The sequence below is a fragment of the Pseudomonas sp. SK3(2021) genome (genome assembly GCF_016772375.1).
GTDB classification, from domain to species: domain Bacteria; phylum Pseudomonadota; class Gammaproteobacteria; order Pseudomonadales; family Pseudomonadaceae; genus Aquipseudomonas; species Aquipseudomonas chlororaphis_I.
This window is the reverse complement of sequence record NZ_CP061943.1, coordinates 6018738-6246271: the sequence shown is the minus strand read 5'-3', so window position 1 is coordinate 6246271 and position 227534 is coordinate 6018738. Positions and strand designations below refer to the sequence as shown.

193 protein-coding genes, 7 tRNA genes, 3 rRNA genes, 1 pseudogene and 1 riboswitch (2 of these 205 cut by a window edge) are annotated in these 227534 nt (G+C 61.9%); of the genes and pseudogenes, 104 read left to right on the top strand and 100 right to left on the bottom strand.

Annotation, left to right across the window (positions count from 1 at the left end):
• Window positions 1-114 carry the start of a methylenetetrahydrofolate reductase [NAD(P)H] gene (gene metF, locus IF690_RS27800; protein ID WP_202698218.1) on the bottom strand. Its footprint begins 732 nt before the window's first position, so 114 of the gene's 846 nt are visible here — the first part of the coding sequence; it begins with the start codon at window positions 112-114; the stop codon falls past the left edge of the window.
• Window positions 115-303: 189 nt separating this feature from the next.
• Entirely contained in the window at window positions 304-1713 is a 1410-nt protein-coding gene (ahcY, locus tag IF690_RS27795) for an adenosylhomocysteinase (RefSeq protein ID WP_009045993.1), read from the bottom strand.
• A 22-nt stretch (window positions 1714-1735) separates the two neighbouring features.
• Window positions 1736-1842: riboswitch (S-adenosyl-L-homocysteine riboswitch) on the bottom strand.
• Between the two features lie 197 nt (window positions 1843-2039).
• Between ahcY and IF690_RS27790 the strand changes: the two genes are divergently transcribed.
• On the top strand, window positions 2040-2444 hold the full coding sequence (locus tag IF690_RS27790) for an acyl-CoA thioesterase (protein ID WP_007932525.1): 405 nt from the start codon (window positions 2040-2042) through the stop codon (window positions 2442-2444).
• 139 nt (window positions 2445-2583) lie between these two features.
• Here IF690_RS27790 and IF690_RS27785 read toward each other — a convergent pair whose 3' ends face one another.
• Together IF690_RS27785 and IF690_RS27780 are read right to left on the bottom strand one after the other, a co-directional pair.
• Window positions 2584-3843 (bottom strand): cation:proton antiporter, encoded by a 1260-nt coding sequence (locus IF690_RS27785; RefSeq protein ID WP_202698217.1) that lies wholly within the window; start codon window positions 3841-3843, stop codon window positions 2584-2586.
• 218 nt (window positions 3844-4061) lie between these two features.
• Window positions 4062-4244: pseudogene (locus IF690_RS27780) on the bottom strand (MFS transporter); the annotation flags it as partial.
• 211 nt (window positions 4245-4455) lie between these two features.
• Between IF690_RS27780 and IF690_RS27775 the strand changes: the two are divergent.
• Complete coding sequence (locus IF690_RS27775; RefSeq protein WP_202698216.1) at window positions 4456-5289, top strand: EamA family transporter; 834 nt, start codon at window positions 4456-4458, stop codon at window positions 5287-5289.
• Window positions 5290-5325: 36 nt separating this feature from the next.
• Window positions 5326-5712: an MAPEG family protein gene (locus IF690_RS27770; RefSeq protein ID WP_202698215.1), complete on the top strand. Its 387-nt coding sequence runs from the start codon at window positions 5326-5328 to the stop codon at window positions 5710-5712.
• Window positions 5713-5872: 160 nt separating this feature from the next.
• Here IF690_RS27770 and mltA read toward each other — a convergent pair whose 3' ends face one another.
• Window positions 5873-7048 carry a murein transglycosylase A gene (gene mltA / locus IF690_RS27765; RefSeq protein ID WP_202698214.1) on the bottom strand — a complete coding sequence of 392 codons (1176 nt, stop codon included), beginning with the start codon at window positions 7046-7048 and terminating at the stop codon, window positions 5873-5875.
• A gap of 128 nt (window positions 7049-7176) precedes the next feature.
• On the opposite strand from mltA, the gene IF690_RS27760 reads away from it, so the two are divergent.
• Window positions 7177-7626, top strand: coding sequence for a c-type cytochrome (locus IF690_RS27760; protein WP_202698213.1), 450 nt, complete (start codon window positions 7177-7179; stop codon window positions 7624-7626).
• 52 nt (window positions 7627-7678) lie between these two features.
• On the opposite strand, the gene IF690_RS27755 is transcribed toward IF690_RS27760, so the two are convergent.
• From IF690_RS27755 to IF690_RS27735, 5 genes are all read right to left on the bottom strand, one after another.
• Window positions 7679-8074 carry a DUF1090 domain-containing protein gene (locus IF690_RS27755; RefSeq protein WP_202698212.1) on the bottom strand — a complete coding sequence of 132 codons (396 nt, stop codon included), beginning with the start codon at window positions 8072-8074 and terminating at the stop codon, window positions 7679-7681.
• A gap of 97 nt (window positions 8075-8171) precedes the next feature.
• Window positions 8172-9857 (bottom strand): NAD-dependent DNA ligase LigB, encoded by a 1686-nt coding sequence (gene ligB / locus IF690_RS27750; RefSeq protein ID WP_202698211.1) that lies wholly within the window; start codon window positions 9855-9857, stop codon window positions 8172-8174.
• A 458-nt stretch (window positions 9858-10315) separates the two neighbouring features.
• Window positions 10316-11341 (bottom strand): IS110 family RNA-guided transposase, encoded by a 1026-nt coding sequence (locus IF690_RS27745; protein ID WP_202696683.1) that lies wholly within the window; start codon window positions 11339-11341, stop codon window positions 10316-10318.
• A 122-nt stretch (window positions 11342-11463) separates the two neighbouring features.
• Window positions 11464-12654, bottom strand: a complete 1191-nt coding sequence (gene metK, locus IF690_RS27740) for a methionine adenosyltransferase (RefSeq protein WP_023969227.1) — start codon at window positions 12652-12654, stop codon at window positions 11464-11466.
• Window positions 12655-12673: 19 nt separating this feature from the next.
• A complete protein-coding gene (locus IF690_RS27735; RefSeq protein WP_202698210.1) occupies window positions 12674-13669 on the bottom strand; it encodes an ArsR/SmtB family transcription factor in 996 nt (331 codons plus the stop codon).
• A gap of 273 nt (window positions 13670-13942) precedes the next feature.
• On the opposite strand from IF690_RS27735, the gene tkt reads away from it, so the two are divergent.
• The 6 genes from tkt (at window position 13943) to fba (ending at window position 20268) form a co-directional block, all read left to right on the top strand.
• The gene (tkt, locus tag IF690_RS27730; protein ID WP_202698209.1) at window positions 13943-15940 is read left to right on the top strand and encodes a transketolase; all 1998 of its coding nucleotides are present in this window, start codon (window positions 13943-13945) and stop codon (window positions 15938-15940) included.
• A 147-nt stretch (window positions 15941-16087) separates the two neighbouring features.
• Window positions 16088-17143 (top strand): erythrose-4-phosphate dehydrogenase, encoded by a 1056-nt coding sequence (gene epd, locus IF690_RS27725; protein WP_202698208.1) that lies wholly within the window; start codon window positions 16088-16090, stop codon window positions 17141-17143.
• Window positions 17144-17185: 42 nt separating this feature from the next.
• Window positions 17186-18349, top strand: a complete 1164-nt coding sequence (locus tag IF690_RS27720) for a phosphoglycerate kinase (protein ID WP_062824365.1) — start codon at window positions 17186-17188, stop codon at window positions 18347-18349.
• 31 nt (window positions 18350-18380) lie between these two features.
• Complete coding sequence (locus tag IF690_RS27715) at window positions 18381-18599, top strand: hypothetical protein (protein ID WP_202698207.1); 219 nt, start codon at window positions 18381-18383, stop codon at window positions 18597-18599.
• Between the two features lie 60 nt (window positions 18600-18659).
• Window positions 18660-18989: an MliC family protein gene (locus tag IF690_RS27710; RefSeq protein WP_202698206.1), complete on the top strand. Its 330-nt coding sequence runs from the start codon at window positions 18660-18662 to the stop codon at window positions 18987-18989.
• A 214-nt stretch (window positions 18990-19203) separates the two neighbouring features.
• Entirely contained in the window at window positions 19204-20268 is a 1065-nt protein-coding gene (gene fba, locus IF690_RS27705; protein ID WP_003229012.1) for a class II fructose-bisphosphate aldolase, read from the top strand.
• Between the two features lie 165 nt (window positions 20269-20433).
• On the opposite strand, the gene IF690_RS27700 is transcribed toward fba, so the two are convergent.
• On the bottom strand, window positions 20434-21105 hold the full coding sequence (locus tag IF690_RS27700) for a polysaccharide lyase family 7 protein (protein WP_202698205.1): 672 nt from the start codon (window positions 21103-21105) through the stop codon (window positions 20434-20436).
• 318 nt (window positions 21106-21423) lie between these two features.
• Here IF690_RS27700 and IF690_RS27695 point away from each other — a divergent pair, with 318 nt between their 5' ends.
• Genes IF690_RS27695 through IF690_RS27685 form a run of 3 tightly spaced genes read left to right on the top strand, consistent with a single transcriptional unit; the run spans window position 21424 to window position 24421 of the window.
• Window positions 21424-23547 (top strand): putative bifunctional diguanylate cyclase/phosphodiesterase, encoded by a 2124-nt coding sequence (locus tag IF690_RS27695; RefSeq protein WP_202698204.1) that lies wholly within the window; start codon window positions 21424-21426, stop codon window positions 23545-23547.
• 42 nt (window positions 23548-23589) lie between these two features.
• Window positions 23590-24102: a M48 metallopeptidase family protein gene (locus tag IF690_RS27690; RefSeq protein ID WP_063433270.1), complete on the top strand. Its 513-nt coding sequence runs from the start codon at window positions 23590-23592 to the stop codon at window positions 24100-24102.
• 22 nt (window positions 24103-24124) lie between these two features.
• Complete coding sequence (locus tag IF690_RS27685) at window positions 24125-24421, top strand: winged helix-turn-helix domain-containing protein (protein WP_202698203.1); 297 nt, start codon at window positions 24125-24127, stop codon at window positions 24419-24421.
• A gap of 66 nt (window positions 24422-24487) precedes the next feature.
• On the opposite strand, the gene IF690_RS27680 is transcribed toward IF690_RS27685, so the two are convergent.
• Window positions 24488-24940, bottom strand: a complete 453-nt coding sequence (locus IF690_RS27680; RefSeq protein WP_202698202.1) for a GNAT family N-acetyltransferase — start codon at window positions 24938-24940, stop codon at window positions 24488-24490.
• 274 nt (window positions 24941-25214) lie between these two features.
• Here IF690_RS27680 and IF690_RS27675 point away from each other — a divergent pair, with 274 nt between their 5' ends.
• Window positions 25215-25952, top strand: a complete 738-nt coding sequence (locus IF690_RS27675) for a substrate-binding periplasmic protein (RefSeq protein ID WP_202698201.1) — start codon at window positions 25215-25217, stop codon at window positions 25950-25952.
• 90 nt (window positions 25953-26042) lie between these two features.
• On the opposite strand, the gene yccS is transcribed toward IF690_RS27675, so the two are convergent.
• From yccS to dbpA, 3 genes are all read right to left on the bottom strand, one after another.
• Window positions 26043-28235 carry a YccS family putative transporter gene (gene yccS, locus IF690_RS27670; RefSeq protein ID WP_202698200.1) on the bottom strand — a complete coding sequence of 731 codons (2193 nt, stop codon included), beginning with the start codon at window positions 28233-28235 and terminating at the stop codon, window positions 26043-26045.
• Window positions 28236-28476: 241 nt separating this feature from the next.
• Entirely contained in the window at window positions 28477-29655 is a 1179-nt protein-coding gene (locus IF690_RS27665; protein WP_202698199.1) for a BaiN/RdsA family NAD(P)/FAD-dependent oxidoreductase, read from the bottom strand.
• A gap of 144 nt (window positions 29656-29799) precedes the next feature.
• Window positions 29800-31137: an ATP-dependent RNA helicase DbpA gene (gene dbpA, locus IF690_RS27660; protein WP_230589677.1), complete on the bottom strand. Its 1338-nt coding sequence runs from the start codon at window positions 31135-31137 to the stop codon at window positions 29800-29802.
• Between the two features lie 459 nt (window positions 31138-31596).
• On the opposite strand from dbpA, the gene IF690_RS27655 reads away from it, so the two are divergent.
• Entirely contained in the window at window positions 31597-32541 is a 945-nt protein-coding gene (locus IF690_RS27655) for an IS110 family transposase (protein WP_202697134.1), read from the top strand.
• Between the two features lie 26 nt (window positions 32542-32567).
• Here IF690_RS27655 and mdtD read toward each other — a convergent pair whose 3' ends face one another.
• From mdtD to betI, 6 genes are all read right to left on the bottom strand, one after another.
• Window positions 32568-33998: a multidrug transporter subunit MdtD gene (gene mdtD, locus IF690_RS27650; protein WP_202698198.1), complete on the bottom strand. Its 1431-nt coding sequence runs from the start codon at window positions 33996-33998 to the stop codon at window positions 32568-32570.
• Window positions 33999-34204: 206 nt separating this feature from the next.
• Window positions 34205-35542, bottom strand: a complete 1338-nt coding sequence (locus IF690_RS27645; protein WP_202698197.1) for a TldD/PmbA family protein — start codon at window positions 35540-35542, stop codon at window positions 34205-34207.
• Window positions 35542-36984 carry a TldD/PmbA family protein gene (locus IF690_RS27640; protein ID WP_202698196.1) on the bottom strand — a complete coding sequence of 481 codons (1443 nt, stop codon included), beginning with the start codon at window positions 36982-36984 and terminating at the stop codon, window positions 35542-35544. Before IF690_RS27640 ends, IF690_RS27645 begins: the two co-directional genes overlap by 1 nt.
• Window positions 36985-37451: 467 nt before the next feature.
• Window positions 37452-39155, bottom strand: a complete 1704-nt coding sequence (gene betA, locus IF690_RS27635) for a choline dehydrogenase (RefSeq protein ID WP_202698195.1) — start codon at window positions 39153-39155, stop codon at window positions 37452-37454.
• A 178-nt stretch (window positions 39156-39333) separates the two neighbouring features.
• Entirely contained in the window at window positions 39334-40806 is a 1473-nt protein-coding gene (gene betB / locus IF690_RS27630) for a betaine-aldehyde dehydrogenase (RefSeq protein WP_202698194.1), read from the bottom strand.
• A 113-nt stretch (window positions 40807-40919) separates the two neighbouring features.
• Complete coding sequence (gene betI, locus IF690_RS27625) at window positions 40920-41513, bottom strand: transcriptional regulator BetI (protein WP_202698193.1); 594 nt, start codon at window positions 41511-41513, stop codon at window positions 40920-40922.
• Between the two features lie 426 nt (window positions 41514-41939).
• Here betI and betT point away from each other — a divergent pair, with 426 nt between their 5' ends.
• Window positions 41940-43937, top strand: coding sequence for a choline BCCT transporter BetT (betT, locus tag IF690_RS27620; protein ID WP_023969213.1), 1998 nt, complete (start codon window positions 41940-41942; stop codon window positions 43935-43937).
• Between the two features lie 226 nt (window positions 43938-44163).
• Here the strand turns inward: betT and choV are convergent, their stop codons facing one another.
• The 3 genes from choV to IF690_RS27605 all read right to left on the bottom strand — a co-directional run bounded on the left by choV (window position 44164) and on the right by IF690_RS27605 (window position 47211).
• Window positions 44164-45342 carry a choline ABC transporter ATP-binding protein gene (gene choV, locus IF690_RS27615; protein WP_124322633.1) on the bottom strand — a complete coding sequence of 393 codons (1179 nt, stop codon included), beginning with the start codon at window positions 45340-45342 and terminating at the stop codon, window positions 44164-44166.
• Window positions 45339-46184, bottom strand: a complete 846-nt coding sequence (gene choW / locus IF690_RS27610; RefSeq protein ID WP_023969211.1) for a choline ABC transporter permease subunit — start codon at window positions 46182-46184, stop codon at window positions 45339-45341. Before choW ends, choV begins: the two co-directional genes overlap by 4 nt.
• A 70-nt stretch (window positions 46185-46254) precedes the next feature.
• On the bottom strand, window positions 46255-47211 hold the full coding sequence (locus IF690_RS27605; RefSeq protein ID WP_009051250.1) for a choline ABC transporter substrate-binding protein: 957 nt from the start codon (window positions 47209-47211) through the stop codon (window positions 46255-46257).
• Window positions 47212-47637: 426 nt separating this feature from the next.
• Between IF690_RS27605 and IF690_RS27600 the strand changes: the two genes are divergently transcribed.
• Both IF690_RS27600 and gbdR read left to right on the top strand, forming a co-directional pair.
• Window positions 47638-49014 carry an L-serine ammonia-lyase gene (locus tag IF690_RS27600; protein WP_202698192.1) on the top strand — a complete coding sequence of 459 codons (1377 nt, stop codon included), beginning with the start codon at window positions 47638-47640 and terminating at the stop codon, window positions 49012-49014.
• Window positions 49015-49560: 546 nt separating this feature from the next.
• A complete protein-coding gene (gene gbdR, locus IF690_RS27595) occupies window positions 49561-50655 on the top strand; it encodes a choline metabolism transcriptional regulator GbdR (RefSeq protein ID WP_007925992.1) in 1095 nt (364 codons plus the stop codon).
• On the opposite strand, the gene aac(6') is transcribed toward gbdR, so the two are convergent.
• From aac(6') to choX, 7 genes are all read right to left on the bottom strand, one after another.
• Entirely contained in the window at window positions 50656-51102 is a 447-nt protein-coding gene (gene aac(6') / locus IF690_RS27590; protein WP_202698191.1) for an aminoglycoside 6'-N-acetyltransferase, read from the bottom strand.
• A 61-nt stretch (window positions 51103-51163) separates the two neighbouring features.
• Entirely contained in the window at window positions 51164-51424 is a 261-nt protein-coding gene (locus IF690_RS27585) for a hypothetical protein (RefSeq protein WP_007925996.1), read from the bottom strand.
• A 384-nt stretch (window positions 51425-51808) separates the two neighbouring features.
• On the bottom strand, window positions 51809-52972 hold the full coding sequence (locus IF690_RS27580; RefSeq protein WP_202698186.1) for a gamma-butyrobetaine dioxygenase: 1164 nt from the start codon (window positions 52970-52972) through the stop codon (window positions 51809-51811).
• 24 nt (window positions 52973-52996) lie between these two features.
• Complete coding sequence (locus IF690_RS27575; protein ID WP_202698185.1) at window positions 52997-53473, bottom strand: thioesterase family protein; 477 nt, start codon at window positions 53471-53473, stop codon at window positions 52997-52999.
• A gap of 147 nt (window positions 53474-53620) precedes the next feature.
• Complete coding sequence (locus IF690_RS27570) at window positions 53621-54586, bottom strand: L-carnitine dehydrogenase (protein WP_202698184.1); 966 nt, start codon at window positions 54584-54586, stop codon at window positions 53621-53623.
• 134 nt (window positions 54587-54720) lie between these two features.
• Window positions 54721-55608: a 3-dehydrocarnitine:acetyl-CoA trimethylamine transferase CdhC gene (cdhC, locus tag IF690_RS27565; RefSeq protein ID WP_023969205.1), complete on the bottom strand. Its 888-nt coding sequence runs from the start codon at window positions 55606-55608 to the stop codon at window positions 54721-54723.
• 73 nt (window positions 55609-55681) lie between these two features.
• Window positions 55682-56626 (bottom strand): choline ABC transporter substrate-binding protein, encoded by a 945-nt coding sequence (gene choX, locus IF690_RS27560; protein ID WP_202698183.1) that lies wholly within the window; start codon window positions 56624-56626, stop codon window positions 55682-55684.
• Between the two features lie 193 nt (window positions 56627-56819).
• Between choX and IF690_RS27555 the strand changes: the two genes are divergently transcribed.
• Window positions 56820-57767, top strand: a complete 948-nt coding sequence (locus IF690_RS27555) for a GlxA family transcriptional regulator (protein WP_053281211.1) — start codon at window positions 56820-56822, stop codon at window positions 57765-57767.
• Window positions 57768-57882: 115 nt separating this feature from the next.
• Here IF690_RS27555 and IF690_RS27550 read toward each other — a convergent pair whose 3' ends face one another.
• The 4 genes from IF690_RS27550 to IF690_RS27535 form a co-directional block, all read right to left on the bottom strand.
• On the bottom strand, window positions 57883-58299 hold the full coding sequence (locus IF690_RS27550; protein ID WP_009051240.1) for a DUF3010 family protein: 417 nt from the start codon (window positions 58297-58299) through the stop codon (window positions 57883-57885).
• A 33-nt stretch (window positions 58300-58332) separates the two neighbouring features.
• Window positions 58333-58701 carry a helix-turn-helix domain-containing protein gene (locus IF690_RS27545; protein ID WP_202698182.1) on the bottom strand — a complete coding sequence of 123 codons (369 nt, stop codon included), beginning with the start codon at window positions 58699-58701 and terminating at the stop codon, window positions 58333-58335.
• On the bottom strand, window positions 58640-58894 hold the full coding sequence (locus tag IF690_RS27540) for a type II toxin-antitoxin system RelE family toxin (protein ID WP_202698181.1): 255 nt from the start codon (window positions 58892-58894) through the stop codon (window positions 58640-58642). The genes IF690_RS27545 and IF690_RS27540 overlap by 62 nt, the downstream gene beginning before the upstream one ends.
• Window positions 58895-59138: 244 nt before the next feature.
• A complete protein-coding gene (locus tag IF690_RS27535; RefSeq protein WP_023969200.1) occupies window positions 59139-59540 on the bottom strand; it encodes a lysozyme inhibitor LprI family protein in 402 nt (133 codons plus the stop codon).
• A gap of 227 nt (window positions 59541-59767) precedes the next feature.
• Between IF690_RS27535 and IF690_RS27530 the strand changes: the two genes are divergently transcribed.
• The 8 genes from IF690_RS27530 (at window position 59768) to IF690_RS27495 (ending at window position 69788) form a co-directional block, all read left to right on the top strand.
• Complete coding sequence (locus tag IF690_RS27530; protein ID WP_007926352.1) at window positions 59768-60745, top strand: dipeptidase; 978 nt, start codon at window positions 59768-59770, stop codon at window positions 60743-60745.
• Between the two features lie 162 nt (window positions 60746-60907).
• Window positions 60908-61438: a DUF5943 domain-containing protein gene (locus IF690_RS27525; protein WP_003228980.1), complete on the top strand. Its 531-nt coding sequence runs from the start codon at window positions 60908-60910 to the stop codon at window positions 61436-61438.
• A 15-nt stretch (window positions 61439-61453) separates the two neighbouring features.
• Window positions 61454-63514 (top strand): dimethylglycine demethylation protein DgcA, encoded by a 2061-nt coding sequence (gene dgcA, locus IF690_RS27520; protein WP_023969199.1) that lies wholly within the window; start codon window positions 61454-61456, stop codon window positions 63512-63514.
• Between the two features lie 140 nt (window positions 63515-63654).
• A complete protein-coding gene (gene dgcB, locus IF690_RS27515) occupies window positions 63655-65604 on the top strand; it encodes a dimethylglycine demethylation protein DgcB (RefSeq protein WP_202698180.1) in 1950 nt (649 codons plus the stop codon).
• Window positions 65604-66824 (top strand): electron transfer flavoprotein subunit alpha, encoded by a 1221-nt coding sequence (etfA, locus tag IF690_RS27510; RefSeq protein ID WP_009051234.1) that lies wholly within the window; start codon window positions 65604-65606, stop codon window positions 66822-66824. Before dgcB ends, etfA begins: the two co-directional genes overlap by 1 nt.
• A 15-nt stretch (window positions 66825-66839) precedes the next feature.
• Window positions 66840-67610 carry an electron transfer flavoprotein subunit beta gene (gene etfB / locus IF690_RS27505; RefSeq protein ID WP_009051233.1) on the top strand — a complete coding sequence of 257 codons (771 nt, stop codon included), beginning with the start codon at window positions 66840-66842 and terminating at the stop codon, window positions 67608-67610.
• A gap of 1254 nt (window positions 67611-68864) precedes the next feature.
• Window positions 68865-69485 (top strand): hypothetical protein, encoded by a 621-nt coding sequence (locus IF690_RS27500; RefSeq protein ID WP_023969195.1) that lies wholly within the window; start codon window positions 68865-68867, stop codon window positions 69483-69485.
• A 24-nt stretch (window positions 69486-69509) separates the two neighbouring features.
• The gene (locus tag IF690_RS27495) at window positions 69510-69788 is read left to right on the top strand and encodes a hypothetical protein (RefSeq protein ID WP_202698179.1); all 279 of its coding nucleotides are present in this window, start codon (window positions 69510-69512) and stop codon (window positions 69786-69788) included.
• Window positions 69789-69862: 74 nt separating this feature from the next.
• Here IF690_RS27495 and gbca read toward each other — a convergent pair whose 3' ends face one another.
• A complete protein-coding gene (gene gbca / locus IF690_RS27490; protein WP_202698178.1) occupies window positions 69863-71155 on the bottom strand; it encodes a glycine betaine monooxygenase oxygenase subunit in 1293 nt (430 codons plus the stop codon).
• A 281-nt stretch (window positions 71156-71436) separates the two neighbouring features.
• Here gbca and gbcB point away from each other — a divergent pair, with 281 nt between their 5' ends.
• Window positions 71437-72537 carry a glycine betaine monooxygenase reductase subunit gene (gene gbcB, locus IF690_RS27485; protein ID WP_023969192.1) on the top strand — a complete coding sequence of 367 codons (1101 nt, stop codon included), beginning with the start codon at window positions 71437-71439 and terminating at the stop codon, window positions 72535-72537.
• Between the two features lie 128 nt (window positions 72538-72665).
• On the opposite strand, the gene IF690_RS27480 is transcribed toward gbcB, so the two are convergent.
• On the bottom strand, window positions 72666-73490 hold the full coding sequence (locus IF690_RS27480) for an SDR family oxidoreductase (protein ID WP_202698177.1): 825 nt from the start codon (window positions 73488-73490) through the stop codon (window positions 72666-72668).
• A gap of 169 nt (window positions 73491-73659) precedes the next feature.
• Window positions 73660-74700, bottom strand: a complete 1041-nt coding sequence (locus tag IF690_RS27475) for a threonine aldolase family protein (protein ID WP_009051226.1) — start codon at window positions 74698-74700, stop codon at window positions 73660-73662.
• 227 nt (window positions 74701-74927) lie between these two features.
• Here IF690_RS27475 and IF690_RS27470 point away from each other — a divergent pair, with 227 nt between their 5' ends.
• From IF690_RS27470 to fdhA, 8 genes are all read left to right on the top strand, one after another.
• Entirely contained in the window at window positions 74928-75671 is a 744-nt protein-coding gene (locus IF690_RS27470) for a TraX family protein (protein ID WP_202698176.1), read from the top strand.
• A 331-nt stretch (window positions 75672-76002) separates the two neighbouring features.
• Complete coding sequence (glyA, locus tag IF690_RS27465) at window positions 76003-77256, top strand: serine hydroxymethyltransferase (RefSeq protein ID WP_023969186.1); 1254 nt, start codon at window positions 76003-76005, stop codon at window positions 77254-77256.
• A 23-nt stretch (window positions 77257-77279) separates the two neighbouring features.
• Window positions 77280-78530 carry a sarcosine oxidase subunit beta family protein gene (locus IF690_RS27460; RefSeq protein WP_202698175.1) on the top strand — a complete coding sequence of 417 codons (1251 nt, stop codon included), beginning with the start codon at window positions 77280-77282 and terminating at the stop codon, window positions 78528-78530.
• A gap of 156 nt (window positions 78531-78686) precedes the next feature.
• Entirely contained in the window at window positions 78687-79016 is a 330-nt protein-coding gene (locus tag IF690_RS27455; protein ID WP_202698174.1) for a sarcosine oxidase subunit delta, read from the top strand.
• The gene (locus IF690_RS27450; RefSeq protein WP_023969183.1) at window positions 79013-82030 is read left to right on the top strand and encodes a sarcosine oxidase subunit alpha; all 3018 of its coding nucleotides are present in this window, start codon (window positions 79013-79015) and stop codon (window positions 82028-82030) included. Before IF690_RS27455 ends, IF690_RS27450 begins: the two co-directional genes overlap by 4 nt.
• A gap of 156 nt (window positions 82031-82186) precedes the next feature.
• Complete coding sequence (locus IF690_RS27445) at window positions 82187-82819, top strand: sarcosine oxidase subunit gamma (protein ID WP_023969182.1); 633 nt, start codon at window positions 82187-82189, stop codon at window positions 82817-82819.
• A 160-nt stretch (window positions 82820-82979) separates the two neighbouring features.
• The gene (purU, locus tag IF690_RS27440; protein WP_009051219.1) at window positions 82980-83837 is read left to right on the top strand and encodes a formyltetrahydrofolate deformylase; all 858 of its coding nucleotides are present in this window, start codon (window positions 82980-82982) and stop codon (window positions 83835-83837) included.
• A gap of 220 nt (window positions 83838-84057) precedes the next feature.
• Window positions 84058-85257, top strand: a complete 1200-nt coding sequence (gene fdhA, locus IF690_RS27435; protein ID WP_007931017.1) for a formaldehyde dehydrogenase, glutathione-independent — start codon at window positions 84058-84060, stop codon at window positions 85255-85257.
• Window positions 85258-85318: 61 nt separating this feature from the next.
• On the opposite strand, the gene IF690_RS27430 is transcribed toward fdhA, so the two are convergent.
• Window positions 85319-85885, bottom strand: a complete 567-nt coding sequence (locus tag IF690_RS27430; protein ID WP_202698173.1) for a hypothetical protein — start codon at window positions 85883-85885, stop codon at window positions 85319-85321.
• A 327-nt stretch (window positions 85886-86212) separates the two neighbouring features.
• Between IF690_RS27430 and IF690_RS27425 the strand changes: the two genes are divergently transcribed.
• Window positions 86213-86785, top strand: coding sequence for a DUF2780 domain-containing protein (locus IF690_RS27425; protein ID WP_009051218.1), 573 nt, complete (start codon window positions 86213-86215; stop codon window positions 86783-86785).
• On the opposite strand, the gene yihG is transcribed toward IF690_RS27425, so the two are convergent.
• Window positions 86786-87673: a 1-acylglycerol-3-phosphate O-acyltransferase, YihG family gene (gene yihG / locus IF690_RS27420; protein WP_202698172.1), complete on the bottom strand. Its 888-nt coding sequence runs from the start codon at window positions 87671-87673 to the stop codon at window positions 86786-86788.
• A 213-nt stretch (window positions 87674-87886) separates the two neighbouring features.
• Between yihG and rloA2 the strand changes: the two genes are divergently transcribed.
• From rloA2 to creD, 4 genes are all read left to right on the top strand, one after another.
• Complete coding sequence (gene rloA2, locus IF690_RS27415) at window positions 87887-88387, top strand: retropepsin-like aspartic peptidase RloA2 (RefSeq protein ID WP_202698171.1); 501 nt, start codon at window positions 87887-87889, stop codon at window positions 88385-88387.
• A gap of 200 nt (window positions 88388-88587) precedes the next feature.
• Window positions 88588-89268 carry a two-component system response regulator CreB gene (gene creB, locus IF690_RS27410; protein ID WP_202698170.1) on the top strand — a complete coding sequence of 227 codons (681 nt, stop codon included), beginning with the start codon at window positions 88588-88590 and terminating at the stop codon, window positions 89266-89268.
• On the top strand, window positions 89268-90689 hold the full coding sequence (gene creC / locus IF690_RS27405) for a two-component system sensor histidine kinase CreC (RefSeq protein ID WP_202698169.1): 1422 nt from the start codon (window positions 89268-89270) through the stop codon (window positions 90687-90689). The genes creB and creC overlap by 1 nt, the downstream gene beginning before the upstream one ends.
• A gap of 284 nt (window positions 90690-90973) precedes the next feature.
• A complete protein-coding gene (gene creD, locus IF690_RS27400; RefSeq protein ID WP_202698168.1) occupies window positions 90974-92350 on the top strand; it encodes a cell envelope integrity protein CreD in 1377 nt (458 codons plus the stop codon).
• A gap of 203 nt (window positions 92351-92553) precedes the next feature.
• Here creD and IF690_RS27395 read toward each other — a convergent pair whose 3' ends face one another.
• Complete coding sequence (locus IF690_RS27395; RefSeq protein ID WP_202698167.1) at window positions 92554-93183, bottom strand: glutathione S-transferase; 630 nt, start codon at window positions 93181-93183, stop codon at window positions 92554-92556.
• 111 nt (window positions 93184-93294) lie between these two features.
• On the opposite strand from IF690_RS27395, the gene IF690_RS27390 reads away from it, so the two are divergent.
• Complete coding sequence (locus IF690_RS27390) at window positions 93295-93717, top strand: hypothetical protein (protein WP_202698166.1); 423 nt, start codon at window positions 93295-93297, stop codon at window positions 93715-93717.
• Here the strand turns inward: IF690_RS27390 and IF690_RS27385 are convergent.
• The 7 genes from IF690_RS27385 to IF690_RS27355 form a co-directional block, all read right to left on the bottom strand.
• Window positions 93695-93883: a hypothetical protein gene (locus tag IF690_RS27385; RefSeq protein WP_009045929.1), complete on the bottom strand. Its 189-nt coding sequence runs from the start codon at window positions 93881-93883 to the stop codon at window positions 93695-93697. The genes IF690_RS27390 and IF690_RS27385 overlap by 23 nt on opposite strands.
• Entirely contained in the window at window positions 93880-95013 is a 1134-nt protein-coding gene (locus IF690_RS27380) for a PepSY-associated TM helix domain-containing protein (protein ID WP_202698165.1), read from the bottom strand. The genes IF690_RS27385 and IF690_RS27380 overlap by 4 nt, the downstream gene beginning before the upstream one ends.
• A gap of 64 nt (window positions 95014-95077) precedes the next feature.
• Window positions 95078-97507, bottom strand: a complete 2430-nt coding sequence (locus IF690_RS27375) for a TonB-dependent siderophore receptor (RefSeq protein WP_202698164.1) — start codon at window positions 97505-97507, stop codon at window positions 95078-95080.
• 230 nt (window positions 97508-97737) lie between these two features.
• Window positions 97738-98724 (bottom strand): FecR domain-containing protein, encoded by a 987-nt coding sequence (locus tag IF690_RS27370; protein WP_202698163.1) that lies wholly within the window; start codon window positions 98722-98724, stop codon window positions 97738-97740.
• A complete protein-coding gene (locus IF690_RS27365; RefSeq protein ID WP_202698162.1) occupies window positions 98721-99239 on the bottom strand; it encodes an RNA polymerase sigma factor in 519 nt (172 codons plus the stop codon). The genes IF690_RS27370 and IF690_RS27365 overlap by 4 nt, the downstream gene beginning before the upstream one ends.
• Before the next feature lie 265 nt (window positions 99240-99504).
• Entirely contained in the window at window positions 99505-100212 is a 708-nt protein-coding gene (locus tag IF690_RS27360) for a 3'-5' exonuclease (protein ID WP_202698161.1), read from the bottom strand.
• The gene (locus IF690_RS27355) at window positions 100209-102149 is read right to left on the bottom strand and encodes a putative nucleotidyltransferase substrate binding domain-containing protein (RefSeq protein ID WP_202698160.1); all 1941 of its coding nucleotides are present in this window, start codon (window positions 102147-102149) and stop codon (window positions 100209-100211) included. The genes IF690_RS27360 and IF690_RS27355 overlap by 4 nt, the downstream gene beginning before the upstream one ends.
• 253 nt (window positions 102150-102402) lie before the next feature.
• Here IF690_RS27355 and IF690_RS27350 point away from each other — a divergent pair, with 253 nt between their 5' ends.
• Window positions 102403-102849, top strand: coding sequence for a response regulator (locus IF690_RS27350; RefSeq protein WP_007926041.1), 447 nt, complete (start codon window positions 102403-102405; stop codon window positions 102847-102849).
• 138 nt (window positions 102850-102987) lie between these two features.
• Here IF690_RS27350 and IF690_RS27345 read toward each other — a convergent pair whose 3' ends face one another.
• Window positions 102988-105165, bottom strand: coding sequence for a malate synthase G (locus IF690_RS27345; protein WP_202698159.1), 2178 nt, complete (start codon window positions 105163-105165; stop codon window positions 102988-102990).
• A 495-nt stretch (window positions 105166-105660) separates the two neighbouring features.
• Here IF690_RS27345 and IF690_RS27340 point away from each other — a divergent pair, with 495 nt between their 5' ends.
• Window positions 105661-106179 (top strand): glycine cleavage system transcriptional repressor, encoded by a 519-nt coding sequence (locus IF690_RS27340; RefSeq protein WP_202698158.1) that lies wholly within the window; start codon window positions 105661-105663, stop codon window positions 106177-106179.
• Between the two features lie 223 nt (window positions 106180-106402).
• On the opposite strand, the gene rarD is transcribed toward IF690_RS27340, so the two are convergent.
• The 5 genes from rarD to IF690_RS27315 all read right to left on the bottom strand — a co-directional run bounded on the left by rarD (window position 106403) and on the right by IF690_RS27315 (window position 112321).
• Complete coding sequence (gene rarD, locus IF690_RS27335; RefSeq protein ID WP_202698157.1) at window positions 106403-107290, bottom strand: EamA family transporter RarD; 888 nt, start codon at window positions 107288-107290, stop codon at window positions 106403-106405.
• A 218-nt stretch (window positions 107291-107508) separates the two neighbouring features.
• Window positions 107509-108483, bottom strand: a complete 975-nt coding sequence (locus IF690_RS27330; RefSeq protein WP_202698156.1) for a serine/threonine protein kinase — start codon at window positions 108481-108483, stop codon at window positions 107509-107511.
• Window positions 108484-108634: 151 nt separating this feature from the next.
• Window positions 108635-110536: a PhoX family protein gene (locus IF690_RS27325; protein WP_023969165.1), complete on the bottom strand. Its 1902-nt coding sequence runs from the start codon at window positions 110534-110536 to the stop codon at window positions 108635-108637.
• Between the two features lie 216 nt (window positions 110537-110752).
• On the bottom strand, window positions 110753-111517 hold the full coding sequence (locus tag IF690_RS27320) for a TOBE domain-containing protein (RefSeq protein ID WP_202698155.1): 765 nt from the start codon (window positions 111515-111517) through the stop codon (window positions 110753-110755).
• A gap of 63 nt (window positions 111518-111580) precedes the next feature.
• Window positions 111581-112321: a ComFC family protein gene (locus IF690_RS27315; protein ID WP_202698154.1), complete on the bottom strand. Its 741-nt coding sequence runs from the start codon at window positions 112319-112321 to the stop codon at window positions 111581-111583.
• 91 nt (window positions 112322-112412) lie between these two features.
• On the opposite strand from IF690_RS27315, the gene bioB reads away from it, so the two are divergent.
• The 10 genes from bioB to IF690_RS27265 all read left to right on the top strand — a co-directional run bounded on the left by bioB (window position 112413) and on the right by IF690_RS27265 (window position 124895).
• Window positions 112413-113468, top strand: a complete 1056-nt coding sequence (bioB, locus tag IF690_RS27310; protein ID WP_007926062.1) for a biotin synthase BioB — start codon at window positions 112413-112415, stop codon at window positions 113466-113468.
• 153 nt (window positions 113469-113621) lie between these two features.
• The gene (gene bioF / locus IF690_RS27305; RefSeq protein WP_202698153.1) at window positions 113622-114800 is read left to right on the top strand and encodes an 8-amino-7-oxononanoate synthase; all 1179 of its coding nucleotides are present in this window, start codon (window positions 113622-113624) and stop codon (window positions 114798-114800) included.
• Window positions 114793-115524 (top strand): alpha/beta fold hydrolase, encoded by a 732-nt coding sequence (locus IF690_RS27300; protein WP_202698152.1) that lies wholly within the window; start codon window positions 114793-114795, stop codon window positions 115522-115524. Before bioF ends, IF690_RS27300 begins: the two co-directional genes overlap by 8 nt.
• Window positions 115517-116329, top strand: a complete 813-nt coding sequence (gene bioC, locus IF690_RS27295) for a malonyl-ACP O-methyltransferase BioC (protein WP_202698151.1) — start codon at window positions 115517-115519, stop codon at window positions 116327-116329. Before IF690_RS27300 ends, bioC begins: the two co-directional genes overlap by 8 nt.
• Entirely contained in the window at window positions 116326-117006 is a 681-nt protein-coding gene (bioD, locus tag IF690_RS27290; RefSeq protein ID WP_023969159.1) for a dethiobiotin synthase, read from the top strand. Before bioC ends, bioD begins: the two co-directional genes overlap by 4 nt.
• A gap of 107 nt (window positions 117007-117113) precedes the next feature.
• Entirely contained in the window at window positions 117114-117410 is a 297-nt protein-coding gene (locus tag IF690_RS27285; protein ID WP_202698150.1) for a pyrroloquinoline quinone biosynthesis protein PqqE, read from the top strand.
• A gap of 302 nt (window positions 117411-117712) precedes the next feature.
• Complete coding sequence (locus tag IF690_RS27280) at window positions 117713-119518, top strand: phenylacyl-CoA dehydrogenase (protein WP_202698149.1); 1806 nt, start codon at window positions 117713-117715, stop codon at window positions 119516-119518.
• Window positions 119519-119735: 217 nt separating this feature from the next.
• Window positions 119736-121028, top strand: a complete 1293-nt coding sequence (locus tag IF690_RS27275; RefSeq protein WP_202698148.1) for a GGDEF domain-containing protein — start codon at window positions 119736-119738, stop codon at window positions 121026-121028.
• 90 nt (window positions 121029-121118) lie between these two features.
• On the top strand, window positions 121119-122915 hold the full coding sequence (locus IF690_RS27270; protein WP_202698147.1) for an acyl-CoA dehydrogenase C-terminal domain-containing protein: 1797 nt from the start codon (window positions 121119-121121) through the stop codon (window positions 122913-122915).
• Between the two features lie 201 nt (window positions 122916-123116).
• Window positions 123117-124895 (top strand): acyl-CoA dehydrogenase C-terminal domain-containing protein, encoded by a 1779-nt coding sequence (locus IF690_RS27265; protein ID WP_202698146.1) that lies wholly within the window; start codon window positions 123117-123119, stop codon window positions 124893-124895.
• Window positions 124896-125132: 237 nt separating this feature from the next.
• Here the strand turns inward: IF690_RS27265 and IF690_RS27260 are convergent, their stop codons facing one another.
• Window positions 125133-126041: a LysR family transcriptional regulator gene (locus IF690_RS27260; protein WP_023969155.1), complete on the bottom strand. Its 909-nt coding sequence runs from the start codon at window positions 126039-126041 to the stop codon at window positions 125133-125135.
• A gap of 102 nt (window positions 126042-126143) precedes the next feature.
• Here IF690_RS27260 and IF690_RS27255 point away from each other — a divergent pair, with 102 nt between their 5' ends.
• The 5 genes from IF690_RS27255 to IF690_RS27235 all read left to right on the top strand — a co-directional run bounded on the left by IF690_RS27255 (window position 126144) and on the right by IF690_RS27235 (window position 129358).
• Window positions 126144-126842 (top strand): MOSC domain-containing protein, encoded by a 699-nt coding sequence (locus IF690_RS27255; RefSeq protein ID WP_202698145.1) that lies wholly within the window; start codon window positions 126144-126146, stop codon window positions 126840-126842.
• Window positions 126839-128122, top strand: a complete 1284-nt coding sequence (locus tag IF690_RS27250; protein ID WP_202698144.1) for an aspartate aminotransferase family protein — start codon at window positions 126839-126841, stop codon at window positions 128120-128122. Before IF690_RS27255 ends, IF690_RS27250 begins: the two co-directional genes overlap by 4 nt.
• Window positions 128123-128396: 274 nt before the next feature.
• Window positions 128397-128768 (top strand): type II toxin-antitoxin system RelE/ParE family toxin, encoded by a 372-nt coding sequence (locus IF690_RS27245; RefSeq protein WP_202698143.1) that lies wholly within the window; start codon window positions 128397-128399, stop codon window positions 128766-128768.
• Window positions 128746-129066 carry a helix-turn-helix domain-containing protein gene (locus IF690_RS27240; protein ID WP_016704074.1) on the top strand — a complete coding sequence of 107 codons (321 nt, stop codon included), beginning with the start codon at window positions 128746-128748 and terminating at the stop codon, window positions 129064-129066. Before IF690_RS27245 ends, IF690_RS27240 begins: the two co-directional genes overlap by 23 nt.
• A gap of 133 nt (window positions 129067-129199) precedes the next feature.
• Window positions 129200-129358 carry a YqaE/Pmp3 family membrane protein gene (locus IF690_RS27235; protein WP_003228885.1) on the top strand — a complete coding sequence of 53 codons (159 nt, stop codon included), beginning with the start codon at window positions 129200-129202 and terminating at the stop codon, window positions 129356-129358.
• 51 nt (window positions 129359-129409) lie between these two features.
• Here the strand turns inward: IF690_RS27235 and IF690_RS27230 are convergent, their stop codons facing one another.
• The 10 genes from IF690_RS27230 to IF690_RS27185 form a co-directional block, all read right to left on the bottom strand.
• The gene (locus tag IF690_RS27230; protein ID WP_202698142.1) at window positions 129410-131251 is read right to left on the bottom strand and encodes a S9 family peptidase; all 1842 of its coding nucleotides are present in this window, start codon (window positions 131249-131251) and stop codon (window positions 129410-129412) included.
• Window positions 131217-132389, bottom strand: coding sequence for a pyrroloquinoline quinone biosynthesis protein PqqE (gene pqqE / locus IF690_RS27225; RefSeq protein WP_009051182.1), 1173 nt, complete (start codon window positions 132387-132389; stop codon window positions 131217-131219). Before pqqE ends, IF690_RS27230 begins: the two co-directional genes overlap by 35 nt.
• A complete protein-coding gene (pqqD, locus tag IF690_RS27220) occupies window positions 132361-132636 on the bottom strand; it encodes a pyrroloquinoline quinone biosynthesis peptide chaperone PqqD (protein WP_124322579.1) in 276 nt (91 codons plus the stop codon). Before pqqD ends, pqqE begins: the two co-directional genes overlap by 29 nt.
• Entirely contained in the window at window positions 132633-133385 is a 753-nt protein-coding gene (gene pqqC, locus IF690_RS27215) for a pyrroloquinoline-quinone synthase PqqC (RefSeq protein ID WP_009051180.1), read from the bottom strand. The genes pqqD and pqqC overlap by 4 nt, the downstream gene beginning before the upstream one ends.
• A 123-nt stretch (window positions 133386-133508) precedes the next feature.
• Window positions 133509-134420 carry a pyrroloquinoline quinone biosynthesis protein PqqB gene (gene pqqB, locus IF690_RS27210; protein ID WP_202698141.1) on the bottom strand — a complete coding sequence of 304 codons (912 nt, stop codon included), beginning with the start codon at window positions 134418-134420 and terminating at the stop codon, window positions 133509-133511.
• Window positions 134421-134491: 71 nt separating this feature from the next.
• Window positions 134492-134566: a pyrroloquinoline quinone precursor peptide PqqA gene (pqqA, locus tag IF690_RS27205; protein WP_009045898.1), complete on the bottom strand. Its 75-nt coding sequence runs from the start codon at window positions 134564-134566 to the stop codon at window positions 134492-134494.
• 156 nt (window positions 134567-134722) lie between these two features.
• On the bottom strand, window positions 134723-137188 hold the full coding sequence (gene pqqF, locus IF690_RS27200; protein ID WP_202698140.1) for a pyrroloquinoline quinone biosynthesis protein PqqF: 2466 nt from the start codon (window positions 137186-137188) through the stop codon (window positions 134723-134725).
• Between the two features lie 48 nt (window positions 137189-137236).
• Window positions 137237-138031: a carbon-nitrogen hydrolase family protein gene (locus IF690_RS27195; protein WP_202698139.1), complete on the bottom strand. Its 795-nt coding sequence runs from the start codon at window positions 138029-138031 to the stop codon at window positions 137237-137239.
• Between the two features lie 85 nt (window positions 138032-138116).
• Entirely contained in the window at window positions 138117-139799 is a 1683-nt protein-coding gene (locus IF690_RS27190) for a flavin monoamine oxidase family protein (protein ID WP_202698138.1), read from the bottom strand.
• A 182-nt stretch (window positions 139800-139981) separates the two neighbouring features.
• The gene (locus tag IF690_RS27185; RefSeq protein ID WP_202698137.1) at window positions 139982-140443 is read right to left on the bottom strand and encodes an Lrp/AsnC family transcriptional regulator; all 462 of its coding nucleotides are present in this window, start codon (window positions 140441-140443) and stop codon (window positions 139982-139984) included.
• Window positions 140444-140657: 214 nt separating this feature from the next.
• Between IF690_RS27185 and IF690_RS27180 the strand changes: the two genes are divergently transcribed.
• On the top strand, window positions 140658-143024 hold the full coding sequence (locus IF690_RS27180; protein ID WP_202698136.1) for a glucose/quinate/shikimate family membrane-bound PQQ-dependent dehydrogenase: 2367 nt from the start codon (window positions 140658-140660) through the stop codon (window positions 143022-143024).
• A gap of 83 nt (window positions 143025-143107) precedes the next feature.
• Here IF690_RS27180 and IF690_RS27175 read toward each other — a convergent pair whose 3' ends face one another.
• The 12 genes from IF690_RS27175 to rpsU form a co-directional block, all read right to left on the bottom strand.
• The gene (locus IF690_RS27175) at window positions 143108-143911 is read right to left on the bottom strand and encodes a WaaZ-like lipopolysaccharide core biosynthesis protein (protein ID WP_202698135.1); all 804 of its coding nucleotides are present in this window, start codon (window positions 143909-143911) and stop codon (window positions 143108-143110) included.
• Between the two features lie 1154 nt (window positions 143912-145065).
• Window positions 145066-146382 (bottom strand): TIGR02270 family protein, encoded by a 1317-nt coding sequence (locus IF690_RS27170; protein WP_202698134.1) that lies wholly within the window; start codon window positions 146380-146382, stop codon window positions 145066-145068.
• Complete coding sequence (locus tag IF690_RS27165) at window positions 146379-147122, bottom strand: hypothetical protein (RefSeq protein ID WP_202698133.1); 744 nt, start codon at window positions 147120-147122, stop codon at window positions 146379-146381. The genes IF690_RS27170 and IF690_RS27165 overlap by 4 nt, the downstream gene beginning before the upstream one ends.
• Window positions 147123-147923, bottom strand: coding sequence for a hypothetical protein (locus IF690_RS27160; protein ID WP_202698132.1), 801 nt, complete (start codon window positions 147921-147923; stop codon window positions 147123-147125).
• Window positions 147924-147967: 44 nt separating this feature from the next.
• Entirely contained in the window at window positions 147968-149035 is a 1068-nt protein-coding gene (locus IF690_RS27155; protein WP_202698131.1) for a DUF4150 domain-containing protein, read from the bottom strand.
• On the bottom strand, window positions 149035-150132 hold the full coding sequence (locus tag IF690_RS27150; protein WP_202698130.1) for a hypothetical protein: 1098 nt from the start codon (window positions 150130-150132) through the stop codon (window positions 149035-149037). Before IF690_RS27150 ends, IF690_RS27155 begins: the two co-directional genes overlap by 1 nt.
• Entirely contained in the window at window positions 150129-151160 is a 1032-nt protein-coding gene (locus IF690_RS27145) for a DUF2169 family type VI secretion system accessory protein (RefSeq protein ID WP_202698129.1), read from the bottom strand. Before IF690_RS27145 ends, IF690_RS27150 begins: the two co-directional genes overlap by 4 nt.
• An 878-nt stretch (window positions 151161-152038) precedes the next feature.
• Window positions 152039-152115, bottom strand: a tRNA-Ile gene (locus IF690_RS27140).
• A gap of 15 nt (window positions 152116-152130) precedes the next feature.
• Window positions 152131-155874 (bottom strand): bifunctional diguanylate cyclase/phosphodiesterase, encoded by a 3744-nt coding sequence (locus IF690_RS27135; protein WP_202698128.1) that lies wholly within the window; start codon window positions 155872-155874, stop codon window positions 152131-152133.
• A 122-nt stretch (window positions 155875-155996) separates the two neighbouring features.
• A complete protein-coding gene (gene rpoD, locus IF690_RS27130) occupies window positions 155997-157844 on the bottom strand; it encodes an RNA polymerase sigma factor RpoD (protein ID WP_007926106.1) in 1848 nt (615 codons plus the stop codon).
• A 67-nt stretch (window positions 157845-157911) separates the two neighbouring features.
• Window positions 157912-159876 carry a DNA primase gene (dnaG, locus tag IF690_RS27125; protein ID WP_202698127.1) on the bottom strand — a complete coding sequence of 655 codons (1965 nt, stop codon included), beginning with the start codon at window positions 159874-159876 and terminating at the stop codon, window positions 157912-157914.
• Between the two features lie 469 nt (window positions 159877-160345).
• Complete coding sequence (gene rpsU / locus IF690_RS27120; protein ID WP_002551877.1) at window positions 160346-160561, bottom strand: 30S ribosomal protein S21; 216 nt, start codon at window positions 160559-160561, stop codon at window positions 160346-160348.
• A gap of 200 nt (window positions 160562-160761) precedes the next feature.
• Between rpsU and tsaD the strand changes: the two genes are divergently transcribed.
• Entirely contained in the window at window positions 160762-161787 is a 1026-nt protein-coding gene (tsaD, locus tag IF690_RS27115; RefSeq protein WP_202698126.1) for a tRNA (adenosine(37)-N6)-threonylcarbamoyltransferase complex transferase subunit TsaD, read from the top strand.
• A gap of 41 nt (window positions 161788-161828) precedes the next feature.
• Here tsaD and plsY read toward each other — a convergent pair whose 3' ends face one another.
• On the bottom strand, window positions 161829-162398 hold the full coding sequence (plsY, locus tag IF690_RS27110) for a glycerol-3-phosphate 1-O-acyltransferase PlsY (protein WP_202698125.1): 570 nt from the start codon (window positions 162396-162398) through the stop codon (window positions 161829-161831).
• Between the two features lie 74 nt (window positions 162399-162472).
• Here plsY and folB point away from each other — a divergent pair, with 74 nt between their 5' ends.
• On the top strand, window positions 162473-162826 hold the full coding sequence (folB, locus tag IF690_RS27105; RefSeq protein ID WP_023969137.1) for a dihydroneopterin aldolase: 354 nt from the start codon (window positions 162473-162475) through the stop codon (window positions 162824-162826).
• Window positions 162817-163335, top strand: a complete 519-nt coding sequence (gene folK, locus IF690_RS27100; protein ID WP_202698124.1) for a 2-amino-4-hydroxy-6-hydroxymethyldihydropteridine diphosphokinase — start codon at window positions 162817-162819, stop codon at window positions 163333-163335. Before folB ends, folK begins: the two co-directional genes overlap by 10 nt.
• Before the next feature lie 82 nt (window positions 163336-163417).
• Here folK and IF690_RS27095 read toward each other — a convergent pair whose 3' ends face one another.
• From IF690_RS27095 to IF690_RS27045, 11 genes are all read right to left on the bottom strand, one after another.
• Window positions 163418-164647, bottom strand: a complete 1230-nt coding sequence (locus IF690_RS27095) for a multifunctional CCA addition/repair protein (protein WP_202698123.1) — start codon at window positions 164645-164647, stop codon at window positions 163418-163420.
• 63 nt (window positions 164648-164710) lie between these two features.
• Window positions 164711-166273: a SpoVR family protein gene (locus tag IF690_RS27090; RefSeq protein WP_202698122.1), complete on the bottom strand. Its 1563-nt coding sequence runs from the start codon at window positions 166271-166273 to the stop codon at window positions 164711-164713.
• Window positions 166270-167541 (bottom strand): YeaH/YhbH family protein, encoded by a 1272-nt coding sequence (locus tag IF690_RS27085; RefSeq protein ID WP_202698121.1) that lies wholly within the window; start codon window positions 167539-167541, stop codon window positions 166270-166272. The genes IF690_RS27090 and IF690_RS27085 overlap by 4 nt, the downstream gene beginning before the upstream one ends.
• Before the next feature lie 188 nt (window positions 167542-167729).
• Window positions 167730-169652 (bottom strand): PrkA family serine protein kinase, encoded by a 1923-nt coding sequence (locus tag IF690_RS27080; RefSeq protein ID WP_007926124.1) that lies wholly within the window; start codon window positions 169650-169652, stop codon window positions 167730-167732.
• 294 nt (window positions 169653-169946) lie between these two features.
• The gene (glpE, locus tag IF690_RS27075) at window positions 169947-170276 is read right to left on the bottom strand and encodes a thiosulfate sulfurtransferase GlpE (RefSeq protein ID WP_087089382.1); all 330 of its coding nucleotides are present in this window, start codon (window positions 170274-170276) and stop codon (window positions 169947-169949) included.
• 31 nt (window positions 170277-170307) lie between these two features.
• Window positions 170308-171189: a symmetrical bis(5'-nucleosyl)-tetraphosphatase gene (locus IF690_RS27070; protein WP_202698120.1), complete on the bottom strand. Its 882-nt coding sequence runs from the start codon at window positions 171187-171189 to the stop codon at window positions 170308-170310.
• On the bottom strand, window positions 171189-171569 hold the full coding sequence (apaG, locus tag IF690_RS27065; protein WP_202698119.1) for a Co2+/Mg2+ efflux facilitator ApaG/CorD: 381 nt from the start codon (window positions 171567-171569) through the stop codon (window positions 171189-171191). Before apaG ends, IF690_RS27070 begins: the two co-directional genes overlap by 1 nt.
• A 122-nt stretch (window positions 171570-171691) precedes the next feature.
• Window positions 171692-172510 carry a 16S rRNA (adenine(1518)-N(6)/adenine(1519)-N(6))-dimethyltransferase RsmA gene (gene rsmA / locus IF690_RS27060; protein WP_202698118.1) on the bottom strand — a complete coding sequence of 273 codons (819 nt, stop codon included), beginning with the start codon at window positions 172508-172510 and terminating at the stop codon, window positions 171692-171694.
• Entirely contained in the window at window positions 172507-173496 is a 990-nt protein-coding gene (gene pdxA, locus IF690_RS27055; RefSeq protein ID WP_202698117.1) for a 4-hydroxythreonine-4-phosphate dehydrogenase PdxA, read from the bottom strand. The genes rsmA and pdxA overlap by 4 nt, the downstream gene beginning before the upstream one ends.
• Window positions 173493-174809 carry a peptidylprolyl isomerase SurA gene (gene surA / locus IF690_RS27050; RefSeq protein ID WP_202698116.1) on the bottom strand — a complete coding sequence of 439 codons (1317 nt, stop codon included), beginning with the start codon at window positions 174807-174809 and terminating at the stop codon, window positions 173493-173495. Before surA ends, pdxA begins: the two co-directional genes overlap by 4 nt.
• The gene (locus IF690_RS27045; RefSeq protein ID WP_202698115.1) at window positions 174790-177591 is read right to left on the bottom strand and encodes an LPS-assembly protein LptD; all 2802 of its coding nucleotides are present in this window, start codon (window positions 177589-177591) and stop codon (window positions 174790-174792) included. Before IF690_RS27045 ends, surA begins: the two co-directional genes overlap by 20 nt.
• Before the next feature lie 130 nt (window positions 177592-177721).
• Between IF690_RS27045 and IF690_RS27040 the strand changes: the two genes are divergently transcribed.
• Genes IF690_RS27040 through IF690_RS27030 form a run of 3 tightly spaced genes read left to right on the top strand, consistent with a single transcriptional unit; the run spans window position 177722 to window position 180184 of the window.
• A complete protein-coding gene (locus IF690_RS27040) occupies window positions 177722-178747 on the top strand; it encodes an aminoglycoside phosphotransferase family protein (RefSeq protein WP_202698114.1) in 1026 nt (341 codons plus the stop codon).
• Window positions 178744-179415: an N-acetylmuramate alpha-1-phosphate uridylyltransferase MurU gene (gene murU / locus IF690_RS27035; RefSeq protein WP_202698113.1), complete on the top strand. Its 672-nt coding sequence runs from the start codon at window positions 178744-178746 to the stop codon at window positions 179413-179415. The genes IF690_RS27040 and murU overlap by 4 nt, the downstream gene beginning before the upstream one ends.
• A gap of 1 nt (window position 179416) precedes the next feature.
• Complete coding sequence (locus IF690_RS27030) at window positions 179417-180184, top strand: TerB family tellurite resistance protein (RefSeq protein ID WP_202698112.1); 768 nt, start codon at window positions 179417-179419, stop codon at window positions 180182-180184.
• Window positions 180185-180263: 79 nt separating this feature from the next.
• Here IF690_RS27030 and IF690_RS27025 read toward each other — a convergent pair whose 3' ends face one another.
• Window positions 180264-181262 carry an alpha/beta hydrolase family protein gene (locus IF690_RS27025; RefSeq protein ID WP_202698111.1) on the bottom strand — a complete coding sequence of 333 codons (999 nt, stop codon included), beginning with the start codon at window positions 181260-181262 and terminating at the stop codon, window positions 180264-180266.
• Window positions 181263-181336: 74 nt separating this feature from the next.
• Between IF690_RS27025 and IF690_RS27020 the strand changes: the two genes are divergently transcribed.
• The 10 genes from IF690_RS27020 to trpE all read left to right on the top strand — a co-directional run bounded on the left by IF690_RS27020 (window position 181337) and on the right by trpE (window position 193532).
• A complete protein-coding gene (locus tag IF690_RS27020; RefSeq protein WP_202698110.1) occupies window positions 181337-183730 on the top strand; it encodes a PAS domain-containing sensor histidine kinase in 2394 nt (797 codons plus the stop codon).
• 55 nt (window positions 183731-183785) lie between these two features.
• Window positions 183786-184415, top strand: coding sequence for a response regulator (locus IF690_RS27015; RefSeq protein WP_007926150.1), 630 nt, complete (start codon window positions 183786-183788; stop codon window positions 184413-184415).
• A gap of 348 nt (window positions 184416-184763) precedes the next feature.
• Window positions 184764-185888 (top strand): ABC transporter ATP-binding protein, encoded by a 1125-nt coding sequence (locus tag IF690_RS27010; RefSeq protein WP_097306720.1) that lies wholly within the window; start codon window positions 184764-184766, stop codon window positions 185886-185888.
• Window positions 185889-185932: 44 nt separating this feature from the next.
• Window positions 185933-186976, top strand: a complete 1044-nt coding sequence (locus IF690_RS27005) for an ABC transporter substrate-binding protein (RefSeq protein WP_202698109.1) — start codon at window positions 185933-185935, stop codon at window positions 186974-186976.
• 68 nt (window positions 186977-187044) lie between these two features.
• Window positions 187045-188292, top strand: a complete 1248-nt coding sequence (locus IF690_RS27000; protein WP_202698108.1) for an ABC transporter permease — start codon at window positions 187045-187047, stop codon at window positions 188290-188292.
• Between the two features lie 13 nt (window positions 188293-188305).
• The gene (locus tag IF690_RS26995; RefSeq protein ID WP_202698107.1) at window positions 188306-189130 is read left to right on the top strand and encodes an ABC transporter permease; all 825 of its coding nucleotides are present in this window, start codon (window positions 188306-188308) and stop codon (window positions 189128-189130) included.
• A 132-nt stretch (window positions 189131-189262) separates the two neighbouring features.
• Window positions 189263-190411, top strand: coding sequence for an iron-containing alcohol dehydrogenase (locus IF690_RS26990; RefSeq protein WP_202698106.1), 1149 nt, complete (start codon window positions 189263-189265; stop codon window positions 190409-190411).
• A gap of 79 nt (window positions 190412-190490) precedes the next feature.
• The gene (rpe, locus tag IF690_RS26985) at window positions 190491-191165 is read left to right on the top strand and encodes a ribulose-phosphate 3-epimerase (RefSeq protein ID WP_202698105.1); all 675 of its coding nucleotides are present in this window, start codon (window positions 190491-190493) and stop codon (window positions 191163-191165) included.
• Window positions 191162-191980 carry a phosphoglycolate phosphatase gene (locus IF690_RS26980; RefSeq protein WP_202698104.1) on the top strand — a complete coding sequence of 273 codons (819 nt, stop codon included), beginning with the start codon at window positions 191162-191164 and terminating at the stop codon, window positions 191978-191980. The genes rpe and IF690_RS26980 overlap by 4 nt, the downstream gene beginning before the upstream one ends.
• 70 nt (window positions 191981-192050) lie before the next feature.
• A complete protein-coding gene (gene trpE, locus IF690_RS26975) occupies window positions 192051-193532 on the top strand; it encodes an anthranilate synthase component I (RefSeq protein WP_202698103.1) in 1482 nt (493 codons plus the stop codon).
• Between the two features lie 66 nt (window positions 193533-193598).
• Here the strand turns inward: trpE and estP are convergent, their stop codons facing one another.
• Window positions 193599-195509: an esterase EstP gene (estP, locus tag IF690_RS26970; RefSeq protein WP_202698102.1), complete on the bottom strand. Its 1911-nt coding sequence runs from the start codon at window positions 195507-195509 to the stop codon at window positions 193599-193601.
• A gap of 409 nt (window positions 195510-195918) precedes the next feature.
• Between estP and IF690_RS26965 the strand changes: the two genes are divergently transcribed.
• From IF690_RS26965 to IF690_RS26950, 4 genes are all read left to right on the top strand, one after another.
• Window positions 195919-196512: an aminodeoxychorismate/anthranilate synthase component II gene (locus IF690_RS26965; RefSeq protein WP_007930170.1), complete on the top strand. Its 594-nt coding sequence runs from the start codon at window positions 195919-195921 to the stop codon at window positions 196510-196512.
• 9 nt (window positions 196513-196521) lie between these two features.
• Window positions 196522-197571 (top strand): anthranilate phosphoribosyltransferase, encoded by a 1050-nt coding sequence (gene trpD / locus IF690_RS26960; protein WP_009051142.1) that lies wholly within the window; start codon window positions 196522-196524, stop codon window positions 197569-197571.
• Window positions 197568-198404: an indole-3-glycerol phosphate synthase TrpC gene (trpC, locus tag IF690_RS26955; protein ID WP_202698101.1), complete on the top strand. Its 837-nt coding sequence runs from the start codon at window positions 197568-197570 to the stop codon at window positions 198402-198404. Before trpD ends, trpC begins: the two co-directional genes overlap by 4 nt.
• Before the next feature lie 67 nt (window positions 198405-198471).
• Complete coding sequence (locus IF690_RS26950; protein WP_202698100.1) at window positions 198472-199173, top strand: lipoate--protein ligase family protein; 702 nt, start codon at window positions 198472-198474, stop codon at window positions 199171-199173.
• Here IF690_RS26950 and crp read toward each other — a convergent pair.
• Window positions 199170-199814 (bottom strand): cAMP-activated global transcriptional regulator CRP, encoded by a 645-nt coding sequence (crp, locus tag IF690_RS26945; RefSeq protein WP_009051139.1) that lies wholly within the window; start codon window positions 199812-199814, stop codon window positions 199170-199172. The genes IF690_RS26950 and crp overlap by 4 nt on opposite strands.
• A gap of 229 nt (window positions 199815-200043) precedes the next feature.
• Between crp and IF690_RS26940 the strand changes: the two genes are divergently transcribed.
• On the top strand, window positions 200044-200466 hold the full coding sequence (locus tag IF690_RS26940) for an OsmC family protein (RefSeq protein ID WP_009045862.1): 423 nt from the start codon (window positions 200044-200046) through the stop codon (window positions 200464-200466).
• Window positions 200467-200549: 83 nt separating this feature from the next.
• Here IF690_RS26940 and coq7 read toward each other — a convergent pair whose 3' ends face one another.
• The 6 genes from coq7 to hemJ form a co-directional block, all read right to left on the bottom strand.
• Complete coding sequence (gene coq7 / locus IF690_RS26935) at window positions 200550-201197, bottom strand: 2-polyprenyl-3-methyl-6-methoxy-1,4-benzoquinone monooxygenase (protein ID WP_202698099.1); 648 nt, start codon at window positions 201195-201197, stop codon at window positions 200550-200552.
• A 125-nt stretch (window positions 201198-201322) separates the two neighbouring features.
• Entirely contained in the window at window positions 201323-201661 is a 339-nt protein-coding gene (locus tag IF690_RS26930; protein WP_092304066.1) for a histidine triad nucleotide-binding protein, read from the bottom strand.
• A gap of 79 nt (window positions 201662-201740) precedes the next feature.
• Window positions 201741-202529 (bottom strand): SDR family NAD(P)-dependent oxidoreductase, encoded by a 789-nt coding sequence (locus IF690_RS26925; protein ID WP_009051137.1) that lies wholly within the window; start codon window positions 202527-202529, stop codon window positions 201741-201743.
• A gap of 129 nt (window positions 202530-202658) precedes the next feature.
• Complete coding sequence (locus IF690_RS26920) at window positions 202659-203528, bottom strand: DUF805 domain-containing protein (RefSeq protein WP_202698098.1); 870 nt, start codon at window positions 203526-203528, stop codon at window positions 202659-202661.
• A 92-nt stretch (window positions 203529-203620) separates the two neighbouring features.
• Complete coding sequence (locus IF690_RS26915; RefSeq protein ID WP_114761272.1) at window positions 203621-204589, bottom strand: NAD(P)H-dependent flavin oxidoreductase; 969 nt, start codon at window positions 204587-204589, stop codon at window positions 203621-203623.
• Window positions 204590-204624: 35 nt separating this feature from the next.
• The gene (gene hemJ / locus IF690_RS26910; protein ID WP_038575353.1) at window positions 204625-205056 is read right to left on the bottom strand and encodes a protoporphyrinogen oxidase HemJ; all 432 of its coding nucleotides are present in this window, start codon (window positions 205054-205056) and stop codon (window positions 204625-204627) included.
• A gap of 134 nt (window positions 205057-205190) precedes the next feature.
• Here hemJ and argC point away from each other — a divergent pair, with 134 nt between their 5' ends.
• Entirely contained in the window at window positions 205191-206225 is a 1035-nt protein-coding gene (gene argC / locus IF690_RS26905) for an N-acetyl-gamma-glutamyl-phosphate reductase (RefSeq protein WP_202698097.1), read from the top strand.
• 166 nt (window positions 206226-206391) lie between these two features.
• Window positions 206392-206742, top strand: a complete 351-nt coding sequence (gene erpA / locus IF690_RS26900) for an iron-sulfur cluster insertion protein ErpA (RefSeq protein ID WP_007906865.1) — start codon at window positions 206392-206394, stop codon at window positions 206740-206742.
• 67 nt (window positions 206743-206809) lie between these two features.
• On the opposite strand, the gene IF690_RS26895 is transcribed toward erpA, so the two are convergent.
• Together IF690_RS26895 and IF690_RS26890 are read right to left on the bottom strand one after the other, a co-directional pair.
• Window positions 206810-207901, bottom strand: a complete 1092-nt coding sequence (locus IF690_RS26895) for an anhydro-N-acetylmuramic acid kinase (RefSeq protein ID WP_202698096.1) — start codon at window positions 207899-207901, stop codon at window positions 206810-206812.
• Between the two features lie 2 nt (window positions 207902-207903).
• Window positions 207904-209334, bottom strand: a complete 1431-nt coding sequence (locus IF690_RS26890) for a peptidoglycan DD-metalloendopeptidase family protein (RefSeq protein ID WP_202698095.1) — start codon at window positions 209332-209334, stop codon at window positions 207904-207906.
• Window positions 209335-209545: 211 nt separating this feature from the next.
• Here IF690_RS26890 and tyrS point away from each other — a divergent pair, with 211 nt between their 5' ends.
• The 21 genes from tyrS to rpoB form a co-directional block, all read left to right on the top strand.
• A complete protein-coding gene (tyrS, locus tag IF690_RS26885; RefSeq protein WP_202698094.1) occupies window positions 209546-210745 on the top strand; it encodes a tyrosine--tRNA ligase in 1200 nt (399 codons plus the stop codon).
• Between the two features lie 550 nt (window positions 210746-211295).
• Window positions 211296-212832, top strand: a 16S ribosomal RNA gene (locus IF690_RS26880).
• Between the two features lie 65 nt (window positions 212833-212897).
• Window positions 212898-212974, top strand: a tRNA-Ile gene (locus IF690_RS26875).
• A gap of 26 nt (window positions 212975-213000) precedes the next feature.
• Window positions 213001-213076 (top strand) — tRNA-Ala (locus IF690_RS26870).
• A 239-nt stretch (window positions 213077-213315) separates the two neighbouring features.
• Window positions 213316-216207 (top strand): 23S ribosomal RNA (locus IF690_RS26865).
• 148 nt (window positions 216208-216355) lie between these two features.
• A 5S ribosomal RNA gene (gene rrf, locus IF690_RS26860) occupies window positions 216356-216471 on the top strand.
• The 16S, 23S and 5S rRNA genes sit together here with 2 tRNA genes alongside, the layout of an rRNA operon.
• A 167-nt stretch (window positions 216472-216638) precedes the next feature.
• Window positions 216639-217598: a bifunctional biotin--[acetyl-CoA-carboxylase] ligase/biotin operon repressor BirA gene (gene birA / locus IF690_RS26855; protein WP_202698093.1), complete on the top strand. Its 960-nt coding sequence runs from the start codon at window positions 216639-216641 to the stop codon at window positions 217596-217598.
• On the top strand, window positions 217588-218337 hold the full coding sequence (locus IF690_RS26850; RefSeq protein ID WP_202698092.1) for a pantothenate kinase: 750 nt from the start codon (window positions 217588-217590) through the stop codon (window positions 218335-218337). The genes birA and IF690_RS26850 overlap by 11 nt, the downstream gene beginning before the upstream one ends.
• Window positions 218338-218344: 7 nt before the next feature.
• Complete coding sequence (locus IF690_RS26845; protein WP_202698091.1) at window positions 218345-218785, top strand: hypothetical protein; 441 nt, start codon at window positions 218345-218347, stop codon at window positions 218783-218785.
• A gap of 142 nt (window positions 218786-218927) precedes the next feature.
• Window positions 218928-219012 (top strand) — tRNA-Tyr (locus IF690_RS26840).
• A gap of 25 nt (window positions 219013-219037) precedes the next feature.
• A tRNA-Gly gene (locus IF690_RS26835) sits at window positions 219038-219111 on the top strand.
• 26 nt (window positions 219112-219137) lie between these two features.
• Window positions 219138-219213: transfer RNA gene (locus tag IF690_RS26830), tRNA-Thr, on the top strand.
• An 84-nt stretch (window positions 219214-219297) separates the two neighbouring features.
• Window positions 219298-220491: an elongation factor Tu gene (gene tuf, locus IF690_RS26825; RefSeq protein ID WP_016702644.1), complete on the top strand. Its 1194-nt coding sequence runs from the start codon at window positions 219298-219300 to the stop codon at window positions 220489-220491.
• Window positions 220492-220544: 53 nt separating this feature from the next.
• Window positions 220545-220620, top strand: a tRNA-Trp gene (locus tag IF690_RS26820).
• 45 nt (window positions 220621-220665) lie between these two features.
• Window positions 220666-221034 (top strand): preprotein translocase subunit SecE, encoded by a 369-nt coding sequence (gene secE, locus IF690_RS26815; protein WP_009045851.1) that lies wholly within the window; start codon window positions 220666-220668, stop codon window positions 221032-221034.
• Between the two features lie 9 nt (window positions 221035-221043).
• Window positions 221044-221577 carry a transcription termination/antitermination protein NusG gene (gene nusG / locus IF690_RS26810; protein WP_002555501.1) on the top strand — a complete coding sequence of 178 codons (534 nt, stop codon included), beginning with the start codon at window positions 221044-221046 and terminating at the stop codon, window positions 221575-221577.
• Between the two features lie 118 nt (window positions 221578-221695).
• Window positions 221696-222127, top strand: a complete 432-nt coding sequence (rplK, locus tag IF690_RS26805) for a 50S ribosomal protein L11 (RefSeq protein WP_003176435.1) — start codon at window positions 221696-221698, stop codon at window positions 222125-222127.
• Window positions 222127-222822 carry a 50S ribosomal protein L1 gene (rplA, locus tag IF690_RS26800; RefSeq protein WP_202698090.1) on the top strand — a complete coding sequence of 232 codons (696 nt, stop codon included), beginning with the start codon at window positions 222127-222129 and terminating at the stop codon, window positions 222820-222822. Before rplK ends, rplA begins: the two co-directional genes overlap by 1 nt.
• A 198-nt stretch (window positions 222823-223020) precedes the next feature.
• Entirely contained in the window at window positions 223021-223521 is a 501-nt protein-coding gene (rplJ, locus tag IF690_RS26795; protein WP_007925954.1) for a 50S ribosomal protein L10, read from the top strand.
• An 80-nt stretch (window positions 223522-223601) separates the two neighbouring features.
• Window positions 223602-223967, top strand: a complete 366-nt coding sequence (gene rplL, locus IF690_RS26790; protein ID WP_007925956.1) for a 50S ribosomal protein L7/L12 — start codon at window positions 223602-223604, stop codon at window positions 223965-223967.
• A gap of 221 nt (window positions 223968-224188) precedes the next feature.
• Window positions 224189-227534: the 5' portion of a DNA-directed RNA polymerase subunit beta gene (gene rpoB, locus IF690_RS26785; RefSeq protein WP_007925957.1), read on the top strand. It continues 728 nt past the right edge of the window; 3346 of the gene's 4074 nt are visible here — the first part of the coding sequence; it begins with the start codon at window positions 224189-224191; its stop codon lies beyond the right edge, outside the window.

The following is a 227534-nucleotide window of genomic DNA, read 5'->3' as shown; positions in this document are numbered from 1 at the left end:
GAAGAAGTCGGGGTTGTAGCTGGCCAGCTGGCGGGCAGTGGCGAGCAGTTTTTCATGTCCAGCATCGGTCTTGGTCGGGAAGAACTCGAAGCTGTAGCGACGGTCTTGGGACATGGAGGAAACCTCCAGCTACAAGCTGCAAGCCACAAACTGCAAGAGTAGCGGAGGTGCGCTCAACTCTTGGGCCTGGAACGGGCTGCTTGAAACTGTTTAAGCAAATAGGGACGAAGCCGAAAGCTTCGAGCGGCAAGCAGGGCTTGTGGCCCTTGCTTGCCGCTTGAAGCTCAAGGCTTGCAACTGCTCTTAGTACCGGTAAGCGTGCGGCTTGAACGGGCCTTCGACGGTCACGCCGATGTAGTCAGCCTGTTGCTTGGTCAGTTGAGTGACCACGCCACCGAAACCGCGGACCATTTCCAGGGCCACTTCTTCGTCGAGTTTCTTCGGCAGTACTTCAACGGTCAGGCGCTCGGCTTTCTGGGCTGGCGACAGGTCGGCGTACTTCTGGCCGAACAGGAAGATCTGCGCCAGAACCTGGTTGGCGAACGAACCGTCCATGATGCGGCTTGGGTGACCGGTGGCGTTGCCCAGGTTCACCAGGCGGCCTTCGGCCAGCAGGATCAGGTAATCGTCGTTCTGGGCGTCGAAAGCGCCTGGACCGGTGCGGTGAACCTTGTGCACCTGTGGCTTCACCTCTTCCCATGCCCAGTTCTTGCGCATGAAAGCGGTGTCGATTTCGTTGTCGAAGTGACCGATGTTGCAGACAACGGCGCGCTTCTTCAGGGCCTTGAGCATGTTGGCGTCGCAAACATTGACGTTACCGGTGGTGGTCACGATCAGGTCGATCTTGCCCAGCAGGGCCTTGTCGATGCTCGCTTCGGTGCCGGTGTTGATCCCGTCGATGAACGGCGAAACCAGTTCGAAACCGTCCATGCAGGCCTGCATGGCGCAGATCGGGTCGACTTCGGAAACCTTGACGATCATGCCTTCCTGACGCAGGGACTGGGCCGAGCCCTTGCCCACGTCACCGTAGCCGATGACCAGCGCTTGCTTGCCGGACAACAGGTGGTCGGTGCCGCGCTTGATCGCATCGTTCAGGCTGTGACGGCAGCCGTACTTGTTGTCGTTCTTGCTCTTGGTCACCGAGTCGTTGACGTTGATGGCCGGGATCTTCAGTTCGCCCTTGGCCAGCATGTCCAGCAGGCGGTGCACGCCGGTGGTGGTTTCTTCGGTCACGCCGTGGACGCGATCCAGCACCTGCGGGTACTTCTTGTGCAGCAGCTCGGTCAGGTCGCCGCCGTCGTCGAGGATCATGTTGGCGTCCCAAGGCTTGCCGTCCTTGAGGATGGTCTGCTCCAGGCACCACTCGTACTCTTGCTCGGTCTCGCCTTTCCAGGCGAATACCGGGATACCGGCGGCGGCGATGGAGGCAGCGGCCTGGTCCTGGGTCGAGAAGATGTTGCAGGACGACCAGCGTACTTCGGCACCCAGGGCAACCAGGGTTTCGATCAGCACGGCAGTCTGGATGGTCATGTGGATGCAGCCGAGAATCTTCGCGCCCTTGAGCGGTTGTTCAGCGGCGTACTTGCGGCGCAGACCCATCAGGGCCGGCATTTCCGATTCGGCGATGATGGTTTCACGACGGCCCCAGGCGGCCAGGGACATGTCGGCGACTTTGTAGTCGGTAAAATCTGCAGGCGTGATGACAGCGCTCATGAAGAGCCTCCATTCGTAAGTATGCGAATGGGCGCCGTTGTGCGTTTAGTGACTGGCCGAACCATCACGGCCAGACAACGCCCCATCCGAGCCTGACAGGTCTAGCCTGCTGCAGCGCCCCTCGGACAGGTGGCGGGAAAACGGTATCAGGTGATCGTTACCGTTTTGAAACGGAGGCGATTATAGCCGTCTGCCTGCGACTTCCCAAGGATTTCTGTCGGACGATGATCGAACGGTAATCGCGACCATAGTAGAAGCTCAATAGAGCTCTGCGCCGGGGTCTGCCATGATGCCGGCATCAATCGGCAAGACGGTCAGGAGTGAGTATGAATTTCCACACCCGCAAATGGGTAAAGCCTGAAGACCTCAACCCCAACGGCACGCTGTTCGGCGGCAGCCTGTTGCGCTGGATCGACGAAGAAGCGGCGATCTACGCCATCGTCCAGCTGGGCAACCAGCGCGTGGTCACCAAGTACATTTCCGAAATCAATTTCGTCAGCGCCTCGCGCCAGGGCGACATCATCGAACTGGGCATTACTGCCACCGAGTTTGGCCGCACCTCGATCACCCTGACCTGCGAAGTGCGCAACAAGATCACCCGCAAAAGCATCCTCACCGTCGAGAAGATGGTCTTCGTCAACCTGGGCGAGGACGGCTTGCCGGCTCCCCATGGTCGTACCGAGATCAGGTACGTGAAAGACCAGTTCAAGGACGACGAGCCCATCGCCTGAACCGTACTCTTGTAGGAGCAGCCGGCCGACGCTCGATTGCTCGCGATCGGCTCGTCCAGGCAGCGCATATTTCAATTGGAATGCGTCGCCTGACAGCCCTGATCGCGAGCAAGCTCGCTCCTACAAGTGCAGGGGGGTGTCAGTGAGCGTCCTGGGCGGCGGCCGGCGCGTCCTTGGTGACATGACGTACCAGTTTGCCGATGGTCAGGCCCTGCAGGAGGATCGACGACAGCACCACGATGTAGGTGATGCTCAGTACCAGGTCGCGCTCCGGGCCCAATGGTAGGGCCAGGGCCAGCGCCACCGAAACCCCGCCGCGCAGGCCGCCCCAGGTCAGTACCCGGATGGTGCCGCGCGGCACGCTGCGCCAGCGGCGTAGCAGGACGATGGCCGGGGCCACGGTGAGCAGGCGCGACAGCACGATCGCCACCGCCAGCAGGCACGCGGCCAGCAAGTGCAGCCAGTTGAACGGCAGCAGCAACAGCTCCATGCCGATCAGGGCGAACAGCAGGGCGTTGAGCATGTCGTCGAGCAGTTCCCAGAAACCGTCCAGGTAACGCCGGGTCATGTCGTTCATCGCCAGGTTGCGTCCCAGGTTGCCGATGATCAGGCCCGCCACCACCATCGCGATCGGTGCAGAGACGTGCAGTTCGCTGGCCATCGCCGAGCCGCCGATTACCAGCGCCAGGGTCAGCATCACCTCGATCTGGTGCTGCTCGATGCTCTTGATCATCAGGTACACCAGGTAGCCGATCAGCCCGCCGAACAGCACGCCGCCGATGGCCTCATGGGCAAATAGCAGGGCGGTGGCGCCGAGGGTCGGGGTTTCGCCGAGCTGGGCGATCCCCAGCAGCACGGTGAACACCACCACCGCGGTGCCGTCGTTGAACAGTGACTCGCCGACGATGGTGGTTTTCAGCGGCTTGGACGCGTTGGCGGTACGCAGCACGCCGAGCACCGCGATCGGGTCGGTCGGCGAGATCAGGGCGCCGAACAGCAGGCAATAGAGGAAGCTCACGTGCCAGCCGAACAGGCCGAAGATCCAGTAGGCCAGGCTGCCGATGACGAACGTGGCGATCAGCACGCCGACCGTGGCCAGCAGGCCGATGGGCCAGCGATAGCTGCGCAGGTCGTTGAGGTTGACGTGCAAGGCGCCGGCGAACAGCAGGAACGACAGCATCCAGTTCATCAGCAGGTCGCCGAAGTCGATCTGGCCGATCAGTTGTTGCACATGCTCTTCCAGGCCGGGATAGCCGAGGAAGCTCAAGCCTTGCAGCAGCAGGGAAAACAGCAGGGCGGTGACCATCACCCCGATGGTCGGCGGCAGGCCGATGAAGCGGAAGTTGACGTAGGTGAGCAGGGTGGTCAGGCAGATGAAGGCGGCAACGAGTTCAAGCATCCGGAGTCCCTTGGAAAGAAACGTGAAAAGAAAGCCCGAAAGCCATCGGGCAAGGGTTGGATGGGCCGCCGGCGGCCCGGGGCACACCGACAAGGAAAGTTCAGATTCTTCTGGCGGTGAGCCGGTCGGCCAGTGCGCGGTTCTGCAGGCGACTGTCAGTCACTCTCTCGTCGGGGGCTCAGCCGGATACATTGACCACGGCCGCCTGGCGACGTTGCGAGGATGAACATCAGCGTCATGCCCGGCAACGTGGCCTTGCGCGGCATGTTTTGGCGGTGCCGGCGGCGAGGATCGGCGCGCCGAATACCATGTTCAGGGCGCAACCGGTAATCAGCAGGCCCATGATGACTGGTACCGATGCCGAAGGCGGCAACAGCCAGTGCGAGCAAGGCGAGTGGCATGCGAGGATTCCCTGTCTGTAGTCTTGACGTCTTGATCAGGCATACGCGTGCCGGCTTTACTCCTCCATTGGCTCAGGTCCAGCGGATCGGGCAGCAGCAAAAAGTACTGGAATAGATATATGCGCAACTGAGTGCGGCATGGTCGGCGTCAGTACAGGCAGCCAAGGCACTTGGGTGAATCGATTCTCTTCTCGCAAACAGGGAGTGTGAGGTGCTGGCGACAACTCTGGTTCTGGTGGCGGCGCTGCTGCATGCGGCGTGGAATACCCTGATCAAGTTCAGCGGCGAGCGCTTGTTGGTGGTGGCCTGCATGGACAGCGTCGCCTTGTTGTTCGTGGCGCTGATGCTGGGGTTTGTCGCATGGCCGCCGCTGGAGATCTGGCCGTGGATCCTGGCCTCGGCGGTTTTCGAATTGCTCTACCGCTACCTGCTGATCCAGGCCTATCGGGTCGGCGACCTGGGCCTGGTCTATCCACTGATGCGCGGTCTTTCGCCCCTGGTGGTGCTGGCCCTGACCCTGATCTTCGCCGGCGAGGTGCTCAGCCCCCAGCAAATCCTCGGCATTCTGCTGATTCCTTTCGGCATGCTGTGCCTGCTGTGGCAGGGCGGTGGCGGCGATCGCCTGCCGTGGTCGATGTTGCCGGTGGTGGCGCTGATCGGCCTGTGCATCGGCTGCTACACCTTTATCGATGGCCAGGCGTTGCGCCGCTGGTCCCGTCCGCTGGATTACCTGGTGTGGGTGACGCTGTTCAGCGCCTGGCCCTTCCCGCTGCTGGCGCTGCTGCGCAAGCGTGCGGCCTTCACCCTGTTCTGGCGCGAGCAATGGCAGTTGGGGTTGAGTGTCGGGTTCTGCGTACTGTTCAGCTACGCTCTGGTGCTGTGGGCCATGCAGCTGGGATCGATCGCCGAAGCGGCGGCGCTACGGGAAATCAGCGTGATCCTGGTGGTGTTGTTCGGCATGCGTTACCTGAAAGAACCTTTCGGCCGGCCTCGGCTCTTAGCTTGTGGGCTGGTGCTGATCGGCATGCTGGTGATGAAGTTCTGACCCCGCTCCCCTCATGACTTTAAAAAGGACTCTGCCATGACCGTTGCTTTCTGGTGTGTATTGATCGCCATCTTCCTTCCCTACCTGTGTAACAGCATCGCCAAGTTCAGCGGGGGCAACTTTGGCCTGCGGCAGAACCATGACCCGCGGGCCTATCTCGAGACCCTCGAGGGGTTCGCCCGGCGGGCACATGCGGCGCAGCTCAACAGTTTTGAAGTGACCCCGGCCTTCGCGGCGGGGGTGATCATTGCCCACATCGCCAACGTCGCCGAACTGGTGACCATCGATGTGCTGGCGGTGCTGTTCATCACCAGCCGCCTGCTGTACATCATCTGCTACCTGGCGGACTGGGCGACCTTGCGGTCGCTGGTGTGGTTCGTCGGCATCGCGCTGATTGCCAGCTTCTTTTTTGTCTCCATTTGACCTGTAGCCGCTGCCGAGCTTGCGAGGCTGCGACCGGGCGCGCAGCGGCCGCAATAGGGGCGTCGCGGTTATCCTGGCCCAACGCACTCTCAAGTTTTGCGCCTGCTACGCAGGCGATCGCAGCCTCGCGGGGCTCGGCAGCGGCTACAGGGCTACGGGGTTACTTGCTGTCGGTGACTTCAGGCACTTTCGGCAGCGTGGCGCCCTTGGGCCAGAGCATCCAGATCTGGCCCTGCTGTTTCATGTCCCCCGCCAGTTGCCCGGCCGCGTCGCCGGTGCCCCAGAACAGGTCGGCGCGAACCTCGCCGGCGATCGCACCGCCGGTGTCCTGCGCCGCCACCGGGCGGATCAGGCTGCTGCCATCGGGCCGGGTGGTGGAGAGCCACAACAGGCTGCCCAGCGGTATCACCTTGCGGTCCACCGCCACGCTGTAGCCGGAGGTCAGCGGTACGTTCAGCGAGCCGCGCGGGCCTTCGTTGCTGTCCGGGTTGCGGTTGAAGAACACGTAGCTGGGGTTGCTGCCCAGCAGTTCCGGGATGCGATTGGGGTTGGCCTTGGCCCAGGCCGCGATGGTGCCCATGGTCACGTCTTCTTTCTTCAGTTCGCCCTGATCCACCAGCCAGCGACCGATGGGGCGGTAGGGGTGGCCGTTCTGGTCGGCATAACCGATGCGCAGCTGGCGCCCGTCTTCCAGCTGGATGCGGCCCGAACCCTGGATCTGCAGGAATTGCAGGTTCATCGGATCGGTCAGCCAGGCGATCACTGGCGCCTTGACCCCCTTGGCTTCGATGGTCGCGGCATCGTCGTAGGGTTTCAGCACCCGGCCTTCGAGGCGGCCACGCAGGCGCTTGCCCTTGAGCTCGGGATAAATGCTGTCGAGGGCGACGATAATCATGTCTTCCGGCACGCCGTAGACCGGCACTGACGCAACCTGGGTCTGGGTCAGGCTGCCTGGATAGACCGGTTCGTAGTAGCCGGTGATCAGGCCGTTGCTGCTGCCGCTGGCCGAGCGCAGGCCGTAGACGTCCAGGTGTTCCTTGAGGAAGCTGCGGACATCGAGGGCGGTGAGCGGCACATTGGCCGCGGTCGCGCAGGTCGGGCCCCACACGGGGTCGGCCTTCAGCCGGGTGCAGGCGCTGCGCCAGGAGCCGAAGCCGGCCAGCAGGTCGTCGTCGGACACAGTGGGCAAGGCTTCCCAATTGGTGCTGGTATAGGTGGCGACAGCGTGGGGTCGGGGGGGCTTGCCGACTTCGCCGCCATTGCATCCGGCCAACAGGATCGCGGTCGGCAAGGCCCAGGCCAGGTGTCGACGCCACAGCTTGAAACGGGTGTTCATGGGGTAGTTCCTTTGTGGCTTGCCTGGGCGCATGGCAACTTCAGGCAATCCATATTGTTAATAGGGCTATTGGTCTTTGCCGGGCAGGCGAGGATACTGGCGGCCGTTTCCCGTGACCCGAAGCCGCCATGACGCTTAAAAGACTCTCCGTTGTATTGCTGGCCTGCCTGACGTTGTCCGCCTGCGGCGGTGTCGATCCGAACTCCCCGCTGGGTCAGCGCAAGGCGATCTTCAAACAGATGCTCAAGACCGGTGAAGACCTGGGCGGCATGCTCCGTGGGCGTATCCCGTTCGACGGCCCGCGTTTTACCGAAGGCGCAATCAAGCTGGACAGCCTGTCCCGCGAACCCTGGAAGCACTTTCCGCAGGTCAAGGAACAGGAACACACCAGCGCGACTGACGATGTCTGGCAGAAGCAGGCACGCTTCCAGGAACTGGCCCGTACCCTCGAGGCGGCCACCGGTGAATTGGTAGTCGCCAGCAAGGTCCAGCCGTACAAGGCCAGCAACCTGGGGCCGGCGGTGCAGAAAGTCGAAGATGCCTGCAGTGCCTGCCATAAAGAGTTTCGCGATCACTGATCCCGTCGCCTGAGGTGTCTGCGGCAGGCACATCTGCCGCGGCGGCTCGAACTTACTTGTCCAGTTCGTCGAGGGCTTCCTGCAATTCCTTGCGGGACTCGGCCAGCTTGTCCTTGCGTTTGTTGATCCTCTCGGCGTCTCCTTTTTTCATGGCTTTGTCCAGGTCGGTCTGGCGCCGGCTGACCTCGTGCTTGGCTTCCAGCACCTTGTTTTCGCGTTCCTTTTTCAGGGAGGCGTCGGTGCAGTTCGCGGTGGTTTCGTTCAGGGCTTTTTCCAGGCCGGCCTGTTGCTCGCTGTTGCCATGGGCCTTGGCCTGTTCGATCTGGGTGCTGATGGCCTGGCGCTTGGCGGCGCAGCCGGTGAGTTCCGGGGCCTGCTCGGCGGCCATCAGGGCTGGAGTTGTCAGGCTGAATGCGGCGAAGAGGGTGAGCGGTGCAAGGAATTTCATAAAGGCTCCATGTGAAAAGATGAATAGCAGGAGTGGGGCGCTGGGCTGTTTGAGCCATCTACGTCCCCGGGGTTCAACGCCGCCGGTTGTAAAGGCTTCAGAAGCCTTCGATTCCGGCGGCACGTAATTCTTCACTCAAGGCCAGGACCTGCGGATCGCGGAAAAAGGCGCTCAACCGAGCAGCGCGTCCCGGGCCGATAGCGCTTTGGGCCTGCCATTGTTCGGTGGTTCTGGCCGCCAACACCGCCCAGTCATCCTCGAGCCTGGCGTTGCCGGTCGGTGGCAGTCCAAGGGCTTTGAGCCAGCGCTGAAACGGTTGTTGGCGGGCGCTGTGCAGGCTGTTCAGCAAACGCGCGATGCTGCGTTCGCCAAGGCCGGTAATGTTAGCAAGCTCTGCAGGATCGAGGGTCAACCAATCGACCAGCCCGTTGATCAGCCCTGCATCCAGCAGCTTCTCCCAGGTGCCGGCACCCACATGGGGCAGATCCAGCCCGGACTTTCCGCTCAGCCAGGTCAGGCGCGCGAGGAACTGGCTCTTGCAGCCGGGCAGGGGCTGCCAGCAACTGAGCGCATGGAAGGCCGAGGCATCCGGGACTTGCAGCGGAACACGCTGGGACGTGCGCAGTACCACGCTGTCCAGGCGCGGGATGGTCAGGCCGGCGAGGCTGATCGATACCAAGTCGCCAGGGCGGATATCCAGTTCTTGCCAGCGCGGTAGCGAGCCGGCGCTGACCCGCCTGATCTGCCGGTCGTCGAGCTGGACCGGCTCCAGTTCGAGCATGGGGGTGATCCGGCCGGTGCGACCGATCTTGAAGTCGACCTTGCGCACCCTGGCCAGGGCCTGGGCGAACGGGTACTTCCACGCGGCGATCCAGTAGGGTGCCTTGGCCTGCCAGCGTTGTGCTTCCGGGCGCCGGCTCTGGCGCAGGACGATGCCATCGCTGGCGAAGGGTAGGGCCGAGCGATACCAGTGCTCTCGCCAGCGCTGGACCTCGGCGAACGTACTGACGCGCTGGCTGTATTCGCTGCCGTGGGGAAACCCCAGGGCCTTGAGGCCGTCCAGGCGCTGCGCCAGGGTGCTTGGGCCTTGGGGCCAGTCCCAGACGAACAGGCCGATCTGGCTGGCTTGCTGGGAATCCAACTGGTCGCGGGCCATTAGGCCGGCGACCTGGCCACGGGCATTCAGGCTGCCGGCCTTGGCCTGTATGTGATCGTCCTGGCGCCAATAGAGCTCGCCCTGTAGCAGCAGGTCCCGAGGTTCGGACAGGCGTTTGGGGATGGCGCTTATCCGTTGCGCGGGCCTGGTCCAGTCCTGGCCCTGAAGGCCATCCCCACGGCTGATGGCTTGCTGGAAGCGCCCCTGGCGATAGATCAGGGTCACGGCCACGCCGTCGATCTTGGGCTGTACCCAGACCTCCTCGCGCCCGGCGAACCACTGGCGTACGGCGCTTTCATCGGCCAGTTTCTCCACGCCGGTATGGGGAATGGGGTGCGGGACGGTGCCGCGGGCGGTGCGTAGCGGGTTGGCGCGGTCTGCGCTGACGGCGGGGAAACAGTTTTGCCAATGCGCGAGCCGGGTGCGGGACTGGTCGTAGAGTTCGTCGCTCACCTGCGACAGGCCTTCACGGTGGTAGCTGTCGTCCCAGCGGTCGATGTGCTGTTGCAGGCTGGCCGTTTCGGTTTGCGCCTGGGCGAGTGTCCAGTCGGGGCATGGGCTGGCGGCGCTCGGCAGGGCGATGGCGCTCAGGAGGAGGCCGGCCATGGGCAGTGCTTTGTAGGGCATGGGGAGCATCCTTGCTCGGGGGAGTCAGGTTGCAGGCTAGAGGGGTGGATGGGAGGGAGAAAGGGCGTATGGGTTGCCGGGTATTTCGCGGGCTGGTTTGACGATGGGCCGGTTTTTATCGTGAGCCAGTTCGCGCCCGCAGGAATCAGGCTGACTCCCGTAAGAGGGCCCTGCACGTCATGAAACCTTCAGCCACAAAAATCTATGGTCACCCCCGTTTTTGCAATACTGATCAATGGGTGAAGTGGTTGGCTTGCTTAAATCTATCCGGCGTCTGTTTGGGGGCATGCCCCGCGCCACGATGAGAGTCGCGCCTGACGATCCTGAAAAATGCCTCGGCTTCTGAAGCCGATTTTTGTGCCAGGTTCTTCGTCAGGCCGGTGGGCCGTTCACGTCATCCGTTGTTCAGCTATCGCAAAACCTGAAGGGTGCTTCGTGGTGCTGCAACAACCGCAGGGTCAGGCGCTCAGCGCGCCTGGCCCTGCTTCATACTGCGTATGGTGGGCCGCTAGCGCCCACGCGATCCGCGCCAGCTTGTTAGCCAAAGCACAGGCCACCACGTTCGAGTGGCGTCGCGTCAGCATTGAGCGTACCCAGTCGGCCAAACGGCCGCGCTGGTAGTCCAGCCTTTGCAGGTAGACCCGCGCACACTGCACCAGTAATTGCCGCAGGTGCTTGTCACCGCGCTTGCTGATGCCGAGCAAATTCGCCTTGCCACCGGTGCTGTACTGTCTGGGCACCAGACCCACAGATGCTGCGAAGTCGCGACTGCACTTGTACTGCTGGCCGTCGCCCATTTCCACCGCCAGCAGGCTGGCGGTGATCGGCCCGACACACGGCAGGCTCAGCAGGCGACTGCCCAGATCATCGGCGGCCAGCTGGCCTGCCAGCTCTTTATCCAGTTCCTTGACCTGCTCATCCAGGTAAGCGAAGTGATCGTGCAGGCGTTGCAACTGCCCGGTGAGCCGAACCGGCAACTCATGCTCGGCCAAGATACTCGCCAAACGTTTCATGATCGCCAGACCTTTGGGCAGGCTGATACCAAACTCCAGCAGGAAACCGTGCATCTGATTGGCGGCTTTGGTGCGGTCGTGCACCAGCGATTCGCGCAGGCGGTGCAGAACGGAAAGGGTCTGCTGCGCCTCGGTTTTAGGCGTAACAAAGCGCATCGATGGGCGCGAGGCCGCTTCGCAAATGGCCTCGGCGTCGACGAAGTCGTTTTTGTTGCCCTTGACGAAGGGCCGGACGAACTGCGGAGAAATCAGTTTGGCCTGATGCCCCATGGCGATCAGCTGACGAGCGACAAAATGCGCGCCGGCACATGCCTCCATCACCACGGTGCAAGCCGGCAGATTGCCGAAGAACTGCATCATCTGTGGACGCGAGAGCTTCTTGTGAAACACCTCTCGGCCCGCAGTGTCCTGGCCGTGCAGGTGGAAACTGTGCTTGCCGAGATCGATTCCGATCAGCGCTGACTCGCTCATGAGGATGGCCTCCGAAAACAAAACACCCTGCGAAAGCGTAGCCCTCGCAGGGTGTGGGGGTGACCATCTCATTAAGCCCCGCAAGGCGAACCGTGCGGGGCTTGGGTAGGGGGCTGCCGCGATTACAGGTTGGCAGCGGCGCGCAGGGCTTCGGCGCGGTCAGTCTTTTCCCAGGTGAAGGTGGTGAACGTATCGTCACCCACGGTCTTGGTTTGCGGGGTGCGACCGAAGTGGCCGTAGGCCGCGGTCTCGCGGTACATCGGGTGCAGCAGGTCGAGCATGGTGGTGATCGCGTAAGGGCGCAGGTCGAAGATTTCGCGAACCAGCTTGATGATCTTGTCATCGCTGATCTTGCCGGTGCCGAAGGTGTTCAGCGAGATCGACGTCGGTTGTGCCACGCCGATGGCGTAGGACACCTGGATCTCGCAGCGCTCGGCCAGGCCGGCGGCAACGATGTTCTTGGCCACGTAACGACCGGCATAGGCGGCCGAACGGTCGACCTTCGATGGGTCCTTGCCGGAGAACGCGCCGCCACCATGACGGGCCATGCCGCCGTAGCTGTCGACGATGATCTTGCGACCGGTCAGGCCGCAGTCGCCGACCGGACCGCCGATGATGAACTGGCCAGTCGGGTTGATGTGGAACTGGGTGTCCTTGGACAGCAGTTCGGCCGGCAGCACGTGCTTGACGATCAGCTCCATCACGCCTTCGCGCAGGTCTTTGTACGACACGTCAGGGTTGTGCTGGGTCGACAGGACCACGGCGTCGATGCCGACCACCTTGCCGCCTTCGTAGCGGCAGGTGACCTGGGACTTGGCATCCGGGCGCAGCCACGGCAACAGGCCGGACTTGCGGGCTTCGGCCTGGCGCTGCACCAGTTGGTGCGAGAAAGTGATCGGGGCTGGCATGAGCACGTCGGTTTCGTTGCTGGCGTAGCCGAACATCAGGCCCTGGTCGCCGGCGCCCTGGTCTTCAGGCTTGGCGCGGTCGACACCCTGGTTGATGTCGGGGGACTGCTTGCCAATGATGTTCATTACGCCGCAGGTCGCGCCGTCGAAGCCGACGTCGGAGCTGGTGTAGCCGATGTCGGTGATGACGTCGCGGACGATCTGCTCCAGGTCAACCCAGGCCGAGGTGGTGACTTCGCCGGCGACGATGGCCACGCCGGTCTTGACCAGGGTTTCCACCGCTACGCGGGCGTGCTTGTCCTGGGCAATGATGGCGTCCAGCACCGCATCGGAAATCTGGTCGGCGATTTTGTCCGGATGCCCTTCAGACACGGACTCGGAGGTGAAAAGGGAATATTCGCTCATCTCGACGGTTTCCTAAAATTTACCGATGGTGAGTGTCGCCAGCCGGTCGCTGAAAGTGGCGGACCTGGATCTGGAAACCATTACGTAAACCTACATACAGACTTTCTCCGGGAACCAGTCCCGCAGCGGTGGCCCAGCGGGCCAGGTCGTCCTGGTCAAACCCCAGCCAGAGATCACCGCAGGCCTCCCTGGCCCAACTCTGGTTGTGGCTGCACAACTCTGTCACTAACAGGCTGCCGCCCGGTTGCAGCAAGCCGGCCAGGCGCTTCAGCGCATCGGCCGGTGCGGCGAAATGGTGCAGGACCATGTTCAGCACCACGCAATCGGCCGTCAGGCTCACGCCATTCAATGCATCGGCCAGTTGCAGGCTGACGTTAGCCAGCGTTTCGCGTTCACAGACCTGCCGTGCCAGTTCGAGCATGGCCGGGCTGTTGTCCAGCGCGGTCACCCGGGTGAAGCGGTGGGCCAGTTCCGGCAGGAAGCTGCCATCCCCGGGGCCGACTTCGATCGCCGTGGCGGCGTCCGTGAAGTTCAGTTTGTCGAGCAGTGCCAGTACGCTTTCGCGGTACTGGGGCAGTCCTGCGATCAGGTCCTGCTGGGCGCGAAACTTCTCTGCGACCCGTGAGAAGAAGTCCTGGCTGGCGGCCGCCCGCTGGCGGTGCACCAGGCCGATACGCGATTGCACTTCGCCGGGCAGCGTCAGGTTGTCCACTTCATCCAGCAGGGCGGCGTGCAGCCTGCCGCCCAGCAGTTCGGTGTGGGGCAGGGCGCGCCGGTAGAAGATCGCGTTGCCTTCGCGACGGGTCGCCACCAGCCCGGCCTGGGCCAGGACCTTCAGGTGGTGGCTCATGCCGGACTGGCCGATGGCGAAGATCTGCGCCAGTTCCAGTACGCCGAACGAGTCGTTGGCCAGCGCGCGCAATACATTCAGCCGCAGCGGATCGCCACCGGCCTTGCACAGGGCCGCCAGCTCGTCGCAGTCATCATGGCTCATGGAGGGCGCGCGTAAATTCATAAGGCCAGCAGTCTAGTGACGCACCCCCAACCTCGCAAGACCAATATCAAAAAGTTTTGATATTGCTCGATAGATGGCACTTAACGGAGCTCGTTGTGTTCTACAGTCGAACTGCAGAATGGTTTCATCAGGCGATTGCACCTTTATCGAGCGGAAAAACGCGCCAGAGTGATTATCTGTCATTGCCCCCGGCCTACCGGCTGAGGGAAAATGCACGCCTTTTTCCGATTCGTTTTATCCAACTCGACTTAGATAACCCCCAGGAGATCAGCGATGCCAAGCCGTCGTGAGCGTGCCAACGCCATTCGTGCCCTCAGCATGGATGCCGTGCAAAAAGCCAACAGCGGCCATCCCGGTGCCCCTATGGGTATGGCGGATATCGCCGAGGTACTTTGGCGTGACTACCTGAAGCACAACCCGAGCAATCCATCCTTCGCCGACCGTGACCGCTTCGTGCTGTCCAACGGCCACGGCTCGATGTTGATCTACTCGCTGCTGCACCTGACCGGCTACGACGTCACCATCGACGACCTGAAGAGCTTCCGCCAGTTGCACAGCCGCACCCCGGGCCACCCGGAATTCGGCTACACCCCGGGCGTCGAGACCACCACCGGCCCGCTGGGCCAGGGCCTGGCCAACGCCGTGGGCTTCGCCCTGGCGGAAAAGGTCCTGGCGGCGCAGTTCAACCGTCCAGGGCACAACGTCGTCGACCACCACACCTATGTGTTCCTGGGCGATGGCTGCATGATGGAAGGCATTTCCCATGAAGTCGCTTCCCTGGCCGGTACCCTGGGCCTGGGCAAGCTGATCGCCTTCTACGATGACAACGGCATTTCCATCGACGGCGAAGTCGAAGGCTGGTTCACCGACGACACGCCAAAGCGTTTCGAAGCCTACAACTGGCAGGTGATCCGCAACGTCGACGGTCACGACCCTGAAGAGATCAAGACCGCGATCGACACCGCGCGCAAAAGCGAGCAGCCGACCCTGATCTGCTGCAAGACCACCATCGGCTTCGGTTCGCCGAACAAGCAGGGCAAGGAAGACTGCCACGGCGCGCCACTGGGTGCCGAGGAAATCGCCCTGACCCGCGCCGCGCTGAAGTGGAACCACGGCCCGTTCGAAATCCCGGCCGACATCTACGCCGAGTGGGATGCCAAGGAAGCCGGTCGCGCCGTCGAAGCCGAGTGGGACCAGCGTTTCTGCGCCTACTCCGCCGAATTCCCCGAGCTGGCCAACGAGCTGGTGCGTCGCCTGAGCGGTGACCTGCCGGCCGACTTCTCCGAGAAGGCCGATGCCTACATCGCCGAAGTCGCGGCCAAGGGCGAAACCATCGCCAGCCGTAAAGCCAGCCAGAACGCCCTGAACGCGTTCGGCCCGCTGCTGCCGGAATTCCTCGGCGGCTCGGCCGACCTGGCCGGTTCCAACCTGACCCTGTGGAAAGGCTGCAAGGGCGTCAGCGCCGAGGACGCCAGCGGCAACTACATGTACTACGGCGTTCGCGAGTTCGGCATGACCGCCATCATGAACGGCGTGGCCCTGCACGGCGGCCTGGTGCCTTACGGCGCGACCTTCCTGATGTTCATGGAATACGCGCGCAACGCGGTACGCATGTCGGCCCTGATGAAGCAGCGGGTGATCCACGTCTACACCCACGACTCCATCGGTCTGGGCGAGGACGGTCCGACTCACCAGCCGATCGAGCAGATCGCCAGCCTGCGCTGCACCCCGAACCTCGACACCTGGCGTCCAGCCGATGCCGTGGAATCGGCGGTGGCCTGGAAAAACGCGATCGAGCGCAAGGACGGTCCTTCGGCGCTGATCTTCTCCCGCCAGAACCTGCAGCATCAGACCCGCAATGCCGTGCAGGTCGCCGCCATCAGCCGCGGCGGCTACGTGCTCAAGGACTGCGCAGGCGAGCCTGAGCTGATCCTGATCGCCACCGGTTCCGAAGTCGGCCTGGCGGTGCAGGCTTACGACAAACTGACCGAGCAGGGCCGCAGGGTGCGCGTGGTGTCCATGCCATGCACCAGCGTGTTCGATGCCCAGGACGCCGGCTACAAGCAGTCGGTCCTGCCGCTGCAGGTCAGCGCGCGCATCGCCATCGAGGCCGCTCACGCGGACTACTGGTACAAGTACGTCGGCCTGGAAGGTCGTGTCATCGGCATGACCACCTACGGCGAGTCGGCGCCTGCGCCGGCCTTGTTCGAAGAGTTCGGTTTCACCCTGGAGAACATCCTGGGTCAGGCTGAAGAGCTGCTGGAAGACTAAGTCCGCCGGTCGCGTTGTCTGCTGTTCTTCGCGGGCAAGCCTCGCGCCTACGGGATCCCTGTGATCTGTAGGCGCGAGGCTTGCCCGCGATGACAATGGAACAGGCAACACGACAGTGATGGATTCACCCCGGTAATCGAGAACCCCATGCCTCAACCGCGTCCCTACAAAGTTGCACTCAACGGCTACGGCCGGATCGGTCGTTGTGTCTTGCGTGCCCTGTTCGAGCGGGGGGCTGCGGCCGGGTTCGAGATTGTCGCGATCAACGACCTGGCCGACATGGCCAGCGTGGAATACCTGACACGCTTCGACTCCACCCATGGCCGGTTTCCCGGCGAGGTGAAGGTCGACGGCGACTGTCTGCATATCAATGGCAACTGCGTGAAGGTCCTGCGCAGTGCCACCCCCGAAGGCATCGATTGGGCGTCCCTGGGCATCGACCTGGTGCTCGAATGTTCCGGTGCCTACCACACCCGTGAAGACGGCCAGCGTTTTCTCGACGCCGGCGCGCCGCGGGTGCTGTTTTCCCAGCCGATGGCCAGCGAGGCGGATGTCGACGCCACCATCGTCTACGGTGTCAACCAAGGCTGCCTGACCGGCGACGAGCTGCTGGTGTCCAACGCGTCCTGCACCACCAACTGCGGCGTGCCGCTGTTGCGTCTGCTGGACCAGGCCATCGGCCTGGAATACGTGTCGATCACCACCATCCACTCGGCGATGAACGACCAGCCGGTGATCGATGCCTATCACCACGAAGACCTGCGCCGCACCCGTTCGGCGTTCCAGTCGGTGATTCCGGTGTCCACCGGTCTGGCGCGTGGCATCGAACGGCTGCTGCCGGAACTTGCCGGGCGAATTCAGGCCAAAGCTGTGCGCGTGCCGACCGTCAACGTGTCCTGCCTCGACATCACGATGCAGACCGTGAGCGATACCGACACCGGCGAAGTCAACCGGATCCTGCGCGAGGCTGCCACCAGCGGTCCGCTCAAGGGCCTGTTGGCCTATACCGAGTTGCCGCACGCCAGTTGTGATTTCAACCATGACCCGCATTCGGCGATCGTCGATGCCAGCCAGACCCGGGTTTCCGGCCCGCGGCTGGTGAACATCCTGGCCTGGTTCGACAACGAATGGGGTTTTGCCAACCGAATGCTGGATGTTGCAGGACACTATCTGCAAGCCGCTGCACCCAAAGCTGTCTCTTAACTTCCCGTTTCCAAAAAAACAGTAACCCAGGAATTGCGACCCATGACCGTGTTGAAGATGTCCGACCTCGATCTGCAAGGTAAGCGCGTACTGATCCGCGAAGACCTCAACGTCCCAGTCAAGGACGGTGTTGTCACCAGCGATGCGCGTATCCTGGCTTCGCTGCCGACCATCAAGCTGGCCCTGGAAAAAGGCGCGGCCGTGATGGTCTGCTCGCACCTCGGTCGTCCGACCGAAGGCGAGTTCTCCGCCGAGAACAGCCTCAAGCCAGTGGCCGACTACCTGAGCCGTGCCCTGGGTCGCGAAGTGCCGCTGGTGGCCGACTACCTGGGCGGCGTCGACGTCAAGGCCGGCGACATCGTGCTGTTCGAGAACGTGCGCTTCAACAAGGGCGAGAAAAAGAACGCCGACGAACTGGCCCGGCAATACGCTGCCCTGTGCGACGTGTTCGTGATGGACGCCTTCGGCACCGCGCACCGCGCCGAGGGTTCGACCCACGGCGTGGCCAAGTTCGCCAAGGTCGCCGCTGCCGGCCCGCTGCTGGCCGCCGAGCTGGACGCACTGGGCAAGGCTCTGGGCGCCCCGGCCAAGCCGATGGCGGCCATCGTCGCCGGCTCCAAGGTATCGACCAAGCTCGACGTGCTCAACAGCCTGAGCCAGATCTGCGACCAGCTGATCGTCGGCGGCGGCATCGCCAACACCTTCCTCGCCGCTGCCGGCCACCCGGTCGGCAAGTCGCTGTACGAGCCGGACCTGCTGGACACCGCTCGCGCCATCGCCGCCAAGGTCAGCGTGCCGCTGCCCGTGGACGTGGTAGTGGCCAAGGAGTTCGCCGAAAGCGCGACCGCCACCGTCAAGCTGATTGCCGAGGTGGCCGCCGACGACATGATCCTGGACATCGGCCCGCAAACCGCGGCGAATTTCGCTGAACTGCTGAAGTCGTCCAAGACCATCCTGTGGAACGGCCCGGTCGGTGTGTTCGAGTTCGACCAGTTCGGTAACGGCACCAAGGTGCTGGCCCAGGCCATCGCGGAAAGCGCGGCGTTCTCTATCGCCGGCGGCGGCGACACCCTGGCGGCCATCGATAAATATGGCGTAGCCGAGCAAATCTCCTACATTTCTACCGGCGGTGGCGCTTTCCTCGAATTCGTCGAGGGCAAGGTGCTGCCGGCGGTCGAAGTCTTGGAAAGCCGGGCCAAAGCCTGAAGTCCCAATGGCCAGGCAAAGGAGTGTTCATATGGTCAAGACGTTACCGCTGTTGATCGTCGCGGGCCTGCTGGCCGGTTGCGGCAGCCAGCCTGCCCAGCCGGAGCACGAGTCGGGAGAGCCGGAGAGAGGCTGCTATCAGGCCGACTGGCAGGCCGAGACCGCACCTGTGATCAACAAGCGCATGGGACCCGATGGTCTGGACAAGTACGAGACTCCAGCCAAGGCCAAGGAACATGGTTGCCCTTGACGGGTCTGATTCGATAACGCGCTGTGCTGGCGGCCGTGGGCCGTCAGCCGAGGAACACCGATGAAAGGCTTTATCGCCGTGGCTGCGCTGGGATTGCTGGCAGGTTGCGCCAACTTCGACCGGTTCAAGCCGGCCGGGACGGACCACTGGACGACCTGGGTGTGCGACAGCCAGGCGCAAGTGGTCTGGCGCTACACCGACAGCAGCCGCAAGGAAGTCGATGTGCGGCTGGGTGGGGCCGATCAGGTCTATCGCCTGAAGCTGGAGCCCAGCGGTTCCGGTTCGCTGTACAGCAACGACATGCTGGCGTTTCACGAAAAAGGTGACGAAGGCCTGGTTTACTGGGTCGCCACCAACGATTTGATCGGCCGCGGCTGTAAAGCGCCGTAGGCCTGTAGGCGCGAGCTTGCTCGCGATGATCGCAACGATGACGCTATCTGTCTGGATGATCGCGTTGTCCTGGAGTCCATCGTGGGCAAGCTCGCTCCTACAGAAGTAATACCGGCAGGCCGGGCTGACCCCCGATCTGCAATCACTTGAATAGCAGCCGCCGCTACGGCAGGCTTGCACGATTAACGACCCTCGACCGGGAGAGATACACACAATGGCACTCATCAGCATGCGCCAGATGCTGGACCACGCAGCCGAATTCGGCTACGGCGTTCCAGCCTTCAACGTCAACAACCTTGAACAGATGCGCGCCATCATGGAAGCCGCTGACAAGACTGACTCTCCGGTGATCGTCCAGGCTTCGGCCGGAGCCCGTAAATATGCTGGCGCGCCTTTCCTGCGCCACCTGATCCTGGCGGCGATCGAAGAGTTCCCGCACATCCCGGTGTGCATGCACCAGGACCACGGCACCAGCCCTGACGTCTGCCAGCGTTCGATCCAACTGGGCTTCTCCTCGGTCATGATGGACGGCTCCCTCGGCGAAGACGGCAAGACCCCGACCGACTACGAGTACAACGTGCGCGTGACCCAGCAGACCGTGGCCATGGCTCACGCCTGCGGCGTTTCGGTAGAAGGCGAGCTGGGCTGCCTGGGTTCCCTGGAAACCGGCATGGCCGGTGAAGAAGACGGTATCGGTGCCGAAGGCGTGCTGGACCACAGCCAGATGCTGACCGACCCGGAAGAAGCCGCGGACTTCGTCAAGAAGACCCAGGTCGACGCCCTGGCCATCGCCATCGGTACCAGCCACGGTGCCTACAAGTTCACCAAGCCGCCTACCGGCGACGTGCTGGCCATCGACCGCATCAAGGAAATCCACAAGCGCATCCCCAACACCCACCTGGTGATGCACGGCTCGTCTTCGGTTCCGCAAGAGTGGCTGGCGATCATCAACCAGTACGGCGGCGACATCAAGGAAACCTACGGCGTGCCGGTTGAAGAAATCGTCGAAGGCATCAAGTACGGCGTGCGCAAGGTCAACATCGACACCGACCTGCGCCTGGCGTCCACCGGTGCGATGCGTCGCCTGATGGCCACCAACCCGAGCGAGTTCGACCCGCGCAAGTTCTTCGGCGCCACCGTAACCGCCATGCGCGACGTGTGCATCGCCCGTTACGAAGCCTTCGGCACCGCCGGCAACGCTTCGAAGATCAAGCCGATCTCCCTGGAAGCGATGTTCCAGCGTTACCTCAAAGGTGAGCTGAACGCCAAGGTCAACTAAGCCTTGGCGTTGAACGAAAAAGCCCGCAGCGATGCGGGCTTTTTTGTGCCTGTGGCAAACACCTCATCGTGTAGGAGCGAGGCTTGCCCGCGATGATCGCCTGACTTCGCCATGGATGTCGCCAGGCAGACCGCTATCGCGGGCAAGCCTCGCTCCTACAGACGATCAGGTTTCGTTGTGATCGATATCCAGCTTGTAGAAGGTCACCTTGCCGCCTTCGGTGGTGTAGCCGGTGTTGTCCTGCACGTACACCCCGGCCTTGAAGTACAGCGGCTTGTCGCGCCAGGCGCTGCTGAGCTGGGTATCCCATTGGTAGCCCGCGGCGCTGACGCCCAGGGCGCCGCCCGGGCTGAGGTGGATCAGGTAGGAGAACTCGCGGTCCAGCGGCACGTTCTCGGCGACGATGATCACCCGGCTTTCGGCATCGTCCGGATGCATGCGGACCTTGGCGACGATGTTGCCGCTCTGGGTGGTGGTCTTGTACTGGTACTCGACCTTCACCAGGGGCCTGGTGCTGTTGTAGGCGTGGATCTGGCCGATGACGATCTTGCCCGTGGACGGCACCTGGTTCACCGCCAGGGTGGCGTAGAGCAGGTTGTCGGCTTCCGGGTAGGTCCAGTTCTTCAGGGTGCCGTTGGCGTAGGTTTCACGCAGCTCGCTGCGCGGGTAGATGGCGTTGGCGGTGCGGGAACCGGTGACGGGCGACCAGAAGAACAGGGTGCCGGTGTCGGAATGGAAATACTGGTCCTTGAAGCCATCCACCAGTTTGGGGGTGTCGATGGTCGCCGGTGGACTGCCTTCGGGAATGCTCAGATTCCAGGTTGCGAGGTCGATCATAGTCAAAGCTTCCCGATTTGATGCCGGATGAAAGCCGGCAAAGGCTTTAGCCTGCGCTTTTGAAGGCGGTCTTTATAAGCGTAGAAGGTGCTTTTGTTAATGCCCGTCCGGCGGATAATTGGCGTCAACCATCTGTCGAAAAACCACCATCACCGCTTTCGGCGTTTGTGGGGCTGACCGTTAGTCGGGAGCCCGGAGCTTTGTCGAAATGATGGCGGTGTGACAGCTTCTGCTTTGCAGAATCCGGGTCTAGAGTGAGGACTCGGTATCTGTCCGGTCTTCTTCACAGGCCGGCCCTACACAGACAAGAGAAGCAGCATGGAATGCGCGCAAACTCGGCCAGGTGAAGCCAGCTCGGTCTTACTGATTGTTGATGATTACCCCGAAAATCTGCTCAGCATGCGAGCACTCCTGCAGCGCCACGACTGGCAGGTCATGACCGCCGCCTCGGGTGTCGAGGCCCTGGGTCTGTTACTGGAACACGACATCGATCTGGTGTTGCTGGATGTACAGATGCCGGAAATGGACGGTTTCGAAGTCGCCCGCCTGATGCGCGGCAGCCAGCGAACCCGCCTGACCCCGATCATTTTCCTGACCGCCAACGAGCAGTCCAAGGACGCCGTGATCAAGGGCTACGCCAGCGGCGCGGTGGATTACCTGTTCAAGCCGTTCGACCCGCAGATCCTCAAGCCCAAGGTCCAGGCGCTGCTGGAGCAGCAGCGCAATCGCCGTGCGCTGCAGCGCCTGAGCCACGACCTGGAGAGCGCCCGGGCCTTCAATGCCTCGGTGCTGGAGAACGCCGCGGAAGGAATTCTGGTGGTGGATGAAGGTGGGATCGTCCGTTTCGCCAACCCGGCGATCTCGCGTTTGCTCGATGCTCCGGTGAGCGAGCTGGAGGGCTCGGCGCTGCTCGACTACCTGCAAAAGCCCCATGTGCCGCAGTGGGCCGAATCCGAACTGTTTGCCTACTATCGCAAGGGCGAGACCTACCGCCTGCATGACGCCACGCTGCGTACCCTGCCAGGCCAGCAGGTGTCGGTGGCGTTGTCCTGCGCGCCGCTGCCGAGCGAACAGAAGGCGATGGTGGTGACCCTGCTCGACATGTCGGAAGTCCGCCACCTGCACCAGCAACTGGAATACCAGGCGGTGACCGATCCACTGACGGGCCTGCTCAACCGGCGCGGCTTCTACCAGACCGTGGAAAGCGTGTTGCTGCGCAGCGAGCGCTCGGACAAGTCGCTGGTGCTGCTGTACCTGGACCTGGATGGTTTCAAGCGGGTCAACGATTCCCTGGGGCACGATGCGGGGGACCGGGTGCTGCGCTGGGTGTCCGAGCAGATGAAAGCCTGCCTGCGTTCCTTCGACATCCTGGCGCGCATGGGCGGCGATGAGTTCACCGCCCTGTTGGAGCTGGAGTTCCCGGAACAGGCGGCGAAGATTTCCGAGAAGCTCATCGAGCGAATATCGATCTGCCAGCAGATCGACGGCCTGGATGTCGCCCTGGGCGCGAGCATCGGTATCGCCATCTACCCCGATTGCGGTTCCAACCTGGATGGCCTGATGCGCGCGGCGGACATCGCCATGTACGAGTCCAAGCGTGCCGGGCGCCAGCAATACCGTTATTACGACAACGAAATGAACGGCCGTGCCCGCTCGCGGCTGATGCTCGAGGAAAGTGTGCGCAGCGCGGTCGAGCGCAAGGAGTTCAACCTGGTGTATCAGCCCCAGGTGGCGATTGCCGACGGGCGCCTGCGCGGTTTCGAAGCCTTGTTGCGCTGGCGGCATCCGAGCGTCGGCGATGTGCCTCCGGGGTTGTTTCTGCCGTTGCTGGAGGAAGCGCGGCTGATCAGTCGCCTGGGCAGCTGGATCTACCAGGAGAGTACGAGCCAGCGGGCGTCCTGGAAAACCCTGTTCGCCGAGCAGACTGTGTTGGCCGTGAGCTTGAGCGGCACCCAGTTCGCCATGCCGAACCTGGCCACCGAACTGCGCCAGGTCCTGGAACGTCACGGTCTGGAGCCGCGGCAGCTGGAAGTCGAGGTTACGGAAGACGCCTTGACCCAGAACCTCGATGAATCGCGCAAGCAACTGCGCCTGCTGCGCAGCCTTGGGGTGCGGGTGGCACTGGACGACTTCGGTTCGGGCGCCTGTTCGTTGGCTCACCTGCGGGATCTGGAACTCGATACCCTCAAGCTCGACCGGCACCTGATCGCCAGGTTGCCGGGTTCGGCGCGGGATGCGGCGCTGGCGCGCTGCGTGATCGACCTGTGCAAGGCGTTCGGTGTGCTGGTGATCGCCGAGGGCGTGGAAACCCTGGAACAGTACCGCTGGCTGCTGGCCAACGGCTGCGAGTACGTGCAGGGTTTCCTGGTGGCGCGGCCGTTGATCGCCGCGGATGCCGAGCGCTTCGCCGAGCCTTTCGACTGGAGCGCGTTGCCGGGTTGAATTCGCTACACTGGCGGCCTTTCGTGATTGCGTTGCCGTCCCATGACCGCGTTGAAATACCTCCAGGCCTATCCCGCCACCCTGCAAGAGCAAGTGCGCCAGCTGATTGCGCAAGGGCGGCTGGGCGACTACCTGAGCCAGCGTTACCCCGGCAAGCACGGGGTGCAGAGCGACAAGGCGCTGTACGGCTATGCCCTGGAGTTGAAGCAGGAGTACCTGCGCAATGCCCCGGCCATCGACAAGGTGCTGTTCGACAACCGCCTGGACCTGACGCACCGCGCCCTGGGCCTGCACACCACGATTTCGCGGGTCCAGGGCGGCAAGCTCAAGGCCAAGAAGGAAATCCGCATCGCCTCGCTGTTCAAGGAGGCGGCGCCGGAGTTCCTGCGCATGATCGTTGTCCACGAGCTGGCGCACTTCAAGGAAAGCGAGCACAACAAGGCCTTCTACAAGCTCTGCGAGCACATGCTGCCGGGCTATCACCAACTGGAATTCGACCTGCGGGTCTACCTGACCTGGCGCGACCTGCAAGCGCGCCCGGGCGGGGCCGAATGACCCGGGGCACAAGGAGCGGGCGATGGACGTGAGCAAGACCAAGAGCAGTTTTTACCGCCGGCTGTACGTGGCCTACCTGATCGACAGCGGCCTGGCGAGCAATGTCCCGGCCCTGACCGAGGCGACCGGCATGCCGCGGCGCACGGCGCAGGACACCATCGCCGCCCTGGCGGATCTGGATATCGTCTGTGAGTTCGAGCAGCAGGACGGCGCGCGCAATCATGCCGGCAGCTATCGGATCAAAAGCTGGGGCGCGATCGACAAGCGCTGGATCGAGGCGAATCTGTCGCGGATCAAGGCGGTGCTGGAGTATCCCTGAGGGATCCCGGCAGCCCGCCGATGCGAGCGCGAACCTGCTGGCTGCGGCAGGCTCGCGATCGCGGTATCAGCTGCGGCGCATGCCGATATGCGGGATATCGTCTTCCAGGTACTCCTCGCCCACGACGTTGAAGCCATAGCGTCCGTAATACCCTTGCAAATGCGCCTGGGCCGACAGATAGATCGGCGTTTGCGGCCAGTGTTTCTGCGCCTGTCTCAGGGCGTGCTCCATCAGTTCATGACCCAGCCCCTTGCCCCGTGCCTGCGGGGCGATCACCACGCGGCCGATGACCACGTCGCCACCCTGGGAGACCGGGTCGAGCAGGCGCAGGTAGGCCACCAACCGGTCATCGTCCCAGGCCATCAGGTGGCAGGTGTCGCCCTCCAGGTCCTGGCCATCGACATCCTGGTAGGCGCATTTCTGCTCGACCACGAAGACTTCGGCACGCAACTGCAGGATCGCGTACAGCTGCTCCTTACCCAGATTGGTGTGGTGTTTGCAGACCCATTCGATTGTCATCGTTTCATCCTTTGGAAAACTGTGCCCGGATGTTAAGCGCCTGGCGGGTGGCTTGTCTTGCCCGGCGGCGCAGTGGCGATTCTGTGAAGTGGGTCAAAATGCCATCACTGCGTTGGTTCGTGGTTGGCTTCTTTGTGTAATCTGCGTTGAAGCGCTGTGCAGTGGCGCCCACACGCTATTGTTAGAAGCGGGGGCGCGGCCATTCACCGACCGCAGAACCTCGAGTCTGGGCAAAAAACACGCAGGGCTGTCCGCCCGCTAAGGATCTTTTAGCATGCCGCGATTGCATCGAGCTTTTGCTTTGATCGGATTGCTGTTGCTGGGCCAGAGCGCTTATGCGGAAAAATTGCGATTGGTGGCCGATGCCTGGCCGCCCTTTACGGATGCGACGTTGGTCAACGGCGGGCTGGCCACCGACATCGTCAGCACCGCGCTGGCCCGGGCCGGTTATGCCAGCGAGTTCGAGCAGGTGCCCTGGGCGCGGGCCTTGCTTGGCGTCGGTGAGGGGCGTTACGACGTGTTGGTGAATGCCTGGTTCAATGAGGCCCGCACCCAGCTGGGGCAGTTCTCCTCGGAGTACCTGGTCAATCGGGTGCGTTTCATCCGGCGCAAGGATGTGCCCATCGAATACAACAACCTCAAGCAACTGCACCAGTACCCCATCGCGGTGGTGCGCGGTTATGCCTATTCCCCCGACTTCGACAGCGACCCGGACCTGCAGAAGGTCCCGGTGCACAACTTCGCGATGGCGGTGCGCATGCTGGCGGCCGGCCGGGTCAAGCTGACCCTGGAGGACGAATACGTCGCCCGCTATTACTTGGCGCGGGAGTCGCCGCGGGTGCGCAACGCGGTGGAGTTCCTGCCCAACGTCCTGAGCGAGAACGGCCTGCATATCCTGGTCAGCCTGAAGAACCCCGCGCATGCGCAGATCGTGGCGAAGTTCGACCGGGAGATCGAGGCGATGAAAGCCGACGGTAGCTACGAGCGCTTGCTGCGCCAGCACGGGATGTAAAGCGGCGCCATTAAAGTTATTGCGGCAGGCTGGGCGGCCAAGGCCGAAACTTGCGGCGGGCTTGAAAGCTTGCGCCTCCTGCGGCAGCGGCTACGCGGCCTGTTCTTCGCCGGTGTCCTTTATCAGGTGTGCCGCCAGGGTCCGCAAGGGACCCAGTTGGCGGCAGATCAGCGCCAGCTGGGTCTGCACCAGGCGCTGGCCTTCATCGATCTCGTCCGGCATCTGCTCCAGCTCATTGGCCAGCGTTTCTTCGGCATCGCTCTGGATCGCCACCGGCTGCTTGCTCGCCAGGCCCTGGGCGATTTCATCGATGCTGCTGGCCAGGCTGACTCCGGCCCCGTCGATCAGGTGCTCGCGGACTTCCGTCGGTAACTGGGTTTCCCGGTGCGCGCCGAGGCCGGAGAGGTAGCTGAGCAAGGTGTGCGAGAGCACCAGGAAGCGAAAGCCCACGTCCGCTTCCTTACGGAAGTGCCCGGGTTCCATCAGCATGTTGGCCAGGGTGGTGGACAGCGCCGCGTCGGCGTTGTGGGCATTGCGCCGGGCCAGGCGGTACGCCAGGTCGTCGCTCTTGCCGGCCGCGTACTGCTGCATGATCTGCCGCAGGTAGATGCTGTTGCAGGTCAGGGTATTGGCCAGCACTTTGTTCAGGCGTCGGCCCTGCCAGTCCGGCAGGAACAGGAACACCGCCAGGCCGGCGATCAGGCTGCCCAGCAGGGTATCGAACAGGCGCGGCAGCAACAGCCCGTAGCCGTCGCCCACCTGGTTGAAGCAGAACAGCACCATGATGGTGATGGCGCCGGTGGCCAGGGTGTAGCGGGTGGTGCGGTTGGTAAAGAACACCACCCCGGCGGCGATGGCGAACAACGACTGCACCAGCGGGCTGGGGAACAGGTCGAACAGCGCCCAGGCGACCACCAGGCCGATGGCGGTGCCAATGATCCGCTGGCCGAGCTTGCGCCGCGTGGCGCCGTAGTTCGGCTGGCAGACGAACAGCGTGGTGAGGATGATCCAGTACCCCTGGGACGGGTGGATCAGGTGCACCATGCCGTAGCCGATGCTCAGGGCCAGGGGCAGGCGCAGGGCGTGGCGAAACAGTAGCGACGTCGGGGTCAGCTGGGTGCGCAGGCGGGTCCAGACGTCCTTGAGGTTGCGCGGCGAGCGGTCCAGCAGGCTGCTGTCGGTGGCGTCGGCGAGAGCGTCGGGGTTGCTGGCGTCGCTGAGCAGGCGGTCGAGCGTGCCGAGGTTGGCGGCCAGCGCCCGCAGCGAACGCAGCAGGCCGCGCCAGGCCGGGTTGCTCTGGATGCGCAGGTGTTCCAGGGAGGCGTGCAGGTCGCTCAGGGCCTCGGCGAAGCTGGCGTCGTAGACGAAGGGCTGGCGCAGCTGGATGGATTCGCCCAGGGCCCGGCAGGCCTTGCCTTGCTGGCGTAGCAGGCGCTGGCAGCGGAACAGCACGTCGCTGTGGAAGAACGCATCGGCCAGGGCGTTGTAGGGGTAGTGGGACGAACTGGCGCGTTCGTGGATGTCCTGGGCGAGGAAGTACAGCTTCAGGTAACGGCTGACTTTCGAGCCCGGCCGGCCGTTGCCGACCCGGTGCAGGATGATTTCCTTGGCGGCGTTCAGGGCTGCCACCACCCGGCCGTTCTGCTGCGCCAGCTCCAGCCGGCGCGCTTCCACGTCCAGTTGGCGGATCGGCTCGAACAGCGACGACTTGAGCTTGAGGTAATAGCCCAGCTCACGAAACAGGCGCGCCAGGCTCTGCTGCACCGGCTGGTTGGAAAACATCGCCTGCCACAGCACCGACAGCAGGCCGTACCAGGCGGCGCCAGCCACCAGCAGCAGCGGTTCGTGCCAGAAGTCGGTGACGGCGCCACCGCGCTGGTCCACGCCGATCATGGTGTAGACCGACAGGATCAGGGTCGCCGAGGCGATCGCCCCGTAACGTTCGCCCAGGGCGCCGAGCATGGTCAGGCCAAAGCTGGCCAGCGCCAGGGCGATGACGAAGATCCAGGGATAGGGGAACAACAGTTCGACGGAAAGGGCGGCGACGCTGAAGCACACCAGGGTCACGGCCAGGGCATTGATCCGGCCTTGCCAGCTGTCGTCGGTCTCGGCCAGGGCGCTGGCGATAATCCCCAGGAACAAGGGGATCAGCAAGGCCATTTCGTCCTGGTACCAGCACAGCGCCATGCTCCCGGTCAGAGCGATAAACACCCGCACGCTGTAGCTGAATTTATCCAGCGCCCAAAGGCGCCGCAGTGACTGACGAAAGCTGGTCGATGGCATGAAGTGAGAAAGCCTTCCGGGGCGATGCCGCTAAATTGAGCCAGTATTGACGCCCGCGCAATGGGGTCGTCACATCCACCAGCAAATTCTGTTCCCGCTGATGTTCATCGGTACCTGTAGCCGCTGCCGAAGGCTGCGATCGACCCGAAGGGGCGCAGCGGTCCGGCGTCCCCCGAGGTCCTGCGGACCTATCGCAGCCTTCGGCAGCGGCTACAGGTGTCAGGGGGGGCCGGGAAGCGGATCAGACGTACTGCGCGGCCGCGTAACCCGAGGCCCAGGCCCACTGGAAGTTGAAGCCGCCCAGGTGGCCGGTGACATCCAGCACCTCGCCGATGAAATACAGCCCCGGGCTCTTCAGCGACTCCATGGTCTTGGACGACACCTCGCGGGTGTCGACGCCGCCGAGGGTCACCTCGGCGGTGCGATAACCCTCGGTGCCGGCGGGCACCAGCTGCCAGCTCGCCAGCTTGCTGGCAATGTCCGCCAGTTCGGCGTGGGTGTACTGCTTCATCGGCTTGGAGACGAACCAGCTGTCGGTCAGCAGGCCGGCCATCTTCTTGGTGAAGATCTCGCCGAGCAGGGTCTTGAGCTCGCTGTTGGGGCGCTCGGCCTGCTGCTGTTGCAGCCAGCCCGGTACGTCGTGGTCCGGCAGCAGGTTGATCTCCAGCGTGTCGCCGGGTTGCCAGTACGAGGAAATCTGCAGGATCGCCGGGCCGCTCAGGCCACGGTGAGTGAACAGGATGTTCTCGCGGAAACTCATGTCGTTGCAGCTCACCAGGCAGTCCACCGAAGTGCCGGACAGCTCGCCGCACAGCTCCTTGAGCTGGTCGGTGATGGTGAACGGCACCAGGCCCGCACGGGTCGGCAGCAGCTCGTGGCCGAACTGCCTGGCGACCTGATAACCGAAGCCGGTGGCGCCCAGGGTCGGAATCGACAGGCCGCCGGTGGCGATCACCAGGGATTCGCACTGGAGCTGGCCGAGGGTGGTTTCCAGCAGGTAGCCGGCGTCGAGCTTCTCGATCTGCTGGATCGAGGTGTCCAGGTGCAGCTGCACGCCGACCTGGTCGCACTCGTCGAGCAGCATGCCGAGGATGTCGCTGGACTTGTTGTCGCAAAACAGCTGGCCGAGTTTTTTCTCGTGGTAGGGCACGCCGTGCTTGGCCACCAGGCCGATGAAGTCCCACTGGGTGTAGCGGGCCAGGGCCGACTTGCAGAAATGCGGGTTCTGCGAAAGGAAGTTGCCGGGCTCGGTGTACATGTTGGTGAAGTTGCAGCGCCCACCGCCGGACATGAGGATCTTCTTGCCGGCCTTGTTGGCATGGTCCAGCAGCATCACCTGGCGGCCACGACCGGCCGCGGTCAGCGCGCACATCAACCCTGCGGCGCCAGCGCCAATGATCACGACTTCGGTAGAGCGCAAAACGGTGTCCTCAATAGGGGCGAACGATCCTGTAGCCGCTGCCGCAGGCTGCGATAAGGCCGAAGGCCTTCAGCGATCTCAAGATCCCGCGCCCCTTCGGGGCGATCGCAGCCTGCGGCAGCGGCTACAGGTCAAGCGGTGGTATTACAGGATGCGCACGCGCAGCGAGCGGCCCTTGATCTTGCCGCTGTTCAGGCGTTGCAGGGCCTGCTTGGCGATGCCGCGGTCCACGGCGACATAGGCCTGGAAGTCAAAAATCGCGATCTTGCCGACCTGGGTGCCGGGGATGCCGGCTTCACCGGTCAGGGCGCCGAGGATATCGCCCGGACGCACTTTGTCCTTGCGTCCGGCGCCGATGCACAGGGTGCTCATGGCCGGCAGCAGCGGGCCGCCGCCCTGGGATTTCAGGCTGTCGATCTGTTCCCAGTTCAAGGGCGACTTCTGCAGTTGTTCGATGGCCTGGGCGCGGTGCGCTTCGGACGGCGCCACCAGGCTGACCGCCAGGCCCTTCTCGCCGGCGCGGCCGGTGCGGCCGACGCGGTGGATGTGGATCTCCGAATCCCGCGCCAGCTCGACGTTGATCACCATGTCCAGGGCATCGATGTCCAGGCCGCGGGCGGCCACATCGGTGGCCACCAGCACCGAGGTGCTGCGGTTGGCGAACATCGCGAGCACCTGGTCGCGGTCGCGCTGTTCCAGGTCGCCGTGCAGGCCCACCGCGGACATGCCCTTGGCGGTCAGGTGGTCGACGGTTTCCTGGACCTGTTGCTTGGTGAAGCAGAAGGCCACGCAGGATTGCGGACGGAAGTGGTTCAGCACCTTGACCACCGCGTCGATGCGTTCTTCCGGCGAGATCTCGTAGAAGCGCTGTTCGATCTGGCTGTCGGCGTGCAGGGCTTCGGCTTTCACCTGTTGCGGGTCGCGCATGAACTTCGAGGCCAGCTGCTTGATGCCCACCGGGTAGGTAGCGGAGAACAGCAGGGTCTGCCGGCGCTCGGGGGTGTAGGCGATGATTTCTTCGATCGGGTCGTAGAAGCCCATGTCCAGCATGCGGTCGGCTTCGTCGAGGACCAGGGTGTTGAGGCCGTCGAGTTTCAGCGAGCCCTTGCGCAGGTGCTGGGAGAGGCGGCCAGGAGTGCCGACGATGATGTGCGCGCCGTGTTCCAGCGAGGCGATCTGCGGGCCGAAGGACACGCCGCCGCACAAGGTCAGGACCTTGATGTTGTCTTCGGAGCGGGCCAGGCGACGGATTTCCTTGGCCACCTGGTCGGCCAGCTCGCGGGTCGGGCAGATGACCAGGGCCTGGCAACCGAAATAGCGCGGATTGATCGGGTTCAACAGGCCGATGCCGAACGCGGCGGTCTTGCCGCTGCCGGTCTTGGCCTGGGCGATCAGGTCCATCCCCTTGAGGATCACCGGCAAGCTTTGCGCCTGGACCGGCGTCATCTGGGCATAACCGAGTGAGTCGAGGTTAGCCAGCATGGCGGCGGACAGCGGCAAAGTATTAAAAGCGGTGGCAATGGTGGTCACGGGACGGGCCTGCAAAACAAAATGTCGCGCAGTGTATCAGTCCCGCTCCCTTTACCTGCAATTTCTGGACGAAAAGTAGCCAGATTCACGCAGATCCCACGAATCCTGTAGGAGCGAGCTTGCTCGCGAAAAACATCCGGACAGCGCGGACAGTCTGATACCCCGCGTTGTCTCGACGTTCATCGCGAGCAAGCTCGCTTGTATGTCCTAAGGTAGGCCTGTCGGGGTGGAGGGACTTAACTCGCTTCTGCAAGCCAGACGGTAGGAGATTTCCCCCACTCTCGCGTTCACCACAAGCGCCGATAAGGAATCCATCGGCTTGAGCACCACCTCAAGACCGACCATATCTACAAGCCTGCGCCAAACGTGAGTCCCCGACAGGTCGTTTTATCTTGTCTGCAGGAGCGTCTCATGACAATACAAACCCCCATCATCGGCATCGATGTCGCCAAGGAAAACCTGAGCCTGTATCGCCTCGATACGCAGCAAAGCGCTACGTTGGCCAACGATCGACGCGCGATCGTGACCTGGTTGAAAACATTGCCCGCAGACTGTGCCGTGGCCATCGAGGCCACCAGCACTTACCACGTCCTGCTGGCGGATCTGGCTTACCAATGTGGGCACAGGATCTATGTCATCGATGGCTACCGCCTGAGCAACTACCGCAAGGGGATCGGTGGCCGCGCCAAAACCGACCAGAGCGATGCCCGCTTGCTGGCGCGTTACCTGGCCCATGAGCAGAACCAGTTGCATCCCTGGAACCCCGCCTGCAAGGCTTATCGGCGCCTGCAACTGCTGCTGCGCCGGCGCGCCACGCTGGTCCGCAGCGCCACCGCCTTGCGCCTGAGTTTTGCTCAAGACCGGCAGATGGCCCGGGAGCTGAAACCGGTACTGGAGCGCATCAAACGCCTGGAACGGCGGCTTAACGAGCAAGTGCACAAGGCGTTGCAGGAGGCGGGCCTGGCTGAGCAGGCCAAGCGTTGCCAGGCGATCGAAGGCATCGGCCCGCTCACCGCTGCGGCCCTCAACCTGGCGTTCCTGCGAGGATCTTTCCGCAACAGCGATGCGTTCATCGCCTTCCTGGGCCTGGATGTGCGGGTCAAGGAATCCGGGCGCTACAGCGGTCGGCGCAAACTGAGCAAGCAAGGCGACTCGGAGATCCGTCGCCTGCTCCACAACGCCGCCATGGCGGCAAGCAGGACCGCCGCCTGGCAACAGCGTTACCAGCAATACCTGCAACGCGGCCTGAAACGAACAGAAGCGCTGGTCATCCTCGCCCGCAAGTTGGCCCGTATCGCTTTCGCCCTGATGAAGACCCAACAACCATATCGACCGGCGGTTGATACGGTTGGGTAGACATAGAATCTCCTACAGGGGGGTGATCAGTGCTCGATATGTTGCTCCTCGACCTTGCGTGTCCGCCGGCCGTCCTTGGGCGACAGCTGCAGGAAGATCGCCGCCGCCAGCATCGCCATGATCCCCACCGTGAGGAAGGTCAGCTGGAAGGCGCCGAGCACGGTGCTCACGCCGTCGTTGCCGACTTCGGCGGTGAAGCCGCCGAGCAGCGCGCCGGCGCAGGCCACCCCCAGGCTCAGGGACAGTTGCGCCACCACCGACAGCAGGCTGTTGCCACTGCTGGCGGAGGCGTCGTCGAGGTCGATCAGGGTCACGGTGTTCATCGCCGTGAACTGCAGCGAGTTGATCGCCCCCAGCACCGCCAGCATGCCCAGCAGCAGCGGGTAGGGCGTCTGCTGCGTGACCAGGCCCATGCTGGCGAGCATGATCCCCAGCGCCAGGGTGTTGCCGGTGAGGACGATGCGGTAGCCCAGGCGTTCGATCAGCGGGCGGGCGATGGACTTGGCGAGCATTGCCGCAGCGGCCAGCGGCAGCATGCTCATCCCGGCCTGGGACGGTGAATAGCCGAGGGCCACTTGCAGCAGCAGGGGCACCAGGAACGGCAGGGCGCCGCTGCCGAGGCGGGCGAACAGGTTGCCGAGGATGCCCACGGCGAAGGTCCGCACCTTGAACAGCGACGGCGCGAACAGCGGATTGTCGACGTGCCCGGCCCGCAGCCAGTACGCCGCGAGGCAGGCCAGGCCGCCGAACAGCAGCAACATCACTCGCAGGTGCGGCAGGTGCAGCTCGCCCAGGCCTTCCATGGCGATGGTGATCAGCACCATCGCCGCGCCGAACAGCAAAAAGCCCAGGCCGTCGAAACGCGTGCGTTCGCTGCCGCGCAGGTCGGGAATGAACTTCCAGACGGCATAACAACCGATCACGCCCACCGGCAGGTTGATCAGGAAGATCCAGTGCCAGGTCAGGTACTGCACCATCCAGCCGCCCATGGTCGGGCCGATCAGCGGGCCGAGCAGCCCGGGAATGGTGATGAAGCCCATGATCCGCACCAGTTCCGAACGCGGGTAGGCGCGCAACACCACCAGGCGGCCGACGGGCAGCATAAGGGCACCGCCCAGGCCTTGGATCACCCGGGCGCCGACCAGCAGGCTCAGGGAGTTGGACAGGGCACAGAGCAACGAGCCGATGCTGAACAGCAGGATGGCGCCGAAGAAAATCTTGCGGGTGCCGAAGCGGTCGGCGATCCAGCCGGAGGCCGGGATCAGCAACGCCACGGTAAGCATGTAGGCGATGACCACGCCTTGCATGCGCAATGGATCTTCCGCCAGGTCGCGGGCCATGGCCGGCAGGGCGGTGTTGAGGATGGTTCCGTCGAGGGATTGCATGAAGAAGGCGATGGCCACCACCCAGGGCAGCCAGCGGGCGGTGTTGGCGTCAAGCTCGGCACGGTTGGGCATGGGACCTCTTTCTGGTTGTGGGCACGCCCCTCTGTAGGAGCGAAGCTTGCTCGCGATAGCGGTGTGACATTCGACATCGATGCCGAAGACCAACCGTTATTGCGAGCAATCGAGCATCGGCCGGTTACCCCAGCGAGCGTATCGCGGGCAAGGAGTGGGCGTCCCCCCTGCTCCTACAGAAGCGCGAGGCTTGCCCGCGACAGCGGTTACAAGGTCAGCGTCAACCGGCTCACCAGCGCGCCCGGCAACTGCGCCGAGGCGGTCTGGCGCTGGCTGTAGGTACTGGCCGACAGCAGCAGTTCGCGCTCTTGGGTCAGGCCCTCCAGGTGCGAACCCAGCAGGCTGTAGACGCTGTCATCGAAACGCATGGTGCTGACCGGTGCCTGGATCTCGCCGTTCTCCACCCAGAAAGTGGCGAAGCGGGTCATGCCGGTCAGGCGCGCCGCCGGCTGGTCCGAGTAGTTCAGGTACCACAGGTTGCTGATGTACAGGCCGGTGCCCAGTTGCTGGAGAATGTCCTGCTGCGACAACTGCCCGGGCGCCATGTTCAACGCGCTGGGGTATTCGCCGCTGCCGGCGCCGTTGGTGGCCAGGCTGTATTCGGCGGCGCTGCGCGAGTTGATCAATTGCCCTTGGGCGACGCCGCCGGCGATCAGCGACAGGTCGCTGCGCGGGTAGCCTTCATCGGAAAACGCCGGGCTCAACGAACCCGTGACCTGCTCGTCCAGCGACACCAGGGGGCTCAGGCGGGCATCGCCGGCGTAGAGCTTTTGCAGCGGGCTGTGCTTGCTGGCGATGGACTGGGCGGAAAACCCGCCCCAGCTCAGCATGCCCATGATTTCCTCCAGGGCCGCCGGCGTCAGGTAGGCGCGATACTGCCCGGGCGCCAGGGTGCGCAGCGGTCGGCCGAGAAACGCCAACTGTTCCCGGGCCTGCTGGAAGCGCTGGGCGAAGCCCTGGCTGCTCCATTCGTGCCCGGCGTAGCTGGCTTTGACGGCCTGGCCGTTCTCGTGGAACAGGCTGAAGTCGAAGTTGAAGCTGTTGGCCTGGTGCCAGCCAAAGGCTCCCGAGGAACTGGCAAACCCCCGGCTGATCGGGCCGGCCGCGTAGAACCCCACCAGGTCCAGCCCGGCGGCGGCCTGGCCGATCTCGGCCACCACCTGCTCGCTGCTGGGCAGCGGGTGCTCCTGCACATTGTGGGTGTTCCAGGCATCGTGGTTGAGCAGCAGGTATGGGTCCTGGGGCAGCAGCGGCAGGGTTTCGCGCAACTGCTGCAGGCCTTCGGCCAGGCGCTGGATGTCGACCTGCGGGTCGCCGGCGAGGGTGATGCTGAGGTCGGCATGGCGTCCGTCGTCGATCAGCTTGAAGCCGAGGCTGGCCTGCTGCACATGCCCGGCCTGGCGCACCTTGGCGTGGTTGAAGCGGATGAACTGCGAAGACTCGGCGGCGTAGCTCAGGGTGAATTGCTCGGGTTCGCGCACGGCATCGCGCAGCCAGTCCACCAGGGCCTTGAACTGCTCGGCCTGATTCAGGGACGTACTCATCAGGCGTCTCCTCCAAATACATCGACATTGCTGAAAACACAGGCCGGCGAGGCATGGCCGACGCGGATCACCTGGTTCGGTTCGCCCTTGCCGCAGTTCGGCGTGCCCAGGACCTTGAAGGTACTGGCGTCGCCGACGGCGCTGAGGCTCTTCCAGAAGTGCGCGGAAATCGCCCGGTAGTTGGGGTTTTTCACCACGCCCTTGAGTTCGCCGTTCTCGATCAACTGGCCCCATTCGCAGCCGAACTGGAACTTGTTGCGCGCATCGTCGATGGACCAGGAACGGTTGGTGGACATCAGGATGCCGTTCTCGATGCCGCCGATCAGCTGCGCCAGCGACTGGTCGCCAGGCTCGATATTGAGGTTGGCCATGCGGTCGATGGGCGGGCGGTTCCAGCTGCAGGCGCGGCTGTTGGCCACGCCATCGAGGCCTGCGCGAAATTGCGAGAGCGAACCGCCCAGTGGACGCAGCAGCAGGCCTTGCCTGATCAGGAACTGCTTGCTGGCGGCCGTGCCGTCGTCGTCATGGCCGTAGCTGGCCAGCTGCTCGGGAATGTCCGGGTCGAAGGTCACGTTGAGCAGGCTGGAGCCATATTGCAGGCTGCCGAAGTCGCTGCTTTTCACGAAGCTGGTGCCGGCGTAATTGCGCTCGTCGCCGAGGATGCGGTCCAGCTCCAGCGGGTGGCCGATGGATTCATGGATCTGCAGCATCATCTGGTCCGGCATCAGCAACAGGTCGCGCGGGCCCTGTGGCGTATTGGGCGCCAGCAGCAGTTGCAGCGCCTGGTCGGCGACCTGGGCGCCGGCACCGATCAGGCCGCAGCGGCTGATCACATCGGCGCCGCCCTGCTGGCCGAAGTTCTCGCGGCCCAGGCTGCGGGTCTGGCTGTCATTGCCGTCGTAGGCGGTGACGTCCATGCCCGGGTAGACGAAGCGCTGGGCCTGGCGCAGTTCGGCGCCAGCGCTGTTGAGGTAGATCTGCTCGACGTGGGTGAGGCCGAGGCTGACCTGCCAGTTCACCAGGCGCTCGTCCTTGGGCACGGCCGCGGACTCGTCGCCGAGCAGCTGGTAGCAGTCGCTCAGGGACGGGAAGGGCTGCTCGAGGTTGGGCGAGAAGTAATCGGCGCGGTCGCTGGACACCGGCTGTTCGCGCAGGTCGAGCAGGGCGTGGGCGGCAACCAGCCGGGCTTGTTGCTCGGCGCGTTGCAGGGCGGCCTGCAGACCGTTTTGCGAGAGGTCGTTGGTGGCGGCGTAAGCCTCGACGCCATTGACCCGCACGGTGAGCATCGCGCCTTCGTCGCGGCTCAGGCTCGGCGGCTCCGCCACGTTCTTGCGCACCGACAGGTACTGGCCGGATTCGCGCACGTAACGCAGGGAAAAGAATTCGGCGCCCGTGCGCAAGGCAGCGAAGCGCTGCTTGAGCTGGGGGTAGAAATCGAACATGTGAGGAACCTCCATGTGAGCAGTCCGGCTGTTGCAGGCCTTATCGAGAGCAAGCGAGCGTCGGGCCAGGTTTTTTCTGTAGGAGCAGCCGGTCGACGCTCGATTGCTCGCGATAAAGCCCGAAGGGCTTTGAAGCCAGGTCGGAAAAGGTGCTGGGGGATGATGCTGCGAGCGCCTAGATTAGGCCTGTGCGGTGGGCGGTATCAAGCGGGGAGGCGCAGGGAAATGTTGGAGAACTGTAGTCGTTGCCACAAGTTGCGATAGAACTGGAATCCTTGGTGTTCGGTCGATGCGATCCGGTTAGGGGGATAGGGTTCGAGGTGAGGGCGGAACAGTACCTGGCTCGGGATCGGGAACCAAGGTCCTTCGGACCTTATCGCAGCCTGCGGCAGCGGCTACAGGCTGCGGTAGGGCGCGAGAGCGGCGTGAGAAAAGGCGCCGATCGTTGCGATCGGCGCCGTTCGACGTTACTGCGCGGTAGCGCTCACTTCACGTACCGGCTTGCCGCGTACCGGGGCATCGCCCGCCACGTAGTAGGCCGCCTTGCTGCGTGGCAGAGGCTGACGGCCACGGATCTTGTCGGCGATTTTCTCGGCCATCATGATCGTCGGCGCGTTCAGGTTGCCGGTGGTGATGATCGGCATGATCGAGGCATCGACCACTCGCAGACCCTGCATGCCATGCACGCGACCCTGGCCATCGACCACGGCCATTTCGTCGGTGCCCATCTTGCACGAGCAGGATGGGTGGAACGCGGTTTCGGCGTGCTCGCGGATGAATTTATCCAGCTGCTCGTCGGTCTGCACTTCGATGCCCGGGCTGATCTCGCGACCGCGGAAGGCGTCCAGTGCCGGCTGTTGCATGATTTCCCGGGTCAGGCGGATGCCGTCGCGGAATTCCTGCCAGTCCTGCTCGGTGGCCATGTAGTTGAACAGGATGCTTGGGTGCTGGCGCGGGTCCTTGGACTTGAGCTGGATCCGGCCGCGGCTAGGCGAACGCATCGAACCCATGTGCGCCTGGAAGCCATGTTCCTGTACACCGTTGCTGCCGTTGTAGTTGATCGCCACCGGCAGGAAGTGGTACTGGATGTTCGGCCATTCGAACTCTTCGCGAGTACGGATGAAACCGCCGGCTTCGAACTGGTTGCTGGCGCCGATGCCGGTGCCGTTGAACAGCCATTCGGCACCGATGGCCGGCTGGTTGTACCAGAGCAGCGACGGGTACAGCGAGACCGGCTGGGTGCAGGCGTACTGCAGGTACAGCTCCAGGTGGTCTTGCAGGTTTTCACCGACGCCCGGCAGGTCGTGGACCACCGGGATGTCCAGGCTTTCCAGCAGCTTGGCCGGGCCGACGCCGGAACGTTGCAGGATCTGTGGCGAGGCGATGGCGCCGGAGCACAGCAGCACTTCCTTGCGGGCCCGGGCTTCGACGCGCTCTTCGGCGGAGCCGACCAGGTAGCGCACGCCAACGGCACGCTTGCCTTCGAACAGGATCTTGTCGGTCAGGGCGTGGGTGACGATGTTCAGGGTCGAACGCTTCTTCGCCACGTCGAGGTAGCCACGGGCGGTACTGGCGCGACGGCCTTTAGGCGTCACGGTACGGTCCATCGGGCCGAAACCTTCCTGCTGGTAGCCGTTGAGGTCCTCGGTACGCGGGTAACCGGCTTGCACGCCGGCTTCGACCATGGCGTGGAACAACGGATTGTTGCCGGCTTTCGGCGTGGTCACGCTGACCGGGCCGTCGCCGCCGTGGTAGTCGTTCGGGCCGATGTCGCGGGTTTCCGCCTTGCGGAAATACGGCAGGCAGTCCAGGTAGGTCCAGTCTTCCAGGCCTGGCAGTTTTGCCCAGCCGTCGTAGTCCATGGCATTGCCGCGGATGTAGCACATGCCGTTGATCAGCGAGGAACCGCCCAGACCCTTGCCGCGGCCGCATTCCATCCGGCGACCGTTCATGTGTGGCTCTGGATCGGTCTCGTAGGCCCAGTTGTAGCGACGGCCTTGCAGCGGGAACGCCAGGGCCGCCGGCATCTGCGTGCGGAAGTCGAAACGGTAGTCCGGGCCGCCAGCTTCGAGCAGCAGCACGGTGACGCCTTCGTCTTCAGTCAGACGGGTCGCCAGGGTGTTACCGGCGGAGCCGGCACCGATGATGATGTAATCGTATTCTTGGGACATTGAATGCACCCTCTTTGAGTGTGGTCAGGTCGGACGAGCAATAGACCTGTAGCCGCTGCCGAAGGCTGCGATCGGCCCGGAACGGGACGCGCTCTTGAGGCCCTCGAAGGCCCCGCGGGCCTTGTCGCAGCCTCGCAAGCTCGGCAGCGGCTACAGGTTGTCGTTCAGGCTGGGTGTCTTAGAACACCGAGGCGTAGTCGCCCAGCTCGACCTGTACCGATTTGATGCGGGTGAAGTTGTTCAGCGAGCTGATGCCGTTCTCACGGCCAACACCCGACTGTTTGTAGCCACCGACCGGCATCTTGGCGTCGGATTCGCCCCAGGCGTTGATCCAGCAGATACCGGCTTCGAGCTGATGAATCACGCGGTGCGCGCGGTTCAGGTCACGGGTTACTACACCGGCGGCCAGGCCGAAGTCGGTGTCGTTGGCGCGACGGATCACTTCTTCTTCGGTTTCGTAGGTCAGGATGCTCATCACCGGGCCGAAGATCTCTTCGCGAACGATGGTCATCTCGTCGGTGCAGTCGGTGAACACGGTCGGTGCCACGAATGCGCCTTTGGCGAATGCGCCGTCGGTCAGGCGTTCGCCGCCGCACAGCAGGCGGGCGCCTTCTTCCTTGCCCTTGGCGATGTAGCCCAGCACGCTTTCCATGTGGGCGAAGCTGACCAGTGGGCCGAAGTTGGTGTTTTCGTCTTCCGGGTTGCCCACGCGAATGCGTGCGACGCGCTCGACGATCTTGGCTTCGAAGGCGGCTTTCAGGTGGCTCGGTACGAAGACGCGGGTGCCGTTGGTGCAGACCTGGCCGGAGCTGTAGAAGTTGGCCATCATCGCGGTGTCGGCGGCGCGATCCAGGTCGGCGTCGTCGAAGATGATCAGTGGCGACTTGCCGCCCAGTTCCATGGTCACGTCTTTGAGCGAGGAGCTGGAAGCGCTGGCCATGACCTTCTTGCCGGTGTCGGTGCCGCCAGTGAAGGAGACTTTCTCGATGCGCGGGTGTTCGGTCAACCAGGTGCCGACTTCGCGGCCGCTACCGGTCAGGACGTTGAACACGCCAGCCGGAACGCCGGCTTCGGTGTAGATCTCGGCCAGTTTCAGGGTGGTCAGCGAGGTGACTTCGCTTGGCTTGAAGATCATCGCGTTACCGGCCGCCAGGGCTGGAGCGGATTTCCACAGGGCGATCTGGATCGGGTAGTTCCATGCGCCGATACCGGCCACGACGCCCAGCGGTTCGCGCCGGGTGTAGACGAACGAAGTGCTGCGCAGCGGGATCTGCTCGCCTTCGATGGCCGGTACCAGGCCCGCGTAGTATTCCAGCACGTCGGCGCCGGTGACGATGTCGACATACTTGGTTTCGGAGTAGGCCTTGCCGGTGTCCAGGGTTTCCAGGGCTGCCAGTTCGTCGTTGCGCTCGCGCAGGATGTCCACGGCGCGACGCAGGATGCGCGAGCGCTCCATGGCGGTCATCGCGGCCCAGATCTTCTGGCCTTTCTCGGCGCTGACGACGGCGCGCTCGACGTCTTCTTTAGTCGCACGTTGCACTTGAGCGAGGACTTCACCGTTGGCCGGGTTGATGGCGTCGAAGGTGGCGTCGCTGCCGGCGTCGGTGTAGCCGCCGTCAATGTAGAGTTTTTGCAGTTCGAAACGGGCCATGTTGATAGTCCTCGCAAGTGCATGAGTGGTTGGCGTTCACCACTGGGCGCGCCGTGTAGCCTGGGCGCGCTGGTCAGTGGCAGTTCAGGGGGCCGAGCGTCTTGTAATGTGCTCTAGCGCTCCTGCTTAGCCAGTTGGAAATCCATGTATTCGTAAGCGATCCGGTGCGCCTGCTCGGTGTCGAAAGCGTCTCCCGACAGCGCGCCGCGCAACCACAAGCCGTCGATCAGGGCTGCCAGGCCTCGCGCTGCGCTGCGTGCATCATCCAGCGGCAGGACGCGGCGGAACTGGCAGCACAGGTTGGAATACAGGCGGTGATCGTTGATCCGCTGCAACCTGTGCAAAGCCGGGTGGTGCATGCTGGTGGCCCAGAAGGCCAGCCAGGTTTTCATTGCCGGGCCATTGACCTGGCTGGCGTCGAAGTTGCCTTCGATGATCACCTGGAGGTGCGCCCGCGGGCTCTTGTCCTCCAGCGCCTGGCGGCGCGCGGTGACGTTCTCGCTGAGGACACTCATCAGATACTGCGCCGTGGCGGCGATCAGGCCGTTCTTGTCCTGAAAGTAGTGACTGATGATGCCGTTCGAGACACCGGCCAAACGGGCGATCAGCGCAATGCTGGCGTCCCCCATCCCGACCTGATCGACCGCCAGCAACGTGGCTTCGATCAACTGCTGGCGGCGTATGGGTTGCATACCGACCTTGGGCATCTTGCACATCTCCTTAGGCCTGCTGGCAGTCGTGAAACGGCTACCGGCGTGAGGGCCAGTCTATTTTGTTTTGATTGAACGTTCAATCAACAAAGAATAAGATCTGCGACAAATCGTCGCTGCCTCCAGGTCCCTTCCTGCGTGTAGATGGCGGAAAAACGACCTCCGAAAAAGCCTGAAACCCAAGCAGGGCATGGCGTGAACCAGTGAGGACGGATGTGTTGAATGGGCAAGACGCTTAAGGCCAGGTGACGAACTGCACGTTTGCACTCGGCCTTCGACGCTGGTTTTCAACGCAACTCCTGCAGGTTCGGGCTTTTTTCGGGGTGTCTTTATATCACCCGTCGGTCGGCTGCCAACTAACCGATTGGTCGGGTGCCGTGTTGCCTTGTGTTCTTCTCTCGCACTGCCTGGAGCATCTGTGCCATGAGTTCTGCCTCTCTTATAAAGACCCCACCGGAAAAGGTGCGGGTCAACGGTTGGGTGTTCTACACCTCTACCGCGCTGATCCTGTTGCTGACCGCCATTCTGATCATCGCCCCGCAAGAGGCTGGCAGACTGCTCGGCATTGCCCAGGCCTGGTTGTCCCGCAGTTTCGGCTGGTACTACATGGTGGTGATCGCCGCCTACCTGGTATTCGTCGTCGGCCTGGCGTTTTCCTCCTACGGCAAGCTCAAGCTGGGAACCAAGCAAGACACTCCGGATTTCAGCTATGGCGCCTGGGCCGGCATGCTGTTCTCGTCCGGTATCGGCATCTCGCTGCTGTACTTCGGTGCTTCCGAACCGCTGGACCACTATTTCAACCCGCCTGAAGGCGTACCGGGCAGCAACCTGGCCGCGCGCCAGGCGCTGCAGCTGACGTTCCTGCACTGGGGCCTGCACGGCTGGGCGATCTACGCCCTGGTCGGCCTGGCCGTGGCCTACTTTGCCTACCGTCACAACCAGCCGCTGGCGCTGCGTTCGGCGCTGTACCCGCTGGTGGGCGAGCGCTGGGTCAAGGGCGCGGCCGGCCACGCGGTGGACGGTTTCGGCATGTTCGTGACCCTGCTGGGCCTGGTGACCAACCTGGGCATCGGCTCGATGCAGGTGTCTTCCGGCCTGGAAAACCTGTTCGGCATGGAACACAGCAACACCAACCTGCTGATCGTGATCATCGTCATGAGTACCGTGGCGACCATCGCTGCCGTGTCCGGTGTGGAAAACGGCATCCGCCGCCTGTCCAACCTGAACATCGTGCTGTTCAGCGGCCTGCTGATCTTCGTGCTGCTGTTCGGTCCGACCCTGCACCTGCTCAACGGTTTCGTGCAAAACGTCGGCGATTACCTCAACGGTGTGGTGCTCAAGACTTTCGACCTCTATGTGTACGAGGGCGACAGTGCCAAGTCCGACCGCTGGCTGGGCCTGTGGACCCTGTTCTACTGGGCCTGGTGGATTTCCTGGGCGCCATTCGTCGGCATGTTCATCGCGCGTATTTCCCGTGGCCGTACCGTGCGCGAGCTGGTGGCGGGCGTGCTGCTGATTCCGCTGGGCTTCACCCTGGCCTGGCTGTCGGTGTTCGGTAACTCGGCCCTGGACCTGGTGATGAACCACGGCGCGGTGGAACTCGGCAAGACGGCGCTGGAACAGCCGTCCATGGCGATCTACCAGCTGCTGGATCATTACCCGGCGTCGAAGATTGTCATCGGCGTGTCGATTTTCGTCGGTTTCGTGCTGTTCCTGACCCCGGCCGACTCCGGCGCGGTGATGATGGCGAACCTGTCCTGCAAGGGCGGCAACGTCGACGAAGACGCCCCGCACTGGCTGCGGATCTTCTGGTCGGTGGTGATCACCCTGGTGACCGTCGGCCTGCTGTTCGCCGGTAACTTCGAGGCCATGCAGACCATGGTGGTGCTGGCTGGCCTGCCGTTCTCGGTGGTGCTGGTGTGCTTCATGTTCGGCCTGCACAAGGCCATGCGCCAGGACACGCAGATCGAACAGGAACAAGCGGAACTGGCGGCCCGTGGTCGTCGTGGTTTCAGCGAGCGCCTGACCCAGCTGGACCTGCAGCCGACCCAGGCGGTGGTCCAGCGCTTCATGGACAAGCACGTGACGCCGGCCCTGGAAGAGGCCGCTACCCAGCTGCGCAACCAGGGCCTGGACGTGCAAACCCTGCTGGGCAAGTCCAAGCGCTGCATGGGCGTGCGGATCGAGATGGAAGAGGGCAACCCTTTCGTCTATGAAGTGAGCCTGGACGGCTATCTGGCGGCGCCGAGCGAATCGGCCGATGCGCCGGAGGAGCGTGCGCGCTACTACCGCGCCGAGGTCTACCTGCACAACGGCAGTCAGGAATACGACTTGATGGGCTTTACTCAGGAGCAGATCACTCGTGACGTGCTCGATCAGTTTGAAAGCCATCGGCAGCTCCTTGGCCGGGTTTACAGCTAAGACGTGAGGGGGCGGGTAGCCCCGTTACTCCGCATCGCCTGTATCGCGAGCAAGCTCGCTCCTACAAGGATTGCATTTGACCTGTAGGAGCGAGCTTGCTCGCGAAGCGTCAGCCCTGACCCAGCGCAACACCCGCTCCCGCAACAGGGAGCAACCTGTTCCATGTATTCCCGCTAAAACAAAACGCCGCGATCGATGTCGCGGCGTTTTTGTTTGCGTGTCGCTGTTACCCCAGGTTCTTGCCGAGCAGCGCGTGGTAGAGCTCGCTGTCGCCAAGGATTCCCACCACCTTGTTGTTGTCGTGCAGCACCAGCTTGTTGCCGGTCTGGTAGCGGATCTGCAGTGCGTCGCGCATGCCGATGCTGGAGTCCACCAGGGTCGGCTTGCGGCCGAGGCCTTCCACCGCCTGGCCCGGGATCCAGTTCTGCAGGTCGAGGCTGGCGCCGTTCTGGCGTGCGCCCTTGATGGTGTTGCCCTCGGCCAGGTCGAGCCAGGAGTCGCCACCCGGATCCAGGCACACGGAGCCGTTGATGCGTTTGCAGTTGTCCAGGGTGCGCATCAGGCTGCGGCCGCAGAGCACGTTGAGCGGGTTGGTATGGGCGACGAAGGTGCGCACATAGTCGTCCGCCGGGTTCAGCACGATCTCTTCCGGCTTGCTGTACTGGATGATCCGTCCGTCTTTCATGATGGCGATGCGGCTGCCCAGTTTCAGGGCTTCGTCGAGGTCATGGCTGACGAACACGATGGTCTTGCTCAGCTTGCGTTGCAGTTCCAGCAGTTCGTCCTGCAGGCCCTGGCGGATCAGCGGGTCGAGGGCGGAGAAAGGTTCGTCCATCAGCAGGATGTCGGCGTCCATCGCCAGGGCGCGGGCCAGGCCTACACGTTGCTGCATGCCGCCGGACAATTCGTCGGGTTTCTTGTTGCGCCACTGGGTCAGGCCCACCAGCTCGAGTTTCTCGTCCACCAGCTTGCGCCGTTCCTTTTCCGGCCGGCCCTGCATTTCCAGGCCGAAGCTGATGTTCTCGCGAACGGTCAGCCAGGGCATCAGGGCGAACTTCTGGAACACCATGGCGATGCGCTTGGTGCGCATCATCTTCAGTTCCGCCGGGGTACAGGAAGCGATGTCGATCTGCTTGCCGTCATGCTCGACGAACAGCTTGCCGCGGCTGACGGTGTTGAGGCCGTTGATGCAGCGCAGCAGGCTCGACTTGCCGGAGCCGGAAAGGCCCATCAGCACGCAGATTTCGCCTTTCTCGATGTCCAGGCTAGCCTTTTCCACACCGACGATCTGGCCGGTCTTTTTCAGGATCTCGTTACGGGTCATGCCCTGGTCCAGCAGCTTGAGCGCCTCGCGTGGATCCTTGGAGAAGATAACGTCGACGTTATCGAAGCGGATTATGCTCATGCGTCACCCCCTACTTTGGCTTCGGGTTGTTTGCAGATACGGTCGAGCATGATCGCCAGCAGTACGATTGCCAGGCCTGCTTCGAAGCCCAGGGCGATATCGGCGGTGTTCAGTGCGTTGACCACGGGTTTGCCCAGGCCGTCGGCGCCCACCAGGGCCGCGATCACCACCATCGACAACGACAGCATGATGCACTGGGTGATGCCGGCGGCGATGCTCGGCATGGCGTGGGGCAGCTCGATACGCGACAACAGTTGACGGCGCGAGCAGCCAAAGGCCTTGCCGGCGTCCATCAACTCTTGTGGTACATCGCGGATGCCCAGGTAGGTCAGGCGGATCGGCGCGGCAATGGCGAACACCACCGTGGAGATCAGGCCTGGCACCACACCCAGACCGAACAGGGTCAGGGTAGGAATGAGGTAGACGAAGGTCGGTACGGTCTGCATCAGATCGAGCACCGGACGCATCATGGTGTAGAACATCGGCTTGTGCGCGGCGACGATGCCCAGCGGCACGCCAATCAGCACGCAGACCAGGGTGGCGAACAGCACCTGGGCCAGGGTTTCCATGGTTTCCTGCCAGTAACCCAGATTGAGAATCAGCAGGAAGGACAGCACGACAAAGGCCGTCAGGCCCCATTTGCGTTGGATGATGTGCGCCAGCAAGGCAATCAGGCCGATCAAGGCCAGCGGGTTGAACCAGGTCAGCGCAAACGTCACGCCGTGGATCATCGTTTCCAGGGTCGATGCGATCGCATCGAATGTGTTGGCGCCGTGTTGCGTCAACCATTCAACGAAGGCAGCGATGTACTGGCCTAAAGGGATTTTCTGATCAGTGAGCATGGTATTGAACGTCCGCATGCAAGGAATAAACAGCCCGGGCGGGCGAACCCACCCGGCGTAAGCGACCTACTTAATTAGCAGCTTGCGCAAGCTTGGCTTTCACGGCCTCCAGGCCTGGTTTTCCGTCAATGGTGGTCACGCCAGCGAGCCAGGTATCGAGTACCTCGGGGTTTTTCTTCAGCCAGGCCTTGGCGGCCGCCTCGGGCTTCATCTTGTCGTCCAGGACATTACCCATCAGGGTGCTTTCCATATTCAGGGTGAACGACAGATTCTTCAGCAACTGACCGACGTTGCTGCATTCCTCGGCGTAGCCCTTGCGGGTGTTGGTGTAGATGGTCGCCTGGCCGTAGTTGGGGCCGAAGAACTCGTCGCCGCCGGTCAGGTACTTCATCTTGAAACGGGTGTTCATCGGGTGCGGTTCCCAGCCCAGGAACACCACCGCGGTGCTGCGCCGTTGCGCGCGTTCGACCTGGGACAGCATGCCCGCCTCGCTGGACTCCACTACCTTGAAGCCGGCGTCTTTCAGGCCGAAGGCGTTCTTGTCGATCATGCTCTGGATCATGCGGTTGCCGTCGTTACCCGGCTCGATGCCGTAGATCTTGCCGTCCAGTTCTTTCTTGAACTTGGCGATGTCGGCGAAATCCTTCAGGCCCTTGTTGTACAGCTCTTCCGGGACCGCCAGGGTGTACTTGGCGTTCTCCAGGTTGGCGCGGATGGTTTCCACGGTGCCGGCATCGCGGTAGGGCTTGATGTCGTTTTCCATGGTCGGCATCCAGTTGCCGAGGAACACGTCCATGTTCTTGCCGTCGGCCAGGGACTTGTAGGTCACCGGCACGGAAATCATCGTGGTCTTGGTCTTGTAGCCAAGAGCCTCGAGAACCACGCTGGTGGTCGCGGTGGTGACGGTGATGTCGGTCCAGCCGACATCGGAGAAGTTTACGGTGCTGCATTGGGCCGGTTCTGCGGCGTGCGCCAGAAGCGGCAGACTCAGCATGGCGGCCAACAACAACGACGGGGAACCTTTCATGGGGTGGACTCCTGGGTGTTTTCTGGCGGTGTGTCTGACCGCACTTATAAGTGTTGCGGTTGGGGCGAGTGGGACAGCTCTACCACAGTGCCTTGCAATCGAGTCGAGACTGATCATGTACCAGTGAAAATCTGACGCCTACAGGGGGCGTCGTATCCAGTACAGGGAGGGTCGCATCCAGTGTCAGTGAGGTCGCTTACAGCTTTTTTCAGCACTTTTTGCCCATCTGAACCGCAAAAAAACGGCCAGAACCGGAGGTCGGCGGGCCACGGCGTTGGTGGGCATGAGTGAGTCGGTGTGAGACGTCGAACGACACTGCAAAAGCCTGATGATGCGCGTATCTCGGCGGATTACTGCTTGAGCGTAGCAGCTTCGCCACCGGGCGTTTGGGCGCCCGGCGTGTGCTCATCGAGGAGTTTCGCAGTCATGGCTATCAGTGTTTTCGACCTGTTCAAAATCGGCATCGGCCCCTCCAGTTCCCACACCGTCGGGCCCATGCGCGCCGCGGTGCTGTTCGTCCAGGCACTGCGGGAAAAAGACCTGCTGGAGCAGGTGCGCCGCATCGAGGTAAGGCTCTACGGTTCGCTGTCGGCCACCGGCATCGGGCACGGCAGCGACAACGCGGTGATCATGGGGCTGATGGGCGAATGGCCGGATGCGATCGATCCGTCGCAGATCGGCGGTCGCATCGAGACCCTGCGTGAAACCAATACCCTGCTGCTCGACAACCGCCTGCCGATCCCCTTCGTCTGGGCGCGCGACATGCGGCTGATCGACGAAAACCTGCCGTTCCACCCCAACGCCATGACCCTGGTCGCCGAAGGCGAGTCCGGGGAGCTGCACCGCGATACCTATTATTCCGTGGGCGGCGGTTTTGTCGTCGACGAGGCCCAGGCCAGCAGCGGCGTGGTCGACCTGGATCGCACCGAATTGCCTTACGACTTCTCCAGTGCCGTGGAGCTGCTGGGCCTGTGCCAGAAGCACAACCTGCGGGTGGCCGAACTGATGATGGCCAACGAGAAGGTCTGGCGTTCGGAGGAGGAGATCCGCGCGGGCCTGATGAAGCTCTGGCAGGCCATGCAGGATTGCGTCGAGCAGGGCCTCAAGCACGAAGGCATCCTGCCCGGCGGGCTCAATGTACGGCGCCGCGCGGCCAAGCTGCACCGCAGCCTGCAGGAATTGAACAAGCCCAATGTGATCGGCTCGACCCTGAGCGCCATGGAGTGGGTCAACCTGTACGCCCTGGCGGTCAATGAAGAGAACGCCGCCGGCGGCCGCATGGTGACGGCGCCGACCAACGGCGCGGCGGGGATCATCCCGGCGGTGCTGCATTACTTCATGCGCTTCAGCGAGGATGTCACCGACGCCAACGTGGTGGACTTTTTCCTCGGCGCGGCGGCGGTGGGCATCCTCTGCAAGAAGAACGCCTCGATCTCCGGCGCCGAAGTCGGCTGCCAGGGCGAGGTGGGTTCTGCCTGCGCCATGGCTGCCGCCGGTCTGGCGGAGATTCTCGGGGCGTCGCCGGAGCAGCTGTGCAACGCCGCGGAAATCGGCCTGGAGCATAACCTTGGCCTGACCTGCGACCCGGTCGGCGGCCTGGTACAGGTGCCCTGCATCGAGCGCAACGCGATTGCCGCGGTGAAGGCCATCAATGCCGCGCAAATGGCCCTGCGCGGCGACGGCCAGCACTTCATTTCCCTGGACCGGGTGATCCGCACCATGCGCGATACCGGGGCCGATATGCATGACAAATACAAGGAGACATCGCGCGGCGGGCTGGCGGTCAGCGCCGTTGAATGTTGATGCTTTGACAGCGGGACTGCTGCGCAGTCCATCGCGAGCAAGCTCGCTCCTACAGAAATATGCATTCCCCCTGTAGGAGCGAGCTTGCTCGCGATGACGTCAGAAGATTCACCCCATTTCCCGAGTCTTCTGCTCATAAATTGAACACCCAGCGACACCCCCGCCACCTTTTGGAGCGTCGCAAACAGGTAAGTCCAAAGGCTCATCGGTCAGGTTTTTCATTGACCTCGGCTGAGCGCCCACCTGTGCTTGCGGTGACACTCTTTTCCCAGGGCGCTTCTCGCCGTTCCCACAAGTGCTACCGATTTGCTCACAGCTACCGTGCCAGGGCCCTCCACGGCCGATTCGGCGTTGATAATCCGCACATTGCGCAGGGCTTATATAGACGCATCGCGACGTCGTTTTCAGGAGTTATTGAATGGCCATTCAATTTTAGGCATGGCAATTGCTCTGTCATCACAAAGCCCGTCTCCCGTGTGAGAACGATGGCAATAACAAGAGCCTCCGCCTGAGGCCATCACCCGCTTTGTGTGAGGAGATACCGCGATGACGTCGTTCAACTCCGGGGCTCAACCCCAGAACCGTGCGCCTCAATCCATCGGCTTTCTGCTGCTGGACAATTTCACGCTGATTTCCCTGGCCTCCGCGGTCGAGCCGCTGCGCATGGCCAACCAGTTGTCCGGTCGCGAGCTGTATCGCTGGACCACCCTCAGCGTCGACGGCGGCCAGGTCTGGGCCAGTGATGGCCTGCAGATCACCCCCGACGCCTCCATGCACAAAGCCCCCGCCCTGGACACCGTGATCGTCTGCGGCGGCATCGGCATCCAGCGCACCGTGACCCGCGAGCATGTGTCCTGGCTGCAAAGCCAGGCGCGCCAGTCCCGCCGTCTCGGCGCGGTGTGTACCGGCAGCTGGGCCCTGGCCTGCGCCGGCCTGCTCGACGGCTTCGATTGCAGCGTGCACTGGGAATGCCTGGCCTCGATGCAGGAAGCTTTCCCACGGGTGGCCATGAGCACTCGCCTGTTCACCCTCGACCGCAACCGCTTCACCAGCTCCGGCGGCACCGCGCCGCTGGACATGATGCTGCACCTGATCAGCCGCGATCACGGCCGCGAGCTGTCGGCGGCGATCTCGGAAATGTTCGTCTACGAACGTATCCGCAACGAGCAGGATCACCAGCGCGTGCCGCTCAAGCACATGCTCGGCACCAACCAGCCGAAACTGCAGGAAATCGTTGCGCTGATGGAGGCCAACCTGGAGGAGCCGATCGACCTCGACGAACTGGCGGTCTATGTCTCGGTATCGCGGCGCCAGCTGGAGCGGCTGTTCCAGAAATACCTGCACTGCTCGCCGTCGCGTTACTACCTGAAGCTGCGGCTGATCCGCGCCCGGCAACTGCTCAAGCAGACGCCGATGTCGATCATCGAAGTGGCCTCGGTCTGCGGTTTCGTCTCCACGCCGCACTTCTCCAAGTGCTACCGCGAGTACTTCGGCATTCCTCCGCGTGACGAACGCGTGGGCTCCAACACCGCCCAACAGGTGGCGATGATGCCGATTCCGCAGGCGCTGGTACTGGCCGGCCCGATGTCCTCGCTGAGCCAGGCGCGCAACGAATCGACTTTCGCCAGCGTCAGGCTGTAATCACAGGCTTTTCCTGAAGTACACGACGCGCTCGGTTTCCTCGAAACCGAGCGCCTTGTGCACGGTCTGGCTCAACAGGTTTTCCAGGCCGGTATCCGAAGCCATTTCCACGCAGCCCTGATCCCGTCCCCATTGGGCGACGGCGTCTATCAATTGTTCGGCAATGCCCTGGCGCCGCTGTTCGGCGCTGACGTACAAACCCTCCAGAAACACCACCGGCGAATGTTCGGTGCCGTTCACGTAGTCGCGGCGCAACGAGGCTTCGGCCAATCCCACAGGCTGGCCGTCGGCGGTATAAGCGAGCAGGTTGATATAGCGCTGCGGGTCGTCCAGCAAGCTGGCGATTTCGTCCAGATGTTCCTGGGCCGGGCAGTCGGGCCACAACGCCTGGCGCAATGACAGCCAGCCCGGTTGACGGGCTGACTGGCAGGGTTCGATTCGAATCATGGGGCGGTTCCTTGGCGTGCAAGCACCGCACTCTACCCCGGGATCCGCTCCCGGCGAAGGTTCAGGCGCGGCTGTTCTGGAACTGGGCCAGGGCCGGCAACAGCTGTTTGTCGATGGCCTGGCGCACCGCCGGCAGGATGGTCGCATTGCCGGTCAGCATTTGCTCGACCATGCCCTTGAGGGCCTTGGCCCGGGCATCGCTCAAGCCGCGCACCGCGCACTCGCAGGCCTGGTCGGCCGTGGCGCCGGCCGGCATTTCAAAACCCAGGGCCCTCAGTTGGCCGAGCAGGTCGTCCTGGTCAATCAGATCCGCGTGCATCATGACTCTTATCCTTGTTCAGGGAGCGTGGTCGTGAGCCGATTCTGGTAGCCACCCGGACAGTCGGCAAGGGCGAATTGTCGCAATGGCCGGGATGCCTATGAACAGGTCGTTTTCGGCTAACTTGGCTTGAGGGCGACTGGGCACACTGGATTCCAGCTCGGTCATCGAAGGTTTGGTCACCCTCGTGTCGGCTCCTCAGAAAACCTCCTCTGCCCCGATCCTGTCACGGCTTGATCGGGGTCTTTTTTTGCCTGGAAGATAAGGTGACGCCTGGGCGATTTTTTCGCGAACAAGCTCGCTCCTACAGAAGCGGTGTCGTACACATCAGCCTGCTACGACGCGTACCTGTAGGAGCGAGCTTGCTCGCGATAGAACCGGCGTGGTCTAGCGCTGCAACACCAGGATCCGCGACAGCAACTCGTCGCGATCGATGTAGCAACCCTGGAAATGCCGCGCGCCGGTGGCGGGGTCGAAGGCGTTGCGCGCGTGCAGGGTGCGGCGGTTGTCGAAGCACCACAGTTCGCCGGGGTTGAGGCGCTGGATCAGGCGAAAGCGCGGCTCGCGGGTCATGGCGATAAAACGTCGATAGGCGCGGTAGAGCCGGGGCATGTCGTCCACCGAGGCTTCGAATGGCCCGCGCAGGAAGTTGGCCATGCGGATCTCCGCGATCTCGCCCACTGCATTCAGGGCGATCACTGGCGCCAGGCAACGGTAGTCGCTGTGGCGATCCTTGTTGCGAAACTCCACGGGGATCTCGCACAACGCGCGAAACGCCGCGGGGTCTTCGCGGCGCAAGGCGTCGGCGATGGCAAAACCATCGACAAAAATGCTTTCGCCGCCTTCGGCATCGTTCACCAGGCAATGCAGGAACTGCAAGCCCGGTTGCAGCTCGCGGGTCGGCAGGTCGGTGTGCAGCGGCAGGTTGAAGGCGGTGTAGGCGTTGCTGTCAGCGTCGGCCTTGGATTGCACGTTGAACAGCACGCCGAAATTGCTCTCGCGGATAAAGGCAATGCGCTGGGCGACCTGGGCCAGCGATCCCGGTTCGGTGGGCACGCCGCGGACCTGCGTCAGGCCGATATCGCGCACCGCCAGCAGCCATTGCAACAGCGCCTGCGGATCCTCCATCAGCGCCTGGTACTCGAATACCGGCAGTTGCAGCCGGCTGTCCCACAACTGGCTTTGCGGCCGACGGGCGCGGCGCTCGGCGCGGCTTTCATCGTCGTAGGCGTGGGCCCGCAGCCAGCCCGGATCGAAGCGGCTGAGGTGGCCGTCCTGCCAGTCGATGCTCAGGCAGCCCTGGGCGTCGATCCGGCTGGACGCCGGGGCCAGGTCTTCGGCGACGTCGACGATCTCCAGCACCTGCTCGCGAGTCACACTGTAGACGCAGTGCGGGCAGGGGCAGTTGTCGCGCAGCCACTGATGATGAAAGGGGCTCGAGCGACCGTCGGCCCACTGCACCTGAACACGGTCCGCCAGGGCTTGTACGGCGGTCAACGCGCTGATCAACGGGTAGCTGCGGAAGTCGGCAAAGGCGGTGGCGGTATTCACGGTGCGCTCCTTTTTATTGGGGGGTTATTTTTCCGGCGGCAAGGCAATCACCCGGCCGATCCAGGCGGGGGCGGGCAGGTCGGCCTGCCCGGCGGCGATGGCTTGCAGCCTGTTCAGCACCGGCTCGCTGAACGGCGCCGAACGCGGGCCGGCGAGGTCGACGTGGAGCAGCATCTGCTCGTTGCCGGCCAGTTCCAGGTCGTCACCGACCTTGTGCAGGCTGTGGTACAGGTGCAGGCGCTTGCGGTCGTGGCCGATGATCCGGGTGCGCACCTCGACCTCGGTATCGAGCTTCACTTCATGCAGGTAATTGAGGTGCAACTCCAGGGTGAACAGCGAGTTGCCGCTGGCTTCGCGGTGGTCGCTGTCCATGCCCAGCCGGTCCATCAGGGCGTCGGTGGCGTAGCTGAAAATCAGCAGGTAGAAGGCGTCCCGCAGGTGGCCGTTGTAATCGACCCAGTCGGGGCTGATGCGGGTGGTGTAGGTGGTGAGTGCGGGCATGTCATGGGCTCACGAAAATGGCGGGCTGACCCTGTAGCCGGTGCCGCAGGCTGCGATAAGGCTCGAAGAGCCTTCCGAGGGCCGCAAGAGCGCGTCTCCTTCGGAGCCGATCGCAGCCTGCGGCAGCGGCTACAGGGGGCGTCAGGGTTACTCGCTGAAGCTCATGCCGTGCTTGGCCTTGGTGGTTTTCACCGCTTCGAGCACGGCGAGCAGGCAGTCATCACGATAGCGTTCCAGCGCCGAAATGCTGTGTGTACCGAGCTGCTCGGCGGTGCCTTCGACCACGTCGTCGATCAGCTTGTCGGTCAGTTCCGGGGCCGGCAGGTAGGTCCACGGCAGCTGCAGGGCCGGGCCGAACTGGGCCATGAAGTGCCGCATGCCGGCATCGCCCCCGGCCAGGGTGTAAGTCAGGAAGGTGCCCATGAACGACCAGCGCAGGCCGGCGCCGAAGCGGATCGCGTCGTCGATCTCGCCGGTGGTGGCGACGCCATCGTTGACCAGGTGCAGGGCCTCGCGCCACAGCGCCTCCAAAAGGCGGTCGGCGATAAAGCCCGGGACTTCCTTGCGCACATGCAGCGGGCGCATGCCGAGGGATTCATAGACCTTGATCGCGGCCTGCACGGCTTCTGGCGCGGTGTTCTTGCCGCCGACCACTTCCACCAGCGGCAGCAGGTACACCGGGTTGAACGGGTGGCCGACCACGCAGCGTTCCGGATGGGTGGAACTCTCGTAGAACTCGCTCGGCAACAGGCCGGAGGTGCTGGAGCCGATCAGCGCATCGGGCTTGGCGGCCGCGCTGATCCTGGCGTGCAGCTCGAGTTTCAGTTCCAGGCGTTCCGGGGCGCTTTCCTGGATGAAGTCGGCGTCTTTCACGCACTCCTCGATGGTCGCGACAAAGCGCAGGCGATCCTGGGAAGCGCCCGGGGCCAGGCCCTGTTTTTCCAGGGCGCCCCAGGCATTGGCCACGCGCTTGCGCAGGGCCGCCTCGGCGCCGGGCGCCGGGTCCCAGGCCACCACGTCCAGGCCGTGGGCGAGGGCGCGCGATACCCAGCCGCTGCCGATGACACCGCTGCCCAGGGCGGCGAAGGTTTTGATCTCGGTGATAAAGCTCATGGTCATTTCCTGAAATGAATTCACGATCTTCCTGTAGGAGCGAGCTTGCTCGCGATGGCGATCCTCCAGACGCAGAAGTTGCATCGGATGCAGCCATTTTTCGCGAGCAGGCTCGCTCCTGCAGATGAAGGGGGTCAGCCGCGCTTGCTCAGGCCCATCTTGGCCCGGCCCTCGGCCGGGGTCAGGACGCGGGCGCCGAGGCGGCTGAGGATCTCGCTGGCGCGTTCCACCAGCTGGCCGTTGGTCGCCAGCACGCCCTTGTCCAGCCACAGGTTGTCCTCCAGGCCGACCCGCACGTTGCCGCCCAGCAACACCGCCTGCGCGGCCATCGGCATCTGCATGCGGCCGATACCGAAGCCGGCCCAGGTCGCGCCCGCCGGCAGGTTGTCGACCATGGCCTTCATGGTGGTGGTGTCGGCCGGCGCGCCCCAGGGAATGCCCAGGCACAGCTGGAACAACGGGTCGTCCAGCAGGCCTTCCTTGATCATCTGCTTGGCGAACCACAGGTGGCCGGTGTCGAAGATTTCCAGCTCGGCCTTCACCCCCAGTTCCTGGATGCGCTTGGCGCCGGCGCGCAGTTGCGCCGGGGTGGACACGTAAATGGTGTCGCCGTCGCCGAAGTTCAGGGTGCCGCAGTCCAGGGTGCAGATTTCCGGCAGCAGTTCCTCGACATGGGCCAGGCGGGTCAGCGGGCCGACCAGGTCGGTATTGGGGCCGAACTCCATCGGGTTCTCGCCGGCACCGATCTCCAGGTCGCCGCCCATCCCGGCGGTGAGGTTGACGATGATGTCGACGTCCGCCTCGCGGATACGCTCCATCACTTCCCGGTACAGCGCGACGTCGCGGCTGAACTTGCCGGTTTGCGGGTTGCGCACGTGGCAGTGGACCACGGTGGCGCCGGCCTTGGCCGCCTCCACCGCGGCGGCGGCAATCTGTTTCGGGGTGACCGGCACGTGGGGGCTCTTGGCGGTCGTGTCGCCAGCACCGGTGAGTGCGCAGGTGATGATGACGTCGTGGTTCATGGTGCGGGTTCCTTACAGGCGTGGTGAGTCGCTGCGCAGCCGTTTGGCGCTGCGCAGAGGGCGTCAGGGGTGGTTATTGGCTGGTCAGTTTCAGGTGGTCGGCGGCCGGCTTGCCGTCGAAGGTGGTGACCCCTTCGAGCCAGCGCGCCTTGTCCTGCGGATGGTCGGCGAGCCATTGCCTGGCCGACTCCAGGGCGTCCTTGTGGTCGAGCAGCGGCTGCATCATGCGGCTCTCGTCCTCGGCGCTGAAGGTCAGGTTGCTCAGCAGCCGGCTGACGTTCGGGCACTGTTCGGCGTAGGTCGGCGCGGTGACGGTCCACACCGTGGCCATGCCTTCGTTCGGGCCCAGGGCGTCGTCGCTGCCGGTGAGGTAGGTCATCTGCACGTTGACGTTCATCGGGTGCGGCGCCCAGCCGAAGAACACCACGGCTTCCTTGCGTCGCACGGCGCGATCCACCGCCGCCAGCATGCCGGCCTCGCTGGATTCGACCAACTGGAATTTACCCAGGCCGAACTGGTTCTTGGTGATCATCGCCTTGATCTGGGTATTGGCGCCCGAGCCGGGCTCGATGCCGTAGATCTTGCCGCCCAGCTCCTTCTCGAATCTGGCGATGTCGGCGAAGGTCTTCAGGCCCTTGTCCGCCAGGTAGGTGGGCACGGCGAGGGTGGCGCGGGCATCCTTGAGGCTGGGCTCGGCCAGCATCTTGACCTGCTTGGCGTCGACGAACGGGGTGATGGTCTGGGTCATCAGCGGGTTCCAGTAGCCGAGGAACAGGTCCAGGCGCTGGTCGCGGATGCCGGCGAAAATGATCTGCTGCGAGGCGCTGGTCTGCTTGGTCTTGTAGCCGAGGCCGTCGAGCAGCACCTGGGCCATGGCGCTGGTGGCGATCACATCGGTCCAGTTGACCACGCCGAGGCGCACGTTCTGGCAGCTGGCGGCGTCGGCGGCCATGGCGCCGGAGCTGAGAAAGACGGTACCGCTGAGTGCAAGGACGCAACTGCTGATCAGTCGTTTCATGAAGGTTTCCTCGGCAGGTCGTTATTGTGGGGCCCGGCGTCTATGTGCGCCGGTGATGCCACGTTACGCAGCCGGCGGGCGCTGAAAACGCACAGCGGCGACCGGCTCTTGCACTGCGGCGACCTTCGTCTTGAACCTGGCGTGGAAACGGCGTATCACAGTGACCACGCTGCCCGTCATCCGAGTGCGTTCCATGTCCCAGGATTTCTATTTCTTGCTGATGCCGGGCTTCTCGGCCATCGGGTTCATCTCGGCCATCGAGCCGCTGCGCGTGGCCAACCGCTTTCGCGGCGAGCTGTATCGCTGGCATGTGCTGAGCGCCGATGGCGGTGCGGTATTGGCGAGCAACGGCATGTCGGTCAACGCCGATGCGGCGCTGGAACCGTTGAAGAAGGGCGCGACCCTGCTGGTGGTGGCCGGCTTCGAGCCGCTGAAGTTCCTCACCCCGGCGCTGGTGCACTGGTTGCGGCGCCTGGATGTGGAGGGCGTGACCCTGGGCGGCATCGACACCGGCAGCGTGGTCCTGGCCGAAGCCGGGCTGCTCGAAGGCCACCGCGTGACCCTGCACTGGGAAGCGATCGAGGCGTTCAAGGAGTCCTATCCCCAGCTCAGCGTGACCCAGGAGCTGTTCGAGATCGACCGGCGGCGCATCACCTCGGCCGGCGGCACCGCGTCCATCGACATGATGCTCGACCTGATCGGCCAGGCCCACGGCCCGGAGCTGGCGATCCAGGTTAGCGAACAGTTCGTGCTCGGGCGCATCCGCCCGCGCAAGGACCACCAGCGCATGGAAGTCGCCACCCGCTACGGCATCCGCAACAAGAAGCTGGTGCAGGTGATCGGCGAGATGGAGCAGCACAGCGAACCGCCCCTGAGCACCTTGCAACTGGCCGAATCGATCAAGGTCACCCGGCGCCAGCTCGAGCGCCTGTTCCGCCTGCACCTGAACGACACCCCGAGCAACTTCTACCTGGGGCTGCGCCTGGAAAAGGCCCGGCAACTGCTGCGCCAGACCGACATGAGCGTGCTGGAAGTCAGCATCGCCTGCGGTTTCGAATCACCCTCGTATTTCACCCGCAGCTATCGCGCGCGTTTTGCCCAGTGCCCGCGGGAAGATCGGCGTCAAAGCCTGAAGGCCTGAGCTGCCCGGTTCTGCAGGCGCGAAGCTTGCCCGCGATGGCGGTCTGTCTGACACAGCGCGTTGCCTGTATCGCGAGCAAGGACTGGGCGTCCCCCTGCTCCTACAAGAGACAGGGTTATTTTTTCAGCAACGCCGCACAGGCGGTCTTGTACGCCTCATGCTGATACTTGTTCAGCGTCGCCGGCAGGTCGAAATTGTGCTTTTTGTTCTGCGCATTGATGGTCTGCGGCGACAGCAGGGTCACCTCGCAGTTGTCCAGCAACTGGAACACGCCTTCGATCTTGAAGGTGGTCGGGCCGCCGGCGAATTCGCCTTTTTTACTGCGTTTCTTGATGGCGATGCGGCTGATGCCGTTGTCGCGGACGAAGGCGGCGACCTGGGTGGCGAAGGCTTTGACGTTGGCCGCTTCGTCATCGTCGTCCAGGGCGATTTTCTTGCAGGCGTTGGCCAGGTGTTGCGCCGTGCCGTCTTGCAGGGTGGCCAAGGCGAAGATGGCTTCGCTGCCTTTGATTTCGATGCCGCAGATGCTCATGGGAAAACCTTTTCTCGATGAATGGCGTGCAGCTTACAGTTCCAGCTGGTCGGCGCGAATGCCAAAGGCCGCGGCGATCTTCGCGCGGGTGGCGCGCCGGGGCTTGGCGACGCTTTCCTGCTGGGCGAAGGCCGGCTGGGAAATGCCCAGGCGCCTGGCGACCTCGTCCTGGGTCAGGTGCAGGTGCTCGCGCCAGGCGCGGATTGGCGTGGCGCCGTCGACCATGCGGCTGACCACGTCATGGGGGATCAGGTCCGGCTCATGCTGTTGCGCGACATATTGCGCATAGGGGATCACCACGAACGCCGGCTTGCCGTCCGTGCCCTTGATGATCTGGATGTCAGTAGGTGCGTTCGTCACGTTTCTTGACCTCTTGAATACTGACCACTCGGATAGCGCCATCCCAGTCGAACAGGATTCGATAGTTGCCCACTCGCAGGCGGTCGGCATTGGTGTGGCCGCTGAGTGCCTTGACGTTGCCGGTATCAGGCATGTCGCCGAGCAAGGTCACCGCATCGCGGATCTGTACCTGATGGGCGCTGTGCAACCGCAGCAGTTGTTTGACGGCCTTACGGGTCCACAGGATGCTGTTCATGAACGAATATAAGCCTTTTATAAGATTAAGCAATCTTTGCTTATATTCACCTACGGGCCAAGGCGAGAACCTTGTCCGGGTATTGCTCATGGCTTGTTACAGCGGGGGGAGAGGAGGAGGCCAGGGGATTTTCGCGAGCAAGCTCGCTCCTACAGGTATGGTGCAACGCCTGGAGGAGCAGCCGGTCGACGCTCGATTGCTGGCGATGACGCCATGACGGTTGCCGCAGAGGCATCGGTCGGGCCTATTCCTGCCCGATCGACTCCAGAAACTCCGAGCGCTCATCGCTCATGCGCGCCAGGCAATCGGCCTGGGCAATGGCGTAGGCCTTGCTGCCGGGCTTGGCGGGGAAGGTGTCGATGGCGCAGTCGGCGTCGCGCTGTTTCTGCCACAGCTGCTGGGCGTTCCGGACCTTGGCGGTGATGTCGGCCAGCTGCGCCTTGTCGCTGCCGTACAGTGTGCCCAGGCGTTCGAGCAGGCCCTGCAGGTTGTCGCTCAGCAGTTGCTCGGCGGTGGTTTTGTTGAACGTGGCGCATTCCAGAGTCTGTTGGTCCTGTTCGACGCTGTCGCACGGGGAGTTGTCGGCCTCTTCAGCCGCCTGTGCGCCAGTCGCCAGCAGTGCCAAAGCCAGGAAGATCGATTTCATTGCGTCGCAGCCCCCTCTAATCCAGTGATGCGGCGGATTCTGGCCCATGCGCATGACAAAGAACAGATGGGGCAAGGGACGCCCGGCAGACCCTTTGTCGCGGATTGACGCTTTCGGCAATTCCCCTGTCGTTTTTGCACCCGGCTGCCCGGGCACCGAGGCATATGCTGACCCCAAAGCGCCGGCAGACGATTCGGCGCATGAATTGCCAATAAGGGGACTGCCTGATGAGCCCAGCCGAATTGCACGCCGACAGCATCGTTATCGACGGGCTGATCATTGCCAAGTGGAACCGTGAGCTGTTCGAAGACATGCGCAAGGGCGGCCTGACCGCGGCCAACTGCACCGTGTCGGTGTGGGAGGGCTTCCAGGCCACGGTCAACAACATCGCCTCCAGCCAGAAGCTGATCCGCGAGAACAGCGACCTGGTGATGCCGGTACGCACCACCGCCGACATCCGCAAGGCCAAGGAGCTGGGCAAGACCGGCATCCTTTTCGGCTTCCAGAATGCCCACGCCTACGAGGATCAGATCGGCTACGTCGAAGTGTTCAAGCAGCTGGGCGTGGGTATCGTGCAGATGTGCTACAACACCCAGAACCTGGTGGGCACCGGTTGCTACGAGCGCGACGGCGGCCTGTCGGGCTTCGGTCGCGAGATCGTCGCCGAGATGAACCGCGTCGGCGTCATGTGCGACCTGTCCCACGTCGGCTCCAAGACCAGCGAGGAAGTCATCCTCGAATCGAAGAAACCGGTCTGCTACTCCCACTGCCTGCCGTCGGGCCTCAAGGAGCACCCGCGCAACAAGTCCGATGAAGAACTGAAGTTCATCGCCGACCACGGCGGTTTCGTCGGCGTGACCATGTTCGCGCCGTTCCTGGCCAAGGGCATCGATTCGACCATCGACGACTACGCCGAAGCCATCGAATACACCATGAACATCGTCGGCGAAGACGCCATCGGCATCGGCACCGACTTCACCCAGGGCCATGGCCAGGACTTCTTCGAATACCTGACGCACGACAAGGGCTACGCCCGTCGCCTGACCAACTTCGGCAAGATCATCAACCCGCTGGGCATCCGCACCGTGGGCGAGTTCCCCAACCTCACCGAGACCCTGCTCAAGCGCGGTCACTCCGAGCGTGTGGTGCGCAAGATCATGGGCGAGAACTGGGTCAACGTCCTCAAGGACGTCTGGGGCGAATAACGCCAACCTTCCACTGCACACACCTGTAGCCGCTGCCGAAGGCTGCGATCGGCTCCGAAGGAGACGCGCTCTTGCGGTCCTCGGAAGGCTCTTCGAGCCTTATCGAAGCCTTCGGCAGCGGCTACAGATGCACCAATCCAAAGAATTCTGGAGTTTTTACCCATGGCCAAGATCGCCCCGCAACTGCCCATCGAAGTCGACAGCGAAACCGGTGTCTGGACCTCCGACGCCCTGCCGATGCTGTACGTGCCGCGTCACTTCTTCGTCAACAACCACATGGGCATCGAGGAAGTGCTGGGCGCCGAGGCCTATGCCGAGATCCTCTACAAGGCCGGCTACAAGTCCGCCTGGCACTGGTGCGAAAAAGAAGCCGAATGCCACGGCCTGGAAGGCGTCGCGGTGTTCGAGCACTACATGAAGCGCCTGTCGCAGCGCGGCTGGGGCCTGTTCAAGATCCAGGACATCGACCTCGACAAGGGCACCGCCAGCGTCAAGCTCGAACACTCGGCCTTCGTCTATGTGTACGGCAAGGTCGGGCGCAAGGTCGACTACATGTTCACCGGCTGGTTCGCCGGCGCCATGGACCAGATCCTGGCCGCCCGTGGCAGCAAGATCCGCACCGTCGCCGAACAGGTCTACGGCGGTTCCGAAGAAGGCCACGACGATGGCCTGTTCACCGTCAAGCCGTTGTAAGCGGAGTTAAGAAAAATGGCTTTCGAAGCGATGTTCCAGCCGATCCAGATCGGCAAACTGACCATCCGCAACCGGGTGCTCAGCACCGCGCACGCCGAGGTCTACGCCACCGATGGCGGCATGACCACCGACCGCTACGTGAAGTATTACGAAGAGAAAGCCAAGGGCGGTATCGGCCTGGCGATCTGTGGCGGCTCGTCCGTGGTGGCCATCGACAGCCCGCAGGAATGGTGGAGCTCGGTGAACCTGTCCACCGACCGCATCATTCCGCACTTCCAGAACCTGGCCGACGCCATGCACAAGCATGGCGCCAAGATCATGATCCAGATTACCCACATGGGCCGCCGCTCGCGTTGGGACGGTTTCAACTGGCCGACCCTGATGTCGCCGTCGGGCATCCGTGAACCGGTGCACCGCGCCACTTGCAAGACCATCGAGCCGGAAGAGATCTGGCGGGTGATCGGCAACTACGCCCAGGCCGCGCGCCGGGCCAAGGCCGGCGGCCTGGACGGCGTCGAGCTGTCCGCCGTGCACCAGCACATGATCGACCAGTTCTGGAGCCCGCGGGTCAACAAGCGCACCGACGAATGGGGCGGCAGCTTCGAAGGCCGGATGAAGTTCGGCCTGGAAGTGCTCAAGGCGGTACGCGCCGAAGTCGGCGACGATTTCTGCGTGGGCATGCGTATCTGCGGTGACGAGTTCCACCCGGACGGCCTGTCCCACGAGGACATGAAGCAGATCGCCAAGTATTACGACGACACCGGCATGCTCGATTTCATCGGCGTCGTGGGTTCGGGTTGCGACACCCACAACACCCTGGCCAACGTGATTCCGAACATGAGTTATCCACCGGAGCCGTTCCTGCACCTGGCCGCCGGCATCAAGGAAGTGGTCAAGGTCCCGGTACTGCATGCGCAGAACATCAAGGACCCGAACCAGGCTACCCGTATCCTGGAAGGCGGCTATGTCGACATGGTCGGCATGACCCGCGCGCACATTGCCGACCCGCACCTGATCGCCAAGATCAAGATGGGCCAGATCGACCAGATCAAGCAGTGCGTGGGCGCCAACTACTGCATCGACCGCCAGTACCAGGGCCTGGACGTGCTGTGCATCCAGAACGCCGCGACCTCCCGTGAATACATGGGCGTGCCGCACATCATCGAGAAATCCACCGGGCCGAAACGCAAGGTGGTGGTGGTCGGTGCCGGCCCTGCCGGCATGGAGTCGGCGCGGGTGGCGGCCGAACGTGGCCACGACGTGACCCTGTTCGAGAAGAAGGAGTTCATCGGCGGGCAGATCACCACGGCGGCGAAAGCACCGCAGCGTGACCAGATCGCCGGTATCACCCGCTGGTTCCAATTGGAGCTGGCACGCCTGAAAGTCGATTTGCGCCTGGGCGTGGCGGCGGATGCCGAGACCATCATGGACCTGCGTCCGGACATCGTGGTGCTGGCCGTCGGCGGGCATCCGTTCCTCGAGCAGAACGAACACTGGGGCGCTGCCGAAGGGCTGGTGGTCAGCAGCTGGGACGTGCTCGACGGCAAGGTCGCGCCGGGCAAGAACGTGCTGGTCTACGACACCATCTGTGAGTTCACCGGCATGTCGGTGGCCGACTTCCTCGCCGACAAGGGCAGCCAGGTCGAGATCGTCACCGACGACATCAAGCCGGGCGTGGCCATCGGCGGTACGTCGTTCCCGACCTACTACCGCAGCATGTACCCCAAAGAAGTGATCATGACCGGCGACATGATGCTGGAAAAGGTCTACCGCGAAGGCGACAAGCTGGTGGCGGTGCTGGAGAACGAATACACCGGCGCCAAAGAGGAACGGGTGGTCGACCAGGTGGTGGTGGAGAACGGCGTGCGGCCTGACGAAGCGATCTACTACGCGCTCAAGGAAGGTTCGCGCAACAAGGGCCAGGTCGACGTCGAAGCGCTGTTCGCGATCAAGCCGCAGCCTTCGTTGAGCCAGGCAGGCGACGGTTATCTGCTGTTCCGCATCGGTGACTGCGTGGCGCAGCGCAACACCCACGCGGCCATCTATGACGCCCTGCGGATCTGCAAGGATTTCTAAGCCATACCTGTAGCCGCTGCCGAAGGCTGCGATCGACTGCGAAGCAGTCGTGCTCTTGAGTTCGCAGGGAAGTCCTGCGCACTTCATCGCAGCCTGCGGCAGCGGCTACAACGACCGAGCTGGTCTTTGGGAGCTTCACCATGTTGAACACCCTTCTTCCCATCCTGTTGTTCGCAGCCCTGGCCCTTGCGGTGCTGGGCGCGTTGCGGCGGGTGGCCATGTGGCGCCGCGGCCGTGCGTCCAAGGTCGATCTGATCGGTGGCCTGCTGGCCATGCCCAAGCGCTACATGGTCGACCTGCACCATGTGGTGGCACGGGACAAATACATTGCCAACACCCACGTGGCCACGGCCGGTGGCGCGGTGGCGTCCATCGTGCTGGCGATCCTGGTGCACGGTTTCGGCCTGCATAACCGCATCCTCGGCTACGCCTTGTTGCTGATGTCGGCGGTGATGTTCGTCGGCGCGATCTTCGTCTACCTGCGCCGCCGCAACCCGCCGGCGCGCCTGTCGAAGGGTCCGTGGATGCGCCTGCCGAAAAGCCTGCTGGCGTTCTCGGCGTCGTTCTTCCTGGTGACCCTGCCGGTGGCCGGGATCCTCCCGGAAAACTTCGGTGGCTGGGTATTGGCAGTGATCCTCGGCATCGGCGTGTTGTGGGGCGTGTCCGAGCTGTTCTTCGGCATGACCTGGGGCGGCCCGATGAAGCACGCCTTCGCCGGTGCCCTGCACCTGGCCTGGCACCGCCGCGCCGAACGCTTCGGGGGCGGCCGTTCCACCGGCCTCAAGCCGCTGGACCTGGAAGACCCGAACGCGCCGCTGGGCGTGGAAAAGCCCAAGGATTTCACCTGGAACCAGTTGCTCGGTTTCGACGCCTGCGTGCAATGCGGTAAGTGCGAAGCGGCGTGCCCGGCCTTTGCCGCCGGCCAGCCGCTGAACCCGAAAAAACTGATTCAGGACATGGTCGTCGGCCTCGCCGGCGGCACCGATGCCAAATTCGCCGGCAGCCCTTATCCAGGTAAACCGGTCGGCGAACACCGCGGCAATCCGCACCAGCCGATCGTCAACGGCCTGGTGGACGCCGAGACCCTGTGGTCCTGCACCACGTGCCGCGCCTGCGTCGAGGAATGCCCGATGATGATCGAGCACGTCGATGCCATCGTCGACATGCGCCGTCACCTGACCCTGGAAAAGGGCGCCACCCCGAACAAGGGCGCCGAAGTCCTGGAAAACCTGATCGCCACCGACAACCCGGGCGGTTTTGCCCCGGGCGGGCGGATGAACTGGGCGGCGGACCTCAACCTGGCGCTGCTCGGCGAGAAGAAAACCACCGATGTGCTGTTCTGGGTCGGCGACGGTGCGTTCGACATGCGCAACCAGCGCACCCTGCGCGCCTTCGTCAAAGTGCTGAAAGCGGCCAAGGTCGACTTTGCGGTGCTGGGCCTGGAAGAACGCGACAGCGGCGACGTGGCCCGGCGCCTGGGCGACGAGGCGACCTTCCAGCTGCTGGCCAAGCGCAATATCCAGACCCTGGCCAAGTACAGCTTCAAGCGCATCGTCACCTGCGACCCCCACAGTTTCCATGTGCTGAAAAACGAATACGGCGCCCTGGGCGGCGAGTACGTGGTGCAGCACCACAGCACCTACATGGCCGAGCTGATTACCGCAGGGGCCCTGAACCTGGGCCAGCACAAGGGCAACAGCGTGACCTATCACGACCCGTGCTACCTGGGCCGCTACAACGGCGAGTACGAAGCGCCGCGTGAAGTGCTGCGGGCGCTGGGGATCGAGGTCAAGGAAATGCAACGCTCCGGTTTCCGCTCGCGCTGCTGCGGTGGCGGCGGCGGCGCGCCGATCACCGACATCCCGGGCAAGCAGCGGATCCCCGACATGCGCATGGACGACATCCGCGAAACCGGCGCCGAGCTGGTGGCCGTGGGTTGTCCACAATGCACCGCGATGCTCGAAGGCGTGGTCGAACCACGACCGCTGATCAAGGACATCGCCGAACTGGTGGCCGACGCCTTGCTGGAAGACGCCGCGCCCGGCAAGCCGGCGACCCCGGCCAAACGTGAACCTGCGGAGGCCCACTGATGAGCGACATTATCCGCCGCGACCCGCGGGCCGAATGGATCGCCCGTAACCGCCTGCACCCGCTGCACGCGGCCATGCAGCCGGCGCAGCACAGCTGGATGGGCCCCAACGGCATCATCCGCAAGAACCCCCACGGGGTCGGTTTCATCGGCCCCAACGGCATCAAGCGCATCGACCGCAGCGGCGCCCAGCAGGGCGGGGCGGTCAAGCGCAGCGCCGCGGTCGAAGTCCAGCTGCCGCTGCATCAGGTGGCGCAGCCGGCGTTCTACATCAGCGTGGTGCCGGATATGGTCGGCGGCCGCCTGAGCAGCCACGACCGCGACCTGCTGGGCCTGGCCCATCAGCTGGCCGGCAAGGACGGCGCGGTGCTGGCGGTGGTGTTCGGCGAGCACAAGGAAAACGCCTTCGCCACGGCCGGCGTCGACCGCCTGCTGGTGCTGGAAGGCAACGAATTCAGCGGTTATGCACCGGAACAACGGGTCCAGGGCCTGCGGGCTGTGGATAACCAGTTCAGCCCGCGTCACTGGTTGCTGCCCGATAGCCGCACCGGTGGCGGCGAGCTGGGCCGGCGCTTTGCCGCGGCCCTGGGCGAGCGCCCGGCCACGCGGGTCTGGCAGGTCAAGGACGAGCAGTGCATTGGCCGCGCCGGTGCCGGCTTGCAGGACCTGGCCCGGCCGCTGGCGCGCTTGATCCTGGCCGCCGCCGAATGCGCGGAACCGGTCAGCGAAACCCGCCACGAAGCCCTGCCGGTGGAGTTATCCACAACGGTGGCGCGCAGCCTGGCGCGGATCGAAGACCTGGGTGCGGTGGCGGTGGACCCGGCGGCGATTCCCATGGCCGAGGCCGAATTCATTTTCTCCGGCGGCAACGGGGTCAAGGACTGGGAGCTTTTCCACAGGACCGCCGCGGCCCTGGGCGCCACCGAAGGCGCGTCGCGAGTGGCGGTGGACGACGGTTTCATGGCCCGCGACCGCCAGGTCGGCGCCTCGGGCACCTGGGTCACCGCCCGGGTGTACGTGGCGGTGGGAATTTCCGGGGCGATCCAGCACCTGCAGGGCATCGGTGCCTGCGACAAGGTGGTGGCGATCAACCTCGATCCGGGCTGCGACATGATCAAACGCGCCGACCTGTCGGTGATTGGCGAAAGCGCCGAGCTTCTTCAAGCCTTGATCGCGGCGGTAGAGGCCTACCGCAACGGCGCCAAGCGCGATGCGGCTTAAGGGAAGGATAGGGTTATGAGTACTAATGTGATCAGCCTGGTGTCCATCGGCGCCCACCCGACTTCCGGCCGGCCACGACGCGCCGAGCAGGATGCGCGGGCGGTCGAGCTGGGGCTGCAACTGGCCGGGGACAGGCTGCAAGTGCTGCACGCCGGCGATATCGCCGAACCGGCCCTGCGCGCGTACCTGGGCATGGGCCTGGAACAGATGCACGTGCTGGAGCAGTCGGCCGGTGCCGATGCGCTGCCGGCGCTGACCGATTATCTGCGCGATGCCGGGGCGCAAGTGGTGCTCACCGGCAGCCAGGCGGAAACCGGCGAAGGCTCGGGCATGCTGCCGTTCCTGCTGGCGGAAAACCTCGGCTGGCCGCTGGTGGTGGGCCTGGCCCAAGTGGAGTCCATCGACAGTGGCGTGGCCCTGGTGCTGCAAGCCCTGCCGCGCGGCCAGCGCCGTCGGCTGAAGGTGCGCCTGCCGTTCCTCGCCACTGTGGATAACGCTGCGCCCAAGCCGCGGCAGAGCGCCTACGGCCCGGCCCGGCGTGGGGTGCTACAGGCGCGGCAGGTGGAAGTGCTCGACGATGAGCTATTCACCAGCGCCACCCTGCAACCGGCCAAGCCCCGGCCCAAGCGCCTGAAAGTGATCAAGGCCAAGAGCGGCGCCGACCGCATGAAAGCCGCGACCGCCAAGGCCAGCGGTGGTGGCGGCCAGGTGCTCAAGGGCGTCAGCGCCGAAGCCGGGGCCGAGGCCATCCTCAAGCTGCTGATCGAAGAAGGCGTGGTCCGTTAGGGCCTGGCTGGCCGGATTACCGCTATCGCGAGCAAGCTCGCTCCTGCATGGGATTCCCGCCCTCTTGTAGGAGCGAGCTTGCTCGCGATCAATCCCCCAGACACCGCACATCCAGGTTTACCCACAATCCCTGTGCGCGCCTCTGTGGATAAGATGTTGGTCCCTCTTTGCAGGCCTCGCCAATCAAGTGCTGCAGCGCGTTGTACGAAAAACGATCAAGCTAAGTCGAGGTTTTTCCGAAGGTTTTTCTGTGAATAAGGCATTCCCCCGCTCCTCTGCCGCTGCCGAGTTGCCCCCAAAGTCTGTTGGCCTCTTTGTGGATAAGATGTTCGCTATCCGCTGAGAGCCTTATAAACAGCGGCTTTCAGAGGGCTGATCAAAAAACAGTCAATCCCGGGGTTTTGCCCTGTAGGTAGCACTGAAACCTCGATATTTCGCGGTATTCGGCGGTTTTCCACAGCCCGAAGCCTTTCACTGCGAAGTTGCCCCCAAAGTCTGTTGGCGCTTCTGTGGATAAGGTGTTCGCCTTCGTCTGTAGGCCTTTAAATACGTGGTGTTCATAGCTTTGTTCAAAAAATGATCAAGACCTTGTGGAAAAGGCCTTTCTGGATAAGTCACGGATTTTCTTCAGGTTCTGCCACTGAATCCGTCGGCTGAAAGCCGAGTTGCCCACATTTGCTGTGGGTGGAGATGTGGATAACTTGTTCGCGGACCTCTGGAAGCCTCACCCAGTGGCGCCCCGGCGATTGAAGGTCAATTTTTGTACAGTCGTGCGGCGGCGCTCGTCCGTTACCGGCGGGGCGCCCGAAAAACGCCGAGCCAGGGTTGGCTTATATATCCAGCCAGCATAAATACAGTTTCCTCTGGGTATGGAGGGCTGTTTGACATGCAATGGGGCCAAGACTTTACTTGCTCTCACCACAAGAAGTGGGCGGATTATCAAGGGTGTTAGTCGAGTTCTCGACAACCCCTCAGGAAAGTCCATGACAGGAGTCAAAAGTGAAAAACATCATTTGTCTCTAGCGTTCTCCGATAGCTGACACCGAGCCTGTCGATCGGTGAAGAAGCTATTTCCAAAGCCCCTCCTGGTTGATGAAGTTCAAGGCTTTCTTGAAAGCCTGTTGAGTACCGGTATTTAACGACGGTTGGTTCTGGGTTATGGGCTTGGGATAGTCGCGGACGCCCTGGAAGTTGTTGCGATTCCGCGAGCAAAGGCACAAGTGTGCATGTATTCAATTACAAGGAGTTATTGACATGTCCGAAGCATCCAAAGCCAAACCCAAAACCAAGGCCGCTGCCGCGCCCAGCAAGGAAGCCTATATCGAGTTGCTCAATGAAATGCGCGGGCACGCCAAGAAAAGATCCAGGGGCGAGGCCAGGGGCCTGCTGATGGCTTCGCCTCACCTGCAGCAGATTCACCTGCGTAGCCTCTACGTCACCACCAGCTCCAACGATCCCGCGGTACGCGCCCTCGAGCCCAAGGCCCGGAAGACGGGGGAAGCGCAGGCCGACCAGTCGGAATCCGAGCTGACCAAGGCCACGGAGCACTTCCAGAACTCGGGCTCGACCGATACCACGGACTACAAGAAAAAACTCGAGGAACTGCGTAACCGGGACAAGGCCGCCGCGGAAAAACGCATCGACAAGATGTATGACGAAGCAATCGCCCTGGTCAGCGATTATCCACAAAGCGCCGATGCCGTGGTCGGCTTCATGGAGACCTTCGGCAACTTGTTCAATGCCGTGCTGGACAAGATCGCCGACTTCTTCGTCGACATCGGGAAGAACATCATCAAATGGCTGAAGAATGTCTGGGAGAAAATAACCAATACCTTCAACTCCGTCGTCAGCTGGATCACCGGCTGGTTCTCCTGAACTGCGCAGCTTCGGAGGTGGCTTATGGTTAAACCCGTTGGCCCGCCGCCTTTTATCGATCCTTACAAGCTCGAGTGGGACAGGGCTTTTTATATCGAGGAAGACAGGGCGCTGGCCGATAACAAGGCACGACTCGATGTACTGCGTCAGCACGATAAGGAAAGAACCCAGGAAAGAATCGACGGCTTATATGACGATTTACTGCGACATATCGATCCGAACTATAAGCGCGCGCCCAATGCCGAAGACTTCAAGGGTATCTTCGAGGTGGCACAGGACATCATCCATTCCTGGAACTGGTAGTTGCTGACAACGTGAAACCGCAAAAAAAAAACCGCGAGCATGCTCGCGGTTTTTTATCGGCGGGGCAGAAGCCTTCAGCCTTGAACCGGTACGCCCTTGAGGTAGGGAGCCGGTTCGGCGCCGAGGTTGTTCAGCATGCGCTCGCTGTACCAGTCCACGAAGTTGACCACGCCGAACTCGTAGGTCTTGGAGTACGGGCCTGGCTGGTAGGCGGTGGAGTTGATGCCGCGCTGGTTCTCTTCGGCCAGGCGACGGTCCTGGTCGTTGGTGGCGTCCCACACCTGGCGCATGCGCTCGACGTCGTAGTCCACACCCTCGACCGCGTCCTTGTGCACCAGCCACTTGGTGGTGACCATGGTTTCCTGGGCGCTGATCGGCCACACGGTGAACACGATGATGTGGTCGCCCATGCAGTGGTTCCACGAGTGCGGCAGGTGCAGGATGCGCATCGAGCCCAGGTCAGGGTTCTTGATCCGGCCCATCAGCTTGGCGCAGCCCTGCTTGCCGTCCATGGTCATGGATACGGTGCCCTTGAGCAGCGGCATGCGCACGATGCGGTTACGCAGGCCGAAGCTGGCGTGGGCGTAAGGGATCTTCTCGGCTTCCCAGGCGGCGGCGGAGGCAGCCACGTGGTCCTTGAACGCCTGGTCGGCGCGCGGGTCGGTGACGTCGTCCCACTCCAGCAGGGTTTTCAGCAGTTCCGGGTGCGAACCGCCGCAGTGGTAGCACTCGCGGTTGTTTTCCAGCACCAGCTTCCAGTTGGCCTTTTCCATCAAGGTGGTCTGCACCGCCACCTTGGTGTTCTCCATGTCGTAGGGTTCCATGTAGTGCGTCAGGGTCGCCAGGAAGTCATCGATGGCCGGCGGGTTTTCCGCGAGGCTGATGAAGATGTAGCCACCGGCGGTCTTCACGTTCACCGGCTTGAGGCCGTACTGCTTCATGTCGAAATCGGCGCCCATCTCGGTGCCGGCGAACAGCAGGCGGCCGTCCAGCTCGTAGGTCCACTGGTGGTAGTGGCAGACCAGCTTGGCGACCTTGCCCTTGTCGCTGGTGCACAGGCGCGAACCGCGGTGGCGGCAGACGTTGTGGAAGGCATGGACCACGCCGTCGGCGCCACGGATCACGATGATCGGGTTCTTGCCGACCTGCAGGGTCAGGTAGTTGCCCTTGGTCGGGATCTCGCAGGTCATGCCGGCGATCAGCCATTCCTTCTGGAAGATCTCCTGCATGTCGATATCGAACAGGCGCTCGTCGCAGTAGAACGGCTGCGGCAGGGAGAAGGTCCGCTCGCGTTCTTGGAGCATTTGCGCGGTGGCCTTGCGTGCGGGTTCCAGCGGGTCGCCCAGGCTGATTTTTGCGGTGTCCATCGATGAATTCCTCAAGGCCATCTGCGTGGCCGCGAAAGTGGCTGATCAGGGTTGCAGCGCAAGGTGTAAAGAAACTGTTTGTGTTGGGGCGAGTGTGGGGCCGGCGCTGCCCGGAACCTTATCCATGGGCGACATGGCCCAATCTGTTCCCGACGCGCAAGCCCCGGTGGCTGGGGGCTGGTCGCGATAAGCATGTGAATGTCGCGGATAGGTAAATGGGTGTTTATGGGCCTGCGCACAATCGTCACCATAAAGGCCGGCAGTCGGCCGTGGAGATCAGCATGTCCAACAACTTCCTGAACCCGGTAACCACCCAGACCTGGGCCAATGGCCGACACATCGTCCGTTGCGTCAAAGTCATCCAGGAAACCTGGGACGTGCGCACCTTCTGCTTCATGGCCGACCAGCCGATCATGTTCTTCTTCAAGCCGGGGCAGTTCGTCACCCTGGAACTGGAGATCGAAGGCCAGCCGATCATGCGTTCCTACACCATTTCCAGCTCGCCCTCGGTGCCGTACAGCTTCTCGGTGACCATCAAGCGCGTCCCTGGCGGCAAGGTGTCCAACTGGCTGCACGACACCCTGCACGAAGGCCAGGAGCTGGCGGTGCACGGGCCGGTGGGGCTGTTCAACGCCATCGACTTCCCCAGCCCGAAAGTCCTCTACCTCAGCGGCGGCGTCGGTATCACCCCGGTGATGTCCATGGCGCGCTGGTTCTACGACACCAACGGCAATGTCGACATGGTGTTCATCCACAGCGCGCGCTCGCCCAAGGACATCATTTATCACCGCGAGCTGGAGCACATGGCGTCGCGGATCGACAACTTCAGCCTGCACCTGATCTGCGAGAAACATGGCCTGGGCGAGCCCTGGGCCGGTTATCGCGGCTACCTGAACCACAAGATGCTGGAGCTGATGGCGCCGGACTTCCTCGAACGCGAGGTGTTCTGCTGCGGCCCGACCCCTTACATGAACGCGGTCAAGCGCCTGCTCGAAGCCAGCGGTTTCGACATGTCGCGCTACCACGAGGAGTCCTTCGGCGCGACGCCGCCGGAAGCCCGTGCCGACGCCGTGGAGCAGGCCGAGCAGGCCGCCGAGGCGCCGGAAATCGACGCCGCCGACCTGCACCAGGTGGAGTTCACCGCTTCCGGCAAGAGCATCCGCGTGGCGCCGGGCGAAACCGTCCACGCCGCCGCGGCCAAGCTTGGCCTGATGATCCCCAAGGCCTGCGGCATGGGCATCTGCGGCACCTGCAAGGTGCTCAAGCTGGGCGGGGAAGTGGAGATGGACCACAACGGTGGCATCACCGAGGAAGACGAAGCCGAAGGCTACATCCTGTCCTGCTGCAGCGTGCCGAAGGGCGACGTGCGGGTCGAGTATTGAGCGAACGTTTCCGGTCCCGGGCGTGGCTTGGGATCGCGTTATCGTTCATCGCGAGCAAGCTCGCTCCTACAGGTCCTGCACCTGACCTGTAGGAGCGAGCTTGCTCGCGATTGGCGCCCTGCGTTTTTTCAATCGATAAACAGATCCGTCATCAGCGCTTCGTTGCTGTCGGGATCGAAACGGTAATGGGCGAAATCGCTCACCCCCTGTTCGCGCAGTATTTCCTCGTCTATCAGCAAGCGCCCGGTGATGCGGCGCTGGCTGCTGGAGAGGATCGCATGGGCCGCATCGGCCATGATCGCAGGCAGGCGCGCATGCTTGAACGATTCGCGTGAACCCAGCTGGAACTCGATGGCGGCGGTGGCGATCATGGTCTGCGGCCACAGCGAGTTGACGCTGATGCCGTAGTTCTTGAATTCCTCGCTCATGCCCAGGGTCAGCATGCTCATGCCGTATTTGGTCACGGTGTAGGGGCTGTACTGGGCGAACCATTTGCTCGCCAGGTTCAGTGGCGGCGACAGGTTGAGGATGTGGCCGCCGCTGCTTTTCAGGTAGGGCAGGGCGGCCTGGCTGCACAGCAGCACGGCGCGGGTGTTGATCTGGTGCATCAGGTCGAAGCGCTTGAGTTCGATGTGCTGCACCCCGGTCAGCTTGATCGCGCCGGCGTTGTTGACCAGCGCATCGATGCCGCCGAAATGCCCGGCGGCCTTGGCTAGGGCCTGGCGCACCAGCTCTTCGTCACGCACGTCCACTTGCAGGGCCAGGGCCTTGCCACCCAGCGCCTCGACCTCGCGGGCCACGCTGAAGATGGTGCCGGGCAGCTTGGGATGAGGGTCGGCGCTTTTCGCCGCGATCACGATATTGGCCCCGTCCCGCGCCGCCCGCAGGGCGATCTCGCGGCCGATGCCACGACTGGCGCCGGTGATGAACAGGGTCTTGCCTTGTAAGGACATGGATGCGCTCCTGATTATTGTCGTTATCCGAGCGGGTACAGCGGCTCGCCAGTCAATCTAGTTCATGTCTGGCGGTGCGTGCGGGACAGGGGCGAAAAGCGGGTTGCGGCGGGAGTGGCCCCGGCCAGTTGACCGGGGCGCAGGGCGGGGGAGCATCAGCGAGGGCGTTTCAGCCGGCCATGACCTGTCGAATGTCCGCGGCCAGTTCGCGTACCCGCGCTTCTTCGGTGTCCCACGAGCACATGAAGCGCGCGCCGCCTTTACCGATGAAAGTGTAGAAGCGCCAGCCCCTGGCGGTCAGCGCGGCGATGGCCGGTTCCGAGAGTTGCAGGAACACGCCGTTGGCCTGTACCGGGAACATCAGCTCCACCCCTGGAATGTCCGCCACCAGCTCGGCCAGCAACTGTGCGCAATGGTTGGCGTGGCGGGCGTATTTGAGCCAGGCGTCGTTTTCCAGCAGGCCGACCCAGGGCGCCGACAGAAAGCGCATCTTCGAGGCCAGTTGGCCGGCCTGTTTGCAGCGGTAGTCGAAGTCTTCGGCCAGCTTGTGGTTGAAGAACAGGATCGCCTCGCCCACCGCCATGCCGTTTTTCGTGCCGCCGAAGCACAGCACGTCGACTCCGGCTTTCCAGGTCAGGTCGGCGGGCGAGCAGCCGAGGAAGGCGCAGGCGTTGGAAAAGCGTGCGCCGTCCATGTGCAGGTTGAGCCCCAGCTCCTTGCAGGTGGCGCTGATGGCACGGATTTCTTCCGGGGTATAGACGCTGCCGACTTCGGTGGCCTGGGTCAGGGTCACCACCCGTGGCTTGGGGTAGTGGATGTCCTGGCGCTTGAGGGCGATGTCGCGGATCGAGTCCGGGGTCAGCTTGCCGTTCTCGGTGCCGGCGATCAGCAGCTTGGAGCCGTTGGAGAAGAATTCCGGCGCGCCGCATTCGTCGGTTTCGACGTGGGCGGTTTCCGAGCAGATGACGCTGTGGTAACTCTGGCACAACGACGACAGGGCCAGGGAGTTGGCGGCGGTGCCGTTGAAGGCGAAGAACACCTCGCAGTCGGTCTCGAACAGTTTGCGGAAATAATCGGCGGCGCGCGCGGTCCACTGGTCGTCGCCATAGGCGCGTTCGTGGCCGCGATTGGCCTGTTCCATGGCCGCCCAGGCCTCGGGGCAAATGCCGGAATAGTTGTCGCTGGCGAATTGTTGGCTCTTGTCGGTCATGGCCGTCTTCCGTGCTAAGGGTCCGAAAGGGGAGTCCTTCGATAAAGGGCTCCGGATAAGGCGCTCCTGGGTAAGGAGCGCCCTTGGGTAAAGCGGTCCGCAACGAGGTCTGGGCCAGCAGGACAGCGCAGGCCCCGCAGAGATCGGTGGAGCGCCACTTTACCCAAGATTGGCGGGGGAGCACACGCTCTGTTTATGGGTGAAAAATGCACAGGCCATGAGGATATATGCCAGACCCGATGCTGACCCCGCTGGCCGCCCGGCGCGATGGCGCCCTGGACCTGCTCAAGTGGCTGGCGTTGCTCGGCATGGTGCTCGATCACCTGCGCTACGTCGGCTGGAGCCTCGATCTGCTGTATGTGCCCGGGCGCCTGGCGTTTCCCTGGTTCTGCCTGGCGCTGGCGGCCAATGTGGCGCGGGCCGGCGCGGTGGGTCGCGAGGGCGCGGGGCAATGGCGTTACCTGGGCTGGCTGCTGCTGTTCAGCCTGTTCAGCGAAGTGCCGTACCGGCTGTACATTCCCGACCCCGATACCCTGAATGTGCTGCCGACCCTGGCCCTTGGCCTGCTGGTGGCCCGGGCCTGGCAGCAGCGCGGCGGGCTGGCGCTGTGGCTGGGGATTATCGCGGCGTTGTTGGGCGGGTTGTTCGACCGCTACCTGATGTTCGGCCTGTTCGGCGTATTGCTGCCGCTGGCGCTGTTAATCGTGTTGCGGCGCCGCTGGTACTGGGCGCTGCTGCCGGGGCTGCTGTGCCTGGCGGCCAATCAGTGGGAAAGCCTGCTGCCGGCGGCGCGCCAGGGCAACCAGGTGGCGGCCTGGGCGCTGGTTGCCTGTGTGCTGGCGCCGTGGCTGGGGCTGGAGATCCTGCGACGGTTGCACGGTCTTTCGCCGCCACCGATGCGGCGCTGGGCCTATCTCCTGTATCCCGGGCATTTCCTCCTGCTGCTGATGCTGCGCAACCTGCTGGCCTGATGGCGAGCATTGTCGCTGCGGCCCTGTAGCCGCAGCCTCGCAGGCTCGGCAGCGGCTACAGATGCGACACGCCACCCAAAGCCTGTCGCGCCATTGGTCGGTGGCGGGGGCTGGCGGTCGCGGGCAAGCCACTGATTTAGAGCCTTCGGCCTGTGGCGCGCGCAAGCATTTGTCTCTCTGCGCCAGGCCATGTCGTAAACGCACCTTTGCGTGGCGTCCATAGGCATTTGACCGGGCAGCGCCGGTCATACCATCGCATCCAAAGGGCACTACCGCAGGGTACGTGCCTCACCGAGACGAAAGGCGCACCGCCGCCGCTGGGAGAGACGCGATGTTCAGCAAGCAAGACCAAATCCAGGGTTATGACGATGCACTGCTGGCGGCCATGAATGCCGAGGAGCAACGTCAGGAAGATCACATCGAGCTGATCGCGTCGGAGAACTACACCAGCAAGCGCGTGATGCAAGCGCAAGGCAGCGGCCTGACCAACAAGTACGCCGAAGGTTATCCGGGCAAGCGCTACTACGGTGGCTGCGAGCACGTGGACAAGGTCGAGGCCCTGGCCATCGAGCGCGCCAAGCAACTGTTCGGCGCCGACTACGCCAACGTCCAGCCGCACTCCGGTTCCTCGGCCAACAGCGCCGTGTACCTGGCCCTGCTGCAAGCCGGCGACACCATCCTGGGCATGAGCCTGGCCCATGGCGGCCACCTGACCCACGGCGCCAAGGTGTCGTCCTCGGGCAAGCTGTACAACGCCGTGCAGTACGGCATCGACACCAACACCGGGCTGATCGACTACGACGAAGTCGAGCGCCTGGCTGTCGAGCACAAGCCGAAGATGATCGTTGCCGGCTTCTCGGCCTACTCCAAGACCCTCGACTTCCCACGCTTCCGCCAGATCGCGGACAAGGTCGGCGCCTATCTCTTCGTCGACATGGCCCACGTCGCCGGTCTGGTCGCCGCTGGCCTGTACCCGAACCCGATCCCGTTCGCCGATGTGGTCACCACCACCACCCACAAGACCCTGCGCGGTCCGCGTGGCGGCCTGATCCTGGCCAAGGCCAACGAAGAAATCGAGAAGAAGCTCAACGCCGCGGTATTCCCTGGCGCCCAGGGCGGCCCGCTGATGCACGTGATCGCCGCCAAGGCGGTGTGCTTCAAGGAAGCGCTGGAGCCTGGCTTCAAGGCCTACCAGCAGCAAGTGATCGACAACGCCCAGGCCATGGCCGGCGTATTTATCAAACGCGGCTACGATGTAGTGTCCGGCGGCACCGACAACCACCTGTTCCTGGTCAGCCTGATCCGTCAGGGCCTCACCGGCAAGGATGCGGACGCCGCCCTGGGGCGCGCCCACATCACCGTGAACAAGAACGCTGTCCCGAACGATCCACAGTCGCCGTTCGTGACCTCCGGCCTGCGTATCGGCACCCCGGCGGTGACCACCCGCGGCTTCAAGGTTACCCAGTGCGTGGAGCTGGCCGGCTGGATCTGCGACATCCTCGACCACCTCGGCGACGCCGATGTCGAGGCCAATGTCGCTCGCCAGGTATCGGCCCTGTGCGCGGACTTCCCGGTTTATCGCTGAGTGCGGTTTTGGAGTAAATGACTATGCAACGCTACTCGGGCTTCGGCCTCTTCAAGCACTCCCTCAGCCACCATGAAAACTGGCAGCGCATGTGGCGCACGCCGACCCCGAAAAAGGTCTACGACGTGGTCATCGTCGGCGGTGGCGGGCATGGCCTGGCGACCGCCTACTACCTGGCCAAGGAGCACGGCATCACCAACGTCGCCGTGGTCGAGAAAGGCTGGCTGGGCGGCGGTAACACCGCGCGCAACACCACCATCGTGCGTTCCAACTACCTGTGGGACGAGTCGGCGCACCTGTACGAGCACGCGATGAAACTGTGGGAAGGCCTGTCCCAGGACCTCAACTACAACGTGATGTTCTCCCAGCGCGGCGTCTACAACCTGTGCCACACCCTGCAGGACATCCGCGATTCCGAGCGTCGGGTCAGCGCCAACCGCCTCAACGGCGTGGATGGCGAGCTGCTCAACGCCAAGCAGGTGGCGGACGAGATTCCGTACCTGGACTGCTCCAGGAACACCCGCTATCCGGTGATGGGCGCCACCGTCCAGCGCCGTGGCGGCGTGGCCCGTCACGACGCCGTGGCCTGGGGCTTCGCCCGTGCCGCCGACGCCCTGGGCGTGGACCTGATCCAACAGACCGAAGTAATCGGCTTCCGCAAGGAAAACGGTGTGTGCATCGGCGTGGAAACCAACAAGGGTTTCATCGGCGCCAAGCGCGTCGGCGTGGTCACCGCCGGTAACTCCGGGCACATGGCCAAGCTCGCCGGCTTCCGCCTGCCGATCGAGTCGCACCCGCTGCAAGCGCTGGTGTCCGAGCCGATCAAGCCGATCATCGACAGCGTGATCATGTCCAACGCGGTGCACGGTTACATCAGCCAGTCCGACAAGGGCGACCTGGTGATCGGCGCCGGCATCGACGGCTGGGTCGGCTACGGCCAGCGCGGTTCGTACCCGGTGATCGAGCACACCATCCAGGCCATCGTCGAGATGTTCCCGATCCTTTCGCGGGTGCGCATGAACCGCCAATGGGGCGGCATCGTCGACACCACCCCGGACGCCTGCCCGATCATCTCCAAGACTCCGGTGCCGAACATGTTCTTCAACTGCGGCTGGGGTACCGGCGGCTTCAAGGCCACCCCGGGTTCGGGCAACGTCTTCGCCGCGAGCCTGGCCAAGGGTGAGATGCACCCGCTGGCAGCACCTTTCTCCATCGACCGTTTCCACAACGGTGCGCTGATCGATGAACACGGCGCTGCAGCTGTCGCCCACTAACAAAGGCCTCATGAAAACGACTGCGCTCGGCAATACGGCGTTAAAAACAGGCTCGAAATGCTCACTTAGTAAACTAAGCTCCGCTTTCTCCCCTGTTTTTGCCTTGTCTTGCCTTCGCTCGCTACGTTTTCAAGAGGCTTGATAGGAGAAATCCCTATGTTGCACATCTTCTGTCCTCACTGCGGCGAACTGCGCTCCGAAGAGGAATTCCATTCGTCCGGCCAGGCGCATATCCCGCGTCCGCTGGATCCGAACAACTGCACCGACGAGGAGTGGGGCAACTACATGTTCTTCCGCGACAACCCTCGCGGTCTGCACCACGAGCTGTGGATCCATGCCGCCGGCTGCCGTCAGTATTTCAACGCCACCCGCGACACCGTGACCTACGAGATTCTCGAAACCTACAAGATCGGCGCCAAGCCGCAATTCACCGACAAGACCGATAGCCCGAAAGCGGCCACGCAGGCTCTGGGAGAGAAGGTATGAGCCAGTCCAATCGCCTGTCCAACGGCGGACGCATCGACCGCAACAAAGTCCTCAGCTTCACCTTCAACGGCCAGACCTACAAAGGCTTCGAAGGCGACACCCTGGCCGCCGCCCTGCTGGCCAACGGCGTGGACATCGTCGGTCGCAGCTTCAAGTATTCCCGGCCTCGCGGCATCTTCGCCGCCGGTGCCGAAGAGCCGAACGCGGTGCTGCAGATCGGCGCCACCGAAGCCACCCAGATTCCTAACGTGCGCGCTACCCAACAGGCGTTGTACCAGGGCCTGGTCGCCACCAGCACCAACGGCTGGCCGAGCGTCAACAACGACATGATGGGGATCCTCGGCAAGGTCGGCGGCAAGCTGATGCCGCCGGGCTTCTACTACAAAACCTTCATGTACCCGCAATCGTTCTGGATGACCTACGAGAAGTACATCCGCAAGGCCGCGGGCCTGGGGCGCTCGCCGACCGAGAACGATCCGGACACCTACGACTACATGAACCAGCACTGCGACGTGCTGATCGTCGGCGCCGGCCCTGCCGGCCTGGCCGCGGCCCTGGCTGCCGCGCGCAGCGGTGCGCGGGTGATCCTCGCCGACGAGCAGGAAGAGTTCGGCGGCAGCCTGCTGGACAGCCGCGAAAGCCTGGACGGCAAGCCGGCGGCCGAGTGGGTCGCCACCGTGGTCGCCGAGCTGAAGTCGCTGCCGGACGTGACCCTGCTGCCACGGGCCACCGTGAACGGCTACCACGACCATAACTTCCTGACCATTCACGAGCGCCTGACCGACCACCTCGGCGATCGCGCGCCGATCGGCCAGGTGCGCCAGCGCATCCACCGGGTGCGTGCCAAGCGCGTGGTGCTGGCCACCGGCGCCTGCGAGCGTCCGCTGGTCTATGGCAACAACGACGTGCCGGGCAACATGCTGGCCGGCGCGGTTTCGGTCTACGTGCGCCGCTACGGCGTGGCGCCGGGCAAGAAGCTGGTGCTGAGCACCAACAACGACCATGCCTACCGCGTGGCCCTGGACTGGCTCGACGCCAGCCTGCAAGTGGTGGCCATCGCCGATGCCCGTCACAACCCACGCGGCGCGCTGGTGGAAGAAGCCCGTGCCAAGGGCATTCGCATCCTCACTTCCAGTGCGGTGATCGAAGCCCGTGGCAGCAAGCATGTGACCGGCGCCCGCGTTGCGGCGATCGATGTCAAGGCGCACAAAGTCACCAGCCCGGGCGAGTGGCTGGACTGCGACCTGATTGCCAGCTCCGGCGGCTACAGCCCGGTGGTGCACCTGGCGTCGCACCTGGGCGGCAAGCCGATCTGGCGTGAAGACATCCTCGGTTTCGTACCGGGCGAAGCACCGCAGAAACGCGTGTGCGTCGGTGGCATCAACGGTGTCTACAGCCTCGGCGATTCCCTGGCCGACGGTTTCGAAGGTGGCGTGCGCGCCGCCAGCGAAGCGGGTTTCAAGGCTGTGGAAGCGGTACTGCCCAAGGCCCTGAGCCGTCTGGAGGAGCCAACCCTGGCGCTGTTCCAGGTGCCCCATGAAAAAGGCACCGCGCGGGCACCCAAGCAATTCGTCGACCTGCAGAACGACGTCACCGCCGCCGCCATCGAGCTGGCGACCCGCGAGGGCTTCGAGTCGGTCGAGCACGTCAAGCGCTACACCGCGCTGGGCTTCGGTACCGATCAGGGCAAGCTCGGCAACGTCAACGGCCTGGCCATCGCCGCCCGCTCGTTGAACGTGAGTATCCCGCAGATGGGCACCACCATGTTCCGTCCGAACTACACGCCGGTGACTTTCGGCGCGGTGGCCGGTCGTCATTGCGGGCACATCTTCGAACCCGTGCGCTTCACCGCGCTGCACGCGTGGCACGTGAAGAACGGCGCCGAGTTCGAGGACGTCGGCCAGTGGAAGCGTCCTTGGTACTTCCCGAAGAACGGCGAGGACATGCACGCCGCGGTCAAGCGCGAGTGCAAGGCGGTGCGCGACAGTGTCGGCCTGCTCGACGCCTCGACCCTGGGCAAGATCGACATCCAGGGCCCGGACGCCCGTGAGTTCCTCAACCGCATCTACACCAACGCCTGGACCAAGCTCGATGTGGGCAAGGCGCGCTACGGCCTGATGTGCAAGGAAGACGGCATGGTCTTCGACGACGGCGTGACCGCCTGCGTCGGCGACAACCACTTCATCATGACCACCACCACGGGCGGCGCCGCGCGGGTCCTGCAATGGCTGGAGATCTACCAGCAGACCGAATGGCCGGACCTCAAGGTGTACTTCACCTCGGTCACCGACCACTGGGCGACCATGACCCTGTCCGGGCCGAACAGCCGCAAGCTGCTCAGCGAAGTCACCGACATCGACCTGGACAAGGACGGCTTCCCGTTCATGACCTGGAAAGAAGGCCTGGTGGGCGGCGTGCCGGCGCGGGTGTTCCGCATCTCCTTCACCGGCGAGCTGTCGTACGAAATCAACGTCCAGGCCGACTACGCCATGGGCGTGCTGGAGCAGATCGTCGAGGCCGGCAAGAAGTACAACCTGACCCCGTACGGCACCGAAACCATGCACGTACTGCGGGCCGAGAAGGGCTTCATCATCGTCGGCCAGGACACCGACGGCTCGATGACCCCGGACGACCTGAACATGGGCTGGTGCGTCGGTCGCACCAAGCCGTTCTCGTGGATCGGCTGGCGTGGCATGAACCGCGAAGACTGCGTGCGCGACCAGCGCAAGCAACTGGTGGGCCTGAAGCCGATCGACCCGAACCAGTGGCTGCCGGAAGGCGCGCAACTGGTGTTCAACACCAAGCAGGCGATCCCGATGAGCATGGTCGGTCACGTGACCTCCAGCTATGCCCATAACTCCCTGGGTTATTCGTTTGCCATGGGCGTGGTCAAGGGCGGCCTGAAGCGCATGGGCGAGCGGGTGTTCGCGCCATTGGCCGATGGCACGGTGATCGAGGCGGAAATCGTTTCGTCGGTGTTCTTCGATCCGAAAGGCGATCGCCAGAACGTTTAACAAAGGTCCTGTAGCCGCTGCCGAAGGCTGCGATAAGGTTCGAAGAACCTTCCGGCGCCATCAAGAGCGGCGCCTGCTTCGCAGTCGTTCGCAGCCTGCGGCAGCGGCTACAGGATCGGTGGTTTTCGCACAACAGAATTTCAAGACAGGTGCTCTATGACCGCAGTCAACGTTTACCAACAGCGCCCGACCACTGGCGCCAAAGCCGAGTCGTCGCTGCACCATGCCGACCTCGCCAGCCTGGTGGGCAAGGGCCGCAAGAATGCAGGCGTGACCCTGCGCGAGAAGAAACTCCTCGGCCACCTGACCATCCGTGGCGATGCTCATGACCCGGCCTTCGCTTCCGGCGTGCACCAGGCCCTGGGCCTGGAGCTGCCAGTGGCCCTGACCGTGGTTGCCAAGGGTGAAACCAGCCTGCAGTGGATGGGGCCGGACGAGTGGTTGCTGGTGGTGCCGAGCGGTGAAGAATTCGCCGCCGAGAAAAAACTGCGCGAAGCGCTGGGCGACCTGCATATCCAGATCGTCAACGTCAGTGGCGGCCAGCAGATTCTCGAGCTGTCCGGCCCGAACGTGCGCCAAGTGCTGATGAAGTCCACCAGCTACGACGTGCACCCCAACAACTTCCCGGTGGGCAAGGCTGTCGGCACCGTGTTCGCCAAGTCGCAACTGGTGATCCGCCGCATGGGCGAAGACACCTGGGAACTGGTGATCCGCCGCAGCTTCTCCGATTACTGGTGGTTGTGGCTGCAGGATGCCGCCGCCGAATACGGCCTCAGCATCCAGGCGTAACACAAATTCCTGTAGCCGCTGCCGCAGGCTGCGATCGCCCCCGCAGGGGGCGTCGCTCTTGAGGGCGCTGGAAGGTCCTTCGGACCTTATCGCAGCCTTCGGCAGCGGCTACAGGGATGTGCCGCTTCACCGAGAGATCAACGAACAGGAGTCACCCCGCATGAGCCGTGCACCCGATACCTGGATTCTGACTGCCGACTGCCCCAGCGTGCTCGGCACGGTGGATGCGGTGACCCGCTTTCTGTTCGAGCAGGGCTGCTACGTCACTGAGCACCACTCCTTCGATGACCGGCTTTCGGCGCGTTTTTTCATTCGCGTGGAGTTCCGCCAGCCCGAGGATTTCAACGAGCAGGGCCTGCGCGACGGCTTGGCCGAGCGCGCCCGGGCCTTCGACATGAACGTCGAGCTGACCCCGCCGCAGCATCGTCCGAAAGTGGTGATCATGGTCTCCAAGGCCGATCACTGCCTCAACGACCTGCTCTACCGCCAGCGTATCGGCCAACTGGCGATGGATGTGGTGGCGGTGGTGTCCAACCACCCGGACCTCAAGCCCCTGGCCGACTGGCACCAGATCCCGTACTACCACTTCCCCCTGGACCCCAACGACAAGCCGTCCCAGGAGCGCCAGGTGTGGCAGGTGATCGAGGAATCCGGCGCCGAACTGGTGATCCTTGCGCGCTACATGCAAGTGCTGTCGCCGGAGCTGTGCCGCAAGCTCGATGGCAAGGCGATCAACATCCACCACTCCCTGCTGCCCGGTTTCAAGGGTGCCAAGCCTTATCACCAGGCCTACAACAAGGGCGTGAAACTGGTGGGCGCCACCGCGCACTACATCAACAACGACCTGGACGAAGGCCCGATCATCGCCCAGGGCGTGGAAGTGGTGGACCACAGTCACTACCCCGAGGACCTGATTGCCAAGGGACGCGATATCGAGGGCCTGACCCTGGCGCGGGCCGTGGGTTATCACATCGAGCGACGGGTGTTCCTCAACGCCAATCGAACAGTGGTTCTATGACCTGTAGCCGCTGCCGAAGGCTGCGATCGACCCCGTAGGGGGCGCCGCTCTTGAGGGCCCTGGAAGGCCCTTCGACCAGCGTGGCCCGGGCTTATCGCAGCCTGCGGCAGCGGCTGCAGAGTAGCGATTTTGAAGACGAAACAGCATCTGTACCCGAGCACTCTACGCGCCGCCTTTTTCCGGCGGTGCGGTTTCATAAAAACAACAGCGAGGTGAAAGCATGTCTGGTAATCGTGGTGTCGTGTATCTCGGCAATGGCAAGGTCGAAGTACAGAAAATCGACTATCCCAAAATGCAGGACCCGCGTGGCAGGAAGATCGAGCACGGCGTCATCCTGCGCGTGGTATCCACCAATATCTGCGGTTCGGACCAGCACATGGTGCGCGGCCGTACCACTGCCCAGGTCGGCCTGGTCCTGGGGCACGAAATCACTGGCGAGGTGGTGGAGAAGGGCAGCGACGTCGAGAACCTGAAGCTCGGCGACCTGGTCTCGGTTCCGTTCAACGTGGCGTGCGGGCGCTGCCGTTCCTGCAAGGAGCAACACACCGGGGTCTGCCTGACCGTCAACCCGGCTCGCGCCGGCGGTGCCTACGGCTACGTCGACATGGGCGACTGGACCGGCGGCCAGGCCGAGTACGTGCTGGTGCCCTACGCCGACTTCAACCTGCTGAAACTGCCGGACCGCGACAAGGCCATGGAGAAGATCCGCGACCTGACCTGCCTGTCCGACATCCTGCCGACCGGCTACCACGGCGCGGTGACGGCCGGCGTTGGCCCGGGCAGCACCGTCTACATCGCCGGTGCCGGCCCGGTAGGCCTGGCCGCGGCTGCGTCCGCTCGCCTGCTGGGCGCGGCGGTGGTGATCGTTGGCGACGTCAACCCGGTGCGCCTGGCCCACGCCAAGGCCCAGGGCTTTGAAATCGCCGACCTGTCCAAGGACACCCCGCTGCACGAACAGATCGCCGCCCTGCTCGGCGAGCCGGAAGTGGATTGCGCGGTCGACGCGGTGGGCTTCGAGGCCCGCGGCCATGGCCATGCCGGTGCCCAGCATGAAGCGCCGGCCACGGTGCTCAACTCGCTGATGGGCGTGGTGCGGGTCGCCGGCAAGATCGGTATTCCCGGCCTCTACGTCACCGAAGACCCGGGCGCGGTGGATGCCGCGGCCAAGATGGGCAGCCTGAGCATCCGCTTCGGCCTCGGCTGGGCCAAGTCCCACAGCTTCCACACCGGCCAGACCCCGGTGATGAAGTACAACCGCCAACTGATGCAAGCCATCATGTGGGACCGCATCAACATCGCCGAAGTGGTCGGCGTGCAGGTCATCAGCCTGGACGACGCCCCGCGCGGCTACGGCGAATTCGACGCCGGCGTGCCGAAGAAATTCGTCATCGACCCGCACAAGCTGTTCAGCGCGGCGTAATCCTTTAGCGCAGCAAAAAGGGCGACCCTCGGGTCGCCCTTTTTATGGCTGTTTTCGATGATTAGAAACCTGCGCCTGGATAGTGGAACCAGTACTTTCCGGACAGTATTTCTGCAATGTCGGGTGGAGGGAACACAGACGGCGCATCCCGGTTGAAGCGAGAGCGCCATTGCGGCAGCCACCAATAGTTGAGCGCGGTTCCTCTCGGTTTAAGAACGAACCCCAGCACCGTGTCATCGATCCGCCCCTCTTTATAAAACCTGTGGCTGTGATCCATGAGGCCCAGGTAATGGTCGATGGGCAGATTCAGCATCAGGATCGAGGTATAGACCTTCTCCGACTGCGTGCGTGTCGGGCTTTCAAGCAGACCGAGCGCTTCGCAGTAATACGCTTGCGGCTGCTGGGTGATGCTGCTGGCCGTGGGTTCGGCGAGGATATCGAAGACGTTGGTGTCTTCTTGCCAGGCTCTGCCATCGCCTTGCTTGAAGTAGTCGGTAACGAAACGGGTCAGCGGGCCGTTGGCTACCGTTTGGCCTGCACAGGCCAAATCATCGACCGGCGACCAGACGCGCCAGGTCACGATGGAGATGAGTGCAATGGCCAAGAGTGAATACAGGATTTTTTTCATTGTGGTTTGCTGTGGCTGCTTTGACGAAAACAGCGAAATCATAGACTCGGTTGCATGGGGATCATGCTGAGACTTTTCAGAAACATCTTTACCAGGTTATTGGTCAGGGGCCGCTTCTGCGCTGGAGCGAGCTTGCTCGCAATAAAACCGGCCTCGGCATTGACTCAGGCTTTGTCGTGCATGGTTAAAAATCGATCTTCGCGCTAGACCGATGAACTTCCGATGATCTGTGATCGGCGACCGGGAACATTCCTATTGGCCATCAGTCAAATGGCTGCTTTTTCCCACCCAATATCGGGTGGTTTTCATGCTCAAGAGGTTGTCTCGATGAAAATTTCCCGCAGTGTTGCACTGGCTACGTTGCTGACCCTGGGTGCCAGCCCGGTTTTTGCCGCAGGCTTCAGCCTGAGCGATGCCGCCAATGCGGTGTCCAGCATGCAGGGTGGCGACAAGGCCGCCGCTGCCGCTCCAACCTCGCAGACTGCCAATCTGCTCAGTGCGCTCTCGCAACTGGATGTCACGCCGGAACAGGCCATCGGCGGTACCGGCGCGATGCTGGGCCTGGCGAAGAACCAGCTGAGCAGCACCGACTACTCGCAACTGAGCAAAAGCGTTCCGGGGCTGGACAAGCTCTCGGGCGGCAACGCACTGGGCAGCCTGGGCGCCTTGAGTGGCCTGCTCGGGCAGAGCGGTGGCAGCAAGACCGCCGGTCTGGAGAGCGCGCTGGGTAACGTGCAGAACACCAATGACCTGAACAGCGCGTTCAGCGCCCTGGGCATGGACAGCGGCATGATCGGCCAGTTCGCCCCGGTGCTCCTGCAATTCCTGGGGCAGCAGGGCGTGGGCGGTTCGCTGCTCAACAGCCTGGGCGGGATCTGGGGCGTCGGCAGCGGCAGCTGATCAACGGCGCTCGGCGCGCAAGGCGTCGATGCGCCGGTCCTTTTCGGTCCAGAGCTGGTTGACCCAGTTCTGGACGGTCTGGCGAAACGCCGGATCGTTTTCGTAATCTCCCTGCCACAACGCCGGATCCAGCTCACGGGTCTGGATATCGACGATCACCCGCGGCACGTTGCCGCTGATCAGGTCCCAGAAACCGGGAATCTTCTGCTGCGGATAGACCACCGTCACGTCGAGGATGGCGTCGAGCTGTTCGCCCATGGCCGCCAGCACGAACGCCACGCCGCCGGCCTTCGGCTTGAGCAGTTGATCGAAGGGGGATTGCTGCTGCTCACGCTTGGCCGGTGTGAAGCGGGTGCCTTCCAGGTAGTTGACCACGGTGACCGGCTGGCGCTTGAACAGCTCGCAGGCGGCCTTGGTGATTTCCAGGTCCTTGCCTTGCAGTTCCGGGTTCTTGGCCAGGAAGGCCTTGCTGTAGCGCTTCATGAAGGGGTAATCCAGGGCCCACCAGGCAAGGCCGAGGAAAGGCACCCAGATCAGTTCTTTTTTCAGGAAGAACTTGAAGAAGGGGGTACGGCGGTTGAGGGTCTGGATCAGCGCCGGGATGTCGACCCAGGACTGGTGGTTGCTGATCACCAGGTATGAGGTGTCGCCCCGCAGGTCGTCGCCGCCACGGATGTCCCACTGGGTGGGAATGCACAGGGCGAAGATCAGTTTGTCGATTTCGGCCCAGGTTTCGGCAATCCACATCACCGCCTTCGACGCATGGTCGCGCAGGCGCCCTGGCAGGACCAGCTTGAGCAGGGCGAACACCATCAGCGGCCCGAACAGGACCAGGGTGTTGAGCAACAGCAGCAGGGTGACGAAACAGCCGGTGAGCAGGCGGCGCATAAGGAACTCTTGCAAGCGTTTGGGCGCGCCATGATAAGCACCTTCGCCAGGCAGGCCAAATCCTGATGTGCTGACGAATGTTTCACGTATGTCGGGATATGCTGGCGGTCAATCTCGCCGACCAGGGTGGTTTCCGGGTTTTCTCGCGAGCCGAACCAATTGCCCGGCCACGGTCTAAAATCCTGCTGCCCACTTTCCAAGGAATCTGCTCACGTGAAATCCGTCCTTGCCCTCCTGTCCTTGCTGGCGCTGCCGGTCATGGCCGCCGAGCCGACCCTCTACGGGCGCTACGAATACATTCAACTGCCGGAAATCGGCGAAACCCTCAAGGCCAAGATGGACACCGGCGCCCTGACCGCCTCGCTGTCGGCCAAGGATATCGAGACCTTCACCCGCGATGGCGAGGAGTGGGTGCGCTTCCGCCTGGCGACCAAGGATGCCGACGGCAAGGTCTACGAACACAAGGTGGCGCGGATCAGCAAGATCAAGAACCGCGCCGATGAAGACGAAGACAAGGAAGAAGCCCAGGTGGCCAAGCGTCCGGTGGTCGACCTGGAAATGTGCCTGGGCAGCGTCAAGCGCACCGTCGAGGTCAACCTGACCGACCGCAGCAGCTTCAACTACCCGCTGCTGATCGGCGCCAAGGCCCTGCGCGAGTTCGGCGCGGCGGTGAACCCGGCCCGGCGTTATACCGCCGACAAACCCGACTGCTGATCAGACCCTGTGAAAGCTACTGCGCTCAGCAAGACTGCGTTGAAAACAGGCTCGGAATGCTCATGTAGGCTCCTACACTCCGCTTCCTCGCCTGTTTTCGCCTTGTCTTGCTTTCGCTCGCTACGCTTTCACAAGGTCTGATTGACGGCGCATGAGGCATCCGGCACCGTTCTGGCACTTACTTCTCGTGCTTGGATGCCATGCCTCATATCCTGATTGTCGAAGACGAAGCGGCGATTGCCGATACGCTGATTTTTGCCCTGCAGGGTGAAGGTTTCAGTACCACCTGGCTGAATCTCGGGCAGGCGGCGCTGGACTATCAGCGCAGCACGCCAGCGGACCTGCTGATTCTCGACATCGGCCTGCCGGATATCAGCGGCTTCGAAACCTGCAAGCAGCTGCGGCGCTTCAGCGAGGTGCCGGTGATGTTCCTCAGTGCCCGGGACGGTGAAATCGACCGGGTGGTGGGCCTGGAAATCGGCGCCGACGATTATGTGGTCAAGCCCTTCAGCCCGCGCGAGGTCGCCGCAAGGGTCAAGGCCATCCTCAAGCGCATGGCGCCGCGAGCCGTGGTCGAGGCGCCTGCCTCGCCGTTCCAGGTCGATACCGACAAGTTCCAGATCAGCTATCGCGGCCAGCCCCTGAGCCTGACCCGCCACGAATTCCGCCTGCTGCATTGCCTGCTGGAGCAACCCGAGCGGGTGTTCAGCCGCGAGCAGTTGCTCGATGCCCTGGGGGTGGCGGCGGATGCCGGCTACGAGCGCAGCATCGACAGCCATATCAAGAGCCTGCGGGCCAAGTTGCGGCTGGTAGCGGCCGATGCCGAGCCGATCCAGACCCATCGCGGCCTGGGCTACAGCTACAGCCCGGGGCACAGCTGATGCCGTTGGGAATCCGGATTTTCCTGGTCTACGTCCTGTTCGTCGGCCTGACCGGCTATTTCGTGCTCAGCACGGTGATGGAGGAAATCCGCCCGGGCGTGCGCCAGTCCACCGAAGAAACCCTGGTGGACACCGCCAACCTGCTGGCGGAGATCCTGCGTGACGACTTCAAGGCCGGCACCCTCAGCGAGAACCGCTGGCCGGAACTGCTCAAGGCCTATGGCGAGCGGCAGCCGGCGGCGACTATCTGGGGCCTGCCGAAAAACCAGGTCAACCACCGCATCTACGTCACCGACGCCCAGGGCAAGGTGGTGCTGGACTCCAGCGGCCTGGCAGTCGGCCAGGACTATTCGCGCTGGAACGATGTGTACCTGACCCTGCGCGGCCAATACGGCGCGCGTTCCTCGCGCAGCGTGGCCGATGACCCGAGCTCCTCGGTGATGCATGTCGGCGCGCCCATTCGCGACAACGGCCGGATCATCGGCGTGGTCACCGTGGCCAAGCCCAACAGTTCCCTGCAACCCTACGTCGACCGTACCGAACGTCGCCTGCTGTGGTACGGCGCCGGCCTGATCGGCCTCGGCCTGCTGTTCGGCGCCTTGCTGTCCTGGTGGCTGAGCGTCGCCCTGCGCCGCCTGACCGGTTATGCCCAGGCGGTCAGCGAAGGTCGCCGCGCCGAGCTGCCGCACTACCGCGGCGGCGAGCTGGAGCAACTGGCCACGGCGGTGGAGCACATGCGCACCCAGCTGGAGGGCAAGGCTTATGTCGAGCGTTATGTGCACACCCTGACCCACGAGTTGAAAAGCCCGCTGGCGGCGATTCGTGGGGCGGCGGAACTGTTGCAGAGTGAGATGCCCGGCGAGCAGCGCGCCCGTTTCGTCAGCAACATCGACAGCGAAAGCGCGCGCATGCAGCACTTGATCGAGCGCTTGCTGAACCTGGCGCAGATCGAACAGCGCCATGGCTTGGAAGAGCGGGAGGCGGTGCCGCTGGCGGACCTGGCGAACCAGGTGCTGGACAGCCAGAAGGCGCGGATCGAGGGCAAGGGCTTGCAGGTCGAACAGCGCATCGAGCCGGGGCTGAAGCTGTCGGGCGAGGCATTCCTGCTGCGCCAGGCCCTGGGCAACCTGCTGGAGAACGCCCTGGATTTCACCCCCGCCGGTGGCATGTTGCGCTTGAGCGCCGGCAGAACGGGCGACCAACTGCGATTCAGCCTGTTCAACCAGGCCGAGCCGATCCCGGACTACGCCCTGGCACGCCTGACCGAACGTTTCTACTCCCTGCCACGGCCCGACAGCGGGCGCAAAAGCACCGGCCTGGGGCTGAACTTCGTCGAAGAAGTGGTGCAACTGCATGGCGGCCAGATGCGGATCGGCAATGTGGAAGGTGGCGTTGAAGTGACGCTGCTGTTTCCCCTCTGAGCCAGCGCGTGCACCGTTTGCGACTGCTTCGCACCCGATCGCAGCCTTCGGCAGCGGCTACAAGATGCGCGCAGTCCATGTAGCCGCTGCCGAGCCTGCGAGGCTGCGCTCGGTTTGGGCGGCATTCTGACGTAGCGACCGCAACCCCTGAATCTGCGATTCACCTGGGAAAACGCGTCGGCTGGTTCCTACAAAGCCAATCTCCACACACTCTCCACACTCCCCCCATAAAACCCCCACATGGGCTGTCCAGACTCTCCCTCATTCGAACAGGGAGAGAACCCATGAACCGCAATCTGACCATAAAGCTTGGGGCGATCGCCCTTTTGATCCTGGGGCTGCTGGTGCCGCTGTTGATGATCGACGGGCTGATCCAGGAGCGCCAGGAACTGCGCGACGGTGTGTTGACCGACATCGCCCGCAGCTCCAGCTACAGCCAGCAACTGAGCGGCCCGCTGCTGGTGGTGCCTTATCGCAAGGTGGTGCGCACCTGGAAAACCAACGAGAAGACCAACACGCGTTACCAGGAACAGGGTGAGGAGCGTGGGCAGCTGTATTTCCTACCGGAGCACCTCGAACTCGATGGCCAGGTGCGGACCGAATTGCGCGCCCGGGGGATCTACCAGGCCCGGCTGTTCCATGCCAACAACCGCATCAGCGGGCAGTTTGTGCTACCCGAGCAATTGGGGATCAAGGAAGACTTCGCCGACTACAGGTTCGAGCAGCCGTTTCTCGCCGTGGGCATCAGCGACATTCGCGGCATCGAGCAGGCGCTGGCCCTCGAGCTGAACGGGCAGAACCTGCCTTTCGCACCCGGCACCCGGATCGACTGGCTGGGAGAGGGGGTGCACGTCAGCCTGCCGCTGCTGGACGGCAAGCGCAGCATCGACCTGGACTTCGCCTTCGACCTGCAATTGCAAGGCACCGGCCAGTTGCAGGTGCTGCCGGTGGGCAAGACCAGCAAAGTGCGCCTGCGCGCCGACTGGCCCCATCCGAGCTTTATCGGCAACTACCTGCCGGCGCAGCGCGAGATTTCCGACCTGGGCTTCGCCGCCAACTGGCAGACCTCGTTCTTCTCCACCAACCTGGAAAGCGCCTTGATCAATTGCCTGGCCAGCGGGCAGTGCGATGAGTTCAAGAACCGCTCCTTCGGCGTGAGCTTCATCGACCCGGTGGACCAGTACCTCAAGAGCGACCGGGCGATCAAATACGCGCTGCTGTTCATCGCCCTGACCTTTGCCGGCTTCTTCCTCTTCGAGGTGCTCAGGAGCCTGGCGGTGCACCCGGTGCAGTACGCCCTGGTGGGCGTGGCCCTGGCGTTCTTCTATCTGTTGTTGCTGTCGCTCTCGGAGCACATCGGCTTCGCCCTGGCCTACCTGCTGTCGGCCAGTGCCTGTGTGGCGTTGATCGGTTTCTATGTTTGCCATGTGTTGCGCAGCCTGGGGCACGGCCTGGGTTTCGCTGCCGGCCTGGCTGCCTTGTATGGCCTGTTGTACGGCTTGCTCAGCGCCGAGGATTACGCGCTGCTGATGGGCTCGCTGCTGCTGTTCGGCCTGCTGGGGGTGTTCATGGTGCTGACCCGCAAGCTCGACTGGTACGGCGTGGGCCAGGCCAAACCGGCCCAGCCGCTGGCGTTCGAAGCGGAGGTGGCCCATGAGTAGGTCGTTGGGCTTGCGCGAGGACCAGCAGCAAGCAGAGGCCTTGCTGGCGTGGATAGTCGGGTTGTTGCCTGAAGCACCTTGGGGCGGCCATCGCGAGCAAGCTCGCTACATGGGACACCGCGAAACCTGTAGGAGCGAGCTTGCTCGCGATAGGGCCGGCCCGGCCGCCAGCGTACTTCAGGTGATGACCGCGCCCGGGGCCCTCAAACCGGCGGCTGGGTCGCCAGCATCGAAGGGCGTTGGCTGACCTCGGCGTACCAGGCCGCCAGCCGGGGCCGGGCATCGCGCCATTGCAGGTCGGGGTGGCGGAAGTCGAGGTAACCCAGGGCGCAGGCGACGCTGATGGCGGCGACGTCGAAGTGGCTGGCCAGTTCGGCGATCGCATCGGCCTCGAGCACGGCCAGGGCGCGGCGGATCTTGTCGCGCTGGCCATCGAGCCATTGCTCCCAGTGTTTCTCGGGCGCGCGCAGGGCCAGTTCGTAACGGATCAGCACCGAGGCGTCCATGATCCCATCGGCCAGGGCCGCCAGGGTCAGCCGCAGCCAGCGCGCCGAACCCTCGCGGGGGATCAGCGGGTTGCCGACATGTTGCTGGTCGAGGTAATCGAGGATCACCCGGCTGTCGTACAGCACATTGCCGTCGGCCAGGCGCAGGGCGGGAATCTTGCCCAGCGGGTTGTCCTGGTTGAGGGCGGCGTCCGGATTCACCGGGGTCAACTGGCTGGCGTGCAGGGCCACGCGGTCCAGTTGGCCGGTCTCGTGCAGCAGCACCATGACTTTGCGCACGTAAGGTGATGCCGGATTGTGGAACAGCGTCATGCTGGGAGTGGACATGAATATTCCTCGCGGGTGGAAGTGGAGCACAGGCTCGTAAACCCGGGGGATCTTAGCGCAGCCTCTGGCCACGGCTACAGGGGCGCATGCGGGACAGACAAGGAGTGATGAATGCGCAGGTCCTATCTTCGACACGGCTTGTACAGCCTGGCGCTGACCCTGTTGGGCGCGCTGGCGGTGTACCTGGCCTTGCAGTACGAGTTTCGCCGCCACGGCGAGGGTGAGCCGGAGCTGATCATGGCGTTCGCCTGCATGGCCGGGTACTGGGCGCTGCCGGCGCTGGTCCTGCCGGCCCTGGGCTGTGCCCTGTTGCGCCTGCGCGGCCCCGAGCCGGTGACCCGGCCCTGGCGCTGGGGCCTGGCGGCAAGTTATGTACCGCTGCTGGGGCTGGCGCTGTTTTGCGTGCTGGTCGCCGCCGAGGCGCAGCAGGAAAACCGCGTCTTCATCCCGGTGCTGGCGATCGGCCTGGGGCTGTCGCTGTACCTGTGGCGCGGTTTCCCCGCCGCTGGGGTCAGGCCGGGGGCGGGCGGTTGAACAAACCCCGCAGGGCGATCAGGGCCGGAGCGCCTAGGCCGAGCCAGCTCAGGGCGTCCCAGATGCCGTCGCCGAGCAGCGCGGAGAACAGCCCCGCGGCACAGAGCACGGCGATGAACAGCGGTGCGCCGAAGACCTTCCAGAAGTTCGATTGCCGCGGCCTCATGGCGTCACTCCAGAGTGTTCACCCAGCGCCGGCCTGGCCGCGCGGCGGCGGACGATCCACAGGTACAGGCCGCTGCCCAGGACAATGATGGTCAGCCCATCCAGGGTCGCCCAGAGGACCTTCATCGGCATGCCGCCGTAGTCGCCGAAGTGCAGCGGTTGCGACATGCCCATGGCGTCCATGTACCAGGGACGTTCGGCCACCGCGGTGACCTCCAGGGTGCTGGCGTCGATCAGCACCGGGGTCAGCAGGTGCGAGGTCAGGTGGGTGCTGCCTTTCATGAACACCGCGTAGTGGTGCTCGCTGGAAAAGCGCGTGCCGGGGAAGGCGATGAAGTCCGGCTGCATGCCCGGCGCCACCTGCTTGGCGATCTTCAGCAGGCGGCTGGCCGGGGCCAGCTGGGTCAGTGGCGGCGCATCGCGGTACGGCTCGATCATCGCGCTGAGGCTGTCGTTGCGCCAGGCAGCGATCAGCAGGTCGGCGCAGGCGCTGATCACCCCGGTGACGCCGACCACCAGGGCCCAGGTCAGGGTCACCACGCCGATCAGGTTGTGCAGGTCCAGCCAGCGCAGGCGGGTGGATTTGTCCTGGCGTACCGTGGCGAAGGCCAGCCGGCGCATGAACGGCAGGTACAGCACCACGCCGGAGACGATCGCCAGCACGAACAGCAGCCCCATGAACGCCAGCAGCAGCTTGCCCGGCAGGCCGGCGAACAGGTCCACGTGCAGGCGCAGGATGAACATCATCAGCCCGCCGTTGGCCGAGGGCGTTTCCACGGCTTCGCCGGTGCGGGCGTCGAGCATGAAGGTGTGGGACGAGTTGGGCTCGGTGCCGGCGGTCCTGGCCATGATGGTGAGCACGCCGTTGGGGTCTTCCTCGTCCCAGCCGAAGTACTGCATGACCTCGCCCGGGCGATGGGCCTCGGCGGCGCGCACCAGTTGCTGCAGGTCCAGCTGCGGGGTGTCGGCGGGCATTTCCCGCAGCTGCGGCGCGTCGCCCAGCAGGTGATCGATCTCGTGGTGAAAGATCAGCGGCAGGCCGGTTAGGGCCAGCATCAGCAGGAACACTGTGCAGACCAGGCTGCTCCAGGTGTGGATAAAGGACCAGCGGCGGATGGTTGTGCTTTTCATTTCATAGCCTTCAGACACAGCAAAGCCGTCCTTGGCAGGACGGCCCGGTGGTTAACTCAGCCGATTACCACTGGTAGGTGGCACTGGCGACCACGCTACGCTGATCGCCGAAATAGCAGTAGGAACCATCGCAGGTGGACAGGTAGTCCTTGTCGAACAGGTTGGTGGCGTTGAGTTTCAGCGATGCGCCTTTGAGGCTGCTGTCCAGGCGGCCCAGGTCGTAATGCACGGCGGCATCGAACACCGTGTAGGCATTGGCCTTGCCCAGCCAGGTATTGGCCTGGTCGCCATAGGTATTGCCGGTGTAGCGGGCGCCGGCGCCAATGCCGAAACCGTCGAGCACACCGCTGTGCCAGGTGTAGTCGGTCCACAGCGAGGCTTGCTGGTTGGGCATCAGTTGCAGGCGGTTGCCTTTGTAGATGCCTTTTTGCACCTCGGACTTGGCCAGGGTGTAGGCAGCGATGACCTTGAGGTTGTCGGTCACGTCGGACACCGCTTCCAGTTCCAGGCCTTTGACCTTCACTTCGCCGGTCTGGTTGGTCACCGACTCGCCACCGGCACCGATGCTGGTCACCAGCACGTTTTTCTGCGTCAGGTCGTAGACCGCCGCGCTCAGCAGGGTGTTCGAACCAGGTGGCTGGTACTTGATGCCCAGCTCCCATTGCTTGCCCTCGGTGGGCTTATACGACTCGGTAGGAGAGACGCTGGCGTTGCTGGCTGGCTGGAACGATTCGGCGTAGGAGAGGTACGGCACCAGGCCGGAGTCGAACACATAGCTCAGCGCCGCGTTGCCACTGAAGTTCTTGCTGCGGTCGGTGTTGGTCACGTCGTTCTTGTTGAAGTAAGTGGTGCCCTGGTGCACCCAGTCTTCACGACCGCCCAGGGTCAGGCGCCATTGCTCCAGGGCCATCTGGTCCTGCACGTAGAGGCCGGTCTGCACGGTTTTCTGGTTGTAGTCGTAGTAGGCGCTGGAGCGCGCCGGGCGCACGATCGGTTGGCCATAGACCGGGTTGAAGATGTTGGTGGTCCCGCCATCCCCGTAAATCGACAGGTAGGAAGTGTCGGTGCGTTGGTGATCCAGGCCGATCAGCACGGTGTGGGTGATGTCGCCGGTGGCGAAGTCGGCCTGGAAGTTATTATCGACGGCGAACTGGCCGATGTCCTCGTCCACGTTGGTCGAGGTACGACTGATATTGCCTGCCGCATCGGCCGGGGAGTAGGCGTAGGAGCCCACGGTCAACTGCTGGAAGGACAGCTCCGATTTGGTGTAGCGCAGGTTCTGGCGGAACTGCCAGACATCGTTGAAGCGATGCTCGAAGGCGTAGCCCAGGGCGTAGTAGGTGCGGTCGTAGAACTCGTAGTCCGGATCGCCGAGGTTCTTGTGATGGGAGACGTCGCCCAGTGGCGACTTGATCTTGGTGCCCTGGATCGGCATGAACTGGCTGGTCGCGCCGGTATCGTCACGGGTGAACTGCGAGAGCAGGGTCAGCCTGGTATCGGTATCGATGTTCCAGGTCAGGCTGGGGGCGATGTTGTAGCGTTTGTTGTCGATGTGGTCGACCTGCGTACCGGCGTCCCGCACGACGCCGCTGAGGCCGTAGAGGAACTGGCCTTCATCGTCGATCTTGCCGGTGCTGGCGAAGTTGATCTGGCGGTAGTTGTCACTGCCGTACTGCAGCTGGATGGCATGGCTCGATTCAGCGCTGGGGCGCCGGCTGACCATGTCCAGCAGGCCGCCCGGCGGGGTCTGGCCGTAGACCGACGAGGCCGGGCCGCGCAGCAGGGCAAGGCGGTCGAGGTTCCAGGTTTCGGCTTTCGGGTTGGCATACACGCCGCGGGGCAGCGGCAGGCCGTCGAGGAATTGGGTGGGCTCGAAGCCGCGCACGCGCATCCAGTCATAGCGGGTGTCGCTGCCGTAGCTGGCGGAAACGATACCGGGCATGTAGCGCACGGCATCATCCAGATTCTGCACATTGCGGTCCTCCATCTGCTGGCGGGTCGCGACGGAAATCGAACGCGGCGCTTCAACCAGCGCGGTGTCGGTCTTGGTGCCGGCGGCGGTGCGCGTGGCGAGGTAACCATCCACGGGGCCCCAGGCACTCTCATAAGCCTGCTGGCCAGTGATGCTGGTTTCCGGCAGGGCCACCACACCGTCGGGAATCGCCACCAGGCTGTAGGTGCCGGCGCTGCTTTGTTCCAGCTGCAGGCCGGTGCCGCGCAGGGCTTCGCGCAAGGCGCCGGCGGCATCGAACTGGCCCTTGACCGGGGCCGAGGTCTTGCCGGCGGCCAGGCTCGGGTTGAGGCTCAGGGCCAGGCCGGCCTGGCTGGCGATCTGGTTCAGGGTGCTGGCCAAAGGCGCGGCCGGCAGGTTGTAGGCGCGCACGCCGGACGCCTGTTCGGCGGCGATCAGCGGGGTACTGGCCAGCGGGGCGCAAAGGGCAATGGCCACGGCCAACAGGCTGGGGCGCAACAGGGTGTCTAGCGAGCGGGACATACGGCGGCTCCTGGATGGAAACATCTCTCAATTGCCTATGTGCCGGATGAGATTCAAAAAGTGATAGGGCGGATCGAAAATTATTTAGATTTACGAAAACAAGGGGGTATTTCAGGTTGGGGCAGGCGGCGTCAGTAGGGATTTTCGCGAGCAAGCTCGCTCCTACTGGGTGGCGCCGTTCCCGTAGGCGCGAGCTTGCTCGCGATAAAAACCACACCGACACCGCTGGGCTATGGTTTGTCTCTGCCCTCGGCCCGCGCCACCAGCGTTACCCACCACGGCGTGTGCCGCTCGATGGCCACGGGCAGGGTGGGCAGCAGCGCGCTCAGGGCCAGGTCGGTGTCGTGCAGCGGGAAGCTGCCGGTGATGCGCAGGTCGGCCACTTCGTCGGCCACTCCCAGATGGCCACGGCGATAGCGCCCCAGCTCGCTGACCAGGTCCGCCAGGCGCGCGTTGTCCACCACCAGCATGCCGCGGGTCCAGGCATCGGCGCCGGGGTTCAGGGCCAGCAGCGGGCCGAGGCCGTCGCGGCGTATCAGCATCTGCTGGCCCTTCTTGAGGATCTGTTCGTCCTGGCCGGACTGCGGCCGCGCGGCCACGGCCGACTGCAGCACGCTCAGGCGGGTGCCCTGTTCCTCGCGCTTGACCAGGAACCGTGTGCCCAGCGCGCGCATATGGCCTTCGCGGGTCTCGACGATAAAGGGCCGGGCGTCGTTGTGGCCGGTCTCGACCAGGATCTCGCCCTCCTGCAACACGATGCGCCGCTGTTTTTCGTCGAAACGCACATCCACGGCGCTGTGGGTATTGAGGTTGATCAGTGTGCCGTCGGCCAGGCGCAGGGTGCGTTGCTCGCCGGTGGCGGTGCGCTGGTCGGCGAGCCAGTAATCCAGCTGGCCGTAACGTTCGCCGGCGAACAGGGCCAGGCCCAGCAGCAGGGCGACGCTGGCCAGCCCGCTGCCAATCTTGCGCACGCGACGGCGGAGGCTGTCCCGCGATTGCAGCAGGGCACTGCGGGCCGGGCCGCTGGCGATGCTGAAACGCTGGTCGAGCATGCCCAGCTGGCGCCAGGCGCGGGCGTGTTCTTCATCGGCGGCATGCCATTTGGCGAACTCTTCGCGCGCCATCGGGTTGCCCTCGCCGGAGTCCAGCGACAACTGCCAGGCAATCGCCGCGTCCAATACCCGGACGGACACCGGTTTGGCGTTGAGCAGGCTCATAGCGGTTCACCGTACAGGGCGACGTAGCACTGGCGAATGCCCTGGGCCAGGTACTGCCTGACCCGCGGCACGGACACGCCGAGGCGTTCGGCGATTTCGGCGTGGCCGAGGCCGTCGAGGCGGCTATAGAGGAAGGCGGCGCGGGCCTTGCTCGACAGCTTGCCCAGCAGGCGGTCGATGGCCTTGAGGTCTTCGAGGATCGCTTGCTGTTCTTCCGGGGAGGGGTGTTCTTCCTCCGGGACCCGCATCAGTTCGCTGAGGTAGGCCTGCTCCAGCGCGGCGCGGCGGAAGTAGTCGAACAGCAGGCCCTTGGCGATGGCCACCAGGAACGCCCGCGGCTCGCGCGGGGCGTTCAGTTCGTCGCGGCCCAGCAGGCGGACGAAGGTGTCCTGGCTCAGGTCCTCGGCCCGTTGCGGGCAGGCCACGTTGCGTCGCAGCCAGGCCAGCAGCCAGCCACGATGGTCGCGATACAACGCGCCAACGAGGTCACTGTGGGGGCTTTGGGCTGACGACACCTGGGTATCCCAATCGAGAAGTTGAAACTAACGAGAATTATTCGCGATTGTGGCAGGGCGCAAAGAGCCGCGCAATGGGCGCTGGTCGGCTGCGATTTATCGGATCCCTGTAGCCGCTGGCGCAGCCTGCGATCGACGGCGAAGCCGGCGTAATCCGAACAACGCGGTTTGCCAGACTTGCAGTGTCGTCCGGGTTTACGGCCGCTGCGTCGGAATGCCGCCCAGCCCGATCGCAGCCTCGCTAACGCTCGGCAGCGGCTACAGGTCAGAAACCGTGGGTTTGTTGCCGGCGCTTCCATTGGCTGAGCCGCTGTTGCAGGTTCAGCGGGCTGTGGATCTGCTGCTGGCGGGCGCGGCTGAACAGGATCAGCGCCAGTTCGGCGGTGGCCAGGGCGTCGGCGGCGGCATGGTGGCGTTCGCCGGCCTGCAGCTTGAAGTAACCCATCCAGTCATCCAGCCCGGCTTCGCGGATATGCGCCTGGGGGCAGAGCAGTGGGGCCATTTCGGCGACGTCGAGGAACGGATGCTGCAGGCGATAACCCAGGCTGTCCTTCAAGGCCCGGCCGAGCATGTGCTGGTCGAACGGCGCATGGAAGGCCAGCAGCGGGCTGTCGCCGACGAACTCCATGAAATCCAGCAAGGCTTCAACCGGGTCGCTGCCCGCGGCGATCGCGCTCGGGCCGAGGCCGTGAATCAGCACGCTGGGGCTGAGCTTGTGGTCGGTACGCTGCAAGGTGCGTTCGAACTGCTGGCCCAAATCGATGGCGCCGTCTTCGATCACCACCGCACCAATGGACAGCACCTGGTCGCGGTTGAGGTTGAGTCCGGTGGTTTCCAGGTCCAGCACCACCCAGCGCTGTTCGCGCAGGCTGCATTCGCCCAGCGGCGGGGCGACGGGCAGGCGCTCGCGGCGTTGTCGCTGTTCGGCGCCGAGTGCCGCGCTGGCCGGGCGCAACCAGGCGAACAGGCTCATAGCTGGTACCTCAGCGCCAGGCTGCTTTGCAGGCGCTGGGCCTGGCGCAGCGACTCGCGCAGGATGCGCCGGTCCAGGTGGTTGAGGCTGTCCGGGTCGACGCGGTTGGAGTAGGGCAGGTTCTGCCGGGTCTGCAATTGGTGCTGTTGCATGCGGGTCTGCTGGATGAAGTGATAGGCCTCTTCATACGCGGCGCCGTCGAGGGTTTCGATGACTTCCCTGGCCACCAGCTGGCGCAAGCGCTCCAGGGTGTTGTTGGCGTCGATGCCATTGGCCAGGGCCAGCAGTCGCGCACCGTCGACGAAGGGGGTGAGGCCCTGGACCTTGAGGTCGAGGGTGGCTTTTTCGCCGTTCTTCCTGGCCAGGACAAACTCACGGAAACGTCCTACCGGCGGGCGCTGGCGCAGTGCGTTCTCGGCCATCATGCGCTGGAACAGGCGGTTGTCGCCGACCTGGTCGAGGATGCCACGGCGCAGTTGGACACAGCCTTGTTCATCGCCCCAGACCACCCGCAGGTCGAAATAGATGCTCGACCCCAGCAGGTTCTCCGGCGTGGCCTCCCGGATGAAGGCGGCAAAGCGCCGTGACCACTCGGCACGGGACAGGCACAGCTCGGGGTTGCCGGCCATGATGTTGCCTTTGCACAGGGTGAAGCCGCACAGCGCCAGGCTCTGGTTGATCTGCTGCGCCAGGGGCAGCAGCTTGCCGCGAATCTGTGCCGCATGGGCCGCGTCGCGCGCTTCGAACAGGATGCCGTTGTCCTGGTCGGTGTGCAGGGTCTGCTCGCGCCGGCCTTCGCTGCCGAAACACAGCCAGCTGAACGGCACGCCGGGGTCGCCCTTGTCGGCCAGGGTCAGTTCGATGACCCGGCACACGGTGTGATCGTTGAGCAGGGTGATGATGTGGGTGATCTGGGTCGAGGATGCGCCGTGGGCGAGCATGCGCTCCACCAGCAGGCCGATCTCGCCGCGGATCGCCACCAGGTTGTCGATGCGTGGTGCATTGCGGATGGTCCGCGCCAGGTGTACCAGGTCGACCCGTTGCAGGGAAAACAGGTCGCGCTCGGAAACCACGCCGCACAGGCGCTGCTCTTTTACCAGGCAGACGTGGGCGATGTGCCGTTCGGTCATGGCGATGGCGGCGTCGAACGCGCTGTGGTCCGGCGACAGGGCGAACGGCGCCTGGGTCATGTGCCGTTCGATGCCCTGGTTGAAGTCACTGGTGCCGTCGGCCACCACCTGGCGCAGGTCGCGCAGGGTGAAGATGCCGAGCGGTGCCTTGTGTTCATCCACCACCACAATGCTGCCGACTTGCTGCTCGTGCATCAGGCTTACGGCTTCGCGCAGTGGGGTGGACGGGCCGCAGGTTACCGGGTGGCGCATCGCCAGTTCGCCCAGCCGGGTGTTGAGGGAGTACTGGGTGCCGAGGGTTTCCACGGCCTTTTGCTGGACCTGCTGGTTGACCTGGTCCAGCAGGCTGCTGACGCCGCGCAGGGCGAAATCGCGAAACACCGCGCAGAGGGCGAACAGCTTGATGAAGGCCGGCTTGTTCAGTTGCAGGCAGAAGGTGTCCTCGGCTGCCAGGTGTTCGGTGCGGGTGGCGCGCTCGCCCAGCAGCGCGGCGAGGGGGAAACACTCGCCGGCGGTGATCTCGAAAGTGGTTTCGGTGCCGCCCTTGAGGGCGTGCTGGCGCTCGCCGACCACCCGGCCCTGCTTGACGATATAGAAGTGTTCGACCGGGCCGTCGGCGGGTTTGATGATGCTCTCGCCGGGGCCGTAGAAACGCAGTTGGCATTGCTCGACCAGGTACGCCAGGTGAGCGTTTTCCATCTGATTGAAAGGGGGGAACCGCTGGAGAAACTGCATCGTGCCGTGGATGTTCTGCAACACCGCGGTTTTCCCTGCCTGGGTGAAGGCATCCGCTTTACTCATAACCATTACCGCAGTCTTCTTGGATTTGTTGTGGTCGGGTCTTTGGTCATGGTCGGTCCCACGCTGCCGGGTGCCCATTGGACGTAAGTCTAGGTAGGGGTTCTGCACCTGTTAATTCGCTTCAAGCAGGTGTCAAAACCGTGAAAAAAGTACTTATCCGGCCTCTTGGAAAAAAATCCGACGAAGTGCACATTGGAGGCCTGCTTAGCGATGTCTGACCACTGTGCTAGGGGATCGATTTGAATATGTAGAGAAAGCCATGTCCGACCACGATATTTTGAGTGATGCCGAGCGCGAGGCGTTGAACGCCGTGATGCTCGAGCCCGATCTGCCGCCCCAGCGTGTGTTGATCGCCGATGATGACAAGGATGCCCGGGAGTTGCTGTCGGAGATTCTGGGGCTGGATGGCATTCGCTGCATGACCGCGGCCAGTGGCAAGGCAGCGCTTGAACTGTTGAACTCGAACAAATCGATCGGACTGCTGATCACCGATCTGCGCATGGCCCCCTGCAACGGCCTGGACCTGATACGCCAGGTGCGGGAATCGGAGCGGGCGGCACTGCCGATCATTATCATTTCCGGCGATGCCGATGTGCGTGATGCCATCGCGGCCATGCACCTGAGCGTGGTGGACTTCCTGCTCAAGCCCATCGACACCGGCAAGCTGCTGGCGCTGGTCAAGCATGAGCTGGGCGTGGTGCCTTAGCGATGTGGCGTTGCCGATGACGCCATCGCGAGCAAGCTCGCTCCTACAGGGGCTTGTGTTGCTCGCGATAGGATTTCCCGGCAGAAACAAAAAAAGCCCCGATCTCGCAATCGGGGCTTTTTCATTTACCGCAGCTTTTTACAGGCCGTTGCGAGCCTTGAACTCGCGACGCCGACGGTGCAGCACCGGCTCGGTGTAGCCGTTCGGCTGCCTGGTGCCTTCGATCACCAGTTCGACCGCCGCCTGGAAGGCGATGTTGCTGTCGAAGTTCGGTGCCAGCGGACGGTACAGGGTGTCGCCGGCGTTCTGCCGGTCCACCACGGGCGCCATGCGCTTGAGGCTTTCCATGACCTGGGCTTGGGTGACGACGCCGTGGCGCAGCCAGTTGGCGATGTGCTGGCTGGAAATGCGCAGGGTGGCGCGGTCTTCCATCAGGCCGACATCGTTGATGTCCGGCACCTTGGAGCAGCCGACGCCCTGGTCGATCCAGCGCACCACGTAGCCGAGAATGCCCTGGGCGTTGTTGTCCAGTTCGTTCTTGATCTCTTCGGCCGACCAGTTGGTGTTGCTGGCCAGCGGGATGGTCAGGATGTCGTCCACCGAGGCGCGGGCGCGCTTGGACAGTTCGGCCTGGCGGGCGAACACGTCGACCTTGTGGTAGTGCAGGGCGTGCAGGGCCGCGGCGGTGGGCGAGGGTACCCAGGCAGTGTTGGCGCCGGCCAGCGGGTGAGCGATTTTCTGTTCGAGCATGGCGGCCATCAGGTCCGGCATGGCCCACATGCCTTTACCGATCTGCGCGCGGCCTTGCAGGCCGGTGCTCAGGCCGATATCGACGTTCCAGTTCTCATAGGCGCCGATCCACTTGGCGGCCTTCATCTCGGCCTTGCGCACCATGGCGCCGGCTTCCATGGAGGTGTGGATTTCGTCGCCGGTACGGTCGAGGAAGCCGGTGTTGATGAACACCACGCGCTCGCTGGCGGCCTTGATGCAGGCCTTGAGGTTGACCGTGGTGCGGCGTTCCTCGTCCATGATCCCGACTTTCAGGGTGTTGCGCGGCAGTTCCAGCACGTCTTCGATGCGCCCGAACAGCTCGTTGGTGAACGCGGCTTCTTCCGGACCGTGCATCTTTGGCTTGACGATGTACACCGAGCCGGTGCGGCTGTTGGTGCGCGAGGTGTTGCCGTTGAGGTTGTGGATCGCCGCGAGGCTGGTGACCAGGCCGTCGAGGATGCCTTCCGGCACTTCGTTGCCTTGGCTGTCGAGGATCGCGTCGATGGTCATCAGGTGGCCGACGTTGCGCACGAACAGCAGCGAACGACCGTGCAGTTTCACGCTACCGCCGTTGGGTGCGGTGTATTCGCGGTCGGCGTTCATGGTGCGGGTGAAGGTCTGGCCGCCCTTGGCCACTTCTTCGGCCAGGTCGCCCTTCATCAGGCCGAGCCAGTTGCGGTAGATCACCACCTTGTCATCGGCATCGACGGCGGCGACCGAGTCTTCGCAGTCCATGATGGTGGTCAGGGCCGCTTCCATCAGCACGTCCTTGACGCCGGCGGCGTCGGTCTGGCCGACCGGGCTGCTGGCGTCGATCTGGATCTCGAAATGCAGGCCGTTGTGTTTCAGCAGGACCGCGGTCGGGGCCGCGGCATCGCCGTGGTAGCCGATCAGCTGGGCGTCGTCGCGCAGGCCGCTGTTGCTGCCACCCTTGAGGGTGATCACCAGCTTGCCGTCGATGATCTTGTAGCCGGTGGAGTCGACATGGGAGCCGGCAGCCAATGGCGCGGCCTCGTCGAGGAAGGCGCGGGCGAAGGCGATGACCTTGTCGCCGCGCACCTTGTTGTAGCCTTTGCCTTTTTCCGCGCCGCCGGCTTCGCTGATGGCGTCGGTGCCATAGAGCGCGTCGTACAGCGAGCCCCAGCGGGCGTTGGAGGCGTTGAGGGCGAAACGGGCATTCATCACCGGGACCACCAGCTGCGGACCGGCCGTGCGGGCGATCTCGTCATCGACGTTTTGCGTCGTGGCCTGGAAGTCCGCCGCTTCTGGCAGCAGATAACCGATGTCTTGCAGGAAGGCTTTGTAGGCCACGGCGTCGTGGGGCTGACCGGCACGGGCTTGGTGCCAGGCATCGATACGCGCCTGGAAATCGTCGCGTTTGGCGAGTAGGGCTTTGTTCTTCGGCGCCAGGTCGTGGATGACCTTGTCGGCGCCGGCCCAGAACTTGTCGGCGCTGAGGCCGGTACCGGGAATGGCTTCGTTGTTCACGAAGTCGAACAGGACTTTGGCGACCTGCAGGCCACCGACTTGAACGTGTTCAGTCATTGCTTGCCTCACTCTGCTCAGCTATTTCGCTTTTCAGCTCTTCAAATTAACAATGAAGCCTCTGGCCATTTAAACCACAAACCCCTCTACCAGTACATGCCATCGCGGGCGGCTGGGATGGTTCCAATCAACGGCTTGAAGCCTTGCTGACAGGGCTTTCAGGGTTGCGACTGCGCCTTGGCAGACATCGATCCAACGTTATGTAGTGCGCGCTGCGGCATACTACATGATGAATTGCGGTTGTGAAAATTAGACTAAATACGTCGTTCCGCGACCAAAGTTCGCGGATCGGTCACACTGGGGAGCTGGATGTTCTCAAAAAACCATTGAATTGTTCCATATAAATCTAGGGAGTTGTACACGATTTATATTCCAGCAACGGCAGCGCGCCGTTTTCCTGCTTTGCGCCTTGCCTGCAGGCGCAAGGGAAGCAGCAGGACGAGCCTTGCCTATACTTGATTTTCTATAACAAAAGTCCTGACAGAGGGTTGCGCCATGGACCACCTCGTACTCACCGTATTCGCCCCGGACAAGCCCGGACAGGTCGAGCGCATCGCCCAATGCATCGCCGCGCACGGCGGTAACTGGCTGGAGAGCCGCATGTCGCGCCTGGCGGGGCAGTTCGCCGGCATCCTGCGGGTCGGCGTGCCGGCGGAAGCCTACGACGAGCTGGTGGATGCCTTGCAGGGCTTGGCGGCCCAGGGCATCCGGGTGCTGATCGCCGAAAGCGGCATCGAACAATCCTGCACCTGGAAGCCGATCGCCATGGAACTGGTGGGCAACGACCGGCCGGGCATCGTGCGCGACATCACCCGCCTGTTGAGCGAGCAGGGGGTGAACCTGGAGCGACTGGTGACCGAAGTGCGCCCGGCGCCCATGAGCAGCGAGCCGCTGTTCCACGCCGAAGCGATCCTGGCGGTGCCGCTGACCTTGTCCCTCGATGTCCTGCAATCGCGCCTGGAAACCCTGGCGGATGACCTGATGGTGGAGTTGGTGCTGCGCAGCGAGGTGTAAACCGAAGGGCAGGTTATCCAGTTTTAGCGTGCATGCGCCTGTGGATAACCTGTAGAGACCTACCGCCAGCCCAAGCCAGCCAAGGCTTTGCGGAATCTGATCAAAAAACCAGCAGTTTCAAGGGCTTGTGCACAAACGGCGGGGATCACGCTGTGGATAACCTTGGGAAGGATAGAGGCAGGCCACGCCAACCGTGGCCTGCAGAGGTTTGTACATTTATTGATCAGCTGCGTTTGCGCAGGCTCAACCAGGCATCCACGCTGTACACCGCCAGGCCGGCCCAGATAAACATGAATGCCACCAGGGTGCTCGACGACAGGTGTTCGCCGAACAGCAGTACCGCCTGCAGCAGCACCAGGGTCGGCGCCAGGTATTGCAGGAAGCCCAGGGTGGTGTAGGGCAGGTGACGGGCGGCGGCGTTGAAGCACACCAGCGGCACCAGGGTGACGGGGCCGGCCGCCACCAGCCACCAGGCTTCGGAGCTGGTCCAGAAGGCCGCCTGGGCACTGCTGGCGGTGGGGTTGAACAAGAGCCAGGCGAGGGCGATCGGCACCAGCATCCAGGTTTCCACCACCAGCCCCGGCAACGCCTTGACCGGCGCCTGCTTGCGGATCAGCCCGTAGAAACCGAAGGTCAGCGCCAGCACCAGCGAGACCCAGGGCAGGCTGCCGACCTGCCACACCTGCTGCGCCACGCCGACCGTCGCCAGGCCCACCGCCAGCCACTGCAGGCGCCGCAGCCGCTCACCGAGGATCAGCATGCCCAGCAGCACATTCACCAGCGGGTTGATGTAGTAACCCAGGCTGGCTTCGAGCATGCGCCCGTTGTTCACCGACCAGACATAGGTCAGCCAGTTGGCCGCGATCAGGGTACCGCTCAAGGCCAGGATCGCCAGGCGCCTGGGGTTGTCCCGCAGCTCGCGCCACCAGCCGGGATGCTTCCAGACCATCAGCAGCAGCGCGCCGAACAGCGCGGACCAGAGCACCCGATGGATGATGATTTCCACGGCGGGCACGTTGGCGATAGCTTTGAAGTAGATCGGGAACAGGCCCCAGATGATGTAGGCACTCAGGCCCAGGATGTACCCGCGACGCGGGTTGGCGGCTTGCATGCAGAGTCCTTGCTTAGGCAGCTAACAAAGGCGGTGATTGTAAGGAGGTTTTTCCGAATGCGCCCTGTGTTTGTGGCAGGCATTCGAGGAAGAAGGCAGGGGGTGTTGTCGAGGGCATCGCGAGCAAGCTCGCTCCTACAGGGGGCGCAAAAAAACTTGTAGGAGCGAGCTTGAACTGGTCAAGCTTGCTCACGATGACGTCAGTGGTTGCGCCGCGATCAGAACAGCTTCAAGGGTTCTTCGTTGAGCGCCGAAAGTTGCTCGCGCAGCGCCAGCACCTGGTCGCCCCAGTAACGCTCGCTGCCGAACCAGGGGAAGCTGCGCGGGAAGGCCGGGTCGTCCCAGCGCCGCGCCAGCCAGGCGCTGTAGTGCATCAGGCGCAGGGCGCGCAGCGGTTCGATCAGCGCCAGTTCGCGCGGGTCGAAGTCGTGGAACTCGCTGTAGCCATCCATCAGCTCCGACAGCTGTCCCAGGCATTCCTGGCGATCGCCGGCGAGCATCATCCACAGGTCCTGTACCGCCGGACCCATGCGGCAGTCGTCGAGGTCGACGATATGGAACACCTCGTCGCGGCACATCATGTTGCCGGGATGGCAGTCGCCATGCATGCGGATGTTCTGGTGCGGCGTGGCCCGGTAGACCTCTTCCACCCGCTTGAGCAGGTCGCGGGCCACCGACTCATAGGCCGGCAGCAGGCTCTTGGGCACGAAGTCGCCTTCCAGCAGGGTGGTCAGCGAATCGTGGCCGAAGTTCTTCACCCCCAGCGCTTCGCGATGCTCGAACGGGCGGGTGGCGCCGACCGCATGCAGGCGGCCGAGCAGTTGCCCCAGGCGATACAACTGGTCGAGGTTGCCGGGTTCCGGCGCCCGGCCGCCACGACGCGGGAACAGGGTGAAGCGGAAGCCTTGGTGCTCGAACAGGCTTTCGCCCTGGTGAATCAGCGGCGCCACTACTGGCACTTCGCATTCGGCGAGTTCGAAGGTGAAGCGGTGTTCTTCGAGAATCGCCTCGTTGGTCCAGCGCTGCGGACGGTAGAACTTGGCGATCAGCGGCTCGCCGTCTTCGATGCCGACCTGGTAGACACGGTTTTCGTAACTGTTGAGTGCCAGGACACGGGCGTCGCTGAGAAAACCGATGCTTTCGACGGCATCGAGGACTAGATCAGGGGTAAGGGTTTCGAACGGGTGAGACATGCTGACTCCTGCGCGCAGCAGGCTGCTGCGTCCGGCCAAGCATGGTAGCGCAGACGGGGGGATAGGTGGTGGCTGGGCGGACGCTATCGCGAGCAGGCTCGCTCCTACAGGATGATCCGTGGAGGAGCGAGCCTGCTCGTGAAGCGATCTATCAGGCGCCGACGATGCCGCCGTCTTCCCGGGTGATCACCATCACCGAGGAACGCGGCTTGCCGTTGGGCAGGTGCTCGGGGAAGGTCGAACCGCCGTTCTCGCCCGGATGCTGGATGCCCACGAACAGGCTGCGCTGATCCGGCGAGAAGGTGATGCCGGTGACTTCGCAACCCACCGGCCCGACCATGAAGCGGCGGATCTCACCGGTGTCCGGGTCGGCGCAGAGCATCTGATTGTTGCCCATGCCGGCAAAGTCGCCCGCGTTGCTGGAGTCGCCGTCGGTGAGGATCCACAACCGGCCGGCCTTGTCGAAACCCAGGCCGTCGGGGCTGTTGAACATGTTCTGCGGGGTGATGTTCGACGAACCGCCTTTCGGCTGGCCGGCATGTACGGCCGGGTTGCCGGCGACCACGAACAGGTCCCAGGTGAAGTCCATCGAACCGTGGTCGCCACGGCCGGTCTGCCAGCGCAGGATCTGCCCGTAGACGTTTTTCTCCCGCGGGTTCGGGCCGCCCACTGGCTGGCCGTCTTCGCCGCGTTTGGAGTTGTTGGTCAGGGTGCAGTAGACCTGGCCATCCTTCGGGCTGACTACGATCCATTCCGGACGGTCCATGCGCGTGGCCTTGACCACGCTGGCCGCCAGGCGGGCGTGGATCAGCACTTCGGCCTGGTCGGCGAAACCGCTGCTGGCGTCGATGCCGTTCTTGCCATGGCTCAGCTCGACCCATTTGCCCTGGCCTTTCGGGTGGTCCGGGTTGCCGTCGCCATTGTCGAAGATCGCCACGTACAGGGTGCCGTGGTCCAGCAGGTCACGGTTGGCCTTGGGGTTGCGGTGGTTGATGCGGTCGCGGCTGACGAACTTGTAGATGAACTCGCCACGCTCGTCGTCGCCCATATAGACCACGGCGCGTCCGTCGCGGGTTTCGGCCAGGGCGGCGTTTTCATGCTTGAAGCGGCCCAGGGCGGTGCGCTTGATCGGCTTGGAGTGCGGGTCGAACGGGTCGATCTCCACGACCCAGCCGTGACGGTTGAGCTCGTTGGGGTTTTTCGCCAGGTCGAAGCGCGGGTCGAACTGATGCCAGTTGATGTCGCGACTGCTCGCCGAGGCGCCATAACGCTTCTGTGCGGCATCGAAGGTCTGCTGGGCGTTGCTGCTGCCGAAGCAGTCGGTGAAGTTCTCTTCACAGGTCAGGTAGGTGCCCCATGGCGTCTTGCCGTTGGCGCAGTTCTGGAAGGTGCCGAGGACTTTCCGGCCACTCTTGTCGGCGCTGGTTTTCATCAGCGCATGGCCGGCGGCCGGGCCGCTCAGGCGAATCGGCGCGTTGCCGTGGATGCGCCGGTTGTAGCGCGACCCCTGGACGAACTGCCATTGGCCGTTGCGGCGCTGCACTTCGATCACCGACACGCCTTCGCTGGCCAGGGCCTTGCGCACGTCTTCCGCCGACTGCGGCATGCCGCCGTGGGGGTAGAGGTAGCGATAGTTGGTGTATTCGTTGTTGATCGCCATCAGCGCGCGATTCTTGTCGTCCGGGAAGGCGAACAGGCTCATGCCGTCGTTGTTGTCACCGAACTGGACCTCCTGGGCCGCGGCGGTGCCATTGCCGCTCGGGTCGAAGGCCGGGCCGTTCTTCTGCAGAGGCTGGCCCCAGCTGATCAGCACCGAGGACTTGTAGCCCGGCGGCAGGGTGATGCTGTCGCTGGTGGCGGCGGCAATGCCTTCAAAGCCCAGCAGCTTGCTGGACCCGGCGCTGACGCTGGCGGCCAGCACGCTGCGGCTCAGCAGGTTGCCACCGAGAAACATGGCCGCGCCGCACAGGGCACCGGCGCTGATGAAACCACGGCGGCTGAGGCCGACCATCTTCTCGAGGTCGGTAGGTTGGTCTTCTTCTAGTAGGCTCATCACAGGCTTCCTGCAGGATTTTGCAGCCACCTTAATCAGCATCGATGACGAACATATTGCAGCGACGAAAGCATTTCGCCGCTTGTGTAGCCGCTGCCGAAGGCTGCGATCGAGCCGAAGGCTCGCAGCGAGCTTGAGTCAGTCAAGGTCCTGCGACCAGCGTGGCCCGGACCATCGCAGTCTGCGGCAGCGGCTACAGAACCGTGATCAGCCTGGTTACAGCGGCGTGCCGAGCAGCACATTGGATGGCGAGAACTGCACCCGCACCGGCTTGCCGGCGCTCAAGCCAAGGTTTCGCAGGTGCAGCGGTTCGGCCAGGGCGCACAGCGTCTGGCCGCTGGGCAGGGCGATGCGGATTTCGCTGGGGCCGTCGTCGGCGTCGAGGATCGCTTCCAGGGTGCCTTGCAGGCAATTGTGTCCGGGTGTTGCGGGCTGATCGATGGCCAACAGTTCCAGCCAACCGGCCTTGATCAACGCCACCACGCCTGTGCCGGGCTCCAGTTCCAGGTGCAGGGTGCTGTCATGGGTGATCTGCGCCTGGATCTCCAGGTCTTCTGCGAGCGCCAGGCGCACCAGGTCATTGCGCCCTTGGGCTTCGACGGCCTGCACCGTGCCGTGCAACTGGTTGCGGGCGCTGGTCCGGAGCATCAGGCGCCCCAGCAGGTCGAGGTCGGCGGCGTCTTCGGCGGCTTCCAGCACCTGGGCCTGCAAGGCCTGCAAACGCTGGTAGAGACGCAGTACCCGCTGGCCTTCGACCGAGAGCCTGGCGCCACCGCCGCCTTTGCCGCCGACACTGCGTTCGACCAGGGGTCTTTGCGCCAGGTTGTTCAACTCGTCGATGGCATCCCAGGCCGCCTTGTAACTCAGGCCGGCGCTTTTCGCGGCACGGGTGATCGAGCCCTGTTCGGCGATATGTTGCAGCAAGGCAATGCGCTGCGGGCGACGGACGATGTGCTGGGTCAACAAGGTGGGCAAGGGCATGGCTGAACGCTTTGAACGCTGGAAATGCAAGGGAGTTTGCGGCTTGAGGGCCGAGAGTCAAGTTCAGTCGGGCCCGCCGGGTTTTGGCGTGCGTGCCAGGCAATAGACATCGACCCGCCGCGCGCCCGCCTTGAGCAACAGCCGCGCCAGGGCGTGGGCGGTCGCGCCGGTGGTGAGCACGTCGTCCACCAGCGCCAGGTGCCGACCATGGACCGCCGCCTCGGGCATCAGGGCAAAGGCGTGACGCAGGTTGCGTTGCCGTGCCCTGGCATCCAGGCCTTGCTGCGATGGCGTGTCCTGGGTGCGCTGCAACGAGGTTTCGTCACAGGGGATCTGCAGGATCTCGCCCAGCCAGCGCGCGAGCATCGTCGCCTGGTTATAGCCGCGCAGGCGCAGGCGCTTGCGGGCCAGGGGCACCGGCAGCAGGGCGTCGGGTTGCACCAGGTCCTCGGCAAAGCGATGTTGCAGCGATTGGGCGAGAAGTTCGGCCAAAAGTCGGCCAAAGGGCCATTTGCCGTTGTGCTTGAAACGGCTGACCAGGCTGTCGACCGGAAAGCCATAACGCCAGGGCGCCACTACCTGGGCGAAGGCGGGCGGTCGCTTGAGGCACTGGCCGCACGTCAGGCCGGCCGCGGGCAGGGGCAGGGCGCAGACCTGGCAATGATCGCCGAGCCACGGCAGTTCGGTTTCACAGGCGGTACAAATGGGTTGGGGGGTGTCGGTTGGCTCGTCGCAGAGCAAACAGGGTTGTTTGTTTTTTAACCAGATGTAAACCGGTCCTTGGTAATGTGGTTGACACTGCATGGCGCTTCCTTAAATATGCCCAACATCCGTGTCGAGGCTGTGGGTATTCCCTTCCCGTCACCGCTTGCCAAGCATAATCAAGGAATCGCCCATGAGCGCCAGCACCACCGCCAATCTGCGTCATGACTGGACTTTGGCTGAAGTCAAAGCCCTCTTCGTCCAGCCGTTCAATGACTTGCTGTTCCAGGCGCAGACGGTGCACCGCGCGCATTTCGACGCCAACCGCGTCCAGGTTTCCACCCTGTTGTCGATCAAGACCGGCGCCTGCCCGGAAGATTGCAAATATTGTCCGCAGTCCGGTCACTACAACACCGGCCTGGAAAAAGAAAAGCTGATGGAGGTGCAAAAGGTCCTCGAAGAGGCTGCGCGTGCCAAGGCCATAGGTTCGACCCGTTTCTGCATGGGCGCGGCCTGGAAACACCCGTCGGCCAAAGACATGCCGTACGTGCTGGAGATGGTCAAGGGCGTGAAGGCCATGGGCCTGGAAACCTGCATGACCCTCGGTCGCCTGGACCAGGACCAGACCGAAGCGCTGGCCAAGGCCGGCCTGGACTACTACAACCACAACCTCGACACCTCGCCGGAGTTCTACGGCAGCATCATCACCACCCGCACCTACAGCGAGCGCCTGCAGACCCTGGCCTACGTGCGCGATGCCGGGATGAAGATCTGTTCCGGCGGCATCCTCGGCATGGGCGAGTCCCTCGATGACCGCGCCGGCCTGCTGATCCAGCTGGCCAACCTGCCGGAGCACCCGGAGTCGGTGCCGATCAACATGTTGGTGAAAGTGGCCGGCACGCCGCTGGAAAACTCCGAGGATGTCGATCCGTTCGACTTCATCCGCATGCTTGCCGTGGCCCGCATCCTGATGCCGAAATCCCATGTGCGCCTGTCCGCTGGCCGCGAAGCGATGAACGAGCAGATGCAGGCCCTGGCGTTCTTCGCCGGCGCCAACTCGATCTTCTACGGCGAGAAGCTGCTGACCACCGCCAACCCGCAGGCCGACAAGGACATGCAACTGTTCGCGCGCCTGGGCATCCAGCCGGAAGCCCGCGAAGAACACGCCGACGAGGTGCACCAGGCCGCCATCGAGCAGGCGCTGGTGGAGCAGAAGAGCAGCGAGCAGTTCTATAACGCCGCGGTTTAAGCAAATCTCCCTGTAGCCGCTGCCGCAGGCTGCGATGGTCCGGGCCACGCTGGTCGCAAGACCTCGACGGACTCAAGCTCCTCGCGCCCCTTCGGGTCGATCGCAGCCTACGGCAGCGGCTACGGCAATCATCGTCCGATCATCGAGGCCTGCATGTCTTTCGATCTCCGCGCGCGTCTCGCTGCCCGTCGTGCTGAAAACCTCTATCGTCAGCGCCCACTGCTGGAAAGCCCGCAAGGGCCGCAAGTGGTGGTCGACGGCCAGCCGTTGCTGGCGTTCTGCAACAACGATTACCTGGGCCTGGCCAATCACCCGCAAGTGATCGAAGCCTGGCGCGCCGGCGCGTCCCGTTGGGGCGTGGGCGGTGGCGCCTCGCACCTGGTGATCGGCCACAGCACGCCCCATCATCAGTTGGAAGAAGCCCTGGCCGAGTTCACCGGTCGCCCGCGGGCACTGCTGTTCACCACCGGTTACATGGCCAATCTCGGCGCGGTCACCGCGCTGGTGGGGCAGGGCGACACGGTGCTGGAAGACCGCCTCAACCACGCCTCGTTGCTGGATGCCGGCCTGCTTTCCGGCGCGCGCTTCAACCGTTATTTGCACAACGATGCCGAGAGCCTGGCCAAGCGCCTGGAGAAAGCCACCGGCAATACCCTGGTGGTCACCGATGGCGTGTTCAGCATGGACGGCGACCTGGCCGACCTGCCGGCCCTGGCTCGCGAAACCCGGGCCAAGGGTGCCTGGCTGATGGTCGACGACGCCCATGGGTTCGGGCCGCTGGGGGGCAGTGGCGGAGGGATCGTCGAGCACTTCGGCTTGAGCCAGGAAGATGTGCCGGTCCTGGTGGGCACCCTCGGCAAGGCGTTCGGCACCGCCGGCGCCTTTGTCGCCGGCAGCGAGGAGCTGATCGAGAGCCTGATCCAGTTCGCCCGTCCCTATATCTACACCACCAGCCAGCCGCCGGCCCTGGCCTGCGCCACCCTGAAAAGCCTGGAGTTGCTGCGCAGCGAGCACTGGCGGCGTGAGCACCTGAACACGCTGATCCGCCAGTTCCGCCAGGGCGCCGAGCAGATCGGGCTGACCCTGATGGACAGCTTCACGCCGATCCAGCCGATCCTGATCGGCGACAGCGCGCGGGCGATTCGCCTGTCGCAGAGGCTGCGCGAGCGCGGCCTGATGGTCACCGCGATTCGTCCACCGACCGTGCCTGCGGGGAGCGCCCGCCTGCGGGTGACCCTGTCCGCCGCCCACAGTGAGGCTCAGGTCCAGCTATTGTTGAATGCACTGGCGGATTGTTTTAGTGAGCCGGGACCGGAGCCAAGCCATGCGTGATCGACTGATTCTGCTACCCGGTTGGGGCCTCGGCGTATCGCCGCTGGAACCCTTGGCGGCGGCTCTGCAGGGGCTGGACGAACACCTGCGGGTCGAGATCGAACCGTTGCCGGAGCTGGAGTCCAGCGACCTGAATGAATGGCTCGACGAACTGGACGCCAGCGTGCCGGACAACGCCTGGCTCGGTGGCTGGTCGCTGGGTGGCATGCTGGCTTCCGAGCTGGCGGCGCGTCGTGGCGAGCGCTGCTGCGGTTTGTTGACGTTGGCCAGCAACCCCAGTTTCGTGGCTCACGCCGAGTGGGTGAGCGCGATGCCGGGGGAGACTTTCGACGGGTTTCTGGCTGGCTGCAACGCCGACCCGCGCACCACCCTCAAACGCTTCAGTTTGTTGTGCGCCCAAGGGGCTGAAGATCCGCGTGGCCTGTCGCGCTTGCTGTCGGGCGGCGCACCGCATACCTCGGGCGCGGTGTTGATGGCCGGCCTGGAATTGTTGGCGCAGTTGGACACTCGCCATGCTCTGCAGGCGTTTCGTGGGCCGCAGTTGCATCTGTTCGCCGGGCTTGACGGACTGGTGCCGGCCGAAGCCGCGGGCGAATTGCTGGCGTTGTTGCCCGATGTCGAAGTTGGTCTGATTGAACAGGCCAGCCACGCGTTTCTTCTGGAGGATCCCCACGGTGTGGCGGGGGCGATCCAGGCTTTTTTGCATGAGTCCGGCGATGACTGATCTGTCCCTTCCCAAGCCCCCCGGCAGCTTGCCCGACAAGCGCCAGGTGGCGGCTTCCTTTTCCCGCGCGGCGTCCAGTTACGACAGCGTGGCGCAATTGCAGCGCGACGTCGGTCACGAGTTGCTGAGCCGCCTGCCGCAAGACCGCGAGCCTGGCCGCTGGCTGGACATGGGTTGCGGCACCGGTTATTTCAGCCGCCTGCTGGGCGAGCGCTTCCCGGCCAGCGAAGGGCTGGCGCTGGACATCGCCGAAGGCATGCTCGAGCACGCCCGTCCGCTGGGCGGGGCGCAGTATTTCATTGCCGGCGACGCCGAGCGTTTGCCGTTGCAGGGGCAGAGTTGCGAACTGATTTTCTCCAGCCTGGCGGTGCAGTGGTGCGCGGACTTCCGTTCGGTCCTCAGCGAGGCGCATCGAGTGCTGAAGCCGGGCGGCGTGCTGGCCTTTGCCAGCCTGTGCGTCGGTACGCTGTACGAATTGCGCGACAGTTGGCGTCAGGTCGACGGCATGGTGCATGTCAATCGCTTTCGTGAGTTCAGCACGTATCAACAGCTGTGTGTGGCGAGCGGCTTGCAAGTGCTGAGCCTGGAAAACCGTCCGCATGTGCTGCACTACCCTGATGTGCGCAGCCTGACCCATGAGTTGAAGGCCTTGGGGGCGCACAACCTCAACCCTGGACGGCCCGGCGGGCTGACAGGGCGGGTGCGGATCAAGGGCCTGATCGACGCCTACGAACAATTCCGTCAAGCGCAGGGATTGCCCGCGACCTACCAAGTGGTCTACGCCGTATTGGAGAAGCCGCTATGAGCCAAGCCTATTTCGTTACCGGGACAGACACCGATGTTGGCAAGACCACCGTCGCCGCCGGCTTGCTGCATGCCGCGCGGCTCTCGGGGCTGAGCACGGCGGCCGGGAAACCGGTGGCTTCGGGCTGCGAGCTGACCCCCAAGGGGCTGCGTAACGCCGATGCGTTGGCCTTGCTGGCCGAATGCTCATTGCCGCTGACCTATGACGAAGTCAATCCACTGGCCTTTGAACCAGCCATCGCTCCCCATCTGGCGGCCCGCGAGGCTGGCGTGGCGTTGACTGTGCAGGCCTTGCTGGCGCCCATGCGCCAGGTGCTGGCCAAGGGCGCGGACTTCACCCTGATCGAAGGGGCCGGCGGCTGGCGTGTGCCGCTGGCCGACCAGGACAACCTGTCCGACCTGGCCATGGCCCTGGATCTGCCGGTGATCCTGGTGGTGGGCGTGCGCCTGGGCTGTATCAACCATGCCCTGCTGACAGCCGAGGCGATTGCCCAGGACGGTTTGCAACTGGCGGGTTGGGTGGCCAACATCATCGAGCCGAAGACTTCGCGGCTCGAGGAAAACCTCGCCACGCTGGCGGAGCGCCTGCCTGCCCCTTGTCTGGGGCGGGTCCCGAGATTGAAGGCGATCAGCGCCGAAGCGGTGGCCGAGCATCTGCAATTGGACTTGCTTGACTAGATTTTGCCTATGGCAAGGCACTGTGCCATTAGTGTTTTTGACGGGTCTTTTTCTGGCACGTCTGGTTCAATAGCCGCTGTTCATTCCTTGCAGGGTCGAGTCCACCCATGGAAATTTCCGGGAATACCGCTTTCTACGCCGGCCTGAGTACCGTGCAGACCGGGCAGAACCGTGTCGATCAGGCGGCCAGCCAGATCGCCAGCACGACCATCGAGCGTTCTGTCACCAGCCAGTCTTCCGAAGTCCAGGTCGAGCGCCTGCGATCCGTCGATCGCAGCCAGCAATCGGACCTGGTCAGCAACATGGTCGAGATGTCCATGGGCAAGCTCCAGGCGGAGTTGGGCGTGAAAATCGCCAAGGCCGCCGATGAAGTGCTCGGTACGCTGATCGACACCTACGCTTGACCCTCCCTCGGTAGCCCTGGCCGTTTTTGCGGGCAGGGCGGTCCGCGCAAGAACTCCCTGCACAGCCCCATCTTCCGTCTTGCTGGCCTGCCAGCTCCTACACTCAATTTAGCTTCCGAATATTTCACGGCATTCGCTGTGGGCCTTGGCGTGCGAGGCCTGCAGGGGATCGATGACGAACGGTGTTTGCGTGGTGCTTGACAAGGTTTGGGCGTAAACGTATGTTTCAAACAACTGTTTGACCGCCACAATAAATCAACGCGGTTGTTCATTCCCGGTTACATCAGCAGAGGTTTATCGCTATGCCTGACTACAAGGCCCCCTTGCGTGATATTCGCTTCGTTCGTGACGAACTGCTCGGCTATGAAGCGCACTATCAGAGCCTGCCGGCTTGCCAGGACGCTACTCCAGACATGGTTGACGCCATCCTCGAGGAAGGCGCGAAGTTTTGTGAGCAGGTACTGGCCCCTCTGAACCGTGTGGGTGACCTGGAAGGCTGCACCTGGAGCGAATCCGGCGTTAAGACCCCGACTGGCTTCAAAGAGGCCTACAAGCAATTCGTCGAAGGCGGCTGGCCAAGCCTGGCTCATGATGTCGCGCATGGCGGTCAAGGCCTGCCGGAGTCCCTGGGCCTGGCGGTCAGCGAAATGGTCGGCGAAGCCAACTGGTCGTGGGGCATGTACCCAGGCCTGTCCCATGGCGCGATGAACACCATCTCCGAACACGGCACGCCTGAGCAGCAAGAGGCTTACCTGACCAAGCTGGTATCCGGCGAGTGGACCGGCACCATGTGCCTGACCGAACCGCACTGCGGCACCGACCTGGGCATGCTGCGCACCAAGGCCGAACCTCAGGCCGACGGTTCCTACAAAGTCACCGGCACCAAGATCTTCATCTCGGCCGGTGAGCACGACATGGCCGACAACATCGTCCATATCGTTCTGGCCCGCCTGCCGGATGCACCGGCTGGCACCAAAGGCATCTCGCTGTTCATCGTGCCGAAGTTCCTGCCGAACGCCGATGGCTCTGTCGGCCAGCGCAACGCCGTGAGCTGTGGTTCCCTGGAACACAAGATGGGTATCCACGGTAACGCCACTTGCGTGATGAACTTCGACGCGGCCACCGGTTTCCTGATCGGCCCAGCGAACAAAGGCCTGAACTGCATGTTCACCTTCATGAACACCGCTCGCCTGGGTACTGCGCTGCAAGGCCTGGCCCATGCCGAAATCGGTTTCCAGGGTGGCCTGAAGTACGCTCGCGATCGTCTGCAAATGCGTTCCCTGACTGGCCCGAAAGCGCCGGACAAAGCTGCTGACCCGATCATCGTGCACCCTGACGTACGCCGTATGCTGTTGACCATGAAGGCTTTCGCCGAAGGCAACCGTGCCATGGTCTACTTCACGGCCAAGCAGGTCGACATCGTCAAATACGGCGTGGACGAAGAAGAGAAGAAGAAAGCCGACGCCCTGCTGGCCTTCATGACTCCGATCGCCAAGGCCTTCATGACCGAAGTCGGCTTCGAAGCTGCCAACCACGGTGTGCAGATCTACGGTGGCCACGGCTTCATCGCCGAGTGGGGCATGGAGCAGAACGTCCGCGACAGCCGCATTTCCATGCTGTACGAAGGCACCACCGGCATCCAGGCGCTGGACCTGCTGGGCCGTAAAGTACTGATGACCCAAGGCGAAGCCCTGAAAGGCTTCACCAAGATCGTCCACAAGTTCTGCCAGAGCAACGAAGGCAACGAGTCGGTCAAAGAGTTCGTCGCACCGCTGGCTGCACTGAACAAGGAATGGGGCGAGCTGACCATGAAGGTCGGTATGGCGGCCATGAACGACCGTGAAGAGGTCGGTGCCGCGTCCGTGGACTACCTGATGTACTCCGGTTATGCCTGCCTGGCCTACTTCTGGGCCGACATGGCGCGCCTGGCTGCCGAGAAGCTGGCTGCCGGTACCACCGAAGAGGCGTTCTACACCGCCAAGCTGCAGACCGCGCGCTTCTACTTCCAGCGCATCCTGCCGCGTACCCGCACTCACGTTGCGGCCATGCTGTCGGGTGCCAACAACCTGATGGACATGAAGGAAGAAGATTTCGGCCTGGCTTACTAAGCCTTACCGAGTTCATTCGGAAGCCGCTTCTCCTTCGGGAGAAGCGGCTTTTTTGTGCGCGGGATGAATCTGAAAATAATCCGACTAAAACGTTAAGAAGAAGCCGATCCCTGCCGTTACAGAGGTGGCAATGTGACACATGTCACATTTGTGCTGTTTAACTATGCCCGGTGAAGGCATAGTGCCATCAACTGTTTAGCCGCGTCGGAGCTTTACCTTGCCGCGTTCTTCCGCTGTACGTTTCAGCCATTTTCTACCGTCATTGTTACTCCTGCTTGCGGGGCTTGCGGCCGCCTACGTCAAGGATCTCAACGTCTTCTTCACCTCGCTGTTCAACGTCCTGCCGACCCTGGTGCTGTTGCTCGGCGGTGCCTACTGCGCGGTGTATCGGCGCCAGCGTGAACTGTTCTTGATGGTCACGGTGTACATCGCCTATTTCCTGCTCGATACCCAGACCGACTATTACCGCGACAACGGCAAGGTGCGCGAGGATGCGGCTGTGGTGTTCCACTTGGTCTGCTTGCTGCTGCCGCTGCTGTTCGGCCTGTTCGCGGCCTGGCAGGAGCGTACCCATCTGTTCCAGGACATGGTGGCGCGCTTTGCCGTATTGCTCGCCTTTGGCAGTGTGGCGCTGGGGCTGGAGCAGAGTTATCCCCAGGCGCTGCTGGCCTGGCTGGCGGAAATCCGTTGGCCGGCTCTGCACGGCGCCTGGATGAGCCTGATCCAGTTGTCGTACCCGGTGTTTCTCGCGACCTTCCTGCTGCTGGCGGTCCAGTATTGGCGCAACCCGCGTCCATTGCATGCGGCGCAGTTGGTGGGGTTGCTGGGGCTGTTCTGGATGCTGCCCAAGACCTTCATTCTGCCGTTCACCCTGAACATCATGTGCAGCCAGGTGATGTTGATGATCGCCGCGGCCGTTGCCCACGAGGCATACCAGATGGCCTTCCGCGACGAGCTGACTGGCTTGCCGGGGCGCCGCGCCTTGAACGAGCGTATGCAGCGCCTGGGCCGCAACTATGTGCTGGCGATGAGCGATGTCGATCACTTCAAGAAATTCAACGACACCCACGGCCACGATGTGGGCGACCAGGTATTGCGCCTGGTGGCCAGCAAGCTGTCGAAAGTCAGCGGTGGCGGTCGTGCCTACCGTTATGGCGGCGAGGAGTTTGCGGTGGTGTTCGCCGGCAAGACCCTCGAGGAGTGCATGCCGCACCTGGAGGTCATTCGCGAGACCATCGCCAACTACAACATCCAGCTGCGCAATCAGGAGAATCGCCCCCAGGACGACCAGCAGGGGCGTCAGCGCCGGGGCGCGGCCGCGGCGTCCAGTGTGTCGGTGACCGTCAGCATCGGTGTCGCCGAGCGGCAGATGGAGCACCGATCACCCGAAGAGGTGCTCAAGTCCGCCGACCAGGCGCTGTACAACGCCAAGGGCGCAGGGCGCAACTGCGTCATGGCCTTCGGTCAGAACCGCCGTGGCGCGGTGCGCATGGACACCGCTGCGGGTTGAGTGATAACGGCGCATTCAGCGTCTGGACTGTGATTGGCAGGTCGGATGAGCGGCAGTAGGTTGGATCGATCTGCTGCCGGAGAAACGACCATGCCCGAGTACAAAGCTCCCCTGCGCGACATGCGCTTTTTGATCGACCACGTCTTTGACTTTCACACCAGCTACGCCGCCCTGGGGGCCAGCGATGCCAGCCCGGACATGGTGGCCGCGATCCTCGAAGAAGGGGCGAAGTTCTGTGAAAACGTGCTGGCGCCGCTGAACCGCTCCGGCGACGAAGAGGGCTGCCATTTCGACAATGGCGTGGTTACCACGCCAAAAGGCTTCAAGCAGGCTTTCGCCCAGTATGTCGAAGGTGGCTGGCACGGCCTGGCAGCGGACCCGAGCTACGGTGGCCAGGGCCTGCCGCATTCACTGGGGTTGGTGATCAGCGAGATGGTCGGCTCCAGCAACACCTCCTGGGGCATGTACCCAGGCCTGACTCACGGTGCCATGTCGGCGATTCATGCCCATGGCAGCGAAGAACAGAAGCGGACCTACCTGAGCAAGCTCACCGCCGGCCAGTGGACCGGCACCATGTGCCTGACCGAAGCCCATTGCGGCACCGACCTGGGCATCATCAAGACCCGCGCCGTGCCCCAGGCCGATGGCAGCTATGCGGTTTCCGGCAGCAAGATTTTCATCTCGGCCGGCGAGCACGACATGAGTGAAAACATCATCCACCTGGTCCTGGCCAAGCTGCCGGATGCGCCGGCGGGCACCAAGGGTATTTCGCTGTTCATCGTGCCCAAGTTCCTGCCCAACGCCGACGGCGAGGCGGGCGAGCGCAACGGTGTGAGTTGCGGCTCCATCGAACACAAGATGGGCATCAAGGCCTCGGCCACCTGCGTGCTGAACTTCGACGGTGCCAAGGGGTTCCTGATCGGTGAGGCCAACAAGGGCCTGAACTGCATGTTCACCATGATGAACCACGCGCGCCTCGGTACCGGGATGCAGGGGCTGTGCCTGGGCGAGGCGAGCTTCCAGGGCGCGGTCAAATACGCCAACGACCGCCTGCAGATGCGTTCCCTGACCGGGCCTAAGGCGCCGGACAAGGCCGCCGACCCGATCATTGTCCACCCCGATGTGCGGCGCATGCTGCTGACCATGAAAGCCTTCAACGAAGGCAATCGTGCCCTGGCCTATTTCACCGCGCAGTTGCTGGATGTGGCGCACTTGGCCGCCGATGAAACCCAGCGCCAGGATGCCGAGAACCTGTTGGCCCTCCTGACGCCGATCTGCAAGGCCTTCATGACTGAAACCGGGTTGGAGGTGACTAACCACGGCATGCAGGTGCTTGGCGGGCATGGCTTCATTCGCGAATGGGGGATGGAGCAACTGGTGCGCGACTGCCGCATCGCCCCGATCTATGAAGGCACCAATGGCATTCAGGCCCTGGATCTGCTGGGGCGCAAGGTGCTCGGCAGCCAGGGCAAGCTGCTGATGGGCTTCACCAAGATCGTCCACAGGTTCTGCACGGCCAATGCCGAGCAGCCACAGCTCAAGGGGCATGTGGCGCAGCTCAATGGGCTCAACCAGCAGTGGGGGGCGCTGACCACCAAGGTCGGGATGGTGGCGATGAAGAACCCCGACGAAGTCGGTGCCGCGGCGCTGGATTACCTGATGTACAGCGGTTACATCATCCTCGCCTACCTGTGGCTGCGCATGGCGTTGGTGGCCCAGGCCCGGCTGGATGCCGGCGAAGAGGATGTCGATTATTGCCAGGCCAAGCTGGCGACCTGCGAGTTCTACTTCAAGCGTCTGCTGCCGCGCACGGCGTCCCATCAGGCAGCGATCGAGGCAGGCAGTGATTGCCTGATGAAACTACCGGCGGAGCTGTTTGCGCTCTAGGTTTTCTTGTAATCGTCCATCGCGGGCAAACCCCTTCCTGCAGATTTTTGCGGGGAGGGGTTTGCCTGCGATTCGTTGTGACCAAGAATTACATAAAAGTCACGAGTTGACCCTATGTGTCTTAAATGTTGTTCGGGTACACTCGAGCTTTCGTAAATGGGGCCGTTCGGGTCCACTTGTTTAGATCTTGCGAGGTTTGCCATGGCTGACTACAAAGCGCCCTTGCGCGATATGCGCTTCGTCCTCAATGAAGTTTTCGAGGTCGCCAAACTCTGGGCCGAACTGCCTGCTCTGGCCGACACCGTCGACGCCGAAACCGTCGAAGCGATTCTTGAGGAAGCCGGCAAAGTCACCGGCAAAAGTATCGCCCCGCTGAGCCGCGCCGCCGACGAAGAGGGCTGTCACTGGAGCGACGGCGCGGTCACCACGCCTGCTGGTTTTCCACAGGCCTACCAGACTTATGCCGAAGGCGGCTGGGTTGGCGTCGGCGGCGATCCGACCTACGGCGGCATGGGCATGCCCAAGGCGGTATCGGCCCAGGTCGAGGAAATGGTCAACTCGGCCAGCCTGTCGTTCGGCCTGTACCCGATGCTGACCGCGGGTGCCTGCCTGTCGATCAACGCCCACGCCAGCGAAGAGTTGAAGGCGGCCTACCTGCCGAACATGTATGCGGGCGTCTGGGCCGGCTCCATGTGCCTCACCGAGCCGCATGCCGGTACCGACCTGGGCATCATCCGCACCAAGGCCGAACCGCAGGCCGATGGCTCCTACAAGATCAGCGGTACCAAGATCTTCATCACCGGCGGTGAGCACGACCTGACCGATAACATCATCCACCTGGTGCTGGCCAAACTGCCGGATGCGCCAGCGGGGCCGAAAGGCATTTCGCTGTTCCTGGTGCCGAAGTTCCTGGTCAACGCCGACGGCAGCCTGGGTGCGCGCAACCCGGCCAACTGCGGTTCGATCGAACACAAGATGGGTATCCAGGCTTCGGCTACCTGCGTGATGAACTTCGACGAAGCTGTCGGTTACATCGTCGGTGAGCCGAACAAGGGCCTGGCGGCCATGTTCACCATGATGAACTACGAGCGTCTGGGTGTCGGTATCCAGGGCCTGGCGTCGGGCGAGCGTTCCTATCAGAACGCCGTGGAATACGCCCGCGATCGCCTGCAAAGCCGCTCGCCGACCGGCCCGCAAGCCAAGGACAAGGTCGCCGACCCGATCATCGTGCACCCCGACGTGCGGCGCATGCTGCTGACCATGAAAGCCGCGAACGAAGGCGGCCGCGCGTTCTCCACCTATGTGGCGATGCAACTGGATACCGCCAAGTTCAGCGAAGACGCTGTGGTGCGTAAGCGCGCGGAAGATCTGGTGGCTCTGCTGACGCCGGTGGCCAAGGCTTTCCTCACTGATCTGGGGTTGGAAACCACGGTTCACGGCCAGCAGATTTTCGGCGGCCACGGCTACATCCGCGAATGGGGCCAGGAACAGCTGGTGCGCGATGTGCGTATTACCCAAATCTATGAAGGCACTAACGGCATCCAGGCGCTGGACCTGGTCGGGCGCAAGATCGTCGGTAGCGGCGGGGCGTTCTACAAGCTGTTCGCGGACGAGATTCGTCATTTCACCGCGACCGCCAGCGCCGATCTGGCCGAGTTCACCAAACCGTTGAATGAAGCACTGGATAACCTCGACGAACTGACTGCCTGGCTGCTGGATCGGGCCAAGAGCAACCCGAACGAGATCGGCGCGGCCTCGGTCGAATACCTGCAAGCATTCGGATACACGGCGTATGCCTATATGTGGGCATTGATGGCGAAAGCGGCTCTGGGCAAGGAGTCACAAGACGATTTCTACGCCAGCAAGCTGGGTACCGCGCGCTTCTACTTCGCCCGGCTGCTGCCGCGTATTCACTCGCTGAGCGCATCGGTGAAGGCGGGTAGCGAATCACTGTTCCTGCTGGATGCGGCGCAGTTCTGAGTATGTGCACCTCATGTAAGCTTTCTCTTACATGACGTGCTGCTAATCACCCATATCGGCAGATTGGATCCAGGGCTAATCTACTTCACATGGACGTCGCGCAGGAAGCGCAAAGCAATAACACGGACACGTAGGATTCCGCCAGGATGGTGGAGTGAAAAGGATGTCAGGGAAACAGTCTGCAAAGCCCCGCTTCGGCGGGGTTTTCTTTTGCCTGCGTTTTTTACCTGCGCTGATTCAGCCTAGCCCTTCCAGCGTCGCCGGGCCGCTCATTTCTTCTTCCAGCAAGGTTCGCAGCAACGCCAGGGTTGCCTGCTGACGCTGCACATCACGACATACCAGCCCCACTTTCAACGGCACCCTCGGTTCGCTCAGCGGTTTCCATAACAGGTCCGTATGGCTATGGGTCTGACGCGAGCGCCCAGGCAGGACCGTGGCCAGTCGGGTGTTGGGCAGGCTGTCGAGAATCCCCGCCATGTTGTTCAGTTCCGCCTGCACCTGCGGCCGGCGCCCGAGGTTGGCCAGTTGCGCCTGCCAGATCTGGCGTATCTGGAACTCCTCGCCCAGCAACAGCATGGGCAGCTCCGCGGCCTGGCTCATGGAGACCTTCTTGAATTCACGCAGGGGATGCTCGCTGGGGATCACCAGGGTCAACTCATCTTCGTAGAGTTGCACACCGTGCAGTCCCGGTTGGCGCGGGGGCAGATAACTGATGCCGATGTCCAATGAGCCATTGAGCAGGCGCCGTTCGATTTCCAGGCCGGTCAGTTCGTAGATCTGCACCACCAGATGCGGCTGGGCCTTGCGCACTCGCTCAAGCATCTGCGGCACCAGGCTGCTGTGCACGGTCTGCAGTACACCGATCGCCAGCGTGCGCAGGGCCTGGCCCTTGAAGTTGCCCAGGGCTTCGCGAGCCCGCTGCATGCCGTCGAGCAAGGGCAGGGCATGGTTGTACAGGGTATGGGCCGCCAGGGTTGGCAACAGGCGCTTGCTGCTGCGTTCGAACAGGCTGACGTCGAGGTTCTGTTCCAGTTGACGGATCTGTTGCGAGAGCGCGGGTTGGGAGATCGACAGGCGCTCGGCGGCGCGTCCTACGTGACCTTCTTCATACACCGCGACGAAATAACGCAGTTGTTTAAAATCCATAAGTTCTGCTTATCGAAAAAGCTGGAAAATCGAAATGGCCCGATATGCTGCAGAAGCCTAGTCTAACCCCTATTCACAGGGCTTAAAGGGCCAGAAGGCGCGATGAATACCGTTTACGTGGATGGTGTTTACATAGGCAAGGCAAAAAACCTCGGGCAGGGTTTGATCAGTGATACGGACAAACAGCCGGTTGCAAACCGACTCTGGCTATGGCCGCAGGGCCTGGGCAGCGACGAACACGGCGACCCACGGTTTCATACCGGCCCGGAGCGGGCGCTGCACCATTATCCCGCCGAGCACTACCGCTACTGGCGCAAGCGTTATCCACAGATTGACTGGTGCGCCCCGGCCTTTGGCGAAAACCTGTCTACCCACGGCCTGACCGAAGAGCAGGTCTGCCTGGGCGATATGTTTCGCTGGGGCGGCGCGCTGCTGCAGGTCAGCCAGCCACGCTCGCCCTGTTATCGCCTGAGCCACCGCTGGGGCATCCCCGACCTGCCGCAACAGGCACAGGACAATGGTCGCTGCGGCTGGTTCTACCGGGTGCTCAAACCCGGCTTCGTCAGTGCCGATCAGCCCTTCGAGCTGATCCAGCGCAGTTATCCGGGGCTGACCGTGGCCTGGGCCCTGCGCTGTTTTTATCGAGAACCGCTGGAGCATGCGGGCTTGAAGAAACTGGTGGACTGTCCGGCACTGGCGTCGCGTTGGCGCGACATCGCGATCAAGCGCATGCGCACCGGCCTGGTCGAGGATTGGTCCTCGCGCCTGCTGGGCCTGCCGCTGGAGGGGTTGAGCGCATGAACCTGTTCAGTCTGCGTCGCCCCCAGCCAAGCCTCGATGATCTGGCGGCCGAGCCTTGCCTGTCGCCGATGAGCGACAACCTTTCCAGTGAGTGCCTGATGCCCAGTGTCCAGCGACCCCATCCAGTATTTGTCCGTGGCCAGGGCTCATGGCTGTGGGATAGCGATGACCGCGCCTATCTCGACTTCGTCCAGGGCAATGCGGCCAACAGCCTTGGCCATAGCCCCTCGGCGCTGGTCAAGGCGCTGACGGCCCAGGCCCAGTCGTTGATCAACCCCGGCTCGGGCTTTTACAACCGTGGCATGCTCAACCTCAGCGAACGCTTGTGCCGCAGTACCGGCAGCGACCAGGCCTACCTGTTGAACAGTGGCAGTGAAGCCTGCGAGGCGGCGATCAAGCTGGCCCGCAAGTGGGGCCAGCTGCATCGTGGCGGTGCCTCGAAGATCATCACCGCCAGCGGCAGCTGTCACGGTCGCAGTTTCGCGGCGATGTCGGCGTCGGCAAGCCCGAACATCGCCAATCGCTTCGAGCCACAGCTGGCGGGTTTCAGCCATGTTCCCTTCAACGACCTGCCGGCGTTGCATGCTGCGGTGGACGCGCAGACCGTGGCGATTATGCTTGAGCCGATCCAGGGCGAGGCCGGGGTAATTCCGGCGACCGAGCATTACCTCAAGGGGGTCGAGCGGCTGTGTCGCGAGCTGGGCATCCTGCTGATCCTGGACGAAGTACAGACCGGCATCGGCCGCTGCGGCACCTTGCTGGCCGAACAGGTCTACGGCGTGCGCGCCGACATCGTTGCCCTGGGCAAAGGTCTTGGCGGCGGCGTGCCCTTGGCGGCCTTGCTGGCGCGTGGCAAGGCCTGCTGCTTCGAGGTGGGGGAGCTGAATGGCACCCATCACGGCAATGCCCTGATGACCGCGGCGGGCATGGCGGTGCTCGATAGCGTGCTGGACAACAGCTTTCTCGAGCATGTGCGGGACAACGGCCAGTACTTGCGCGAAGGGCTGGCCCGCCTGGCTAACCGTTATGCCCAGGGAGAATTACGCGGGCAGGGCTTGTTCTGGGGCCTGAGCCTGGCCGACGACTCGGCCGAGGCCGTGGTCAAGGCGGCTCGCTACGAAGGTCTGCTGCTGGCCGCGACGCAGTCGGACTGCCTGCGGTTCACCCCGGCGCTGACGGTGAGCAAGGCGAATATCGACGAAATGCTGCTGCGCCTGGCGCGGGCCTTTTCGCGAGTACGCACTGCGCAGTTGCAATGCCGCAAGGGGCTGGTGGTTTAAAGCCAGCCCTGATCCCGCCATACCCGATCTTGTCCTGACAGAATTCCTGAACCGTCTCGCGGTATAACGCATCGCCCCGTGTCCGATTTTTCGCACGGGGCGTTTTTTTGTCTCGGGCTTTTGCAAAACCGCTAGCAAGTCTTGAAGGCCATCATCCAGAGAGGGTTCCTTAGGCTCATCCGCCAGGACGGTGGGCTGCATAGGTGAAAGACCGCCGGGCAGCTTGGGTTGAACCTATATACCACTGAGTGGTATATTTTTGGGAAAGGAAGCCATGACCATCAGGTTGTTCAAAACCAAAGGTTTTGCTGTCGCGGCGAAAAAGGCCTTGATTCATGACAATGAGCTGTTGGCCGCATTCAGCGAGTTATGCCGCGGCCAGGCTGATGACCTCGGTGCTGGGGTCTGGAAGAAGCGCCTGAATGCCAACCGCCATCGTTCGATTGTCCTGGCCAGGGGCCGACGCTACTGGGTGTTCCAGTTCCTGTTCGCCAAGCAGGACCAGAGCAATATCAGCCACCAGGAGCTGCAGGCGTTCCGCGCGCTGGCCAAGGCTTACGAAGGGCTGGATGGCTGGCAGATCCAGCAGCTACTCGAGATGAAAGCGTTTGTGGAGATCAGACATGAGCAAGCCATTCAAGACTGAAGCCCTTGAATCGATACACGAGTCGGCCAGTGCCCTGCACGCCATCGGCGCCATTGGCAAAACCACCATGCGCCAGTTCGATGAGGCCTGTATCGCGCCAGTGCCGGCGAGCATTCCCGCGGAGCAGATCAAGCTGCTGCGCGAGCGTAGCAATGTCAGTCAGCCGGTCTTTGCTCGCTACCTGAACACCAGCGCGTCCACGGTGAAACAGTGGGAGTCCGGCGAGAAACACCCGAGCGGCATGGCGCTCAAACTGTTGAGCATCGTGCAGAAACATGGCCTGGAAATACTGGCATAAGCCGGTACTGAAACACCGGCCCGCCTGAGGATAAAAACTGGCGCTTGGCCAGAATCGACTGAACCCATGCCCAATGTCACGGGTCGATTAGCGGTGAGGCTCGTACGAGTCGATTTCTATCAGGAGCTGCTCCATGGACTTTATCCGCATCATCATCGCCATTCTGTTGCCGCCATTGGGAGTGTTCCTGCAAGTGGGGTTCGGCGGTGCGTTCTGGCTGAATATCCTGCTGACCCTGTGCGGTTACATCCCGGGCATCGTGCATGCGGTGTACATCATCGCCAAGCGCTGAGCCTGACGCCTGCTCCCGCACAGGAGCAGGCTTGTTCCCCTTGGGCGCCGATTACTGCGGTGTGCCCGTCAATTCCATTACCCGTCGATAAAACAGCCATTCCTGTTCCAGGGCGTGGGCCTGATTGGCGGCCTTGCGAAAGCCATGGCGTTCATCCGGGTAATAGTGCGCTTCGGCCGCAATACCGTTGTCCTGCAAGGCCTTGAGCATATCCCGGGTCTGTTGGGGCACCACCACGGCGTCGAGTTCGCCCTGGAAGAAAATCACCGGTACGCGGATATTGCCGGCATGCAACAGCGGGGTGCGGGCCTTGTAGCGCTCGGCATCCTGTTCGGGGTCGCCGATCAGCCAGTCCAGGTAGTCGCTTTCGAACTTGTGGGTGGCTCGCCCCAGGGCGACCGGGTCGCTGACGCCATACAGGCTGGCGCCGGCACGGAACACATCGGCGAAGGCCAGGGCGCAAAGGGTGGTGTAGCCGCCGGCACTGCCACCGCGGATGAACGCCCGGTCGCCATCGATCAAGCCTTGTCGGGCCAGATAGGCGACCACCGCACAGGCATCCTGCACATCCACCTCGCCCCAACTCAGGTGCAGGGCTTGCCGGTACTCGCGGCCATATCCGCTGCTGCCGCGGTAGTTCAGGTCGGCCACGGCGAAGCCCCGTTGCGCCCAGTACTGGATACGCGGGTCGAGTATCGGGTAACAGGCCGAGGTCGGGCCGCCGTGGATGAACACCACCAGCGGCGGTCGGTCGTCATCGCTCATGGCCGGGTAGAAAAAGCCGTGGGCCTCGCCCTGGCCGCTGGGGTAGCACAGGGTTTGCGGACGGCTGATCTGCTCGGGCGGCAGCGGCGCCACGCCGCCTGCCAGGACTGTGACCCGTTGCGACTGACGATCGATGGCGATCACCGCGGACGGGCTGACAGCTGAAGCCGCGATGCAATAGATAAACCGCTCATCCAGCGCCAGGTGCCGGAAGCGGCTGTAGTCGCTGCTGCAGTCCTGTTGTGAGCCCTCGGCCAGGCGCAGCCCCAAGAGGCCAAAACCGTCTTGCGTCCAGGTGCCCAGCCAGCTGTCGCCACCCAGCGGCAGCCAGGTGCAGCCGCCCAATTGCCAGGGCGCAGAGGCGTGATCGGCGGCGGCGCAGGGCAGCGCCTGCAGGCCGCTTGGCGTTTCACCCCAGGGTTGCCAGAAGCCGGCGCGGTCGGTCAGGCAATACAGGCGGCCGGTTTCATCGAAGCGTGGTTGTTGCAGCGACTCTTCTGCACCCTCGCCAGCCAGGCACTGTGGGTCATCCCAACGGCCATTGGCCAGGCGCGCGGCAACCATCAGGCGGGTCGAGGTCCAGGGCTGGTACGGCCGATCCCATTCGATCCAGGCCAGGCGCTGACCGCCCGGGCTCAAGGTGGGAGCGGCGTAGAAGTCCGCCCCTTCGGCCAGAAGTTGGCGTTCGCCGTTACCCGGGTCGATGGCCACCAGGCGATGCTGATGGTTGTGTTCTTCCACCGCCAGCACCTGGCCGGCGGCGAACTGCAGGTCGCCATAACGGCACTCGCCGGAGGTCAGGGCTACCGGCGTTTCACCTTGCAGCGACTGTCGGTAGAGCTGCTGATCCGCTTCGTTGACGAACACCAGCCCGTCATCGCTCAGGCAAAAGGCGCCGCCGCCGTATTCGTAGACCCGGCTGCGCACGCTGAAACCTTGCGGCGTCAGGCAGCGGGCCCGGTTGTCGCGCCAGTGCCAGATCCGGCAGGCGGCATCTTCGGGGCGGTATTCGTTCCAGAACAGGCCGTTGGCGCCGAGCCGCAGCTCGGCGAAATCGATGCCGGCGGCGACGGCTTGGACGGCGCTGAAGGATTCAGCCTTTGGCGATGAGGCGCGAGTTTCGTTCATTACGGAAGGCCAGTTGCTCGATGGTCTGGGTGGCGTGCTCGGCTTCTTCGCGGGCCTTGAGGATCACGCCGTGATGGGGCGACTTGCTGCACACCGGGTCGGCGTTGCTGGCATCGCCCGTGAGCATGAAGGCCTGGCAGCGGCAGCCGCCGAAGTCCTTTTCCTTTTCATCGCAGGAGCGGCACGGCTCGGGCATCCAGTCGTAGCCGCGGAAGCGGTTGAAGCCGAAGGAGTCGTACCAGATGTGTTGCATGCTGTGGTCGCGCACATTGGGGAACTGCACGGGCATCTGCCGGGCGCCGTGGCAGGGCAGGGCGGTGCCGTCCGGGGTGACCGTGAGGAAGATGCTGCCCCAGCCGTTCATGCAGGCTTTCGGGCGTTCCTCGTAATAATCCGGGGTGACGAAAATCAGTTTGCACGGATGCCCTTCGGCCTCCAGCCTGGCGCGGTATTCGTTGGTGATGCGTTCGGCGCGTACCAGTTGTTCCTTGGTCGGCAACAGGCCGACGCGGTTGAGCTGGGCCCAGCCGTAGAACTGGCAGGTGGCGAGCTCGACGAAGTCGGCTTCCAGGGCGATGCACAGCTCGATGATGCGGTCGATCCGGTCGATGTTGTGCCGATGGGTGACGAAATTCAGCACCATCGGGTAGCCGTGGGCTTTCACCGCCCGGGCCATTTCCAGCTTCTGGGCGAAGGCTTTTTTCGAGCCGGCCAGCAGGTTGTTCACCTGTTCGTCGCTGGCCTGGAAACTGATCTGGATATGATCGAGCCCGGCCTTCTTGAAGTCGCTGATCTTCTGCTCGGTCAGGCCGATGCCCGAGGTGATCAGGTTGGTGTAGAACCCCAGCTTGCGCGCCTCGCCGATCAGTTCGGCGAGGTCCTGGCGCACCAGTGGTTCGCCACCGGAAAAGCCCAGCTGTGCGGCGCCCATTTCCCGGGCTTCGCGAAATACCTTGAGCCACTGCTCGGTGCTCAGTTCCTTGCCCTGCTCGGCGAAATCCAGCGGGTTGGAGCAATACGGGCATTGCAGCGGGCAGCGGTACGTCAGCTCGGCCAGCAGCCACAGCGGCAGGCCGACTTCCGGCTTGGGCGGTATCGGCGCTGGCGAGTCAGCCAAGTTCGATCCAGTGCTGTGCACGGGCGACCTCCATGAATTGCTCGATGTCGTCACCGAGTTCGGGCACGTCGGGGAACTGGATTTCCAGTGCCTGGATGATCGCCGCGACATCCCGTTCGCCGTCGATCAACCCGCCGATCAGTGCGGCGCTCTCGTTGAGCTTGATCATGCCTTCAGGGTAGAGCAGTACATGGCCCTTCTGCGCCGGTTCGTACTGGAAGCGGTAGCCAGGGCGCCAGGTCGGGGTCTTGCTGCGATCGAAGCTCATAGGGTGATTCCTTTATGCCAGACCCGTTGTGCCGTGACGCTGTGGTACGGCGGGCGATTGAGTTCGTAGGCCATGCTCATGGCGTCGAGCATGCTCCAAAGGATGTCCAGTTTGAACTGGAGAATTTCCAGCATGCGCTCCTGGCCGGCGCGGGTGGTGTAGTGCTGCAGGGTGATCGCCAGGCCGTGCTCGACATCGCGCCGCGCCTGGCCCAGGCGCGTGCGGAAGTATTCATAGCCGGCCGGGTCGATCCACGGGTAATGCTGGGGCCAGCTGTCGAGACGCGACTGGTGGATCTGCGGCGCGAACAGCTCGGTCAGCGAGCTGCTGGCGGCCTCCTGCCAGCTGGCGCGGCGGGCGAAGTTGACGTAGGCGTCGACGGCGAAACGCACGCCCGGCAGCACCAGCTCTTGCGAGCGCAGTTGGTCCGGGTCGAGACCGACCGCTTGCCCCAGGCGCAACCAGGCCTCGATGCCACCGTCTTCGCCGGGGGCGCCGTCGTGGTCCAGCAGGCGCTGGATCCACTCGCGACGAATTTCCCGGTCCGGGCAGTTGGCGAGGATCGCCGCGTCCTTGAGCGGGATATTCACCTGGTAGTAGAAGCGGTTGGCGACCCAGCCCTGGATCTGCTCGCGGGTCGCCCGGCCTTGGTACATCGCCACATGGTACGGATGGTGGATGTGGTAATAGGCACCCTTGGCCCGCAGGGCCTGCTCGAATTCGGCGGGGGACATTGCTGTGTCAGTCATTGCGGTTCTCCGGGGAACAACCGTAGATGTGTGTTGCCTGGTTGAGGCTTGTCGCGGGCAAACCGTGCTCCTGTAGACAGCGCTATCTACAGGAGCGCAGCCGGCCCGCGAAAAATCCTGTGGTTACAGCTCGATACTCATGCCGTCGTAAGCCACTTCAACGTTACGCCGCGCCAGCTCCGCGCGTTCGGCGGAATCCTCGTCGAGGATCGGGTTGGTGTTGTTGATGTGGATAAGAATCTTGCGCTGCTCCGGCAACTGCTCCAGCACTTGCAGCATGCCGCCGGGGCCGTTCTGCGCCAGGTGGCCCATTTCCCGCCCGGTCCGGGTGCCGACGCCGCGGCGCTGCATCTCGTCGTCTTCCCACAGGGTGCCGTCCACCAGCAGGCAGTCGCTGCCGCTCATGATGTCCAGCAGCGCTGCGTCGACCTTGCCCAGGCCGGGGGCGTAGAACAATTTGCCGCCGGTGCGCAGGTCCTCGACGATCAGGCCGATGTTATCGCCCGGGTGCGGGTCGAAGCGATGGGGCGAATAGGGCGGCGCGGCGCTGCGCAATGGCAGCGGGCTGAAACGCAGGTTGGGGCAAGCCGGGATGGTGAAGCTCTGGTCGAGTTCGATGCGGTTCCAGTTCAGCCCGCCGTTCCAGTGGGTGAGCATGGTGAACAGCGGGAAACCGCTGCTGAGGTCTTCATGGACCATGTCGGTGCACCAGACCTGATGCGGGCAGCCTTCGCGCAGGCTGAGCAGGCCGGTGGTGTGGTCGATCTGGCTGTCCATCAGGATGATCGCGCTGATCCCGGTGTCGCGCAGGGCGCGCCCCGGTTGCATCGGGGCGAAGCTCTGGAGCTGGGCGCGGATGTCCGGCGAAGCGTTGCACAGGACCCAGTTCACGCCGTCATCGGAAATGGCGATGGACGATTGGGTGCGAGCCTTTGCCCGCAGGCTACCGTCGCGAAAGCCCGCGCAGTTCGCGCAGTTGCAGTTCCACTGCGGAAAACCGCCACCGGCGGCGGAACCTAGAATCTGGACAAGCATGGCCGCTCCATCAGGTTAAAGCTGAAAATAAAAACGCCCCGGCGAGCCGGGGCGTTGCACTGCGCGAGCAATCAACGGCTGGCGAAGTACATGGTGACTTCAAAGCCGATACGCAGGTCGGTGTAAGCAGGTTTGGACCAGGACATAGAGGTGCTCCTTCAGGTGGGTGGGACAGTTGAGATCTATACATATAGTCCACCTCCAACCGGAGATGTTCAGATGCTTAGGGGGCTATCTTACTAAATTCCCCCTGGGGAATGACCGCATTTGTTGAAGAAAGCTCGTTGCAGCCAGGGTAATGATCATCTTCCCGCTTGCCAGGGTTCGCCCGGACAGGCACCGCTGGCCAGGCAGCGCCAGCCGCCTTGCGCCTGCTGCAATTGTTCGGCCGCGAGCAACAGCTGTGGCCGGGTCGCCGCCATTATCTCCTGTTGCAGTTGCTCCAGGTAATCCGACGGATGGCCGGCCAGTCGGCCCTGCCAGAGCAGCTCGGCCAGTTGCGCCACGGGCAATGCACGGGCATCGAACTGGGCGGCGAGGTTAGTCTTGAGGTCGTCCAGGGAGGCGTCATCCAGTGCCTCGATCGACTCGGGCAACCGCGCCAGGAACGCCTGGATATGCTCGAGGATCTCGCTCAGCGAAGCGCTGGGCGATTGCACGCCGAACAGCAGGCCGGTCTGGCCGTTGATCTGCCGCATGCCGCTGAACACCGCATAGCCCAGTTGCAACTCGACCCGCAGGCGCTGATAGAACGGCATCTGGCCAAGTTGCCCCAGCAGCCGCCAGCTGGCTTCCTGCTGAAGGGTGCTGCCCGGTGTCGGGCAGAACAGCAGCAGGGCCTGCTCGCCGGAGCCGGTTGCGAGCTCATGCCAGTGCTGCTGCCCGGCTATCGAGGGCGGTGGTGGAAGCTGGCTGTCGGCGTTCCCGGGGGCTTTGCCCAATGCCGCGCCGATCGCGCTTTGGGCATGGCCCAGGCCGATGGCCAGGCCGTCCCAGCGGGCGCTCTCCCACAGCGTTTGCCAGCCTTGCTCATCCAGTGGATGCGGCACCTGGGAGGCGGGTATGTCCAGGCAGCGCTCGGGCAGCTCCTGGAGCAATTGGCGGATTGGTAACAGCGGCGTAGGAGCCGCCGGGGGCATTTGCCAGAACGCCGCGCCGGGTTGGTTCAGTTCCAGCAGAGCCTGCTGGAGCATGGCCGGCATCGGCTCGGGAAGCCCTTTCAGCGTCAACAGGCACTGGTTGCCCGAGACGCCAAAGGATAATTCGACGCCCGCCTGAAGCCCGTCGTCCCGCAGGTTGCGCAGGTGGTTTTGCAAGCGGCTGCATAGCTCCAGCGGCAACACCTCTTGCAGGCGCCAGCGCAAGTACAGGGCGGCCTCGCCAGCGTCGTCGGCGATGGCTTGGCTGAAGGTCATCGCCGATGACTCGCGACGCTGCCGCAAGCGGTCCTGGGCAAAAGTCCGCAAGCCACGGTGGGCGCTGGTTTGCCCGCGGATCAGGCCGGCCCGGGCGGCTGGCGCCGAGCTGCGCAGGAATGGATTGGGCGCAGGCAGCTGCCAGTGGATAGCGCTGCTGGCGGCCCGCAGGGGTTGAAGTTGCGACAGCAAGACCTTGAGGGCCGTGACGCCGTGGTCGGAGAGTTGCGGTTCCAGCTGTTCGTTGTTCAGTCTTGCCAACGCCAGTGCGCTGGCGACCTGGCGTTTGCGCTGTTGCAGCAGGGCGTATTCGTCGCGCAATGCTGGCCAGTCGTCCTGGCTGCTGAAAAAGGCCAGCCATTCGAAGAACAACTCACTCACCTGCTCCGGCTGTTGGGCGCCTTGCTCGGTCAAGTCGAACTGGATATGCAGCAGCGCCTGACCGGCGAACTGATACAGCGGCGTAGCCTTCAGCCCCTCGACCCGCTTGCGTTCCTTGAGCGTGGCCAGCAGCCCGCCGGGTTTGCCGGAGGCCAGCCAGGTGCAGAGAAAATCCAGCGCTTCGCGGGCGGCCGTGGGCAGTTGCTCGCAGGCGAACAGCAGGTTCAGGTGGTTCCCTTCAAGCTGTTGATAATGTTGCTGCGCAGATGCCAGCAAGGGCACAGGGGCGTCTTGCAGTTGAGCTTTACCGGCAGCGAGGGCGTTGCTGAAACCCTGCGCCAAGACTTTCAGCTCCTCCAGCGACTGTGGGCCGGCCAGGCTCAGGGACATTTGCCCACTGTGGTAGTGAGCCTGATAGAAGGCTCGCAGCGCCTGTTGAAACGCCGGGCGCGGCACATTGAGGCTGTAACGATTGCCCGCATGGAACGCCCGTAGCGGGTGTTCCGCCGACAGCCCGTCGAGCAAGGCAAACTGCCGTTGTGCCGCGGCATCCCGCGACCAGGCGATGAACTCCGCATGCAGCACCTCGCGCTCGCGCAACTGGTCCTCCTGGCTCATGCGCGGGTGGGCGAGCATGTCGGCCAGGCGCTCCAGCCCGGCGGCGAAATCCGCGGGGGGCAGTTCGAAGAAAAAATCGGTGTGGCGCTCGCCGGTGCTGGCGTTCACCTGGCCGCCGTGGCGTTGCACATAGGCCATCAGGCCCTGTTCCGCGGGAAAACGCTCGGTGCCGAGAAACAGCAGATGTTCGAGAAAGTGCGCCAGCCCGGGCCAGGCCAGCGGTACATCGTGACTGCCGGCCGAGACCCGCAGGGCCGCCGCGCAACGCTTCAATCGAGGGACATGGTGCAGTGAAACCCGCAGGCCGTTGGCCAGGGTTTCCTGATGAGGCAGAGGGTGGTTCAGCGCGGGCATGAGCACTTCCAGAACAGTGAAGCGCCCATGCTAGCGGATAACCCCAGATCAGCGCTTGTTCAGGTCGTCGTAAAGCTCCGGGCGCCGGTCATGGAAATAACGGTTGGCGGCGCGCGAGTCGAGCATCAACTGGCGGTCCAGCGTGCCGGTTATCAGGGCTTCATCCAGCCCGGCGAGGGCAATCCGCTGGCCGTCGGGAGCGGCGATGCTGCTCTGGCCGCAGTAGTGGATCTCGTCTTCGTGGCCGCAGTAGTTGGCGTAGGCCACATAACATTGGTTTTCGAAGGCGCGCGAACGCACGGTGACATCGGCGATAAAGTCGTAGGGCAGCATGTTGGCGGTGGGCACCAGGATCAGCTCGGCCCCGGCCAGCGCCAGGCGCCTGGCGTTCTCCGGGAACTCGATGTCATAGCAGATGAGGAAACCGAGCTTCCAGCCATTGAGTTCCACCAGGGGGAAATCGTCCGGACCGGCGCTGAACATCGAGCGGTCGAGATCGCCGAACAGGTGGGTCTTGCGGTAGTTGCACAGGCGCTGGCCGTTGCTGTCGATCAGCTGCACGGCGTTGTAGATCTGGCCGTCGTCGGCGCGCTCCGGGTAGCCATACAGAATTGCGATGCCCGCCGACTGGGCGACATTGGCGATGTATTGCGCCGACGGGCCATCCTGGGCTTCGGCCAGGGCACCCACCGCCTCTACACCGATGTTGTAGCCGCTGAGGAACATTTCCGGCAGCACCAGCAGGTCGGCGTCGGAGGCTTCCACGGCGACTTTCTGCAGGCGTTGCAGGTTGCCGGCGACATCCAGCGGTTGTGGGGCACATTGATAAAGCGCGACACGCATGGTGATGACTCCTCTGTGCGCTGGACTGTCACGGTAGCCGTTGCCGCAGGCTGCTCGATCGCAGCCCGCGGCAGCGGCTACAGGTTCAGTCGGCCAGGGCGATCGGGCCGATTTCGTGGAACACGTCGCCCGGGCCCGGGTTCTCGGCGTGGGTCTGCCCGCCGAAGTGCTTCATGATGCCCCAGACCGCATTGAGCGAGGTCTGTACCGCGCCCTCGACCCAGGCCGGGGTCCAGGACACGTCGTCGCCGGCGATGAAGATACCGCGCTGTTCGGCGGGCAGGTCGTCCTGCATGAAGTGCGCGTACATGCGCTGGTTGTAGCGGTAGTGGCCGGGCAGCGCACCCTTGAACGCGCCGAGGAAGTGCGGGTCGGCTTCCCATGACACGGTGATCGGGTCGCCGATGATGCGCCCGGCGATATCGACTTTCGGGTAGATCTTCTTCAGTGCGTCGAGGGCCAGCTTGACCCGTTTTTCCACCGGGTGCGGCAGCATCTTCAGGGCGTCGCTCATCCACGAATAGGACAGGCAGATGACCCCCGGCTTATCGTCGCCGTTGTCGAACAGGTACGTGCCGCGGGTCAGGCGGTCGGTGAGGGTCATGCTCATCAGGTCGCGACCGGTTTGCGGATCCTTGTCCTTCCAGAACGGCCGGTCGACCATGACGAAGGTCTTCGACGACTGCATGTAGCGGGTGCGGTCCAGGGCCATCCACATCTTCTGCGAGAACAGCGATTCTTCGCATTCGATCTGGGTGGTCAGCAGCCAGCTCTGGCAGGTGGTCAGCACCGCCGCGTATTCGCGGGTATCGCCCCAGTTGTCGGTGACACTGAAGCGGCCATCGGCGGCCCGGGCGATACGTTTCACCCCGGGACGCGGCGCACCATGGTGCAGCGAACTGAGGCTGGTGCCTTGCGGCCAGTGGGCGCAGCGCTCCGGCACATGACGCCAGATGCCCAGTGGCACCTGTTCCACGCCGCCGACCACCAGGTGTTGGTGATCGTCGCAGTTGGTCATCACCACGCGGAAGATTTCCAGCATCGAGTTGGGGAAGTCCGAATCCCAGCCGCCGGTACCGAAACCGACCTGGCCGAACACTTCGCGGTGATGGAACGACAGTTTGGCGAAGGCTTTCGAGGTGGCGACGAAGTCATAGAAGGTGCGGTCGTCCCACAGCGGTACCAGGGTGTTCCACAGTTCCTTGAGGCGCGGCACGTCGCGCTCGCGAATGGCCTGCTGGATTTCGCTGAAGCGCGAACCGTCTTCCAGGGCATCGGCCCAGGCGTCGGCCACTTCCTGGAACAGCGCCGGCAGGTCGGCGAGCTTCTGCGCGTAGTGAGTCTGGCCTTCGAGGTCGATCACGGTACTGCCGGAAGCCGGCGTCAGCGGGTTGGGAAAGGGCTTGGTCTCCAGCCCCAGCTTGTCGACATAGTGATAGAAGGCCGTGGAGGACACCGGAAAGCGCATGCCGCCCAGCTCCGCGATGATCCCTTCGGCGCCTTCGAACGCCTGGGAGCGCAGTCGGCCGCCCATTTTCGAGGCTTCATACACCACGGGCTTGAGGCCCAGTTTCATCAGCTCGTAGGCCGCTACCAGCCCGGCGATACCGGCGCCGACAATCGCCACTTCGGCGCCATGGTTGGCTTCGGGGATACTGCCCAGGCCGGCCGGGTGTTCGATCCAGTCGTCGAAGGCGAACGGGAAGTCCGGGCCGAAAATGGTGATGGGTTTCTTACCGTCTGCAGGATGGCGATTGTTCTTGTTCATGGCTGACCTTGCTGGCGACTCGAGCAGAGCGCTGAGTATAGGAAAAGATGGCAGCCATTCTAGGGAGCGTTGCGCACGTTAATAAGACGCAAAGTGTCGTCGTTTTGAATGATTGATGATCAATATGACGATAGGGCTTTGCAGACTGACGAATTGCGCATGTCGCAGCGAGAACAGGCCCTTCAGACGGGGTGCCCACGGTCGATCTTGCTGCTGAGGATGATCGAGGTGGTGGTCTTTTCCACACCGTCGACGCTGCCGATCTGGTCGAGCAATTGGTCGAGCTGTTCCGGCGAGTCGGTGCGCAGCCAGGCGACATAGTCAAATTCGCCACTCACGGCGCAGAGCTGCTGGACCTGGGCCATGGCGCTCAGGCGCCGCAGTACCTCCTTGCCGGAGCGCGGCTGGACCTTGATCCCTACGTAAGCCTGCAAGCCGCCATCGATGACCCGCTGACCCAGGCGCACGCCATAACCGGTAATCACCCGCGCCTTTTCCAGCCGCGCCAGGCGCGAGGTCACGGTGGTGCGGGCGACTCCCAGCTGCCGGGCGAGCATGGCCACGCTTTCGCGGGCATTGATCTGCAGGGCCGCGATCAGTTGGCGGTCGATTTCGTCGAGGACGGGAGGGCGGCTGTCAGACAAGGTGAACTCCGGCGCGGGCAACGGTGGCCGAGCATGTTACAGGCTTGCTGGGGGCGATGCTCGTGACATGGCGTACTGGCTGCGGGCTGTGCTGTGACGGCTAGGCTCAAGGGCACACCTGAGATTTTTTGCCACGGATTAACTGCGACAAGTTGTCATAAGTAACCGGTTAGTACATTCTCTCGCCACGCAAAGAATGGGAGAAATTTCCGATATGAATAATTCTGGGGCTGCCACCGGCAGCAAATGGCTGCTGGGGGCGCTGGGTGTGCTGATCGCATTGATCGGCCTGGGGCTGGCTGGCGGCGGCGGGTACCTGGTCAGCCTGGGCGGCAGCTGGTTCTTCCTGCTGATGGGCCTGGCGATGATCGTTTCCGGGCTGCTGATCGCCCGGCGTAATCCGCGCGGCGCCTGGCTGTACGGGGGGGCGCTGGTCCTGACGGCGATCTGGGCGGTCTGGGATGCCGGGCTGGAGTACTGGCCGCTGGTTTCGCGAGTACTGACCTTCGCCGTTATCGGCCTGGTGGTGGCGCTGGTCTATCCAACCCTGGTACGGGCTTCGGGTGCGACCGCCGGCCGTGGCGCTTATGGCCTGGCAGGTGTGTTGGGCATTGGTGTCGTGGCGACCCTGGCCTACATGTTCGTGCCGACCCATGTGGTCAAGGCCAGCAGCGAGCCGGCAATCAAGCCCGTGGCTCCAGGTACCGAGCAGAAGGATTGGGCCCATTGGGGCAACACCACCGCCGGCAATCGTTTTGCCGCGCTGGACCAGATCAACAAGGGCAACATCGACCAGTTGCAGGTGGCCTGGACTTTCCGTACCGGCGATATTCCGCAAAGCACCGGCGCGGGCGCCGAAGACCAGAACACGCCGCTGCAGATTGGTGACACGGTCTATACCTGCACCGCCTACGGCAAGGTATTCGCCCTGGACGCCGACACTGGCGCCGAACGCTGGAAGTTCGATCCGCAAGGTTCGGCGCCTAACTGGCAGCGTTGCCGCGGCCTGGGTTACTTCGATGCCTCCGCCGAGCCTGCCGCCGAGGCCGCAGTCGCTCCGGCCGCCTGCACCAAGCGTTTGTTCCTGCCGACCGGCGATGCGCGCCTGATCGCGATCAACGCAGAAACCGGCAAGCCGTGCGAAGACTTCGGCGACAAGGGCACGGTCGACCTGAAAACCGACATGGGCGAGGTGAAGCCTGGTTACTACCAGCAGACCTCGACTCCGCTGGTGGCCGGCAACGTAGTCATCGTCGGTGGCCGGGTAGCGGACAACTATTCCATCGGCGAGCCACCGGGTGTGGTCCGCGCCTTCGACGTGCGCAGCGGCGAGCTGATGTGGGCCTGGGATCCGGGCAACCCGACTACCACCAAGCGTCCACCGGCAGGCGAGACCTACACCCGCGGTACACCGAACGTCTGGTCGGCCATGTCCTATGACGCCAAGCTCGGTCTGGTTTATCTGCCGACTGGCAACGCCACGCCAGACTTTTTCGCCGGTCAACGCACGGAGTTCGACGACAAGTGGAGTTCGTCCATCGTCGCTCTGAATGTGAAGACTGGTCAGGTGCGCTGGCACTTCCAGACCACTCATCACGACTTGTGGGACTTCGACCTGCCGGCGCAGCCGCTGCTGTACGACGTGCCGGACGACAAGGGCGGGGTACAACCGGCGCTGGCGCAGGTCACCAAGCAGGGTGAGATCTTCCTGCTCAACCGCGAAACCGGCGTGCCTATCGCCCGGGTGGAAGAGCGTCCGGTGCCGCAGGGCAATATGCCGGGCGAACGCTATTCGCCAACCCAGCCTTTCTCGGTGGAGATGCCGTCGATCGGCAATCAGACCCTCACCGAGTCGGACATGTGGGGCGCCACGCCGTTCGACCAGTTGATGTGCCGCATCCAGTTCAAGGGCATGCGCCATGAAGGCGTCTATACCCCGCCGGGCATGGATCACGCCTTGCAGTTCCCAGGCTCCCTGGGTGGCATGAACTGGGGCAGCGTGTCGGTAGACCCGAACAGCAACTATATGTTCGTCAACGACATGCGCCTGGGCCTGGCCAACTACATGATCCCGCGGGCGAAGATCGCGGCCGGGGCCAGCGGTATCGAAATGGGCGTAGTACCCCAGGACGGCACGCCGTTTGGGGCCATGCGCCAGCGTTTCCTCTCGCCTGCCGGTATTCCATGCCAGAAGCCACCGTTCGGCACCATGTCGGCCATCGACCTGAAAACCAGGAAGCTGGTGTGGCAGGTGCCGGTCGGTACCGTACAGGACACCGGTCCCCTGGGTATTCGCATGCACATGCCAATCCCGATCGGCATGCCGACCCTGGGTGCATCCCTGGCGACCCAATCCGGCCTGTTGTTCTTCGCCGGCACCCAGGACTTCTACCTGCGCGCCTTCGATACCGGCAACGGCAACGAAATCTGGAAAGCCCGCCTGCCGGTGGGCAGCCAATCGGGGCCCATGACTTACGTTTCGCCTAAGACCGGCAGGCAGTACATCCTGCTGACCGCTGGCGGTGCGCGTCAGTCGCCGGACCGTGGGGACTATGTGATCGCTTATGCGTTGCCCGAATAACGGCTGATCCTGCCCTACAGAAAAACCGCGCCTGGCGCGGTTTTTTTGTGGCGGATTCAACCCCTTGGTTCACCTGCAAAAACTCAGCGATGAATCACTTTGCCGAGTTCGTCGAGGCTGACGTGGGGAATGATCGAAGCAGGAATGATCGATGTGGGAGACAGGTTGTACACCGAGAAGTCCTTGCCCATGACCTTGTCCGACATCAGCTTCAAGGACGGCAGGATCCGTGATTGCAGGTGCTGGTCCAGGCCGCAGGGCGACTTGAAGGTGTCTGGCGTTTCATAAAAGCGCCCCTGGGCAGGACGCAGGTCGACGCCCACCAGGATCACCGTATCGAAGCCGGCGTGATAGGCCAGTTGCAGCGTCAGATAAGCCACTGTGCGGGCGTCGAAGAAACCCAGTTCGAGATTCTTGCTGAAGCCGATGGTCCGGCTCCTGTTGCCCCAGAGCAGAGGAGGGCGAACCAGGTCGCGGTTGCTCCTGAGCAACCGCTCCTTCCAGGTCTGTCGTGGCGCTTTCTTCAGCAGAAACAGCTCGCCGCGAGGCTGGATCGGAATCGTCCGGGCATGTTCTTCCCAGAGCGCCACACGCTGACTGGTAGCCATAGCCTGGGCGAAGAGTTCGGGTTGCTGGAGGGAGAAGCTAGTGTCGGTGCAGGCATAAAAAAAAGGCTGTATGCCGGTCCCGTGGAACATTGAGATGGCCCCGTTCATGGTGATCATCGGGATGTTGGAAAAGGCTTCGATGGGGAAGTCCTTTGCCGAACTACCGGATGCAATAATGAAAACAGGGCCTTGCTGAATATTCCGGCAACGTGCGAACCCCGTTACCCGGCCAGGCGAAGGCGCCGTAGATACTACTTCCATGTGCTGTGTCCGAATCATCAGGCCACTCTGATTATTAGGGGGTGGCTTAGGTGGTGCATCACACGGGGAAAGGACAGGCTCTCCCCCACTGATAGAAAGGCAGTCTAGGACCAAACGTCGGCCATGCGCGACTTCCGCTCGGTTATGACCGTGGCGGTTTTTAATAGTTGTGCGCTAGGGCTGATTTCTTGGAAGAAATGATCGGCTGCTTTGCCGGCCTGGCGGCCGAATCGAGGGATCTGCAGCGCCGTGAATACGCAAAAGCCGCGCAATGCGCGGCTTTCAAGATGGTGGGCCCACACGGACTCGAACCGTGGACCAAAGGATTATGAGTTGCTGGGCGACGCAGTAAGCTCAGTAAAAACAAGCGTAATCTTCCGAAAGTACAGGAAGTATAAAGTTGTTCATAATCAGTAGGTTACCGTAATATTTCTATGCGTATGAGATATCAGTGATGTACCGCTAGCGTACTGATTTGTCCTCCCCAAGCACATAGGGTGAGATCAGATGGGCAGAAGGTATTTTCCGCCAGTATCTGCTTGCAGGCTTCGAAGGTAAGCCAGAAACGCCTCGTTCACTGTCTCCAATGGATTTGCTACTGCACGTCCAAACGAGATGCTAATAGCTATATCGACATCTGGTCGAGCCCGCACCTTATCGGACACAAGCTGGAAGTCTACGTGTTTCAACACTAGGTACATGGCTTCTTCGAAGCAGATTAATTGAGCCCAGAGGGCGTCTACCAAGGGCATTCCATCAACCTTGGCGAGGGCTATATACGCCCGCTTATCCCCGCTTATCCCCGCTTAGGAGCTCTGCCTCGTTGTCATGTAGGGCGGCGAATAAGACAGCCTCTCCGCTTTGGCTAGGCAAGCCATTAATATCATAGCGCCACACCCGACTTACGCGGTCTCTTACGTCAACTTTCAGTAAATTGCCCCGGTAAAAACCCGGTGGTTTGCCTATCCTGCATTAGCCCACGTACCCACGTGATTCTTCGTCATGACGAAGGATCTGAGCCCTTCCGAACTGAAATACAATGACATGGCACCGCGCGGCGGTGGAGGCGATGGAGAACCGAGCAATGCCACGTGTCTCGCAAAGCAGTGCCAAGAACGCAGCGCTTCTTACACTCCTTTAGCGCCTCTCGCTGCGCCGCCGGCACAGCGTCTTCACGGGCATGCCGGCTTTGGCCTGCCCGGGGCGAGGTGAGGAGCTTCCGCTTCGTCCCGGCGGCCAATTTCGTCCAGCAAGCGCAACTGCCGCCATGCGGGAGCAATCACGGGGAAAAGCGGCGTGCCCGGCTCCAGTAGGCAAAGATACTGGGCCGCCGCGATGCGCTGGCGCTGATAGCCATACCGCAAGACGCGCAGACAATGGCTGCGCGTTGGCGGCTCTCCGAGGAAATAGCGGATACCTTCGGAAAACCGTGGCGCCTGTACTCGCCACCACTCGGCCACCTTGTCCGCATCGGGCCAGGGCAAATCTTCATCTTCATCCATCGCGACATTGTCGTCGTCCGGGTCGTCGTTCGGGCCATATTCCACGTCTTCCGGAGGTGGGCGCTCCAGTTCGAGTTCGGCCAGGTCCGCGCCGGTGATGAAGGTGAACGCCTCGGCCGCCAGGCGCGCGGTTTCGAGGCTGCGCATGCGCTCGATCAGCCAGTCGCAATAGACGATTTGCCCCGTGTGTCCTACACCCTGGATCGCCGCACGCAGGGCTGCGGGTTGCTGCGTAAGAGGCGAAAGCAACGTTCGGGCAGCGGAGGCATCCAAGACCTTCAACACTCTACGCAGCGCCCGCTCCTGCCAGGGACCAGTGGATGCTCCCATCGCCACAAGCGCTTCGACCGCCCGGCCGCGATTCCCCAGCAACAACGCCGAAGCTCCGGCCCAATAGCGGCAAGCGGGATTCTCGTCAGCCAGTGAATGCAGGCAGCACTCCAACAGATCCAGGCGTCCCAGTTCACCCGCCGAACGCAGCGCGCGGGCCCGAAGGGCCGGCTCGGCATCGGCGATGGCGGACAGCAGGACCGGGCCGGGATCGACACGGTGCATCGCGCAACAGACGATGCCGATACGTCGGCGTAGGGGCGATGCCGATTGCAGCATGGCTTGCACTGTGCCCCGCAGAAATTGCGACGATACCCAGCCGAATGCCGACTCCAGCGCGGGCTGAAACGCCGGCTCGTGCTCGGCGAGTTCGAACAGCGATTCCAGGTTGGCATGATCGGCCGCTTCGAGCGCCATCAAGGTGAGCGGCGCGATGGCCGGCATGTCGGTATCGGTCAACAGCTCCCGGCAGGCAGCCCAGCCCACCTCGGCATTGATACGCAAGCCACCGACATGCGCGGCGATCCGGTTGTCCAGCAGATCCAGGTCATCGAGAAGGTAGTGTGGCTGTCGGGTGGCCAAGGTGCGGAGGTGCCACAGAAAGATCGCTTCCTCGGCGTGTTCCTCTGTGATGTCGTCGTACAGATCCAGGCTCATGGGATGGCAATGTAGTGATAAGGCGGCCCGGGAAGATCGTCATGTTCGGCTAGCTCTTCGGGTGGGGACAAGAAAGGATTGGCTGACGGGTCCAGGCTGCGGAGATAAGCGTCCCACAACGATGGGTTCTGTGCGGGATCGTAGGAGCGCCGCGGGTCGAAAGCCTCCGGCGGCACCGGCGACCCCATGTTCGGAAAGTTTTCGAAAAGGTCCGGTTCGTAGTCTGACAACTCGATGGCTATGGAATGGAACCGTTCGAGCCGCTGCACGCAGTTTTCCCACCAGGCATCGAAAGCCTTGGTGTCGGGCAGCACATGGCGCGTCAGGTTGTAGAGCCAACAGGCCCGCACGGAGATATCGGGGTTGTGCTCGAGCCCATAAAGTGCGTCATTGACGATGGTCATCGCCATGGACATCGGGCCTCGCACCGGTCCGCGCCAAGGGTCGTCGCCGGTTTCCATGTACGGGCAGTAGGCGGAGTGAACCGCTCCTGCCCAGGCAGCCTCCAGGTACAAGCCGGGTTCTGGGTCCGGGTCGGACGAAGAGAACTGATGAATCAGCCACTCTGCCGCTGCAATGGTCAAGCCCAGGTTGGCCTTGCCGGTCAGTGCGTCGAGCCGATCGAACCAGTCCTCGTCGAGATACCGGTAGTACTCCTTGATGTTCCATTCATCCCACGCATACGAGCGTTGGGCCGAGACGATCCCCGCTTCGTCGATGTACCAGCGGTGACTAATCATCTACGCCCTCCCGAGGTCGCCCCGATAGGGTTCGCCTTCGAAACCCAAAGCGCGCATGGCATCCGGGGACCGCAGGTACCGGTTTTTCGTCCAGTCCAGATTGGCAATGAAGCGCGCGACTAACTGTTCTCGATCCTCGGCTCGGTAGTCCACCTGCGGATTGATGATTTCAGGCGGCAGTGCGAGCCCGCGTTGTCTGGCGGCATATGCCTTCCACGCCTCGGTACTGTCGAAATCGCTTTCTGTCCGAAACGGATCGTCAGGTGCCTTGGCATGACACTGAACGCGTTTGATGACCTGATCGAACCAATGGACAAACGTCCGGCGCTCGGCTTTTGGCATGACGTGCTGAACCACATGCGCGGCATGAAAAGTTTGCATGAGGGGGGTGTAGTAATTGTCCCAAAATTCGTCCTTGTTCAGGCTTTGCCACATATAGACTGCAACTTCCATCAAGGAAGAGAGAGCTGGTGGCGTGTTGGGCGGCGTATGCACCGTGCCCGCACTTCGATCCGTGTAGCGCCAGTCGACTTGATAGGCAAAAGCAGCCTCGGCCAGTTCCAGGCACGGGCCAGCTTGATCGGTACAGCCCATAAAGCGCCAAGCGGCCCAAGTCAGCAATCCGGTACAAAGGGTTAACTGTCCGCAAATAGTCGTGTCATCAAGCCGTCTCAATAAGGGCGTCACGGCTTCTAAAGGACCGCAGTGACAATTCGCGCCTTTCCAAACAAATTGGATCGGGGCCCCCACCACTAAGTCGGGAATAAATTCAGGCCGTACAAATCGAATAGAGCTCGACATCGTTCCCTCACTTGCTAGGTGACTTGATCTGCTCTCCGGATCTTTTATGGAGGGCAATCTGGGGGTACAGGGTTATTCTCCTGATCACAGAGTACGATAGTCAGGCAGCCAGCCTTCTGTACTTCGCAAATAAGTGGCTGGCATCTTGGTTTACATGGAGATCTTCGTCTCAGAGGTAGGTTGGTATCATTTTCGCCTTTCGGGTAATCAATGCATAGAAGCAGCGTCCCACCATGTCCATTGATGGTTTTGTATATTTCATCGATTATCTTTGCTTCGGTATGAGCGGCGGCGGCATTGGATGTTCGTGCCCAGTCTATATATCTATGCGGGCTTTTTCCGCCTTCCTTGAAACCGAAACAGGCAAGAGTGGAATGCTTGTCATGGGGCTTGGGCTCAGGCTTATCAATTTGTGTCTTTGGTGTTTCTGAGGTGGTATCAATATATTTTGTGCGGTCAGTGTCTAAATTTTCTATGGAATCTTTGGTAGATAATCCAGTATCCCAGCCATTTTCTTTTTTTACAATTTCGGCCGAGCTACAGGCTCTCCTGGTCCTATTTCGTTTCTTCCCAACAGCTTTGTGAGATGCATGTGTGATAGCGTAATTCCCGTCCCCCAGACGTTTGCGAGCCTTATTGTTTTTTTGGGCTAGAGTACTGCAGTGTCCTTTGTTATAGGAGTGGGTAATTTCTCCAATATCCATTCCTGGATTATTTCCCCCATTAGAGTGGTTATGTGTTGTCAGGTCCATATGCCGATTGACATTCGCACCCTCAACTTTTACATCCATCGACCATGCCGCAAACTTCATCGGTCCGGTAATGTTGTGGGAAATCACCCCCATCCCGAAATTCCGTGTCGCCGGTTCATCGCCGGTACTCTTACCGTATTTCGAAATATTCTTTTTCCCCACCTCCCGACCGCCGATCTTCACCGTGCGGCTGCCTCTGGTGGTGTGTCGTGCAAAGGCACTGTTCGGGTACGGAATCGGTACCGGCCCGGATGGAGGCCCCGGTGGCGATAGGCAGACATCGGGCATGGCCGCGATGGATCGGTTATCGGAGGCCTTGGCGGAGATTTCCAGGCCGTTGGCGAAGACGTTCCTGCCCATCAGTTCGCTCCCTTGTGTTCGAAACGCGTGACCAGCGCCACACGCTCGCCGTTGTCTTCCCCGGCGTGCAGCAGTGCATGCTGGCTCGGTGCATAGCCCTTGAGCCCGGCCTCGAAGGCCCAGCCGAGCAGGCAGGGAAAGATTGCCGCGCCCACCTCGCCGATGCCTTCCACCGGGTGCCAGGTTTCCATAAAGCCGCGCGGCCTACGCGAGTGCCCATCCGGCGGCAGACGGTCGAGGCGCCCGGCAGCAAAGGCAGCCTCCTTGAACTTGAAGTGTTCGCCGTTAAGGTCGCTGATCGAAAAATTGAGATCGTGAAAAACGATACCGGCTTCGCTCAGCGCCTGGCGGATTGCCTGGGTCAGGCCCTCGCCGCGCACAGGGTTATCGGCGCTGCCGCCGTCGCCGCTGGGTTCTTGACCAGAGCCGGTGCCCACGATCACAAGCTCGTCGGCTGGATGTGTTCCGTGGCGGGCCACCAGCACCGCGCAGGCGGCTTCGCCAGGCATGAAGCCGTTGCTATGGGTGCCGCAGAGCAGGCGGTCTTGCTCGATGTAGTGCTCGACCAGCACCTGTCGCAAGAAACTCTCCACGCCGACGACGATGCAAGCGGCCGCAACGTGGTTAGATAGCAACTCATGGGCGGTACGCAGTGCCGGAAGGATGCCGGTGCGCCCGTGGGCAACAGTGCGCGAGCCTTGTGGAAGCGGGTGGCCGAAGCGCTGCGCCAAGCCATCCAGCACCAATTGATCCAGTTCAGGCGAGCGATGCGGCCGGTCCACGGGCGGCAGGATGATCAGCACCGGCACGGCCGGCGCATCGTCCGTACCTTGAGCCAGGCCAAGCTGCAACGCCTGTTGCCAGCATTGCCGTATTACGGGGGCTGCCAGTTCTGGCACCATGGTCGGACCTTCCCACCATTGGTGCATTCGGGTGCGTGCAGCTTGGAGATTTTCGCCGACCGTGAAATCCCACAGATTGGCTTCGCGCGCGCCGCTGATACCCGCCCTCATCGCCGCGCAGGTACTCGGCCCATCGGCGCCCAGTGCAGTGAGCATCGCATGCCCCAGCACCGACAATTGGCCGCCCAGGCTCATAGCCAGCCCCCTTTGCGCGAGCGGATCAGCTCCTCGAGGTTGCGGTAGTAGCGCTTGCCGCTCTGGCGGGCCCGCAACAGGCCGGCGGTACGGGCGGATTCCGGCTCGACCAGCATTTCGCTCAGCTCGAAGGCATCCCGGTCCAGCGGGCAGGCGGCGCGCCAGGTCAGGCACAGGCGGTTGTCTTCGGGCTCGATCAGCACGGTATCGAGTTGCGCGCGCAGCTCGGTGACCGGCCCGCGCTTGCGCACGAAGCGCACGTACAGCGTTTCGCGGGGGATCTGCGATTGCAGGCGCTCTTCCGGCGTCAGGTGGAGCAGCACGATGGGCTCGCCTCCTTGCGGATAGGGGATTTGCTGGTCCGGCGGGGCGGCCTGGTAGTAGCGGGGGTCGAAATCGTCGGGCAGGAAGGGCATCCGCTCCTCCTGCCATTTCGCGTCGTAGGTGCCCGCATAGCTGCAACGGGGCAGCCAGTGGCGTCCGAGGGGGCCGAAGGCCATGGGCCGGTACCGGCCGGTAGGGCGGGTGACTGGGTGGCCGAGTTCTTCCGTCGTGGGCAGGGGCATGCCGTCGAGGTTCTGCTTGAAGCGGCAATAGCCGGTGCCAGCGGGATTTTCCCGATAGAGCTCGATGCGGTTCGGGTCGATGTCGGTGCCACCGAAGGCACGGTCGTAGCTGATGTCTTGGACAACGAAGGGCACGGGCTCGCTGGCGCTCGCACGCAGCAGGCCGTTGTGCCATTCGCGTTGCCCGACGACGGTCAGCGCCTTGCGGCAATTACCGACGAGAAAGCCGGCGTCCAACCGGGTGACCGGCCTGCCGCCCGGCGCGTGAGCCAGGGCGCGAAGCAGGATGTCGCACCGAGGTTTGAACGGTACGAAATCGTTCTCCTGAATCGGGGCATCACGCGCGGGATCCCGACCGAACACATCGGCTTCGAGCAGGGGCTGCTGCGTGTCCGCCAGCCGCGGGCCACGCGCATCGTTCGTGCTAAGAAGGAAGGTTCCCTTGACTACGACGATGGCCACCTCGCGGCCATCCGAAAGAAACCCTAAATTCCATCCTGCAACGTAGGGTGAAAGGTTTTCGATAAACACTGTTCTGGGGTGTCGGGTTCGATAAACGAAAACCAAGTGTTGTCCATGAGCACGAGATATCCAGGCTAGACGGCCCCGTTCGTCCGTTTTGTGATGTATCTCCTGTGTGAAGTGAGCTTCACGGCGTGTTGTGATTCTCTCCGAAGCATGGAAAGAAACCCCTGCGACACTCGGCTCCTATGGGCTATCACCTGGATCAATCAAGACATGATCAAAGACCAGCAGGGTGGATGGTATCTCCCCCTTCGGGGTCGAACCCCCACCAGCAGGTATCTGATTGGCACCATATTTACCCCCCCAGGGGCTTGATGACCTGGCTCGCCTTTACAACGGGAGAAGATGTCGAATCGGACGACTGTTTTGGGCGCGGCTGCAAAGCGACTACGACGTTTGCGCGTGTCTCGTTAATGACGTGCCGGTAGGCGGCTACTGTCTGTCTGCTCAAGCCTGAGAGGGCTGCCAGGGCGGCAATAGCTAAAGGCTTAGCTTGCTGGTGAAGTTCGCGGCAGGCTGCTCGGATCTTGGATTCTGTCGCTTTCTGCCGTACTTCATGGGTACGTCTTGCAGCGAGTCTTTGACGTTCTTCGAGAGGGGTAGGCCGCTTTCTAATCCGTGAATCGCCGATACGACCGTTGCTGTATAGGAATCTACTGTCATGCAGAAAGCAGCAATGATGCTGATCTTGATGCATTGTTTGAGGAATGTTGGAAAAGCCGCACTGTACCTAATTTGTACCTTTGGACCATAGGACTGTATCTGTGATGGACCAGCCAAAAACGCGAAAGCCGCGCAATGCGCGGCTTTCAAGTTGGTGGGCCCACACGGACTCGAACCGTGGACCAAAGGATTATGAGTCCTCTGCTCTAACCGACTGAGCTATAGGCCCTCAGTAGGCCGCGGATTATAGCGACGGTTTCTCGGCTGTGCTATCCGAAAAATCCGAAACGGGAAGGCGCAGAAAGGCCGCGGCGAATTCGTCGGCGCTCAGCGGCAGGCTAATGATGTAGCCCTGGATCTGCTCGCAGCCTTCGTTCCCGAGAAATACCTGCTGGTCATGGGTTTCCACGCCTTCGGCGATCACAGTGAATTGCATGCTGCGGCCCAGGGCGATGATGGCCCGCACGATTGCCACATCGTGGGGGTCATCCGGCAGGCCGCGGACGAAAGATTGATCGATCTTCAGGAAATCCAACGGCAGGCGCTTGAGGTAGCTCAGGGACGAGTAGCCGGTCCCGAAATCGTCGATCGCCAGTTGAACGCCCAGGCGCTTGAGCTGGTGCAGGACCGCCAGGGCTTCCTCGGCCTGGCTCATGATGAAGTTCTCGGTAATTTCCAGTTGCAGGAAGCCGGGTTTGAGGCGGTTGTCTTTCAGCAGTTGCTCGATCCGCCCCAGCAGGTTCGGTTGGCGCAATTGGGCGCCGGCGAGGTTGACCGAGAGCGGGCCGAAGCTCTCGTAGCTCTCGTTCCACTTACGCAACTGCTGGCAGGCGTGTTCCAGCACCCAGTCGCCGATTTGCAGGATCATGCCGTTTTCTTCGGCCAGGGGGATGAAGTGCTCGGGCGGGACATCGCCAAAGGTCGGATGATGCCAGCGAATCAGGGCTTCGGCGCCTACCAGCTCCTGGTCGCCCAGCCTGATCTTGGGTTGGTAGTAGAGATACAGCTCGTTGCGTTCGATGGCGCGCCGCAGTTCGTGTTCCAGGGCCACGCGCTCGCTGGCCTGGGCGGTCAGGTCGCGGGTGTAGCTTTCGACCCGGTTGCGACCCTTGGCCTTGGAGCGGTACATGGCGGCGTCGGCATTCTTGACCAGCGTGGCCACGTCGCAGCCATCCTTGGGGTAGAGGCTGGTACCGATGCTGGCGCTGATGAAAAACTCATGCTCGCCGGCCTGGAACGGCGCGGTGAAGCAGTTCAGCAGCTTGTTGGCGATGTGATCGGCATCGCTGGGTTGCTGCAGCCCGGGTAGCAGGATGATGAACTCGTCTCCGCCCAGGCGGGCTACGGTGTCGATATCCCGCAGTTGCTCTTTCAGGCGTACGGCAATGCCCTTGAGCAGCAGGTCGCCGACCGGGTGGCCGAGGCTGTCGTTGATGTGCTTGAAGCGGTCCAGATCGAGAAACAGCACGGCGCCCTGGCCACCGTTCTCCTGCTGGTTGTTGAGGGCGGTCAGCAGGCGGCTTTCGAACAGGGTGCGGTTCGGCAGGCCGGTCAGCGGATCATGGTGCGCCTGGTAATCGAGCTTGGCCTGGGCGTGCTTGAGGCTGGAGATATCGGCGAATACCGCGACAAAGTGGGTGATGAACCGGTCTTTGTTGCGCACGGCGCTGATGGTCAGCCAACTGGGGTACAACTCGCCATTTTTGCGTCGATTGCAGATTTCCCCCTGCCAATGGCCTTCGGCGGTCAGTTGGTGCCACATGGCGGCGTAGAAGGCGCTGTCATGCAGGCCGGAAGCCAGCAGGCGCGGGGTGTGGCCCAGGGCTTCGGTTTCGCTGTAGCCGGTGATTTCGGTGAATGCCCGGTTGACCGCGCTGATGTGCTGCTGGGTATCGGTGATCAGTACGCCTTCGGCGGTGCTCTCGAACACGGTAGCGGCCTGCTGTAGCTTCTCCTGCATCAGGTGGCGCTCGGTAATGTCGCGGGCGATGGTCAGCATGCAGTCCTCGTCGCCGATTGGCAGCGGCCGGCTGGAGAGCTCGCAGAGGCGGATCTGACCGTCATTGCGGCGAATATGGCAGCTGAAATCGCGCACGAAGCCATCCCGTTGTAACAGGTCGAGCATCTGCCGGCGTTCGTTGAGGTTGACCCAGATGCCCAGCTCCAGCGTGGAGCGGTCGACGGACATGGCGCTGTTGAAGCCGGTGATACGACTGAAACCTTCGTTGACCTCTATCAGCAAGCCGTCGCGCTGGCGGCTTAGCAGCAGGCCGTCGGGCGAGGCGTGAAACGCCTTGGCGAACTTCTCTTCGGAGGTTTGCAACTGCTGCTGGGTTTCCTTCAACTGAGTAATGTCGCGAACCACCACGACCAGGGCGGGCGTGGTGTCGAGGTCGAAGGGTTCGGCGGAGATCAGCCCCGTGAACAACTGGCCGTTGCTGCGCCGGAAGGGCATCTCCAGGTTACGGATACTGCCGGCCTGCAAGCGTTGCAGAAGCCCGGGCCCGACGCCCTGGATGCCCCAGATGTTCAGCTCGGTGGCGGTCTGCCCGATGACCTGCTCGGCACTCAGGCCGATCTGTTCCTCGAACGCCTCGTTGACCTCCAGCAGGCAGCCATCCGACAGGCGGGCGATGACCAGGATGTCCGGACATTGCTGGAAAACCGAGGCGAATTTCTGTTCCGAGAGCTGCAGGGCCTCTTCGGTGCGTTTGGTTTCGCTGATGTCGATCATCAGGCCGCGCATGATCGGTTCATGCCCGTGCTCGATCAGGCTGACGATGTCGCGAACCCACAGGCAGCGGCCGTCGGCGGTGATTACCCGGTAATCCAGGCTGTGATCGCGCCCGGCCAGGACTTCGTGGTCGCAGAAGTGCTGGGCGCGCGTCAGGTCGGCGGGGTGGATGATGTTTCTCCAGAACCCGGGAATCAGCCAGTGCGAAAGGGGATAGCCCAGCAGTTGCTCGGCATGGGGCGACACGTAGCTGTAGGTGAAGTCGCTGATGCGCGCTTCCCAGGCGATCGCCGAAAGGCTTTCGACCAGGCCGCGGTAATGGTATTCGCTGCTGCGCAGCTCCTGTTCCAGCGCCACGCGCCGTGCGATCTCGGAGCTCAGCCGGCGATTGATGCGGATCACCGCCGCCAGTACGGCAAACAGCAGGAGCAGCCCTGGCAGGCCATAGAACAGCAGGTCCGACCAGAACGAGCGGTGGTCGAGCACATTGCCTACCCAGCGTTGCTGGATCTCGCTGACCTCCGCCGGGCTGATGTCAGCCAATACCTTGTCGAGAATGCTTACCAGTATCTTGCTATCGCGGGGGACGCCCATGGCCAGTTGGTAGCGGTAGGGCGTCTCGCCGCTGACGTAGAGCCCATCCAGCTTCAGTTGCCGCAGGCTCCAGACACTGGAAGCCAGGTCGCCGACCACGGCATCGACCTGATTGAGGGCCAGCGCCTGCAAGGCCGAACTCACGTTGGGCAGGGCGACCAGGTTCAGGTCGGGATGATGGGTGCGCAGCAGTTCGTGTGGTGCGTAATTCTCCACCACGGCGATCTTCAGGCCATACAGGTCCGGGAGCTTGCGAGGTTGCGCACCGCCTTTATGGGCCAGGATCACAATGGGGAAATCGAGGTACGGGCGGGTGAAGGCCAGGTAGTTTTGCCGTTCCGGGGTCGACATGATGCCCGGAAGCAGGTCCAGCTTGCCCTTTTTTGCGGATTCGAGCACTTCGCTCCAACTGGCGGGTTCTATCGGCTTGAGCGTGATCGCCAGGCGATCCTGGATCAGGTGGATATAGTCCGCCGCAAGGCCCTGGTAGCGCCCCTCCTCATCGCGATATTCGAAGGGTGGCCATGATGCATCGACGCCCAGGCGCAACTCCGGATGGGCGGAAAGCCAGCTTCGTTCTTCATCGGTGAGCGTCAGCGCACCAGCCGTTGCGGTCCAGGCGAGCAGCGACAGCATCAGCACGGTCGGCAGTCTGGGCATAACGGTCTCGTTATGGCACGGGGGAATGTTTCGAGTGTAGACGGGCAATCCGCAGGAAGTGAGGCGCGGAGAGTTTTTAACTGCACAAAACAAAACCCCCAGCAGGGCTGGGGGTCTTGGTATTACTCGTCGAGGAAGGAGCGCAGGTGCTCGCTTCGCGTCGGGTGGCGCAGCTTGCGCAGCGCCTTGGCTTCGATCTGGCGAATCCGCTCACGGGTAACGTCGAACTGCTTACCGACTTCCTCGAGGGTGTGGTCGGTATTCATATCGATGCCGAAGCGCATGCGCAGTACCTTGGCTTCACGGGCAGTGAGGCCGGAGAGTACTTCGCGAGTCGCTTCTTTAAGGCTCTCGACGGTGGCGACATCGATTGGCGACTGCATGGTCGAGTCTTCGATGAAGTCACCCAGATGGGAGTCTTCGTCATCACCGATCGGGGTTTCCATGGAGATCGGCTCTTTAGCGATCTTCAATACCTTGCGGATCTTGTCCTCAGGCATTTCCATGCGTTCGCCCAGCTCTTCCGGAGTCGGTTCACGACCCATTTCCTGCAACATCTGCCGGGAAATACGGTTGAGCTTGTTGATCGTCTCGATCATGTGCACCGGAATACGGATGGTGCGGGCCTGGTCGGCGATCGAGCGAGTGATCGCCTGACGGATCCACCAGGTGGCATAAGTCGAGAACTTGTAGCCGCGACGGTATTCGAACTTGTCTACCGCTTTCATCAGACCGATGTTGCCTTCCTGGATCAGGTCGAGGAACTGCAGGCCACGGTTGGTGTACTTCTTGGCGATGGAGATCACCAGACGCAGGTTGGCTTCGACCATCTCTTTCTTCGCGCGACGGGCCTTGGCCTCGCCGATCGACATGCGACGGTTGATGTCCTTGATCTCGGCGATCGTCAGGCCGGTCTCGGTCTCGAGCGCGGTCAGCTTCTGCTGGCAACGGATGATGTCCGGTTGCAGGCGGCCGATGGCTTCGGCGTACTTGGCCTTGCCTTTGGCCAGCGCGTCGGACCAGCTTTCGTCCACTTCATTGCCAGGGAACTGGCGCAGGAAGTCAGCGCGTGGCATGCGGGCGTCACGAACGCAGAGCTGCATGATCGCGCGCTCTTGCTGACGCAGGCGATCCAGGGCGCTACGAACACGTTCAACCAGGCCTTCGAATTGCTTCGGAACCAGTTTGATCGGCATGAACAGTTCAGCCAGGGCCAGCATTTCGGCCAGGGCCTGCTTGTGTTCGCGACCGTGCTTCTTCAGCGCCTTGCGGGTGATTTCCATCTGGTCGGCAACGGCGCCAAAGCGCTGGGCTGCGATGACTGGATCCGGACCGCTTTCGGCTTCTTCTTCGTCGTCACTGGCTTCGGCGTCATCGTCGTCGGTGTCGTCGTCCGCTTTCGCGGCCTTGGCATCGACAGGCGGTGGTACTTCGGCGGCAGGCGGTGCGATACCGTCGTCCGGGTCGATGTAACCGCTCAGGACGTCGGACAGGCGACCACCTTCGGTGGTGACGCGAGTGTATTCGGAGAGGATGTGCTCAACCGTGCCAGGGAAGTGCGCGATCGCGCCCATCACTTCACGGATGCCCTCTTCGATACGCTTGGCGATTTCGATTTCGCCTTCACGTGTGAGCAGCTCTACCGTACCCATTTCGCGCATGTACATACGCACTGGGTCGGTAGTGCGACCAATGTCGGTTTCCACAGCCGCCAACGCTGCGGCGGCTTCTTCAGCTGCTGCTTCGTCGGTATCGGCTTCGGCCAACAAAAGGGCATCCGCATCCGGAGCACTCTCGAATACGTTGATCCCCATGTCGTTGATCATGCGGATGATGTCTTCCACCTGTTCCGGATCTGAAATATCCTCCGGCAGGTGGTCGTTGACCTCCGCGTAAGTCAGGTAACCCTGCTCACGACCACGGCTGATCAACTCTTTGAGGCGAGACTGCTGTTGCGCTTTTCCGGACATAACACCCTATCCACTGAAGGTCTTGGCGGGCAAAAAACAAGCCGAGGATTATACCCGAGCTATGACCTCACGCGCCAGTTGAGGTCGGGTTTGATGCGGGAACATTGCGTTTTAAAAGCTCAAGTAGCTGAATTTTTTCTTCGCCACTCAATTCGCTTTGACGCGATTTCCTGAGAAGTTGTTCCAAAACACGCTCACGTTGACGAGCGGACAAGCTTTTAATGGTGTCGAAAAACTGTTGTTCAAGGTTGTCGCCCTCAATCAACCACTCCTTTTCTGCCAGCGCCTTGATCAGGCGGCCCTGTTCGGTGCCGTGCCAGCGCGCCATCAGTTGATGAATAGAGCGTAGCTTAGGATTTTTCTGAACAGCTTCGATCAGGGCGACCAGCAACTGGGTGTTGGTGTTGTCGTCGGCGGCGAAATGCCCGGCGTCTTCAACTTTCTCGGCCAGTTGCGGGTGATGCAGCAATGTTCGAAGGGCTGACAGTGTTGGGGGTTCGACGGCGGCCGGAACGCGCGGGGCACGTGGTTGATCCCGATCGCCATTACGCTTGCCCTTTTTGTCCCAGGGCTTGTTCTCCCACTTCTTGCCGCCCGCGCCGCTTTTCTTCGGCGTCCATTCCTGCTGCGGCACATAGGTCTCTTGAGGCTCGTGGTAGTCGGCGTAGTCCGGTATACCGTCGTAATCGATGCCGGCGTCGTACACCGGAGGCGCCTCTTGTGGCGCGCTATGCACCAACTGGCTGACGGCCTCGTTGTTGAGCCCGGTAATTTCACTGAGGCGCTGGCGCATCAGGGTCCGCAGATTGGCTCCGGGGACCTTGTCGATCAGTGGTGCAGCCAGGGTGGCCAGGTGGGCCTTGCCCTCGAGCGAGCGTGGATCCGCTTCGTCGGTCAGTTGCTGGAAGAAATAATCGGCCAGCGGTTGAGCGTGTTGATTGATGCGTGCGCGAAAGGCGTCGGTGCCCTCGGAGCGGATCAGGGTATCCGGGTCTTCCCCTTCGGGAAGAAACAGAAAACGTGCCCGGCGACCGTCCTGCAGGCTGGACAGGGTCGCCTCCAGCGCGCGCCAGGCGGCCTTGCGTCCAGCCTGATCGCCGTCGAAGCAGAACAGGACGCTCGGCACGATGCGGAACAGGCGCTTGAGGTGTTCTTCGCTGGTGGCGGTGCCCAGGGTCGCAACGGCGTTACGCAGGCCTTGTTGGGCGAGGGCAATCACGTCCATATAGCCTTCGACGACGATGATTTCGTCGAGGTTGCGGTTGTTCTTGCGAGCCTCGAACAGGCCGTAAAGCTCCTGGCCCTTGTGAAACACCGGGGTTTCTGGCGAGTTCAGGTATTTCGGCTTGTCGTCGCCCAGTACCCGGCCACCAAAGGCGATGATCCGGCCGCGACTGTCGCGGATCGGAAACATCACTCGGTCGCGGAAGCGATCGTAGCGTTTGCCGGTTTCGGCATTTTCGATCAGCAGGCCGGCGTCGATCATGGCTTTCTGTTGCAGGGTGTCGCTGCTCAGGTGCTTGAACAGATTGTCCCAGCCGGGTGGCGCAAAGCCGAGGCCGAAATCGCGAGCGATTTCGCCGGTCAGGCCGCGGCCCTTGAGGTAATCGACTGCTGCCTTGCGGGCTGGATGGCTTTTCAGGGCCTGGCGATAGTAATCGGCGGCGGCGGTCAGCAGCGGGTAGAGCGGCGAATCGGTCGGCTGGCGGGGTTTGTGCGAGCGGCCGCTTTCCTCCCGTGGGACTTCCATGCCGGCGGCTTTGGCCAGTTCCTCGACCGCCTGGGGGAAGTCCAGGTTGTCGTGGTCCATGATGAAGCCGAGGGCGTTCCCGCCTGCGCCACAGCCGAAGCAGTAGTAGAACTGCTTGTCGGGGCTGACGCTGAAGGAAGGCGTCTTTTCCTTGTGGAACGGACAGCAGGCGGTGTAGTTCTTACCGGCCTTTTTCATCTGCAGGCGCGAGCTGACGACATCGACGATGTCGGTGCGGTTCAGAAGGTCGTCAATAAAGCTCTGGGGAATCAGCCCGGCCATGGCGTTCTCGTCATCACTGCGCGAAAGAATTGGACCAATGCGAAGGCTTCGAAAGTGGGCTGTTCGAGACGCAACGGCTGTGCGTTCGACCATCTGTCGTCGGCTTGATCGCTATCGGGAAGTGTATCTGCCGAAAGTCCACTGACGTTAGTTTCAATCAGTCTTCGACTATTTGAAGATATTGCTCTGAGTCCGACAGGTCTCGGATGGCTCATAAGCGGACGCTGGAGAAGGGCGCCTTGGGCTGAGTCTGTTGAGGAATCAGAATAAAAGTGTGCTCGTCAGTAGCCTTGGAAGGCTCGTCAGAAGAGACGTGCACCGCTGGCAGGAAGCCAGGTCTGACGTGGTGAAGCGGATTGTCGCGGTCGCATGGGCGGCGTTGACGGTGAAGCATCAAGCGTTGTCCGCAAATGCCATTAGCCCGGCTGAGGGCCGGGCTTGGCAGAAGCTTGCAGCGAACGTCTGTGTATTAGTACAGACGTACGGCGCGGCGCTGTTCGCGCTGAACTTTCTTGGCGTGACGCTTAACAGCAGCAGCTGCTTTGCGCTTACGCTCGGAAGTCGGCTTCTCGTAAAATTCGCGGCTACGAACTTCAGCCAGAACACCGGCTTTTTCGCAGGAGCGCTTGAAACGACGCAGAGCTACGTCGAAGGGTTCGTTCTCTTTAACTTTGACGGCTGGCATCCAGAGCTACCTTCATTCATTACCGGGGTCAACGTTCTCGTCGCAAAAATCGCGGCTGAGGTCGTCGGTTTTTAAGGGTTGCGGATGTTAACCCCTCATCGCTCGGAATGCAAAGCCTCTGATCGAAAACCGCTGGTCGGCTGAGGGAGTGGCGACTATTATGCGCGCCTTCGAATTTAGCCTCTACAAGGCGCCAACCCATGCTAGTACTGGGATTAGAAACTTCCTGCGACGAAACCGGCGTCGCGCTTTATGACAGCGAACGTGGCCTGTTGGCTGACGCGCTGTTCAGTCAGATCGACCTGCATCGGGCCTATGGTGGCGTGGTGCCGGAGCTGGCTTCTCGCGATCACGTCAAGCGCATGCTGCCCCTGATCCGTCAGGTTCTGGCCGAGGCGGACTGTGTGCCGACCGAAATCGATGCCATTGCCTATACCGCTGGTCCCGGCCTGGTTGGAGCCCTTCTGGTGGGTGCCTCCTGTGCGCAGGCGCTGGCCTTCGCCTGGGATATTCCGGCGCTGGGTGTGCACCATATGGAAGGCCACCTGCTGGCCCCGATGCTGGAAGAACAACCGCCGGAGTTTCCGTTCGTCGCTTTGCTGGTTTCCGGTGGTCACACGCAGCTGGTGCGGGTCGATGGCATTGGCCAATACGAACTGATGGGCGAAACCCTGGATGATGCCGCCGGTGAAGCCTTCGACAAGACAGCGAAGATGATCGGCCTGAATTATCCGGGCGGTCCGGAAATCGCTCGTCTGGCCACACACGGCGTGGCCGGGCGCTTTATCTTCCCGCGGCCGATGACCGATCGTCCGGGGCTGGATTTCAGTTTCAGCGGCTTGAAAACCTTTGCCCTGAACACCTGGCAACAATGCGTCGGCGCTGGGGACGACGGCGAACAAACCCGTTGCGACATCTCGCTCGCCTTCCAGCAGGCGGTGGTGGAAACTCTGACCATCAAATGCAAGCGAGCCTTGAAGCAGGCAGGGCTCAAGCGTCTTGTTATTGCTGGCGGCGTGAGTGCCAACAAGGCTTTGCGTGCGTCGCTGGAGAAAATGCTCGGCGAGATGAAGGGAAATGTGTTTTACGCCCGTCCTGAGTTCTGCACCGACAACGGCGCGATGATCGCGTTTGCCGGTTGCCAGCGCTTGCAGGCAGGTCAGCAGGAGAGCCTGGCGATCAGTGTGCAGGCGCGTTGGCCGATGGAGCAGTTGTTGCCGTTGTGAGTCGGTATCTATCCGACCTGAGCCCGGTTCATCTTCAAGATTCAGAAATGCCGTTCGCGCCCGGCAAACAGGTCGCGTAGATTGCCGCGGTGGCGCCAGACGATGAGCAGTGTGAGCACGCTCATCGGCAGCAGCGCCGCCGGTGCCTGCCACGCCAGCAATGGCAAGGTCAGGGGCGTGGCGATCAGGGCTGCCAGCGAGCTGGTGCGGGTCAGGTAGAAGATCAGGAGCCAGGCGGCAATGGCCAGGAGCGCCGCTGGCGGGTAAAGCCCCAGCAGCATCCCGGCGGCGGTGGCGACACCTTTGCCACCGCGAAAGCGGAAATACACCGGGAACAGATGGCCCAGTACGGCGTAGAGCCCGATCCAGGCCTGTTGTTGGAGCGAAAGGCCTGCGAGACTGGCGATCAGCACGGGCAGCAGCCCTTTGAGCAGGTCGCCGAGCAGGGTCAGTACGGCAAGTTTCTTGCCGGCCAGGCGCAGCATGTTGGTGGCGCCGGCATTGCCCGAGCCACTCATTCGCGGATCGGGTGTGCCGGTCAGGCGGCTGAGCAAAATGGCGAAGGACAGCGAGCCGAGCAGGTAGGCGAAGATCGCCAGTAACCAAAACATGCTAACTATTCCGGGCGAGGACGCCCTGATTCTAACGGCGCATTGCGCCCTTGTCGTGCTGCGGAGAAGAGTGCTTGGACAGAGTGTTTATCGAGGGCCTGGAAGTCGACACGGTGATCGGTGCCTACGATTGGGAGCGAGGCATCCGGCAATGCCTGCGCCTTGACCTGAGCTTCGCCTGGGACAACCGCCCGGCCGCGGCCGGTGACGACCTGACCCTGGCGCTCGACTATGCCAGCGTGTCTTCGCGGATCCAGGCATTTGCCGAACAGGCGCAGTTCCAGCTGGTGGAGACGTTTGCCGAGCGTCTGGCTGAAGTCCTCATGAATGAATTCCATATTCCCTGGTTGCACCTCAAGCTGACCAAACCCGGTGCTGTCGCGGCCGCCAAAGGGGTTGGCGTGGAGATCGAGCGCGGATGTCGCTAACTCAGGTATTTCTTGGGCTCGGCAGCAATATCGAGCGCGAAACCCATCTGCTGGCCGGGCTCGAAGCCCTGGCGAGCTTCCTGCTGGATATGCGCTGCTCGGCGGTGTTTGAAAGCCAGCCGGTGGGGATCAAGAGCGGGCCGTTCTTCAATCTGGTGGTTTCGGGCTTGACCGATCTGCCGCTGATGGAACTGGACCGTCGGTTGAAGTTCATCGAGGCGGACAACGGTCGTTATGCCCCGGACCGCAAAGGCTTGCCGCTGGATATCGATGTGTTGCTGTACGGCGATCTGGTGGGCAATTTCGACGGTTTGATCCTGCCGCGCGCAGAGATTCTGAAGAACGCCTTTGTGCTTTGGCCCTTGTCGTTGATGGCGCCGGAGCGGGTTCATCCGCTGGCGGGGCAGGACTTCGCCACCCTCTGGCGCGAAGCCCGGATCGACCAGGTGCTGGCGCCCGTAGCTTTTGAGTGGCGGGGCAGGCAACTGACGCCGCCGGAGCTGGGATAGCTCTGGTTGGCGCAGTTCTGGCTGACTGCGATCGGCAGGCGAGCAAGCTGGCTTCTATGGAGGCGCTTGCTCGTGATGTTTCTTACTGCGAGTACTGCTCTTTGTAGGCCTTCAGCGCCTTCAGTCGTTCCCGTTTCAGCGCCTCCCCCAGCTCCGGCCCTTTGAATCCCTGCTCCAGCAGCGGTTGTACCGCGACCGTTCGCGCCGCCGTGGCCGCGCCGCGCAGATAGTCCGCCTGGGGATAGGCGCGTTCCTCCAGGCCGAGACGGCCGCGGGCATCCATTTCACAGGCGGCGATAAACTCCTCGAAACGCTGTGGTCGACGGTACACGTCAAAGCTTTGCAGCAGCTCTGCCAATGTCGAAGGTTTCAGTTCGAGGGCGCGATGGCCGTGGGTGTGGTATTGGCCCACCAACAGCGCCAGTTCCTGGCAGTCGCGTGGCGCCTTGAAGCGCTCATTGACCTGCTTGATCAGCTTCAGGCCCTTGTGCTCGTGCGCGATGTGTTGTGGCCATTCACTTTGCGGTGTCAGGCCCTTGCCCAGGTCATGTAACAGGCTCGCCCAGCGTACGCTCAATGGCTGCTTGTGCAGTGCCGCCTGCTCGAGAACGCTCAGCGTATGCACGCCGCTGTCGATCTCCGGGTGATGGGCGGCGGGTTGCGGAACGCCGAACAGTGCCTCCACTTCAGGTATCAGGACCTTGAGCGCCCCACAGTCGCGCAGTACCTGGATGAACACCTGAGGGTGATCTTCCATCAGTGCGCGGGAGATTTCCTTCCAGCTGCGTTCCGGCGTCAGGGCTTCCAGCTCGCCTGATTCGCTGAGTTGGCGCATCAGTTCGAGGGTGTCAGGCGCTACCCGGAAACCGAGCCCGGCGTAGCGAGCCGCAAAGCGGGCAACGCGCAGGATGCGCAGGGGATCTTCGGCGAATGCTGGGGAAACGTGGCGCAGCAGGCGGTTTTCCAGATCCTGCTGGCCGTGATACGGATCCGTCAGAACACCGTGGTCGTCTTCGGCCATGGCATTGATCGTCAGGTCGCGGCGGATCAGGTCTTCTTCGAGAGTGACCTCGGGGCTGGCGTGAAAGGTAAAGCCGCCATAGCCACGACCGCTCTTGCGTTCGGTGCGGGCCAGGGCGTATTCCTCGCCGCTCTTGGGGTGAAGAAAGACCGGAAAGTCCGAACCCACCGGGCGAAAACCCTTGGCGAGCATTTCTTCGGCCGTGGCGCCGACTACCACCCAATCGATGTCGGTTACCGGTTTGCCCAGCAGGCGATCGCGTACCGCACCGCCGACCTTGTAAATCTGCATAAAAACCTCCGTTAGCCCGACAGAATAACCCTTGCGCCGAGCTTTCGGAGGTTTGTCATGCGCTCAGAGGTGGATGACCGCCAGGTCCAGGCGGCCGTAGTCCCCTTCGTTGTGATCGCTTCTTGGCGGTACGTGATGGGTTTTCACCACCTGGTCGCCCTGCAGGGTTTCCAGATGGATGTCGAACCCCCATAGCCGGTGCAGGTGTTTGAGGACCTCGTCGGTAGAGTCGCCCAACGGTTTGCGGTCGTGCTGTTGGTGGCGCAGGGTCAGTGAGCGGTCGCCTCGCCTGTCGATGCTCCAGATCTGCACGTTAGGCTCGCGATTGCCCAGGTTGTACTGGGCGGCGAGGGTTTCGCGGATGATCCGATAGCCGCTTTCGTCATGAATGGCCGGTACCAGCAAGTCGTCTTTCTGGTCGTCGTCCAGGATGCTGAACAGCTTGAGGTCGCGGATGACCTTGGGCGACAGGTATTGCAGGATGAAGCTCTCGTCCTTGAAGCTGCTCATGGCGAACTTGATGCTGGAAAGCCAGTCGGTCCCGGCCAGTTCCGGGAACCAGCGGCGGTCCTCCTCGGTCGGCTCTTCGCAGATGCGCCGGATATCGCGGTACATGGCGAAACCCAGGGTGTAGGGGTTGATGCCGTTGTAGTAAGGGCTGTCGAAGCCGGGCTGGAAGACCACGCTGGTGTGGGAGGCGAGGAATTCCATCATGAAGCCATCGGTCACCAGGCCTTCGTCATACAGGTCGTTCATCAGGGTGTAGTGCCAGAACGTTGCCCAGCCTTCGTTCATCACCTGGGTCTGGCGTTGTGGGTAGAAGTACTGGGCGATCTTGCGCACGATCCGCACGATTTCCCGTTGCCACGGTTCCAGCAGCGGCGCGTGTTTCTCGATGAAATACAGGATGTTTTCCTGCGGTTCGGCGGGGAAGCGCGCGTTGTCCTTGTCGCTGAACTTGTCCGTGCCTTTGGGAATGGTGCGCCACAGGTCGTTGATCTGTTTCTGCAGGTGTTCTTCCCGGTCCTTTTGCCGGCGCCGTTCTTCTTCCGCAGAAATCGGATAGGGGCGTTTGTAGCGGTCCACCCCGTAGTTCATCAGGGCATGGCAGGAGTCCAGCAGGTCTTCCACGGCATCGATGCCGTGGCGCTCTTCGCACTGCATGATGTACTGCTTGGCGAACACCAGGTAATCGATGATCGAGCTGGCATCCGTCCAGGTGCGGAACAGATAGTTGCCCTTGAAGAAGCTGTTGTGGCCATAGCAGGCGTGGGCCACTACCAGCGCCTGCATGCAGATGGTGTTTTCTTCCATCAGGTAGGCGATGCAGGGGTCCGAGTTGATCACGATCTCGTAGGCCAGCCCCATCTGGCCGCGGCTGTAGGACTTTTCGGTACTAAGGAAGTGCTTGCCGTAGGACCAATGGTGATAACCCAGGGGCATGCCGACAGAGGCGTAGGCATCCATCATCTGTTCGGCGGTGATCACTTCGATCTGGTTGGGATAGGTATCCAGGGCATAGCGCGCCGCAATACGGCTGATTTCGCGGTCGTAGGCCTGGATCAGCTCGAACGTCCATTCCGAACCGGTGGAGATAGGCTGGCGTTTCTGCTCTCTGGCGGTCATGTCACTAACCTGCGCTGGAAGAGTTCACGGAAGACCGGATAGATATCTCCGGCCGAGACCAGTTGCTGCTGGGCGAAAGTATCGGAAAAGGCTTCGGCTATGCGCTCGTATTCGAACCACAGGGCCTGATGTTCGCGCGGGGTAATCTCCACGTAAGTGTAGTACTGCACGAAGGGCATGATCTGGTTGATCAGGATGTCGCGGCAGATCGGCGAGTCGTCGTTCCAGTTGTCGCCGTCGGAAGCCTGGGCGGCGTAGATGTTCCACTCGTTGCTCGGATAACGCTCGGCCATGATCTCCTGCATCAGTTTCAAGGCGCTGGAGACGATGGTGCCGCCGGTTTCCCGGGAGTAGAAGAACTCCTCCTCGTCCACTTCCCGTGCGCTGGTATGGTGGCGGATGAACACCACGTCGATCTTGTCGTAGTTGCGCTTGAGAAACAGGTACAGAAGGATGAAGAAGCGCTTGGCGATGTCCTTGGTGGCCTGGGTCATGGAGCCGGAAACGTCCATCAGGCAAAACATCACGGCCTTGGAGCTGGGGTTGGGTTGTTTGACCAGCAGGTTGTACTTGAGGTCGAAGGTGTCGAGGAACGGCACCCGATGAATGCGGGCGCTGAGACGCTCGATTTCCGCCTCCATTTCCTGAATATCGCCGAAATTGTCCGGTTCTTCGCGTTTCAGGCGTTCAAGTTGCTCTTTGACTTCGCGCAGTTTTGCCCGGCTGCTGCCGGACAGGGCAATGCGCCGGGCATGGGCCGAGCGCAGGGTCCGGATGATATTGATGCGAGAAGGATTGCCTTCGTTGCTGATCCCGGCCCGGACGGTCTTGAAGGTGTCGGTTCCGCTCAGGTTGCGCTTGACCAGGTTCGGCAGTTCCAGGTCCTCGAACATGAACTCGAGGAATTCCTCCTGGGTAATCTGAAAAACGAATTCATCCATGCCTTCGCCGGAGTTGCCAGCCTTGCCCCGGCCGCCTCCGCCACCCCCGCCTTGAGGGCGTGCTATGTGCTCGCCGGCCGTGAACTCCTTGTTTCCCGGGTGCACCACGGTCTGTTTGCCGCCGCGCCCATGATGGAGCACGGGCTCATCGATATCCCGACCTGGAATGCTGATTTGTTCGCCATGTTCCATGTCAGTGATGGAACGGCGGCTGACCGCCTCTTCGACGGCCTTCTTGATGTGGTCACGATAGCGCCGCAGAAACCGCTGACGGTTTACCGTGCTTTTGTTCTTACCATTGAGACGTCGGTCGATCACATAACTCATGACTGCTCCTTAGAAGCGGTCTTGAAGCTCGCAAGCGGCCCGGACGGGGAGAGGGGGCGGTAAGGTGTCTTGCCGCCGGTACTCTGTCCGAGCCTCGCTGCGAGCGTTCAAACGCGCTTCCTGAAGCCTGTGTAGCAGAAATCGCTAAGACAGGCTCCTGGCTGACGACAACCGGTGCAACCGGCGGGTTACTGCGATTTTCTGACCCGCAGATACCACTCGGACAGCAGTCGTACCTGTTTGTCGGTGTAGCCGCGCTCGACCATTCGGGTAACAAAGTCGTTGTGTTTCTGTTGATCCTCTTTGCTGGCCTTGGCATTGAAGCTGATGACCGGGAGCAGATCCTCGGTGTTGGAGAACATTTTCTTCTCGATGACCACCCGCAGCTTTTCGTAGCTGAGCCAGGTCGGGTTCTTGCCGTTGTTGTTGGCTCGGGCTCGCAGTACGAAATTGACGATTTCGTTGCGGAAGTCCTTCGGATTGCTGATGCCGGCCGGTTTCTCGATTTTCTCCAGCTCTTCGTTGAGCGCGACCCGATTGAGGATCTCGCCGGTTTCCGGATCGCGGTATTCCTGATCCTGAATCCAGAAGTCCGCATACAGCACATAGCGGTCGAAGATGTTCTGGCCGTATTCGCTGTAGGACTCCAGGTACGCGGTCTGGATTTCCTTGCCGATGAACTCGATGTACCGCGGAGCCAGGTATTCCTTCAGGAAGCGTAGGTAGCGTTCGCGGGTTTCTGCCTGGAATTGCTCCTGTTCGATCTGCTGTTCGAGTACGTAGAGCAGGTGCACCGGGTTGGCCGCGATCTCGTGGGGATCGAAGTTGAAGACTTTCGACAGGATCTTGAAGGCGAAGCGGGTCGACAGACCGTTCATGCCCTCATCCACGCCAGCGGCATCGCGGTATTCCTGGATCGACTTGGCTTTCGGATCGGTGTCCTTGAGGTTCTCGCCGTCGTAGACGCGCATTTTCGAGTAGATGTTCGAGTTCTCAGGCTCCTTGAGGCGCGAGAGCACGGTGAACTGAGCGAGCATCTTCAGGGTATCGGGAGCGCAATGCGCCTTGGACAGGGAGCTGTTGAACAGCAGTTTGTCGTAGATTTTGACTTCGTCGCTGACCCTCAGGCAGTAAGGGACCTTGACGATATAGATCCGGTCGATGAAGGCTTCGTTGTTCTTGTTGTTACGGAAGGTGTGCCATTCCGATTCGTTGGAGTGAGCCAGCAGGATGCCGGTAAAGGGGATCGCGCCCAGTCCCTCGGTACTGTTGTAGTTGCCTTCCTGGGTAGCCGTCAGCAATGGGTGCAGCACCTTGATCGGTGCCTTGAACATTTCGACGAACTCCATCAGGCCCTGGTTGGCCCGGCACAATGCGCCTGAATAGCTATAGGCGTCGGCGTCGTTCTGCGGGAATTCCTCCAGCTTGCGAATATCGACCTTGCCCACCAGTGCGGAAATGTCCTGGTTGTTTTCGTCCCCCGGTTCAGTCTTGGCGACGGCGATCTGGTTGAGGATCGAAGGATAGAGTTTCACCACTCGGAACTGGCTGATGTCGCCACCGAACTCGGACAGGCGCTTGGTGGCCCAGGGCGACATGATGGTGTTCAGGTAGCGCCGTGGAATACCGAAGTCTTCTTCGAGGATTGCGCCATCTTCCGTGGCGTTGAACAACCCGAGAGGCGACTCGAATACCGGAGAGCCCTTGATGGCGTAGAAGGGCACCTTCTCGATCAGTTGTTTGAGTTTCTCGGCCAGGGATGATTTACCGCCACCGACAGGACCGAGGAGGTAGAGGATCTGCTTCTTCTCTTCCAGGCCCTGAGCGGCATGGCGGAAGTAGGAGACGATCTGGTCGATGCATTCTTCCATTCCATGGAAGTCTTCAAAGGCCGGATAGCGACGGATCACTTTGTTGGAGAAGATCCGTGACAGTCTCGAATTGGTCGATGTGTCCAGCAGCTCTGGTTCACCGATAGCCAGGAGCAGGCGTTCAGCAGCCGACGCGTAGGCGCTACGGTCCTTTTTGCAGAGCTCCAGGTACTCCTGTAACGAGAACTCTTCCTGGCGTGTGGATTCGAAGCGTTGTTGGAAGTGGCTAAAAATACTCATGACGTCACCTCGCTCGATACGTGGAGCCGACGCCGGATCAGTCAGTCAAGTGCTGGCATGCAACCGGGAATCCGGCTGCTGTTTACCCCCCAGAACACTTTCAAAGCTATCGACCTTGAAAGCTAGTACCGATGACCCGCACGCCGGTGTACCGGCTCTCCCCTGATTGGATGGCCTGAGGCTAAGGATAGTTCGGAATCGGGGAGATAAAGGTGGAATACGCAATTTGTTCAAGTGACCGTTCGTCGGTCGAGGCGCAAGCCCGCGAGTGACGCGGGCTGGAGCATGGAAAAATTATTCGCTGCCACCCTGGGCAATTTCCGCAGGGTAGGTGGTCCGCCACAATTCGAAACCACCATCCAGGCTGTAGACGTCGGAGAACCCCTGGCTGATCAGGTAGGCCGCCGCGCTTTGGCTGGAGTTGCCGTGATAGCAGACGACCACCAGCGGGGCGTCGAGATCGGCGTTGCGGATGAAGTCGGAGATGGAGTGGTTGTCCAGATGCAGGGAGCCGCTGATGTGGTTCAAGGCAAAGGTCTGCGGATCGCGGATATCGACCACCACGGCGCCTTGCTCGCGCAGGGCCTGGGCCTGTTCTGGGGGGATGCGTTTGAATTCGCTCATGGCGGGCTCCTGGGCCGGTGGCAAGCGCCGTCTAGCGCTTGGCGGTGATTGGCATGGGTTCAGGGGAAGGTTGATTGGCCTGGGGCTTGATGTGGCCGTGGGCGTCGCACTCACACTCGAGGCGCTGGCCGGTGTCGACATTCAGCAGGGTCAGGGCACCGCCCCAGACGCAGCCAGTGTCCAGGGCAACGACGCCGGGCTGGTTGCAGTTGCCTTCGAGGGCGGCCCAGTGACCGAAGATGATTTTCACGTCCCTGGTCTTGCGTTCCTTGTGCTCGAACCAAGGAGCATAACCTGGTGGGGCGGTGTCCGGCCCCTCCTTGCCCTTGAGGTCGAGCTTGCCATCGCTGGTGCAGAAACGCATGCGAGTGAAATAGTTGGTGATCACCCGCAGACGGGTCACGCCTTTGAGCCCGCTGTCCCATTTTATCGGATCGTTGCCGTACATACCGTCCAGATAGGGTTCGAAGCGGTTGTCGTCACGCAACGCCTCTTCGACTTCGGTAGCGCACTTGAGGGCTTTTTTCAGCGACCACTGCGGCGGTATCCCCGCGTGCACCAGGACAACGTTGCGCTGTTCGTCATAGTGCATCAGCTTTTGCTGGCGCAGCCACTGGAGCAATTCCTCGCAATCCGGAGCGTTGAGGATCTCGCGCAGGGTATCGGCCTTCTTCAGGCGCTCGATATTGCGCCAGACGGCCAGCAGGTGCAGGTCGTGATTGCCCAGCACGCACACCAGGGAGTCGCGCATGGCATAAAGAAAACGCAGGGTTTCCAGCGACTGCGGGCCGCGGTTGACCAGGTCGCCGACCAGCCACAGGCGATCCTTGGCCGGGTCGAAAGCGACCTTTTCAAGCAGGCACTGCAAAGGCCCCAGGCAGCCTTGCAGGTCACCGACGGCGTAAGTCGTCATCAGTGCAGGGCTCCGGGCACGGCCAGGCGGAAGGGCGCGATGATGGCGTCGAAGTGTTGGCCATCTTCGGCGAGCATCTGATAGCAGCCCTGCATATTGCCGACGCGTGTGGTCATGACCGTGCCACTGCTGTAGGTATGGCTTTTGCCCACGGCGATCAGTGGCTGCTGGCCGACGACGCCGGCACCGCGAACTTCTTCGACGTGCCCGTCGCCATCGGTGATCACCCAGTGCCGAGAGAGCAGTTTGGCGGGCAGCAGGCCATTGTTCTGTACGGTGATGGTGTAGGCGAAGGCAAAGCGGTTCTGCTCGGGTTGCGACTGTTCTGCGAGAAAGCGGGTGACGACGCTGACGTCGATCTGATAGCGAGGATCGGACATGCAAGGGGCCTTAAAACGAAGCGGGACGCGGGACAAAGCTGATGGAGGTCAGTCTAGGCCAAGTATCGGGTAGTAAACCAGACATGGAGCCTGGCGTCTTACCCGATAACGCTGGTGGCGTGTCAGCTGGCGCTGGCGGTGTCCGCGGCTTGTTCGCCGAGCTTGTCGGCCAGGCGAACGAAGGCTGCCAGGTCCAGTTGCTCCGGACGCAGGCTGCCATCGACGCCGGCGGCTTCGATCTCGGTGCTGGAGAGCAGGGCCTTGAGGGTATTGCGCAGGGTCTTGCGGCGTTGGTTGAAGGCTTCGCGAACGATGCGCTCCAGCAGGCGATGATCCTTGGCCGGATGCGGCAGCACTGCATGTGGCACCAGGCGGACGATTGCCGAGTCGACTTTCGGTGGCGGATTGAATGCGCCAGGGCCGACATTGAACAGATGTTCCACGCGGCAGTGGTACTGGACCATGATCGATAGACGGCCCCAGTCACCACCGCCCGGGCCGGCGGCGAGGCGTTCGACCACTTCTTTTTGCAGCATGAAGTGCATGTCGCGAATCAGCCCGGCGTTCTGCAGCAGGTGAAAGATCAGTGGGGTGGAGATGTTGTAGGGCAGGTTGCCGACCACCCGCAGGCTGCCGGGCGCGGCGTTCAGGCTGTTGAAGTCGAACTTCAGGGCGTCGCCCTGGTGCAGGCTGAAATTGTCCCGGCCAGCAAACTGCTGGTTGAGGATTGGCACCAGGTCCTTGTCCAGTTCGACCACGTCCAGTCGGGCGCCGCTGTTGAGCAGGCCCTCGGTCAAGGCGCCCTGGCCTGGGCCGATTTCCAGCATGCGGTCGCCGGACTTGGCGTTGATGGAGCGCAGGATGCGGTCGATCACGCCGGCGTCATGCAGGAAGTTCTGGCCGAAGCGCTTGCGCGCCCGGTGCTGGTATTGCTCGGTCATAAACGGGTCTCGGCCATCTGGTAGGCGGTTTCCAGGGCGACTTTCAGGCTGCCGGTATCGATCTTGCCACTGCCGGCCAGATCCAGGGCAGTGCCGTGGTCGACCGAGGTGCGGATGATCGGCAGGCCCAGCGTCACGTTGACCGCGGCGCCGAAGCCTTTGTATTTCAGCACGGGCAGCCCCTGGTCGTGGTACATCGCCAGCACTGCGTCGCAGTGCTCCAGATATTTGGGGGTAAACAGAGTGTCGGCGGGCAGGGGGCCGCGCAGGTCCATGCCTTCGTTGCGCAGACGCTCCAGGGTGGGTTCGATGATATCGATTTCTTCATGGCCCAGATGTCCACCTTCGCCGGCATGCGGGTTGAGCCCGCAAACCAGGATGCGTGGCTGGGCGATGCCGAATTTGTTGCGCAGGTCCGCATGCAGAATGCGCGTAACCCGCTCCAGGCGCTCCGGGGTAATGGCGTCGGCGATGTCCCGCAGGGGCAGGTGAGTGGTCACCAGTGCCACGCGCAGGCCATGGGTGGCCAGCATCATTACCACTTGTTCGGTATGCGTCAGGTCGGCGAGAAACTCGGTATGACCGGAGAAGGCGATACCGGATTCGTTGATCACACCCTTGTGCACCGGGGCGGTAATCATGCCGTCGAAATGCCCGTCCAGGCAGCCTTGGCCTGCCCGGGTCAGGGTTTCCAGGACGAATGCGGCGTTGGCTTTGTCCAGTTGACCCGCGACGACCTTGGCCGACAGCGGGGTATCCCAGACATAGAGGCTGCCGGCGGCGGCCGGCTGGTTCGGCCAACTGTCGGGGCCGACCGCAATCAGGCTGACGGCCACACCCAGCTGCGCGGCCCGCTCGGTAAGCAGGTCGCGGCTGGTGATGGCGATCAGGGGGTGTGGCTGTTGTTGCGAGGCGAGCAACAGGCACAGGTCGGGACCTATGCCGGCTGGCTCGCCGGGGGTGAGCGCGAAACGCTTGGGTTTCACTGTGCCGCCTGGTCAGCGCCAGGAAGTTTGATCTCGACGTAGGCTTCGTCGCGAATCTGGCGCAGCCAGGTTTGCAGCTCTTCGTCGTATTTGCGGTTGCGCAGTACGGTCATCGCTTGTTGTTCGCGAGCCTGGGTGGTGCTGTCGGTGGCGCGGCGGCCGAGGACTTCCAGTACGTGCCAGCCGTAGGGGCTCTGGAACGGCTTGGACAGTTGCCCTTGCGGGGTCTTGGCCATCACGTCGCGGAACTCGGGCACCAGGGCGTTCGGGTCGATCCAGCTGAGGTCGCCACCGTTGAGCGCGGACCCCGGATCTTCCGAGTAGCTTTTCGCCAGTTCGGCAAAGTCTTCGCCGGCTTCGATGCGCTCGTAGAGCTTCTGGGCCAGGCGTTTGGTTTCTTCTTCGCTGCGAATTTCACTTGGCTTGATCAGGATGTGACGGACATGCACTTCGTCACGCATCTGATTGCCGCCGCCGCGTTTTTCCAACAGCTTCAGGATGATGAAACCGCCTGGAGTACGGGCAGGCTGGGTGATATCGCCCACTGCCATGGCGCTCAGTTCGCGGTCGAACGGAGGAGGCAGTTGAGCGGCTTTGCGCCAGCCCATGTCGCCGCCTTCCAAGGCGTTGTCGCTGCCCGAGCGGGCGATCGCCAACTGAGCGAAGTCGGCGCCTTGCTTGAGTTGCTGATAGATGTCCATGGCCTGGCGCGCGGCGTTTTGAATCGCTTCGGAGTTGGCGCTTTCCGGGGTTGGAATCAGGATATTGGCCAGGTGCAGCTCTTCGGACAGTTGCATCTTGCCCAGGTCGGAGGCGAGGAAGTTCTTCACTTCCTGCTCGGAGACCTGAATGCGCTCGGCGACACGGCGCTGACGCACACGGCTGATGATCATCTCGCGGCGGATCTGCTCACGGGCGTCCTGATAGGACAGGCCATCACGGGCCAGGGCGGCGCGGAACTGATCGGGCGTCATGTTGTTGCGTTGGGCGATAGTGCCGACGGCCTGGTTCAACTCTTCATCGGTAATGCGGATGCCGGAGCGCTCGCCGATCTGCAGTTGCAGGTTTTCGACGATCAGGCGTTCCAGTACCTGCTGGTTCAGGACCTCGGCGGGCGGCATGCCGCCACCGCGCTTGGCGATAGTTTGCTGAACTTCGTGAACCCGTTGGTCCAGCTGGCTCTGCATGACCACGTCGTTATCGACGATGGCCACCACTTTGTCGATGGGTTGTACCGCGGCGCCCGCCGCGGTACCCAGGAACAACGCGCCCAGCATCAGCGGGCGCAGACAATCAGAAAGCTTGGTCTTCACGTTCACGGTAACCTTGAATGCCTTTGTCGAGGAAGCTCTCTACCTTGGCGCCGGTCAGGCCGCCGAGTCCTTTCAGGACGATTTGGAGGAAGATGCCATGGTCGCCCTTCTCGTTCTGCGGGGCGTCTTGACTGAATTCGTCATACTTGACCCAGTAACGGTTGATCAGGCGCAGTTTCCAGCAGCAGTTGTCGTATTCGAAACCACCGAAGGCATCGAGGGTACGGTTGCGGTTGTAGTCATACTGCCAGCGGCTGATCAGGTTCCATTGCGGCACGATCGGCCAGATCACCGAGAAGTCGTGCTGCTTGATCTTGTAATAGTCCTTCACGTAGCCAGGTTGTCCTGGAGTGCCGTAGTCGCCACCGCCCACAGACCATTTGCCCGTGGACTGGTCGTAACGAACCAGGTCGTTGCGATAGCGATAACCGGCGTTGATGACCTTGTTCGGGTTGTCTTCCGGCTGGTAGTGGAACATCGCGCTGCCGGAGCGAGGGCTGCGGCTGTCCGGATCCCAGTTGTAGTCGGCAGTGGTACGCCAATCGCGGTTCCAGCGGTATTCATATTCCAGCGCATAAGGAGATACGTTGGAATGTGCATCGTCACGAGTTTTAGCGTCGATGCCTGGCAACTGGACTTCGCGGTCCTTGAAGTACAAGGCCTGGCCGACACTGATACGTTGACGTTCAAAGCCGTTTTCTTCGATCCAGCGGTTGGTGACGCCGAGAGACAGTTTGTTCTCGTCGCCTACACGGTCGGAGCCGGTGAAGCGGTTATCACGGAACAGCGACGAGTAGTTGAAAGTGGACTCGCTGGTATCGAATACCGGGATATCGCTCTGGTCTTTCTCCGGGACATAGAGATAGTAGAGGCGTGGTTCCAGGGTCTGGCGATAGTTCTTGCCGAACCATTGGGTGTTGCGGTCGAAGTACAGGCCGCTGTCGATGCTGGCGATAGGCACGCCACGGTTCTGGTTGCTGCTGTAAGTACCGTTCAGGCGATTCTGTTCCGCAGTCTGTGCGGCAACCTGGCTCTTGCCGATGCTGTCCAGATCCAGATCGTATTGGGTGTACTGGTACTTGAGGGACGGCTTCAGGAAACCATAGGTCCAGTTAAGCGGAAGGCTTACCGACGGTGCAAGATTCAGGCGGTTGCCATTGGCACGCGCCAGGCCTTGTACGTTGCGGTCGAGTCTCGGTGCGCCGACACCATTTTCATCAAAGAAGGTGCCGTTCTGCAGGTCACGATCAAACCGAACGATTTCGGTTTCATACTTGAAGTCCAGACCGCCCGGATGTTGCGGCAAGAAACCATTCAAGGTGATTTGCGGCAGACGGTTGTAAGGCGTGATGTTGGAAACCGTGGCCAGTTCATAAGCCTGGGCATTGAGGCGCGCGGTATAGGTATCGCCGCGGTAGGTCACTGCACCCTGTTGGTTCACAAAGTCTCGGCTTTCCACACCGATCTGATCGGTCTGCAGGTCCTGGAAGTAGTACGGGTCGCTGATCTTGGTGTAGTCGACCTCGGTCATCAGGCGCGAATCGAGCCCGCCCTTGTGCTGCCAGTTGTACATGTAGCGGGTTTTTTCGTAATCCGACTGCAGCTTGCGGTCATCGTTGTCGTCGTTGAGGTACGCCGCGCCGAACTGACCTTCGCTGGACTTGGTCAGGTAACGGAATTCGCCTTCCATCAACAGGCCGCGCTTGCTCATGTAGCGCGGGTACAACGTGGCGTCGTAGTTCGGCGCCAGGTTGAAGTAGTACGGAGTAACCAGCATGAAGCCGGTATCGCTGCCGCTGCCGATGGTTGGCGGCAGGAAGCCGGACTGGCGACGGTCGTCGATCGGGAAGTAGATGTACGGCGTGTACAGGACCGGAATGTCCTTGACGCGCAACGTCACGTTGGTCGCGGTGCCGAAGCCGGTCGCCGGGTTCAGGGTGATGTTGTTGCCCTTGAGTTGCCAGGCGTTGCTGCTCGGTTCGCAGGTGGTGTACGTGCCGTCCTTGAGACGGATGATCGCGTTCTCGGCACGCTTGGCGTACAGCGCGTTACCGCGGATGCGCGATTTGTGCATCACGTATTCGGCGTTGTCGACCTTGGCCTCGCCGGTGTCCAGTTGTACGTCGGCGTGATCGCCGACCAGCAGGGCGCCATTGTCGCGCAGGCGGACATTGCCGCTTAGCTCGCCACGATTCTCGGCCTGGTACAGGTTGGCCTCGTCGGCCTCGACCTGCATGCTGCCCTGGCGCATGACCACGTCACCGGCCAGGGTAGCGATCTGCTGCTCCTGCTGATAACGCGAAGCCTTGGCGCCGATAAAGGTCGGGGCGTCACTTTTATTCGTCTTGTCATTCATGCCAGGACGAATCGGTTCGATATAAGCACCAGCGCAGTAAGGACCCGTCTCGGCCAACTGGGCGGCGGTCAGCTTCTCGCGCGGAACCCAGTCGAGGTGACTGTAGTCTTCGCTGCGGGACTTCAGGCCGCGGCCCTTGGATTCGGTAACCAGCATCGGCTTGGCGCCGGTGTCTTCGCTGGTTTCGCTGCCTTCGGCCGGTGTAGCGGTGCTTGAACTGACCGCGCTCGCATCATGCACGGGGCGCGGAGGCAGTTTAGCGGCGCTGGTTTTCGGCGCGCAGTCCCAGCCGCCCGAAGCAGAGACTGAGCAGTCATACTGTTCCGCGGCGACCACGAACGAAGTGGCTAGGGGTTGCAGGGCCAGCAGACTGCCAGTCACCAACAACGGAAATTTTTTACGAAACGCGGGGGATTTCAATGCCATCTTATTAGTCCGGGCTTCCTGCGTGCCATCTGCCCGCGGTGTGGGCCGCACGCCTCTCGATGGTCTGAAAAAGATGCTGGATAATAAAGCATGACCCGCTTGACGGCTAGCGCCGTCGGAGACCCTTGCAATGCCTGACCAAGATGTACGCTTGCAACACCTGAAAGTTTGGCTCGATGAGCAGTTGTCGATTGTTTATGCCTCTAACGGTTGGGGCCCGGTGCCCCCGGCCACATTGACCGCGGCCAGCAGCGACGCGAGTTTCCGGCGGTATTTCCGCTGGGAAGGCGAAGGTCGCAGCTTTGTCGTGATGGATGCTCCACCGCCCCAGGAAAACTGCAAACCCTTCGTGGATATCGCCCATCTGTTGGCAAAATCCGCAACCAATGTGCCGAAAATTTATGCAGAAGACTTGTCGCGAGGCTTTCTTTTGCTCAATGACCTGGGCAACAAAACCTATCTGGACGTGATCGACGGTGAAAATGCCGACGCCCTGTTCAAGGATGCACTGCAAACCTTGCTGGCTTTCCAGCAGTTGCCGATGGATGCGCCATTGCCCAGTTATGACGTCGCTTTGTTGCGCCGCGAACTGGAACTGTTCCCTGAGTGGTACGTCGGACGCGAGCTGGGCGTCGAGCTGAATGAGCGCCAGCGCGGCCAATGGCAGCGGGTCAGCGAGCTGTTGATCGACAGCGCCCTGGCCCAGCCCAAGGTGCTGGTGCATCGTGACTACATGCCGCGCAACCTGATGCTCAGCGAGCCCAATCCGGGCGTGCTGGATTTCCAGGATGCGGTCTACGGCCCGGTGACCTATGACGTCACCTGCCTGTTCAAGGATGCTTTTCTCAGCTGGCCCGAAGCGCGGGTGCGCGGCTGGCTGGAAGACTACTGGCAGCAAGCGTCCCGGCTCGGGATCGCGGTACAGCCCGATTTCGAGGATTTCCTGCGCGCCAGCGACCTGATGGGCGTACAGCGCCATCTCAAGGTGATCGGGATCTTCGCGCGGATCTGCCACCGCGATGGCAAGCCCCGCTACCTGGGCGATGTGCCGCGTTTCTTCGCTTATATAGAAGCCGTCGTGGCTCGTCGACCGGAGCTGGCGGAGTTGGGTGAGCTGTTGGCCAGCCTGCGGCAACCGGTCGGAGCCTGTGTATGAAGGCGATGATTCTGGCCGCGGGCAAGGGCGAACGGATGCGCCCCTTGACCCTGAACACCCCCAAGCCCTTGATCCGCGTCGCCGGTGTGCCGCTGATCGAGTACCACCTGCGGGCGTTGGCCCGGGCGGGCTTTACCGAGATTGTCATCAACCACGCCTGGCTGGGGCAGCAGATCGAGGACCACCTGGGCGATGGCTCGCGCTTCGGCGTGAGCATCCGCTATTCGCCGGAGGGCGAGCCGCTGGAAACCGGCGGTGGTATTTTCCGCGCCTTGCCGTTGCTGGGCGACGAACCCTTTGCGGTGGTCAACGGCGATGTCTGGACCGATTACGATTTTCATTCGTTGAACCGTCCGCTGGATGCGCTGGCGCACCTGGTGTTGGTGGATAACCCGGCTCACCACACCGCCGGGGACTTCATTCTCAGCGATGCCCGGGTGCGGGACGCCGAGCCGGGTGCGCAGACCCTGACCTACAGCGGGATCGCGGTGTTGCACCCGGACCTGTTCCAGGGCTGCACACCGGGCGCGTTCAAACTGGCGCCCCTGCTGCGCAAGGCCATGGCCGATGGACAGGTCAGCGGCGAGCGCTTGCAGGGACACTGGGTCGATGTCGGGACCCATGAGCGCCTGGCGGAAGTCGAAACCTTGTTAGAAGCGAGTCACTGATATGTTGTGGCCAGGGACTCTGATCGGAGCCGGGGCTGGCTTTGCCATAGCCAGTATCCCGGGGGCCATGCTGGGAGCGTTGTTGGGACAGGCGCTGGACCGGCGCCTGCAACTGCATAGCTGGGCCCAGCTGCGTGAGCGTCTGGGCGGTCGACCGGCGCTGCGCAACGATGAACTGCTGTTCGTACTCCTGGGGCGGTTGGCGAAAAGCGATGGCCGGGTGGTCGATGGGCATATCCAGCAGGCGCGCCTGGAAATGCGCTCGCTGGACATGGGCGAAGCCGCGCAGCGCCGCGCCATTGCTGCATTCAATCGGGGCAAGTCGGGTAACGATCGGCTGCGGGGCTACCTGCGACGCCTGGCGGCGCAGCCCCATGCCGCCGAGGGTGTATTGCGTGCCTGCTGGCGGATGGTCTGGGCCGATGGCCGGGCCAGCCCCGCCGAGCGCGAGCTGATCCTGCTCTGGGGCAAGTGGCTGGGCTGGACTGTGCAGCAGGTGCAGGCGTTGGCGGCGGACTATGAGCCGAGCAAAAAACCGTTGGCCAACAGCAGTGGCACCTATCAGGACGCATTGCGCCTGCTGGGGGTCTCGGCGACCAGTGAGCCTTCGCAGATCAAGCGTGCCTACCGGCGCCTGCTCAGTCGCCATCACCCGGACAAGATTGCCGGCAGCGGCGCAAGCCCGTTGCAGGTGCGAGAAGCCACGGAGAAAACCCGCGAACTGCACAGCGCTTATGCGCTGATCCGCGAGCGTCGGGATTTTCGTTAGAGAGAGGCGCTAGAGGGAAATGCCCCGCGCCCGGTCCCGCGTCCTGTCAAAAACAGGAGCGGGGTGGGCGTGGCGGGATTCAGTCCTGCGCAGGTTGCGGGCTCAGCCAGCCGCGTACGCGTCTGAACAGCTGTTCGTTTTCGGCCCTGCTGTTGCCCGGCAGGGCGTTGAGCGAGATCTGGGTGAAGTTGGCGTTCTTCAGGCGCTTGCTCGCTTGCAGGCGTTCCAGGGCGTTCTTGCGAGCCTGCACGTTGTCCTTGTAGAAAAAGTCGGCGGTCGCCAGCTTCAGGGTTGGGGCCATCTCCGCCAATCCGGGTTTGCCGATGGACGGAGTCTGGGCGGCCACCAGCACCAGTTTTTGAATCTCCGGCGGCTGTTTTTCGCTCAGGTAGCGCGTGGCCCAATAGGCGCCGCTGCCATGACCCAGCAACACAATGCTGCGGGCGTTCTGCTGCTGGGCGTAGGTCACCGCGGCGTCGATACGGGCAAAGATCCGCTCGGCGTCGGCCTTGGCCTGCTCTTCGCTGCTCTCCACCGCCGCGCGATCGGTAATCTCGGCTTCGCCACCGGCGGCCTGTTCGATCGGTTTGGGCGCTGCCGTGGCGGCATCTTTGCTGCTAGTGTCGGCGGTCGCGGGCGCAGGGTCGGCCTCGACGATGCGCGGTTGCGCCGCATCGCTCTGCAGGTCGGGCAAGGTCAGGCTCAGGCTGCTCCAGTCGGCATCCGGCAATCTGTTGCGCAAAGGGCCGATTGCCTGAGGCCAGTCGGCGGTTTCGCCAGCGCCAGGGATGATAATCACCGCGCCCTTGGGGTCGCTGCTGTTGGCCGGCTTCCACAGGGCCAGAAAGCTCTCGCTGCCGGCTTGCAATGACTGTTGTTCGCCGGTCGGTATGACGCGTTCGAGGGCCGCGGCGTCTTCCTGGCTACGCTCAAGGAGCGGCTGGCGTTCGGCCGGTTTTTCCGCGGCAGCCTGTTCTGCCGGGGCGGGTTGCGGATCGGCCGCCTCGACCGAAAAGGCACAAGGCAGGATTAGCGACAGGCACAATGCGGGCAGTGCCGTGCGGTGGACAAGGGGCATCGGTTATTCCAGGCCAGAAGTAATCCCGGCAGCCTAATGGGTTGGTCAGTATTTGTCAGTGTGTGAGACTTCAGATGATGCGTTTTCGCTGCCTGCTGGTTATCGGCTGTATCTGCCTTCCCTTGATGGCCTGGGCGGTGCCAGCGCCGCATATTGCCCAGGCGCAGTGGGGCCCCGAGCACCAGCGGTGGCTGGAACAGCACCGGGAACTGCGGGTCGGCGTGGTGCTCCAGGCCCCCTACGCCCAGTACGACCGGCGGCTGCAACGCTTGTCCGGCGCCAATATCGAACTGATGCAGTGGCTGGCCCAGGCGATGAAGGTCGAGCTGAGTTGGCGCAACTTTGCCGATCAGGCGCAACTGGAAGCGGCGGTGCGCGCCGGTGAAGTCGATATGGCCCCGGGCCTGAGCCAGACCCCGGCTGGCCTGCGGCTCTGGCAGTTTTCCGATCCCTATATGCGCGTCCCGCAACTGGTGGTCGGCGAGCAGAAGGGCGCCGGCGCGGTGGAGCTGGAAAAGCTCGACAGCCAGACCCGCGTAGCGGTGCGCATGCCCAGCGCGGTGGCGGACTACCTGCGTGCGACCTATTCCAATCTCAATCTGCAAGGCGTGCCCCTGGAGCGCCAGGCCCTGCAATTGCTGCTCAGCCAGCAGGCGCGTTATGCGGTGATCGATGAGGCGCAGCTCAGTCGTTTGTCAGCGGAACCGGAATTCGCCGGCCTGGCGGTGGTAGGCGATATCGGCTTGCCGCAGCTGCTGCGGGTGGCTACCCGGCGTGACTGGCCCGAGCTGGCGGACATCGTGCAACGCGCCTTGCACGGTATCGCCGCCAAGGACCTGGAGCAGTTGCACAATCGCTGGTTGCAGCCCAAGTATCCGCGGCTGAGCGAGTCCCGCGGCTTCTGGCAGAACCTCAGCCTGCTGCTGGTCGTGCTGCTGTTGGCGAGCATGGCCATCGTTATCTGGCAGCGGCGCCAGCAACAGGCGCTCGAGCAGCGGCTGCTGACCACCCGCGAGGACCTGGCCCGGCGCGAGGCCAGTGAAGAAGCCTTGCGCCTGACCCAGTTTTCCATCGACCAGAGCACGGTGGGCATTCTCTGGGTCAACTGGGATAGCCATGTGCGCTACGCCAACCGCGCGGCCGAAAGCATGTTGGGCTATGCGCCGGGGGCGGTGGTCGACCGGCCGTTGAGCGACTTCGAACCCAACCTGCACATGGACCGCTGGCTTGGCCTGTGGAAGCGGGCGCGGGCCAGCGAGGACGCGCCACCCAGCTTCGAGACCCAGTGTGTCCGCGCCGACGGCAGCATCCTGCCGGCCGATGTGTCGCTGAGCTTTCTGCGCTTTCGCGATGGCGAATACCTGGTGGTTTACCTCACTGACGTCACCGAGCGTCGTCGCGCCCTGGCCGCCCTGCAGGAAAGCGAAGCGCGGTTGCAGGGGATCGCCGCCAACGTACCGGGGCTGGTGTTCCGCCTGGAACGGGCGCCGGTGACCGGGCAGATCGATTTCGCCTACATCAGCGAAGGCAGCGAGAGCCTGGTGGGTTACTCCCCGGCGACCCTCAGCCACCGCGACATAGGGCTGCGCAGCCTGGTGCACCCGGAAGACCGGGCCAGCTATCACCAGACCCAGGACCATGCCCTGGATACCGACAGCGACTGGTCCTGGCAGGGGCGGATCCTGACCCGGCAGGGCGAACAGCGCTGGGCGGAAATCAAGGCCATCACTCGCCAACTCGAGGATGGCGCCTATGTCTGGGACGGCATCGTCTGGGACATCAGCGAAAGCAAGCGCATCGAACTGGAACTGGCCAGTTCGCGCGAGCAACTGCGCGAGCTGTCGGCGCACCTGGAAAGCGTGCGCGAAGAGGAAAAGGCCCGCATCGCCCGGGAAGTGCACGACGAGTTGGGGCAGATGCTCACCGTGCTCAAGCTGGAGACCTCGATGTGCGAGCTGGCCTACGCGCAACTCGATCCGGGGCTGCACGAACGCTTGAATAGCATGAAGCGCCTGATCGCCCAGTTGTTCCAGCTGGTGCGCGATGTGGCCACGGCCTTGCGCCCGCCGATTCTCGATGCCGGGATCGCGTCGGCCATCGAGTGGCAGGCGCGGCGCTTCGAGGCACGCACGCAGATTCCTTGCCTGGTGCAGGTGCCTGACAATCTGCCGATGCTCAGCGACGCCAAGGCCATCGGTCTGTTCCGCATTCTCCAGGAGGCGCTGACCAATGTGATGCGTCATGCACAGGCGCATACTGTCGAACTGACCCTGAGCCTCGAGCACAACCAGCTGTGCATGACCATCAGCGACGACGGCCAGGGTTTCGTGGTCGAGGCCGGGCGGCCGACGTCCTTCGGTCTGGTCGGCATGCGCGAGCGGGTACTGATCATGGGCGGCAGCCTGACCCTGGACAGTCAGCTGGGCGAAGGCACCACCCTGAGCGTTACCGTGCCGCTGGAGCTGTAGGCACGAGCAGGCTCGCCGCTGCAGAGATCGTCATTAATAAGAAGAGGTACGAGCTGTGATCCGTGTACTGGTAGCCGAAGACCACACCATCGTTCGCGAAGGCATCAAGCAGTTGATCGGCCTGGCCAAGGACCTGACAGTGGTGGGGGAGGCGAGCAATGGCGAGCAGTTGCTGGAAACCCTGCGCCATGTGCCTTGCGAGGTGGTGCTGCTGGACATCTCCATGCCTGGCGTCAACGGCCTGGAGGCGATCCCGCGGATCCGCGCGCTGAACAATCCACCGGCGATCCTGGTGCTGTCGATGCACGACGAAGCGCAGATGGCGGCCCGGGCGCTGAAAGTGGGAGCGGCCGGTTATGCCACCAAGGACAGCGACCCGGCGCTGTTGCTGACGGCGATCCGCAAGGTGGCGGCGGGTGGGCGTTATATCGACCCGGAACTGGCCGACCGGATGGTCTTCGAAGTCGGCCTGACGGATACCCGGCCCCTGCATTCCCTGCTGTCGGAGCGTGAATTCTCCGTGTTCGAACGGCTGGCCCAGGGCGCCAACGTCAACGATATCGCCCAGCAACTGGCCTTGAGCAGCAAGACCATCAGTACCCACAAGGCGCGGCTGATGCAGAAACTCAACATCACCTCCCTGGCCGAACTGGTGAAGTACGCGATGGAGCACAAGCTGCTCTGAATGGATCTTTAGCCGCTGCTGCAGGCTGCGATCAGCAGCGCAGTTGTCGCTAAACCTGGCCCTGGGGATTTTCAGCTCGATCGCGTTGCCTGGATCACGAGTGCTTCGCCCTCGATCGAGCCTGTGGCAGCGGCTACACGTACCCATTTGCGACACCCAAACCGGCTGATGGCCATGAACCGCGTCAGGCGTGTGCCGGGACTTGTCCAATCGCGCCATCCTTGTAGGGGGATTCCTACAAGGAACCTTCCATCCGGCTGAGGCCAATCTCTCATACCCCCCGATTTGCGAGGCTTGTGGCCTCCACTAGGCTTAGTCCACAGCCGTCAAAAAACAAAAGGTGTGGGTATGAGCGAGGTCGATTCAAGCGCTGGGGCGAGTGATGTACTGGTCAGTTTCCGTGGTGTGCAAAAGAGCTACGACGGCGAAAACCTGATCGTCAAAGACCTCAACCTGGAAATTCGCAAAGGCGAGTTCCTTACCCTGCTCGGGCCATCCGGCTCCGGCAAGACCACCAGCCTGATGATGTTGGCCGGTTTCGAGACTCCGACCGCCGGGGAAATCCAGCTGGCCGGGCGCGCGATCAACAACGTGCCGCCGCACAAGCGCGACATCGGCATGGTGTTCCAGAACTATGCGTTGTTCCCGCACATGACCGTGGCCGAGAACCTGGCGTTCCCGCTGTCGGTACGTGGCCTGAGCAAGACCGACATCAGCGAGCGGGTCAAGCGCGTGCTGAGCATGGTCCAGCTCGAGTCCTTCGCCCAGCGTTATCCGGCGCAACTGTCCGGTGGCCAGCAGCAGCGGGTGGCCCTGGCCCGGGCGCTGGTGTTCGAGCCGCAGCTGGTGCTGATGGACGAACCCCTCGGCGCGCTGGACAAACAGCTGCGTGAACACATGCAGATGGAAATCAAGCACCTGCACCAGCGCCTCGGCGTGACCGTGGTCTACGTGACCCACGACCAGGGCGAAGCCCTGACCATGTCCGACCGGGTCGCGGTGTTCCACCAGGGCGAAATCCAGCAGATCGCCCCGCCACGGACCCTTTACGAAGAGCCGAAGAACACCTTCGTCGCCAACTTCATCGGCGAGAACAACCGTCTCAACGGCCGCCTGCACAGCCACAGCGGTGACCGCTGCGTGGTCGAGCTGGGGCGCGGCGAGAAGGTCGAGGCGCTGGCGGTCAATGTCGGCAAGACCGGCGAGCCGGTGACCCTGTCGATTCGTCCGGAGCGTGTGAGCCTCAACGGCTCCAGCGAAAGTTGTGTCAACCGCTTCTCAGGGAGGGTGGCGGAATTCATCTATCTGGGCGACCACGTCCGGGTTCGCCTGGAAGTCTGTGGCAAGACCGACTTCTTCGTGAAACAGCCGATTGCCGAGCTCGATCCGGAGCTGGCGGTGGGCGATGTGGTTCCGCTTGGCTGGCAGGTCGAGCACGTTCGCGCGCTCGACCCACTTCTAGAGGCGCATTGATCGCCCCCTTGCTTCACCAACCCTGCACGTGGAGAGAACAATAAATGTCTAGATCCCTGAAATTCACCGCTTTGACATTGGCCCTGGTGGGCGCGGCGCACGCGATGGCGGCGGGCCCGGACCTGACCGTGGTGTCCTTTGGCGGGGCGAACAAGGCGGCCCAGGTCAAGGCCTTCTACGCCCCGTGGGAAGCCGCGGGCAACGGCAAGATCGTCGCTGGCGAATACAACGGTGAGATGGCCAAGGTCAAAGCCATGGTCGACACCAAGAGCGTGTCCTGGGACCTGGTGGAAGTCGAGTCGCCGGAGCTGTCCCGCGGTTGCGACGAAGACATGTTCGAGCAGCTCGATCCCGAGCTGTTCGGCAAGGCCGAAGATTACGTCAAGGGCGCGATCCAGCCTTGCGGCGTAGGTTTCTTCGTCTGGTCGACCGTCCTGGCCTATAACGCCGACAAGTTGAAGAGCGCGCCGACCAGTTGGGCGGATTTCTGGGACACCAAGAAATTCCCGGGCAAGCGCGGCCTGCGCAAAGGCGCCAAGTACACCCTGGAATTCGCCCTGATGGCCGACGGCGTGGCGCCCAAGGATGTGTACAAGGTGCTGGCCGGCAAGGACGGTCAGGATCGCGCTTTCAAGAAGCTCGATGAACTCAAGCCAAGCATTCAGTGGTGGGAAGCCGGCGCCCAGCCGCCGCAGTACCTGGCTTCCGGTGACGTGGTCATGAGCTCGGCCTACAACGGCCGGATCGCCGCGGTACAGAAGGAAAGCAACCTGAAAGTCGTATGGAACGGCGGTATCTACGACTTCGATGCCTGGGCCATTCCGAAGGGCCTGGACAAGACCCGCGCGGAAGCGGCGAAGAAATTCATTGCCTTCTCGGTGCAGCCGCAGCAGCAGAAGACCTACTCGGAAAACATCGCCTACGGTCCGGCCAACACCCAGGCAGTCCCGCTGCTGGCCAAGGACATCCTGAAAGACATGCCGACCACCCCGGAAAACATCGCCAACCAGGTGCAGATCGACGTCAGCTTCTGGGCTGACAACGGCGAGCAACTGGAGCAGCGTTTCAACTCGTGGGCGGCCAAGTAAGGCGTCATGCATGGGCGGCGTCACCTGTGGGTGACGCCGTTACCGTTTAAAGATTTGCGGAGTTCGTCATGGCCATTAGCGTTCCCCTGAACGAGGTCACCAGCCCCAGCCTCAAGCAGCGCCTGGCGCGCGCCGAGCGGGTCAACCGCTGGAAGGCACAAGCGTTGATCGCGCCTCTGGTGCTGTTCCTGCTGCTGGTGTTTCTCGTGCCTATCGCAGCGCTGCTGTACAAGAGCGTCGGCAACCCGGAGGTGGTCGAAGGCATGCCGCGCACCGTGGTCGCCGTGGCCGGTTGGGACGGACGCGGCCTGCCGGCCGAGCCGGTGTACAAGGCACTGAGCGAAGACCTGGCCGAAGCGCGCAAGCAGCAAACCCTGGGCGACCTGTCCAAGCGCCTGAACATGGAGTTGGCCGGCTATCGCAGCCTGCTGACCAAAACCGCTCGTGCCTTGCCGTTCAAGGAGGAGCCGGCTTCCTACAAGGACGCGCTGGAAGCGATCGACGAGCGCTGGGGCGACCCGGCCTACTGGCAGGCGGTACGCCGCAACACCAGCAACCTGACCCCGTTCTACCTGCTGGCCGCCGTCGACCATCGGATCGACGACCTGGGAGAGATCGCCCCGGCGACCCCTGACCAGGCCATCTACCTGGATATCTTTGCCCGCACCTTCTGGATGGGCCTGGTGATTACCGGCATCTGCCTGGTGCTGGCTTACCCACTGGCGTACCTGCTGGCCAACCTGCCGGCGCGCCAGAGCAACCTGCTGATGATTCTGGTGCTGCTGCCGTTCTGGACGTCGATCCTGGTGCGTGTGGCGGCGTGGATCGTGCTGCTGCAATCGGGCGGCCTGATCAACAGCGCGCTGATGGCCATGGGCGTGATCGACAAGCCGCTGGAGCTGGTGTTCAACCGCACCGGGGTCTACATCTCCATGGTGCACATCCTGCTGCCGTTCATGATCCTGCCGATCTACAGCGTGATGAAAGGCATCTCGCCGACCTATATGCGCGCGGCGATTTCCCTCGGCTGCCATCCGTTCACCAGCTTCTGGCGGGTGTATTTCCCGCAGACCTATGCCGGTGTCGGCGCCGGTTGCCTGCTGGTGTTCATCCTTGCCATCGGCTACTACATCACCCCGGCGCTGCTGGGCAGCCCGAACGACCAGATGGTCAGCTACTTCGTCGCCTTCTACACCAACACCAGCATCAACTGGGGCATGGCGACTGCGCTGGGCGGCCTGCTGCTGTTGGCGACCATCGTGTTGTATCTGATTTACAGCTGGCTGGTGGGCGCCAGTCGCCTGCGCCTGAGCTAAGGAGAGAGTCGAAATGCTGAGCCCTTACATGTCGCCCGTCGAGCGGGTCTGGTTCTACAGCTTGCGGATTCTCTGCAGCCTGATCCTGTTGTTCCTGATCCTGCCGGTGCTGGTGATCATTCCACTGTCGTTCAACTCGGGCAGCTTCCTGGTGTACCCGCTGCAAGGCTTCTCGCTGCAGTGGTATCACGACTTCTTCGGCTCGGCGGAATGGATGCGCGCGCTGAAGAACAGCATCATCGTCGCCCCGGCGGCCACCGTGCTGGCGATGGTCTTCGGCACGCTGGCGGCGATCGGCCTGACTCGCGGCAATTTCCCCGGCAAGGCACTGGTGATGGCACTGGTGATTTCGCCGATGGTGGTGCCGGTGGTGATCATCGGCGTGGCCAGCTACCTGTTCTTCGCGCCCCTGGGCATGGGCAACAGCTTCTTCTCGCTGATCATCGTCCACGCCGTGCTGGGCGTGCCTTTCGTGATCATCACGGTCTCGGCCACCTTGCAGGGCTTCAACCAGAACCTGGTGCGGGCCGCGGCCAGCCTCGGCGCTTCGCCGCTGACGACGTTCCGCCGGGTGACCCTGCCGTTGATCGCCCCGGGGGTGATCAGCGGCGCGCTGTTCGCCTTTGCCACCTCGTTCGATGAAGTGGTGGTCACGCTGTTCCTCGCCGGCCCCGAGCAAGCCACCTTGCCCCGGCAGATGTTCAGCGGTATCCGCGAAAACCTCAGCCCGACCATCGCCGCCGCCGCGACGCTGCTGATCGCCTTCTCGGTGATTCTGCTATTGACCCTGGAATGGCTGCGTGGCCGCAGCGAAAAGCTGCGAACCGCTCCGGTCTGATCACCCCGCCCGGATCGCTCCCGCGCAGGCCGGGGGAGCGGTCTGTTGCGGTATTCATCGCTGAAATAACAGACAACCCCGAATCCCCAGCTACTCTTGTGCCAGCTCCCACCTTTATAAGAGGCCGCGCACATGAGTCTTTCCTCTTTCAAAATCGCCCACAAGCTGCTCACCGGTTCTGCCGCCATCGAGCAACTGTCCACCGAGTTGAGCCGCCTGGATGTCGATAATCCGCTGATCGTCACCGATGCCGTGCTGGTCAAGTCCGGTACCGTGGAACTGGCGCTGGCGCAACTGGGTGGGCGGGACTACGAGATTTTCGACCGGGTGCTGCCCGACCCGGAAATCGCCATCGTCGAAGACTGCATGCAGGTTTACCGCGAGGGCGGGCACGACGGGTTGATCGGCCTGGGCGGCGGCAGTGCCATCGACATTGCCAAAAGCGTCGCGGCCTACGCTGGTTATCATGGTGCGCTGGAAGACCTGTTCGGTATCGACCAGGTGCCGCGCAAGGGGCCGCCGCTGATCGCCATCCCCACCACGGCCGGTACCGGCTCCGAAGTCACCAATGTGGCGATTCTCTCGGACAAGGTCGCGCAGCTGAAAAAGGGCATTGTCAGCGACTACCTGTTGCCGGATGTGGCGCTGGTCAGCCCGCAGATGACTCTGACCTGCCCGCGTAGCGTGACTGCCGCCAGTGGTGTCGACGCCCTGGTGCACGCCATCGAGTCCTACCTGTCGCTCAACGCCTCGCCCATCACCGACTCCCTGGCCATTGGCGCCATCAAGCTGATCGTCCAGGCGCTGCCCAAGGCCTACGCCAATCCTGCCCACCTGCAGGCCCGCGAAGACATGGCCACCGCCAGCCTGATGGCCGGCATGGCCTTCGGCAACGCCGGGGTCGGCGCGGTGCACGCGCTGGCCTATCCGCTGGGCGGGCGCTTCAACATCGGCCATGGCGTCAGCAATGCCTTGCTGCTGCCGTACGTCATGACCTGGAACAAGATGGCCTGTGTCGAGCGCATGCAGGATATCGCCGAGGCCATGGGGGTGAAGACCGCACATCTGAGTGCGGCCGAGGCTGCCGACAAGGCCGTCGAGGCCATGACCCAGCTCTGCGCCACGGTGGAGATTCCATCGGGGCTGCGCAGCTTCGGGGTACCGGAGGAGGCCATTCCGTCCATGGCGGTGGAGGCCGCGGGGATCGAGCGCCTGATGCGCAACAACCCGCGCAAGTTGAGCCCGGGCGATATAGAGAAGATCTATCGCGCGGCTTACTGATCATCGCAGTCACGGTGCGCGCGCCAAAGCATGAGGTATACAATGCGCGCCACCGTGATTCTGCTCAAAAAGGTGCGTCATGCAGCCCTTCGCAATTGCTCCGTCGATCCTCTCTGCCGATTTCGCCCGCCTGGGCGAGGAAGTGGACAATGTTCTCGCCGCTGGCGCCGATATCGTGCACTTCGATGTCATGGACAACCATTACGTACCCAACCTGACCATCGGCCCTATGGTTTGCGCTGCCCTGCGTAAGTACGGCATCACCGCGCCGATCGACGCCCACCTGATGGTGAGCCCGGTGGACCGCATCATCGGCGACTTCATCGAGGCTGGCGCGACTTACATCACCTTCCACCCGGAAGCCACGCTGCACGTCGACCGTTCCCTGCAAATGATCCGCGAAGGCGGCTGCAAGGCTGGCCTGGTGTTCAACCCGGCCACCCCGCTGGACGTGCTCAAGTACGTCATGGACAAGGTCGACATGGTCCTGCTGATGAGCGTCAACCCGGGTTTCGGTGGCCAGAAGTTCATCCCGGGCACCCTCGACAAGCTGCGCGAGGCCCGTGCATTGATCGACGCTTGCGGTCGCGATATCCGCCTGGAAATCGACGGCGGGGTGAATGTGAACAACATCCGCGAAATCGCTGCCGCGGGTGCCGATACCTTCGTGGCGGGTTCGGCGATCTTCAATGCGCCGAACTACCAGGACGTGATCGAGAAGATGCGCGCCGAACTGGCGCTGGCTCGTCCATGAGCGGTTTCGAGCAGCTGTTCCCGGGGCGTCTGCCGCGGCTGGTGATGTTCGACCTGGATGGCACTCTGGTCGATTCGGTTCCCGACCTTGCGGCGGCCGTGGACGAGATGCTGCTCAAACTGGGGCGTCCGCCCGCCGGTATCGAGGCGGTGCGCGAGTGGGTCGGCAATGGCGCGCAGATGCTGGTGCGCCGGGCCCTGGCCAACGACATTGCGGCGCAGGGCGTCGACGATGTCGAGGCGGAGCGCGGGCTCGAATTGTTCAACAGCGCCTATGAGGATGGCCACGAACTGACCGTGGTCTACCCTGGCGTGCGGGATACCCTCAAATGGCTGCACAAGCAGGGTGTCGAAATGGCGCTGATCACCAACAAGCCGGAGCGTTTCGTCGCGCCCTTGCTGGATCAGATGAAGATCGGCCGTTATTTCCGCTGGATCATCGGTGGCGATACCTTGCCGCAGAAGAAACCCGACCCGGCCGCCCTGTTCTTCGTCATGAAAATGGCCAGTATCCCGGCCTCGCAATCGCTGTTCGTCGGTGACTCGCGCAGCGACGTGCAGGCGGCGAAAGCCGCGGGTGTGAAGTGCGTGGCATTGAGCTATGGCTACAATCACGGACGGCCGATTGCCGAGGAAATGCCGGCCCTGGTGATCGACGATCTGCGCCAGCTAATTCCCGGTTGCCTGGATCCGGCCGCTGAGATAACGTTGCCCGACACTGTCCAACCCCCTCCTGGAAACGCCATCGTGGTGGTCACTCGCAAACTCTGGATGAAAGTCATCAAGGCCCTGGCCCGCTGGCGTTGGCGCGCCTGACTTGTTCCTGGCCGGTCTTCCGGCGCGTTTGCATACCTGACTGTCAGAACCTCAAGCCACGAGGCACCCCATGATCCGCGAAGAATTCCTGCGTTTGGCCGCTGCCGGCTACAACCGCATCCCGCTTGCCTGCGAAACCCTGGCCGACTTCGACACGCCGCTGTCGATCTACCTGAAACTGGCCGACCAGCCCAACTCCTACCTCCTGGAGTCGGTGCAGGGCGGCGAGAAGTGGGGCCGTTACTCGATCATCGGCCTGCCCTGCCGCACCGTGCTGCGGGTGCATGACCACCATGTCAGCGTGACCGTCGATGGCGTCGAGACCGAAAGTCATGACGTGGCCGATCCACTGGCGTTCGTCGAAGCATTCAAGGCGCGTTACCAGGTGCCGACCGTCGCGGGCTTGCCGCGCTTCAATGGTGGCCTGGTCGGTTATTTCGGCTACGACTGTGTGCGTTACGTGGAGAAGCGCCTGGGCAAGTGCCCGAACCCGGATCCGATCGGCGTGCCGGACATTCTGCTGATGGTCTCCGACGCCGTGGTGGTGTTCGATAACCTTGCCGGCAAGATGCACGCCATCGTCCTCGCCGACCCGTCCCAGGACGATGCCTTCGAACAAGGCCAGGCGCGTCTGCAGGCACTGCTGGAGAAGTTGCGCCAGCCCATCACCCCACGTCCTGGCCTGGACTTCAGCAAGCAGCAGGCGGCCGACCCGGTGTTCCGCTCCAGCTTCACCCAGGGCGACTACGAGCGTGCCGTCGACACCATCAAGGAGTACATCCTGGCGGGCGACTGCATGCAGGTGGTGCCGTCGCAGCGCATGTCCATCGACTTCAAGGCTGCGCCGATCGACCTGTACCGCGGCCTGCGCTGCTTCAACCCGACGCCTTACATGTACTTCTTCAACTTCGGCGACTTCCATGTGGTCGGCAGTTCGCCGGAAGTACTGGTTCGGGTCGAAGACAACCTGATTACCGTTCGCCCGATCGCCGGCACCCGCCCACGCGGCGCCAACGAAGAGGCGGACCTGGCGCTGGAGAAGGACCTGCTGTCTGACGACAAGGAAATCGCCGAACACTTGATGCTGATCGACCTGGGGCGCAACGACACCGGGCGGGTTTCCGAGATCGGCTCGGTGAAGCTCACCGAGAAGATGGTGATCGAGCGTTATTCCAATGTGATGCACATCGTCTCCAACGTCACCGGCCAATTGAAGGCTGGGTTGACCGCGATGGACGCGCTGCGGGCGATTCTGCCGGCGGGTACCTTGTCCGGGGCGCCGAAGATCCGCGCGATGGAAATCATCGACGAGCTGGAGCCGGTCAAGCGCGGTGTGTATGGCGGAGCGGTGGGTTATTTCGCCTGGAACGGCAACATGGACACCGCTATCGCCATTCGTACGGCGGTGATCAAGGACGGCGAGCTGCACGTTCAGGCCGGTGGCGGCATAGTCGCTGACTCGGTACCGGCGCTGGAATGGGAAGAAACCCTGAACAAGCGTCGCGCCATGTTCCGCGCGGTGGCCTTGGCCGAGCAGACGCCCGATAGCTGAGTCGGATAGCGGGCGATAAAAAAACGCTGCCTCCTCAAAGGGGCAGCGTTTTTTATTGCCTGCGGTTTAGAAGTCGAGGCTGACCCCGACATTGATGCCTTGTTGAGTGAAGTCATCGTCCTTGCGGATGTTGTAGCTGGCGCGCAGGGCCAGGTCCTGGGTGAGCTTGTGGCTGACCCCGAGGTTCAGGCGGTTCAGGTTGGTCTGTGGGGTGTAGCCTTCCAGGGTGTAGCGGTTATCCGGCAGGCTGTTGAGGGCCATGGTCAGCTTCTGGGTATCGTCCTCGTATTCCTTTTCATGGGCGATTTCACCGAACACCTGGGTTTTCTGGGTGATCTGATACTTGCCCTGCAAGCCTATGCCCAGGCGCCGAGAGGTGCGTTTCTGGTCATCGAAGGTCAGGGCGGTGGAGTCATTGCCATCCTCGGAGTAACCGTCGACCTTGGCCCGCGCGTAGTCGGCGCTGATGAATGGCGACAGGTGCCACGGGCTGCTGGCCTGCTGCGCGATGTCGTAGCCCAGGCGAGCGCTGAAGGCCAGGATATCGCCGCTGGTATCACCTTTTTCCCCGCGTTCGTTGGGGCCCAGGTCGAATTTGCGCTTGAGGTTGTCGTAGTCCAGGTGCCCGGCGGTGGCTGCCGCGTCGGCCCACCAGCGGTTTTGCTGGTACTGGACGAAGGCGGTACCCAGGTAGGTGTTGAGCTTGTAGTCCGAGTCGTTGCTGCCCGCTTCGAGCTTCTGCCGATAGGCACCGGCCAGCATCCCCACTCGCCAGGCCTCATTGATCCGGTAGCTACCGCCGATGTTCAGGTTGAAGCCGTTGCCATCGGCACTGGCGCCGCTGCGCTGGCTGTCGAAGTCCTGGTGCTGGCCGCCCGCGGCGACAATCGCCCGCCATTGGCCAACGCCCTGCCAGTTTTCCCAATCGGCCTGCCACTGGTTGCGCAGCTCATCCTGATGGGCGCGCAGGGTGCCCTGGGCCATTTCCGGGAGCAGGGTTATTTCCCAGGGCGCTGCCAGCAGGGAGTAAGCGTAATCGGCGATCAGCCGCTGGCCGGCTTCGGTGGGGTGGACCGCGTCGTTGTAGATCAGCTTGCTCGGGTCCGGTGTAGCGCTGTGAATGCCATAGCGGGCGTTTTCCGTACAGCCATTGCCACTGAAGCAGGTGGCGGTGAGGTTCTGGTCGGTAGCCAGGCCGAACTGTGCCGGATTGGCGAAGCTTTCCTTCAAAAGCGTGGGAATGTTGAGAGGAATGACTTCGGCATCGACCGTCTGCAGTTGCCGGACCAACTCGGTGTTGAACTGGGCGCTGAGCTGGGAAGTGAACCCTTGTAACGGGCTGCCGTTGACTACCGGGGCCAGGCCGATGTCCGGCAGCAGCCAGACCATGATGTAGCGGGCGCCGGCCTGTTGCAGGGCCTGTACGCTGTCGACCAGGCGGCCGGCCGCAGCATTGGCTTGGTCGAGGCTGGTGACGCCACCCTGGAGGAAGTCGTTGCCACCACCCTCCAGGTAGTACAGGGCGTTCGGGTCGGCGCGGAAATTGTTGGCCACCAGATAACCCGGGCGGCTGCGGCTGCCGGTGGTTGAGGTGGTGGTGATCGAATCGAGAATCTGGTCGGTGCGATAACCGCCGACCGCCCAGTTGTTACCGTCAGGCAGGCCTTCGCTGGCGCGGGTGGCCGAGGTCGATGCGGCAAGCTGGTCGTCCGAGAACCCCAATTTGGCGCCGAGCAATTGGGTCGAGTTGGCGGAACGGAGTTCTCCGCTGCCATCCAGGTAGACCGGCCCGGTGCGGTTGGTAAAACGTGTGGTCGCTCCCGCGGGACCGCCGGGATCGGCGAACTGTCCAGCATCGCTGAGGCTGTCGCCGAACACGATAAAGCTGGAATAAGGGGAGGGGGCTGCGATCGCTTGAGCACAGGCTAAAGACAAAAGACTGCTAGCGAGTGGTACCAACAGCATCTTTTTGATCATAAGTAAGTCCGCTTTTTAGTTATTGTTGTAGAGAGCGGAACGAAAGTACCAAAAATTTTTGTGCTTGAGCTATAGCCATGGGCCATATCGCGTGTCTGCCTGGGCGCCGGTCGCGCCATATTGCACCCTCTGCTCAGCTAAGTTACTGTGCCTGAACGTATGAATGAGACCTTCCCCGTGTTGATCGTCAGCAAACTCTTGATGCGAGTTGTTAAGGCACACGCCCGTTGGCGTTGGCGCGCCTAACTTTCTCTGCCGGCCTGGCCGGACCTGTACCGTTTTGCCTTCTGTACCCCTGTTCGACTCCGCTTGTGCTGGTTGAGTGATTGCAACCTCCGGCGGGCCTGTCAGCGGGCAGTCCACTGAAGGCTGTATTAAAAGTCAGTGAATTCAAGAGGTTGTAATCCCCATGTTGCTGATGATCGATAACTACGACTCCTTTACCTATAACGTTGTGCAATACCTTGGCGAGCTGGGTGCCGAGGTCAAGGTGGTGCGCAACGACGAACTGACCGTGGCTGAAATCGAAGCGCTCAACCCTGAGCGGATCGTCGTGTCGCCCGGTCCTTGCACGCCGACCGAAGCCGGTGTGTCCATCGAAGCGATCAAGCATTTCGCCGGCAAGTTGCCGATCCTGGGCGTCTGTCTGGGCCACCAGTCCATTGGCCAGGCCTTTGGTGGCGATGTGGTGCGGGCGCGGCAGGTGATGCATGGTAAGACCAGCCCGGTATTTCACCAGGATAAAGGGGTATTCGCCGGTCTGAACCATCCGCTGACCGTGACCCGTTACCATTCCCTGGTGGTCAAGCACGACACGTTGCCGGACTGTCTCGAGCTGACCGCCTGGACCCAGTTGGAAGACGGCTCTGTCGACGAGATCATGGGGCTGCGCCACAAGACGCTGAATATCGAGGGTGTGCAGTTTCACCCCGAGTCTATTCTCACCGAGCAGGGCCACGAGCTGTTCGCCAACTTCCTCAAACAGAGCGGCGGCACGCGCTAAGGACTTTCCATGGATATCAAGACTGCCCTGAGCCGTATTGTCGGCCATCTCGATCTGAGCACCGATGAAATGCGCCAGGTCATGCGTGAAATCATGACCGGCCAGTGCACCGATGCACAGATCGGCGCCTTCATGATGGCCATGCGCATGAAAAGCGAAAGCATCGACGAAATCGTCGGCGCTGTTTCGGTCATGCGCGAGCTGGCGGACAAGGTCGAGCTGAAAACCCTCGACGGCGTGGTCGATGTGGTCGGCACCGGCGGTGACGGTGCGAACATCTTCAATGTGTCCACGGCTTCTTCCTTTGTGGTCGCGGCAGCCGGTTGCACGGTCGCCAAGCACGGCAACCGTGCGGTGTCCGGAAAAAGCGGCAGTGCCGACCTGCTCGAATCCGCCGGTATCTACCTGAACTTGACGCCAGTGCAGGTCGCCCGCTGCATCGACAACGTCGGCATCGGCTTCATGTTCGCCCAGTCCCATCACGGTGCCATGAAGTACGCCGCCGGCCCGCGCCGCGATCTCGGCCTGCGCACCCTGTTCAACATGCTCGGCCCGCTTACGAATCCGGCCGGCGTGAAACATCAGGTGGTGGGTGTGTTCACTCAGGCGTTGTGCCGGCCATTGGCCGAAGTTTTGCAACGTTTGGGCAGCAAGCACGTGCTGGTGGTGCACTCCCAGGATGGCCTGGATGAATTCAGTATCGCCGCGCCGACCTTTGTCGCTGAACTGAAAGATGACCAGATCACTGAGTATTGGGTACAGCCCGAAGACCTCGGCATGAAAAGCCAGAGCCTGTTCGGCCTGGTGGTCGAAAGCCCCGCGGCATCGCTCGAGTTGATTCGCGATGCCCTGGGGCGGCGCAAGACCGAGCATGGGCAGAAGGCGGCGGAGATGATCGTGCTCAATGCCGGTGCTGCGCTCTATGCGGCGGACCATGCCAGCAGCCTGAAAGAGGGTGTGGCCCTGGCCCATGATGCTTTGCACACCGGGCTGGCCCGCGAGAAGCTTGAGGAATTAGGCGCCTTTACCGCGGTATTCAAGCAGGAGAATGAAGGATGAGTGTGCCGACGGTTCTGGAAAAAATCCTCGCTCGCAAGGTCGAGGAAGTGGCTGAGCGTAGGGCACGGGTAAGCCTGGCCGAGCTCGAAGGCCTGGCCCGCGCCGCGGATGCGCCGCGCGGCTTTGCCAAGGCACTGCTCGACCAGGCCAAGCTCAAGCAGCCGGCGGTGATCGCCGAAATCAAGAAAGCCTCGCCGAGCAAAGGCGTGATCCGCGAGCATTTCGTGCCGGCGGAAATCGCCAAGAGCTACGAGAAAGGCGGCGCGACCTGCCTGTCGGTACTCACCGATGTCGATTACTTCCAGGGCGCCGACACCTACCTGCAACAAGCGCGTGCCGCCTGTTCGCTGCCGGTGATCCGCAAGGACTTCATGATCGATCCGTACCAGATCGTCGAAGCCCGCGCCTTGGGTGCCGACTGTGTGCTGCTGATCGTGGCTGCGCTGGATGATGCCAAGATGGCTGAGTTGGCGGCCGTGGCCAAAGGTGTGGGCCTCGATGTGCTGGTCGAAGTGCATGATGGCGACGAACTGCAACGCGCCCTGAAAACCCTCGACACGCTACTGGTGGGCATCAACAACCGCAACCTGCACACCTTCGAGGTCAATCTGGAGACCACCCTTGATCTGTTGCCGCAGATTCCGCGCGATCGGCTGGTGATCACCGAGAGCGGTATCCTCAACCGGGCCGATGTCGAGCTGATGGAAATCAGCGACGTCTACTCCTTCCTGGTGGGTGAGGCCTTCATGCGGGCCGAGAGCCCAGGCCTGGAGCTGCAACGCCTGTTCTTCCCGGAGCGGGGCGTGCCGGTGAGCGGTTCGACCCTGGACTGAACCTGAGTTGATGAAGAAGCCGGCGCCGCCGGCTTTTTTATACCTATCGCAAAGGACCTTTACTGCCATGACCCAACCCCTTTCCCTGACCGTCGAAGCCGGCCTGCAGGCCGAACAGGATCTGCTCGCCCAGGTATGCAGCGGTGACCAGGAGTATGGCCTGTTGTTCTGGCAGCCGAGCGACAGGGCCTTGGTGATGCCGCGGCGCTTGAGTCGTTTGCCGGGGTTCGAGCAGGCTTGCGAGGCGCTGGCCGCCAGTGGCTGGCCGGTGTTGCTGCGGGAAACCGGCGGGGAACCGGTGCCGCAATCGGCGGCGACGGTGAATATCGCGCTGGTTTATGCACCGCCTCGCAGTGAGGGTGATCAGAACCGGATAGAAACCGGCTATCGCCGTTTGTGCCAGCCAATCTGCGACCTGCTCTCCGAGTTGGGAGGCGAGCCTTCCCTGGGGGAAGTCGAGGGCGCTTTCTGCGATGGCCGGTTCAACGTCAATCTCAACGGGCGCAAGATGGTCGGTACCGCCCAGCGCTGGCGCCAAAGCAAGGGCGGGACGCGCCCGGTGGGATTGGTGCATGGCGCGCTGTTGCTGGATGACGAGCGGGAAACCATGGTCGCGGCGGTCAATCGTTTCAACCAGGCCTGTGGCCTGGAGCAGCGTTGCCGTGCCGAGAGCCACATCGCCTTGCATGAGGCGTTCGCCGCGCCGAATGCCATCGAGCGCCTGGATGTCCTGTATCGGCAGATGCTGGCGCAGTTCCTGCCGCTCTAGCGGGTGCCGAACACCACCATGGTCTTGCCTTTGACATGGACCAGGTTGCGCTCTTCGAGGTCCTTGAGCACCCGGCCGACCATTTCCCGTGAGCAGCCGACTATCCGCCCGATTTCCTGACGGGTCACCTTGATCTGCATGCCGTCCGGGTGGGTCATGGCGTCTGGCTGCTTGCACAGTTCGAGCAGGCAGCGGGCCACGCGTCCAGTGACGTCGAAGAACGCCAGGTCGCCGACCTTGCGGGTGGTGTTGCGCAAACGCTGGGCGATCTGGCCGCTGAGCACGTACAGAATGTCCGGGTCCTGTTGAGACAGCTCACGGAATTTCGCATAGCTGATCTCCGCAACTTCGCATTCGACCTTGGCGCGTACCCAGGCGCTGCGTTGCTGCTCATGTCCGGCCTGTTCGAACAGGCCCAGCTCGCCGAAAAAATCCCCGGCATTGAGGTAGGCGATGATCATTTCCCGACCGTCGTCATCTTCGATCAGGATGGTGACCGAGCCTTTGATGATGAAGAACAGCGTGTCCGACTGGTCGCCGGCGCAGATGATGTTGCTCTTGGCCTGATAACGGCGGCGCTGGCAGTGCATCAACAGCTTGTCGAGGTTCTTGATCTTGGGTGTAGGGGCAAGAGCAACCATGGTTGTATCCCGAAAAGACAGCACGGTGTGATTTGGTTTTTTTATGGGGCGGTCAAGCAGGATCGCCGACAGCTGGCAATGCGCCAGTGATTTGGCGCCAGCTTAACAGACACATCCTTTGGGTAATTAAGAATTTTCCTATCGAGTGTGGCGCCAGAACCGGCAAAGCGCTGCCATCACGGGCCCTGTGCTAAGCTGACGACCCTTTTTTAGCAGTGGAGTCTTGGCGATGAAGGCACGCATCCAATGGGCTGGCGAAGCCATGTTCCTCGGGGAATCGGGCAGCGGTCATGTGGTGGTAATGGATGGCCCGCCGGAAGCCGGTGGTCGTAACCTGGGCGTGCGCCCGATGGAGATGCTTCTGCTTGGTGTAGGGGGTTGCAGCAACTTCGACGTGGTCAGCATCCTGAAAAAATCCCGCCAGGCTGTCGAAAGTTGCGAAGCCTTCCTCGACGCCGAGCGTGCGACAGAGGATCCCAAGGTCTTCACCAAGATCCACATGCATTTCGTGGTCAAGGGCCGCGGCCTGAAAGAAGCCCAGGTCAAGCGCGCCATTGAGCTGTCGGCGGAAAAATACTGCTCGGCGTCGATCATGCTCGGTGCGGCTGGGGTTGCCATCACTCACGATTATGAGATCGTCGAGCTCGGTTGAGTCTACATTCAACCATCCTGAATTCGCGGCAAAAAGAAAGGGCGCTGAAGAAGCGCCCTTTTTTTGCCTGCGATTTGTATCGCTCAGATCCGGTAAGTGCTTTTGGTCATGACCTTGGCCAGCAGGCTCATGCCGAATTTTACCGGCGCAGGAAAGCGGAATCCGCCTGCGTCCAGGGCGGTTTCGGCGTGTTGTTCTTCGTCGATGCGCATCTGCTCGAGGATCGCCCGGGATTTTTCGTCCTCGGCCGGCAATTGTTCAAGGTGTTCGTTGAGGTGTTTGCATACCTGATCTTCGGTGGCTGCCACGAAACCCAGGCTGATCTTGTCGCTGATCAGCCCGGCCACTGCGCCGATGCCGAACGACATGCCATAAAACAATGGGTTGAGCACGCTGGTGTGGCTACCCAGTTGGTGAATGCGTTGCTCGCACCAGACCAGGTGATCGATTTCTTCTTCCGCGGCATGCTCCATGGCGGCGCGCACTTGCGGCAGCTTTGCGGTCAGGGCCTGGCCCTGGTACAGGGCCTGGGCGCAGACTTCGCCGGTATGATTGATGCGCATCAGGCCGGCGACATGCTTGGTGTCCTCTTCGCTCATCTGCACGTCCGGCTGCACGATGGCAGGGGAAGGGCGATAAGGCTGGCCGCTGAAGGGCAGCAAGGTACGCATTGCCGCATCTGCCTGCAGCAGTAGCCGGTCAATCGGCGAGTAGTGACGTTGGGTAGTCATGCTTACCTCCGGGAAGAATCACGGCGGCCAGTTTACCCCAATCGATGGGCAGAAGACTGCGCTGGATCAGCACACCCTCGGCAAAACCGGGCGAGAAGTGTGCTGTCGCGTACTTTGGACAGGGATCAGCCCGGTGGCCAGTGCATCTGGCGCTGACCCAGAACGTGCATGTGAATGTGATACACGGTCTGGCCACCAAGTTCATTGCAGTTCATGACGACCCGGAAACCTTCTTCGCAACCCAGCTCCTTGGCCAGGCGCTGGGCGGTGAACAGAATATGTCCGGCCAGCAGCTTGTCGTCTTCGGTCAGGTCATTGAGGGTGCGCACCGGCTTTTTCGGAACTACCAGGAAATGCACGGGGGCCTGTGGGGCGATATCGTGGAAGGCCAGAACCTGGTCGTCCTCGTAGATGATCTTCGCCGGTATTTCCCGGTTGATGATCTTGGTGAACAGAGTATCCACAGCTGTTTCTCCGTTGTATTGGTCCGGGCTGAGTGTACCCAGGCAAGCCGAGTGCGCCCAGCCTTAGATGGTTGCCAGGTCAGCGCGGGCAATAGGCTTTGTTGACGGCGCCGGAAATCTTGCGGGTCAGCCAGCGCGAACCCAGGCGCGGGCTGAACGCGAACCAGCGGTTGCGGCGGCCGGGGATGATAATGGCGCGATTCTTTTCCAGGGCGCGCACGGTGTACAGCGCGACCTCTTCCGGACTCATCAGCAGCTTGCTGTCGTTAAGCTTGCTGGTGTTCAACTGGGCGGTATCAAAGAAGCCGGTGCGGGTCGGGCCAGGGCAGAGCACGGAAACCTTCACCGCATTGTTTTTCAGCTCTTCGCGCAGGCCTTCGGAGAAGTGCAGCACATAGGCCTTGCTGGCGTAGTAAGTGCTCATCCAGGGGCCGGGATAGAAGCCGGCGATCGAAGCGACGTTGAGAATCTGCCCGCCGCCCTGCAAGGCCATGCTGTTACCCAGGGCATGGCAAAGCCGGGTGAGGGCGAGAATGTTCACTTCGATCAGGTCTTGTTCGGTCATCCAGTCCTGGGCGAGGAACGGGCCACAGGTGCCAATGCCGGCGCAGTTCACCAGCAGGTCGATCTGCCGGTCGCCTTCTTCCAGCTCCAGCAGAAAACCCGAAAGCCGCAAAGGCTCGGACAGGTCGCAGGCACGGAACAGCACCTCGACACCAAAGCGTTGGGTCAACTCGATGGCGATGCTTTCCAGCTGATCACGCTGACGGGCCACCAGGATCAGGCTGCGGCCGCGCCGGGCCAGCGCTTCGGCCAAGGCCAGGCCTATGCCGCTGGAGGCGCCGGTGATCAGAGCGTAACGGGTCATGCGGTTCTCCATTGCAGCGGTCAGTCGCCTGTGGGGAAAGTGCCCAGGCACCGGTGCGTTAATTCAATCCGATAGTCTACAGGTGGCCAGGGTGAGCTTGCCGCTTTCGCTGCGCTCGTTCTGGACGCCCTAGACCGAGCTGAGCCCACCAATGAAGGACAGCAGCAAAACGATTATCCACAGCGCGGCAAGCCCCTTGACCGCGCCACTGTTTGGCGGAGGCGGCGCGCCGTAACGATTGGCGCCGGTGTTGCCCGGCAGGATTGCCAGCAGCAGCGGAAACACCGCGTACACAAAAGGCAGCAAGTTCAACAACCAGAGCCAGCCCGACCAGCCCAAGTCATGCAGGCGCTGAACGGAAATGGTGATATTCAGATAGGCGAAGGCCAGCGCCACGACGCCAAGGAAGATCATTCCCGTAACCTGCAAGCCGTTGCCGACCAGGGCGGCGGTCAGGAAACCGCCGACGAGGGTGGTCAGCAGGATCAGTACCAGGGTCCAGGCAAGATAGCGCAGGCGTCCGATGCGGCCATCGACGGTGTAGAACTTCAGCTCGCCAAATTCGGGAAGGGGGTCGCCCACTGTGGCTTGAGGCGGGGTGTAGGGTGAAGTGCCCGCGCCGGCCATGGGTTCTGGCGCTGGTGTGGGGGGCGGGCGTTGCCAGTCATTCATCGTGCTGGGTTCTGCCTGGGGCAGGGGTACTGAAGGCGAAGGAGCTGGTGCAGCGGGAGCAGGCTGAGGTGTCGGTTGGCTGGTGCCTGGGGCAAGATCCGGTTCGACGCGTGGGGCGATCCCGGCCTGGTTCAGCGCGGCGAGATAAATATCCGCGTCCTGCTCGGAGAGGTCGCGCTTGAGGGTGATGTCTCGTCCCTTGAACAGAGGCTCGATCGCGGCGATATCGCTTTTGAACAGCTTGGCGATTTTCTGCTTGGCATGTTCGATGTCGACACCCGGAAGCAGAGCCCCGTCAAATACGATCTTGAAACGGTCTTCGCTCATGCAGGGCTTCCTTGTCGGCTTTATAGAGAGGGTTTTCGCAGGGCGATAGTTTAAGGCCAGCAGTCCGTTGCTGGCTAAAAAACATCAGCGATTCAGCGCGGCCAGCGTTGCGGCAGCCGAGCAGCCAACTCCTGTGCGGCACGGTATTCGGCGTCCAGGCGGGCGACTAGTTGATCGACGCTCGGCAAGTCATCGATTTCACCGACGCCTTGTCCGGCGGACCACACGGTTTTCCAGGCTTTGGCTTCGTCGCTGAGTGGCTTGAGTTTCGAGCCGAAGTTGACTTCGCCTTTGCCCTGCAGAGCGGCAAGGTCGAAGCCGGCGTTTTCCAGGCTTTGCCGCATGAAGCTTGCCGGAACCCCGGAGACCGCTGCGGTGTGCACGATGTCGGCGGCCTTGGCGCTGAGCAGCATCTCTTTATAGGCCTCTGGCGCATGGCTTTCCGTGGTGCCGATAAAGCGCGTGCCGAAGTAGGCGAGGTCGGCGCCGAGCAACTGGGCGGCGAGGATCTCGTGGCCATGGTTCAGGCAGCCAGCCAGCAGCAGCGTCTTGTCGAAGAACTGGCGGATTTCGGCAATCAGGGAGAACGGGCTCCAGGTCCCGGCGTGGCCACCGGCGCCGGCGGCTACGGCGATCAGGCCGTCGACCCCGGCCTCGGCGGCTTTTTCTGCGTGGCGCCGGGTGGTGACATCATGGAAGACCAGCCCTCCATAAGCATGCACCGCATCGACCAATTCCTTCACCGCGCCCAGGCTGGTGATGACGATAGGCACCTTGTGTTCGATGCAGATCGCCAGGTCGGCGTTCAGGCGTGGGTTGCTGTGATGCACGATCAGGTTGACGGCATAGGGCGCGGGGTTTTCCAGGGGCGCAAGGCCCGCTTCGATTTCTTCCAGCCAGGCCTTGAAGCCACTGCTTTCACGCTGGTTGAGGGCAGGGAAACTGCCGACCACACCATTGCGGCAGCACGCCAGAACCAGTTGTGGATTGGAAATCAGGAACATCGGCGCAGCCACGACAGGCAAGCGCAAGCGTTGTTCGAGCAGAGCGGGCAGCGACATTGGAAGTACCCCGAATAATGAACGGCTAGTTGGAGTTAAAACGGCCGGACGACGACCAGAATTACGATAGCCAGCAATACCAGAACTGGTACTTCGTTGAACCAGCGGTAAAAGACATGGCTGCGGGTGTTTTCGCCACGGGCAAAACGTTTCACCTGGGCGCCGCACATGTGGTGGTAGCCAATCAGGATGACCACCAGGGTCAGCTTGGCATGCATCCAGCCGCCCTGGCCGAAGTAGGCGCTGGGGTTCAGGCTCAGCAGCCAGATACCGAAAATCAGCGTGGCGATCATCGCCGGCCCCATGATCCCGCGGTACAGCTTGCGCTCCATGACGCTGAAGCGTTCCTTGCTGATCGTGTCTTCGCTTTGAGCGTGATAAACGAACAGGCGTGGCAGGTAGAACAGCCCGGCAAACCAGCAGACCAGACTGACGATGTGAAAGGCTTTGAGCCACAGATAGAGCATTTCGGTTATTCCCAGGTTCACGGTAGCGCAGATAGTAGAGGCAGGAGCGTCCGCACGTCACCTTGACGGTTGTCGCAGGTGCGCGCGGACCCTATTATCGACGGCTTTCCAGTGGGTTCGTTGAGGGCAGGTTTATGGTCAAGGTCGGTATCGTCGGCGGCACGGGTTACACCGGCGTCGAATTGCTGCGTCTGTTGGCACAGCATCCGCAGGCTGAAGTGGTAGTCATCACTTCTCGATCCGAGGCAAGCCTTGCCGTTGCCAATATGTACCCGAACCTGCGAGGCCACTATGACGGCCTGGCATTCAGCGTTCCGGACATCAAGACCCTCGGCGCCTGCGATGTGGTGTTCTTCGCGACACCGCACGGCGTTGCCCACGCCCTGGCGGGGGAGCTGCTGACCGCAGGTACCAAGGTCATCGACCTGTCGGCGGATTTCCGCCTGCAGGATGCCGATGAGTGGGCCAAGTGGTATGGCCAGCCCCACGGTGCTCCAGAGTTGCTCGACGAAGCCGTCTATGGCCTGCCGGAAGTCAATCGCGAGCAGATCAAGAAGGCCCGCCTGATCGCTGTTCCGGGTTGCTACCCGACTGCTACCCAGCTCGGCTTCCTGCCATTGCTGGAGGCGGGGCTGGCCGACACTTCGCGCTTGATCGCCGACTGCAAGTCGGGTGTCAGCGGTGCCGGCCGGGGTGCCAGCGTCGGTTCCCTGTACTCCGAGACCTCGGAAAGCATGAAGGCCTATGCGGTCAAGGGGCATCGCCATCTGCCGGAGATTCGCCAGGGCCTGCGCCGTGCGGCGGGCAAGGATGTCGGCCTGACGTTCGTGCCGCACCTGACGCCGATGATCCGCGGCATTCACTCGACGCTTTATTCCACTGTTGTGGATAAATCGGTGGACCTGCAGGCGCTGTTCGAGAAACGCTATGCCGACGAACCGTTTGTGGACGTGATGCCGGCGGGTAGCCATCCAGAGACCCGCAGCGTGCGGGGGGCCAATGTATGCCGGATTGCCGTGCACCGCCCGCAGGATGGTGATCTGGTGGTCGTGTTGTCGGTGATCGACAACCTGGTCAAAGGCGCTTCGGGCCAGGCCGTACAGAACCTGAACATCCTGTTCGGTCTGGATGAGCGCCTGGGTCTGTCCCACGCCGGGATGCTGCCTTAAGGCATCTGCCTGTTTCCGCAAAAGGCCCGTTACGGGCCTTTTTGCATTCTGCGGTGAGCCTCGGGCTTATTGATATACCGTAACAATAGTTGACCGCTTTTCTGGGAGAAGCGGATAATGCGCGTCATCACGCATTATGGCGGCGTAACGCCGGGAGATAGTCAGCATGAGCGTCGAATCCTTCACCCCCACGGCTTTGCAATTCACCCACGGTGCCGCGCACAAGGTGAAGAGCCTGGTCGATGAAGAGGGTAATGATCGCTTGAAGCTGCGCGTATTCGTTACGGGCGGCGGTTGTTCAGGGTTTCAGTACGGCTTCACTTTCGATGAAGAAGTCGCGGATGACGACACCATCGTCGAGCGCGAAGGCGTCAGCCTGGTGGTCGATCCGATGAGCTTCCAGTACCTGGCGGGTGCCGAGGTGGATTATCAGGAAGGTCTGGAAGGTTCGCGCTTCGTGATCAAGAACCCGAATGCCACGACTACCTGCGGTTGCGGTTCTTCGTTCTCGATCTGATCGCTGGTCAAGGTTTTATCAGGCGCCGCAGGGCTTTCGGGCTCTGCGGCGTTTTGCTGTCTGGCGATCAGGCGGGGTAGATCGCACCCAATACCCGCAGGCCGCGGGCACCGGTGACGCTTGGGCGGTTGGCGGCGATGCCTTCGAGGCAGCAGTGGGCCAGCCAGGCGAACGCCATGGCTTCAACCCAGTCCGGATCGACGCCGTGGGTGGCCGTACTGCTGACCTTGGTGTTGGGCAGCAGGCTGGACAGGCGATTCATCAAGGCCGAGTTGTGGGCGCCGCCGCCGCAGACCAGCAGTTCCTGGGTATCGATCTGCGCGGCTTGCAGCGACTCGACGATGGTCAGTGTCGTCAGTTCCAGGAGCGTTGCCTGTACGTTTTCGGGGGCAAAGGCTGGCAGGCGAGACAGATGCTCCTGTAGCCATTTCAGGTTGAATACCTCGCGGCCAGTACTCTTCGGGCCTTGAGTGGCAAAGAACGGGTCGCTGAGCAGCGCGTTCAGCAGCGTCGGCTCAACTTGGCCGCTGGCAGCCCACTGGCCGTCGCGATCGTAGTTCTCGCCACGTTGGGCGTGGATCCAGGTGTCCAGCAGAACGTTGCCCGGGCCGCAATCGAAGCCGGCAACCGGCTTGTCGTTCTCGATCAGGCTCAGGTTGCTGAAGCCTCCGACGTTCAAGACTGCACGCTTGCCGGCGCTTCGATCAAAGAGTGCTTCATGAAAGGCCGGTACCAGTGGGGCGCCCTGGCCGCCGGCGGCAACGTCGCGGCTACGGAAGTCGCTGACCACCGTGATTCCGGTCAGCTCTGCCAGCAGGGCCGGGTTGCCGACCTGGACCGTGAAACCGCGGGCTGGTTCATGGCGGATGGTCTGGCCGTGACTGCCAATGGCGCGGATGTCCGCGGGTTTCAGTTTCTGTTGGGCAAGTAGGCTATGAATGCCCTGTGCGGCCAGCTTTACCCAGTTCTGCTGGGCGATGGCGGAGCGGGCGATTTCATCGGGGCCGCTGGCGCACAAGCCAAGCAGCTCGGCGCGCAGGGACTCGGGCATGGGGATGTAGTGCGTGGCGATCAGCCTGATCGCCGGTGTTTGCTCGATGAGTGCGATATCCAGGCCATCGAGACTGGTTCCGGACATCACACCTATATAGAGCGCCATGCTTAACGCTTGTTTGAAGCGAGCAGGGTGGCTTTTTCCTGATCCATCCGCGCCATCAGCGGTTGGCTTTGTTGCAGGAAGCGTGCGCGTTCTGCTTTGGCGATCGGGTCGGCCATTGGCAGCTTCTGGCCCAGTGGATCGACGTGAACGCCATTGACCTGGAATTCGTAATGCAAGTGCGGGCCCGTGGAAAGCCCGGTGGTGCCGATATAGCCGATCACCTGGCCCTGCTTGACGTTCCCGCCGGTCTTGACGCCTTTGGCGAAGCCTTGCATGTGGCCGTACAGCGTGCGGTAAGCATTGCCATGCTGGATGATCACGGTGTTGCCGTATCCGCCACGACGCCCGGCCAGGAGTACCTTGCCATCGCCGGCGGCCTTGATTGGCGTGCCGCGAGGGGCTGCGTAATCGACGCCTTTGTGAGCGCGGATCTTGTTCAGGATTGGGTGTTTGCGGCCCATGGAGAAGCGCGAGCTGATACGTGCGAAGTCCACCGGCGTACGGATAAAGGCCTTGCGCATGCTATTACCGTCAGCGGTGTAATAACTGCTCATGCCTTGTTTGTTGGTGTAGCGCACTGCGGTGTAGGTCTTGCCACGGTTGGTGAAGCGCGCAGAGAGAATGTTGCGGGAACCCACGGCTTTGCCATTGACGACGGTCTGCTCGTAGATCACGTCGAACTCGTCGCCCGGGCGAATATCCTGGGCAAAGTCGATGTCGTAGCCAAAGACGTTGGCCATGTCCATCGTCAGGCTGTGAGAGAGGCCCGCACGGGCTGCGGATTGCGACAGCGAGCTGTTGATCACGCCATGAACGTAGGCCGTGCGCACCATGGGCTTGGCGGTGATACGGCTGAAGGCGAAGCCTTTTGGCCCTTTGGTCAGGGTGATGCTTTCCAGGTCGTTGACCTTGCTGTGCAAGTTGTTCAGCTGGCCGTCCGGGCCCAGTTCGAACTCAAGTTTCTGGCCGCGCTTCAGCTGAGTGAACTGCTTGGCCTGCTTGTCGCTGGCCAGTACTTCGTGCACCGAGGTAGCTGGCAGGCCGACCTTCTCGAATAGCGTGGAAAGAGTGTCGCCCTTGGCAACAATGACTTCCCTGTGATTAGCCGCCTTCTTTTCTTCTGCTAGGGCTGGAGCAGGCTGCTCTTGAGCGGTTTCAGCGGTCTTTGCGGTGTCTTCTGGGCTGTTTGCGATTTGTGCGAACGGGGACGCTACGGCTTCATTTGTGGCTTGTACGGCGTCTGCGGCGTCTTGATCTTGTGCCAATTGCTCGGCTGGGCTTTCCAGGTCAAGACTCAGAGTTGTTCTTTTGGCTTCAACATCACTGGAAGGGAATACCAGGAGCGCCAGGCTGAGGAGGGCGGCGATACCACTTGCGGCGAGCAGGTGGGTCTTCGGATAAAGCGGCGGGGCTTTAGGCGGTTCTGTGGTCATAGGTAATTTTGACTTTGAAAAAGATGAATTGGAAAAGATGAATGACATGATGAAGATGAAATAACTGTATAAAATATAACCAAATCATCTGTTAAGCAAGCCTGCGGACGTCCTGTTCGTGGAAAGCTATCCATACGCCGGGCAAAACTTGTAATTGGGCGCTGATCTTGTATGGTTGGTTCCCTTTGAATCTGAGCCTTGCGGGTCTGTTATGAAGTCGGTTGAAGAGCAGCTAGCGCTGATCAAACGTGGTGCAGAAGAGTTGTTGGTCGAGTCCGAGCTGGTCGAAAAGCTCAAGCGTGGCCAGCCGCTGCGTATTAAGGCTGGCTTCGATCCAACGGCGCCGGATTTGCACCTGGGTCATACCGTGCTTATTAACAAGCTGCGCCAGTTCCAGGATCTGGGGCACCAGGTGATCTTCCTGATCGGCGATTTCACCGGGATGATCGGTGATCCGAGCGGCAAGAGTGCAACCCGCCCGCCGCTGACTCGTGAGCAGGTCCTCGAGAATGCCGAGACTTACAAGAGTCAGGTGTTCAAGATTCTCGATCCGGAGAAAACCGAGGTGGCCTTCAACTCCACCTGGATGGACAAAATGGGGCCTGCGGATTTCATTCGCCTGACTTCCCAGTACACCGTTGCTCGCATGCTCGAGCGTGACGACTTCGACAAGCGCTACTCCACCAATCAACCCATTGCCATTCACGAGTTCCTCTATCCGCTGGTTCAGGGTTATGACTCGGTGGCGCTGCGTGCCGATGTGGAGTTGGGCGGTACCGATCAGAAGTTCAATCTGTTGATGGGGCGTGAGTTGCAGCGCGGCTATGGTCAGGAGGCTCAGTGCATTCTGACGATGCCGTTGCTCGAGGGGTTGGACGGCGTCAAGAAGATGTCCAAGTCGTTGGGTAACTATGTAGGTATCCAGGAAGCGCCGGGTGTCATGTACAGCAAGCTGGTTTCCATTCCGGATGCCTTGATGTGGCGTTACTTCGAGCTGCTGAGCTTCCGCTCCATGGATGAGATCCTTTCCTTCAAGGCGGATGTCGAGGCGGGTGCGAATCCGCGGGATATCAAGATCAAGCTGGCTGAAGAGATCGTTGCGCGTTTCCATGGGGAGGAAGCTGCGGCGAATGCTCATCGTGCTGCGGGCAACCGCATGAAGGATGGTGAGCTGCCGGATGATCTGCCTGAGATCGAGCTGGCTGCTGCTGAAGACATGCCGATCGCGGCCGTCCTTAATAAAGCGGGCTTGGTAAAGAACTCGGCAATGGCGCGCGACCTGCTCGGTTCCGGTGGTGTGCGTGTAGATGGTGAGGTTGTTGAGCGTTCCTTTATATGGGCGATTGGCTCGACTCATGTTTGCCAGGCCGGAAAGAAGGCTTTTGCACGTATTACGCTTAAATCCGAATAAAACTGAAAATAGGTGTTGACGGCGAATTATATCTCTCTATAATTCGCCCCACTTCCGGCGCAGTCGAAACGGAAAACTCCTTGAGATTCAATGAGTTACGAGGTTTTCGACAGCTGCACGCTTCAGTTCATCGAAGCCCGAAGGAGTCGGTTCGGCAGCGTGTTTTCGCCGAATTGACGGTTCGATCTTCTCGGTCGAAAGCGGAGAAAAAGAGGTGTTGACAGCAGCGTGTAACGCTGTAGAATTCGCCTCCCGCTGACGAGAGATCGGAAGCGCAAGTGGTTGAAGTTGCAAAGGAAACTTTGAAAACTTCTTAAAATAACCGCTTGACAGATGCAGAGGCTGCTGTAGAATGCGCGCCTCGGTTGAGACGAAAGACTTAACCAACCGCTCTTTAACAACTGAATCAAGCAATTCGTGTGGGTGCTTGTGGAGTCAGACTGATAGTCAGAAAGATTATCAGCATCACAAGTTGCTCCGCGAGAAATCAAAGATGTAACCAACGATTGCTGAGCCAAGTTTAGGGTTTTCTCAAAACCCAAAGATGTTTGAACTGAAGAGTTTGATCATGGCTCAGATTGAACGCTGGCGGCAGGCCTAACACATGCAAGTCGAGCGGTAGAGAGGTGCTTGCACCTCTTGAGAGCGGCGGACGGGTGAGTAATGCCTAGGAATCTGCCTGGTAGTGGGGGATAACGTCCGGAAACGGACGCTAATACCGCATACGTCCTACGGGAGAAAGCAGGGGACCTTCGGGCCTTGCGCTATCAGATGAGCCTAGGTCGGATTAGCTAGTTGGTGAGGTAATGGCTCACCAAGGCGACGATCCGTAACTGGTCTGAGAGGATGATCAGTCACACTGGAACTGAGACACGGTCCAGACTCCTACGGGAGGCAGCAGTGGGGAATATTGGACAATGGGCGAAAGCCTGATCCAGCCATGCCGCGTGTGTGAAGAAGGTCTTCGGATTGTAAAGCACTTTAAGTTGGGAGGAAGGGTACTTACCTAATACGTGAGTATTTTGACGTTACCGACAGAATAAGCACCGGCTAACTCTGTGCCAGCAGCCGCGGTAATACAGAGGGTGCAAGCGTTAATCGGAATTACTGGGCGTAAAGCGCGCGTAGGTGGTTCGTTAAGTTGGATGTGAAATCCCCGGGCTCAACCTGGGAACTGCATCCAAAACTGGCGAGCTAGAGTATGGTAGAGGGTGGTGGAATTTCCTGTGTAGCGGTGAAATGCGTAGATATAGGAAGGAACACCAGTGGCGAAGGCGACCACCTGGACTGATACTGACACTGAGGTGCGAAAGCGTGGGGAGCAAACAGGATTAGATACCCTGGTAGTCCACGCCGTAAACGATGTCAACTAGCCGTTGGGAGCCTTGAGCTCTTAGTGGCGCAGCTAACGCATTAAGTTGACCGCCTGGGGAGTACGGCCGCAAGGTTAAAACTCAAATGAATTGACGGGGGCCCGCACAAGCGGTGGAGCATGTGGTTTAATTCGAAGCAACGCGAAGAACCTTACCAGGCCTTGACATCCAATGAACTTTCCAGAGATGGATTGGTGCCTTCGGGAGCATTGAGACAGGTGCTGCATGGCTGTCGTCAGCTCGTGTCGTGAGATGTTGGGTTAAGTCCCGTAACGAGCGCAACCCTTGTCCTTAGTTACCAGCACGTTATGGTGGGCACTCTAAGGAGACTGCCGGTGACAAACCGGAGGAAGGTGGGGATGACGTCAAGTCATCATGGCCCTTACGGCCTGGGCTACACACGTGCTACAATGGTCGGTACAGAGGGTTGCCAAGCCGCGAGGTGGAGCTAATCCCACAAAACCGATCGTAGTCCGGATCGCAGTCTGCAACTCGACTGCGTGAAGTCGGAATCGCTAGTAATCGCGAATCAGAATGTCGCGGTGAATACGTTCCCGGGCCTTGTACACACCGCCCGTCACACCATGGGAGTGGGTTGCACCAGAAGTAGCTAGTCTAACCTTCGGGAGGACGGTTACCACGGTGTGATTCATGACTGGGGTGAAGTCGTAACAAGGTAGCCGTAGGGGAACCTGCGGCTGGATCACCTCCTTAATCGACGACATCAGCTGCTTCATAAGCTCCCACACGAATTGCTTGATTCATTGAAGAAGACGATTGGGTCTGTAGCTCAGTTGGTTAGAGCGCACCCCTGATAAGGGTGAGGTCGGCAGTTCGAATCTGCCCAGACCCACCAATTACTGGTGCACCCTGTAGCGATACGGGGCCATAGCTCAGCTGGGAGAGCGCCTGCCTTGCACGCAGGAGGTCAGCGGTTCGATCCCGCTTGGCTCCACCATTACAGATTGGTGTCCATCGTTTAAAGCTTAGAAATGAGCATTCCGCTGATAGGCGATGAATGTTGATTTCTGATCTTTATCAGAATCGTTCTTTAAAAATTTGGGTATGTGATAGAAAGATAGACTGAATGGCACTTTCACTGGTGTTTATTCAGGCTAAGGTAAAATTTGTGAGTTTAATCGCGAATTTTCGGCGAATGTCGTCTTCACAGTATAACCAGATTGCTTGGGGTTATATGGTCAAGTGAAGAAGCGCATACGGTGGATGCCTTGGCAGTCAGAGGCGATGAAAGACGTGGTAGCCTGCGAAAAGCTTCGGGGAGTCGGCAAACAGACTTTGATCCGGAGATGTCTGAATGGGGGAACCCAGCCATCATAAGATGGTTATCTTGTACTGAATACATAGGTGCAAGAAGCGAACCAGGGGAACTGAAACATCTAAGTACCCTGAGGAAAAGAAATCAACCGAGATTCCCTTAGTAGTGGCGAGCGAACGGGGACTAGCCCTTAAGTGGCTTTGAGATTAGCGGAACGCTCTGGAAAGTGCGGCCATAGTGGGTGATAGCCCTGTACGCGAAAGTCTCTTAGTCATGAAATCGAGTAGGACGGAGCACGAGAAACTTTGTCTGAATATGGGGGGACCATCCTCCAAGGCTAAATACTACTGACTGACCGATAGTGAACTAGTACCGTGAGGGAAAGGCGAAAAGAACCCCGGAGAGGGGAGTGAAATAGATCCTGAAACCGTATGCGTACAAGCAGTGGGAGCAGACTTTGTTCTGTGACTGCGTACCTTTTGTATAATGGGTCAGCGACTTATATTCAGTGGCGAGCTTAACCGAATAGGGGAGGCGTAGCGAAAGCGAGTCTTAATAGGGCGTTTAGTCGCTGGGTATAGACCCGAAACCGGGCGATCTATCCATGGGCAGGTTGAAGGTTAGGTAACACTGACTGGAGGACCGAACCGACTACCGTTGAAAAGTTAGCGGATGACCTGTGGATCGGAGTGAAAGGCTAATCAAGCTCGGAGATAGCTGGTTCTCCTCGAAAGCTATTTAGGTAGCGCCTCATGTATCACTGTAGGGGGTAGAGCACTGTTTCGGCTAGGGGGTCATCCCGACTTACCAAACCGATGCAAACTCCGAATACCTACAAGTGCCGAGCATGGGAGACACACGGCGGGTGCTAACGTCCGTCGTGAAAAGGGAAACAACCCAGACCGTCAGCTAAGGTCCCAAAGTTATGGTTAAGTGGGAAACGATGTGGGAAGGCTTAGACAGCTAGGAGGTTGGCTTAGAAGCAGCCACCCTTTAAAGAAAGCGTAATAGCTCACTAGTCGAGTCGGCCTGCGCGGAAGATGTAACGGGGCTCAAACCATACACCGAAGCTACGGGTATCACGTAAGTGATGCGGTAGAGGAGCGTTCTGTAAGCCTGTGAAGGTGAGTTGAGAAGCTTGCTGGAGGTATCAGAAGTGCGAATGCTGACATGAGTAACGACAATGGGTGTGAAAAACACCCACGCCGAAAGACCAAGGTTTCCTGCGCAACGTTAATCGACGCAGGGTTAGTCGGTCCCTAAGGCGAGGCTGAAAAGCGTAGTCGATGGAAAACAGGTTAATATTCCTGTACTTCTAGTTATTGCGATGGAGGGACGGAGAAGGCTAGGCCAGCTTGGCGTTGGTTGTCCAAGTTTAAGGTGGTAGGCTGGAATCTTAGGTAAATCCGGGGTTCCAAGGCCGAGAGCTGATGACGAGTTACCTTTCAGGTGACGAAGTGGTTGATGCCATGCTTCCAAGAAAAGCTTCTAAGCTTCAGATAACTAGGAACCGTACCCCAAACCGACACAGGTGGTTGGGTAGAGAATACCAAGGCGCTTGAGAGAACTCGGGTGAAGGAACTAGGCAAAATGGCACCGTAACTTCGGGAGAAGGTGCGCCGGTGAGGGTGAAGGACTTGCTCCGTAAGCCCATGCCGGTCGAAGATACCAGGCCGCTGCGACTGTTTATTAAAAACACAGCACTCTGCAAACACGAAAGTGGACGTATAGGGTGTGACGCCTGCCCGGTGCCGGAAGGTTAATTGATGGGGTTAGCTAACGCGAAGCTCTTGATCGAAGCCCCGGTAAACGGCGGCCGTAACTATAACGGTCCTAAGGTAGCGAAATTCCTTGTCGGGTAAGTTCCGACCTGCACGAATGGCGTAACGATGGCGGCGCTGTCTCCACCCGAGACTCAGTGAAATTGAAATCGCTGTGAAGATGCAGTGTATCCGCGGCTAGACGGAAAGACCCCGTGAACCTTTACTATAGCTTTGCACTGGACTTTGAATTTGCTTGTGTAGGATAGGTGGGAGGCTTTGAAGCGTGGACGCCAGTTCGCGTGGAGCCATCCTTGAAATACCACCCTGGCAACTTTGAGGTTCTAACTCAGGTCCGTCATCCGGATCGAGGACAGTGTATGGTGGGTAGTTTGACTGGGGCGGTCTCCTCCTAAAGAGTAACGGAGGAGTACGAAGGTGCGCTCAGACCGGTCGGAAATCGGTCGTAGAGTATAAAGGCAAAAGCGCGCTTGACTGCGAGACAGACACGTCGAGCAGGTACGAAAGTAGGTCTTAGTGATCCGGTGGTTCTGTATGGAAGGGCCATCGCTCAACGGATAAAAGGTACTCCGGGGATAACAGGCTGATACCGCCCAAGAGTTCATATCGACGGCGGTGTTTGGCACCTCGATGTCGGCTCATCACATCCTGGGGCTGAAGCCGGTCCCAAGGGTATGGCTGTTCGCCATTTAAAGTGGTACGCGAGCTGGGTTTAGAACGTCGTGAGACAGTTCGGTCCCTATCTGCCGTGGACGTTTGAGATTTGAGAGGGGCTGCTCCTAGTACGAGAGGACCGGAGTGGACGAACCTCTGGTGTTCCGGTTGTCACGCCAGTGGCATTGCCGGGTAGCTATGTTCGGAAAAGATAACCGCTGAAAGCATCTAAGCGGGAAACTTGCCTCAAGATGAGATCTCACTGGAACCTTGAGTTCCCTAAAGGGCCGTCGAAGACTACGACGTTGATAGGTTGGGTGTGTAAGCGCTGTGAGGCGTTGAGCTAACCAATACTAATTGCCCGTGAGGCTTGACCATATAACACCCAAGCAATTTGCTTAAACAGCGGATTGCGGTGTGTGAAGACGAAACGAACCGAAAGTTTGCACGACTCACAACAGCACCATAAAGCTATTACATACCCAATTTGCCGAAGCGTCGAAAGACGAGTTGGCACACCGAATTTCTTGACGACCATAGAGCATTGGAACCACCTGATCCCATCCCGAACTCAGAAGTGAAACGATGCATCGCCGATGGTAGTGTGGGGTTTCCCCATGTGAGAGTAGGTCATCGTCAAGATTAAATTCCGAAACCCCAATTGCGAGAGCAGTTGGGGTTTTGTCTTTTGCGCGCAGAAAAACTATCCCGAATTGCAGTGCTAGCTGTTTGATCGTGCCGGTCGCGCTTTCTATGCAACAGCCTTAGGCATGGCTATCATGCCTGCCTCATTGTGAGGCGAGATCTGCATGCTGACATTGTTGGAGCTTCTGAAGGATGGGCGGTTTCACTCGGGCCAGGCCCTTGGTGCCGCCTTGGGTGTTAGCCGTAGTGCCGTGTGGAAGCAGCTGCAGCAGTTGGAGGCTGATCTGGGGCTCTCTGTCCATAAAGTTCGCGGCCGCGGTTATCAGTTGGCGGCTCCGCTGATGCTCTTGAGTTCGGCCAATATTTACGAACAGTCAAAGGATTGCCCTTGGGTTGTGCTGGCTTTCGGTTCCATCGACTCTACAAATGCCGAGGCTCTGAGGGCTATCGAGCGTGGCGTACCTGCGCCGTTCCTAGTGCTTGCTGAGCGTCAGACGGCGGGGCGTGGCCGGAGAGGGCGTAAATGGGCGAGTCCTTTTGCAGAAAATGTTTATTACAGCCTCGTACTGCGCATCGATGGTGGAATGCGCCAGCTTGAAGGGCTCAGCTTGGTGGTCGGGCTGGCGGTCATGCAAACCTTGCGCGAGTTTGGGGTTGCTGGTGCGGGCCTGAAATGGCCAAACGATGTTTTGGTTGGGCGAAAAAAAATCGCCGGAATCCTGTTGGAGTTGGTTGGAGATCCTGCTGATGTCTGTCATGTGGTTCTAGGTATAGGTATCAACGTCAACATGCAGAAAACCGACGAGATCGATCAGCAATGGACTTCTATGTGGCTTGAGTCCGGCAAGCAGGTTGATCGCAACCGGTTGGTTGCTCGGCTGAGCATGATGTTGAAGGCTTACTTGGAGCGCCACCAGGCCCAGGGCTTTTCCTCTATTCAAGAGGAATGGGAGCAGAATCACTTGTGGCAAGGTAGTACGGTGTCTCTGATTGCTGGGGTCAATAAAATAGACGGTGTTGTTATGGGCATCGATCAGCAGGGTGCGTTGCGATTGAGGGTAGATGGGGTTGAGAAGGTCTACAGCGGTGGTGAGCTCAGCTTGAGGATGCGCGATGATTCTTGAGCTTGACTGCGGAAACAGCTTCATTAAATGGCGCGTTCTAGCTAATGCTGCGCTTGGGGTATTTGCTGAGGGTGTGGTTGATTCTGATGATGCTTTGGTCGGGCGTCTGCGTGCGCTAGACGGCTTGGTCTTGACCGGCTGTCGCTTGGTCAGTGTGCGCACTGCCGAGGAGACGAGCAAGCTTACTTCCATGTTGGTAGAGGCTTTTGGCGTTGCGGTGGTCTGTGCTGCGCCTGCGAAAGAAATGGCCGGCGTGAGAAATGGTTATGAGGAGTTTGAGCGACTTGGCCTGGATCGCTGGCTTGCCATGCTGGGAGGTTTTCGCCTTGCAGCTGGTGCCTGTCTGGTACTCGATTTCGGGACGGCGGTTACTGCGGATTTCATTGCTGCGGATGGCGAGCACTTGGGAGGCTTTATCTGTCCAGGGATGCCATTGATGCGTAATCAGCTGAGAACTCACACTCGTCGGATTCGGTATGACGACTTATCTGCCGAGCGCGCGCTGGTGAGTCTGTTGCCGGGGCGTACGACAGTCGAGGCTGTAGAGCGCGGCTGCTCATTGATGTTGAGAGGGTTCGTGCTGACCCAGTTGGAGTTGGCGCATGGCTACTGGGGGGAGGATTTCGTGGTATTCCTCACTGGTGGCGATGCTGACCTGGTTTCTGAGGTTGTGCCGCAGGGGCGAGTAGTCCCGGATCTGGTTTTTGTTGGATTGGCTATGGCGTGCCCATTGTCCTGAGGTTTTTATGCGCTGGTTGTTCCTGCTGCTCCTGGTTCTCAATGTGTTCTATTACGTCTGGCATCAGCAGGAGGCACCTTTGCGTGCGAAGGAGGTAACGCCTCTAACGCTTTATAAAGGGTCTCAGCAGGATATTCGCTTATTGAGTGAGTCGTCTGGCTCGCTCTCCAGGCGTGACAAGGCAGGTGAGGCTCAAGGTGACTGCCTCTATATAGGAGGTTTTGCTCGTCGTGATCAGGCTCAAACGCTTGAACGGCGCCTGTCGGCATTGGGAGTGGAGGTTCGGTTGAGGTCTTTGGCTCTGCCTGATGCTTCTGGTTACTGGTTACGTGTGGCCCCTGAAAGCAAGCATTTGCTGGATGATTCGCTGCTGCAGAATCTTGCTAAAGAATTCAATGAGTTAAAACATAAAATAATGTCATGCGAAGGCATTGCAACTGCCGAATAGTTTGCATAGAATGGCGCCCGCTCCGCAGTGAAGACCTCTAGAGGTAGGCGCGGCGAAGCGAAGTCAACGCAGCTAACCTCAGGTTTTTAATGAGAAAATGCTTGACAGAAGGGGAGCATAGTATAGAATGCTGCCTCGCTTAGGAGGGGTTCCCGAGCGGCCAAAGGGATCAGACTGTAAATCTGACGTCTACGACTTCGAAGGTTCGAATCCTTCCCCCTCCACCAGATTTTAGCGTGAGCTGCAAGCTCCGCGGGTATAGTTTAGTGGTAGAACCTCAGCCTTCCAAGCTGATGATGCGGGTTCGATTCCCGCTACCCGCTCCAAGTTTGCAGGTTGTGCAAAGTGTTTTGCTCTTGTAGCTCAGTTGGTAGAGCACACCCTTGGTAAGGGTGAGGTCAGCGGTTCAAATCCGCTCAAGAGCTCCATATAACAAGGCAGATATGAAAATATCTGCCTTTGTTTTAATGGCTTGTGTGACTTGCTCAATTCTTCTCCTGGGGGTGATTTCGATGGCTAAGGAAAAGTTCGAACGTAATAAGCCGCACGTCAACGTTGGTACCATTGGTCATGTTGACCACGGTAAGACCACTCTGACTGCTGCTCTGACTCGCGTCTGCTCCGAGGTTTTCGGTTCGGCTCGTGTTGACTTCGACAAGATCGACAGCGCCCCGGAAGAAAAAGCTCGTGGTATCACCATCAACACCGCGCACGTAGAGTACGACTCGAACATTCGTCACTACGCGCACGTTGACTGCCCAGGTCACGCCGACTACGTCAAAAACATGATCACTGGTGCTGCCCAGATGGATGGCGCGATCCTGGTTTGCTCGGCTGCCGATGGTCCGATGCCACAAACTCGTGAGCACATCCTGCTGTCCCGTCAGGTAGGCGTTCCGTACATCGTTGTCTTCCTGAACAAGGCTGACATGGTTGACGACGCTGAGCTGCTGGAACTGGTTGAGATGGAAGTGCGCGATCTGCTGAGCACTTACGACTTCCCAGGTGATGACACTCCAATCATCATCGGTTCGGCTCTGATGGCCCTGAACGGCCAAGACGACAACGAAATGGGTACTACCGCTGTTAAGAAGCTGGTAGAAACTCTGGATACCTATATCCCAGAGCCAGAGCGTGCTATCGACAAGCCGTTCCTGATGCCAATCGAAGACGTGTTCTCGATCTCCGGTCGTGGCACCGTGGTAACTGGCCGTGTTGAGCGTGGTATCGTTCGCATCCAGGAAGAAGTTGAGATCGTTGGTCTGCGCGAGACTCAGAAAACCACCTGCACCGGCGTTGAAATGTTCCGCAAGCTGCTCGACGAAGGTCGTGCTGGCGAGAACTGCGGCGTTCTGCTGCGTGGCACCAAGCGTGATGACGTTGAGCGTGGCCAGGTTCTGGTTAAGCCAGGTACCGTTAAGCCGCACACCAAGTTCACCGCTGAAGTGTACGTTCTGAGCAAAGAAGAAGGCGGCCGTCATACTCCGTTCTTCAAAGGCTACCGTCCACAGTTCTACTTCCGTACTACTGACGTGACTGGTAACTGCGAGCTGCCAGAAGGCGTTGAAATGGTAATGCCAGGTGACAACATCCAGATGACTGTCACTCTGATCAAAACCATCGCGATGGAAGATGGTCTGCGTTTTGCTATCCGTGAAGGCGGTCGTACCGTCGGCGCTGGCGTCGTAGCCAAAGTCATCGAGTAAGTTCTTGATATATCTCCATCGGGCCGGCATAATGGTCGGCCTGATTTGTTTTTAGGTCAGTAGCTCAATTGGCAGAGCGACGGTCTCCAAAACCGTAGGTTGGGGGTTCGATTCCCTCCTGACCTGCCAGATTCACTCGGTGTATCTGGCTTTCTTTTCACAGGATCTTCATAGATGACTCCTAAAGCTGAAGCTCAAGGCTCTCGCTTCGATCTGCTCAAGTGGCTTGTAGTAGTTGCTTTGGTGGTCGTTGGCGTTGTCGGTAATCAGTATTACTCTGCTTCGCCGATCCTGTACCGTGTACTCGCTTTGCTTGCCATTGCTGCTGTAGCTGCCTTTGTAGGCTTGCAGACGGCCAAGGGCAAGTCCTTCTTTGTACTGGTTAAGGAAGCTCGGACCGAGATTCGTAAAGTCGTATGGCCGACTCGCCAAGAAACCACGCAGACCACGTTGATCGTAGTGGCTGTTGTTCTGGTTATGGCGTTGCTGTTGTGGGGGCTTGATTCCCTTCTCGGCTGGCTCGTTTCCTTGATTGTTGGCTAAGGGTGTCCCGTGGCTAAGCGTTGGTACGTTGTGCATGCTTACTCGGGTTACGAGAAGCATGTGATGCGTTCGTTGATCGAGCGCGTAAAGCTGGCTGGCATGGAAGATGGCTTTGGCGAAATTCTGGTCCCCACTGAAGAAGTGGTTGAGATGCGTAATGGCCAGAAGCGCAAAAGCGAGCGCAAGTTCTTCCCAGGCTATGTGCTGGTTCAGATGGATATGAATGAGGGTACTTGGCACTTGGTCAAGGATACTCCTCGGGTGATGGGCTTCATTGGTGGTACTGCTGATAAGCCTGCCCCAATCACGGACAAAGAGGCAGAGGCAATTCTGCGTCGTGTTGCTGATGGTAGCGACAAGCCTAAGCCCAAGACTCTGTTTGAGCCAGGTGAAGTTGTTCGTGTTACCGATGGTCCGTTTGCTGATTTCAACGGCACTGTCGAGGAAGTTAACTACGAAAAGAGCCGGATCCAAGTGGCTGTGCTCATTTTCGGTCGCTCTACTCCGGTAGAGCTAGAGTTCAGTCAGGTCGAAAAGGCATAACTGGACGAGAATCCCATACCCCGCAGCCCAAGGCTGTGGGGTTTTGTCGTCACTGGGATAAACGCGCAAGTAACCGGGGAGCCTTTTTAGGCGTTTGAACCCGTAATTGGAGTGCCTCATGGCTAAGAAGATTACTGCTTACATCAAGCTGCAAGTGAAGGCCGCACAGGCCAACCCAAGTCCACCCGTCGGTCCAGCTCTGGGTCAGCACGGCGTGAACATCATGGAGTTCTGCAAGGCCTTCAATGCCCGTACTCAGGGTCTTGAGCCAGGTCTGCCAACTCCTGTGATCATCACTGTTTACAGTGACCGCAGCTTCACTTTCGAAACTAAGAGCACCCCTGCTTCGGTTCTGCTGAAGAAAGCTGCTGGCCTGACCAGCGGTTCTGCTCGTCCGAACACCGTTAAGGTTGGCACCGTTACCCGTGCTCAGCTGGAAGAAATCGCGAAAACCAAAAACGCGGATCTGACTGCAGCTGATATGGATGCAGCCGTGCGTACTATCGCCGGTTCTGCTCGTAGCATGGGCCTTAACGTGGAGGGTGTGTAATGGCTAAGCTGACCAAGCGCCAAAAGGCTATCGCCGGCAAGATTGAAGCGGGCAAGGCCTACAGCTTTGTAGACGCAGCTACTCTCCTGACTGAGCTGTCGACTGTCAAGTTCAGCGAGTCTGTCGATGTCGCTGTAAACCTGGGCGTTGACCCACGTAAATCTGACCAGGTTGTTCGTAGCGCTACCGTGCTGCCACACGGCACTGGCAAGACTGTACGTGTAGCTGTGTTCACCCAAGGTCCAGCTGCTGAAGCTGCCCTGGCTGCCGGCGCTGATCGCGTAGGTATGGACGACCTGGCTGCCGAAATGAAAGGCGGCGACCTGAACTATGACGTAGTTATTGCTTCCCCGGATGCAATGCGCGTTGTAGGTCAGTTGGGTCAGATCCTCGGTCCACGCGGCCTGATGCCTAACCCTAAGGTTGGTACCGTAACTCCAGACGTAGCTAGCGCTGTTAAAAACGCCAAGGCTGGTCAGGTTCGTTATCGCACCGACAAAAACGGCATTATCCACACCTCCGTTGGCAAGGTCGGCTTCGACGCCGTCAAGCTGAAGGAAAACGTTGAAGCCCTGATCGCCGATCTGAAGCGTATCAAGCCAGCTTCCTCGAAAGGTATCTACGTCAAGCGCGTTACCCTGAGCACCACCATGGGCCCAGGTCTGGTCATCGACCAGGGTTCGCTGGACGTATAAGACGCAGATTGACGCAAGAGATTGCGTCAATTGAAAAATTGGGGTCCCTGCCTGGCGGGGGCTATCCAAGACCGTAGGCGACGCAAGTCTTAAACCACAAGCCTACGCAGATGGTGCTCCCGGTTCCTTACCGAATCAGACACCAAAACGACATCCGACCTCGGTTGGATGAAACGGTAACAAGCAGGAGTTAAACCCGTGGCAATTAAACTCGAAGACAAGAAGGCCATCGTCGCTGAAGTCAACGAGGCTGCCAAAGGCGCTCTGTCCGCTGTCGTGGCTGATGCCCGTGGTGTGACTGTAGGCGCTATGACCGGACTCCGTAAAGAGGCCCGCGAGGCTGGCGTGTATGTACGTGTCGTACGTAACACCCTGCTCAAGCGCGCTGTTGAAGGCACTCAATATGACGTGCTCAACGATGCGTTCGTCGGCCCTACCCTGATTGCATTCTCCAAGGAACATCCGGGCGCTGCTGCCCGTATTTTCAAAGAGTTCGCAAAGGGTCAGGAAAAGTTCGAGATCAAGGCAGCTGCGTTCGAGGGCAAGTACCTCGCAGCAAACGAGATCGACGTGTTGGCTTCGCTGCCAACTCGCGACGAAGCTATTGCGAAGCTGATGAGCGTGATCCAAGGCGCTACCAGCAAGCTGGCTCGTACTCTGGCGGCCATTCGCGATCAGAAAGAAGCTGCTGCTGCCTAAGGCACCGCAAGCCCTTTCAAAATCATATGTTTAATTTGATGGCTGCGTAGGCTGTCACCCCAATACAGGAATTTATAGTCATGTCTCTGACTAACGAGCAAATCATCGAAGCAATCGGCCAGAAAACCGTTCTGGAAGTTGTTGAGCTGATCAAAGCAATGGAAGAAACCTTCGGCGTTACCGCTGCTGTTGCCGCTGCTGGCCCAGCTGCTGCTGCCGCTGTTGTTGAAGAGCAAACTGAATTCAACGTCATGCTGACCGAAGCTGGCGAGAAGAAAGTTAACGTGATCAAGGCTGTACGTGAGCTGACCGGTCTGGGCCTGAAAGAAGCCAAGGCTGTAGTTGACGGCGCTCCTGCCATGGTTCTGGAAGGCGTTGCTAAAGAAGCCGCTGACAAAGCCAAGGCAGCTCTGGAAGAAGCAGGCGCTAAAGTCGAGCTGAAGTAAGCATCGACTTTGTGTCTCCAGCCCAAGCGTTAAGCGGAAGGCTGATGGCTGGTGGCTCTTGCCACCGGCCTTTTTCCGTTATTGGCGGCCGACTGGGTCGCCGCCTTTAACGTGCTGTACTCCACCCTGTGCGGTGGCGCAAACCAAAGAGTTTGCACGATTTTCTGGCTGCTCCCGTCGGGAGAAGCCGAATAAGCAGGTGACCAAGCTGGGGAACGCTGATGGCTTACTCATACACTGAGAAAAAACGTATCCGCAAGGACTTTAGCAAGTTGCCGGACGTCATGGATGTGCCGTACCTCCTGGCCATCCAGCTGGATTCGTATCGTGAATTCTTGCAAGCGGGAGCGACTAAAGATCAGTTCCGCGACGTGGGCCTGCATGCGGCCTTCAAATCCGTTTTCCCGATCATCAGCTACTCCGGCAATGCTGCGTTGGAGTATGTCGGTTATCGCTTGGGCGAACCGGCATTTGATGTCAAAGAATGCGTGCTGCGCGGTGTAACTTACGCCGTACCTTTGCGGGTAAAAGTTCGTCTGATCATTTTCGACAAAGAATCGTCGAACAAAGCGATCAAGGACATCAAAGAGCAAGAAGTCTACATGGGGGAAATCCCCCTGATGACTGAAAACGGTACCTTCGTAATCAACGGTACCGAGCGTGTAATCGTTTCCCAGTTGCACCGTTCTCCTGGCGTATTCTTCGACCACGACCGTGGCAAGACGCACAGCTCCGGTAAGCTGCTGTACTCCGCACGTATCATTCCTTACCGCGGTTCCTGGTTGGACTTCGAGTTCGACCCGAAAGATTGCGTATTCGTGCGTATCGACCGTCGTCGCAAGCTGCCTGCGTCGGTGCTGCTGCGTGCGCTGGGCTACACCACCGAAGAAGTGCTGGACGCTTTCTACACCACCAACGTCTTCCATGTGCGCGGCGAAAGCCTGAGCCTGGAGTTGGTGCCTCAGCGCCTGCGTGGTGAGATTGCCGTCCTCGATATTCAGGATGACAAAGGCAAGGTTATTGTCGAGCAGGGTCGTCGTATTACCGCTCGTCACATCAACCAGCTGGAAAAAGCCGGGATCAAAGAGCTGGAAGTGCCGCTGGACTACGTCTTGGGCCGCACTACCGCCAAGGTCATCGTGCATCCGGCTACCGGCGAAATCCTGGCAGAGTGCAACACCGAGCTGAACACCGAGATCCTGGCGAAGATCGCCAAGGCTCAGGTTGTGCGCATCGAAACCCTGTACACCAACGATATCGATTGCGGTCCGTTCGTTTCCGACACTCTGAAGATCGACTCCACCACCAATCAGCTGGAAGCGTTGGTAGAGATCTATCGCATGATGCGTCCTGGCGAGCCTCCAACCAAGGATGCGGCCGAGACCCTGTTCAACAACCTGTTCTTCAGTCCTGAGCGTTATGACCTGTCTGCAGTCGGCCGGATGAAGTTCAACCGTCGTATCGGTCGTACCGAGATCGAAGGTTCGGGCGTGTTGTGCAAGGAAGACATCGTTGCTGTTCTGAAGACCCTGGTCGACATCCGTAACGGCAAAGGCATCGTCGATGACATCGACCACCTGGGTAACCGTCGTGTTCGCTGCGTAGGCGAAATGGCCGAGAACCAGTTCCGCGTTGGCCTGGTGCGCGTAGAGCGTGCGGTCAAAGAGCGTCTGTCGATGGCAGAAAGCGAAGGCCTGATGCCGCAAGACCTGATCAACGCCAAGCCAGTGGCTGCGGCGGTGAAGGAGTTCTTCGGTTCCAGCCAGCTGTCCCAGTTCATGGACCAGAACAACCCACTGTCCGAGATCACTCACAAGCGTCGTGTCTCCGCACTCGGCCCAGGCGGTCTGACTCGTGAGCGCGCAGGCTTCGAGGTTCGTGACGTACACCCGACTCACTACGGTCGCGTATGCCCGATTGAAACGCCGGAAGGTCCGAACATCGGTCTGATCAACTCCCTGGCCGCTTATGCTCGCACCAACCAGTATGGCTTCCTCGAAAGCCCGTACCGCGTGGTGAAAGAAGGTCTGGTGACCGACGAGATCGTGTTCCTGTCCGCTATCGAAGAGGCCGATCACGTGATCGCCCAGGCTTCGGCGACCATGAACGACAAGGGGCAGCTGATCGACGAACTGGTAGCCGTTCGTCACCTGAACGAATTCACCGTCAAGGCGCCAGAAGACGTCACCTTGATGGACGTTTCTCCGAAGCAGGTAGTTTCGGTTGCAGCGTCGCTGATTCCGTTCCTCGAGCACGACGACGCCAACCGTGCGTTGATGGGTTCGAACATGCAGCGTCAGGCAGTGCCAACCCTGCGTGCCGACAAGCCGCTGGTAGGTACCGGCATGGAGCGTAACGTTGCCCGTGACTCCGGCGTTTGCGTCGTGGCTCGTCGTGGTGGCGTGATCGATTCGGTTGACGCCAGTCGTATCGTGGTTCGTGTTGCAGATGATGAAGTTGAACCAGGCGAAGCCGGTGTCGACATCTACAACTTGACCAAGTACACCCGCTCCAACCAGAACACCTGCATCAACCAGCGTCCGCTGGTCAGCAAGGGTGATCGGGTTCAGCGCAGCGACATCATGGCCGACGGTCCGTCCACCGACATGGGTGAACTGGCTCTGGGTCAGAACATGCGCATCGCGTTCATGGCATGGAACGGCTTCAACTTCGAAGACTCCATCTGCCTGTCCGAGCGTGTGGTTCAGGAAGACCGTTTCACCACGATCCACATCCAGGAACTGACCTGTGTGGCCCGTGATACCAAGCTTGGCCCGGAAGAAATCACTGCGGACATCCCGAACGTGGGTGAGGCTGCACTGAACAAGCTGGACGAAGCCGGTATCGTTTATGTCGGTGCTGAAGTTGGCGCAGGCGACATCCTGGTCGGTAAGGTCACTCCGAAAGGCGAGACCCAGCTGACTCCGGAAGAGAAACTGCTGCGTGCAATCTTCGGTGAAAAAGCCAGTGACGTTAAAGATACCTCCCTGCGCGTACCTACCGGTACCAAGGGTACTGTCATCGACGTACAGGTCTTCACTCGTGACGGCGTAGAGCGTGACGCTCGTGCCCTGTCGATCGAGAAGAGCCAGCTCGACGAGATCCGCAAGGACCTGAACGAAGAGTTCCGTATCGTCGAAGGCGCCACTTTCGAGCGTCTGCGTTCCGCCCTGGTCGGCCACAAAGCCGAAGGTGGCGCCGGTCTGAAGAAAGGTCAGGAAATCACCGACGAAGTTCTCGACGGTCTTGAGCATGGCCAGTGGTTCAAACTGCGCATGGCTGAAGATGCTCTGAACGAGCAGCTCGAGAAGGCCCAGGCCTACATCGTTGATCGCCGCCGTCTGCTGGACGACAAGTTCGAAGACAAGAAGCGCAAACTGCAGCAGGGCGATGACCTGGCTCCAGGCGTGCTGAAGATCGTCAAGGTTTACCTGGCAATCCGTCGCCGCATCCAACCGGGCGACAAGATGGCCGGTCGTCACGGTAACAAGGGTGTGGTCTCCGTGATCATGCCGGTTGAAGACATGCCGCACGATGCCAATGGCACCCCGGTCGACGTGGTCCTCA

What these genes read in the sequence shown, in the direction of transcription:
- etfB (WP_009051233.1), top strand. Translation starts at nt 66,840, where the DNA reads ATGAGTACTAATGTGATCAGCCTGGTGTCCATCGGCGCCCACCCGACT.
- IF690_RS27525 (WP_003228980.1), top strand. Translation starts at nt 60,908, where the DNA reads ATGGCCAAGATCGCCCCGCAACTGCCCATCGAAGTCGACAGCGAAACC.
- purU (WP_009051219.1), top strand. Translation starts at nt 82,980, where the DNA reads ATGAGCCGTGCACCCGATACCTGGATTCTGACTGCCGACTGCCCCAGC.
- IF690_RS27190 (WP_202698138.1), bottom strand. Translation starts at nt 139,799, where the DNA reads ATGAACAAGAACAATCGCCATCCTGCAGACGGTAAGAAACCCATCACC.
- IF690_RS26925 (WP_009051137.1), bottom strand. Translation starts at nt 202,529, where the DNA reads ATGACCCGTTACGCTCTGATCACCGGCGCCTCCAGCGGCATAGGCCTG.
- IF690_RS27315 (WP_202698154.1), bottom strand. Translation starts at nt 112,321, where the DNA reads ATGCAGTGTCAACCACATTACCAAGGACCGGTTTACATCTGGTTAAAA.
- IF690_RS26890 (WP_202698095.1), bottom strand. Translation starts at nt 209,334, where the DNA reads ATGACCACAGAACCGCCTAAAGCCCCGCCGCTTTATCCGAAGACCCAC.
- IF690_RS27675 (WP_202698201.1), top strand. Translation starts at nt 25,215, where the DNA reads ATGCCGCGATTGCATCGAGCTTTTGCTTTGATCGGATTGCTGTTGCTG.
- IF690_RS27085 (WP_202698121.1), bottom strand. Translation starts at nt 167,541, where the DNA reads ATGAGTTATGTGATCGACCGACGTCTCAATGGTAAGAACAAAAGCACG.
- creB (WP_202698170.1), top strand. Translation starts at nt 88,588, where the DNA reads ATGCCTCATATCCTGATTGTCGAAGACGAAGCGGCGATTGCCGATACG.
- etfA (WP_009051234.1), top strand. Translation starts at nt 65,604, where the DNA reads ATGAGCGACATTATCCGCCGCGACCCGCGGGCCGAATGGATCGCCCGT.
- IF690_RS27640 (WP_202698196.1), bottom strand. Translation starts at nt 36,984, where the DNA reads ATGTTCGATTTCTACCCCCAGCTCAAGCAGCGCTTCGCTGCCTTGCGC.
- IF690_RS27605 (WP_009051250.1), bottom strand. Translation starts at nt 47,211, where the DNA reads ATGAAAGGTTCCCCGTCGTTGTTGTTGGCCGCCATGCTGAGTCTGCCG.
- betT (WP_023969213.1), top strand. Translation starts at nt 41,940, where the DNA reads ATGAGTTCTGCCTCTCTTATAAAGACCCCACCGGAAAAGGTGCGGGTC.
- rpsU (WP_002551877.1), bottom strand. Translation starts at nt 160,561, where the DNA reads ATGCCAGCCGTCAAAGTTAAAGAGAACGAACCCTTCGACGTAGCTCTG.
- betB (WP_202698194.1), bottom strand. Translation starts at nt 40,806, where the DNA reads ATGGCCCGTTTCGAACTGCAAAAACTCTACATTGACGGCGGCTACACC.
- IF690_RS27000 (WP_202698108.1), top strand. Translation starts at nt 187,045, where the DNA reads ATGGCCATTAGCGTTCCCCTGAACGAGGTCACCAGCCCCAGCCTCAAG.
- bioD (WP_023969159.1), top strand. Translation starts at nt 116,326, where the DNA reads ATGAGCCAAGCCTATTTCGTTACCGGGACAGACACCGATGTTGGCAAG.
- IF690_RS27330 (WP_202698156.1), bottom strand. Translation starts at nt 108,483, where the DNA reads ATGTCTCACCCGTTCGAAACCCTTACCCCTGATCTAGTCCTCGATGCC.
- IF690_RS26850 (WP_202698092.1), top strand. Translation starts at nt 217,588, where the DNA reads ATGATTCTTGAGCTTGACTGCGGAAACAGCTTCATTAAATGGCGCGTT.
- IF690_RS27235 (WP_003228885.1), top strand. Translation starts at nt 129,200, where the DNA reads ATGGACTTTATCCGCATCATCATCGCCATTCTGTTGCCGCCATTGGGA.
- tkt (WP_202698209.1), top strand. Translation starts at nt 13,943, where the DNA reads ATGCCAAGCCGTCGTGAGCGTGCCAACGCCATTCGTGCCCTCAGCATG.
- yihG (WP_202698172.1), bottom strand. Translation starts at nt 87,673, where the DNA reads ATGCGCCGCCTGCTCACCGGCTGTTTCGTCACCCTGCTGCTGTTGCTC.
- IF690_RS27715 (WP_202698207.1), top strand. Translation starts at nt 18,381, where the DNA reads ATGGTCAAGACGTTACCGCTGTTGATCGTCGCGGGCCTGCTGGCCGGT.
- choV (WP_124322633.1), bottom strand. Translation starts at nt 45,342, where the DNA reads ATGAGCATAATCCGCTTCGATAACGTCGACGTTATCTTCTCCAAGGAT.
- IF690_RS26990 (WP_202698106.1), top strand. Translation starts at nt 189,263, where the DNA reads ATGAGTCTTTCCTCTTTCAAAATCGCCCACAAGCTGCTCACCGGTTCT.
- IF690_RS26895 (WP_202698096.1), bottom strand. Translation starts at nt 207,901, where the DNA reads ATGGCGCTCTATATAGGTGTGATGTCCGGAACCAGTCTCGATGGCCTG.
- fdhA (WP_007931017.1), top strand. Translation starts at nt 84,058, where the DNA reads ATGTCTGGTAATCGTGGTGTCGTGTATCTCGGCAATGGCAAGGTCGAA.
- rplA (WP_202698090.1), top strand. Translation starts at nt 222,127, where the DNA reads ATGGCTAAGCTGACCAAGCGCCAAAAGGCTATCGCCGGCAAGATTGAA.
- IF690_RS27070 (WP_202698120.1), bottom strand. Translation starts at nt 171,189, where the DNA reads ATGACGACTTACGCCGTCGGTGACCTGCAAGGCTGCCTGGGGCCTTTG.
- IF690_RS26995 (WP_202698107.1), top strand. Translation starts at nt 188,306, where the DNA reads ATGCTGAGCCCTTACATGTCGCCCGTCGAGCGGGTCTGGTTCTACAGC.
- IF690_RS27380 (WP_202698165.1), bottom strand. Translation starts at nt 95,013, where the DNA reads ATGAAAAGCACAACCATCCGCCGCTGGTCCTTTATCCACACCTGGAGC.
- trpD (WP_009051142.1), top strand. Translation starts at nt 196,522, where the DNA reads ATGGATATCAAGACTGCCCTGAGCCGTATTGTCGGCCATCTCGATCTG.
- IF690_RS27270 (WP_202698147.1), top strand. Translation starts at nt 121,119, where the DNA reads ATGCCCGAGTACAAAGCTCCCCTGCGCGACATGCGCTTTTTGATCGAC.
- pqqF (WP_202698140.1), bottom strand. Translation starts at nt 137,188, where the DNA reads ATGCCCGCGCTGAACCACCCTCTGCCTCATCAGGAAACCCTGGCCAAC.
- IF690_RS27570 (WP_202698184.1), bottom strand. Translation starts at nt 54,586, where the DNA reads ATGAGCTTTATCACCGAGATCAAAACCTTCGCCGCCCTGGGCAGCGGT.
- IF690_RS27345 (WP_202698159.1), bottom strand. Translation starts at nt 105,165, where the DNA reads ATGACTGAACACGTTCAAGTCGGTGGCCTGCAGGTCGCCAAAGTCCTG.
- rpe (WP_202698105.1), top strand. Translation starts at nt 190,491, where the DNA reads ATGCAGCCCTTCGCAATTGCTCCGTCGATCCTCTCTGCCGATTTCGCC.
- pqqC (WP_009051180.1), bottom strand. Translation starts at nt 133,385, where the DNA reads ATGACTGACACAGCAATGTCCCCCGCCGAATTCGAGCAGGCCCTGCGG.
- IF690_RS27250 (WP_202698144.1), top strand. Translation starts at nt 126,839, where the DNA reads ATGAACCTGTTCAGTCTGCGTCGCCCCCAGCCAAGCCTCGATGATCTG.
- IF690_RS27025 (WP_202698111.1), bottom strand. Translation starts at nt 181,262, where the DNA reads ATGCCCCTTGTCCACCGCACGGCACTGCCCGCATTGTGCCTGTCGCTA.
- IF690_RS27395 (WP_202698167.1), bottom strand. Translation starts at nt 93,183, where the DNA reads ATGTCCACTCCCAGCATGACGCTGTTCCACAATCCGGCATCACCTTAC.
- cdhC (WP_023969205.1), bottom strand. Translation starts at nt 55,608, where the DNA reads ATGAACCACGACGTCATCATCACCTGCGCACTCACCGGTGCTGGCGAC.
- IF690_RS27790 (WP_007932525.1), top strand. Translation starts at nt 2,040, where the DNA reads ATGAATTTCCACACCCGCAAATGGGTAAAGCCTGAAGACCTCAACCCC.
- IF690_RS27535 (WP_023969200.1), bottom strand. Translation starts at nt 59,540, where the DNA reads ATGAAATCGATCTTCCTGGCTTTGGCACTGCTGGCGACTGGCGCACAG.
- glpE (WP_087089382.1), bottom strand. Translation starts at nt 170,276, where the DNA reads ATGAGCGAATTCAAACGCATCCCCCCAGAACAGGCCCAGGCCCTGCGC.
- IF690_RS27760 (WP_202698213.1), top strand. Translation starts at nt 7,177, where the DNA reads ATGACGCTTAAAAGACTCTCCGTTGTATTGCTGGCCTGCCTGACGTTG.
- betI (WP_202698193.1), bottom strand. Translation starts at nt 41,513, where the DNA reads ATGCCCAAGGTCGGTATGCAACCCATACGCCGCCAGCAGTTGATCGAA.
- pqqB (WP_202698141.1), bottom strand. Translation starts at nt 134,420, where the DNA reads ATGCTTGTCCAGATTCTAGGTTCCGCCGCCGGTGGCGGTTTTCCGCAG.
- IF690_RS27460 (WP_202698175.1), top strand. Translation starts at nt 77,280, where the DNA reads ATGCAACGCTACTCGGGCTTCGGCCTCTTCAAGCACTCCCTCAGCCAC.
- bioF (WP_202698153.1), top strand. Translation starts at nt 113,622, where the DNA reads ATGTCTTTCGATCTCCGCGCGCGTCTCGCTGCCCGTCGTGCTGAAAAC.
- IF690_RS27550 (WP_009051240.1), bottom strand. Translation starts at nt 58,299, where the DNA reads ATGAGCATCTGCGGCATCGAAATCAAAGGCAGCGAAGCCATCTTCGCC.
- gbcB (WP_023969192.1), top strand. Translation starts at nt 71,437, where the DNA reads ATGTCCAACAACTTCCTGAACCCGGTAACCACCCAGACCTGGGCCAAT.
- IF690_RS26950 (WP_202698100.1), top strand. Translation starts at nt 198,472, where the DNA reads ATGACCCAACCCCTTTCCCTGACCGTCGAAGCCGGCCTGCAGGCCGAA.
- IF690_RS27230 (WP_202698142.1), bottom strand. Translation starts at nt 131,251, where the DNA reads ATGAACGAAACTCGCGCCTCATCGCCAAAGGCTGAATCCTTCAGCGCC.
- IF690_RS27280 (WP_202698149.1), top strand. Translation starts at nt 117,713, where the DNA reads ATGCCTGACTACAAGGCCCCCTTGCGTGATATTCGCTTCGTTCGTGAC.
- IF690_RS27155 (WP_202698131.1), bottom strand. Translation starts at nt 149,035, where the DNA reads ATGGGCAGGAACGTCTTCGCCAACGGCCTGGAAATCTCCGCCAAGGCC.
- IF690_RS27170 (WP_202698134.1), bottom strand. Translation starts at nt 146,382, where the DNA reads ATGAGCCTGGATCTGTACGACGACATCACAGAGGAACACGCCGAGGAA.
- IF690_RS27320 (WP_202698155.1), bottom strand. Translation starts at nt 111,517, where the DNA reads ATGCCCTTGCCCACCTTGTTGACCCAGCACATCGTCCGTCGCCCGCAG.
- rarD (WP_202698157.1), bottom strand. Translation starts at nt 107,290, where the DNA reads ATGCAAGCCGCCAACCCGCGTCGCGGGTACATCCTGGGCCTGAGTGCC.
- IF690_RS27285 (WP_202698150.1), top strand. Translation starts at nt 117,114, where the DNA reads ATGGAAATTTCCGGGAATACCGCTTTCTACGCCGGCCTGAGTACCGTG.
- rpoD (WP_007926106.1), bottom strand. Translation starts at nt 157,844, where the DNA reads ATGTCCGGAAAAGCGCAACAGCAGTCTCGCCTCAAAGAGTTGATCAGC.
- IF690_RS27770 (WP_202698215.1), top strand. Translation starts at nt 5,326, where the DNA reads ATGACCGTTGCTTTCTGGTGTGTATTGATCGCCATCTTCCTTCCCTAC.
- IF690_RS27785 (WP_202698217.1), bottom strand. Translation starts at nt 3,843, where the DNA reads ATGCTTGAACTCGTTGCCGCCTTCATCTGCCTGACCACCCTGCTCACC.
- bioB (WP_007926062.1), top strand. Translation starts at nt 112,413, where the DNA reads ATGAGCGCCAGCACCACCGCCAATCTGCGTCATGACTGGACTTTGGCT.
- IF690_RS27575 (WP_202698185.1), bottom strand. Translation starts at nt 53,473, where the DNA reads ATGCCCGCACTCACCACCTACACCACCCGCATCAGCCCCGACTGGGTC.
- ahcY (WP_009045993.1), bottom strand. Translation starts at nt 1,713, where the DNA reads ATGAGCGCTGTCATCACGCCTGCAGATTTTACCGACTACAAAGTCGCC.
- folK (WP_202698124.1), top strand. Translation starts at nt 162,817, where the DNA reads ATGTCGCTAACTCAGGTATTTCTTGGGCTCGGCAGCAATATCGAGCGC.
- IF690_RS27300 (WP_202698152.1), top strand. Translation starts at nt 114,793, where the DNA reads ATGCGTGATCGACTGATTCTGCTACCCGGTTGGGGCCTCGGCGTATCG.
- rsmA (WP_202698118.1), bottom strand. Translation starts at nt 172,510, where the DNA reads ATGACCGAGCAATACCAGCACCGGGCGCGCAAGCGCTTCGGCCAGAAC.
- bioC (WP_202698151.1), top strand. Translation starts at nt 115,517, where the DNA reads ATGACTGATCTGTCCCTTCCCAAGCCCCCCGGCAGCTTGCCCGACAAG.
- IF690_RS27375 (WP_202698164.1), bottom strand. Translation starts at nt 97,507, where the DNA reads ATGTCCCGCTCGCTAGACACCCTGTTGCGCCCCAGCCTGTTGGCCGTG.
- IF690_RS27720 (WP_062824365.1), top strand. Translation starts at nt 17,186, where the DNA reads ATGACCGTGTTGAAGATGTCCGACCTCGATCTGCAAGGTAAGCGCGTA.
- gbdR (WP_007925992.1), top strand. Translation starts at nt 49,561, where the DNA reads ATGACGTCGTTCAACTCCGGGGCTCAACCCCAGAACCGTGCGCCTCAA.
- IF690_RS27150 (WP_202698130.1), bottom strand. Translation starts at nt 150,132, where the DNA reads ATGAGCCTGGGCGGCCAATTGTCGGTGCTGGGGCATGCGATGCTCACT.
- IF690_RS27160 (WP_202698132.1), bottom strand. Translation starts at nt 147,923, where the DNA reads ATGTCGAGCTCTATTCGATTTGTACGGCCTGAATTTATTCCCGACTTA.
- IF690_RS27030 (WP_202698112.1), top strand. Translation starts at nt 179,417, where the DNA reads ATGTTGTGGCCAGGGACTCTGATCGGAGCCGGGGCTGGCTTTGCCATA.
- choW (WP_023969211.1), bottom strand. Translation starts at nt 46,184, where the DNA reads ATGCTCACTGATCAGAAAATCCCTTTAGGCCAGTACATCGCTGCCTTC.
- mdtD (WP_202698198.1), bottom strand. Translation starts at nt 33,998, where the DNA reads ATGCCCAACCGTGCCGAGCTTGACGCCAACACCGCCCGCTGGCTGCCC.
- trpC (WP_202698101.1), top strand. Translation starts at nt 197,568, where the DNA reads ATGAGTGTGCCGACGGTTCTGGAAAAAATCCTCGCTCGCAAGGTCGAG.
- IF690_RS27545 (WP_202698182.1), bottom strand. Translation starts at nt 58,701, where the DNA reads ATGGCGCTATCCGAGTGGTCAGTATTCAAGAGGTCAAGAAACGTGACG.
- IF690_RS27180 (WP_202698136.1), top strand. Translation starts at nt 140,658, where the DNA reads ATGAATAATTCTGGGGCTGCCACCGGCAGCAAATGGCTGCTGGGGGCG.
- IF690_RS27425 (WP_009051218.1), top strand. Translation starts at nt 86,213, where the DNA reads ATGAAAATTTCCCGCAGTGTTGCACTGGCTACGTTGCTGACCCTGGGT.
- dgcB (WP_202698180.1), top strand. Translation starts at nt 63,655, where the DNA reads ATGTTGAACACCCTTCTTCCCATCCTGTTGTTCGCAGCCCTGGCCCTT.
- IF690_RS27255 (WP_202698145.1), top strand. Translation starts at nt 126,144, where the DNA reads ATGAATACCGTTTACGTGGATGGTGTTTACATAGGCAAGGCAAAAAAC.
- murU (WP_202698113.1), top strand. Translation starts at nt 178,744, where the DNA reads ATGAAGGCGATGATTCTGGCCGCGGGCAAGGGCGAACGGATGCGCCCC.
- estP (WP_202698102.1), bottom strand. Translation starts at nt 195,509, where the DNA reads ATGATCAAAAAGATGCTGTTGGTACCACTCGCTAGCAGTCTTTTGTCT.
- IF690_RS27175 (WP_202698135.1), bottom strand. Translation starts at nt 143,911, where the DNA reads ATGATTCGGACACAGCACATGGAAGTAGTATCTACGGCGCCTTCGCCT.
- IF690_RS27340 (WP_202698158.1), top strand. Translation starts at nt 105,661, where the DNA reads ATGGACCACCTCGTACTCACCGTATTCGCCCCGGACAAGCCCGGACAG.
- IF690_RS27495 (WP_202698179.1), top strand. Translation starts at nt 69,510, where the DNA reads ATGGTTAAACCCGTTGGCCCGCCGCCTTTTATCGATCCTTACAAGCTC.
- IF690_RS27265 (WP_202698146.1), top strand. Translation starts at nt 123,117, where the DNA reads ATGGCTGACTACAAAGCGCCCTTGCGCGATATGCGCTTCGTCCTCAAT.
- yccS (WP_202698200.1), bottom strand. Translation starts at nt 28,235, where the DNA reads ATGCCATCGACCAGCTTTCGTCAGTCACTGCGGCGCCTTTGGGCGCTG.
- IF690_RS27165 (WP_202698133.1), bottom strand. Translation starts at nt 147,122, where the DNA reads ATGATTAGTCACCGCTGGTACATCGACGAAGCGGGGATCGTCTCGGCC.
- IF690_RS27600 (WP_202698192.1), top strand. Translation starts at nt 47,638, where the DNA reads ATGGCTATCAGTGTTTTCGACCTGTTCAAAATCGGCATCGGCCCCTCC.
- IF690_RS27645 (WP_202698197.1), bottom strand. Translation starts at nt 35,542, where the DNA reads ATGAGTACGTCCCTGAATCAGGCCGAGCAGTTCAAGGCCCTGGTGGAC.
- IF690_RS27390 (WP_202698166.1), top strand. Translation starts at nt 93,295, where the DNA reads ATGCGCAGGTCCTATCTTCGACACGGCTTGTACAGCCTGGCGCTGACC.
- epd (WP_202698208.1), top strand. Translation starts at nt 16,088, where the DNA reads ATGCCTCAACCGCGTCCCTACAAAGTTGCACTCAACGGCTACGGCCGG.
- IF690_RS27370 (WP_202698163.1), bottom strand. Translation starts at nt 98,724, where the DNA reads ATGAGCCTGCTCAACGCCAAACCGGTGTCCGTCCGGGTATTGGACGCG.
- metK (WP_023969227.1), bottom strand. Translation starts at nt 12,654, where the DNA reads ATGAGCGAATATTCCCTTTTCACCTCCGAGTCCGTGTCTGAAGGGCAT.
- secE (WP_009045851.1), top strand. Translation starts at nt 220,666, where the DNA reads ATGACTCCTAAAGCTGAAGCTCAAGGCTCTCGCTTCGATCTGCTCAAG.
- pqqD (WP_124322579.1), bottom strand. Translation starts at nt 132,636, where the DNA reads ATGAGCTTCGATCGCAGCAAGACCCCGACCTGGCGCCCTGGCTACCGC.
- erpA (WP_007906865.1), top strand. Translation starts at nt 206,392, where the DNA reads ATGAGCGTCGAATCCTTCACCCCCACGGCTTTGCAATTCACCCACGGT.
- IF690_RS27135 (WP_202698128.1), bottom strand. Translation starts at nt 155,874, where the DNA reads ATGCCCAGACTGCCGACCGTGCTGATGCTGTCGCTGCTCGCCTGGACC.
- argC (WP_202698097.1), top strand. Translation starts at nt 205,191, where the DNA reads ATGGTCAAGGTCGGTATCGTCGGCGGCACGGGTTACACCGGCGTCGAA.
- choX (WP_202698183.1), bottom strand. Translation starts at nt 56,626, where the DNA reads ATGAAACGACTGATCAGCAGTTGCGTCCTTGCACTCAGCGGTACCGTC.
- IF690_RS27040 (WP_202698114.1), top strand. Translation starts at nt 177,722, where the DNA reads ATGCCTGACCAAGATGTACGCTTGCAACACCTGAAAGTTTGGCTCGAT.
- IF690_RS27450 (WP_023969183.1), top strand. Translation starts at nt 79,013, where the DNA reads ATGAGCCAGTCCAATCGCCTGTCCAACGGCGGACGCATCGACCGCAAC.
- IF690_RS27500 (WP_023969195.1), top strand. Translation starts at nt 68,865, where the DNA reads ATGTCCGAAGCATCCAAAGCCAAACCCAAAACCAAGGCCGCTGCCGCG.
- IF690_RS27470 (WP_202698176.1), top strand. Translation starts at nt 74,928, where the DNA reads ATGCCAGACCCGATGCTGACCCCGCTGGCCGCCCGGCGCGATGGCGCC.
- IF690_RS27350 (WP_007926041.1), top strand. Translation starts at nt 102,403, where the DNA reads ATGTCCGACCACGATATTTTGAGTGATGCCGAGCGCGAGGCGTTGAAC.
- creD (WP_202698168.1), top strand. Translation starts at nt 90,974, where the DNA reads ATGAACCGCAATCTGACCATAAAGCTTGGGGCGATCGCCCTTTTGATC.
- IF690_RS27360 (WP_202698161.1), bottom strand. Translation starts at nt 100,212, where the DNA reads ATGAGCCTGTTCGCCTGGTTGCGCCCGGCCAGCGCGGCACTCGGCGCC.
- IF690_RS26980 (WP_202698104.1), top strand. Translation starts at nt 191,162, where the DNA reads ATGAGCGGTTTCGAGCAGCTGTTCCCGGGGCGTCTGCCGCGGCTGGTG.
- IF690_RS26845 (WP_202698091.1), top strand. Translation starts at nt 218,345, where the DNA reads ATGCGCTGGTTGTTCCTGCTGCTCCTGGTTCTCAATGTGTTCTATTAC.
- IF690_RS27680 (WP_202698202.1), bottom strand. Translation starts at nt 24,940, where the DNA reads ATGACAATCGAATGGGTCTGCAAACACCACACCAATCTGGGTAAGGAG.
- IF690_RS27530 (WP_007926352.1), top strand. Translation starts at nt 59,768, where the DNA reads ATGAGCCCAGCCGAATTGCACGCCGACAGCATCGTTATCGACGGGCTG.
- IF690_RS27045 (WP_202698115.1), bottom strand. Translation starts at nt 177,591, where the DNA reads ATGGCATTGAAATCCCCCGCGTTTCGTAAAAAATTTCCGTTGTTGGTG.
- IF690_RS27090 (WP_202698122.1), bottom strand. Translation starts at nt 166,273, where the DNA reads ATGACCGCCAGAGAGCAGAAACGCCAGCCTATCTCCACCGGTTCGGAA.
- hemJ (WP_038575353.1), bottom strand. Translation starts at nt 205,056, where the DNA reads ATGCTCTATCTGTGGCTCAAAGCCTTTCACATCGTCAGTCTGGTCTGC.
- creC (WP_202698169.1), top strand. Translation starts at nt 89,268, where the DNA reads ATGCCGTTGGGAATCCGGATTTTCCTGGTCTACGTCCTGTTCGTCGGC.
- IF690_RS27020 (WP_202698110.1), top strand. Translation starts at nt 181,337, where the DNA reads ATGATGCGTTTTCGCTGCCTGCTGGTTATCGGCTGTATCTGCCTTCCC.
- tuf (WP_016702644.1), top strand. Translation starts at nt 219,298, where the DNA reads ATGGCTAAGGAAAAGTTCGAACGTAATAAGCCGCACGTCAACGTTGGT.
- dnaG (WP_202698127.1), bottom strand. Translation starts at nt 159,876, where the DNA reads ATGGCCGGGCTGATTCCCCAGAGCTTTATTGACGACCTTCTGAACCGC.
- fba (WP_003229012.1), top strand. Translation starts at nt 19,204, where the DNA reads ATGGCACTCATCAGCATGCGCCAGATGCTGGACCACGCAGCCGAATTC.
- trpE (WP_202698103.1), top strand. Translation starts at nt 192,051, where the DNA reads ATGATCCGCGAAGAATTCCTGCGTTTGGCCGCTGCCGGCTACAACCGC.
- rplK (WP_003176435.1), top strand. Translation starts at nt 221,696, where the DNA reads ATGGCTAAGAAGATTACTGCTTACATCAAGCTGCAAGTGAAGGCCGCA.
- gbca (WP_202698178.1), bottom strand. Translation starts at nt 71,155, where the DNA reads ATGGACACCGCAAAAATCAGCCTGGGCGACCCGCTGGAACCCGCACGC.
- IF690_RS27430 (WP_202698173.1), bottom strand. Translation starts at nt 85,885, where the DNA reads ATGAAAAAAATCCTGTATTCACTCTTGGCCATTGCACTCATCTCCATC.
- ligB (WP_202698211.1), bottom strand. Translation starts at nt 9,857, where the DNA reads ATGCCCTACAAAGCACTGCCCATGGCCGGCCTCCTCCTGAGCGCCATC.
- IF690_RS27005 (WP_202698109.1), top strand. Translation starts at nt 185,933, where the DNA reads ATGTCTAGATCCCTGAAATTCACCGCTTTGACATTGGCCCTGGTGGGC.
- IF690_RS27325 (WP_023969165.1), bottom strand. Translation starts at nt 110,536, where the DNA reads ATGAGCCTACTAGAAGAAGACCAACCTACCGACCTCGAGAAGATGGTC.
- IF690_RS27690 (WP_063433270.1), top strand. Translation starts at nt 23,590, where the DNA reads ATGACCGCGTTGAAATACCTCCAGGCCTATCCCGCCACCCTGCAAGAG.
- IF690_RS27655 (WP_202697134.1), top strand. Translation starts at nt 31,597, where the DNA reads ATGACAATACAAACCCCCATCATCGGCATCGATGTCGCCAAGGAAAAC.
- IF690_RS27455 (WP_202698174.1), top strand. Translation starts at nt 78,687, where the DNA reads ATGTTGCACATCTTCTGTCCTCACTGCGGCGAACTGCGCTCCGAAGAG.
- betA (WP_202698195.1), bottom strand. Translation starts at nt 39,155, where the DNA reads ATGTCCCAAGAATACGATTACATCATCATCGGTGCCGGCTCCGCCGGT.
- IF690_RS26965 (WP_007930170.1), top strand. Translation starts at nt 195,919, where the DNA reads ATGTTGCTGATGATCGATAACTACGACTCCTTTACCTATAACGTTGTG.
- IF690_RS27355 (WP_202698160.1), bottom strand. Translation starts at nt 102,149, where the DNA reads ATGGTTATGAGTAAAGCGGATGCCTTCACCCAGGCAGGGAAAACCGCG.
- apaG (WP_202698119.1), bottom strand. Translation starts at nt 171,569, where the DNA reads ATGTCCGATCCTCGCTATCAGATCGACGTCAGCGTCGTCACCCGCTTT.
- IF690_RS26915 (WP_114761272.1), bottom strand. Translation starts at nt 204,589, where the DNA reads ATGTCGCTGCCCGCTCTGCTCGAACAACGCTTGCGCTTGCCTGTCGTG.
- crp (WP_009051139.1), bottom strand. Translation starts at nt 199,814, where the DNA reads ATGGTTGCTCTTGCCCCTACACCCAAGATCAAGAACCTCGACAAGCTG.
- IF690_RS27195 (WP_202698139.1), bottom strand. Translation starts at nt 138,031, where the DNA reads ATGCGTGTCGCGCTTTATCAATGTGCCCCACAACCGCTGGATGTCGCC.
- IF690_RS27010 (WP_097306720.1), top strand. Translation starts at nt 184,764, where the DNA reads ATGAGCGAGGTCGATTCAAGCGCTGGGGCGAGTGATGTACTGGTCAGT.
- IF690_RS27095 (WP_202698123.1), bottom strand. Translation starts at nt 164,647, where the DNA reads ATGCAGATTTACAAGGTCGGCGGTGCGGTACGCGATCGCCTGCTGGGC.
- IF690_RS27480 (WP_202698177.1), bottom strand. Translation starts at nt 73,490, where the DNA reads ATGTCCTTACAAGGCAAGACCCTGTTCATCACCGGCGCCAGTCGTGGC.
- dbpA (WP_230589677.1), bottom strand. Translation starts at nt 31,137, where the DNA reads ATGCTGGCTAACCTCGACTCACTCGGTTATGCCCAGATGACGCCGGTC.
- IF690_RS27475 (WP_009051226.1), bottom strand. Translation starts at nt 74,700, where the DNA reads ATGACCGACAAGAGCCAACAATTCGCCAGCGACAACTATTCCGGCATT.
- coq7 (WP_202698099.1), bottom strand. Translation starts at nt 201,197, where the DNA reads ATGACTACCCAACGTCACTACTCGCCGATTGACCGGCTACTGCTGCAG.
- glyA (WP_023969186.1), top strand. Translation starts at nt 76,003, where the DNA reads ATGTTCAGCAAGCAAGACCAAATCCAGGGTTATGACGATGCACTGCTG.
- IF690_RS27585 (WP_007925996.1), bottom strand. Translation starts at nt 51,424, where the DNA reads ATGATGCACGCGGATCTGATTGACCAGGACGACCTGCTCGGCCAACTG.
- tyrS (WP_202698094.1), top strand. Translation starts at nt 209,546, where the DNA reads ATGAAGTCGGTTGAAGAGCAGCTAGCGCTGATCAAACGTGGTGCAGAA.
- mltA (WP_202698214.1), bottom strand. Translation starts at nt 7,048, where the DNA reads ATGAACACCCGTTTCAAGCTGTGGCGTCGACACCTGGCCTGGGCCTTG.
- IF690_RS27700 (WP_202698205.1), bottom strand. Translation starts at nt 21,105, where the DNA reads ATGATCGACCTCGCAACCTGGAATCTGAGCATTCCCGAAGGCAGTCCA.
- tsaD (WP_202698126.1), top strand. Translation starts at nt 160,762, where the DNA reads ATGCTAGTACTGGGATTAGAAACTTCCTGCGACGAAACCGGCGTCGCG.
- IF690_RS26940 (WP_009045862.1), top strand. Translation starts at nt 200,044, where the DNA reads ATGAAGGCACGCATCCAATGGGCTGGCGAAGCCATGTTCCTCGGGGAA.
- IF690_RS27385 (WP_009045929.1), bottom strand. Translation starts at nt 93,883, where the DNA reads ATGAGGCCGCGGCAATCGAACTTCTGGAAGGTCTTCGGCGCACCGCTG.
- IF690_RS26920 (WP_202698098.1), bottom strand. Translation starts at nt 203,528, where the DNA reads ATGAGCGAAGACCGTTTCAAGATCGTATTTGACGGGGCTCTGCTTCCG.
- IF690_RS27755 (WP_202698212.1), bottom strand. Translation starts at nt 8,074, where the DNA reads ATGAAATTCCTTGCACCGCTCACCCTCTTCGCCGCATTCAGCCTGACA.
- IF690_RS27685 (WP_202698203.1), top strand. Translation starts at nt 24,125, where the DNA reads ATGGACGTGAGCAAGACCAAGAGCAGTTTTTACCGCCGGCTGTACGTG.
- IF690_RS27260 (WP_023969155.1), bottom strand. Translation starts at nt 126,041, where the DNA reads ATGGATTTTAAACAACTGCGTTATTTCGTCGCGGTGTATGAAGAAGGT.
- IF690_RS27710 (WP_202698206.1), top strand. Translation starts at nt 18,660, where the DNA reads ATGAAAGGCTTTATCGCCGTGGCTGCGCTGGGATTGCTGGCAGGTTGC.
- IF690_RS27540 (WP_202698181.1), bottom strand. Translation starts at nt 58,894, where the DNA reads ATGAACAGCATCCTGTGGACCCGTAAGGCCGTCAAACAACTGCTGCGG.
- IF690_RS27695 (WP_202698204.1), top strand. Translation starts at nt 21,424, where the DNA reads ATGGAATGCGCGCAAACTCGGCCAGGTGAAGCCAGCTCGGTCTTACTG.
- rplL (WP_007925956.1), top strand. Translation starts at nt 223,602, where the DNA reads ATGTCTCTGACTAACGAGCAAATCATCGAAGCAATCGGCCAGAAAACC.
- IF690_RS27245 (WP_202698143.1), top strand. Translation starts at nt 128,397, where the DNA reads ATGACCATCAGGTTGTTCAAAACCAAAGGTTTTGCTGTCGCGGCGAAA.
- IF690_RS27735 (WP_202698210.1), bottom strand. Translation starts at nt 13,669, where the DNA reads ATGAATTTACGCGCGCCCTCCATGAGCCATGATGACTGCGACGAGCTG.
- IF690_RS27240 (WP_016704074.1), top strand. Translation starts at nt 128,746, where the DNA reads ATGAGCAAGCCATTCAAGACTGAAGCCCTTGAATCGATACACGAGTCG.
- IF690_RS27555 (WP_053281211.1), top strand. Translation starts at nt 56,820, where the DNA reads ATGTCCCAGGATTTCTATTTCTTGCTGATGCCGGGCTTCTCGGCCATC.
- IF690_RS27445 (WP_023969182.1), top strand. Translation starts at nt 82,187, where the DNA reads ATGACCGCAGTCAACGTTTACCAACAGCGCCCGACCACTGGCGCCAAA.
- dgcA (WP_023969199.1), top strand. Translation starts at nt 61,454, where the DNA reads ATGGCTTTCGAAGCGATGTTCCAGCCGATCCAGATCGGCAAACTGACC.
- IF690_RS27745 (WP_202696683.1), bottom strand. Translation starts at nt 11,341, where the DNA reads ATGAGCGAGTCAGCGCTGATCGGAATCGATCTCGGCAAGCACAGTTTC.
- IF690_RS27080 (WP_007926124.1), bottom strand. Translation starts at nt 169,652, where the DNA reads ATGAGTATTTTTAGCCACTTCCAACAACGCTTCGAATCCACACGCCAG.
- plsY (WP_202698125.1), bottom strand. Translation starts at nt 162,398, where the DNA reads ATGTTTTGGTTACTGGCGATCTTCGCCTACCTGCTCGGCTCGCTGTCC.
- birA (WP_202698093.1), top strand. Translation starts at nt 216,639, where the DNA reads ATGCTGACATTGTTGGAGCTTCTGAAGGATGGGCGGTTTCACTCGGGC.